General features: G+C 72.6%; 214 protein-coding genes, 1 pseudogene and 1 riboswitch (1 of these 216 cut by a window edge). Of the genes and pseudogenes, 67 read left to right on the top strand and 148 right to left on the bottom strand.

Features of this window, described 5'->3' with window-relative positions; genetic code table 11:
- The 9 genes from ACFXGN_RS21390 to ACFXGN_RS21350 form a co-directional block, all read right to left on the bottom strand.
- Positions 1–325, bottom strand: the beginning of a protein-coding gene (locus tag ACFXGN_RS21390) for a hypothetical protein (RefSeq protein WP_384861400.1). Its footprint begins 647 nt before the window's first position; 325 of the gene's 972 nt are visible here — the first part of the coding sequence; it begins with the start codon at positions 323–325; its stop codon lies off the left edge, out of view.
- Positions 326–459: 134 nt separating this feature from the next.
- Entirely contained in the window at positions 460–3,075 is a 2,616-nt protein-coding gene (locus ACFXGN_RS21385) for a hypothetical protein (protein WP_384861397.1), read from the bottom strand.
- Complete coding sequence (pstS, locus tag ACFXGN_RS21380; RefSeq protein WP_384861394.1) at positions 3,072–4,862, bottom strand: phosphate ABC transporter substrate-binding protein PstS; 1,791 nt, start codon at positions 4,860–4,862, stop codon at positions 3,072–3,074. The genes ACFXGN_RS21385 and pstS overlap by 4 nt, the downstream gene beginning before the upstream one ends.
- A 25-nt stretch (positions 4,863–4,887) precedes the next feature.
- Positions 4,888–6,135: a phosphate ABC transporter permease PstA gene (gene pstA, locus ACFXGN_RS21375; RefSeq protein WP_384861392.1), complete on the bottom strand. Its 1,248-nt coding sequence runs from the start codon at positions 6,133–6,135 to the stop codon at positions 4,888–4,890.
- Between the two features lie 24 nt (positions 6,136–6,159).
- Positions 6,160–7,203, bottom strand: a complete 1,044-nt coding sequence (gene pstC, locus ACFXGN_RS21370; RefSeq protein WP_384861389.1) for a phosphate ABC transporter permease subunit PstC — start codon at positions 7,201–7,203, stop codon at positions 6,160–6,162.
- A gap of 78 nt (positions 7,204–7,281) precedes the next feature.
- Positions 7,282–7,653 (bottom strand): DUF1508 domain-containing protein, encoded by a 372-nt coding sequence (locus ACFXGN_RS21365; protein ID WP_384861387.1) that lies wholly within the window; start codon positions 7,651–7,653, stop codon positions 7,282–7,284.
- Positions 7,654–7,795: 142 nt separating this feature from the next.
- A complete protein-coding gene (locus ACFXGN_RS21360; RefSeq protein ID WP_384861384.1) occupies positions 7,796–8,476 on the bottom strand; it encodes a PH domain-containing protein in 681 nt (226 codons plus the stop codon).
- Positions 8,477–8,510: 34 nt separating this feature from the next.
- Entirely contained in the window at positions 8,511–9,155 is a 645-nt protein-coding gene (locus ACFXGN_RS21355; RefSeq protein ID WP_384861381.1) for a class F sortase, read from the bottom strand.
- A 322-nt stretch (positions 9,156–9,477) separates the two neighbouring features.
- On the bottom strand, positions 9,478–10,773 hold the full coding sequence (locus tag ACFXGN_RS21350; RefSeq protein WP_384861378.1) for a hypothetical protein: 1,296 nt from the start codon (positions 10,771–10,773) through the stop codon (positions 9,478–9,480).
- Between the two features lie 252 nt (positions 10,774–11,025).
- On the opposite strand from ACFXGN_RS21350, the gene deoC reads away from it, so the two are divergent.
- Genes deoC through ACFXGN_RS21335 form a run of 3 tightly spaced genes read left to right on the top strand, consistent with a single transcriptional unit; the run spans position 11,026 to position 14,346 of the window.
- A complete protein-coding gene (deoC, locus tag ACFXGN_RS21345) occupies positions 11,026–12,015 on the top strand; it encodes a deoxyribose-phosphate aldolase (RefSeq protein WP_384861376.1) in 990 nt (329 codons plus the stop codon).
- Between the two features lie 5 nt (positions 12,016–12,020).
- Entirely contained in the window at positions 12,021–13,457 is a 1,437-nt protein-coding gene (locus ACFXGN_RS21340; RefSeq protein WP_384861373.1) for an aldehyde dehydrogenase family protein, read from the top strand.
- Complete coding sequence (locus ACFXGN_RS21335; protein WP_384861370.1) at positions 13,450–14,346, top strand: aldehyde dehydrogenase family protein; 897 nt, start codon at positions 13,450–13,452, stop codon at positions 14,344–14,346. The genes ACFXGN_RS21340 and ACFXGN_RS21335 overlap by 8 nt, the downstream gene beginning before the upstream one ends.
- 65 nt (positions 14,347–14,411) lie before the next feature.
- Here ACFXGN_RS21335 and ACFXGN_RS21330 read toward each other — a convergent pair whose 3' ends face one another.
- The gene (locus ACFXGN_RS21330; protein ID WP_384861367.1) at positions 14,412–14,810 is read right to left on the bottom strand and encodes a hypothetical protein; all 399 of its coding nucleotides are present in this window, start codon (positions 14,808–14,810) and stop codon (positions 14,412–14,414) included.
- 52 nt (positions 14,811–14,862) lie between these two features.
- On the opposite strand from ACFXGN_RS21330, the gene ACFXGN_RS21325 reads away from it, so the two are divergent.
- Complete coding sequence (locus ACFXGN_RS21325; protein WP_384861365.1) at positions 14,863–15,558, top strand: uridine kinase; 696 nt, start codon at positions 14,863–14,865, stop codon at positions 15,556–15,558.
- Positions 15,559–15,859: 301 nt separating this feature from the next.
- Here ACFXGN_RS21325 and ACFXGN_RS21320 read toward each other — a convergent pair whose 3' ends face one another.
- A complete protein-coding gene (locus tag ACFXGN_RS21320; protein WP_384861362.1) occupies positions 15,860–16,582 on the bottom strand; it encodes a SigE family RNA polymerase sigma factor in 723 nt (240 codons plus the stop codon).
- Between the two features lie 170 nt (positions 16,583–16,752).
- Between ACFXGN_RS21320 and afsQ1 the strand changes: the two genes are divergently transcribed.
- The 5 genes from afsQ1 to ACFXGN_RS21295 all read left to right on the top strand — a co-directional run bounded on the left by afsQ1 (position 16,753) and on the right by ACFXGN_RS21295 (position 20,705).
- Entirely contained in the window at positions 16,753–17,430 is a 678-nt protein-coding gene (gene afsQ1 / locus ACFXGN_RS21315) for a two-component system response regulator AfsQ1 (RefSeq protein WP_017239746.1), read from the top strand.
- On the top strand, positions 17,427–18,956 hold the full coding sequence (locus tag ACFXGN_RS21310; RefSeq protein WP_384861360.1) for an ATP-binding protein: 1,530 nt from the start codon (positions 17,427–17,429) through the stop codon (positions 18,954–18,956). The genes afsQ1 and ACFXGN_RS21310 overlap by 4 nt, the downstream gene beginning before the upstream one ends.
- The gene (locus tag ACFXGN_RS21305; protein WP_384861357.1) at positions 18,953–19,609 is read left to right on the top strand and encodes a hypothetical protein; all 657 of its coding nucleotides are present in this window, start codon (positions 18,953–18,955) and stop codon (positions 19,607–19,609) included. Before ACFXGN_RS21310 ends, ACFXGN_RS21305 begins: the two co-directional genes overlap by 4 nt.
- A 221-nt stretch (positions 19,610–19,830) precedes the next feature.
- The gene (locus tag ACFXGN_RS21300) at positions 19,831–20,412 is read left to right on the top strand and encodes a VanZ family protein (protein WP_384861354.1); all 582 of its coding nucleotides are present in this window, start codon (positions 19,831–19,833) and stop codon (positions 20,410–20,412) included.
- A gap of 92 nt (positions 20,413–20,504) precedes the next feature.
- Positions 20,505–20,705 carry a PspC domain-containing protein gene (locus ACFXGN_RS21295; RefSeq protein ID WP_351787972.1) on the top strand — a complete coding sequence of 67 codons (201 nt, stop codon included), beginning with the start codon at positions 20,505–20,507 and terminating at the stop codon, positions 20,703–20,705.
- An 80-nt stretch (positions 20,706–20,785) separates the two neighbouring features.
- On the opposite strand, the gene ACFXGN_RS21290 is transcribed toward ACFXGN_RS21295, so the two are convergent.
- Positions 20,786–21,151 (bottom strand): hypothetical protein, encoded by a 366-nt coding sequence (locus tag ACFXGN_RS21290; RefSeq protein ID WP_384861351.1) that lies wholly within the window; start codon positions 21,149–21,151, stop codon positions 20,786–20,788.
- 170 nt (positions 21,152–21,321) lie between these two features.
- Positions 21,322–22,476, bottom strand: coding sequence for an adenosine deaminase (locus tag ACFXGN_RS21285; RefSeq protein ID WP_384861349.1), 1,155 nt, complete (start codon positions 22,474–22,476; stop codon positions 21,322–21,324).
- Positions 22,477–22,696: 220 nt separating this feature from the next.
- Between ACFXGN_RS21285 and ACFXGN_RS21280 the strand changes: the two genes are divergently transcribed.
- Complete coding sequence (locus tag ACFXGN_RS21280; RefSeq protein WP_384861346.1) at positions 22,697–23,470, top strand: alpha/beta hydrolase; 774 nt, start codon at positions 22,697–22,699, stop codon at positions 23,468–23,470.
- A gap of 14 nt (positions 23,471–23,484) precedes the next feature.
- Here the strand turns inward: ACFXGN_RS21280 and ACFXGN_RS21275 are convergent, their stop codons facing one another.
- Positions 23,485–24,486 carry a LysR family transcriptional regulator gene (locus tag ACFXGN_RS21275; protein WP_384861343.1) on the bottom strand — a complete coding sequence of 334 codons (1,002 nt, stop codon included), beginning with the start codon at positions 24,484–24,486 and terminating at the stop codon, positions 23,485–23,487.
- Between the two features lie 62 nt (positions 24,487–24,548).
- On the opposite strand from ACFXGN_RS21275, the gene ACFXGN_RS21270 reads away from it, so the two are divergent.
- The 3 genes from ACFXGN_RS21270 (at position 24,549) to ACFXGN_RS21260 (ending at position 27,709) form a co-directional block, all read left to right on the top strand.
- On the top strand, positions 24,549–25,823 hold the full coding sequence (locus tag ACFXGN_RS21270; RefSeq protein ID WP_384861341.1) for an MFS transporter: 1,275 nt from the start codon (positions 24,549–24,551) through the stop codon (positions 25,821–25,823).
- A 182-nt stretch (positions 25,824–26,005) separates the two neighbouring features.
- Positions 26,006–26,653, top strand: coding sequence for a L,D-transpeptidase (locus ACFXGN_RS21265; protein ID WP_384861440.1), 648 nt, complete (start codon positions 26,006–26,008; stop codon positions 26,651–26,653).
- 84 nt (positions 26,654–26,737) lie between these two features.
- A complete protein-coding gene (locus ACFXGN_RS21260; RefSeq protein WP_384861338.1) occupies positions 26,738–27,709 on the top strand; it encodes a sigma-70 family RNA polymerase sigma factor in 972 nt (323 codons plus the stop codon).
- A gap of 52 nt (positions 27,710–27,761) precedes the next feature.
- On the opposite strand, the gene ACFXGN_RS21255 is transcribed toward ACFXGN_RS21260, so the two are convergent.
- The 12 genes from ACFXGN_RS21255 to ACFXGN_RS21200 all read right to left on the bottom strand — a co-directional run bounded on the left by ACFXGN_RS21255 (position 27,762) and on the right by ACFXGN_RS21200 (position 41,928).
- On the bottom strand, positions 27,762–28,052 hold the full coding sequence (locus ACFXGN_RS21255; RefSeq protein ID WP_384861336.1) for an STAS domain-containing protein: 291 nt from the start codon (positions 28,050–28,052) through the stop codon (positions 27,762–27,764).
- A 70-nt stretch (positions 28,053–28,122) separates the two neighbouring features.
- The gene (locus ACFXGN_RS21250) at positions 28,123–29,400 is read right to left on the bottom strand and encodes a thymidine phosphorylase (protein ID WP_384861334.1); all 1,278 of its coding nucleotides are present in this window, start codon (positions 29,398–29,400) and stop codon (positions 28,123–28,125) included.
- Between the two features lie 82 nt (positions 29,401–29,482).
- Complete coding sequence (locus ACFXGN_RS21245; RefSeq protein WP_384861332.1) at positions 29,483–29,887, bottom strand: cytidine deaminase; 405 nt, start codon at positions 29,885–29,887, stop codon at positions 29,483–29,485.
- The gene (locus ACFXGN_RS21240) at positions 29,884–31,146 is read right to left on the bottom strand and encodes an ABC transporter permease (RefSeq protein WP_384861330.1); all 1,263 of its coding nucleotides are present in this window, start codon (positions 31,144–31,146) and stop codon (positions 29,884–29,886) included. The genes ACFXGN_RS21245 and ACFXGN_RS21240 overlap by 4 nt, the downstream gene beginning before the upstream one ends.
- Entirely contained in the window at positions 31,143–32,261 is a 1,119-nt protein-coding gene (locus tag ACFXGN_RS21235) for an ABC transporter permease (protein ID WP_384861327.1), read from the bottom strand. Before ACFXGN_RS21235 ends, ACFXGN_RS21240 begins: the two co-directional genes overlap by 4 nt.
- Complete coding sequence (locus ACFXGN_RS21230) at positions 32,258–33,979, bottom strand: ABC transporter ATP-binding protein (RefSeq protein ID WP_384861324.1); 1,722 nt, start codon at positions 33,977–33,979, stop codon at positions 32,258–32,260. The genes ACFXGN_RS21235 and ACFXGN_RS21230 overlap by 4 nt, the downstream gene beginning before the upstream one ends.
- A gap of 116 nt (positions 33,980–34,095) precedes the next feature.
- Positions 34,096–35,154, bottom strand: a complete 1,059-nt coding sequence (locus ACFXGN_RS21225) for a BMP family ABC transporter substrate-binding protein (RefSeq protein WP_366445538.1) — start codon at positions 35,152–35,154, stop codon at positions 34,096–34,098.
- A 460-nt stretch (positions 35,155–35,614) separates the two neighbouring features.
- Entirely contained in the window at positions 35,615–36,835 is a 1,221-nt protein-coding gene (locus tag ACFXGN_RS21220) for an amidohydrolase (protein WP_384861321.1), read from the bottom strand.
- Positions 36,836–36,951: 116 nt separating this feature from the next.
- Complete coding sequence (locus ACFXGN_RS21215; RefSeq protein WP_384861319.1) at positions 36,952–38,133, bottom strand: hypothetical protein; 1,182 nt, start codon at positions 38,131–38,133, stop codon at positions 36,952–36,954.
- A complete protein-coding gene (locus tag ACFXGN_RS21210; RefSeq protein ID WP_384861317.1) occupies positions 38,130–39,023 on the bottom strand; it encodes an N-acetylneuraminate synthase family protein in 894 nt (297 codons plus the stop codon). Before ACFXGN_RS21210 ends, ACFXGN_RS21215 begins: the two co-directional genes overlap by 4 nt.
- A gap of 11 nt (positions 39,024–39,034) precedes the next feature.
- Complete coding sequence (locus ACFXGN_RS21205; RefSeq protein WP_384861437.1) at positions 39,035–40,240, bottom strand: cytidylyltransferase domain-containing protein; 1,206 nt, start codon at positions 40,238–40,240, stop codon at positions 39,035–39,037.
- Between the two features lie 398 nt (positions 40,241–40,638).
- Positions 40,639–41,928 (bottom strand): DUF6716 putative glycosyltransferase, encoded by a 1,290-nt coding sequence (locus tag ACFXGN_RS21200; RefSeq protein WP_384861314.1) that lies wholly within the window; start codon positions 41,926–41,928, stop codon positions 40,639–40,641.
- 220 nt (positions 41,929–42,148) lie between these two features.
- On the opposite strand from ACFXGN_RS21200, the gene ACFXGN_RS21195 reads away from it, so the two are divergent.
- A complete protein-coding gene (locus tag ACFXGN_RS21195; protein ID WP_384861311.1) occupies positions 42,149–43,165 on the top strand; it encodes a glycosyltransferase family 2 protein in 1,017 nt (338 codons plus the stop codon).
- Positions 43,162–44,487 carry a polysialyltransferase family glycosyltransferase gene (locus ACFXGN_RS21190; RefSeq protein WP_384861308.1) on the top strand — a complete coding sequence of 442 codons (1,326 nt, stop codon included), beginning with the start codon at positions 43,162–43,164 and terminating at the stop codon, positions 44,485–44,487. Before ACFXGN_RS21195 ends, ACFXGN_RS21190 begins: the two co-directional genes overlap by 4 nt.
- A 34-nt stretch (positions 44,488–44,521) precedes the next feature.
- Here ACFXGN_RS21190 and ACFXGN_RS21185 read toward each other — a convergent pair whose 3' ends face one another.
- The 5 genes from ACFXGN_RS21185 to ACFXGN_RS21165 all read right to left on the bottom strand — a co-directional run bounded on the left by ACFXGN_RS21185 (position 44,522) and on the right by ACFXGN_RS21165 (position 50,201).
- Positions 44,522–45,343, bottom strand: coding sequence for a MerR family transcriptional regulator (locus ACFXGN_RS21185; protein WP_384861305.1), 822 nt, complete (start codon positions 45,341–45,343; stop codon positions 44,522–44,524).
- 37 nt (positions 45,344–45,380) lie between these two features.
- Entirely contained in the window at positions 45,381–46,037 is a 657-nt protein-coding gene (gene leuE / locus ACFXGN_RS21180; protein WP_384861302.1) for a leucine efflux protein LeuE, read from the bottom strand.
- A gap of 79 nt (positions 46,038–46,116) precedes the next feature.
- Positions 46,117–47,697, bottom strand: coding sequence for a methylmalonyl-CoA mutase (locus ACFXGN_RS21175; RefSeq protein WP_384861300.1), 1,581 nt, complete (start codon positions 47,695–47,697; stop codon positions 46,117–46,119).
- A gap of 366 nt (positions 47,698–48,063) precedes the next feature.
- Positions 48,064–49,512, bottom strand: a complete 1,449-nt coding sequence (locus ACFXGN_RS21170) for a hypothetical protein (protein WP_384861297.1) — start codon at positions 49,510–49,512, stop codon at positions 48,064–48,066.
- Positions 49,512–50,201, bottom strand: a complete 690-nt coding sequence (locus ACFXGN_RS21165; protein WP_384861295.1) for an RNA polymerase sigma factor — start codon at positions 50,199–50,201, stop codon at positions 49,512–49,514. Before ACFXGN_RS21165 ends, ACFXGN_RS21170 begins: the two co-directional genes overlap by 1 nt.
- A 480-nt stretch (positions 50,202–50,681) precedes the next feature.
- Between ACFXGN_RS21165 and ACFXGN_RS21160 the strand changes: the two genes are divergently transcribed.
- Complete coding sequence (locus tag ACFXGN_RS21160; protein ID WP_384861293.1) at positions 50,682–51,422, top strand: Clp protease N-terminal domain-containing protein; 741 nt, start codon at positions 50,682–50,684, stop codon at positions 51,420–51,422.
- Positions 51,423–51,584: 162 nt separating this feature from the next.
- On the opposite strand, the gene ACFXGN_RS21155 is transcribed toward ACFXGN_RS21160, so the two are convergent.
- From ACFXGN_RS21155 to ACFXGN_RS21145, 3 genes are all read right to left on the bottom strand, one after another.
- Positions 51,585–52,169, bottom strand: a complete 585-nt coding sequence (locus tag ACFXGN_RS21155) for a hypothetical protein (protein ID WP_384861434.1) — start codon at positions 52,167–52,169, stop codon at positions 51,585–51,587.
- Positions 52,170–52,244: 75 nt separating this feature from the next.
- Complete coding sequence (locus ACFXGN_RS21150) at positions 52,245–52,889, bottom strand: DUF4328 domain-containing protein (protein WP_384861290.1); 645 nt, start codon at positions 52,887–52,889, stop codon at positions 52,245–52,247.
- A 108-nt stretch (positions 52,890–52,997) separates the two neighbouring features.
- A complete protein-coding gene (locus ACFXGN_RS21145) occupies positions 52,998–54,614 on the bottom strand; it encodes a glycoside hydrolase family 20 protein (protein WP_384861288.1) in 1,617 nt (538 codons plus the stop codon).
- 140 nt (positions 54,615–54,754) lie between these two features.
- Between ACFXGN_RS21145 and ACFXGN_RS21140 the strand changes: the two genes are divergently transcribed.
- The 6 genes from ACFXGN_RS21140 to ACFXGN_RS21115 all read left to right on the top strand — a co-directional run bounded on the left by ACFXGN_RS21140 (position 54,755) and on the right by ACFXGN_RS21115 (position 59,598).
- Positions 54,755–55,378 (top strand): 2-oxo-4-hydroxy-4-carboxy-5-ureidoimidazoline decarboxylase, encoded by a 624-nt coding sequence (locus ACFXGN_RS21140; protein WP_384861285.1) that lies wholly within the window; start codon positions 54,755–54,757, stop codon positions 55,376–55,378.
- A 191-nt stretch (positions 55,379–55,569) separates the two neighbouring features.
- The gene (sdhC, locus tag ACFXGN_RS21135; RefSeq protein WP_351787875.1) at positions 55,570–55,950 is read left to right on the top strand and encodes a succinate dehydrogenase, cytochrome b556 subunit; all 381 of its coding nucleotides are present in this window, start codon (positions 55,570–55,572) and stop codon (positions 55,948–55,950) included.
- An 8-nt stretch (positions 55,951–55,958) separates the two neighbouring features.
- Positions 55,959–56,438, top strand: coding sequence for a succinate dehydrogenase hydrophobic membrane anchor subunit (locus ACFXGN_RS21130; RefSeq protein WP_384861282.1), 480 nt, complete (start codon positions 55,959–55,961; stop codon positions 56,436–56,438).
- A gap of 24 nt (positions 56,439–56,462) precedes the next feature.
- On the top strand, positions 56,463–58,217 hold the full coding sequence (sdhA, locus tag ACFXGN_RS21125; RefSeq protein WP_384861280.1) for a succinate dehydrogenase flavoprotein subunit: 1,755 nt from the start codon (positions 56,463–56,465) through the stop codon (positions 58,215–58,217).
- Positions 58,217–58,975 (top strand): succinate dehydrogenase iron-sulfur subunit, encoded by a 759-nt coding sequence (locus ACFXGN_RS21120; RefSeq protein ID WP_384861277.1) that lies wholly within the window; start codon positions 58,217–58,219, stop codon positions 58,973–58,975. Before sdhA ends, ACFXGN_RS21120 begins: the two co-directional genes overlap by 1 nt.
- A gap of 125 nt (positions 58,976–59,100) precedes the next feature.
- The gene (locus ACFXGN_RS21115; protein ID WP_384861275.1) at positions 59,101–59,598 is read left to right on the top strand and encodes a hypothetical protein; all 498 of its coding nucleotides are present in this window, start codon (positions 59,101–59,103) and stop codon (positions 59,596–59,598) included.
- Between the two features lie 90 nt (positions 59,599–59,688).
- On the opposite strand, the gene ACFXGN_RS21110 is transcribed toward ACFXGN_RS21115, so the two are convergent.
- Positions 59,689–60,222 (bottom strand): MarR family winged helix-turn-helix transcriptional regulator, encoded by a 534-nt coding sequence (locus ACFXGN_RS21110; RefSeq protein ID WP_384861272.1) that lies wholly within the window; start codon positions 60,220–60,222, stop codon positions 59,689–59,691.
- Positions 60,223–60,516: 294 nt separating this feature from the next.
- Complete coding sequence (locus tag ACFXGN_RS21105; RefSeq protein ID WP_384861270.1) at positions 60,517–61,287, bottom strand: alpha/beta fold hydrolase; 771 nt, start codon at positions 61,285–61,287, stop codon at positions 60,517–60,519.
- Positions 61,288–61,413: 126 nt separating this feature from the next.
- Here ACFXGN_RS21105 and ACFXGN_RS21100 point away from each other — a divergent pair, with 126 nt between their 5' ends.
- From ACFXGN_RS21100 to ACFXGN_RS21085, 4 genes are all read left to right on the top strand, one after another.
- Positions 61,414–61,848 carry a hypothetical protein gene (locus ACFXGN_RS21100; RefSeq protein ID WP_384861267.1) on the top strand — a complete coding sequence of 145 codons (435 nt, stop codon included), beginning with the start codon at positions 61,414–61,416 and terminating at the stop codon, positions 61,846–61,848.
- A gap of 5 nt (positions 61,849–61,853) precedes the next feature.
- A complete protein-coding gene (locus ACFXGN_RS21095; RefSeq protein WP_384861264.1) occupies positions 61,854–62,285 on the top strand; it encodes a thiol-disulfide oxidoreductase DCC family protein in 432 nt (143 codons plus the stop codon).
- Positions 62,286–62,295: 10 nt separating this feature from the next.
- The gene (locus ACFXGN_RS21090; RefSeq protein WP_384861262.1) at positions 62,296–63,042 is read left to right on the top strand and encodes a TetR family transcriptional regulator; all 747 of its coding nucleotides are present in this window, start codon (positions 62,296–62,298) and stop codon (positions 63,040–63,042) included.
- A 332-nt stretch (positions 63,043–63,374) separates the two neighbouring features.
- Complete coding sequence (locus ACFXGN_RS21085; RefSeq protein ID WP_384861259.1) at positions 63,375–64,520, top strand: hypothetical protein; 1,146 nt, start codon at positions 63,375–63,377, stop codon at positions 64,518–64,520.
- Positions 64,521–64,677: 157 nt separating this feature from the next.
- Here ACFXGN_RS21085 and ACFXGN_RS21080 read toward each other — a convergent pair whose 3' ends face one another.
- From ACFXGN_RS21080 to ACFXGN_RS21070, 3 genes are all read right to left on the bottom strand, one after another.
- The gene (locus ACFXGN_RS21080) at positions 64,678–66,231 is read right to left on the bottom strand and encodes an ABC transporter substrate-binding protein (protein ID WP_384861257.1); all 1,554 of its coding nucleotides are present in this window, start codon (positions 66,229–66,231) and stop codon (positions 64,678–64,680) included.
- Between the two features lie 191 nt (positions 66,232–66,422).
- Positions 66,423–67,730: a metallophosphoesterase gene (locus tag ACFXGN_RS21075; protein ID WP_384861254.1), complete on the bottom strand. Its 1,308-nt coding sequence runs from the start codon at positions 67,728–67,730 to the stop codon at positions 66,423–66,425.
- A gap of 38 nt (positions 67,731–67,768) precedes the next feature.
- A complete protein-coding gene (locus ACFXGN_RS21070) occupies positions 67,769–68,014 on the bottom strand; it encodes an SCO4848 family membrane protein (RefSeq protein WP_384861251.1) in 246 nt (81 codons plus the stop codon).
- Positions 68,015–68,123: 109 nt separating this feature from the next.
- Here ACFXGN_RS21070 and ACFXGN_RS21065 point away from each other — a divergent pair, with 109 nt between their 5' ends.
- The gene (locus tag ACFXGN_RS21065) at positions 68,124–69,389 is read left to right on the top strand and encodes a D-alanyl-D-alanine carboxypeptidase family protein (RefSeq protein WP_384861248.1); all 1,266 of its coding nucleotides are present in this window, start codon (positions 68,124–68,126) and stop codon (positions 69,387–69,389) included.
- Here ACFXGN_RS21065 and ACFXGN_RS21060 read toward each other — a convergent pair.
- Positions 69,313–70,221 carry a YihY/virulence factor BrkB family protein gene (locus tag ACFXGN_RS21060; RefSeq protein ID WP_384861246.1) on the bottom strand — a complete coding sequence of 303 codons (909 nt, stop codon included), beginning with the start codon at positions 70,219–70,221 and terminating at the stop codon, positions 69,313–69,315. The two genes, ACFXGN_RS21065 and ACFXGN_RS21060, sit on opposite strands and share 77 nt — an antisense overlap.
- A gap of 454 nt (positions 70,222–70,675) precedes the next feature.
- Here ACFXGN_RS21060 and ACFXGN_RS21055 point away from each other — a divergent pair, with 454 nt between their 5' ends.
- Positions 70,676–71,431 (top strand): decaprenylphospho-beta-D-erythro-pentofuranosid-2-ulose 2-reductase, encoded by a 756-nt coding sequence (locus ACFXGN_RS21055; protein ID WP_384861243.1) that lies wholly within the window; start codon positions 70,676–70,678, stop codon positions 71,429–71,431.
- Between the two features lie 154 nt (positions 71,432–71,585).
- On the opposite strand, the gene ACFXGN_RS21050 is transcribed toward ACFXGN_RS21055, so the two are convergent.
- From ACFXGN_RS21050 to glyA, 3 genes are all read right to left on the bottom strand, one after another.
- On the bottom strand, positions 71,586–72,182 hold the full coding sequence (locus tag ACFXGN_RS21050; RefSeq protein ID WP_384861240.1) for a 2'-5' RNA ligase family protein: 597 nt from the start codon (positions 72,180–72,182) through the stop codon (positions 71,586–71,588).
- 111 nt (positions 72,183–72,293) lie between these two features.
- A complete protein-coding gene (trpS, locus tag ACFXGN_RS21045; RefSeq protein WP_384861237.1) occupies positions 72,294–73,307 on the bottom strand; it encodes a tryptophan--tRNA ligase in 1,014 nt (337 codons plus the stop codon).
- A gap of 244 nt (positions 73,308–73,551) precedes the next feature.
- On the bottom strand, positions 73,552–74,817 hold the full coding sequence (glyA, locus tag ACFXGN_RS21040) for a serine hydroxymethyltransferase (protein WP_384861235.1): 1,266 nt from the start codon (positions 74,815–74,817) through the stop codon (positions 73,552–73,554).
- 69 nt (positions 74,818–74,886) lie between these two features.
- A riboswitch (ZMP/ZTP riboswitch) is annotated at positions 74,887–74,976 on the bottom strand.
- Between the two features lie 123 nt (positions 74,977–75,099).
- On the opposite strand from glyA, the gene rocD reads away from it, so the two are divergent.
- Complete coding sequence (gene rocD / locus ACFXGN_RS21035) at positions 75,100–76,308, top strand: ornithine--oxo-acid transaminase (protein ID WP_384861233.1); 1,209 nt, start codon at positions 75,100–75,102, stop codon at positions 76,306–76,308.
- 319 nt (positions 76,309–76,627) lie between these two features.
- Positions 76,628–77,320, top strand: a complete 693-nt coding sequence (locus ACFXGN_RS21030) for a polysaccharide deacetylase family protein (RefSeq protein ID WP_384861231.1) — start codon at positions 76,628–76,630, stop codon at positions 77,318–77,320.
- Between the two features lie 153 nt (positions 77,321–77,473).
- Here ACFXGN_RS21030 and ACFXGN_RS21025 read toward each other — a convergent pair whose 3' ends face one another.
- Both ACFXGN_RS21025 and ACFXGN_RS21020 read right to left on the bottom strand, forming a co-directional pair.
- The gene (locus tag ACFXGN_RS21025) at positions 77,474–78,658 is read right to left on the bottom strand and encodes a glutathionylspermidine synthase family protein (RefSeq protein WP_384861228.1); all 1,185 of its coding nucleotides are present in this window, start codon (positions 78,656–78,658) and stop codon (positions 77,474–77,476) included.
- A gap of 13 nt (positions 78,659–78,671) precedes the next feature.
- Entirely contained in the window at positions 78,672–78,968 is a 297-nt protein-coding gene (locus tag ACFXGN_RS21020) for a hypothetical protein (protein WP_384861225.1), read from the bottom strand.
- Between the two features lie 585 nt (positions 78,969–79,553).
- Between ACFXGN_RS21020 and ACFXGN_RS21015 the strand changes: the two genes are divergently transcribed.
- Entirely contained in the window at positions 79,554–80,438 is an 885-nt protein-coding gene (locus ACFXGN_RS21015) for a hypothetical protein (RefSeq protein WP_384861222.1), read from the top strand.
- A 315-nt stretch (positions 80,439–80,753) separates the two neighbouring features.
- On the opposite strand, the gene ACFXGN_RS21010 is transcribed toward ACFXGN_RS21015, so the two are convergent.
- A complete protein-coding gene (locus ACFXGN_RS21010; RefSeq protein WP_384861220.1) occupies positions 80,754–81,263 on the bottom strand; it encodes a GNAT family N-acetyltransferase in 510 nt (169 codons plus the stop codon).
- Positions 81,264–81,486: 223 nt separating this feature from the next.
- Here ACFXGN_RS21010 and ACFXGN_RS21005 point away from each other — a divergent pair, with 223 nt between their 5' ends.
- The 3 genes from ACFXGN_RS21005 to ACFXGN_RS20995 all read left to right on the top strand — a co-directional run bounded on the left by ACFXGN_RS21005 (position 81,487) and on the right by ACFXGN_RS20995 (position 83,363).
- Positions 81,487–81,990, top strand: coding sequence for a GNAT family N-acetyltransferase (locus tag ACFXGN_RS21005; RefSeq protein ID WP_384861217.1), 504 nt, complete (start codon positions 81,487–81,489; stop codon positions 81,988–81,990).
- A 216-nt stretch (positions 81,991–82,206) separates the two neighbouring features.
- Entirely contained in the window at positions 82,207–83,010 is an 804-nt protein-coding gene (locus tag ACFXGN_RS21000) for a hypothetical protein (protein WP_384861215.1), read from the top strand.
- 92 nt (positions 83,011–83,102) lie between these two features.
- On the top strand, positions 83,103–83,363 hold the full coding sequence (locus ACFXGN_RS20995) for a hypothetical protein (protein WP_384861213.1): 261 nt from the start codon (positions 83,103–83,105) through the stop codon (positions 83,361–83,363).
- A gap of 3 nt (positions 83,364–83,366) precedes the next feature.
- Here the strand turns inward: ACFXGN_RS20995 and ACFXGN_RS20990 are convergent, their stop codons facing one another.
- Together ACFXGN_RS20990 and ACFXGN_RS20985 are read right to left on the bottom strand one after the other, a co-directional pair.
- Entirely contained in the window at positions 83,367–83,915 is a 549-nt protein-coding gene (locus ACFXGN_RS20990) for a hypothetical protein (RefSeq protein ID WP_384861211.1), read from the bottom strand.
- Positions 83,916–84,062: 147 nt separating this feature from the next.
- Positions 84,063–85,169, bottom strand: coding sequence for a helix-turn-helix domain-containing protein (locus tag ACFXGN_RS20985; protein WP_384861209.1), 1,107 nt, complete (start codon positions 85,167–85,169; stop codon positions 84,063–84,065).
- Between the two features lie 184 nt (positions 85,170–85,353).
- Between ACFXGN_RS20985 and ACFXGN_RS20980 the strand changes: the two genes are divergently transcribed.
- A complete protein-coding gene (locus ACFXGN_RS20980) occupies positions 85,354–85,542 on the top strand; it encodes a hypothetical protein (protein WP_384861207.1) in 189 nt (62 codons plus the stop codon).
- A gap of 43 nt (positions 85,543–85,585) precedes the next feature.
- Positions 85,586–86,062, top strand: coding sequence for a hypothetical protein (locus tag ACFXGN_RS20975; RefSeq protein ID WP_384861205.1), 477 nt, complete (start codon positions 85,586–85,588; stop codon positions 86,060–86,062).
- A gap of 131 nt (positions 86,063–86,193) precedes the next feature.
- Here ACFXGN_RS20975 and ACFXGN_RS20970 read toward each other — a convergent pair whose 3' ends face one another.
- The gene (locus ACFXGN_RS20970; protein WP_384861202.1) at positions 86,194–87,855 is read right to left on the bottom strand and encodes a PLP-dependent aminotransferase family protein; all 1,662 of its coding nucleotides are present in this window, start codon (positions 87,853–87,855) and stop codon (positions 86,194–86,196) included.
- Positions 87,856–87,901: 46 nt separating this feature from the next.
- Here ACFXGN_RS20970 and ACFXGN_RS20965 point away from each other — a divergent pair, with 46 nt between their 5' ends.
- Both ACFXGN_RS20965 and ACFXGN_RS20960 read left to right on the top strand, forming a co-directional pair.
- The gene (locus ACFXGN_RS20965) at positions 87,902–88,432 is read left to right on the top strand and encodes a carboxymuconolactone decarboxylase family protein (protein ID WP_384861199.1); all 531 of its coding nucleotides are present in this window, start codon (positions 87,902–87,904) and stop codon (positions 88,430–88,432) included.
- Positions 88,429–89,172 (top strand): isocitrate lyase/phosphoenolpyruvate mutase family protein, encoded by a 744-nt coding sequence (locus ACFXGN_RS20960; protein WP_384861196.1) that lies wholly within the window; start codon positions 88,429–88,431, stop codon positions 89,170–89,172. The genes ACFXGN_RS20965 and ACFXGN_RS20960 overlap by 4 nt, the downstream gene beginning before the upstream one ends.
- 193 nt (positions 89,173–89,365) lie before the next feature.
- Here the strand turns inward: ACFXGN_RS20960 and ACFXGN_RS20955 are convergent, their stop codons facing one another.
- The 7 genes from ACFXGN_RS20955 to ACFXGN_RS20925 all read right to left on the bottom strand — a co-directional run bounded on the left by ACFXGN_RS20955 (position 89,366) and on the right by ACFXGN_RS20925 (position 97,254).
- Positions 89,366–90,340, bottom strand: a complete 975-nt coding sequence (locus tag ACFXGN_RS20955; RefSeq protein WP_384861193.1) for a hypothetical protein — start codon at positions 90,338–90,340, stop codon at positions 89,366–89,368.
- Position 90,341: 1 nt separating this feature from the next.
- The gene (locus ACFXGN_RS20950) at positions 90,342–90,734 is read right to left on the bottom strand and encodes a hypothetical protein (RefSeq protein ID WP_384861191.1); all 393 of its coding nucleotides are present in this window, start codon (positions 90,732–90,734) and stop codon (positions 90,342–90,344) included.
- Positions 90,727–92,580: a hypothetical protein gene (locus tag ACFXGN_RS20945; protein WP_384861189.1), complete on the bottom strand. Its 1,854-nt coding sequence runs from the start codon at positions 92,578–92,580 to the stop codon at positions 90,727–90,729. Before ACFXGN_RS20945 ends, ACFXGN_RS20950 begins: the two co-directional genes overlap by 8 nt.
- A 347-nt stretch (positions 92,581–92,927) precedes the next feature.
- Positions 92,928–93,917 (bottom strand): malate dehydrogenase, encoded by a 990-nt coding sequence (locus tag ACFXGN_RS20940; RefSeq protein WP_384861186.1) that lies wholly within the window; start codon positions 93,915–93,917, stop codon positions 92,928–92,930.
- Positions 93,918–94,100: 183 nt separating this feature from the next.
- On the bottom strand, positions 94,101–95,504 hold the full coding sequence (locus tag ACFXGN_RS20935; protein ID WP_384861184.1) for a DUF2690 domain-containing protein: 1,404 nt from the start codon (positions 95,502–95,504) through the stop codon (positions 94,101–94,103).
- 231 nt (positions 95,505–95,735) lie between these two features.
- Positions 95,736–96,392: a DUF3017 domain-containing protein gene (locus ACFXGN_RS20930; protein WP_384861181.1), complete on the bottom strand. Its 657-nt coding sequence runs from the start codon at positions 96,390–96,392 to the stop codon at positions 95,736–95,738.
- Between the two features lies 1 nt (position 96,393).
- Positions 96,394–97,254 carry a bifunctional methylenetetrahydrofolate dehydrogenase/methenyltetrahydrofolate cyclohydrolase gene (locus tag ACFXGN_RS20925; RefSeq protein WP_384861178.1) on the bottom strand — a complete coding sequence of 287 codons (861 nt, stop codon included), beginning with the start codon at positions 97,252–97,254 and terminating at the stop codon, positions 96,394–96,396.
- Between the two features lie 248 nt (positions 97,255–97,502).
- On the opposite strand from ACFXGN_RS20925, the gene ACFXGN_RS20920 reads away from it, so the two are divergent.
- On the top strand, positions 97,503–98,105 hold the full coding sequence (locus ACFXGN_RS20920; protein ID WP_384861175.1) for a hypothetical protein: 603 nt from the start codon (positions 97,503–97,505) through the stop codon (positions 98,103–98,105).
- Positions 98,106–98,194: 89 nt separating this feature from the next.
- On the opposite strand, the gene ACFXGN_RS20915 is transcribed toward ACFXGN_RS20920, so the two are convergent.
- The 3 genes from ACFXGN_RS20915 to purN form a co-directional block, all read right to left on the bottom strand.
- Complete coding sequence (locus ACFXGN_RS20915) at positions 98,195–99,652, bottom strand: DUF2079 domain-containing protein (protein ID WP_384861431.1); 1,458 nt, start codon at positions 99,650–99,652, stop codon at positions 98,195–98,197.
- Positions 99,653–99,919: 267 nt separating this feature from the next.
- Positions 99,920–101,491 carry a bifunctional phosphoribosylaminoimidazolecarboxamide formyltransferase/IMP cyclohydrolase gene (gene purH / locus ACFXGN_RS20910; protein WP_384861173.1) on the bottom strand — a complete coding sequence of 524 codons (1,572 nt, stop codon included), beginning with the start codon at positions 101,489–101,491 and terminating at the stop codon, positions 99,920–99,922.
- The gene (purN, locus tag ACFXGN_RS20905; protein ID WP_384861171.1) at positions 101,466–102,095 is read right to left on the bottom strand and encodes a phosphoribosylglycinamide formyltransferase; all 630 of its coding nucleotides are present in this window, start codon (positions 102,093–102,095) and stop codon (positions 101,466–101,468) included. The genes purH and purN overlap by 26 nt, the downstream gene beginning before the upstream one ends.
- 252 nt (positions 102,096–102,347) lie before the next feature.
- Between purN and ACFXGN_RS20900 the strand changes: the two genes are divergently transcribed.
- Positions 102,348–103,076 carry a hypothetical protein gene (locus ACFXGN_RS20900; RefSeq protein ID WP_384861168.1) on the top strand — a complete coding sequence of 243 codons (729 nt, stop codon included), beginning with the start codon at positions 102,348–102,350 and terminating at the stop codon, positions 103,074–103,076.
- Positions 103,077–103,118: 42 nt separating this feature from the next.
- Here ACFXGN_RS20900 and ACFXGN_RS20895 read toward each other — a convergent pair whose 3' ends face one another.
- Positions 103,119–105,005, bottom strand: coding sequence for a DUF6350 family protein (locus ACFXGN_RS20895; RefSeq protein ID WP_384861167.1), 1,887 nt, complete (start codon positions 105,003–105,005; stop codon positions 103,119–103,121).
- A 119-nt stretch (positions 105,006–105,124) separates the two neighbouring features.
- Between ACFXGN_RS20895 and ACFXGN_RS20890 the strand changes: the two are divergent.
- Positions 105,125–105,274 (top strand): annotated as a pseudogene (locus ACFXGN_RS20890) (helix-turn-helix domain-containing protein); the annotation flags it as partial.
- Positions 105,275–105,517: 243 nt separating this feature from the next.
- Positions 105,518–106,699, top strand: a complete 1,182-nt coding sequence (locus ACFXGN_RS20885) for a sigma factor-like helix-turn-helix DNA-binding protein (protein WP_384861428.1) — start codon at positions 105,518–105,520, stop codon at positions 106,697–106,699.
- A gap of 155 nt (positions 106,700–106,854) precedes the next feature.
- Here the strand turns inward: ACFXGN_RS20885 and sucD are convergent, their stop codons facing one another.
- From sucD to ACFXGN_RS20855, 6 genes are all read right to left on the bottom strand, one after another.
- Positions 106,855–107,739, bottom strand: a complete 885-nt coding sequence (gene sucD, locus ACFXGN_RS20880; RefSeq protein ID WP_351787740.1) for a succinate--CoA ligase subunit alpha — start codon at positions 107,737–107,739, stop codon at positions 106,855–106,857.
- Positions 107,740–107,759: 20 nt separating this feature from the next.
- Positions 107,760–108,938 (bottom strand): ADP-forming succinate--CoA ligase subunit beta, encoded by a 1,179-nt coding sequence (sucC, locus tag ACFXGN_RS20875; RefSeq protein WP_384861164.1) that lies wholly within the window; start codon positions 108,936–108,938, stop codon positions 107,760–107,762.
- A gap of 764 nt (positions 108,939–109,702) precedes the next feature.
- On the bottom strand, positions 109,703–110,953 hold the full coding sequence (locus ACFXGN_RS20870) for a vWA domain-containing protein (RefSeq protein ID WP_384861161.1): 1,251 nt from the start codon (positions 110,951–110,953) through the stop codon (positions 109,703–109,705).
- Positions 110,950–113,265, bottom strand: a complete 2,316-nt coding sequence (locus ACFXGN_RS20865) for a DUF5682 family protein (RefSeq protein WP_384861160.1) — start codon at positions 113,263–113,265, stop codon at positions 110,950–110,952. The genes ACFXGN_RS20870 and ACFXGN_RS20865 overlap by 4 nt, the downstream gene beginning before the upstream one ends.
- A complete protein-coding gene (locus ACFXGN_RS20860; protein WP_384861158.1) occupies positions 113,262–114,419 on the bottom strand; it encodes an AAA family ATPase in 1,158 nt (385 codons plus the stop codon). Before ACFXGN_RS20860 ends, ACFXGN_RS20865 begins: the two co-directional genes overlap by 4 nt.
- A 133-nt stretch (positions 114,420–114,552) precedes the next feature.
- Positions 114,553–114,966 carry a hypothetical protein gene (locus tag ACFXGN_RS20855; protein WP_384861155.1) on the bottom strand — a complete coding sequence of 138 codons (414 nt, stop codon included), beginning with the start codon at positions 114,964–114,966 and terminating at the stop codon, positions 114,553–114,555.
- Between the two features lie 147 nt (positions 114,967–115,113).
- Between ACFXGN_RS20855 and ACFXGN_RS20850 the strand changes: the two genes are divergently transcribed.
- A complete protein-coding gene (locus tag ACFXGN_RS20850) occupies positions 115,114–116,466 on the top strand; it encodes an SWIM zinc finger family protein (RefSeq protein ID WP_384861152.1) in 1,353 nt (450 codons plus the stop codon).
- Between the two features lie 598 nt (positions 116,467–117,064).
- Complete coding sequence (locus ACFXGN_RS20845; RefSeq protein WP_384861426.1) at positions 117,065–118,795, top strand: DUF5691 domain-containing protein; 1,731 nt, start codon at positions 117,065–117,067, stop codon at positions 118,793–118,795.
- A 163-nt stretch (positions 118,796–118,958) separates the two neighbouring features.
- Here the strand turns inward: ACFXGN_RS20845 and ACFXGN_RS20840 are convergent, their stop codons facing one another.
- Positions 118,959–119,366: a cobalamin B12-binding domain-containing protein gene (locus tag ACFXGN_RS20840; RefSeq protein WP_366439595.1), complete on the bottom strand. Its 408-nt coding sequence runs from the start codon at positions 119,364–119,366 to the stop codon at positions 118,959–118,961.
- A 301-nt stretch (positions 119,367–119,667) separates the two neighbouring features.
- Between ACFXGN_RS20840 and ACFXGN_RS20835 the strand changes: the two genes are divergently transcribed.
- Both ACFXGN_RS20835 and ACFXGN_RS20830 read left to right on the top strand, forming a co-directional pair.
- Positions 119,668–120,522 (top strand): esterase/lipase family protein, encoded by an 855-nt coding sequence (locus ACFXGN_RS20835; protein WP_384861149.1) that lies wholly within the window; start codon positions 119,668–119,670, stop codon positions 120,520–120,522.
- 274 nt (positions 120,523–120,796) lie between these two features.
- Positions 120,797–122,479 carry a M23 family metallopeptidase gene (locus ACFXGN_RS20830; RefSeq protein WP_384861146.1) on the top strand — a complete coding sequence of 561 codons (1,683 nt, stop codon included), beginning with the start codon at positions 120,797–120,799 and terminating at the stop codon, positions 122,477–122,479.
- 81 nt (positions 122,480–122,560) lie between these two features.
- Here ACFXGN_RS20830 and pcrA read toward each other — a convergent pair whose 3' ends face one another.
- Together pcrA and ACFXGN_RS20820 are read right to left on the bottom strand one after the other, a co-directional pair.
- The gene (gene pcrA, locus ACFXGN_RS20825; protein WP_384861143.1) at positions 122,561–125,008 is read right to left on the bottom strand and encodes a DNA helicase PcrA; all 2,448 of its coding nucleotides are present in this window, start codon (positions 125,006–125,008) and stop codon (positions 122,561–122,563) included.
- 113 nt (positions 125,009–125,121) lie between these two features.
- Positions 125,122–125,475 (bottom strand): hypothetical protein, encoded by a 354-nt coding sequence (locus ACFXGN_RS20820; RefSeq protein ID WP_384861140.1) that lies wholly within the window; start codon positions 125,473–125,475, stop codon positions 125,122–125,124.
- A gap of 365 nt (positions 125,476–125,840) precedes the next feature.
- Here ACFXGN_RS20820 and ACFXGN_RS20815 point away from each other — a divergent pair, with 365 nt between their 5' ends.
- Positions 125,841–126,920 (top strand): NlpC/P60 family protein, encoded by a 1,080-nt coding sequence (locus ACFXGN_RS20815; RefSeq protein ID WP_384861137.1) that lies wholly within the window; start codon positions 125,841–125,843, stop codon positions 126,918–126,920.
- A gap of 166 nt (positions 126,921–127,086) precedes the next feature.
- On the opposite strand, the gene ACFXGN_RS20810 is transcribed toward ACFXGN_RS20815, so the two are convergent.
- Entirely contained in the window at positions 127,087–127,815 is a 729-nt protein-coding gene (locus ACFXGN_RS20810) for a LuxR C-terminal-related transcriptional regulator (RefSeq protein WP_384861134.1), read from the bottom strand.
- Positions 127,812–129,074, bottom strand: coding sequence for a PspC domain-containing protein (locus ACFXGN_RS20805; RefSeq protein ID WP_384861131.1), 1,263 nt, complete (start codon positions 129,072–129,074; stop codon positions 127,812–127,814). The genes ACFXGN_RS20810 and ACFXGN_RS20805 overlap by 4 nt, the downstream gene beginning before the upstream one ends.
- Before the next feature lie 156 nt (positions 129,075–129,230).
- On the opposite strand from ACFXGN_RS20805, the gene ACFXGN_RS20800 reads away from it, so the two are divergent.
- On the top strand, positions 129,231–130,577 hold the full coding sequence (locus tag ACFXGN_RS20800; protein ID WP_384861128.1) for a PspC domain-containing protein: 1,347 nt from the start codon (positions 129,231–129,233) through the stop codon (positions 130,575–130,577).
- A 156-nt stretch (positions 130,578–130,733) separates the two neighbouring features.
- Here the strand turns inward: ACFXGN_RS20800 and ACFXGN_RS20795 are convergent, their stop codons facing one another.
- The 4 genes from ACFXGN_RS20795 to guaA all read right to left on the bottom strand — a co-directional run bounded on the left by ACFXGN_RS20795 (position 130,734) and on the right by guaA (position 135,794).
- On the bottom strand, positions 130,734–131,255 hold the full coding sequence (locus ACFXGN_RS20795; protein ID WP_384861423.1) for a DoxX family protein: 522 nt from the start codon (positions 131,253–131,255) through the stop codon (positions 130,734–130,736).
- Positions 131,256–131,847: 592 nt separating this feature from the next.
- Positions 131,848–133,080 (bottom strand): hypothetical protein, encoded by a 1,233-nt coding sequence (locus ACFXGN_RS20790; RefSeq protein WP_384861125.1) that lies wholly within the window; start codon positions 133,078–133,080, stop codon positions 131,848–131,850.
- A 207-nt stretch (positions 133,081–133,287) separates the two neighbouring features.
- Positions 133,288–134,076 (bottom strand): class II aldolase/adducin family protein, encoded by a 789-nt coding sequence (locus ACFXGN_RS20785; protein WP_384861122.1) that lies wholly within the window; start codon positions 134,074–134,076, stop codon positions 133,288–133,290.
- 116 nt (positions 134,077–134,192) lie between these two features.
- Entirely contained in the window at positions 134,193–135,794 is a 1,602-nt protein-coding gene (gene guaA, locus ACFXGN_RS20780; RefSeq protein WP_384861119.1) for a glutamine-hydrolyzing GMP synthase, read from the bottom strand.
- A 347-nt stretch (positions 135,795–136,141) separates the two neighbouring features.
- Here guaA and ACFXGN_RS20775 point away from each other — a divergent pair, with 347 nt between their 5' ends.
- A complete protein-coding gene (locus tag ACFXGN_RS20775; RefSeq protein ID WP_384861117.1) occupies positions 136,142–136,432 on the top strand; it encodes a chorismate mutase in 291 nt (96 codons plus the stop codon).
- 905 nt (positions 136,433–137,337) lie between these two features.
- On the opposite strand, the gene ACFXGN_RS20770 is transcribed toward ACFXGN_RS20775, so the two are convergent.
- From ACFXGN_RS20770 to ACFXGN_RS20745, 6 genes are all read right to left on the bottom strand, one after another.
- Positions 137,338–139,179, bottom strand: a complete 1,842-nt coding sequence (locus ACFXGN_RS20770) for a GMC oxidoreductase (protein ID WP_384861114.1) — start codon at positions 139,177–139,179, stop codon at positions 137,338–137,340.
- Between the two features lie 206 nt (positions 139,180–139,385).
- Positions 139,386–141,050: a succinic semialdehyde dehydrogenase gene (locus tag ACFXGN_RS20765; protein WP_384861111.1), complete on the bottom strand. Its 1,665-nt coding sequence runs from the start codon at positions 141,048–141,050 to the stop codon at positions 139,386–139,388.
- A 198-nt stretch (positions 141,051–141,248) separates the two neighbouring features.
- Positions 141,249–143,240, bottom strand: coding sequence for a serine/threonine-protein kinase (locus ACFXGN_RS20760; protein WP_384861109.1), 1,992 nt, complete (start codon positions 143,238–143,240; stop codon positions 141,249–141,251).
- A 146-nt stretch (positions 143,241–143,386) separates the two neighbouring features.
- Positions 143,387–146,881, bottom strand: coding sequence for a protein kinase (locus ACFXGN_RS20755; RefSeq protein ID WP_384861106.1), 3,495 nt, complete (start codon positions 146,879–146,881; stop codon positions 143,387–143,389).
- Between the two features lie 158 nt (positions 146,882–147,039).
- A complete protein-coding gene (locus tag ACFXGN_RS20750) occupies positions 147,040–149,100 on the bottom strand; it encodes a protein kinase (protein WP_384861103.1) in 2,061 nt (686 codons plus the stop codon).
- Between the two features lie 744 nt (positions 149,101–149,844).
- Entirely contained in the window at positions 149,845–151,551 is a 1,707-nt protein-coding gene (locus ACFXGN_RS20745) for a glycerol-3-phosphate dehydrogenase/oxidase (RefSeq protein WP_384861100.1), read from the bottom strand.
- Positions 151,552–151,823: 272 nt separating this feature from the next.
- On the opposite strand from ACFXGN_RS20745, the gene ACFXGN_RS20740 reads away from it, so the two are divergent.
- Complete coding sequence (locus ACFXGN_RS20740; protein WP_384861097.1) at positions 151,824–153,065, top strand: nucleotide sugar dehydrogenase; 1,242 nt, start codon at positions 151,824–151,826, stop codon at positions 153,063–153,065.
- 56 nt (positions 153,066–153,121) lie between these two features.
- Here the strand turns inward: ACFXGN_RS20740 and ACFXGN_RS20735 are convergent, their stop codons facing one another.
- The 4 genes from ACFXGN_RS20735 to ACFXGN_RS20720 all read right to left on the bottom strand — a co-directional run bounded on the left by ACFXGN_RS20735 (position 153,122) and on the right by ACFXGN_RS20720 (position 157,463).
- Positions 153,122–154,246 (bottom strand): GuaB3 family IMP dehydrogenase-related protein, encoded by a 1,125-nt coding sequence (locus ACFXGN_RS20735; RefSeq protein ID WP_384861094.1) that lies wholly within the window; start codon positions 154,244–154,246, stop codon positions 153,122–153,124.
- Between the two features lie 105 nt (positions 154,247–154,351).
- A complete protein-coding gene (guaB, locus tag ACFXGN_RS20730; RefSeq protein WP_384861092.1) occupies positions 154,352–155,854 on the bottom strand; it encodes an IMP dehydrogenase in 1,503 nt (500 codons plus the stop codon).
- A 151-nt stretch (positions 155,855–156,005) separates the two neighbouring features.
- Positions 156,006–156,608, bottom strand: coding sequence for a sigma-70 family RNA polymerase sigma factor (locus ACFXGN_RS20725; RefSeq protein WP_351795842.1), 603 nt, complete (start codon positions 156,606–156,608; stop codon positions 156,006–156,008).
- A 243-nt stretch (positions 156,609–156,851) separates the two neighbouring features.
- Positions 156,852–157,463, bottom strand: coding sequence for a response regulator transcription factor (locus ACFXGN_RS20720; protein ID WP_003948568.1), 612 nt, complete (start codon positions 157,461–157,463; stop codon positions 156,852–156,854).
- A gap of 432 nt (positions 157,464–157,895) precedes the next feature.
- Between ACFXGN_RS20720 and ACFXGN_RS20715 the strand changes: the two genes are divergently transcribed.
- Positions 157,896–158,315 (top strand): WhiB family transcriptional regulator, encoded by a 420-nt coding sequence (locus ACFXGN_RS20715; RefSeq protein WP_384861088.1) that lies wholly within the window; start codon positions 157,896–157,898, stop codon positions 158,313–158,315.
- Positions 158,316–158,859: 544 nt separating this feature from the next.
- On the opposite strand, the gene ACFXGN_RS20710 is transcribed toward ACFXGN_RS20715, so the two are convergent.
- Positions 158,860–159,753: a LysR family transcriptional regulator gene (locus ACFXGN_RS20710; protein ID WP_351795839.1), complete on the bottom strand. Its 894-nt coding sequence runs from the start codon at positions 159,751–159,753 to the stop codon at positions 158,860–158,862.
- A gap of 81 nt (positions 159,754–159,834) precedes the next feature.
- On the opposite strand from ACFXGN_RS20710, the gene ACFXGN_RS20705 reads away from it, so the two are divergent.
- The 3 genes from ACFXGN_RS20705 to ACFXGN_RS20695 all read left to right on the top strand — a co-directional run bounded on the left by ACFXGN_RS20705 (position 159,835) and on the right by ACFXGN_RS20695 (position 162,156).
- A complete protein-coding gene (locus tag ACFXGN_RS20705; RefSeq protein WP_384861084.1) occupies positions 159,835–160,509 on the top strand; it encodes an MOSC domain-containing protein in 675 nt (224 codons plus the stop codon).
- 61 nt (positions 160,510–160,570) lie between these two features.
- Positions 160,571–161,344 carry an SDR family NAD(P)-dependent oxidoreductase gene (locus tag ACFXGN_RS20700; protein WP_384861082.1) on the top strand — a complete coding sequence of 258 codons (774 nt, stop codon included), beginning with the start codon at positions 160,571–160,573 and terminating at the stop codon, positions 161,342–161,344.
- A gap of 113 nt (positions 161,345–161,457) precedes the next feature.
- Positions 161,458–162,156, top strand: coding sequence for an ester cyclase (locus ACFXGN_RS20695; RefSeq protein ID WP_384861079.1), 699 nt, complete (start codon positions 161,458–161,460; stop codon positions 162,154–162,156).
- Between the two features lie 104 nt (positions 162,157–162,260).
- On the opposite strand, the gene groL is transcribed toward ACFXGN_RS20695, so the two are convergent.
- From groL to ACFXGN_RS20675, 4 genes are all read right to left on the bottom strand, one after another.
- Complete coding sequence (gene groL, locus ACFXGN_RS20690) at positions 162,261–163,886, bottom strand: chaperonin GroEL (RefSeq protein WP_366439622.1); 1,626 nt, start codon at positions 163,884–163,886, stop codon at positions 162,261–162,263.
- Between the two features lie 99 nt (positions 163,887–163,985).
- Positions 163,986–164,294 carry a co-chaperone GroES gene (groES, locus tag ACFXGN_RS20685; RefSeq protein ID WP_003998759.1) on the bottom strand — a complete coding sequence of 103 codons (309 nt, stop codon included), beginning with the start codon at positions 164,292–164,294 and terminating at the stop codon, positions 163,986–163,988.
- 203 nt (positions 164,295–164,497) lie between these two features.
- A complete protein-coding gene (locus ACFXGN_RS20680; RefSeq protein ID WP_384861075.1) occupies positions 164,498–164,704 on the bottom strand; it encodes a hypothetical protein in 207 nt (68 codons plus the stop codon).
- A gap of 770 nt (positions 164,705–165,474) precedes the next feature.
- Positions 165,475–166,395: a polysaccharide deacetylase family protein gene (locus ACFXGN_RS20675; protein WP_384861072.1), complete on the bottom strand. Its 921-nt coding sequence runs from the start codon at positions 166,393–166,395 to the stop codon at positions 165,475–165,477.
- 209 nt (positions 166,396–166,604) lie between these two features.
- Here ACFXGN_RS20675 and ACFXGN_RS20670 point away from each other — a divergent pair, with 209 nt between their 5' ends.
- Complete coding sequence (locus ACFXGN_RS20670) at positions 166,605–167,789, top strand: SAM-dependent methyltransferase (RefSeq protein ID WP_384861069.1); 1,185 nt, start codon at positions 166,605–166,607, stop codon at positions 167,787–167,789.
- A 114-nt stretch (positions 167,790–167,903) separates the two neighbouring features.
- Here ACFXGN_RS20670 and ACFXGN_RS20665 read toward each other — a convergent pair whose 3' ends face one another.
- From ACFXGN_RS20665 to tsaB, 8 genes are all read right to left on the bottom strand, one after another.
- A complete protein-coding gene (locus tag ACFXGN_RS20665; RefSeq protein ID WP_384861067.1) occupies positions 167,904–168,527 on the bottom strand; it encodes a hypothetical protein in 624 nt (207 codons plus the stop codon).
- 259 nt (positions 168,528–168,786) lie between these two features.
- Positions 168,787–170,061 (bottom strand): RNA polymerase sigma factor, encoded by a 1,275-nt coding sequence (locus ACFXGN_RS20660; RefSeq protein WP_384861064.1) that lies wholly within the window; start codon positions 170,059–170,061, stop codon positions 168,787–168,789.
- Between the two features lie 31 nt (positions 170,062–170,092).
- A complete protein-coding gene (locus ACFXGN_RS20655) occupies positions 170,093–170,458 on the bottom strand; it encodes a YciI family protein (protein WP_384861061.1) in 366 nt (121 codons plus the stop codon).
- Positions 170,459–170,564: 106 nt separating this feature from the next.
- Entirely contained in the window at positions 170,565–171,404 is an 840-nt protein-coding gene (locus tag ACFXGN_RS20650) for a polysaccharide deacetylase family protein (protein WP_384861058.1), read from the bottom strand.
- A gap of 253 nt (positions 171,405–171,657) precedes the next feature.
- Positions 171,658–171,912 (bottom strand): hypothetical protein, encoded by a 255-nt coding sequence (locus tag ACFXGN_RS20645; RefSeq protein ID WP_384861055.1) that lies wholly within the window; start codon positions 171,910–171,912, stop codon positions 171,658–171,660.
- A complete protein-coding gene (tsaD, locus tag ACFXGN_RS20640; RefSeq protein WP_384861052.1) occupies positions 171,909–173,024 on the bottom strand; it encodes a tRNA (adenosine(37)-N6)-threonylcarbamoyltransferase complex transferase subunit TsaD in 1,116 nt (371 codons plus the stop codon). Before tsaD ends, ACFXGN_RS20645 begins: the two co-directional genes overlap by 4 nt.
- Positions 173,014–173,487: a ribosomal protein S18-alanine N-acetyltransferase gene (gene rimI / locus ACFXGN_RS20635; protein ID WP_366439909.1), complete on the bottom strand. Its 474-nt coding sequence runs from the start codon at positions 173,485–173,487 to the stop codon at positions 173,014–173,016. The genes tsaD and rimI overlap by 11 nt, the downstream gene beginning before the upstream one ends.
- A 23-nt stretch (positions 173,488–173,510) precedes the next feature.
- Positions 173,511–174,167 carry a tRNA (adenosine(37)-N6)-threonylcarbamoyltransferase complex dimerization subunit type 1 TsaB gene (gene tsaB, locus ACFXGN_RS20630; RefSeq protein WP_384861048.1) on the bottom strand — a complete coding sequence of 219 codons (657 nt, stop codon included), beginning with the start codon at positions 174,165–174,167 and terminating at the stop codon, positions 173,511–173,513.
- Positions 174,168–174,262: 95 nt separating this feature from the next.
- Between tsaB and ACFXGN_RS20625 the strand changes: the two genes are divergently transcribed.
- Entirely contained in the window at positions 174,263–174,829 is a 567-nt protein-coding gene (locus ACFXGN_RS20625; RefSeq protein WP_384861046.1) for a hypothetical protein, read from the top strand.
- 66 nt (positions 174,830–174,895) lie between these two features.
- Here the strand turns inward: ACFXGN_RS20625 and ACFXGN_RS20620 are convergent, their stop codons facing one another.
- From ACFXGN_RS20620 to ACFXGN_RS20595, 6 genes are all read right to left on the bottom strand, one after another.
- Positions 174,896–175,099 (bottom strand): hypothetical protein, encoded by a 204-nt coding sequence (locus ACFXGN_RS20620; protein WP_384861043.1) that lies wholly within the window; start codon positions 175,097–175,099, stop codon positions 174,896–174,898.
- Between the two features lie 156 nt (positions 175,100–175,255).
- Complete coding sequence (gene tsaE, locus ACFXGN_RS20615) at positions 175,256–175,756, bottom strand: tRNA (adenosine(37)-N6)-threonylcarbamoyltransferase complex ATPase subunit type 1 TsaE (protein WP_384861040.1); 501 nt, start codon at positions 175,754–175,756, stop codon at positions 175,256–175,258.
- 10 nt (positions 175,757–175,766) lie between these two features.
- Positions 175,767–176,945, bottom strand: coding sequence for an alpha/beta fold hydrolase (locus tag ACFXGN_RS20610; protein WP_384861037.1), 1,179 nt, complete (start codon positions 176,943–176,945; stop codon positions 175,767–175,769).
- Positions 176,946–176,955: 10 nt separating this feature from the next.
- On the bottom strand, positions 176,956–178,104 hold the full coding sequence (gene alr / locus ACFXGN_RS20605) for an alanine racemase (RefSeq protein WP_384861035.1): 1,149 nt from the start codon (positions 178,102–178,104) through the stop codon (positions 176,956–176,958).
- Positions 178,105–178,124: 20 nt separating this feature from the next.
- A complete protein-coding gene (locus ACFXGN_RS20600) occupies positions 178,125–179,066 on the bottom strand; it encodes a L,D-transpeptidase family protein (protein ID WP_384861033.1) in 942 nt (313 codons plus the stop codon).
- Positions 179,067–179,309: 243 nt separating this feature from the next.
- Positions 179,310–180,749, bottom strand: a complete 1,440-nt coding sequence (locus ACFXGN_RS20595) for an NAD(P)H-hydrate dehydratase (RefSeq protein ID WP_384861031.1) — start codon at positions 180,747–180,749, stop codon at positions 179,310–179,312.
- 118 nt (positions 180,750–180,867) lie between these two features.
- Between ACFXGN_RS20595 and ACFXGN_RS20590 the strand changes: the two genes are divergently transcribed.
- Together ACFXGN_RS20590 and ACFXGN_RS20585 are read left to right on the top strand one after the other, a co-directional pair.
- Entirely contained in the window at positions 180,868–181,425 is a 558-nt protein-coding gene (locus ACFXGN_RS20590; RefSeq protein ID WP_384861028.1) for a hypothetical protein, read from the top strand.
- Positions 181,422–182,984 (top strand): YncE family protein, encoded by a 1,563-nt coding sequence (locus tag ACFXGN_RS20585; RefSeq protein ID WP_384861025.1) that lies wholly within the window; start codon positions 181,422–181,424, stop codon positions 182,982–182,984. The genes ACFXGN_RS20590 and ACFXGN_RS20585 overlap by 4 nt, the downstream gene beginning before the upstream one ends.
- 41 nt (positions 182,985–183,025) lie before the next feature.
- Here the strand turns inward: ACFXGN_RS20585 and ACFXGN_RS20580 are convergent, their stop codons facing one another.
- The 3 genes from ACFXGN_RS20580 to ACFXGN_RS20570 are packed head-to-tail and all read right to left on the bottom strand — an operon-like array spanning position 183,026 to position 186,044.
- Positions 183,026–183,394: a holo-ACP synthase gene (locus tag ACFXGN_RS20580; RefSeq protein ID WP_366439640.1), complete on the bottom strand. Its 369-nt coding sequence runs from the start codon at positions 183,392–183,394 to the stop codon at positions 183,026–183,028.
- Positions 183,395–183,401: 7 nt separating this feature from the next.
- A complete protein-coding gene (gene glmS / locus ACFXGN_RS20575; protein WP_384861022.1) occupies positions 183,402–185,249 on the bottom strand; it encodes a glutamine--fructose-6-phosphate transaminase (isomerizing) in 1,848 nt (615 codons plus the stop codon).
- A 39-nt stretch (positions 185,250–185,288) separates the two neighbouring features.
- Positions 185,289–186,044, bottom strand: a complete 756-nt coding sequence (locus ACFXGN_RS20570; RefSeq protein ID WP_384861019.1) for a hypothetical protein — start codon at positions 186,042–186,044, stop codon at positions 185,289–185,291.
- A gap of 227 nt (positions 186,045–186,271) precedes the next feature.
- Here ACFXGN_RS20570 and coaA point away from each other — a divergent pair, with 227 nt between their 5' ends.
- On the top strand, positions 186,272–187,240 hold the full coding sequence (gene coaA / locus ACFXGN_RS20565; protein ID WP_384861016.1) for a type I pantothenate kinase: 969 nt from the start codon (positions 186,272–186,274) through the stop codon (positions 187,238–187,240).
- Positions 187,241–187,296: 56 nt separating this feature from the next.
- Complete coding sequence (locus ACFXGN_RS20560) at positions 187,297–188,247, top strand: DUF389 domain-containing protein (protein ID WP_384861013.1); 951 nt, start codon at positions 187,297–187,299, stop codon at positions 188,245–188,247.
- A 162-nt stretch (positions 188,248–188,409) separates the two neighbouring features.
- Here ACFXGN_RS20560 and glmM read toward each other — a convergent pair whose 3' ends face one another.
- The 4 genes from glmM to ACFXGN_RS20540 form a co-directional block, all read right to left on the bottom strand.
- Entirely contained in the window at positions 188,410–189,768 is a 1,359-nt protein-coding gene (gene glmM, locus ACFXGN_RS20555) for a phosphoglucosamine mutase (protein WP_384861011.1), read from the bottom strand.
- A gap of 116 nt (positions 189,769–189,884) precedes the next feature.
- Positions 189,885–190,397: a 30S ribosomal protein S9 gene (gene rpsI, locus ACFXGN_RS20550; RefSeq protein WP_015035601.1), complete on the bottom strand. Its 513-nt coding sequence runs from the start codon at positions 190,395–190,397 to the stop codon at positions 189,885–189,887.
- Between the two features lie 42 nt (positions 190,398–190,439).
- Positions 190,440–190,883, bottom strand: coding sequence for a 50S ribosomal protein L13 (rplM, locus tag ACFXGN_RS20545; RefSeq protein ID WP_384861009.1), 444 nt, complete (start codon positions 190,881–190,883; stop codon positions 190,440–190,442).
- A gap of 301 nt (positions 190,884–191,184) precedes the next feature.
- Entirely contained in the window at positions 191,185–192,807 is a 1,623-nt protein-coding gene (locus ACFXGN_RS20540; protein WP_384861007.1) for an ABC-F family ATP-binding cassette domain-containing protein, read from the bottom strand.
- A gap of 56 nt (positions 192,808–192,863) precedes the next feature.
- On the opposite strand from ACFXGN_RS20540, the gene ACFXGN_RS20535 reads away from it, so the two are divergent.
- Positions 192,864–193,880 carry a hypothetical protein gene (locus tag ACFXGN_RS20535; protein WP_384861004.1) on the top strand — a complete coding sequence of 339 codons (1,017 nt, stop codon included), beginning with the start codon at positions 192,864–192,866 and terminating at the stop codon, positions 193,878–193,880.
- 43 nt (positions 193,881–193,923) lie between these two features.
- On the opposite strand, the gene truA is transcribed toward ACFXGN_RS20535, so the two are convergent.
- The 31 genes from truA to rpsJ form a co-directional block, all read right to left on the bottom strand.
- Positions 193,924–194,778 (bottom strand): tRNA pseudouridine(38-40) synthase TruA, encoded by an 855-nt coding sequence (truA, locus tag ACFXGN_RS20530; protein ID WP_384861002.1) that lies wholly within the window; start codon positions 194,776–194,778, stop codon positions 193,924–193,926.
- Positions 194,779–194,857: 79 nt separating this feature from the next.
- A complete protein-coding gene (rplQ, locus tag ACFXGN_RS20525; protein WP_351793040.1) occupies positions 194,858–195,325 on the bottom strand; it encodes a 50S ribosomal protein L17 in 468 nt (155 codons plus the stop codon).
- A 181-nt stretch (positions 195,326–195,506) separates the two neighbouring features.
- On the bottom strand, positions 195,507–196,529 hold the full coding sequence (locus ACFXGN_RS20520; protein WP_384860999.1) for a DNA-directed RNA polymerase subunit alpha: 1,023 nt from the start codon (positions 196,527–196,529) through the stop codon (positions 195,507–195,509).
- Positions 196,530–196,712: 183 nt separating this feature from the next.
- Complete coding sequence (gene rpsK / locus ACFXGN_RS20515; RefSeq protein ID WP_003956432.1) at positions 196,713–197,117, bottom strand: 30S ribosomal protein S11; 405 nt, start codon at positions 197,115–197,117, stop codon at positions 196,713–196,715.
- Between the two features lie 66 nt (positions 197,118–197,183).
- On the bottom strand, positions 197,184–197,564 hold the full coding sequence (gene rpsM, locus ACFXGN_RS20510; protein ID WP_266895455.1) for a 30S ribosomal protein S13: 381 nt from the start codon (positions 197,562–197,564) through the stop codon (positions 197,184–197,186).
- Between the two features lie 205 nt (positions 197,565–197,769).
- Positions 197,770–197,883, bottom strand: a complete 114-nt coding sequence (gene rpmJ, locus ACFXGN_RS20505; protein ID WP_003956441.1) for a 50S ribosomal protein L36 — start codon at positions 197,881–197,883, stop codon at positions 197,770–197,772.
- Between the two features lie 61 nt (positions 197,884–197,944).
- Positions 197,945–198,166, bottom strand: coding sequence for a translation initiation factor IF-1 (gene infA / locus ACFXGN_RS20500; protein ID WP_003956442.1), 222 nt, complete (start codon positions 198,164–198,166; stop codon positions 197,945–197,947).
- A 238-nt stretch (positions 198,167–198,404) separates the two neighbouring features.
- Positions 198,405–199,256 (bottom strand): type I methionyl aminopeptidase, encoded by an 852-nt coding sequence (map, locus tag ACFXGN_RS20495; protein ID WP_384860993.1) that lies wholly within the window; start codon positions 199,254–199,256, stop codon positions 198,405–198,407.
- A gap of 94 nt (positions 199,257–199,350) precedes the next feature.
- A complete protein-coding gene (locus tag ACFXGN_RS20490; protein WP_384860992.1) occupies positions 199,351–199,998 on the bottom strand; it encodes an adenylate kinase in 648 nt (215 codons plus the stop codon).
- Positions 199,998–201,317 carry a preprotein translocase subunit SecY gene (gene secY / locus ACFXGN_RS20485; RefSeq protein WP_384860990.1) on the bottom strand — a complete coding sequence of 440 codons (1,320 nt, stop codon included), beginning with the start codon at positions 201,315–201,317 and terminating at the stop codon, positions 199,998–200,000. The genes ACFXGN_RS20490 and secY overlap by 1 nt, the downstream gene beginning before the upstream one ends.
- Positions 201,318–202,195: 878 nt before the next feature.
- Complete coding sequence (gene rplO, locus ACFXGN_RS20480; protein ID WP_366439656.1) at positions 202,196–202,651, bottom strand: 50S ribosomal protein L15; 456 nt, start codon at positions 202,649–202,651, stop codon at positions 202,196–202,198.
- A 1-nt stretch (position 202,652) separates the two neighbouring features.
- Entirely contained in the window at positions 202,653–202,835 is a 183-nt protein-coding gene (gene rpmD, locus ACFXGN_RS20475; protein WP_351793022.1) for a 50S ribosomal protein L30, read from the bottom strand.
- Positions 202,835–203,437: a 30S ribosomal protein S5 gene (rpsE, locus tag ACFXGN_RS20470; protein ID WP_254372698.1), complete on the bottom strand. Its 603-nt coding sequence runs from the start codon at positions 203,435–203,437 to the stop codon at positions 202,835–202,837. The genes rpmD and rpsE overlap by 1 nt, the downstream gene beginning before the upstream one ends.
- Before the next feature lie 46 nt (positions 203,438–203,483).
- On the bottom strand, positions 203,484–203,867 hold the full coding sequence (rplR, locus tag ACFXGN_RS20465; protein ID WP_351793016.1) for a 50S ribosomal protein L18: 384 nt from the start codon (positions 203,865–203,867) through the stop codon (positions 203,484–203,486).
- A 2-nt stretch (positions 203,868–203,869) separates the two neighbouring features.
- Positions 203,870–204,409 (bottom strand): 50S ribosomal protein L6, encoded by a 540-nt coding sequence (gene rplF, locus ACFXGN_RS20460; protein ID WP_351793013.1) that lies wholly within the window; start codon positions 204,407–204,409, stop codon positions 203,870–203,872.
- A gap of 21 nt (positions 204,410–204,430) precedes the next feature.
- On the bottom strand, positions 204,431–204,829 hold the full coding sequence (rpsH, locus tag ACFXGN_RS20455; RefSeq protein ID WP_158989430.1) for a 30S ribosomal protein S8: 399 nt from the start codon (positions 204,827–204,829) through the stop codon (positions 204,431–204,433).
- 221 nt (positions 204,830–205,050) lie between these two features.
- On the bottom strand, positions 205,051–205,236 hold the full coding sequence (locus tag ACFXGN_RS20450; protein ID WP_003948630.1) for a type Z 30S ribosomal protein S14: 186 nt from the start codon (positions 205,234–205,236) through the stop codon (positions 205,051–205,053).
- A 5-nt stretch (positions 205,237–205,241) separates the two neighbouring features.
- Positions 205,242–205,799: a 50S ribosomal protein L5 gene (rplE, locus tag ACFXGN_RS20445; RefSeq protein WP_351793114.1), complete on the bottom strand. Its 558-nt coding sequence runs from the start codon at positions 205,797–205,799 to the stop codon at positions 205,242–205,244.
- On the bottom strand, positions 205,796–206,107 hold the full coding sequence (gene rplX / locus ACFXGN_RS20440; protein ID WP_015035583.1) for a 50S ribosomal protein L24: 312 nt from the start codon (positions 206,105–206,107) through the stop codon (positions 205,796–205,798). Before rplX ends, rplE begins: the two co-directional genes overlap by 4 nt.
- 2 nt (positions 206,108–206,109) lie before the next feature.
- Positions 206,110–206,478 (bottom strand): 50S ribosomal protein L14, encoded by a 369-nt coding sequence (gene rplN / locus ACFXGN_RS20435; RefSeq protein ID WP_003956455.1) that lies wholly within the window; start codon positions 206,476–206,478, stop codon positions 206,110–206,112.
- Between the two features lie 99 nt (positions 206,479–206,577).
- Positions 206,578–206,859 (bottom strand): 30S ribosomal protein S17, encoded by a 282-nt coding sequence (gene rpsQ / locus ACFXGN_RS20430; protein ID WP_030208995.1) that lies wholly within the window; start codon positions 206,857–206,859, stop codon positions 206,578–206,580.
- Positions 206,859–207,083, bottom strand: a complete 225-nt coding sequence (gene rpmC / locus ACFXGN_RS20425) for a 50S ribosomal protein L29 (protein WP_017239580.1) — start codon at positions 207,081–207,083, stop codon at positions 206,859–206,861. The genes rpsQ and rpmC overlap by 1 nt, the downstream gene beginning before the upstream one ends.
- Entirely contained in the window at positions 207,083–207,502 is a 420-nt protein-coding gene (gene rplP, locus ACFXGN_RS20420; protein ID WP_017239579.1) for a 50S ribosomal protein L16, read from the bottom strand. The genes rpmC and rplP overlap by 1 nt, the downstream gene beginning before the upstream one ends.
- Positions 207,503–207,507: 5 nt before the next feature.
- Positions 207,508–208,356, bottom strand: a complete 849-nt coding sequence (gene rpsC, locus ACFXGN_RS20415) for a 30S ribosomal protein S3 (protein ID WP_033201982.1) — start codon at positions 208,354–208,356, stop codon at positions 207,508–207,510.
- Positions 208,356–208,703, bottom strand: a complete 348-nt coding sequence (gene rplV / locus ACFXGN_RS20410; protein WP_004571827.1) for a 50S ribosomal protein L22 — start codon at positions 208,701–208,703, stop codon at positions 208,356–208,358. The genes rpsC and rplV overlap by 1 nt, the downstream gene beginning before the upstream one ends.
- Positions 208,704–208,745: 42 nt before the next feature.
- Positions 208,746–209,027 carry a 30S ribosomal protein S19 gene (rpsS, locus tag ACFXGN_RS20405; RefSeq protein ID WP_024755409.1) on the bottom strand — a complete coding sequence of 94 codons (282 nt, stop codon included), beginning with the start codon at positions 209,025–209,027 and terminating at the stop codon, positions 208,746–208,748.
- Between the two features lie 12 nt (positions 209,028–209,039).
- Positions 209,040–209,876 (bottom strand): 50S ribosomal protein L2, encoded by an 837-nt coding sequence (rplB, locus tag ACFXGN_RS20400; RefSeq protein ID WP_030318653.1) that lies wholly within the window; start codon positions 209,874–209,876, stop codon positions 209,040–209,042.
- A 40-nt stretch (positions 209,877–209,916) separates the two neighbouring features.
- Positions 209,917–210,240, bottom strand: a complete 324-nt coding sequence (gene rplW, locus ACFXGN_RS20395) for a 50S ribosomal protein L23 (RefSeq protein ID WP_015035575.1) — start codon at positions 210,238–210,240, stop codon at positions 209,917–209,919.
- Positions 210,240–210,890 (bottom strand): 50S ribosomal protein L4, encoded by a 651-nt coding sequence (gene rplD / locus ACFXGN_RS20390; protein ID WP_351793007.1) that lies wholly within the window; start codon positions 210,888–210,890, stop codon positions 210,240–210,242. The genes rplW and rplD overlap by 1 nt, the downstream gene beginning before the upstream one ends.
- A 7-nt stretch (positions 210,891–210,897) precedes the next feature.
- Positions 210,898–211,542, bottom strand: coding sequence for a 50S ribosomal protein L3 (rplC, locus tag ACFXGN_RS20385; protein WP_148005762.1), 645 nt, complete (start codon positions 211,540–211,542; stop codon positions 210,898–210,900).
- 11 nt (positions 211,543–211,553) lie between these two features.
- Entirely contained in the window at positions 211,554–211,862 is a 309-nt protein-coding gene (gene rpsJ, locus ACFXGN_RS20380) for a 30S ribosomal protein S10 (protein WP_003948644.1), read from the bottom strand.
- A gap of 711 nt (positions 211,863–212,573) precedes the next feature.
- On the opposite strand from rpsJ, the gene ACFXGN_RS20375 reads away from it, so the two are divergent.
- Positions 212,574–214,550 (top strand): PIG-L family deacetylase, encoded by a 1,977-nt coding sequence (locus tag ACFXGN_RS20375; protein ID WP_384860984.1) that lies wholly within the window; start codon positions 212,574–212,576, stop codon positions 214,548–214,550.
- A gap of 205 nt (positions 214,551–214,755) precedes the next feature.
- On the opposite strand, the gene tuf is transcribed toward ACFXGN_RS20375, so the two are convergent.
- The 5 genes from tuf to ACFXGN_RS20350 all read right to left on the bottom strand — a co-directional run bounded on the left by tuf (position 214,756) and on the right by ACFXGN_RS20350 (position 219,864).
- Positions 214,756–215,949, bottom strand: coding sequence for an elongation factor Tu (tuf, locus tag ACFXGN_RS20370; RefSeq protein WP_366439661.1), 1,194 nt, complete (start codon positions 215,947–215,949; stop codon positions 214,756–214,758).
- 151 nt (positions 215,950–216,100) lie between these two features.
- Positions 216,101–218,227, bottom strand: a complete 2,127-nt coding sequence (gene fusA, locus ACFXGN_RS20365) for an elongation factor G (protein WP_366439662.1) — start codon at positions 218,225–218,227, stop codon at positions 216,101–216,103.
- 39 nt (positions 218,228–218,266) lie between these two features.
- Complete coding sequence (rpsG, locus tag ACFXGN_RS20360) at positions 218,267–218,737, bottom strand: 30S ribosomal protein S7 (RefSeq protein ID WP_015035567.1); 471 nt, start codon at positions 218,735–218,737, stop codon at positions 218,267–218,269.
- Between the two features lie 2 nt (positions 218,738–218,739).
- Positions 218,740–219,111, bottom strand: a complete 372-nt coding sequence (rpsL, locus tag ACFXGN_RS20355) for a 30S ribosomal protein S12 (RefSeq protein WP_003948652.1) — start codon at positions 219,109–219,111, stop codon at positions 218,740–218,742.
- A 303-nt stretch (positions 219,112–219,414) separates the two neighbouring features.
- On the bottom strand, positions 219,415–219,864 hold the full coding sequence (locus tag ACFXGN_RS20350; protein WP_384860979.1) for a helix-turn-helix domain-containing protein: 450 nt from the start codon (positions 219,862–219,864) through the stop codon (positions 219,415–219,417).
- 231 nt (positions 219,865–220,095) lie between these two features.
- On the opposite strand from ACFXGN_RS20350, the gene ACFXGN_RS20345 reads away from it, so the two are divergent.
- The 3 genes from ACFXGN_RS20345 to ACFXGN_RS20335 are packed head-to-tail and all read left to right on the top strand — an operon-like array spanning position 220,096 to position 221,478.
- Positions 220,096–220,395: a WhiB family transcriptional regulator gene (locus ACFXGN_RS20345; protein WP_384860976.1), complete on the top strand. Its 300-nt coding sequence runs from the start codon at positions 220,096–220,098 to the stop codon at positions 220,393–220,395.
- Entirely contained in the window at positions 220,388–221,281 is an 894-nt protein-coding gene (locus ACFXGN_RS20340; RefSeq protein WP_384860973.1) for a hypothetical protein, read from the top strand. The genes ACFXGN_RS20345 and ACFXGN_RS20340 overlap by 8 nt, the downstream gene beginning before the upstream one ends.
- On the top strand, positions 221,275–221,478 hold the full coding sequence (locus ACFXGN_RS20335) for a hypothetical protein (protein WP_384860971.1): 204 nt from the start codon (positions 221,275–221,277) through the stop codon (positions 221,476–221,478). The genes ACFXGN_RS20340 and ACFXGN_RS20335 overlap by 7 nt, the downstream gene beginning before the upstream one ends.
- Before the next feature lie 135 nt (positions 221,479–221,613).
- On the opposite strand, the gene ACFXGN_RS20330 is transcribed toward ACFXGN_RS20335, so the two are convergent.
- The gene (locus ACFXGN_RS20330) at positions 221,614–222,444 is read right to left on the bottom strand and encodes a hypothetical protein (protein WP_384860968.1); all 831 of its coding nucleotides are present in this window, start codon (positions 222,442–222,444) and stop codon (positions 221,614–221,616) included.
- A gap of 381 nt (positions 222,445–222,825) precedes the next feature.
- Here ACFXGN_RS20330 and ACFXGN_RS20325 point away from each other — a divergent pair, with 381 nt between their 5' ends.
- Both ACFXGN_RS20325 and ACFXGN_RS20320 read left to right on the top strand, forming a co-directional pair.
- Positions 222,826–223,236: a hypothetical protein gene (locus tag ACFXGN_RS20325; RefSeq protein WP_384860965.1), complete on the top strand. Its 411-nt coding sequence runs from the start codon at positions 222,826–222,828 to the stop codon at positions 223,234–223,236.
- 165 nt (positions 223,237–223,401) lie between these two features.
- Positions 223,402–224,007 carry a phage tail protein gene (locus ACFXGN_RS20320; RefSeq protein ID WP_384860963.1) on the top strand — a complete coding sequence of 202 codons (606 nt, stop codon included), beginning with the start codon at positions 223,402–223,404 and terminating at the stop codon, positions 224,005–224,007.
- Positions 224,008–224,131 lie beyond the last annotated feature (124 nt).

Below are 224,131 nucleotides of genomic sequence, written 5' to 3'. Positions count from 1 at the left end.
AGTTGGTGTCCACGGCGTTGCGCAGGGCGTCGATGCCCGCGGAGGAACCGTTGGGACGGGCCAGGTCACAGCCGGTCGCCTTGGTCTTGATGCTCGCGGAGCCGGTGGCGTCCCAGGAGGCGACGGTCTTCTGGCCGATGGCGTTGGTGATGACGTTGCCGAGGCCGTTCACGACGTCCTGGGTGGTGTCGGAGCCGACACCCGCGAGGGTGCGGTACTGGGTGACCGGGTTGGGATCGGCCTGGGCGGGGGCCGCCAGGAAACCGAGGCCGAGGGCGGCCGTGCCGAGGGCGGCGACGACACGGGCGCGGGACTTGACGTTCACTTCTGATCTCCTCCGTGGAAACGGATGCCATGGAATGGACGCACAAGCAGAATCCGGATTCTTCTTTATCCGGCCGGTCCGTCGACCTGCCGGGGACAACAATTCCGTACGGGCGTCTCCCGCGACCACCACGTTCAGCCGCTCTTCAGGTTACGAATTCCTGTCCTAGGTGAATCCGAGGGAATTCGGCGGCGTCCCGCGAGGCCGAGGACCACGGGTCCCGCGACGCCCGCGAGGCCGCCCGCGACGAGGACGGCGAGGAGGACCCAGCGGATGGCTCCGAGGACCTCGGAGGGGGTGCTGCCGGTGCCCGCGAGGTGCTCCCCCGGGGTGCCGGAGGTGCTGCCGCCGCCGGTGGTGGCGGCCGGGGGCGGGGCGGCGGAGGACGGGGTCACGGGGCCGCCGGCGGCGCCGGAGGTGCCCGTGGTGGAGCCGCCGGAGGTGCCGGTGGAGCCGGTCGTGCCGCCCGTGCCGATGGCGCCGGAGTCCGAGCCGCCCGTGCCGGTGGAGCCGCCGGACGTGGAGCCGCCGGAGGTGCCGGGGGCGGTGGGGGCACCGCGTTCGAGGCGGTCGGCCGCCGACGCGGCCAGGGTCCGCAGCTTCTGAGGCAGCGGGGCGTAGCCGTAGGGCAGTTCGCCGGGCGCGGTGCCCTGTTTCTGGCCCGGTCCCGCCGCGTACCGGAGCACACGCGCGTAGTCCCGGCGGGCGTCGGCGGGCAGCTTGGTGGAGGCGGCGGCGTAGGTCACCACGGTGAGCGGGTAGGCGTCGCCCCGGGTGCGGGCGGGGTCGGCGGCGAGGACGCCGGGGACGGCGGAGTCCTTGTACTGGCCGACCGCCGCGAGCAGGGAGGTGGTGGTGGGCCGGACGTAGGTGCCGTCGGCGTTGGGCAGGGCGGCGACCTGGAGCTGGTAGCGGACGGCGGAGGCGGCGTCGGTGAGTCCGTAGGCGCGCCGCTCGCCGGGGAGGTACTCGGGGCCCGAGAGTTTCAGTCCGCCCGCCGCGGTGGGGTCGTCGAGGGCCTCGTACTTGGCGTTGTTGGTGCCGCGCCGGACCCAGCGGGCCGCGTCGTGGAGGTCGACGGCGTACGGGGAACGGTCGATCGCCCCGTAGGTGATGCTTTTCTCGCCGACCTTTATCTCGGTCTCGGTGGGGTCGGCCTTCGGGAATTCATAGGAACCGTCGGTGACGAGTCCGAGGTCCTTGAAGTGGGGATTGACCTTCATTCCCCAGGGGTCCGGCCGCCCTTCCAGGAAGGCGCGGGATTCGGCGTTCGCGCGCAGATAGTCCCAGACGACCTTGGTGGCGTCGGAGCGCTCGGCGGAGAGCAGGATCCCGCCGGGGTAGACCTGGGGTGCCTGCGGGGAGCGGGCGAACGCGGGGTTGAGTTCCAGGAACTCGGGGTCGCGGACGAGGGAGTCCGGGTTGCCCTTGAGGTGCTCGGGCGCGGGCCGGTCGTAGGTGAGGTAGCGGACGTCGAGCGGGTACGAGGAGGTGAGCAGTTTCGCCAGGAGGCGCGGGCTCAGCCTCAGGTCGCGGACGAGTCCGATGCCGCTCGCCTCCCAGAAGACGCCGACGGTGAGTCCGCTGACGGCGACCGGGGCGTGGACGAAGCCCGCCTTCTCGCCGCCCTCGACGGGTTCGACGGTGAAGGCGAGTCCCGGGGTGGTGGCGGTCGGCCGGGTGAGGTTGCCCCGGGCCAGTTCCTCGCCGCGCTGGGAGAAGGTGAAGCGGGTGGTGCCGGTGGCGCAGAGCGCCGACTGCCAGGAGGTGACGGCGTCGGTGACGAGTTCGGAGCCGGTCATGCGCCGTTCGGTGCGGTCCGTGGGGCAGGGTTCGCGGACCGGCAGGAAGTCGAGCGGGAAGACGATCCGGCGGTCCCAGTTGGTGGTGGTGAACGGGGAGGTGTTGGGCCGGTGGTCGACGCCGGTGGAGCCGTCGGGGTCGTGGGAGCCCCGGGGGACGACCACGAGCCAGCAGCGGCGCCCCCTGACGTCGGTGCCGGTGCCGAGGGGGTCGCCGCAGCCGAGGTGGGGGGCCTCCCGGGTGGTCTGGAGGTTGAAGGCCACCTCGCCGGTGCCGTCGGGCTGGGTGGCGGCGAAGAACTCCTCGTTGGTGTCGCCGGGGCCGAAGTAGGTCCAGTCGGTGGTCTTCTTCGTGGGCGGCCCGGACACCGGCCGGAACGGCACGAAGGGGCTGGTCTTCTGGCCCGGGTACTCCGGGCTGGGGATCAGCTCGTCGTACTCCTTCTCCAGCGGGTCGGTGCCGACGAGGAGTTCGCGCCGGGCGATGTGGGTGCCGAAGTTGCCGCCGCTGGTGGCGGCGCCGCCGAACTGGCACTGCTCGCGCTTCGGTCCGGCGGGGTCGTCGCCCCAGCACTGCATGATCTGGAGGTAGTCGCTCTTGCGCCCCTGGGTGGGGGTCCCGCCCCGCCAGGTGACCTTGAGGCCCTGGGCCCGGAGGTCCCGCGTCTGGTGGACGGTCACTTCGAGGCCGGAGAAGTCGTCGTACGGGCCCTTCGTGCCGCGCTTGGTCGCCGCCGAGTTCCCGGCGGGGCCGGTGGCGGCGGCGGCGGTGCCGCCCGGGGGCAGCGGGAGCAGGGCGAGGACGACGGCGGCGAGCAGCGCGCCGAGCCCCGCCGCCCGGGTGCGGGCGGCCTTCCCGCGCGGGCTCTTCCCTCTCGGACTCTCCGTGCGGGGGTTCTCCGTGCGCGGGCTCTTCCCGCACTGGCTCTTCGTGCGCGGGCTCTTCATCGGGTGCCTCCGGTGCGTTCGGCGCGGGCGGCGAGGACGCGGCCGACGAGCGGGGGCGCGACGACCGTGGCGAGGAGCAGGAGGGCGGAGAGGGCCATGAGCAGGCCGCGCAGACCGCCTCCGGTGTCGGCGGCGAGGGTGACCGGGGTGGCGACGATGCCGCCGCCGTCCTGGCCGGTGCCGGTGCCGCCGCCGTCGGCGCCGCCACCGTTGCCGAGCGCCTGCCCGGTGTCGGGGTCCACCCCGCCGCCGGTGGCGCCGGTGGCGCCGCCCGAGCCGGTCGTCCCGCCGGAGGCCGCCGTACCGCCGCCGGTCGTCCCGCCGGAGGACGTACCGCCGTCGGCGCCGCCGGTCGCACCGCCCGAGGAGGAGCCGGAGCCGCCGCCGGTCGGACCGCCGCCGGTGGTCCCGCCGGTCGAACCGCCGGTCGCACCGCCCGAGGACGTACCGCCGTGGGAGCCGCCGTTGTTCACCGGGGTGTCGTTGCCGCGCGCGCCGCCGGTTCCGTCGGCGCACTGGGTCGCGCCGCGCTTGTCGCAGTCCTTGGGCATCGGCGCGTTCTTGGCGAGGGTGTTGGTGCCGTCCGCCGAGAAGGTGGGGTTGCGGCAGTCGGACAGGTCCACGGCGCCGGTGGGCGCGCCGGGTATCCGGCGGATCTGCTCGAAGCCCGCCTGGACGAGGTTCCTGGGCAGCGGCGAGTAGCCGAGTTCCTCGGCCTGCTGCTGGCCCTCGCAGAGGAAGTAGCGGGCGAAGGTGCCGAGCGAGCGGCCCTTGTCCCGGGTGTGCGGGGCCGCCTCGCTGGTGGGGACGACCATGTAGCTGTAGCTGGAGAGCGGGTAGCCGCGCCGGTCGGTGGTGCGGTAGACGCCGTCGAGGATCTGGGTGAGGTAGTCGGTGGAGTTCTTGTCGTCGTCGATCCGGGCCCGGAGCAGGGCGACGGCGACGCTGGAGGCGGTCGGCTCGACGTAGTACCCGGCGGAGTTGAGGATCTTGGCGACGGGGAAGTGCGCGTTCATCGCGTACGAGTACTCGACGTAGGTGATGGCGCCCTCGCCCTGCGGCTGGCGGACGTGCGCGGAGACGCCGAGCGAGCCGGACTTGGCGACGGTGGTCGTGCCGGGCACCACGGGGAAGTACGAGGTCATGCCGCAGGGCGTCTGGCGTCCGGCGCGGCGGCAGTAGTCGTTCCAGACCCCGCTCTGCTCCTTGGCGAGCCAGGTGGTGAACTGGGCGGTGGTGCCCGAGCCGTCGGAGCGCACGACGGGCACGATGCGGCGGGCCGGGAGGAGCAGACCGGGGTTGTCGGCCTTGATCTCGGGCGCGTTCCACATGGTCAGCTCGCCGGTGAAGATCTTCGCCAGGACGGGTCCCGAGAGCCGCAGGTTGGTGACCTGACGGCCGCTGATCCGCAGGTTGTACATGAAGGCGGTGCCGCCCGCGACGATCGGCATGTACGCGTAGCCGCGGCCCGGCGGCACATCGGTGGCGTTGCCGTCCTTGAGGCCGTACGGGATCTCGGAGACGGCGAAGTCGACGGTGCCGTTCTTGAACTGCTCGCGGCCCTGGGAGGAGCCGTTGGCGTTGAAGTTGACGGTCAGGCCGATGTTGGCGCCGATGTTGCGGCGCCACTGCTCGACGGCGTTGGAGCTCCAGGTGGAGCCGGAGCCGGTGATCTTGGTGTATCCGGCGGCCTGCGCGGCGGGCGGCCCGACGAGCAGGGCGAGCACCGCGCTGAGCGCGGTGGCGAGGCCCAGCAGGATGCGGACGGGCTGGACGGCGGTTCTCACGGCGTGCTCCTCGGTTCTGCGGTTCTCACGGCGTGCTCCTCGGTTCTGCGGATCGGTCCGGGCGGGCGGACGGCCCGGCGGCGAAGGCCCCCGCGCCGGTGCGGGCGGCGTCCTGGCGGGCGGCGTCCCGCCGGGACGCGAGGGCCCGGCGCCGCTCCTGGCGCTTCGTCAGCTGTCCCGGGCCGCGTCCGCCCGCGATCCGGGCGAGGACGAAGAGCAGCAGCACGAGCAGCATGAGGACGGCGGCGGTGCCGAAGCCGCGGGCGATCATGTTCGGTTCGGGTGACTTGACGAGCTCGAAGGTGGCGAGCGGCAGGGAGACCTGGGCGCCGGAGGTCGGCAGGGCGTTCAGTTCGGCGGTGAACCCGGCGGTCAGCAGCACCGGGGAGGTCTCCCCGACCCCGCGCGCGGTGCCGAGGATGACGGCCGTGGTGAGTCCGGAGCGAGCGGTCGGCAGGACGACGTGCCAGACGGTCCGCCAGCGCGAGGACCCCATGGCGTACGAGGCCTCCCGCAGGGTGCCGGGGACCAGCCGGATGACGACGTCGGAGGCGCGGATGATGATCGGCAGCATCATCACGGAGAGGGCGAGCGAGGCGGCGAAGCCGGAGCGCTCCATGCCGAGGCCCAGGATGACGGTGGCGTAGACGAAGAGGCCCGCGACGATCGAGGGCAGGGCCGTCATGGCCTCGACGATCGTACGGACGAGGCGGGCGAAGGCGCCGGGCACCTCGTTGAGGAAGACCGCGCAGACGATGCCGGCGGGCACGGTGAGCGCGAGCGCGATGCCGACCTGTTCGAGGGTGCCGACGACGGCGTGCAGGACGCCGCCGACGTCGAGGGGTTCGAGCGGTCCCGCGAGGCTCATGTCCTGGGTGAAGAAGTTGAGGTGGACGAGGGCCGCGCGGCCCTCCCAGAGGGTGAAGGCGACGACGAAGACGAGGACGGCGAGGAGGAGCAGCCCGAAGCTGCGCACGACGGCGCCCGCGATCCGGTCCCGTACGGCGGGGCCGTCCTCGTCGAAGGAGACGAGCAGCGCGTAGAGCCCGAGGAAGAGGACGTACGCGACGAGGACGGCGCCGACGGTGCCGCTGAAGGGCAGCAGGCGGGCGAAGAGCAGCCAGGTCAGGGCGAGCGAGGCGGCGGCGGCGCCGAGCACGGCGTACACGTCGGAGGCGCGGGCGCCGCCGGTGGTCCGCCGGTGTTCGGGGCCGGGTGGCGGGGCCTGCTCGGCGGGCGGGCTCGGTGCCGGCCGCTCCGGGGCGATGGTCATGTCGGTGGGGTCCCCCTTGGGGAGCTACGCGTCGCTGGTGGCGCCGGAGCGGCTGCGGGCGACGATGGACGAGGCGGCGAAGTTGACGATCAGGGTCATGACGAAGAGGGCGAAGCCCGCCGCCATCAGGGCGGACATGCCGAAGGGCGTGGCTTCGCCGTAGCGCAGGGCGATGAGGGAGGACACCGAGCTGGTGCCGGTCTGCAGGACGTGCCACTGGATGGTGAAGACCTGCGAGATGACCATGTAGACGGCGATGGTCTCGCCGAGGGCGCGGCCGAGGCCGAGCATGGTGCCGCCGATCATGCCGCCCTTGCCGAAGGGCAGGACGACGCTGCGGATCATGCCCCAGCGGGTGGCGCCGAGCGCGTAGGCGCCCTCGCGTTCTCCGGCCGGTGCCTGGGAGAAGACCTCGCGCATGATCGAGCAGATGATCGGCGCGACCATCATGGCGACGACGAGTCCGGCGACGAAGGTCGACGAGGTGTAGACGGTGGGCGGGGCGAGCGGGTCGTCGGGGTCGGCGCCGTCGACCCGGAGGAAGGGGATCCAGCCGAGGTGGGCGGCGATCCAGCGGGCGGTCGGCAGGATCGATTCCTCCAGCCAGAAGACGCCCCACAGCCCGTAGACGACGGAGGGCACGGCGGCCATCAGGTCGACGGTGGAGATCAGGGTGCGGCGCAGCCGGGGCGGGGCGTACTCGGAGATGTAGAGCGCGGCTCCGGTGGCGAGCGGCACGGCCACGGTGATCGCGACGAGGGCGATGAGGACGGTGCCGAGGAGGACGGCGGCGATGCCGAAGCGCCCGCCGTCGGGTTCCCAGTTCTCGGTGGTGAGGAAGGAGGGTCCGGCGCGGTCGAGCGCCTGCCAGGCCCGGTGGAGCAGGAAGCCGCCGACGAGGAGCATGACCGCGAGGACGAGGCCGCCGCCGGTGCGGGCGACGGTGCGGAAGACCCGGTCGGGAAGGCCGGGGTCGGCGTGCAGCCGTCTCGGCGTGTCGGGCGGTGGTTCCGCCGGGCTGCCGGACGGCCGTCTGCCGTGCGGTGGGTCAAGGGTCTCGGTCGTCACGGTGAGGACGTAAGTCCCGCCGGGTGGACTGGTCCGCCACACCATGTGAACGAGGGGCGTGCGCGGGGCAACTTTCGTTCACCGAAGGGCTGTTGAGGCCCATCTGGGGCCTTCTTCGGCGATCAGCGCGCGGAACCGCGCATAGGCGCTGCGGCAGGTGGAATGGCGCTCGTAGGAGCGTCCGGAGAGGGCGGCGGTACGGCCTTCGGCGTCGCGCAGCAGCCAGACCCAGCCGTTGCCGCCCGGGGTGTGCTGCACTCCGCCGGCCAGGGCGGTGTGTCCGGCGCACAGGGCGGCGAAGGCCGCCCGGCATCCGGCGTGGTCGTCGTAGCAGCCCCCCGACCGCGCGACGACCCTTCCGTTCTGGGCGACGAGCCGCCACCCGTAGCGTCCGTCGGCCCCCAGGTCGACCAGACAGCGCGTTCCGGACACACCGGTGTCCTTGGTCATCGCCCCCACCCCCACAGTCTCGGCAGGGGCAATCTATTGAGACGCGCGTGACGGTTGGGAGATAAACCATTTCCGGGTGGCACGCTTCACCGTGCCGTTGCCCCTAGGACACCGGCGGCCCCGGATCGGGGGCGGGAACCGGTCAGCCCGTCGAAAACAGGACGATCAGGAGCAGCAGTCCGGCCACGGCGGGGCCGATGATCTCGTACGCCCAGCGCACCGTGACCTCGCCCCGCGCCCCGGGGGCACCGGCGTGCCGGGAGGCCATCTCGCGCAGATCGGCGACGGTCTGGTCGGTGGGCGCGGTCCGCGCGCTCCGGTCCCGCACGTCGGCGGAGGTGGAGGTCCGCCCGTGCGGGTCGTCCTGGGAGGCGCGCATGGCCCGGCGGGCGGCCTTCTTGCGCTGGCGCAGCGAGACGGGCACCGCCCACAGCTGGTACTTGGTGCCGTCCTGGGCGAAGACCTCGCTGGAGTATCCGGCCCGGATGTCGGCGACCCGCGCCCAGGGCAGGGTGATCGACCGGAAGGGGTTGCGGATGCGGAGCCGGTCGTCGTTCGCGCGGACGAGGGGCCGGATCGTGAACGCCACGATCAGCGGAACGACGAGGACGAGCCCGGCGAGCGCGAACCAGGGCGACCGGCCCTCGCCGCGGATCATGGAGTCACCGGCGAAGAAGGTGGTGAGGAGCAGCAGGAAGACCCCGCTCGCGATGCCGAGGGGTGAGCGGAACACCTGGTCGGCGGAGGCGGACGGCTTCTCCTGGTTCGGCTCCCGGCGCGGCTCGGGGCGGCGGGGCTCGGGGGTCGGCTCGGGGGTCGTCATGCCGCCGATTCTGCCTCAGCGCGGCGACGGGGGCTCAGGCGGCCCGCGCGGCCACCAGGTCCGCGTAGAGAATGATGTTGTCCGGGCGGTGTCCGCCGGTCAGCTCCCCGCCGCAGGTGACGAGCCTCAGCTCGGGACCCCGGGTGTCGCCGTACACCTCGGCGGTCGGGAAGGCGTCCTTGCCGACCTGCGCCAGCTTCCTGATCCGGAAGACCGCGGTGGTGCCGTCGGCACGGTCAACGGCGATCTCGTCGCCGACCCGGACCCGTGAGACGTTCCGCAGCACGGCGGGGCCCCGGACGGTGTCGAAGTGCCCGATGAGGACGGCAGGGCCGGTCTGGCCGGGGGTGACCCCCTTGTCGTACCAGCCGATCCGGTCAGCGTCCTCGACCGGGGGCACCTCGACGGTCCCGTCGGCGGCGAGCCCCAGCGGGAGGACCGGTCCGGTGTCCACCCCGGCGGCGGGCACGCGCACCCGTACGGGCAGGGAGCGGGCCAGCGGGCGCACGGGCGCGGCGGTGGCCCCCGGCGCGGGGACCCCGGCCGCCGGGACGATCCGCGCGGGCGGGGTGTCGGCGGCGGGCTCGGGCCCGGCGGAGCATCCGGTGAGCGCGGCGAGGACGCCGACGAGGACGACAAGAGCGGTGCGCGTACGGGGACGGGCGGGGCTGCTGTTCACGGGAGGGCTCCGGACGGGATGCGACCGGCCCCGCGCGGTGCGCGGGGCCGGTCCGGGGCGGTGCTCCTGCTCGGGTCGGGGTCGAGGAGCGGATGGCGGTGCGGATGGTGCGGTGCGGTGTGGATGAGCGGCGCCGGTGGTGCGCATGGGGTGGGTGGCGCTGCGGTTGGTGCGGTGGCGGCGGGTGACGCCGGTGGTACGGGTGACACCGGTGGTACGGGTACGGCGAGTGACGCGCCTGTCGCGAGTACGGCGGCTCCGGCGCGCGACCCCGCGAGCGGTCCGGCACGGTCTCAGGGTTCCCGGCCGGACCGTGTCGGTGTCAGACGCGGGCGGCGGCCCGGCGGCGCAGGACGACGAAGCCGAGGCCCGCCGCGGCGAGCGAGGCGGCACCGGCGCCGGTGGCGAGCAGCGCGCCGGAGTCGTCGGCGGTGCCGAACTCGGCACCGGCCGCGACGCCGCCCTTCGGGACGACGGTGGTCTGCCCCGCGGTGTTGACGGTGGTGCCGGTGTTCCCGGCGGGGGTGGTGGTGGGCGTGGTGGTGGGCGTGCCGGAGTCCTTCGCGCAGCCCTCGGGCAGCTTCGGGAAGGCGGTCCAGCGGTAGGGCGTGTCCCCGCCCTGGGTGCGCTGGCCGAGCCGCGGGGTGGCCGTGTCCGCGCCCTTGATCGTGAGGCCCTGGCCCAGGTCGGCGGAGTGGGCGCGGTCGACGGTGACGACGGCCTTGCCCGCCTCGTCCTTGAGGACGGCCTTCGGGCCCTTCTCCAGGTCGTTGGTGAGGGTGACGGTCAGCAGCGCGAAGACGGACGGGATGTCCTGCCGGACCGTGCACTCGCCGATGGTGACGACCGGGCCGGGGCCGGGCGCCGGGCTCTCGACGAGGCGCGGGGCGGCCTGCCGGGCGCCGCCCCGGATGTACGCGGCGAACCCGCCGTCCCGCTCCAGGACCACGATCGCCTTGCCGTACGTCCAGACCTGGCGGAGGCCGTTGAGGTAGGTGTAGCCGCGGCCCTTGCCGTTCTCGACCAGTTGGAGGCCGAGGCGGCCGTCCTTCTCGGCGAGCTGGAGGCGGGTGCCGTCGGCGAGCTCGTACAGGCCGGGCGCGGCGCCGGGGAGGTAGGCACGGTTCCAGTTGTAGGTGGTGCCGTTCTCGAAGAGGACGAAGAACTCGCCGTTGTCGTTGCCCGCGGCGGGACGGGTGTTGGCGTCCACGACGCCCACCGGGTTGCCCCGGTGGAAGAGCTCGGCGCGGTGGTGCAGCGCGTTGACCCGGTAGATCTTGGCGACGGTGCCGCCGAGGAGGGTCTCGGTCCGGACGAGGACACCCTTCGCCGGGTCCGCCGGGGCGCCGGTCGGCGTGACGGCCGACGCCTCGCCCCCGGCGGTCGTACCGGCCGAGGGCTTCGCGTCCCCCGGCTTCGCGTCCGACTGCTGGGCGCCCGAAGCGCCCGAAGCACCCGGAGCCGGGGCGGAAGCGGCCGGGGCCGGGGCCGACGGGACCGAGGCGGCCCCGGCCGGGCCGTCGGCGGCGAAGGCGGCTCCGGCGCCGAGCGCCGGGGCGGTGATCGCGACGCCCGCGACGAGGGTGGCGGCGAGGGCGGTACGAAGGGCGGTGCGCACAACGACTCCTGGAGGATCAGGCAGGTGAATGGGAGAGTCGCATACCGCTTTTTCTCGGTCGGTCCGTATGTCCGGTGAGGTCTGGCTGGCTGCTGAGGAAAATCTATTGATCATGTATTCAGGAGTTGTCCGCTCCATGTCACGGACCTGTGACAGCGCTCACAGCGGAGCCGCCCGACTGTGACCTCCGGCTCTGCCGTCCCGGTCCCCTGTACAGGTCGCTACGCGCGTAGATATGCTCGACTGGTGACCATGCCCACCACTGCATCCGCAGCACCCTCCCCCGCGGCCCCCGGCGCGGGAGGTGCCCCCTTCGCCGACGTGACCGCGTCCGACGGTGCGCTGCGCCGCTTCCTCCACGGGCTGCCCGGCGTCGACGCCGTCGGCCTGGAGGCGCGCGCCGCCGCCCTCGGCACCCGCTCGATCAAGACCACGGCCAAGGCGTACGCCATCGACCTGGCCATTTCCATGATCGACCTGACGACGCTCGAAGGCGCGGACACCCCGGGCAAGGTCCGGGCGCTCGCCGCCAAGGCCGTCCACCCCGATCCGACCGACCGCGCGACCCCGACGACCGCCGCCGTCTGCGTCTACCCCGACATGGTGGCCACCGCCAAGGCCACCCTCGCGGGCTCCGACGTCAAGGTCGCCTCGGTCGCCACCGCCTTCCCGGCGGGCCGCGCCGCGCTCCCCGTGAAGCTGGCCGACACGGCCGACGCCATCGCCGCGGGCGCCGACGAGATCGACATGGTCATCGACCGGGGCGCGTTCCTCGCCGGGCGCTACCTGGAGGTCTTCGAGCAGATCGTCGCGGTCAAGGCGGAGTGCGGCGACCGCGCCCGCCTCAAGGTGATCTTCGAGACCGGCGAGCTGTCCACGTACGACAACATCCGCCGCGCCTCCTGGCTCGGCATGATGGCGGGCGCGGACTTCATCAAGACGTCGACCGGCAAGGTCGCGGTGAACGCCACCCCGGCGAACACGCTGCTGATGCTGGAGGCGGTGCGCGACTTCCGGGCGCAGACCGGTGTGCAGATCGGTGTGAAGCCCGCGGGCGGCATCCGCACCACCAAGGACGCGATCAAGTTCCTGGTCATCGTGAACGAGACCGCGGGCGAGGACTGGCTGGACAACCACTGGTTCCGCTTCGGCGCCTCCAGCCTGCTCAACGACCTGCTGATGCAGCGTCAGAAGCTGGCGACCGGCCGCTACTCCGGCCCCGACTACGTGACGGTGGACTGATCAACATGGCATCTGCATTCGAGTACGCACCGGCACCGGAGTCCCGGTCCGTCGTCGACATCGCGCCCAGCTACGGCCTGTTCATCGACGGCGAGTTCGTCGAGGCGGCCGACGGCAAGGTCTTCAAGACCGTCTCCCCCGCCACCGAGGAGGTCCTCTCCGAGGTCGCCCAGGCGGGCGCCGAGGACGTCGACCGCGCGGTGAAGGCGGCCCGCAGGGCCTTCGAGAAGTGGTCGGCGCTGCCCGGCGCCGAGCGCGCCAAGTACCTCTTCCGCATCGCCCGGATCATCCAGGAGCGCAGCCGCGAGCTGGCCGTCCTGGAGACCCTGGACAACGGCAAGCCGATCAAGGAGACCCGCGACGCGGACCTCCCGCTGGTCGCCGCGCACTTCTTCTACTACGCGGGCTGGGCCGACAAGCTCGACCACGCGGGCTACGGGGCGGACCCGAGGCCGCTGGGCGTGGCCGGTCAGGTCATCCCGTGGAACTTCCCGCTGCTCATGCTGGCGTGGAAGATCGCCCCGGCGCTGGCCACGGGCAACACGGTGGTCCTCAAGCCCGCCGAGACGACCCCGCTGAGCGCCCTGTTCTTCGCGGACGTCTGCCGTCAGGCGGGACTGCCGAAGGGCGTCGTCAACATCCTTCCCGGATACGGGGAGACGGGCGCCGCGCTGGTCGGGCACCCGGACGTGAACAAGGTCGCCTTCACCGGTTCGACCGCCGTCGGCAAGGCCATCGCCCGGTCCGTCGCCGGTACGGACAAGAAGGTCACCCTGGAGCTGGGCGGCAAGGGCGCCAACATCGTCTTCGACGACGCCCCCCTCGACCAGGCGGTCGAGGGCATCGTCAACGGCATCTTCTTCAACCAGGGCCAGGTCTGCTGCGCGGGCTCGCGCCTTTTGGTCCAGGAGTCGGTCCAGGACGAGCTGCTCGACGCGCTCAAGCGCCGTCTGAGCACCCTGCGCCTGGGCGACCCGCTGGACAAGAACACCGACATCGGCGCCATCAACTCCGCCGAGCAGCTGGCCCGTATCACCGCGCTGGTGGAGCGGGGCGAGGCGGAGGGCGCCGAGCGCTGGTCCGCCCCCTGCGAACTCCCCTCCTCCGGCTACTGGTTCGCCCCGACGCTCTTCACGAACGTCACCCAGGCGCACACCGTGGCCCGCGACGAGATCTTCGGCCCGGTCCTGTCGGTGCTGTCCTTCCGCACGCCCGCCGAGGCCGTCGCGAAGGCCAACAACAGCCAGTACGGCCTGTCCGCGGGCATCTGGTCGGAGAAGGGCTCCCGCATCCTCGCGGTCGCCGACAAGCTCCGCGCCGGTGTCGTCTGGGCCAACACGTTCAACAAGTTCGACCCGACCTCGCCCTTCGGCGGCTACAAGGAGTCGGGCTTCGGCCGTGAAGGCGGCCGTCACGGTCTGGAGGCCTACCTCGATGTCTGAGTCGACCAACCGTCTGAGCGTCTTCAAGACCTACAAGCTGTACGTCGGGGGCAAGTTCCCCCGCTCCGAGAGCGGCCGGGTGTACGAGGTGACGGACTCGAAGGGCGCGTGGCTGGCGAACGCCCCGCTCTCCTCCCGCAAGGACGCCCGTGACGCGGTCGTCGCCGCCCGCAAGGCCTTCGGCGGCTGGTCGGGCGCGACCGCGTACAACAGGGGCCAGATCCTCTACCGCGTCGCCGAGATGCTGGAGGGCCGCCGCGAGCAGTTCGTCCGCGAGGTCGGCGAGGCCGAGGGCCTGTCGAAGTCGAAGTCGGCGGCGGTCGTCGACGCGGCGATCGACCGCTGGATCTGGTACGCGGGCTGGACCGACAAGATCGCCCAGGTCGTGGGCGGCGCCAACCCGGTCGCGGGCCCGTACTTCAACCTGTCCTCGCCCGAGCCGACCGGTGTCGTCACGGTCGTGGCCCCGCAGGACTCGTCGTTCCTCGGCCTGGTCTCGGTGATCGCCCCGGTGATCGCCACGGGCAACACGGCCGTGGTCATCGCCTCGGAGAAGGCGCCGCTCCCGGCGCTCTCCCTGGGCGAGGTGCTCGCCACCTCCGACCTGCCCGGCGGTGTCGTGAACATCCTGTCCGGCAAGGCGTCCGAGATGGGCCCGCACCTCGCGGCCCACCAGGACGTCAACGCGATCGACCTCACGGGCGCGACCGGCGGCGACCTCGCCCGCGACCTGGAGATCGCGGCGGCGGACAACCTGAAGCGGGTGCTGCGCCCCCGTGCGGAGGACTTCACCGCGTCCCCCGGCACGGACCGGCTGACCGCCTTCCTGGAGACGAAGACCGTCTGGCACCCCACGGGTTCGCTGGGCGCGGGCGGTTCCTCGTACTAGAGGCGCCACCCCTCGTCAGGAGCGCGCCCGTCGCGGCCCCGGGACCTCCCGGGGCCGCGACCCGTTCAGGGCAGCATCCCCTGGGTCAGCGGGCCCGCGACCGGCAGGTCCGCGACCGAGCCGCCCTTGGTGACGTGGTCGGTCACCAGGTTCGTGCCGACCGGCTTGAAGTCGGAGACCTGGGTGCCGAGGCCGTTGGCCAGCGGGTCCACGCCGGTGTTGGCCAGCGGGTCGAGCTGGAGCCGGGTCAGCGGCGCCACGCCGTGGGCGACACCGGAGAGCGCGCCCTCACCGGCCGCCACGGGGTCCGTCCGGGTCAGCGAGTCGACGGGCAGCGGCAGCGGGGCCGCCGCCTGAGCCGCCGCTCCCCCGCCGAACACCGCCGCACCGACCGCGGTGACACCGAGCCCTGCCCTGAGCAGGGCGCTGCGGCGGGAGGTCCGGGATGCTGCGTGACGCGCCATGATGTTCCTTCCGAAGGGTGATCGGGCGGACACCGACAGTAGTTGAGGTGTGATGCTCGATACCAACGGCCTTCCTCGGGGGTCCCCTGCACGGGGGAATGGTTCACACTGGTGTCCCGTGAGTTCCCTACCGATCCCGACCCGTGTCGTCCTGCTCGCGGGCCCCTCCGGCTCCGGCAAGTCGTCCCTCGCCGCCGTCACCGGCCTCCCGGTCCTGCGCCTCGACGACTTCTACAAGGAGGCGGGCGATCCGTCGCTCCCCCTCGTCGGGGGAAGCGAGGACACCGACTGGGACTCCCCGCTGTCCTGGGACGCGGACGCCGCCGTCGCCGCCATCGTCGAACTGTGCCGTACGGGACGGACCGACGTCCCCGTGTACGACATCTCCACCAGCTCCCGGACGGGGCGGGAGACCTTCGGCATCGAGCGGACCCCGCTGTTCGTCGCGGAGGGCATCTTCGCCGCCGAGATCGTGGCCCGCTGCCGTGAGCTCGACGTCCTCGCCGACGCGCTCTGCCTGCGCGGACACCCCTCGACGACCTTCCGCCGCAGGCTCGTCCGCGACCTCGGCGAGGGCCGCAAGTCGGTGCCGTTCCTGCTGCGCCGGGGCTGGCGCCTGATGCGCGCCGAGCGGGCCATCGTCGCCCGGCAGACGGCCCTGGGCGCCCACCCCTGCGCCAAGCCGGAGGCCCTGGGCCGGCTGGCCGCCGCGGCGGCGGGCCGCCACCGCGCCCCGGCCGGCCGATAGCCGGACCCCGGCCGGACACCCCCGGCCGGACACCCCCGCACGGACACCCGCCGCACGGACACCGAAGCGCACGGACACCGACGCGCAGGGACACCGACGCGCAGGGACACCGACGCGCAGGGGCCCGGCCGGACATCCGCCCGGCCGGGCCCCTCGGACACAGCACGACGCGGGCCGTACAAGCCCCCCCCGGCTTGTGCGACCCGCGCCGTTCCCCCGTACCCCCGTACGGTTCCCCCGTGCTCCCGGCGGCCCCGATCCCCCGTGGCCGCCGGGGTCGTTCCCCCGTTCCCCCCTGCCTTCAGGCCACCAGCTCGCCGAAGGACTCCTCCTCGTCACGGCCGAAGCTGAGCACCTCGTCCTCGCGCAGCCGCCGCAGCGACCGCCAGATGCTCGACTTCACCGTGCCGACACTGATGTCCAGGATCTCCGCGATCTCCGGATCGGTCCGGCCCTCGTAGTAGCGCAGCACCAGCATGGTCCGCTGGAGCTCGGGCAGCCGGGCGAGGGCCTGCCACAGCACCGCGCGCAGCTCCGTGCCGCGCATCGCGTCCGACTCGCCGACCGTCTCCGGCAGCTCCTCGGTCGGGTACTCGTTCAGCTTGCGGCGGCGCCAGGCGCTGATGTGCAGATTGGTCATGGTCCGGCGGAGGTATCCGCCGACCGCGGCCTTGTCGCTGATCCGCTCCCAGGCGCGGTACGTGGAGAACAGCGCGCTCTGGAGCAGGTCCTCCGCGTCGAAGCGGTCGCCGGTCAGGTGGTAGGCGGTGGCGTACAGGGAGGCACGACGCTCCTGGACGTAGGCCGTGAACTCGGCCTCCGAACAGCTGGCGCGTTCCCCCGTGACCTCCCCGTACGCCGCTCCCCCGTCAGCGACGGCGACCATGTGCGGCGCCTTGCGCTGACGCCCGACGCTGCGAACGCACCCCCGTCCGTTCACCGCGCCGGACTTCTCGGTGCTCCGCACGACGTCGTGGAGCCTCGTGATCACTGCGCCTGAGGTGGTGCCCTGCAGTGCGGTCATCTCGACCCCCCCGTCGGTTGGAGTGCTGTTCGGTCCGTGTGCCAGAAGCTTGCCGAGCGGACTTCATGGCGTTGTCCGCCGACTGTCACAGGCGTGTCACAGGCCCCCGGGACGGAGGCGTGGCTCCCCGCGGTCGAACTCGGACGGCCGCATACGACAGAATGCTGCCCGTGCCTTTTCTGTTGCTGATCGAGGACGACGACGCCATCCGCACGGCCCTCGAACTCTCCCTGTCACGGCAGGGCCACCGGGTGGCCACCGCCGCGACCGGAGAGGACGGCCTCCAGTTGCTGCGCGAGCAGCGGCCTGACCTCGTGGTGCTCGACGTCATGCTGCCCGGCATCGACGGCTTCGAGGTCTGCCGGCGGATCCGCCGCACCGACCAGTTGCCGATCATCCTGCTGACCGCCCGCAGCGACGACATCGACGTCGTCGTGGGCCTGGAGTCCGGCGCCGACGACTACGTGGTGAAGCCGGTCCAGGGCCGGGTCCTGGACGCCCGCATCCGGGCCGTCCTGCGGCGCGGCGAACGGGAGTCGACCGACTCGGCGACGTACGGCTCGCTGGTCATCGACCGGTCCGCGATGACGGTCACCAAGAACGGCGAGGACCTCCAGCTCACCCCCACCGAGCTGAGACTGCTCCTCGAACTGAGCAGGCGGCCCGGACAGGCGCTCTCCCGGCAGCAGTTGCTGCGGCTGGTGTGGGAGCACGACTACCTGGGCGACTCGCGGCTCGTCGACGCCTGTGTGCAGCGGCTGCGCGCCAAGGTGGAGGACGTGCCGTCCTCCCCGACCCTCATCCGCACCGTGCGGGGAGTCGGCTACCGGCTGGACGTCCCTGCGTGAGCAAAGGCATCCTCACCCGGCTGCGGCTCTCCAGTCTGCGGCTGCGGCTCGTCGTCGTCTTCGCGCTGGTCGCCCTCGGCGCCGCCGTCGCCGCCTCCGGCATCGCGTACTGGCTCAACCGCGAGGCGGTGCTGACCCGCACCCAGGACGGGGCGCTCAACGACTTCCGCCAGGAGATGCAGAACCGGGCGGCCACGCTGCCGCTCCGGCCCACCCAGGACGACCTGCGGCGGACCGCCGAGCAGATGGCCATGGGCAGCGCCGACTACCAGGTGCTGCTGCTCGGCGAGCGGGACGCGGGCAAGCCGATCGTCGGCGCCTCCGACCCGGACGACTTCACCCTGGCCGACGTGCCGCGGGCGCTCCAGGACGCGGTGGGCACCGAGCGTGCCGTGACGGAGGCCAACCCGTACCCGTACCACCTGTTCTGGCAGCGCGTCGAGCGGGGCGGCACGCCGTACCTGGTCGGCGGCGCGCGGGTCGACGGCGGCGGGCCCACCGGTTACATGTTCAAGTCGCTCGCGGCGGAGAAGGCGGACCTGAACTCGCTCGCCTGGTCCCTGGGCATCGCCACCGCGCTCGCCGTGGTCGGCTCCGTGCTGCTCGCGCAGGTCTCGGCGACCACCGTGCTCCGGCCCGTGCACCGGCTCGGCGAGGCCGCCCGGCAGCTCGGCGAGGGCAAGCTCGACACCCGGCTGCGGGTCACCGGCGCGGACGAACTCTCCGATCTCACCCGTACGTTCAACAGCGCGGCCGAGTCCCTGCAGAAGAAGGTCGCGGACATGAGCGCGCGGGAGGAGTCCTCCCGGCGGTTCGTCGCCGACATGTCGCACGAGCTGCGCACCCCGCTGACCGCGCTGACCGCCGTCACCGAGGTCCTGGAGGACGAGCAGGACTCCCTCGACCCGATGATCGCACCCGCGGTGGCGCTCGTGGTCAGCGAGACCCGGCGCCTCAACGACCTGGTGGAGAACCTGATGGAGGTGACCCGCTTCGACGCGGGGACCGCCCGTCTGGTCCTCGACCCCGTCGACATCGCCGACCAGATCACCGCCTGCGTCGACGCCCGCGCCTGGCTCGACGCGGTGGACCTGGACGCCGAGCGCGGGATCGTCGTGCCGCTCGACCCGCGCCGCCTCGACGTGATCCTGGCCAACCTGATCGGCAACGCGCTGAAGCACGGCGGTTCGCCGGTCCGCGTCTCGGTGCGCACCGAGGAGGACGAGCTGGTCATCGCGGTCCGCGACCACGGGCCCGGCATCCCCGAGGAGGTGCTGCCGCACGTCTTCGACCGCTTCTACAAGGCGAGCGCGTCCCGGCCCCGGTCCGAGGGCAGCGGGCTCGGTCTCTCCATCGCCATGGAGAACGCGCTGATCCACGGCGGTTCGATCACCGCGTCCAACTCGGTCGGCGAGGACGGGGCGGTGGACGGGGCGGTCTTCGTGCTGCGGCTCCCGCTGGACGCCTCGGACATCACGCGCGAGGTGCGGACCCGCAGCGGCCAGGGCGAGGTGGAGGAAGCGTGAGGCGCCGTACTTCCGGACGTACGGGCACGGCGGGCGCCCTGGTGGCGGTCGCGGTCGCCGCGCTCGTCACCGGCTGCGGGATCAGGACCACCTCGGTCCCGGTCGACGCGGGCGCGGCGCCCTCCCGGGTGCCGTGCAGCGTTCCGGGGGACGCGGCGACGGGCGGCACCGTCCAGGGCGTGCCGGTCCGGGTGTTCCTGGTCTGCGGCTCCCAGCTGGAGACGGTGGACCGGCGGTCGCCGCTGCCGGAGGAGAAGGCGGGCGGGGACCCGGTCCGGATGGCCCGGGGGCTGCTGGCGCAGCTGCTCGCCGAGCCCTCGGAGAGCGAGCGGGCGGCCGGGTTCACGACGGCGGTGCGGGGCCCGCTGTCCGTGGACGGCGGGCGCGGGGGCGACCCGGCGGGCACGCTGCGGCTGAGCCGCCAGCCGGAGGACCTGACGCCGACGGCCCTGGCGCAGCTCGTGTGCACCTTCGCGGAGAGCTCGGCGGGCGCGGGCGACCACACGGCCCTGCTGGGCGGCCCCGGGCCGTACCCGCCGAAGCGCTACCGCTGCACCACGGAGCTGCGCGAGCGCCCGGAGTCGTCCCCGCCGACGGCTCCGCCGGTGACGCCCGCCCCGACGAGGGCGACCCCCGTCCCGACGGCGGGCTGAAGGACCGCGCCCGCCCCCGCGCACCCGGGCGGGACACCCCGGCGGGCGAGTCGGCCGAGGTCGGGTGGGGCCGAGTGGGTCGGCCCCAGGCCGAGTGGGTCGGGTGGGGCGTCGGCGGCCCCCGGGGCCGTGCGGGCGCGGGGCGGGAGTGGGGCGTTCCTCACGTTCCCGTCCGGGAGGGCGGCGGAACCGATTCCGGCGTCGGGGGCGTCTTGGGGGGCGTGCAGCGTCAAGGTTCGGGCGGCAGTGCCGCCGTGGTCGTCCGCGTGGCGGGGTTCGTCCTCCTCGCCGCGCATCTGCTGCTCGTCGCGTGGATCGGTCTCCGGCCACGTGACGTGGCCTGGGTGACCGCGCCGAACACGGTCCCCCTGGCGGGTCTGCGGGCCGATCTGGCGCTCGGGACCGCCGCCGCGGTCCGGCTGATCGCCGAGGGGCTGCTGTTCCTCGCCCCGCTCGGGGTGCTGCTCCCGATGGCCGACGGACGTCTCGACGTCTCCCCGTGGGCCTCGCTGGCCCGGACGACCGCCGCGGGCGCCCTGGTGTCGCTCGCGCTGGAGCTGCTCCAGACCGCCGTGCCCGGTCAGGTGGTGGACGTGGACTCCGTCCTGCTGAACACGGCGGGCGTGGCGCTGGCGCACCTGCTGTTCGTCCCGGCCGGGCGGCACCGGCTGCGCCGCGGGCCGCGGGCGCGGCGGGCGGCCTCATCCCGGAGGACCACACCGGGCCGGGGGACGACCCTGCTGCGGAACGAGGGGTCTCAGGGTGCGACCCCGACGATTACCAGGGTTCCGATCGCCCGGTAGGCCGAGGCCCCCGGACCCCCTCGGGCGGCACCATGGAGACATCGGGAGCCCGGCAGAAGCGGTTCCCGCACCGACTCCGAAGGAGCACCACCATGGCCGCACTGACCCGCCCCCGTGACGGACGCGTGATCGGCGGAGTGTGCGCGGCGCTGGCCCGGCGCTTCGGCCTCTCCGCGTGGACGATGCGTCTGATCTTCATCGTCTCGTGCCTGCTGCCCGGCCCGCAGTTCCTGATCTACCTGGGCCTGTGGATCTTCCTCCCGGCGGAGAAGTCCTCTTCCACGTCCTGGTAGTGGCCGGACGGCCGTACGCCGAAGGGGCGCGCACCCGGGAGGACCGGGTGCGCGCCCCTTCGGCGTGGTGCGGGCCGGGGTCAGCCGATCGGCAGGCCGCCGAGGGGCAGACCGCCGAGGAGGCCGCCGAGGGGGGTGGCGCCGAGGCCGCTGGCGGCGGCACCGAGCGGGAGGTTCTGGGTGGCCTGTCCGGCGGCGGCCGGGACGGTCTTCACTCCCTGGTCGAGGCCCTGGCCGAGGGCGCCCTGCCCGGCGACGAGGGATTCGGCGGCGCCGTCGGGGAGCGTGGTGAGGCCGTCACCCAGCGGGACGGCCTGGGTCACCGTGCCCAGCGCGTCGGCGTCGAGCGGCAGGGACGGCGCGGCGGAGGCCGTGCCGGCGGCGGCGACGGCGAAAGCGGCACCGAGAGCGGCGACACCGAGCTTCTTGGCGGGAGACTGCTTCATCTGAAAATCTTCCTTGGGGAATCCGGGGGCTCGGGGAGAAAGCCCGGAGGGGAAATCCTGGGAATGCAGAGTTCCGCAACCTAGCCAGTGGACGGCCCGTCCGCAAACACCGGAAAGCGGCCGGGTGTCGCGCTCACCCGGCCGCTCCCGTCCCCTCACCGGGGCGGTGTTCAGCCCTTCGTACGGGAGGATTCGCTGGTCGCGGCGGTCTGCTGGAACAGCCATTCGGACTTCAGCTCGGCGTATCCGGGCTTGATGACCTCGTTGATCATGGCCAGGCGTTCATCGAAAGGAATGAACGCTGATTTCATCGCATTGACGGTGAACCACTGCATGTCGTCGAGCGTGTAAGCGAACGCCTCGGTCAGCAGCTCGAATTCGCGGCTCATGCTGGTGCCGCTCATCAGCCGGTTGTCGGTGTTGACCGTGGCCCGGAAGTGCAGCTTGCGGAGCAGACCGATGGGGTGCTCGGCGAACGAGGCGGCGGCCCCGGTCTGGAGGTTGGAGGAGGGGCACATCTCCAGCGGGATCCGCTTGTCGCGGACGTACGCCGCGAGCCGCCCCAGGGTCACCGAGCCGTCCTCGGCGACCTCGATGTCGTCGATGATCCGGACGCCGTGGCCGAGCCGGTCGGCGCCGCACCACTGGAGCGCCTGCCAGATGGACGGCAGTCCGAACGCCTCGCCCGCGTGGATCGTGAAGTGGTTGTTCTCGCGCTTCAGGTACTCGAAGGCGTCGAGGTGCCGGGTGGGCGGGTAGCCGGCCTCGGCGCCCGCGATGTCGAAGCCGACGACACCGGAGTCGCGGTAGCGGTTGGCGAGTTCCGCGATCTCCAGGGCGCGGGCCGCGTGCCGCATGGCGGTCAGCAGGGCGCCGACCCGGATGCGGTGCCCTGCGGCCCTCGCCAGCCGCTCGCCCTCGCGGAAGCCCTCGTTGACCGCCTCCACGACCTCTTCGAGGGTGAGACCGGCCTCCAGGTGCTGCTCGGGGGCGTAGCGCACCTCCGCGTAGACCACGCCGTCCTCGGCGAGGTCCACCACGCACTCGGCGGCCACCCGGACGAGGGCGTCCCGGGTCTGCATGACGGCGCAGGTGTGCGCGAAGGTCTCCAGGTACCGCTCCAGGGAACCGGAGTCGGCCGCTTCGCGGAACCAGACGCCGAGCTTGTCGGGCTCGGTCTCGGGGAGCTGCCCGTAGCCCTGCTCCCGGGCGAGTTCGATGATCGTGCCGGGGCGCAGTCCGCCGTCGAGGTGGTCGTGGAGGAGCACCTTCGGCGCGCGCCGGATCTGGTCCCCGGTGGGGACGCTGGGGGGCTGGCTCGTCATTTCCGCACTCTAGCGCCTACGCGCGTAGAGCGCGCCCCGTGGCGCGGGGTCCGTTCCGCCGTCCTCCCCTCCGGGGCCCGCTCCGGCTGTCCGCGCGCGACCGGGGACGTGTCCCGATTCGAACGTCCTTGAGCGGTAAGGGCGTTCGCTGAACGGACGATACGTAACAGAGACCGCGCGTACGACTGGCGTACACCTCGGCTTCTGAGACTGTTCTGTCATGGCGCACTTCGCACTCGTGGGGCCGCCCGACGCACGGAGACCCCGGCTCGGTCGGCCCGTTGGCGGTTCCCGGACCACGTCGGCGGGGGGCGTGGCGCTGCTCCTGCCGGACGGCGAGCCGGTGTCGGGCCGGGGCGCCTCCGCGCGGGCCCACGCGGCGGTGCTGCCGCTGGGACGCGCGCTGGTCCGCGCGGGCCGGGACGACGGCCTGGTGGCGCACGTGGTGCGCTACCGGGGGCGCGGCTGGAACGGGACGGACGCCGCTCTCGCGCGGGACGCCTCCTGGGCGGTCGCGGAGGCGGTGCGCCGGTACGGGGACGTCCCGGTCTGTCTCGTCGGACACGGTCTGGGGGCGCGGGCGGCGCTGCGGGCCGCCGGGCACGACGCGGTCGGCGCGGTGCTGGGGCTGGCCCCGTGGCTGCCGGAGGACGACATGGCGGCCGAGCCGGAGCCCGTACGGCAGCTCGTGGGACGGCGGGTGCTCCTCGTGCACGGCACCAACGACGCCAGGACCGACCCGGAGCTGTCGTTCCGGTTCGCCGAGCGGGCGAAGAAGGCCAACCGGGACACCTGCCGGTTCGAGGTGCACTCGGACGGGCACGCGCTGCGCCAGTACGCGGCCGAGGTCCGGGCGCTCGCCGCCGACTTCGTCCTCGGCGCCCTCTTCGCCCGGCCGGTCGCCCGGCCGCTGACCGACGCGATGGCCGCTCCCCCGCCGCTGGGCCTGCGGATGCCGCTCGCGGCGGGCTTCGGCGGCTCACGCCGGAGGTGAGGGCCCCGCGCGGCTCACGCCGGAGGTGAGGGCTCCTCGGCGGCCCGCCCCGGGGGCGAGGGCTCCTTCGGCAGCAGCCGCCCGCGCCTGCCCAGCAGGAACTTCTTGAAGGCGGCGACGGGGGCGGTGTCCGGGTGGCCGTCGAGCCAGGCGACGCCGATCTCGCGGACCGCGCGCGGGGCCGTGACGGTCAGCTCGACCACCCCGGGGCGGGGCACGGCGGGCGGCGGCAGCAGGGCGACGCCGAGTCCGGCGGCGACCAGACCGCGCAGGGTCTCGGCCTCCTCGCCCTCGAAGGCGATCCGGGGCCGGAAGCCCGCCTCCGCGCACAGGTCGTCGGTGATGCGGCGGAGCCCGTACCCCGGTTCCAGGGTCACGAAGGTCTCGTCGGCCGCCTCGGCGAGGCGGACCCTCCGGCGGCCCGCGAGCCGGTGGTCGTCGGGGACCACGAGCCGCAGCCGCTGCTCGTCGAGGCGGCGGCCGACCAGATCGGGGGCGTCGGGCACCGGGGAGGTCAGGCAGAGGTCGAGGTCACCGGCCCTGAGCCGCTCGATCATGGCCTCGCCGTAGTTCTGGACGAGGGTGAAGCGGATGCGCGGGTGGTCGACGCGGAAGGCCCGGATGAGCCCGGGGACGGTCTCGGAGCCCATGGTGTGGAGGAAGCCGAAGGCCACCCGCCCGGCCGTCGGGTCGGCGTCGGCCCGTACGGTGTCGGCGGCCCGTTCCACCTCGGCGAGCGCCCGGTCGGCGGCGGTGAGGAAGCGGCGGCCCGCCGGGGTGAGGGAGACCGTGCGACCGCGCCGGGCGAAGAGGGTGACCCCGAGGTCCTCCTCGAGCCGGGCCACGGCCCGGGAGAGCGTCGACTGGGGGACGCCCATCTCGGCGGCGGCCCGGGTCACGTGCTCGTGCCGGGCGACGGCGGCGAAGTACGCGAGCCGGGGCGCGAGCAGCAGTCCCATGTCTTCTTCGTTACTACTCGGTGACAGGCGAGGCCCTGACCTGTACTCATGCGCCATGGGATCGATTACAGCAGATCCGTGCATTGGACGCATGAAACCGGGCGTCCTACGTTCGTGCCATGCCTTCCGTCAGTACCGAGGCGGTCGCCTCCACCGCGCCCGCCGACCCCGCCGCCGACACCCGCCTCGCCCCGGGCACGCCCGCCTTCCGCCGTACGAGCCTCGCGCTCTTCGCCGCGGGCCTCGCCACCTTCGCGCTCCTCTACTCCACGCAGGCCCTCCTCCCGGCGATCTCCGCCGAGTTCGGCGCCACCGCCTCCGCCGCCTCCTGGACGGTCTCCGCCGCCACCGGCGCCCTCGCCCTCCTCGTCCTGCCGCTCAGCGCCCTCTCGGAGCGCTTCGGACGCCGCACGATGATGACCGCCTCCCTGACCGCCTCGGTGGTCCTGGCGCTCCTCGTGCCGCTCGCCCCGAACCTGGAGTCGCTGATCGCGCTGCGCGCCCTCCAGGGCGCGGCGCTCGCCGGGCTCCCGGCCTCCGCGATGGCGTACCTCGCCGAGGAGGTGCGGCCCCGGGCGCTGATCGGCGCGATCGGCCTCTTCGTCGCGGGCAACTCGATCGGCGGCATGAGCGGCCGACTGGTCACCAGCTGGGTCGCCCAGCTGTGGGGCTGGCGGGCCGGTCTGGCAGCCGTCGGCGTGACCTCCCTGCTGTGCGCGCTGGCGTTCCGCGCGCTGCTGCCGAAGGCCCGGCACTTCACCCCCGGCACCCTGAACCCGAAGGCGCTCGCGCGGACCGTGCGGACCCATCTCGCGGACCCGCTGCTGATGCGGCTGTACGTGATCGGCGCGCTGTTCATGACGGTCTTCGGCGCGGTCTACACCGTGATCGGCTACCGCCTGGTGGAGGCCCCGTTCTCGCTGCCGCAGGGCGTCATCGGCTCGATCTTCCTGGTCTACCTGGTCGGTACGGCCTCCTCGGCGGCGGCCGGACGGCTCGTCGGGCGGCTCGGCCGCCGCGGGGCGCTGTACCTGGCGGTCTCCACCACCGCCGCCGGTCTGCTCCTCTCGCTCGCCGACTCGCTGCCCGCGGTCCTCGCGGGCCTGGTGCTGATCACGGCCGGATTCTTCGCGGGCCACGCCGTCGCCTCCTCCTCGGTGAGCCGTACGGCCAGGACGGGCCGCGCGCAGGCCTCGGCGCTCTACCAGTCGGCGTACTACCTGGGCAGCAGCGCCGGAGGCACCCTCGGCGCGGTCGCCTTCCACACCGGCGGCTGGGCGGGCACCGTCGTCATCGGTCTCGTCGCGGTCCTCGGCGTCGTGTCCGTCACGCTGTACGGCAGCCTCAGCGCCCGCACCGCGGCACGTCGGCTCCAGCTCGCCGCGCCCTGCTGAATCCGGACGGATTCCGACCGGTTCCGCGTCCGGAATCCTCCTGGAACCCATCCGGTTTCCCTGCAACTGAGACGCTCCCCCTCACGTCCTGACGGACAGAGACCAACGGGGAGTTGACAGAGATGAAGCGAATACTGGGCAGGGCGGGGAAAAGGGCCGGACTGGCGGCCGGGGTCGCCTCGATGCTGGTGCCGATGACGGTCGCGCTCGGCGCGGCACCGGCGCAGGCGGCGTCCTGCAACGTGACGACGGGCCCGTACCAGAAGCAGGTCGAGAAGTTCCTCGGGCGGACGGCCGACGGGCGCCAGTCGCTCGCCGACTGCAAGGCCGTCCAGGCGTTCCAGGTGAAGCACGGCATCACGCCGAGCGCCGGATACGCCGGGACGGTCACCTGGCGCACCATGGACACCATGCTCAAGCAGCGGGCGGCGGGGACCAACCCCAACAAGGACCGCGCGTGTCCGACCAACCGGGGCCGGATCGCCTGTGTGGACCTGACCCGCCAGCTGAGCTGGATCCAGGACGGCACCCGTCTCACGTTCGGCCCCGTGCCGGTCCGTACCGGCAAGGACGGCACCGAGACCCGGACCGGCTCGACGAAGATCTACATGCGGAACATCAACCACTGGTCGACGCTCTACAACGTCTCCATGCCGTACGCGCAGTTCTTCGACGGCGGGCAGGCCTTCCACTCGACCACCAAGTCCATGTGGAACCCGCCCGGTTCGGCCGGCTGCGTCAACATGCGCCCGGCCGACGCGAAGACGTACTGGAACCTCCTGCGCAACGGCGACGACGTCTTCGTCTACGGCCGCAAGCCGGGAACCTGACCCCCGCTGTCAGTCCGCTGGGGTAGCTTCCCTCTCACCGGTACCGAACGGGTGCCGGTGAGGGGTGAGTGGGGTGTGGACCCGATGAGTGACGCAGCGACCGCGACGACCGACCAACTCGACAAGTACCGCAGGGAACTGACCGGTTACTGCTACCGGATGCTCGGATCGTCCTTCGAGGCGGAGGACGCGGTGCAGGACACCATGGTCCGCGCCTGGAAGGCGATCGAATCCTTCGAGGGCCGCTCCTCGCTGCGGTCCTGGCTGTACCGGATCGCCACCAACGTCTGCCTGGACGCGCTGAACGCGGGCAACCGGAGGGCACGGCCGATGGATCTGACCGGACCGACCCCGGTGGCCCAGGCCCAGCTCGTCAAGCAGCCGGAGATCACCTGGCTGGAGCCGATCCCCGACGGACGGGTGCTGCCCTCCGTCGCGGACCCGGCGGAGACGGCCGTCTCCCGCGAGACCGTGCGGCTGGCCTTCGTCGCCGCCCTCCAGCACCTGCCGCCCAAGCAGCGGGCGGTGCTCATCCTGCGCGAGGTGCTCGCCTGGAAGGCCAGCGAGGTCGCCGAGCTCCTCGACACCAGCGTCGCCTCGGTGAACAGCGCCCTCCAGCGGGCCCGCGCCACCCTCGCCGAGCAGGCACCGGCCACCTCCGACACGGCGAACCCGCTGGACGAGGAGCAGAAGGCCCTCCTGGAGCGGTACGTGGCCGCCTTCGAGGGCTACGACATGAAGGCCCTGACCGCGCTCCTCCACGAGGACGCGACCATGACCATGCCGCCCTACGACCTCTGGCTCCAGGGTCACGACGACATCGTCGGCTGGATGCTGGGCGTCGGCGACGTGTGCCGCGGCTCGAAGCTGGTGCCCACCGTGGCCAACGGCTCCCCCGCCTTCGCCCACTACCACCCGGACCCGGAGGGCGGCTTCAGCCCCTGGGCGCTCATCGTCCTGGAGCTGCGCGACGGCAAGGTCGCGGGGATGGACTTCTTCCTGGACACCCCGCGCTGGTTCCCGCTCTTCGACCTCCCGGCCCGACTGGAGGCGTGAGGACGGCACCGGGTCGTCCCTTCCGGTCCGGAAGGATGCCGGAGGGGACGGCCTACGGGGACGGCGGCCCGTCCTCCGCGACCAGGGTCCCGTCGAGACCCGTCAGCAGGAGCAGGGCCCGCAGCTCCGGGCCCGCTCCGTGGAAGCGGATGCGGTGCCCCCGCCGCCCGGCGGCCAGCCCCAGCCGGGCCAGGGCGTCCACGGCGGCGAGGTCGGCGCGGGCGAGCGCGCCCACCTCGCACACCACCTCACCGGGCGGGGCCGCTCCCAGCTCGGCGCAGAGCAGCGCCACCTCGGCCCGGGTGGGGCACGCGGTCAGGGTCACGACGAACGGTTGTCTCATGTCCACATGCCTGTGACCGGACGGCGCCCCGGAACTCATCGGTGGTTCCGGGACACCGGGGGTACGGAACTCAGGCGATGCGGTCCAGGACGATCGGGTTCGGGGTGAAACCGGTGCCCTCGGCCGCGATGTCCCAGGCCGCGTCCAGGGACTTCAGGGCGTAGTCGAACTTCTCCGGGGTGTCCGTGTGCAGGGTGAGCAGCGGCTGCCCCGCCGTCACCGTGTCGCCCGGCTTCGCGTGCAGCTCGACACCCGCGCCCGCCTGCACCGGGTCCTCCTTGCGGGCCCGGCCCGCGCCCAGGCGCCAGGCGGCGATGCCGATGTCGTACGCGTCGAGACGGGTCAGGACGCCCGAGGACGGGGCGGTCAGCACGTGCTGCTCACGGGCGACCGGGAGGGCCGCGTCCGGGTCGCCGCCCTGGGCCGCGATCATCCGGCGCCAGACGTCCATCGCGGAGCCGTCGGCGAGTGCCTTCGCCGGGTCGGCGCCCTTGATCCCGGCCGCGTCGAGCATCTCGCGGGCGAGCGCGATCGTCAGCTCCACGACGTCCGCCGGGCCGCCGCCCGCCAGGACCTCGACCGACTCGCGGACCTCCAGGGCGTTGCCCGCGGTGAGGCCGAGCGGGGTGGACATGTCGGTGAGCAGCGCCACCGTCCGCACCCCGCTGTCGGTGCCGAGGCCGACCATCGTCGAGGCCAGCTCGCGGGCGTCCTCGATGTTCTTCATGAAGGCGCCGGTGCCGACCTTGACGTCGAGGACCAGGGAGCCGGTGCCCTCGGCGATCTTCTTCGACATGATCGAGGAGGCGATCAGCGGGATGGCCTCCACGGTGCCGGTGACGTCGCGGAGCGCGTACAGCTTCTTGTCGGCGGGGGCCAGGCCGTCGCCCGCCGCGCAGATGACCGCGCCGGTGGTGTCCAGGACGTGCAGCATCTCCTCGTTGGAGAGCAGGGCCCGCCAGCCGGGGATGGACTCCAGCTTGTCCAGGGTGCCGCCGGTGTGGCCGAGACCGCGGCCGGAGAGCTGCGGGACGGCCGCGCCGCAGGCGGCGACGAGCGGGGCGAGCGGGAGGGTGATCTTGTCGCCGACGCCGCCGGTGGAGTGCTTGTCGGCGGTGGGGCGGGAGAGCGCGTCGAAGTTCATGCGCTCGCCGCTGGCGATCATCGCGGCGGTCCAGCGGGCGATCTCCGCGCGGTTCATGCCGTTCAGCAGGATGGCCATGGCCAGGGCGGACATCTGCTCGTCGGCGACCGTGCCACGGGTGTACGCGTCGATGACCCAGTCGATCTGCTCGGGGCTCAGCTCGCCCTTGTCCCGCTTGGTGCGGATGACGGAGATGACGTCCATGGTGGTGCCTCTTTCTACGCGCATAGAAGGGGGAAAGGAGGAGCGGCCCTTCCCATCGTGCCGGAAGGGCCGCTCCGAGGTACTACTTCGACAGGTGCTCCGGGCCGAACGCCTGCGGGAGCATCTCGGCCAGCGTGACGAACCCCGCCGGGGTCTCCAGGACGAGACCGGGGCCGCCGAACTCGTGCAGGAGCTGCCTGCACCGGCCGCACGGCACCAGGGGCTCGCCCCGGCCGTCCACGCAGACGAAGTGGGTCAGCCGTCCGCCGCCGGACGCCTGGAGCGCGGACACCAGCCCGCACTCGGCGCACAGACCGAGGCCGAACGAGGCGTTCTCCACGTTGCAGCCGGAGACCGTCCGTCCGTCGTCGACCCGGGCCGCCGCGCCCACCGGGAACCCCGAGTACGGGGCGTAGGCGCGGGCCATGGCCGCGCGGGCCGTGGCCCGCAGGGCCTCCCAGTCGGCCTCGGCCAGGGTGTCCGTCACTTGCCCTGGCCCTTCCGGTAGGGCAGACCGTCCGCCTTGGGCATCCGCAGGCGCTGGGCCGACAGGGCCAGCACGAGCAGGGTGGTGATGTACGGGGCGGCGTCGACGAACTGGCTCGGGACCTGGTCGGTGAACGCGTACCAGAGGAAGAAGGCGGCGGAGAAGACGGCGGAGATCACGCCGGCCACGTACTTCTTCCGGTACAGCTGCCACACCGCGGCGAGGACGAGCAGGACCGCGACCAGCAGCAGCAGCGCGTGCACGTTCTCGGCGCCGCCGCGCAGCTTGAGGCTGTCGGTGAAGCCGAAGAGTCCGGCGCCGAGCGCCATGCCGCCGGGCATCCAGTTGCCGAAGATCATCGCGGCGAGGCCGATGTAGCCACGGCCGCCGGTCTGGCCCTCCTGGTAGATGCCGGTGGCGACGATCGCGAGGAACGCTCCGCCGAGACCGGCGAGGGCGCCGGAGGCGGTGACGGCGATGTACTTGTACTTGTAGACGTTCACGCCGAGGGACTCGGCCGCGACCGGGTTCTCACCGCAGGAGCGCAGCCGCAGGCCGAAGGCGGTGCGCCACAGGACCCACCAGGTGCCCGGGATCAGCAGCAGCGCGACGACGGTCAGCAGCGACAGGTTGGTGACCAGACCGCCGAGGATCCCGGCGATGTCGGAGATCAGGAACCAGTGCTTGCCCTGGAGGTCCACCAGCCAGTCGGACAGTCCTGGGACCGTGATCTGGGTGATCTCGTCGATGCGCGGGGACTGCTTGGAGGAGCCGCCCTCGGCCTCGCCGAACGTGAAGTTCGACAGGTACTGGGTGAAGCCGACCGCGAGGATGTTGATCGCGACACCGGAGACGATGTGGTTCACGTTGAACGTGACGGTGATGATCGCGTGCAGCAGACCGCCGAGCGCTCCGCCGAGGAGACCGAAGAGGACGCCCACCCAGGGGCCCCACTGGTATCCGGCCCAGGCACCGAACCAGGTGCCCAGGATCATCATGCCTTCGAGACCGATGTTGACGACACCCGCGCGCTCGGCCCACAGACCGCCGAGTCCGGCGAGACCGATCGGGACGGCGAGCTGGAGCGCTCCGGAGACCTGGCCGACGGAGGTCAGGTCGTCGGCGCCGGAGATGACCCGGACCAGGGAGAAGAGGACGAGGCCGGCCGCGGCGATCAGCATGATCCACGGCAGGGTGAGCTTGCGGCGCCCGGCGCCCTTGGGCGCGGTGCTCGGCTTGGTGGCTGTGCCGGTGCTCATGCCGAGACCTCCTTGTCGGTCTTGATGGCGCCGCCTGCGGCGAGCTCCTCGCCGACCTTCTGCTGCTGGAGACGGAGGCCGTAACGGCGGACGAGTTCGTAGGAGACGACCACGGCGATCACGATGATGCCCTGCATGATCTGCGTGATCTCCTTCGGGTAGCCCTCGACGTCCAGCGACGAGGACGCCTTGTCGAGGAACGCGAAGAGCAGAGCCGCGAAGAAGATGCCGACCGGGTGGTTGCGGCCGAGGAGGGCGATCGTGATGGCGGTGAAGCCGACGCCGACCGGGAACGACAGGCTGTACGTGTGGGTGTCGCCGAGCAGGGTCGGCATCCCGGAGAGACCGGCGAGACCGCCCGAGAGCAGCATCGAGGTGAGGATCATCTTCTTGGCGTCGACGCCGCTGGCCTGCGCGGCGGACTCGCTGGCGCCGGTGGCACGCAGGTCGAAGCCGAAGCGGGTGCGGTTGAGGACGAACCAGTAGACGACGCCGAGCGCGAGGGCGACGAAGGTGAAGCCGTAGATCTCGCCGTTGCCCTGGCCCATGTCGATGCCGGGGAACCAGCCGGACTCGGCGATCTTGCCGGTCGTGAGGTCGTTGGAGCCGGCGGGCTGGACGCCCAGGTTCTTCGGCAGGATCAGCCAGGCGATCAGGGAGGTCGCGATGGCGTTCAGCATGATCGTCGAGACGACCTCGGAGACGCCGCGGGTGGTCTTGAGGAGACCGGCGATACCGGCCCAGAAGGCTCCGGTGAGCGCCGCGACGAGCACGATGAGCAGGATGTGCAGCGGGCCGGGCAGCGAGACCGAGGCGCCGACGACGGCCGAGACCATCGCGGCGAGACGGTACTGGCCGTCGACGCCGATGTTGAAGAGGTTCATCCGGAAGCCGATGGCGACGGCCAGGGCTGCCAGGTAGTAGATCCCGGTCTGGTTGACGATCAGGACCTGGATGTCCGAGTACCCGGCGTTGTCGATCATCAGCTGGATCGGCTCGATCGGGTCGAGGCCCGTCGCGAGCAGCACCAGCATGGTGAGGACGAACGAGGAGACCAGCGCGAGCACCGGGCCGGCGGCCCCGATGATCAGCTTGTCCTTGTCGATTTTCATCATCGGGCGTCACCGTCTTCGGACTGCTCGGACTGCTCTTCGGTGCCTTCGAGGTGGCCGGAGGCCGCACCGGTCATGGCGGAGCCCAGCTCCTCGGGCGTGATGGTGGCGGGGTCCGCGTCCGCGACGAGCCTGCCGCGGTACATGACCCGGAGCGTGTCGGAGAGACCGATCAGCTCGTCGAGGTCCGCGGAGATCAGCAGCACCGCGAGGCCCTCGCGGCGGGCGTCCCGGATCGCGTCCCAGATCTGCGCCTGCGCGCCGACGTCCACACCACGGGTGGGGTGGGCGGCGATCAGGAACTTGGGGCCGTGGCTCATCTCGCGGCCGACGATCAGCTTCTGCTGGTTGCCGCCGGACAGCGAGGCGGCGGTGACGTCGATGCCGGGGGTGCGCACGTCGTACTCGCGCACGATCCGCTCGGTGTCCTGGCGGGCGGCCTTGAGGTCGAGGATGCCGCGCCGGGAGTTGGGCGCCTCGGTGACGTGGCCGAGGATGCGGTTCTCCCAGAGCGGGGACTCCAGGAGCAGGCCGTGGCGGTGCCGGTCCTCGGGGATGTAGCCGATGCCGCCCTCGCGGCGCTTGCGCACGGAGACCTTGGAGATGTCGGTGCCGTCGAGGCTGATGGAACCCGCGTCGGGGGTCGCCATGCCCATGAGGGCTTCGATCAGCTCGGTCTGGCCGTTGCCCTCGACACCCGCGATGCCCAGGATCTCGCCCTTGTGGATGGTGAGGGAGATGTCGTCGAGGAGCTTGCGGCCCGCGGCGACCTCCTCGTGCACCTCGAGGGTCCGCGCCGGGTCGGCGGGGGCGGCGGTGGTCAGCGGGGCGCCGGTGCCGCCGTTCTCGATCAGCGTCAGGTTCTTGACCTGAAGCATCGGCACGTCGGTGACGGTCGACTCGCGGGTCTCCGGGGAGGGCAGTTCGCTGCCGACCATCAGCTCGGCGAGCTGCTTGGTGGTGGCGGTCTTCGGGTCGGCGGTGCCGACGGTGGTGCCGCGCCGGATGACGGTGATGTCGTCGGCGACCTTCAGGACCTCGCCCAGCTTGTGCGAGATGAAGATGACCGTGAGGCCCTCCGCCTTGAGCTCGCGCAGGTTGTCGAAGAGCGCGTCGACCTCCTGCGGGACGAGGACGGCGGTGGGCTCGTCGAGGATGAGGATCTTCGCGCCCCGGAAGAGGACCTTGAGGATCTCCACGCGCTGCCGGTCGGCGACGCCGAGGTCCTCGACGAGGGCGTCGGGGCGGACCCCGAGGCCGTACGCGTCGGAGATCTCCCTGATCCGCTTCCGCGCCTTGGCTCCGATGCCGTACAGCTTCTCGCCGCCGAGGACCACGTTCTCCAGGACGGTGAGGTTGTCGGCGAGCATGAAGTGCTGGTGCACCATGCCGATGCCGCGCGCGATGGCGTCACCGGGGCTGGAGAAGGCGACCTGCTCGCCGTCGACGGCGATGGTGCCCTCGTCCGGCTTCTGCATACCGTAGAGGATCTTCATGAGGGTCGACTTGCCGGCGCCGTTCTCGCCGATGAGGGCGTGCACGGTGCCCTTGCGGACCGTGATGGCGATGTCCTTGTTGGCGATGACGCCGGGGAATCGCTTGGTGATGCCGTGAAGTTCCACGGCGGGGGGGCTGGACGCGTTGATGACGCACTCTCCTTGGCCGGAAGGAGTGGGAGCGGGAGGGCAGGGCGGGGCGAAGTTATCGTGCCAGGGAGACATCTACACGCGTAGCGCTGCCGAAAAGTGAAAATCCGTACGGGAATGGGACCGGGGCCCGGATCCAGTGGCGTGCCACTGGGGCCGGGCCCTCGGGCTCAAGGTCGTGACCTGCGTCCTTACGGAGCGGTCTTGACCGTGATCTTGCCGTCGACGATGTCCTTCTTCGCCTTCTCCACGGCGGCGGTGACATCGGTCATCTTGGTGTACGCCGGGTTGGAGTCGGCCAGGCCGACGCCGTCCGTGGCGAGGCCGTAGCGGACCTCACCGGACTCCGGCTTGCCGTCCTTGACGGACTTGACCAGGTTGAAGACCGAGTCCGAGACGTCCTTGGTGACCGAGGTCAGGATGTGGTCCTTGTACTTGGCCAGACCCGCCTGGTTGTACTGGTCGGAGTCGACGCCGATGGCCCACTTGCCCGCGTTCGCGGCGGCCTCGATGGAGCCGGAACCGGCCAGACCGGCGGCGGCGTAGATCACGTCGGCGCCCTTGTCGAGCTGGCCCTGCGCGGCGGCCTTGCCCAGGTCGGGCTTGGCGAAGCCGTCGAAGTTCGGCGGCTGGGTCAGGTACTGGGTGAGCACCTTCGCCTTGGGGTTGGTGTCCTTGACGCCCTGGGCGAAGCCCGCCTCGAACTTCTTGATCAGCGGAACCTCGACGCCGCCGATGAAGCCGACCGTGCCGGTCTTGGACGCCTTGGCGGCGGCGACGCCGGCCAGGTAGGAGCCCTGCTCCTCGTTGAAGACGAGGTTGGCGATGTTCGCGCCGGTGACCGAGGTGTCGTCGATGATGCCGAAGGTGGTCTTCGGGAACTGCTTGGCGACCTTCTCGATGGCCGGGGCGTAGGCGAAGCCGACACCGATGACCGGGTTGTTCCCGGCGCGGGCCAGCGAGGTGAGGCGCTGCACCTTGTCGGCGTCGCCCTCGCCGGCCGACGGCTCGGCCTCGGCGCCCTTGACGCCCAGCTCGTCCTCGGCCTTCTTCAGACCCGCGTAGGCGGCGTCGTTGAAGGACTGGTCGCCACGGCCGCCGATGTCGTACGCGATGGCGGCCTTGCCGGCCTTCGAGGAGGAGCTCGGGGACGAACCGGCGTCCGACGAAGACTTGCCGCAGGCGGTGGCGGTGAGGGCGAGCGCGGCAGAGGCGATGCCCACGGTCGTGATCCTGGTGATCCGGCGCAAGAGGATGGTCCCTTCGAGACTGACCGAAAGCGCCTCTTCCGGCGCTGGTTTCGCGGCGATCGTAACGCGCGTAGATGTCAGTTAAAGACCCGTTCATGAGTCGTTATCGGATCGTCGCGAACCGGCCAGGGAAAGGCCACCGGGGGCGTTCGGCCCGGCACAGCCGGTTATATCGCCCGGTGGGACGACCCGGTCGGGCCGCCGGGGGAAACACGCCACGGGTTGGTCCGGACGGCCTAGGGGGCGCGGGGCGGGGGCGTACGCGCCGGTGGGAGGGGGTGTACGGGTCGGGGCCGGGGGTGTACGGGCCAGACCCGGGCTGTACGGGCCGGGGGCCGGGGCCGTACGGGCCCGATGGCGGTGAAGCCCGGCCCCGCGACCGCGCCCCCGGCGAGAGCCGCCGGGGGCGCGGGAGCGGTGGAAGCGGTGGGGCGGCGGGGGGCGGCGCGGGGCGGTGGGGTCAGGATCCCGGGGTCGCGTCGAGCAGCGCCGCCGCCGTGAAGAGTTCCACGGCCGTCCCGATGCAGCTCTCGTCCACGTCGAAGTCCCCCGCGTGCAGGTCGCGGACCCGGGTGTCGCCGGGGGTGCGGACGCCGAGGCGGGCCATGGCGCCGGGGACGTGCTCCAGGTACCAGGAGAAGTCCTCGCCGCCGAGGCTCTGCTCGGTGTCCTCGATCGCGTACGGACCGCACCGGGCGGTCATCGCGTCGCGGAGCAGTTCGGTGACGGCCGGGTCGTTGACGACCGGGGGGACGCCCCGGACGTAGGTGACGGTGGACTTCGCCCGGTGCAGGGCCGCGACCTCGTCGATGGCCGCGTGGATCTGGTCGGGCGCGTCCCGCCAGGTGGGCAGGTCGAGGCAGCGGACGGTGCCGGACAGCTCGGCGTGCTGCGGGATGACGTTGCAGGCGTGGCCCGCCTCGATCCGGCCCCAGGTGACCGAGAGGCCGGAGCGGGCGTCCACCCGGCGGGCCAGGACGGCGGGGACGTCGGTGGCGACCCGGGCGGCGGCGGTGACGAGGTCGGTGGTGAGGTGCGGGCGGGCGGTGTGGCCGCCGGGACCGTCCAGGGTCACTTCGAGCCGGTCGCAGGCGGAGGTGATGGGACCGGGCCGCAGCCCGATCCGCCCCGCGTCGACCCGGGGGTCGCAGTGGACCGCGATGATCCGGCCGACCCCGTCCAGGACCCCCGCCTCGACCGCGTCGGCGGCGCCGCCCGGGAGGATCTCCTCGGCGGGCTGGAAGAGGAGCCGTACGGCCGCCGGGAGGAGGCCCTGCCGGTCGAGCCCGGCGAGGACCAGTCCGGCGCCGAGGACGGTGGTGGTGTGCACGTCGTGTCCGCAGGCGTGCGCGCGGTCGGGCACGGTCGAGCGGTAGGCGACCGTCTTGACGTCCGGGATGGGCAGGGCGTCGAGGTCGGCGCGGATCGCGAGCATGGGCCGGTCGCGGTCCGGGGTGCCGATGTCACAGATGAGCCCGGTACCGCCCGGCAGCACCTTCGGCGCCAGACCGGCCGCTTCGAGGCGCGCCTTGAGGGCGGCGGTCGTACGGAACTCCTGGTTCCCCAGCTCGGGGTGCATGTGCAAGTCCCTGCGGAACGCGATCAGTTCGACGCGCAGGTCCTCGGACAGCGTTCCGGGCAGGGTGACGGAGCCTGGCTCACGGGACTTCAACTGGTTCACCCTTTGAAGGGTAGGCCTCCGGACGGGTCAACTGCCCGTTGATCACGAAAAGTTCAGCCCCTTAGGGGAAAGATTCTCGGTTCGGCAGGTATGAAGGTCACTCCTTGTGGGTATGCTCAGCCGAATTCGAGCCGGTCGGCCGGGCCCGTCGCCCGTGAGGTGAGCCGGTCGACCTCCTGGGCCGCCGTCCCCGCCACCCCGGACAGGAAGCCCCGCGCGCGCGGCGAGGCGGTCTCCCGCAGCCATTCGGGCGCTATCTCGCAGACGGCGACCTTCACCCCGGTCCCCGCGAGGGCCAGCGGCAGGGTGTGCACGACCGTGGACGGGAAGCTGACGACCGTACGGCCGATGGGTCCCCGGCGGGCGATCAGCTCCAGCGGCAGATCGGGCCGGACCACCTGGAGGCCCGTACCGACCGCGATCCGGTGCAGTTTCTCCGCGCTCTCCCTGCGGTGCGCGAAGTAGCGGGTGGCGCCGTGCGCGCGGGCGAGTTCGCCCACCACCCGGTCGTAGTGGACCGCGTCCACCACCCCCGTCTCGACCAGCGAGGTGCCCACCAGGTCCGCGCCGCCGGTCAGCAGCGGCGGCCCGAACCGGGACCGGGTCCAGGCGAAGGAGTTCCCGGTGACCGTGACGCCCTCCGGGGCCTCCACGGGCAGCGAGGTGAAGATCTCGACCGTACGGCTCCCGGCGGGGGCGAGGCGCCGCCGGGCCAGCGAGGTCACCGGAGCCAGGAGCAGCTCGCGCGGGCCCAGGCTGCCCTTGCGGTGCCAGCGCACCAGGCGTTCGCCCCGGCCGAGCTGGGCGGCGAACTCCATGGTGGCGGTGCCGTCGTCGACGACCGTCAGGTGCCGGGGGGCGAAGAGCGTCAGGAGCAGCTGGACGTACCGGGAGAACGGGTCGCCGATGATCACCCGCTCCGCCGCGCGCAGCGGACCGGCCAGCTCCCGCAGGGTGCGGGCCAGCGCGCCCCTGCCTCCCCTGGCCTCCTGCCAGTGGACGGTGAGGCCCTCGTCGCGGGCCAGCTGGGCCATCCGGCGCAGCTGGCCCCGCGACATGGGGTCGGTCGGCGAGAGCACGACGACCGTGGGTCCGGGCGCGGCGGCGGGCGCCGTCCCGGGGGTGGTGGCGTCCGTCGGGCGCGGGGCCCGTACGGCGGGCGCGGGGCCGGGCTCCCCGGGGGGAGGACCGGCCTGCGCGGCGGTGGACGCGCCCGTGGCCACGGCCCGGGTGTGCGCCCATTCCAGGACGTTGAGGAGCTGGACCGGGCTCTCGACGAACGCCAGCTGCCCGGTCATGCGGCGACGAGGCCCTGGACCCGGCGGAGCTTCTTCATCGGGCCGAGCTCCGACTCGTAGACCTTCTTGACGCCGTCGCCGAGGGCCGCCTCGATGGCGCGGATGTCGCGGACCAGGCGCTGGAGGCCCCCCGGCTCGACGGAGGCGGCCTGGTCGGAGCCCCACATGGCGCGGTCGAGGGTGATGTGGCGCTCGACGAAGGCGGCGCCGAGGGCGACGGCCGCGAGGGTGGTCTGGAGGCCGGTCTCGTGGCCGGAGTAGCCGATCGGGACGTTGGGGTACTCCTCCTGGAGCGTCTGGATGACGCGCAGGTTCAGCTCCTCGGCCTTGGCCGGGTAGGTGGAGGTGGCGTGGCAGAGCAGGATGTTGGCGCTGCCGAGGACCTCGACCGCGTGGCGGATCTGGGCCGGGGTGGACATGCCGGTGGAGAGGATGACGGTGCGGCCGGTGGCGCGCAGTTCGCGCAGCAGCTCGTCGTCGGTGAGGGAGGCGGAGGCGACCTTGTGGGCGGGGACGTCGAACTTCTCCAGGAAGGCGACGGCCTCGGTGTCCCACGGGGAGGCGAACCAGTCGATGCCGCGCTCGCGGCAGTGCTCGTCGATGGCGCGGTACTGGGCCTCGTCGAACTCGACGCGGTGGCGGTAGTCGATGTACGTCATCCGGCCCCAGGGGGTGTCGCGCTCGATGTCCCACTGGTCGCGCGGGGTGCAGATCTCCGGGGTGCGCTTCTGGAACTTGACGGCGTCGCAGCCCGCCTCGGCGGCGATGTCGATGAGGGCGAGGGCGTTGTCGAGGTCGCCGTTGTGGTTGATGCCGATCTCGCCGGTGACGTAGACGGGACGGCCCGGACCGGCGGTCTTCTCGCCGAGGGTGCGCAGACGGGTGCTCATGGTGCTCTTCCTTAGGGTTCGGGGGTGTCGAGTTCGGGGGTGTCGAGTTCGGGGGTGTCGAGTTCGGGGGTGTCGAGTTCGGGTCCGAGGAGCCAGGCGGCGATCTCGCGGATCGCTCCGGAGCCGCCCGGGGTGACGGTGACCGCGCGGGCCGCGGCCCGTACGGAGTCATGGGCGCTGCTCACCGCGACGGGCCAGCCGACGAGGCGGAAGCAGGGCAGGTCGTTGACGTCGTTCCCGGCGTAGAGGACGCGTCGCGGGTCGATGCCCTCGGCGTCGCACCACTCCTTGAGGGCCCGGTCCTTGCGGTCGATGCCGTGCAGGACGGGGATCTTGAGCTTGCGGGCGCGGGCGGCGACGACGGCGTTCTGCTCGGTGGAGAGGATGAGGACGGGCAGTCCGGCGCGGCGCAGGGCGGCGATGCCGAGGCCGTCGCCCCGGTGCGCGGAGACGAACTCGCGTCCCTCGGCGTCCAGATGGACCCGGTCGTCGGTCTGGGTGCCGTCGAAGTCGAGCACGACGGCGTCGACGTCGGCGAAGCCGGGGGTGGCCGGGACGTCGAGCAGCGGCGCGAGGGCGCGGGCGCGGGCCAGGTCGTGCGGGTCGTCGATCTCCAGGACCCGGGCGGGGTCGGTGACGACGAGGGCGGTGCGGCCGAAGAAGCGGTGCCGGTGGGTGCGGAAGCCGGGCGCGGCCATGGCGTAGACGGCGCCGGTCTCCAGGTACTCGGCCTGCCGGTCCTGGCGGCGGGGGCGGTGGGCCTTGTCGTGGTTGACGCCGGTGGCGCCGTCCTCGACGGTGTCGCGCCACAGGAAGCCGTGGGCCGGGGCGGCGGTGAAGGCGGTGTCGGCGGCGCCGGAGGTGACGCGGTCGGCGGTCTCGGCGACTTCGGCGGGGGTGAGGAAGGGGCTGGTGCACTGGACGAGGAGGACCACGTCGGCCGGGCGTCCGTGGGTGGCCTCGAAGGCGTCCATGGCGTGCAGGACGGCGGCTTCGCTGGTGGCGGTGTCGCCCGCGATCCCGGCGGGGCGGCGCACCGCCTCGGCCCCGGCGTCGCGGGCGGCGGCGGCGATGCCGGGGTCGTCGGTGGAGACGACGACATGGGTGACGGGCCGGGCGCCGAGGCAGGCGCGGACGGCGCGGGCCACCAGGGGCACTCCGGCGACGGGGGCGAGGTTCTTGGCGGGGACGCCCTTGGAACCGCCCCGCGCGGGGATGACGGCGAGGACGGTGGGGGGCGCGGTGGCGGACCGCTGTCCGACGGTGGTGGTGGCGGGCCGCTGTCCGCCGGTGGTGGCGGACCGGTGCTCGTCGGCCGCCGGGGTGGGCAGGTGGCCTTCGGCCGCCGGGGTGGGCAGGTGGGACGCGGTCCGGGCCGGGGACGGCGGGCCTGCCGGGGCGGCGGGCCGGTGGGCTGCGGTGGGGGCCGGGGACGGCTGCTCGGCCGGGGCGGCGGGCCGGTGGGACGCGGCGGAGGCCGGGGCGGCGGCGTGCCGGGACGCGATCCGGGCCGGGGACGGCTGCTCGGCCGACGCGGCGGAGACCCGGGCGGCGGGTCGCTGGGACGCGGTGGCGGCCCGGGGCGGCTGCTCGGCCGGGGGCGTGGTGGCGCTCATCAGAGTTCTCCCAGGCGGCGGATGACGGGGGCGACGCGTTGCACGCCCTGCCGGTAGGCGCCCCGCGCCGCCTCCCGGACGACCCGGCGCAGCCCGCTCTCGCGGGGCTCGGGCGCGGTGACGTCCAGGCGGTGGCGGGCGAGGACACCGGGCAGGTAGCCGGGGGCGGTCTCCGCCGTGTAGTAGGGGGTGACCGGGGGCAGCGCGGGCAGCGCCAGGAGGGCGGCGACCCGCTCGCGGGCGGCGTCGAAGGCGGCTTCGTACGGGGTGTCGGCGGCCACGCCCTGCCGGGCCAGCCAGGTCTCGTCGGGGGCCGGGACCAGGCCCCGGTCGAGCAGGTCGAAGGAGGTCAGCAGGCCGGAGCCGACGAAGTGGTGGTTGCCGAGCGCCTCGCGGACCCCGAGGTCGGTGAGGACCGCGGTGGGGACGCGCCGGTGGAGCGCTTCGAGGGCGGCCGTGGAGGAGACCGTGACCAGCAGGTCGGTGCGGTCGAGGACCTCGCCCATGTGCCCGTACACCAGGCGGAAGTTGGCGGGCGCGTCGAGTTCGCGGACCAGCTTCTGGAACGGGAACTCCTCCAGGTGCGTGGTGTGTTCGCCCGGCTTGGAGCGGAGCTTGAGGAGGACCTCGCGGTCCGGGTGGAGGCGGGCGTGCCCGACGAGGCGGCGCAGTACGTAGGCGCGTTCGGCGCGGGTGGCGGGCACGGACGGCTGGGCGGCGAAGACCAGGGTGTCGCGGCCCGCCTCGGGGGTGTGGGGGGCGCCGCCGAGGAAGGGCAGCGCGGCCTCCACGACCGGTTCGGCGGAGGCGCCCACGCCCTCGTAGACGGCACGGAAACGCTCCGCGTCGTGACGGGAGTTGGCGAGGACCACATCGGCGCCGTGCCGGAGCAGCAGCCCGTCGGTGAGCTTCTCGTAGACGACGCCGACATAGCCGGTGACGATCACCGGACGCCGGGCGAGGCCGAGGTCCGCGAGGCCCTGGAGGAGGGCCCGTACGGCGCCGCCGACGAGGGCGAGGACCACCACGTCGTACCCCTCGCCGCGCGCCTCCGCGTCCCGCACCTCGCGGAGGAACTCCGCGCCCGTCACCTCGCGCGGGGCGGTGTCGGACACCCCGGTCTCGGTGAGCTGGCGGGCGGTGGGGGTGGCGCGTCCGCGCAGGACGAATCCGGTGGGCTCGACGCTCTCCGGGGTGATCCGGCGCGCCGTGAGGGCGCCCCATTTCCACCGGGTGTCGGAATCCGCGAGTACGGCGGTCCGCACCGCTTCTCTGGTACTTGCTGGCACGTCGAGGACGCTAGAAGGGCATTTCGCTTTCCGGCCCAACTGGGCGGCAACAAACGGTGAACAGCGCCTCTCCGCCCGTTGAAACGGGCCGCCTTCCGGGCTTTACGGGACCGCTTCCCCCTTTCCTGGAAAGGCGGTTAAGCGGTCCGTCTCCTGGTGTTCACCGGGTGGTTTCCCGGCGGTCGGTGGGAATGCCGGGGCGGCGCCTAGCGTCGGCCGGGTGGTCAAGCTCTCCGTCGTCGTGCCGTTCTTCAACGTGCAGACATACGCCCCCGACACCCTCACGAGCCTGCGGGCCAACGCCCGGGAGGACTTCGAGTTCCTGCTGGTCGACGACCGCTCCTCGGACGGGACCCTCCGGCTCCTCGAACGGGCCGCGCGCGAGATCCCGGGTGCCGTCCTGATCGGACACGAGCGGAACGAGGGCCTGGCCACCGCCAGGAACACCGGTCTGGACGCCGCCCGGGGCCAGTACGTCACCTTCCTGGACGGCGACGACTGGCTGGCGCCCGGCTACTACGGGCGGCTGGTCGCCGCCGCCGAGGAGCTGGGCTGCGACTTCCTGCGGACCGACCACGTCACGGTCACCGGCCGCAACCGCGCGGTCCGCCGGGCGCCGGTCCCCCGCCGGGCCGAGGTCCTGGACCCCCGGGACGCGATCCTGCCCGCGCACCGGACGACCTCCGTGGACTATCCGTACGCCTGGGCCGGGATCTACCACCGGCGGCTCCTCGACCGGGGGCTGCTGCACTTCCCGCACGGGCTGCGGACGGCGGAGGACCGGCCGTGGATCTGGCGGCTGCACCGCGAGGCGGAATCGTTCGCGGCGATCGGGGAACTCGGCGTGTTCTACCGGCGCGGGGTGGCGACCTCGCTCACCCAGATCGGGGACGTACGGCAATTGGATTTCATCCGCGCCTTCGACCAGGTGATCGCGGAGACGGCGGAGGACAAGGACGCGGAACTGCTTCTCCCGAAGGCCGTGCGCACGTATTGCGCGGTGATCTCCCATCACCTCGGCTCCCTCGGCCGGTTCGAGCCCGAGGTGGCCCGGACGCTGAAGTCGATGAGCGCGGGCGCGCTGCGGCGGATGCCGCAGGACGTGCTCGACGAGGCGCTGGCCTCGATGGGCGGCGACCGGGCCGCGCTGCTCCGCAGGCTGCGCCGACGGCGACCGGCCCCACCCCCCGCACCCGGCACGGGAACGGGCGCGGGCGCTCCGGAGGTGGCGGCATGAGGGCGCGCCGGACCACCCAGATCTTCTGTGCCTCCACCCTGTACGGGGCCGTGACGCTCGCCGCCGCCCTCGACAGCGACCGCTTCGGTCCGGCCCACCGGCGCGTCCTGCTCGTCGCCAACAACGCGGCCGTCCCCGAGACCACCCCGCCGCTCGACGAGGCCGAGGGCTTCGAGCGGCTGCGCGGCCGGTTCGACTCCGTCCTCTCCTGGAACGAGACGATCTCCCCGCTCCATCCGGCCGGCTGGACCCCCAGACCCGGGGACCTGCCGATGCTCCAGCGGTATCTGCGCGCGCTCTGGCGGCTCGGCGACGACCGGGTCGAGCTGGTGCTCGAATCGATCCAGGTGACGCCCGCGCTCGCGCTCGCGCAACTCCTGCCGGACGCGCCCCTCACCGTCTACGCGGACGGTCTGATGAGCTACGGGCCGACCCGCAACAAGATCGACCCGCTGATCGGCGGACGCATCGGACGCCTGCTCCATCTGGACCTCGTCCCCGGGCTCGACCCGCTGCTGCTCGCCGAGTTCGGGGCGGTGCCGGAACCCGTACCGACGGAGGCGTTCCTCCGGTGCGTCGCCGAGCTGTCGGGGCCCCCCGCCCCGACGGGCCGGGCCGACGGGCCCGCGCTGCTCCTCGGCCAGTACCTCGCGGCCCTGGGGCTGCTGAGCGCCGCCGAGGAGGAGGAGCTGCACCTGCGGATGGTGCGGGGCGCGGTGGCCCGGGGCCATCGGAAGCTCGTCTTCAAACCGCACCCGACGGCCCCCGACTCCTGGTCGGAGGCGCTGGTGCGGGCGGCGGCGGAGCTGGGCGCCGAGCTGACGGTGGAGCACCGGCCCGTTCTCGCGGAGGTCCTCTACCGCGAGCTGCGGCCCGCGCTGGTCGTCGGCTGCTTCTCGACCGCGCTGCTCACCGCCATGACCTTCTACGGGCTGCCGGTCGCCCGGGTCGGGACGCGGACGCTCCTGGAGCGGCTGGTCCCGTTCCAGAACAGCAACCGGGTGCCGCTGACGGTCGTGGACGCGGTCGTCCCGCCGCTGGAGACGGACGGCGGGGACGACGGCGCCCCCCTCGGTACGGAGCGGCTGAACGACCTGGTCGCGGCCGTCGGCTTCGCGATGCAGCCGAGGATCAGACCGGAGCTGCGCGCGTCCGCCGTACGGCATCTGTCGGGCCCGCTCGCCGAGCGCACCCGGCACCACTTCACCCGCCGCCGCCTGACCGTCCTCGGCCTCCCCGGCGGCCTCCCGATCCCCCGCCACCCCCAGGTCCGCCGCCTGGCCCGGCAGGCACTGCGCCTGCGGAAGGCCCTGCGGGGGTGAGGGGGCGGGGCTTCCAGGGGCTCGGGCCCGGCCGTCAGGCGCGGGCGATCGGTTCCTGGAGTTCCGTCACCCAGCGGGACCGGTCCTCGGGGCACTCCAGGTACAGCTCGCGGGCGTAGCCCAGGGACGTGTGGCCGTTGGTCCCGATCCAGCGGGCCAGGGTCTGCGCGGTCGGCAGGACGTCGTCCATCGGGCCCCGGTGGACGACGGTCGCCGCCGCCTCGACGCCCGGCAGGACGCGCACCTCGACGCCCGGCACGGACGTGCCCTCGGGCACCGTCACGGCCGCGCGCACCAGGACCGAGCCGTCGCCCTCGCCGGTGTCCTCGTAGACCGCGATGCCCGGCCCCGAGCCGGTGATCCCGGCCGCTTCGAGACGGCCGCACAGCTCCTCGTACAGGGGGCCGATCACCGGCCCGATGTCCTGCGGGCCGAAGCTCGCGGCGACGGCGCTCAGTTCGGCGACGCGCACGGCGGGGATCTTCTTGACGACGACGTCCTGGACGGACATGCGTCCCTCGCTCTCGATGGCCAGGAGCCTCGCGCCGACCTGGGCGAGCCGTGCCCGTGCCTCGGCGAGGGCCGCTTCCAGCTCGGCCCTGCGCAGACGCAACATGCCCCGCAGCTCGTCCGCGGCGATCCGCTCGTCGAGGATGGCCCCCACCTGTTCGAGGGTGAAGCCGAGGTCCTTGAGCGCGATGACGCGGTTGAGCAGGGCGAGCTGGTCCGCCGTGTAGAAGCGGTAGCCCGTGTGCGGGTCGACCCGGGCCGGGCGCAGCAGTCCGATGGCGTCGTAGTGGCGCAGCATCCGGACCGACACCCGCCCGTGCCGGGCGAAGTCTCCGATGGTGAACATGACGACCCCTACGGAACGCCCTCACACGGTGTGAGGGTCAAGCGGCGCTGCTGAGCGAGAGCTTCACGGCGAACCCGAGGAAGAGCGCGCCGGCCGCCGAGGTCGCCCCGGCGGAGAGCCGCCTGCGGCGCCGGAAGGCGGCGGCGAGCCGGGTGCCGCCGAATATCAGGGTCGTCAGATAGAGGAAGCTGCCGATCTGGAGCAGGGAGCCGAGGATCAGGAAGGACAGCGCCGGATAGGCGTACGACGGGTCGACGAACTGGACGAAGAAGGAGATCAGGAAGAGGATCGCCTTGGGGTTGAAGAGGCTGATGACGAGGGCCCGCCGGTAGGGGTGCTCCTCGCGGCCCGTCTCCCGCGCGTCCGCCCCGTCGGCGGCGTCCTCGCCCCGGGACCGCCACAGGGCGAGGGCGGAGCGCAGCATCCCGTACGCCATCCAGGCCAGATAGCCCGCGCCCGCGTACTTCACGACGGTGAAGAGGAGCGGGGTGGTCTGGAGCAGGGAGGCCGCGCCGAGGGCGGCGAGGGTCATGAGGACGGTGTCGCCGGTGAACACCCCGGCGGCGGCCTTGTACCCGGTCCGGGTGCCCTTGCGGGCGGCGACGGACAGCACGTACAGGGAGTTCGGGCCGGGCAGCAGAATGATGAGGACGAGCCCGGCGAGATAGGTCGGCAGATCGGTGACACCCAACATGGCGGGAGTGTCGCACACACGCACGACACTCCGCTGTGACCTGCGTCTTGATCATTTCCGGAAGGGGCCGGAGGCGGAGTCAGAAGACCTCGTGGGGGACGTACGTGCCCCAGACCTCCCGGAGCGCGCCGCAGACCTCGCCGACGGTGGCGCGGGCCCTGAGCGCGTCCTTCATCGGGTACAGGACGTTCTCCGTGCCCGCCGCCGCCCGCTTCAGCTCCCCGAGCGCCGTGTCCACCGCCTCCTGGTCCCGCCCGGCCCGCAGCGCCGCGAGCCGCTCGGCCTGCCGCGCCTCGATCGCCGGGTCGACCCGCAGCGGCTCGTAGGGCTCCTCCACGTCGACGGTGAAGCGGTTGACGCCGACGACGACCCGCTCGCCGCTGTCGGTCTCCCGCGCGATCCGGTACGCCGAACGCTCGATCTCGCCCTTCTGGAAGCCGCGTTCGATGGCGCTGACCGCGCCGCCCATGGCCTCGACCCGGTCCATCAGCGCCACGGCAGCCGTCTCGACGTCGTCGGTCATGCTCTCGACGACGTAGGAGCCCGCGAAGGGGTCGACCGTGGCGGTCACATCGGTCTCGTACGCGAGGACCTGCTGGGTGCGCAGGGCGAGACGGGCCGACTTGTCCGTCGGCAGCGCGATGGCCTCGTCGAAGGAGTTGGTGTGGAGGGACTGGGTGCCCCCGAGGACGGCGGCGAGCCCCTGCACCGCGACGCGCACCAGATTGACCTCGGGCTGCTGGGCGGTGAGCTGCACCCCGGCGGTCTGGGTGTGGAAGCGGAGCGTCAGCGACTTGGGGTCCCGGGCGCCGAACTCCTCCCGCATCACCCGCGCCCAGATCCTGCGGGCGGCGCGGAACTTGGCGACCTCCTCCAGGAGCGTCGTCCGGGCCACGAAGAAGAAGGAGAGCCGGGGCGCGAAGTCGTCCACGTCCATCCCGGCGGCCACCGCCGTCCGGACGTACTCGATGCCGTCGGCGAGGGTGAAGGCGATCTCCTGCGCGGGCGAGGCGCCCGCCTCCGCCATGTGGTAGCCGGAGATCGAGATGGTGTTCCAGCGGGGGATCTCGGCCCGGCAGTACCGGAAGATGTCGGCGGTCAGCCGCAGGGAGGGCTTCGGCGGGAAGATGTACGTGCCCCGGGCGATGTACTCCTTGAGCACGTCGTTCTGGATGGTGCCGGTCAGCTTCTCGGCCGGGACGCCCTGCTCCTCGCCGACGAGCTGGTAGAGCAGCAGCAGGAGGGCGCCGGGGGCGTTGATCGTCATCGACGTGGACACCTCGTCCAGCGGGATGCCGTCGAACAGCACCCGCATGTCCTCGATCGAGTCGACGGCGACGCCGACCTTGCCGACCTCGCCCGAGGCGATCGGGGCGTCCGAGTCGTGTCCCATCTGGGTCGGCAGGTCGAAGGCCACGGAGAGGCCCGTCGTGCCGTTGGCGATCAGCTGCTTGTACCGCGCGTTGGACTCCGCGGCGGTGCCGAACCCGGCGTACTGCCGCATCGTCCAGGGGCGGCCGGTGTACATCGACGGGTACACCCCCCGGGTGAAGGGGTACGCGCCGGGCTCGCCCAGCCTCTCCGCCGGGTCCCACCCGGCCAGCGCCTCCGGCCCGTACACCGGCTCGATGGGCAGTCCCGACTCCGACTCGCGCGCCATTGGTGTGCCTCCCGGCAGCTCGTCCCTCGCCCGACAGCTTGTTACCCAGCGGTACGGGCTCTCGCGTCGGACTGTAGCGGCGGGAGTTCCGGCGCGGGGGAACACCACGCGGTGACCTTCGACGAGGGCGGCGGCGGGGCTCCGGCGAGGGCTCCCGGGCGGTGCGCGCGGGGCTTCACGAAGGTCTTCGGGGGGAGGGCTGCGGCGGGCCGCTCGCCCCGGGAGGGGGAAGGGGCGCGGGTGGGACCGGGGGAACGTGACCCACCCGCGCCGTTGCGCGGAGCCGAAGGTACGGGGGGAACCCCGGCTCGCCGCGCGGCCGATGACCAGTCGGCATTACGTACTGCGTCGGCGGGTCCGAAAGTGTTACACCGGCGTCCGGAGAAGCGCGACGACCCCGGTGCCGGGGCCCGGCGCCCCGGGGCACGGGACCGTGCCGGACGGGGCCCCCGGGCGGGAGGGCACGGCCCACGGCCCGTACGGGAAGGGGGCGCGGGCACGCTGCCCGGCGGCGCTCCCGGCGGCACCGGCGGCCTCCGCGATGTCACCGGCGGCCTTCACCAGGTCAGCTGCGGCCTTCACCACGTCACCGGCGGCTCTCCCGGCGTCCCGCGCGATGCCCCGCGCGGGGGCCTGCGCGATGTCGTCCGGCTCGCCCCGCGCCAGGGTCTTCGCGTCGCCCGGCCCGGTGCCGTCCGTACGGCCCCTCACGCTGTCGTCTCCGGAGCGGGGGGCGGAGCCGTATCCGTATCCGTGTTCGTATCCGTGTCCGTGCCCGGTGTCGGTGCGGTCCTGGCCGCCGCCGTTCCCTCGGTCGCCGTTCCCTCGGTCGCCCTTGCTCCGGACGGTCCCGTCGCTCTTCCCCGGGCCCTTGCCCTTGCCCTTCCCCTGGCCTTTGCCCTTGCCCGGGTTCCCGTCGTCCCGCCCGTCGTCGTTCCCGCCGTCGCCCTTTCCGGGGGCGCCGGTCCGGGGCCGGTCGCCCTCGTCCTCGTCGCCGTCCTCCCCGTGCTCGTCGGGGGCGGCACCGAGGACGCGGTCGCAGTAACGGCCGAGGGTCTCGCCGCCGTTCAGCGCGCCGAGGAGCCGTTTCCGGCCCGGGGCGTCGAGCTTCCCCGCGCGGTACGCCCGGCAGGCCCTGGCCGCCTTCTCGCGGGCGGCCTTCCCTTCCCGGACCTTCCCCGGGCCCGTACCGCCGGGGTCCTCGCCGCCGCCCGGTTCCGTGGCGCCGCCCCGGACCCGGCCGTCAGGGGTGCCGGTGCCGGGACCCGCCGAGGGGGACCCGCCGGGCGAGCGGTCGGCGCCGCCCGGTCGCGCCGAAGGCGTCCCGGGGTCCGCGCGCGGGGAGGGATGCTCGGAGAGGAGGGGGTCGACGCTCTCGCCCGCCGTGACCGAACTGGCGGGCGCCGGGCCCCGCAGCGGCAGCATCCCCGATCCGGCGGCGACGGCGACCCCGCCGACCGCGACGGCGGCGGCAGCGGCGGCGAGCCCGTACCGCACGGACCGGCCCCAGCGGCGCGCCGGGGCGACGGCGGGCGCGAGGCGCACCCGGCCGAGGTCGGCGGTGGCCCCGGGGTCCGCGCCCGGCGCTCGGGCCGCCGTGGCGGCGCGTCCGGCAGAGGCTTCCCGGAAGGCGGCCAACGCGGCTGCCTCGCCGGGGAGTTCGGCGTCCGCGGCCGGGGTGCGGACGGTGTCGAGAGCGTCGGCGAGGCGGGCGGCCCGGACCCGGGCGGGGCCGTCGGGGGCGCCGACCGGCGCACCGCCGAGCAGTCGCTCCGCGGCCTCCTGGTCGAGCCACTGATACCGCTCGTCGGCCATCACATGTCCTTCTGCGTACGCGGACGCGATCGCGTCACACCGCCGGGGGACACGGCCCCCGGCACACGGCCGCGTTGCGGAGGGACACCGTCCAGCGGGACGACGGGCCCGGCGGCGGCGCCGGGGCCGGTCGTCTCCGGGTCGGCACCGAGGAGTTCGGCGAGCCTCTTGAGGCCCCGGTGGGCGGCGGTGCGCACGGCGCCGGGGCGTTTGCCCAGGGTGTCGGCGGCGGTCTTGGCGTCGAGGCCGACCACGACGCGCAGCACGACGGCCTCGGCCTGGTCCTGCGGAAGCTGGGCGATCAGGTGCATGGTGTGGCCGGTGGCCAGCGCCTCCAGGGCTTCGCCCGCGGTGTCGGACGCGGCGGGCTTCTCGGTGAGTTCGGCCTCGTCGGCGCCTGTGGCGGGGCGCCTGCCGCGCATCCGTATGTGGTCGAGGGCCCGGTTGCGGGCGATGCGGGCCGCCCAGCCCCGGAAGCGGTCGGCGTCGCCGTCGAAGCGGTCGAGGTCGCGGGCGATCTGGAGCCAGGACTCCGAGGCGACGTCCTCGGCGTCGGCGTCACCGACGAGCGTACGTATGTAGCCGAGCAACCGTGGATGCACGGCGCGGTACACGGTACGGAAGGCGTTCTCGTCCCCGTCCCGCGCAGCGAGCACCGCGGCCGTCAGCTCCGCGTCGTCCCCCAGCACTCCCCAAACCCTGTTCCGTCGGTCGCGTCGTGGCGGCCGGTCACCGCCGCCACTGCGCCTCGCGCACCTGCACGCTACGTCGTGGCGCGGCGCCGCGTCCACGCACTCCGGGCTCTTTGTTCAACTTGCAACCTTTGCCCCGGGAAGTGCGGTGTGACAGAAACCGCGACCCCGGCGCTGAAAGGAATACGGAGCCGCACCGCGACTCCGTGGCTGACGACCGGGGCCTCTCCTGTGGGGGGTGGCGGCCCCGGTCGTCTCCTTTTGCCCGGGCCCGGATTCCCCCGCCACCGGCCCGCCCTCGACCTCGTCGACCTGGTGAAACACGAGGGCCGGGAGGCCGCCGCCCAGCCGCTCCCGAGGCGGCGCCCGAAGAAGCGGCCAGGTCCACGCCCTTCCACAGCCGGGCTCAGCACGCACGCCTTTTCGATGTCAACCGAAGGTTGACACTCTCCTGGGTGTCAACCTAGGGTTGCGCTCATGACGAATCCAGTCGGCCCGAACGTCCCCGTCCGTCTCGACGAACTCATCGACGCCATCAAGAAGGTCCATCCCGACGCGCTGGACCAGCTCTCCGGTGCCGTCATCGCGGCGGACCACCTCGGCGATGTCGCCGACCACCTCATCGGCCACTTCGTGGACCAGGCCAGGCGCTCCGGTGCCTCCTGGACCGACATCGGCCGCAGCATGGGGGTCACCCGGCAGGCCGCCCAGAAGCGGTTCGTGCCCAAGGAACCCGACGCCGAGAAGCTGGACCCCAACGCGGGCTTCGGCCGCTTCACGCCCCGGGCCCGGAACGTGGTGATGGCCTCCCAGAACGAGGCCACCGCCGCCGGGAACGACGAGATCCTCCCCGCCCATCTGGCCCTCGGACTGCTGGCCGAGCCCGAGGGGCTCGCGGCGCTCTGGATCGGCTCCCGGGGCGTGACCCCGGAGCAGATCCGTACGGCCGTCACGGCGACCCTGCCCCCGGCCGTCGCCGACGCGCCCGCGCTCGTCCCGTACGACGCGGCGGCGAAGAAGGTCCTCGAACTGACCTTCCGCGAAGCCCTGCGCCTCGGCCACCACTACGTCGGCACCGAGCACATCCTGCTCGCGCTCCTGGAACACGAGGACGGCGCGGGCGTCCTGACCGGGCTCGGCCTCGACAAGGAGACGGCGGAACGGGAGATCTCCGCGACGATCGCCTCCGCGACGGCCGACGCACCGGACGAGTCCTAGACAAGTCCTAGACGGAGTCCCGGACCAAGTCCTGGACAAGTCCCAGCGGACGGCGGGGCCTCACTCCTTACGCGGGCCTCCGCCCGTGCGGGGCGCCACGCCGTCCGCCGCCTCAGCCCGTACGGGGCCCACGCCGTCCGCCTCCTCAGACCGTGCGGGGGCTCACGCCGTGCGGGCCCGGCGGGAGACCACCGCGCGCAGCACCCGGCCGCCCTCGACCGAGAGTTCCCTGGCCCGGCGCAGTCCGGTCGGGCCGTGGGCGCTGGCTTCGAGGACGGCCTGCTGACGGCGGAGTTCGCCCGCGAGCAGCGGGCCCGCACCGGCCGCGTCCCCGGCCCGGCAGCGCTCGACGAGCCCGTCGGGCGCGGCGCCCGCGTCGTACCGCCCGTGCAGGGTCAGGGCCGTGGCGGAACATCCGTCGGCCCAGGCGCGCAGCGCGTCGGCCGTCCAGCTCTCGGGGGCGGCGGCGAGCATCCCGCGCACGGCCTCGGCGTCCGCCGTACCGGAAGCCGGACCTGTGCCGGACCCGGCGGCGGGGGCAAGCGCCGTCCTGGCGCCGGCGACGGCCTCGGCCCAGGCCCGGCCGTCGCCCCGGGCGACGGCCGCCCACACCGGGCGCAGGGCGTCGCCCCCGTCGGCGAACAGGGGCAGACAGCGGTCGAGGCAGGCGAGACCGGCCGCGGCGAGGGCCCGCTCGTCAGCCCGGTCGATCAGTTCCCGCAGGCTCCGGCCTGCCACGGACACCACCGACGTCATGGACGCCTCCTCGCCAACCGTTACGGACGCAGAACTTCCGCACCCGCGCCGGGCGGCGCTTTTGCGTCAGTCTGCGGCCGGAATCATGCCAGTGGCCTTGGCGTGCTGCATAGAGGTCAGACGGCGCACGAAGAAGATCGCGAGGACGGCGGCGACGATGCTCAGGGCGTCGGAGAGGTAGAGCCAGTACACGGCGGACGCGTGCTCCTCCAGCCCGTCCGCCCTCTCGTAGGTCCTGCTCGCCACCCGGCCGACGACCGCGTCGATCACGAAGGCCGCCCACCAGCCGTTGAGCAGCAGCAGTTCGCGCGGGCGGTCGGCGCCGGTGGGCTCGGCGCGGCTCGCCCGCCAGATGTCCTCGGCGATCCCGCGCGGGATCCACAGGTTGGCGAAGGGGATGAACCAGGCGCCGATCGCCCAGCCGGGGGTCCGGCGCTGGATGTCCCCCGCCCACACGCCCGCGTTCTGGCGCAGCCGGTGGAACCAGATGACGAAGAGGGTCGCGGTCGCGACGAGCGCCAGGATCTGCAACAGCGCCGCGACGCCGACGAGTCCCGTCGCGAACACCAGCGGCGACAGGTCGTCCGCCGAACGGCCGGTGACCGCCGACTGCAGTTCGGAGGTGGTGAACAGGCTGAAGAGGTCGATGACGACCGTGGCGCCGAGCAGCGCCGTCACGGCGTGCGCGAGACCGGTGGGATTGCGGAGCACGAGAGCGGTTTCCCCCTGGGACGAAGCGGCGCCCTCCCCCGGGTGCCGGGGCGGCCGACCGGCCGCCGCCGGAGGAAACTACCACCGTGTAGATGAAGAAGCCGCAGGTCAGCCGCGCACCTTCGCCGCAAGTGACCGGAACTGGTCCCAGGTCATGTCCGGCCGCGCCGGGTCCCAGACCTTCTGCGCGAGCGCCGTCAGGGGCAGCCGGATGCCGTCCGCGACCTGCGCCGGGGTCTGGGCGCCGGACAGGTCGCACCAGACGGCGAAGCGGGCGCCGAGGATCTGGGGGTCGTAGGAGACGGGGACGGGCGAGGTGCCGCGGAGCACGAGCGGGGTCCACTGCTCGTAGATGCGGCGGCCGGTGGGATAGGTGAAGTCGTTGGGCTGGCCCAGGACGTAGTAGAGGTACTCGTCGTTGAGGTTGACGACCTTCCGGCCCGCGCTCAGATAGGCGGCGGGGTTCCGGGCCCCGTACTCCTTGCCCGTCCAGTACTCGGCCTCGATGTCCGGGGCGGCGGTGGTGACCCCGCCCGCGAAGAAGCCGTCGTTCCACGCCTTGAGGGTCTTGCCGGTGGGGCGGACCACGGCGGCCCGGTCGTTGAGCCAGCCGGTGGCCAGGTCCTGCACGCGGGCGTCCGGCCCGTACCGGGCGCGGGCCGCGCGGGCCAGCTGCGGATAGCTGGCCTCGGGGTCCTTCGCCATCAGGGCGACGTACTCGTCGGCGCCGAGGTGCCAGTACGCCCCGGGGAACAGCCGGGTGTACTCGCGCAGCAGGTCGTCGACGATCCGCGCCGCTTCCGGGTCCGAGATGTCCACGGCCCCGCGCGGGGCGCGGCCGGTCGCGGAGCGGAGCTGGAGTCCGGGGTGGGCGTCGATGACGGCGCCGAGGTGTCCCGGGGAGTCGATCTCGGGGACGACGGTGACGTGCCGCTCGGCGGCGAGGGCCAGGATGCGGCGGACCTCGGCCTTGGTGAGGTGCTGGGCGGAGACGATCTCGGGGTGGCTGTCCGACTCGATGCGGAAGCCCTGGTCGTCGGAGAAGTGCAGCCCGAGCTGGTTGAGCTTGAGGTCGCCCATCTCCCGGATGCGGTCCTCGATCCAGCCGGCCGTGAAGTGCTTGCGGGCGGTGTCGAGGTTGAGTCCGCGCTGTGGTTTGGCGGGCCGGTCGGTGACGGTGCCCTCGGGCACGGCGCCGGTGGCGCGGACGGACTGCTTGAGGGTGCGGGTGCCGTAGAAGACGCCCGCCTCGTCGGGCCCGCTGATCCGGACCCGTCCGTCGCGGACGGTGAGGGTGTACGACTCGGGGGCGCCGCCCGCTCCGAGGGCCAGCTCCACGTCCCCGGGGCCGGGGGCGACGGCGCCCCGGTAGGGGATGCCGAGTTCCCCGGCGATCAGCTTCCCCTCGTCGGCGAGGCCCCCGGCGTTCGCGGCGAGGACGACCCCGGTGGTGGGGGCGGGCCGCCAGCCGGGTCCCCTGGCGGGCTCGTGCGCGCGGACGGCGGGCACGGTGCGGGGGGCGACGGAGAGCGGATGGGTCCGGGTGGGGGTCGGCGTCGGGCTGGTGGGCGCGGTGGCGCCGGGGCCGGAGGAGGCGGCGGCGACGGGGGTGGACGGGGTCCCGGACGGGGAGCCGTTCGAGCAGGCCGTCACGGTGACCAGCGTCACCGTGGCCGCCAGGAACGCGGGGCCCCGGTGGGGCCCTCGTATGGAGTACCGCATCATCGGAATCCTCCCGTACGGGGGGCGGTCGGGCCAATCGGGGGACGGACCGGAATCCGAACGTCCATCGCCTGTCCCGAAACTCTCCCTTCCGAGTGAAATTCGCGCATTCGTCGGACACTTCCCCCGTCCCGTCGATAACGTTGAGTCACGTCCACCCCACCCGTCCCGGATTACCGGAGCCCACGCTGACCAGCGACACCCATGCCCCCTGCCGGAACGCGGGCTCCACGGACACCCCTGACCGCCCCGCCCTGCCCGTCCAGCACGGCGGCCCCTCCCCGTACGGCCTGGCCCGTTTCAACTCCGCCCCGGCCGTCGAGGCGGTCGCCCTGCTCCTCTCCTGCTGCCACAGCCGCCGCTGGGCCGAACGGGTGAGCGCGCACCGCCCGTACCCCACCCGGGACGCCCTGCTCGCCGCCGCGGAGGAGGCCGGGTACGACCTGTCCCGGGCGGATCTGGACGAGGCCCTGGCCGCCGAGTCCCCGGTCCCGCCGCGCCCGGACGCCCCGCTCGCGGCCCGGACCGCGCTGCGGGCCGCCCACGCCGCGTACGAGAGCAGGTTCGGACACGCGTTCGTGATCAGTCTCGCCGGGGTGGGGCCAGGGGAGCGCCTCGACCAGGTCCTCGCGGGCATCCGGTCACGTCTCGGCAACGAACCGGAGGAGGAGCGGGTCGTCGCGGCCGACGAACTGCGCGGGCTCGCCCGCGCCCGGCTGGCCTTCCGTCTCGCCGGGGAGTCCGGCTACCGGCACTCCGTGCGCTGAATCCCCCGCAAAGCGGTGATTCGGGCCCTCCCGGTAGCCCGTCCGTGCCTGTTTGATCACACATACGGACCCCGCGCGAGCGAACCGACAAGTCGTCGCTACGATGACCGGGGCCGGTGGACCGTACCCGGCCGGGCCAGACCGACAGAGAAGCCGGCCGGCCCTGATCCCCGCTCCCGGAGGGTTTTTCCGTGCCGGCTGGAACGCTGTACCGCGGCCGGGAAGGAATGTGGTCCTGGGTGGCTCATCGAGTCACCGGCGTCCTCATCTTCTTCTTCCTGTTCGTACACGTGCTGGACACCGCTCTCGTCCGCGTCTCCCCCGAGGCGTACGACGAGGTCGTCGCGACCTACAAGACGCCGATCGTCGCTCTCCTCGAGTACGGTCTCGTCGCAGCCATCCTCTTCCACGCGCTGAACGGTCTCCGTGTCATCGCCGTGGACTTCTGGTCCAAGGGCCCGCGCTACCAGAAGCAGATGCTCTGGACCGTCGTGGGCATCTGGGTCGTGCTGATGGCGGGCTCCCTGTACCCCGTCCTCGGCCACGCCGTACGTGAACTGTTCGGGAGCTGACGCCAGACATGTCCGCTGACACCACCTCAGCCGCGATCGGGCCCGTCGAGGGCGGTCCCCACTACGACGTGGACAACCCCGCGCCGTACATCGAGGCCCCCCGCAAGCGCACCGGCAAGACCCCGCGCGCGACCCGTGGCAACTTCGAGATGGCCGCGTGGCTCTTCATGCGCCTCTCGGGCGTCGTCCTCGTCGTCCTGGTCCTCGGCCACCTGCTGATCCAGCTCTTCCTGGACGGCGGCGTCTCCAAGATCGGCTTCGCCTTCGTGGCGGGCCGCTGGGCGTCCCCGTTCTGGCAGGTCTGGGACCTGCTGATGCTCTGGCTCGCCATGCTGCACGGCGCCAACGGCCTCCGTACCGTCATCAACGACTACGCGGAGCGGGCCAACACGCGCCTGTGGCTCAAGGGCCTGCTGTACACCGCCACGGTGTTCACCATTCTTCTGGGCACGCTGGTGATCTTCACCTTCGACCCGAACATCCGCTAGGCACGGGGCTGAGGTAACCACGCCATGAAGATCCACAAGTACGACACCGTCATCGTCGGCGCCGGTGGCGCGGGTATGCGCGCCGCCATCGAGTCGACGAAGCGCAGCCGCACCGCCGTCCTGACGAAGCTCTACCCCACCCGCTCCCACACGGGCGCCGCGCAGGGCGGCATGGCCGCCGCGCTGGCGAACGTGGAGGAGGACAACTGGGAGTGGCACACCTTCGACACGGTCAAGGGCGGTGACTACCTGGTCGACCAGGACGCCGCCGAGATCCTGGCGAAGGAGGCCATCGACGCCGTCCTCGACCTGGAGAAGATGGGCCTGCCGTTCAACCGCACCCCGAACGGCACCATCGACCAGCGCCGCTTCGGCGGCCACTCCCGCAACCACGGCGAGGCCCCGGTCCGCCGGTCCTGCTACGCCGCGGACCGCACCGGCCACATGATCCTCCAGACGCTGTACCAGAACTGCGTCAAGGAGGGCGTGGAGTTCTTCAACGAGTTCTACGTCCTGGACCAGCTGATCACCGAGGTCGACGGGGTCAAGCACTCCGCGGGCGTCGTGGCCTACGAGCTGGCCACCGGCGAGCTGCACATCTTCCAGGCCAAGGCGGTCATCTACGCCTCCGGCGGCACCGGCAAGTTCTTCAAGGTGACCTCCAACGCCCACACCCTGACCGGTGACGGCCAGGCCGCCTGCTACCGCCGCGGGCTGCCCCTGGAGGACATGGAGTTCTTCCAGTTCCACCCGACGGGCATCTGGCGCATGGGCATCCTGCTGACGGAGGGCGCCCGCGGTGAGGGCGGCATCCTCCGCAACAAGGACGGCGAGCGCTTCATGGAGAAGTACGCGCCGGTCATGAAGGACCTCGCGTCCCGTGACGTCGTCTCCCGCTCCATCTACACGGAGATCCGCGAGGGCCGCGGCTGCGGTCCCGAGGGCGACCACGTCTACCTGGACCTGACGCACCTCCCGCCGGAGCAGCTCGACGCCAAGCTCCCGGACATCACCGAGTTCGCCCGTACGTACCTCGGCATCGAGCCGTACACGGACCCGATCCCGATCCAGCCCACCGCGCACTACGCCATGGGCGGCATCCCGACCAACGTCCAGGGCGAGGTCCTCTCGGACAACACCACGGTCGTCCCTGGCCTGTACGCGGCCGGCGAGGTCGCCTGCGTCTCCGTGCACGGCGCCAACCGCCTCGGCACGAACTCGCTGCTCGACATCAACGTCTTCGGCAAGCGCTCCGGCATCGCCGCCGCCGAGTACTCCACCCGGCACGACTTCGTCGAGCTGCCGGAGGACCCGGAGTCCCTCGTCGTCGCGCAGATCGCGAAGCTGCGCGACTCCACGGGCAGCGAGCGGGTCGCCGACCTGCGCCGCGAGCTCCAGGAGACGATGGACGCCAACGTGATGGTGTTCCGCACGGAGCAGACCATCAAGACGGCCGTCGACAAGATCGCCGAGCTGCGCGAGCGCTACGAGAACGTCTCGATCCAGGACAAGGGCAAGCGCTTCAACACGGACCTCCTGGAGGCCATCGAGCTGGGCAACCTGCTCGAACTGGCCGAGGTCATGGCGGTGTCCGCGCTGGCCCGCAAGGAGTCCCGCGGCGGTCACTACCGCGAGGACTACCCGAACCGCGACGACGTCAACTTCATGCGCCACACGATGGCGTACCGCGAGGTCGGCGAGGACGGCTCCGAGACCGTGCGTCTCGACTACAAGCCGGTCGTCCAGACCCGCTACCAGCCGATGGAGCGTAAGTACTGATGGCTACCCCCGTACTGGACAAGGTCGAGGCGGAGTCCGCCGCCTCCCCCTACATCACGGTCACCATGCGGATCCGCCGCTTCAACCCCGAGGTGTCGGACGCGTCGGTCTGGGAGGACTTCCAGATCGACATCGACCCCAAGGAGCGGGTCCTCGACGCCCTCCACAAGATCAAGTGGGACCTCGACGGCACGCTGACCTTCCGCCGCTCGTGCGCGCACGGCATCTGCGGCTCGGACGCGATGCGGATCAACGGCAAGAACAGGCTCGCCTGCAAGACGCTGATCAAGGACATCAACCCGGAGAAGCCCATCACGGTCGAGGCCATCAAGGGCCTCACCGTGATGAAGGACCTCATCGTCGACATGGAGCCCTTCTTCCAGGCGTACCGGGACGTCATGCCGTTCCTGGTCACCAAGGGCAACGAGCCGACGCGCGAGCGCCTGCAGTCCGCCGAGGACCGCGAGCGCTTCGACGACACCACCAAGTGCATCCTGTGCGCCGCGTGCACGTCCTCGTGCCCGGTGTTCTGGAACGACGGCCAGTACTTCGGCCCGGCGGCGATCGTGAACGCGCACCGCTTCATCTTCGACTCGCGCGACGAGGCCGGTGAGCAGCGCCTGGAGATCCTGAACGACAAGGACGGCGTGTGGCGCTGCCGCACCACGTTCAACTGCACGGACGCCTGCCCCCGTGGCATCGAGGTCACCAAGGCCATCCAGGAAGTGAAGCGCGCGCTGATCACGCGTCGCTTCTGACCGGGACTTCGGCCGGACGGCCCGCTTCTGTACGCTGCGGCGTACGGGAGCGGGCTTTTTCCGTACGGGTTCCCCTACGGGCCCGGAGGGGAACCCGTACGGGACTGCGCGGAGGACGGGGACTGATGAGCGAGCCGAACCCTTACAAGCCGGAGGACTACGAGTGGGGTCCGGGCCGGCAGGCGGGAACGCCGGGCCAGGGATACCCGCAGACGCCCGCGTACCAGCCGCCCGCGCACGGCGGGATGATGCCGGTGCCCCCGCCGTACCCGATGGGCGGGGCGCCGCTGCTGAGCCTGGGCGACATCACCGTCGTCGGCGACCAGATCATCACGCCCGCCGGGCCGATGCCCCTCAAGGGCGCGGTGTGGAACGCGATGGACATGTCGCGGACCGAGGAGAAGATGCCGACGGTCGCGATCGTCCTCGCCGTCGTCTTCTTCATCTTCTGCCTGCTCGGCCTGCTGTTCCTGCTGATGAAGGAGAAGTCCACGACCGGCTTCATCCAGGTCACGGTGACCAGCGGCGGGCGCCACCACTCGACGATGATCCCGGCGCGCGGCCCGGACACCTTCCCCTGGGTGATGGGGCAGCTCAACTACGCCCGGTCCCTGAGCGTCTGATCCCGTACGCGGGTCGGCGTCGGGGTCCGCGTCAGGGGCGGCATCGGGGTCCGCGTCAGGGGCGGGGCCGGGTCCGTGTCAGGGGCGTGGTCAGCGGGGGGCTTCCGGGGACTCCGCCCCGATCATGACGCGCCGGAGCAGGTCGTTGAGGACGGCGCGGTCGCCGGGGGCGAGGACCCCGAGCAGCCGGACCTCCTCCTGACCCAGGACACCGGTCGCGCCGCGCCAGGTCTCCCGCCCGGCCTCCGTCAGCTCGACGACGACCCGGCGCCGCTCGGTGGCGGCGCCGACCCGGCGGACGAGACCGCGCTCCTCCAGGGCGTCGAGGCGGGCGGCGACGGAGGCGGGGGCCAGATCGAGGTCCTCGGCCAGCTCGGAGGGGGCGGCGCTGCCGCCGTGCCCCGCGATCCGGTGCAGGGTGTCGAACTCGTACCGCTCCAGACCGAAGTCGACCAGGGCCTGTTCCCTGACCCGGCGCAGATGGACGGAGAGCTTCTTCATCCGGGTGACGGCCCCCTCGACGACGGGGTCCAGATCCGGCAGGACCCCGCGCCAGCGGTCCACGTACCCGTCGGTCCAGTCGCGCCGCCCGCCCGGGGGCTCGGTCGCTTCCGTCGACTCCATGCCCCGATCGTACGTCGTGCACCGTTGTGTCCGCTTTTCCTACGGTGGGGTGGCGCGGACCCCGGGGCCCTGTCGGCGGCGTCCTCCACGGTCGGGCCCATGGCGGGGATCACGGGCCCGGGAAGCCTGCCCGGGGAGTCGTGGGGCCCGTGGGGCCCGGCTGAGCGCCCCCGGGGAGCCCGTGGCGCCTGACGGGCCCTCCCGGGGCTTGAGGTCCCGGAGGTGATCCGTCAGCGGCCCTCCCCGGCCCTCCCTGCCACGCCCCGGCCCCCCACGTCACGCCCGGCCCCCGCGTCACACCCCGGTCGTCTCCTCCACGAAGGCGACGAGGAGGCGGGCGGTCTCGTCGGGGCGTTCCAGGGCGGGGAGGTGGCCCGCCCAGTCGAGGTCGAGACGGCGGGCGGCGGGGAGCAGTCCGGCGAGGTCGGCGGTGACGGCCCTGAAGTCGGGGAGGTCGTGGGCGCCGACGGCGAGCAGCACGGGGACCTCGATCGCGGCGAGTTCGGCGCGGGTGACCCCGGGGTCGGCGGGCCAGAACTCCTCGGGGGCGGCGAGCTGGACCTCGAAGGCGTGGCGCTGCGCCGCGCGGACGAGGGCGCGGGCCCCGGGTCCGGCGTCCGGGCCGAGCCAGGTGGTGACGTTGAGTTCGACGGCGGCGTCGAGGTCGCCCGCCTCCAGGAGCGCGTCCTCGTGGTCGCCCCAGGCCGCCAGGTCCTTCCCGGGTTCGAAGCCGGGCACTCCGGTGGCGAGGAGGGCGAGGGCGGAGACCCGGCCGGGGTGGCGGGCGGCGAACTCCAGGGCGACCTGGCCGCCGAAGGAGGCGCCGACGACGACGGCGCGGTCGGCGCCGAGGTGGTCGAGGAGCTCGCGGACGTCCTCGGCGTGGGTGTGCGGGGCGTCGACGGGGGTGTCACCGAAGCCCCGCAGATCGCAGCGGACGGCCCGGTGTCCGGCCGTGGCGAGCGCGGTGAACTGCGCGTCCCACATGCGGCGGTCGGTGACCCCGGCGTGCAGCAGGAGGACGGTGGTGGGGCCTTGTCCGGCCACGTCATGAGAGAGCGTCACCTGCCCGACCCTAGGGGGCGGCCGGGCAGGGGTCCACCCCGCTTTCCGATCCGACTTGAACATGTTCAAAGAGAGGTCTACCGTCAGGACCGCCAGCTTTTGAACGCGTTCAAAGGAGGGTGGGGCATGGACCTCACTGTCGTCGCGTACATCGTCTATCTGCTGATCGCCGTGGCCCTGACCATCTGGGTCGCCCGCACTCTCAGCCGTAACGGAAGGCTCTTCCTTGAGGACGTCCTGCACGGGAACGAGAAGCTCGCCGAAGCGGTCAACCACCTCCTCGTGGTGGGCTTCTACCTCGTGAACTTCGGCTTCGTCGCCCTCTACCTGAGCCAGGACGACACCGTCTCCGACGCCCGCGCGCTCTTCGAGGCGCTCTCCGTGAAGCTCGGGGTCGTCCTGCTCGTCCTCGGCGTCATGCACCTCGGGAACGTGTACGTGCTCAACAAGATCCGCCGCCGGGGCGTCATGGAGCGCGAGCAGGTGCCGCCGGTCGGCCCGCAGGGCTGGACCGCCACCCCGAAGACCGGGCCGTGGACGCCGCCCGCACCCCAGGGCTGAGCCCCGTGTCCACCCCCGTGGGGCGGCTGACCGTGCTGTACGACGCCGACTGCCCGCTCTGCGTCCACCTCAGGCACTGGCTGCTGGGACAGCGGCAGCTCGTCCCGCTCGATCTCGTCCCGGCGGGCTCCCGGGAGGCCCGGCGCCGCTTCCCCGACCTCGACCACACCGCCACCCTGCGGGAGATCACCGTGGTCGCGGACCGGGGCCAGGTCTACCGGGAGACCGCCGCCTGGATCGTCTGCCTCTGGGCGCTCGCCGACCACCGGCCCCGGGCCCACTGGCTCGCCACCCCCGCCGGACAACCCTTCGCCCGGCTGACCGTGCTCGCGGCGGCGAAGTGGCGGGAGGCCCTGAAGGGCCCCGGGGGCGGGCCCGCCGGGACCGACGGCCCCTGCGGCGACGGGCACTGCGGAGCGACCGGGCCACCCGGCTAGGCTCGGTCATGTGAAGGACGAGAAGGAAGACAAGAAGGCCCCCAAGAGCGAGCAGACCCGAACGCTCATCCTGGAGACCGCGCTCCGGCTGTTCAAGGAACGCGGGTACGACAAGACGACGATGCGGGCCATCGCCCAGGAGGCCGGGGTCTCCGTGGGGAACGCCTACTACTACTTCTCCTCCAAGGAACACCTGGTCCAGGGGTTCTACGACCTGATCGCCGAGGAGCACCAGGCGGCCGTCGAACCGCTCCTGTCGGGCGGTGAGAAGGACCTCACCGCCCGCATCCGGGGCGTCTACCTCGGCTGGCTCGACATCGCCGGGCCGTACCACGAGTTCGCTTCCCAGTTCTTCAAGAACGCCGCCGACCCGGACAGCCCGCTCAGCCCCTTCTCGCCGGAGTCCGAGGGGCCCCGCGAGGCGGCGATCGAAGTGCACCGGCGGGTCATCTCCGGCGCCTCCGTGAAGGTGGACCCGGAACTCGCCGAGGCCCTCCCCCGGTTGCTCTGGCTCCAGCAGATGGGCCTGGTGCTCTTCTGGGTGTACGACCGGTCCGAGAACGCCGCCAACAGCCGCCGTCTGGTGGAGCGGCTCGCTCCGGTCACCGCCCGCGCGATCTCGCTCTCCCGCTTCCGGGTGCTGCGCCCGCTGGTCAAGGAGACCCACGAGCTGCTCTCCGACTTCATGCCCACGGCGGCCGGAATGGCGGCCTCGGGCAAGCCCGCCGCGAAGCGGGACCGCCCGAAGGCCCCGTAGACGTCCCGGAGCCGTCCACGACGTCCCGGAGCCGTCCGAGGAGGCCGGGGCGGGCGGCTCCCCCGCACCCGGGGCGGGCCGGGCCGGAAGCCGGGCCCGGCAAGATCCGGGGCGATTCGTTGCCGATTATTCGCAGTGCCCCGGCGCTCCCCTTCGTGAAAGAGTTCGGGCAGGGGCGGCCTCGCCGCCCCGACCGGAGCTCACTTCGCCAGGGCTTCCGGCGACCCGCCCCCGGGACCGGGCCCCTCGGCCCGTCCGCGTCGGGGGCGCGGGCACGGCGCGTCCGTCCGGGCCGCCGGGAAGCCCCACCGGACAACACCGTCCGGCTCGTTGTGACCGACTGTCAGCACCGGCCGCGCACAGACCGTGGCCGTGTCCACGAGGAGTTCATCATCACCGCCATACGCAAGACCCTCACCGCCACCGCAGTCGTCGGCGCGGTCCTGGCGGGCACCGCCGCCTGCGGCACGGTGGAGCAGATGTCCGCCGGACAGAAGCTCGACCAGGCGTTCGAGAAGCTGGGCAAGGAGAAGTCCCTCTCCTTCGAGCTGGACCTGGACGCCGACGTCGCGACGCTCAAGCAGCTCGACGCGGCGTCGAAGCCGCAGCCCGGCGAGGAGATCCCCGACGAGGTCGCGAAGCTGCTGAGCGGCGCGAAGATCAGCGTCACCGTCGAGTCCAGGAAGCCGATCACCGAGTCCGGCCAGAAGGACCTGACCGGCGCCGCCATGAAGGTCAGCACCCCCTCCGGCGACCTCTTCGAGTACCGCGCCGTCGGCGACTTCACCTATCTCCGCTCCGACATCAAGGCCCTCTCCCAGGCCATGGCGGGTCCCGTGCCGTCCGCCGACGAACTGCCCCCGGAGGCGGCGGGCCTGAAGAAGGTCCTCGAAGGCCAGTGGGTGAAGTTCCGTACCGACGAACTGGAGAAGGCGGGGCGGGAGCTCGCCCAGGAGCCCGGCGCGGCGCCGTCGGCCGCACCGTCCGCCGCGCCGTCCCTGGACGCCGGCACGCAGAAGAAGCTCCTGGACTCGGTGCGCGAGGTCATCGCCCGTGAGGTCCAGTTCACCACCGCGGGGGGCGAGGACGGCGCCGAGCGCATCACCGCCACCGCCCCCGCCCGCACCCTGCTGAAGGAACTCCTCGCCGGGATCCGCCCGTTGGTCAAGGACCTGCCCGCAGGCGTGGAACTGCCCACCGAGAAGGACCTCAAGGACGTCCCCGACGCCAAGGCGTCGGCCGACTTCACCCTCAAGAACGGCGCCCTGACCGAGGTGTACGTCGACCTCGCCGCGCTCACGGAGAACGCGAAGGTCAAGAAGTTCGGGCTCAGCCTCAGGACGAGCACCGGCGTCACGCCCGTCGCCCCGACCGGAGCCACCACGCTCGACGTCGAAGAGCTGATCGGCGGCCTCTTCGGCGCCATGGTCCCCGGCGGCCCCTTCGAGGAGACCGGCACCACCGAGGGCACCGCCTGAGCGGCACCACGAGCGCCCCGGAGCGTCACGCGCCCCGGGGCGTCACGCACGGACGGGCGGCCCGGTCCACGAGGTGACCGGGCCGCCCGTCCGTGCGGCGGGGCCGTCCCGCGGATCCGCCCGTGCGGCGGGATCCGGAGGGGACGGCCCGGAACCGCTAGATCCAGCTGAGTTCCCAGAGGCGCCAGATGCCGGTGCCGTCGGTCAGGTACTGCGAACCGGCGACCGAGTCCGTGGAGAGGACGTAGTCCTTCTTCTGCCACAGCGGCACCAGCGGCACATCGCTCGCGACCTCGCTCTGGATCGCCTTGAAGTCGGCGGTCGCCCGCGCACGGTCGCTGTACTGCTGCGTCGAGGAGATCAGGCGGTCGATCCGCTTGCTGGAGAACCCGTTGTGCAGGGTGTTCTCGGTGCCGACGAGCGGCGCGGTGAAGCTGTCGGAGTCCGGGAAGTCGGGGAGCCAGCCGACGGTGTAGACGTCGTAGGCGCCGTTCGCGTACGCCTTCTGGAAGTCGGTCCACTTCGCCTCGACGGTCTTCACCTCGAAGAGACCGCTCTCCTCCAACTGCCGCTTGATCTCGGCGGTCTCGGCGGCGTAGGTGGCGTCCTTGCGGAAGCCGAAGGTGAACTTCACCGGGGTCTGGACCCCGGCGTTCTTCAGGATCTTCTTCGCCGTCGCGGCGCTCGGCTCCGGGTAGACGTCGTAGAACGCGGTGCTGTGCCCGACGAAGCCCTGCGGGATGAGCGAGTACAGCGGCTCCACCGTGCCCTTGTACGCGCCCGTGGTGATCGCCGGGCGGTCCAGGACGGCGGCGACGGCCCGCCGTACGGCCTTGTCGGCCATCGGGCGGCCGGGCGCGACGTTGAAGTTGATGTTGCGGATCTCCGCGCTCTCCGCCTCGGTGACGCGGGTGCCGTCCTGGGTGTCGAGCGAGGACAGGAAGTCCGGCGGGAGCTGCCGGTGCGTCACCTGGACCTCCTTCGCCTTCCAGGCGTCGGCGAGGCCCTCGGACTGGACGTAGTACTTCACCAGGACCGGGCCGCCGGTCTTGGTGATGGCGCCCTTGTACTTCGGGTTGGGCTCCAGGAGCGCGGACTCGCCCTCCTTGTACTCCTTGAGGACGTACGGGCCCGAGCCGTCGACCTCGGTGCCCGTGCGCAGCTTCGCCGCCGGGTACCGGTCCTTGTCGACGATCGAACCGGCGCCCGTCGCCACCTTCAGCGGGAACGTGGCGTCCCGGCCGCTCAGGTGGAAGGTGACGGTACGGCCCTCGGCCGTGACGGTCTTCAGCGTCGGGAAGAGCGGCTGCGGACCGACGTCCGTCTTGATCCGCAGCATCCGCTCGAAGGAGTACTTGACGTCCTCGGCGGTGATCTTGCGTCCGCTGGCGAACGAGAGGTCGTCGCGGAGCGTGCACTGGTACGTCGTGAGCTTGGTGCCCACGAACTTGCAGCTCTCCGCCGCGTCCGGGACCGGCGTGGTGAAACCCGGCTTGAACGTCATCAGAGACTGGAAAACGTTGCTGTACATGGCCCAGGAACCGGCGTCGTACGCGCCGGCCGGGTCCAGTGAAGTGACCTCGTCGGTCGTGCCGACGCTGATCGGTTCGGTGCTGCCGCCGTCGGAGGGCAGGAGTTGCCAGCCCCCCACTCCGGCGGCCACCAGTACTCCACAAGTGATGAGGATCCGCAGACGGACCGTCGACCGCATTGCCGTGCTTCCTTTATTCGTCCACCCCAGCTGCGACGGCCCCCAGAACGTCGCGATGCAGTCATCCCATCACACCGTTTTCACATCTCAAAGTGAGAACATTCACACCACAGGTATATGTCCGGGAAATGCGAATTTAAGTCGATGAGCAGCACGTATCGGTCTCTGCGCAGGGAGTGACCCTGCCCCGATTAGGCCTGTTTCGAGGCGAGTTGGACGATCGTGATGTCCGAGGGCGCGCCGACCCGGACCGGCGGCCCCCAGGCACCGGCGCCCCGGGACACGTACAGCTGCGTGTCGCCGTAGCGTTCGAGTCCCGCCACCGTCGGATTGGCCAGTTCGGCGATGAAATTGCCGGGCCAGAGCTGGCCGCCGTGGGTGTGGCCGGAGAGCTGGAGGTCCACCCCGTGGCGCACGGCGTCATGGACGACGACCGGCTGGTGCGCCAGGAGCACGGCGGCGCGGGCCCGGTCGCGGTCGCCGAGCGCCTTCGCGAAGTCCGGGCCCTGCCCCTGGCTCTCCCCGGCGATGTCGTCGACGCCCGCCAGGTCGAAACCGGCCGCGATCTCCAGCCGCTCGTTGCGCAGCGGGCGCAGGCCCAGCTCGCGGACGTGGTCGACCCAGGCGTCGGCGCCGGAGAAGTACTCGTGGTTGCCGGTGACGAAGAAGGAGCCGTGGCGGGCGCGGAGCCGGGCGAGCGGCTCGGCGGCGGACCCCAGGTCCGCGACCGTGCCGTCGACGAGGTCGCCGACGACGGCGATCAGATCGGGCTGGGCGGAGTTGACGGCGTCCACGATGCGCTGGGTGTGGGCCCGGCCCAGGATCGGCCCGAGGTGGACGTCGGAGACGACCGCGATCCGGTAGCCGTGGGCGGCGCGCGGCACCTTGGCGAGCGGGACGGTGACCCGCTTGATCCGGGGGCCGCGCAGCACGCCGTACGTGCCGTACCCCACGGTCCCGACCGCGACGGCGGCGGCGGTCCCGCCGACGACCCGGGAGACGAAGAGCCGCCGGGACACCTCGGCGGGCGCCTCCTCCCCGGCGGGGGCGGGCTCGCCCGGCCCGGCGGGAGCGGCGGACGGCGGCTCCGGCGCGGACCCGCCCCCCGGTACGGACACGGGGACCGGCTCGGGCAGGGGCTCCGGTACGGGTGCCGGGGACGGTCCCGCCGTCCGGGCGGCCCGGCGGGCCAGCCAGCCGCGCAGGACGGGGCGGACGGCCTCGCCGACGAGCAGGGCGAGCGTCACGTACAGGAGCAGCGCGGGCCACAGGTAGCCCGGCCAGGCGACGGCCTGCTGGAGCGGGAACGGCGCTCCGAGCCGGGAGCTCGCCATGGCCGCGACGAAGAGCAGCGGGAGCACCACGGCGGCGGCGGTGCCCAGGCGGCGCGGCAGCCCGCCGGGCTCCGTGACGTCGCGCACCAGGCGCTGCCACACGTACCGGTGGACCGCCACGAGCAGCGCGACCACCACGATCAGGACCAGCAGGAAGACGACCACGCCCCGTAACCCCCTCTTCTCACCGCTCGCGCGGTGTGTCAGCCGTTCTCGCGGCGCACGGCACGCACCCCACGCAACCCGAGCACCCCGATCACCGTCCCCAGGACAAAGGACGTGACGGCGAGCAGCAGATGAACCCAGAAGTAGGCGGTCGGATCGCCCGCGTCGTCGAAGGCGAGACCGCTCCCGTCACTCCAGAGGTTCTTGACGAAAGTGATCCAGATGAACCAGCTCCACACGCCGAACGCGAGCAGGAACCAGGAGACGCGACGGCTGAGCTTCATGGTGCCAGTATCGCCGGGGGCCTCCGGTGGGTCGCGTCCGGGTGGACGGGGGTGGGCGAACCGCCAGCCGGGGTTCGGATCGTTCTCGCGTACCTGTACGTTCTCGACCGTGTCCGCATCGAAGAAGACCGCTCTGGCGGTCGCCGCCGCTCTGCTCCTGCCCCTCGTCACCGCCGTGCCCGCGCACGCGGAGCCGAAGGACGCCAAGGACAAGCAGCCCAGGCCCCCCGCCGCGATGTCCTCGCTCGGCGGCGCCCTGCTCGGCGTCCCCGGGACGCAGGTGAGGCTGGGCCCCGGCGCGCCCGTGCTGCCCAAGGAGCTGTCCGGGCGCTCGTGGGTCGTCGCCGACGCGGAGAACGGCGACATCCTCGCCTCGCACAACGCGCACTGGCCGCTGGCCCCCGCGTCCACCCTGAAGATGCTCTTCGCGGACACCGTCCTGCCCAAGTTCCCCAAGACGCAGAAGCACCTGGTCACCACCGAGGACCTGGCCGGCATGGGCGTGGGCTCCAGCCTGGTCGGCATCAAGGAGAAGCAGACCTACAGCGTCCACGACCTGTGGCTCGGCGTCTTCCTGCGCTCCGGCAACGACGCCGTCCACGTCCTCACCGGCATGAACGGCGGTGTGCGGCAGACCGTGAAGGAGATGAACGACCACGCCGCCGAGCTGCAGGCGCTCGACACGCACGTGGTCTCCCCGGACGGCTACGACGCCCCCGGCCAGGTCTCCTCCGCGTACGACCTGACGCTCATCGCCCGCAACGGGATGCAGAAGGCGGACTTCCGCGAGTACGCCGCCACTCCCCGCGCCGCCTTCCCCGGCGAGCAGAAGCCGGGCAAGAAGCGCGAGACCTTCGAGATCCAGAACACCAACCGGCTGCTCACCGGCGATCTGAGCGTCGCCCCCTACCAGGGCATCGCCGGGGTCAAGAACGGCAACACCACCCACGCGGGCGCCACCTTCACCGGTGTCGCCGAGCGCAACGGCCGGGTCCTGCTCGTCACCGTCATGAACCCCTCCTCCAAGGAGCAGCACGCGGTCTACCGGGAGGCCGCCCGGCTCCTCGACTGGGGCTTCGCCGCCTCCGGCAAGGTGACCCCGGTCGGCGAACTGGTGCCGCCGAGGTCCGCCCGTACCGCGACCACCGCCCCCGACGAACCCGCCGCGCCCGCCCCCGGCAAGAACGCGCCCGAGGGGACCGTCCGCGCGGCGGCGGCGGAGCACTCGGGCGGCATGGGGATCGCGCTCGGGATCGCGGGCGGGGTCCTCGTCCTCCTCGCCGGTGGTGTCTTCCTCGTCAACCGCCGCTGGCCGCTGGCCGGGGCGGCGGGGCGGCGGCGCCGTGCGCAGCCGGACCCCGACGTGAATCCGTAGCCGTCCACGCCGCGCAGAACAGCAGGAGCTTCGCGGTGAGGTTGATCCACAGCAGCAGGGCGACCGGCACGCCGAACGCCCCGTACATCGACTTCGCCGCGACGCCCTTCATATAGCCGCCGAGCAGCAGTTTCAGCAGTTCGAACCCGACCGCCCCCATCAGCGCCGCCTGCACCAGGACGCGGCGGGGCGGCTGCACCCCGGGCAGCAGCGTCAGCACGTACAGCAGGATCAGGAAGTCGGCGACGACCCCGACCAGCACCGCCGCCGCCTGGAGGGCGACCCCGCCCGCGCCGCCGCCGGAGATCCCGATCCGGTCGGCGGTCCAGCCGACGGCGGTGGAGCCCAGCCAGGACGCGGCGAGCGAGGCGAGGGCGACCCCGCCGAGTCCGATGAGGATCAGCCCGTCCTTGGCCTTCAGCAGGAAGGGGTTGCCCTCGACGGCGTCGAGGCCCCACACCGCGCGCAGGCACTCCCGCATGGAGCCGATCCAGCTGATGCCGGTGACCAGCAGGACCGCGCCCGCGACGAGTCCGACGGTGCCCGCGTTGTCGACCAGACCCCCGATGTCGAGCTGGTCGGAGATGCCGGGGACCTGGTCGGTGAGCTTCTGTTCGATCCGGTCGAGCTGGTCCTTCGACAGCAGCGCGGCGCCGATCGCGGCGGCGACCGTGATCAGCGGGAAGAGGGCCAGGAACGAGAGGAAGGTGATCGCCGCGGCGAGCCTGCTCCAGTGCGCCCCGTCGAGCGTCTCGTACGAGCGCCAGGCGTGGGTGCGCAGGAAGCGGGCGACCCACGGTCCGACGACGGGGAGTTTGGTCAGCCAGTCCATGTCCTCATCCCTCTCCCCCCGGTCCGCGCCCACTCCTGGCGGGGCCGCTCCAGGATCTCCCGCCGGGGCGCACCGGCCCACGAGCGACATTCCGAACGGCGGTCATTCCGGACGGCAGTCATTCCGTACGGCGGTCATTCCGTACGGCGGTCATTCCGTACGGCGGTGTCCCGCGCCATCGCGGTCCGTCCGGGGCCGGAGGCGGGACCGGGGCCAAGGCCGGGGCCGGGGCCGGGGCCGGGTGGCGGCCGGGTGGCGGCCGGGTGGCGGCCGGGTGGCGGCCGGTGTTCTCAGCCGACTCTCCTCTCATCACCCATTTCGACGAACCGCCCATCAATACCGGCATAACCGACATGCCCGGCTATACGGTCACTCCCATGGCTGTCGCCTCGCTCTCCGAGGCCGTCGCCCCGTCCTCCGGGGCGGCGCGACCACCAGCCCCCCAGGAGTTCCCGTGAAGGACGCCTTCGGTGCCCCGCAGTCCCTGCTCGTCCTCGGCGGCACGTCCGAGATCGGTCTCGCGACCGCCCGCAGGCTGATCGCCCGCCGCACCCGTACCGTCTGGCTGGCCGGACGGCCCTCCCCCGCGCTGGCCGCCGCCGCGGAGTCGCTGCGGGCGCTCGGCGCGGACGTGCGGACGGTGCCCTTCGACGCGCTCGACCCCGAGTCGCACGAGGAGCGGCTCGGCAAGATCTTCACGGAGGGCGACATCGACATGGTGCTGCTCGCCTTCGGGGTCCTCGGCGACCAGGCGCGGGACGAGTCCGATCCGGTCGCGGCGGTCCGGGTCGCCCTGACCAACTACACGGGCGCCGTCTCGGCGGGCCTGGTGTGCGCGGGCGCGCTCCAGGCGCAGGGGCACGGTTCGCTGGTGGTGCTGTCCTCGGTGGCGGGCGAGCGGGCCCGGCGCGCCGACTTCATCTACGGCTCGTCGAAGGCGGGTCTGGACGCCTTCGCGCAGGGCCTCGGGGACGCGCTGCACGGCACGGGGGTGCGCGTGATGGTCGTACGGCCCGGGTTCGTGCGGTCGAGGATGACGGCGGGGCGGGCCGAGGAGCCGTTCGCCACCACTCCGGAGGCGGTCGCGACCGCGATCGAGCTGGGGCTGCGGCGGCGCTCGGAGACGGTGTGGGTGCCGGGGGTGCTGCGGATGGTGATGGCGGCGGTCCGGCACGTGCCCCGGCCGCTCTTCCGGCGCCTGCCGGTCTGAGACCGCCCGCCGGTCCGGGACCGTGCGCCGGTCCGGACCGTGCCGCGGCGGTCGGAGTACGTCCGCCGGTCCCGGGCCGTGCGGCGGTTCTGCGGACGGGCCGGTTCCGGAGGCGGGCGGGCCGGTTCCGGGGCGTCCGGGGCCGTCCGCCGGGTCAGGGCCTCGGGGTCGCGGACGGGGTGTCGACGGGGCTGCCGCCCTGCGCCGGGACGGCGGAGATCGGGCGACCGCTGCCGAACTCGTAGTCGTACAGCTTCCGCCACACCCCGTCCGGCCCCTGCTCGTACAGCGCGAAGGAACGGCAGGTCCAGGCCGCCTCGAAGCCGGCGAGCTCCGCGAACGCCCGGTCCATCCCCTCCTCGGAGATGCCGTGCGCCACGGTGACGTGCGGGTGGTACGGGAACTGGAGCTCGCGCACCAGCGGCCCCGCCTCGTCCCGGATGCGGTGCTGGAGCCGGTCGCAGAGGGGCACGCCCTCCCGGAGCTTCACGAAGACGACCGGCGACAGCGGCCGGAACGTGCCGGTGCCCTCCAGCCGGACCGGGAAGGGCCGGCAGTCCGCCGCGACCCCGGCGAGGTGCGCCTCGATCTCCGGCAGCCGCTCCTCCGCGACCTCGGTCGGCGGGACCAGCGTGACGTGCGTGGGGATGGCGTGCGCGGCCGGGTCCCCGAAGCCGGCGCGCCGCTCCTGGAGCAGGCTGCCGTAGGGCTCCGGGACCGCGATCGAAACGCCGAGCGTTACGGTCCCCACGTCGTTCTCCTCCGGTGTCGGTCGTTGTCGGTCGGCTCGTGCCGGGTGGTGCAGCGCCAGTGTGCGGCCTGCACCACCCTTTCGGCCAGGGGCCCCGGTCTCCGGTGCCGCTCAGTGCTTGGCGGGCAGGAAACCGATCCGGTCGTACGTCTGGGCCAGCGTCTCGGCGGCGACCGCGCGGGCCTTCTCGGCGCCCTTGGCCAGGATCGAGTCCAGCGTCTCGGGGTCGTCCAGGTATTCCTGGGTGCGGGTCCGGAACGGCGTGACGAAGTCCACCATGACCTCGGCCAGATCCGTCTTCAGCGCGCCGTACATCTTGCCCTCGTAGCTCTTCTCCAGGTCGGCGACGGCCGTCCCGGTGAGGGTGGACAGGATGCCGAGGAGGTTGGAGACGCCGGCCTTGTGCTCGGGGTCGAACCGGATCACCGTCTCGGTGTCGGTGACCGCGCTCTTGACCTTCTTCGCGGTGGTCTTCGGGTCGTCCAGGAGGTTGATGAGGCCCTTCGGCGTGGACGCCGACTTGCTCATCTTGATCGTCGGGTCCTGGAGGTCGTAGATCTTCGCCGTCTCCTTGAGGATGTACGGCGAGGGGATCGTGAACGTCTCTCCGAAGCGTCCGTTGAAGCGCTCCGCGAGGTCCCGGGTCAGCTCGATGTGCTGGCGCTGGTCCTCGCCGACCGGGACCTGGTGGGCCTGGTAGAGCAGGATGTCCGCGACCTGGAGGACCGGGTAGGTGAAGAGGCCGACGGTGGCGCGGTCGGCGCCCTGCTTGGCGGACTTGTCCTTGAACTGGGTCATGCGGGAGGCCTCGCCGAAGCCGGTGAGGCAGTTCATGACCCAGCCGAGCTGGGCGTGCTCGGGGACGTGGCTCTGGACGAAGAGGGTGCAGCGCTCGGGGTCCAGACCGGCGGCGAGCAGCTGGGCGGCGGCGAGCCGGGTGTTGGCGCGCAGCGCGGCCGGATCCTGCGGGACGGTGATCGCGTGCAGGTCGACGACCATGTAGAACGCGTCGTGGGTCTCCTGGAGGTCGACCCACTGGCGGACGGCGCCGAGGTAGTTGCCGAGGTGGAACGAGCCGGCGGTGGGCTGGATTCCGGAGAGCACACGAGGACTGTCAGAGGCCATGCGGGCCATTCTCTCAGGTGCGGGAAGTGATCCCCGACTGGCTCCGCGCCGCGCCCGCCGCGCCCACCGGTCTCGCGGGACCGGACGGGGGCGGGGAGCGTGCCGGGCCGGGGCGGGGACAGTGCCGGGCCGGGCCCGGACGGGCCCGCGCGGCCCGGTGGCGGGCCTGGCCGCGCGGGTCGGTGGCGGGCCTGGCCGCGCGGGTCGGTGGCGGGCCTGGCCGCGCGGGTCGGTGGTGGGCCGGTCAGACCGGGAGGCCGGGCGCCGGGTGGTGGGACATCAGGTCGGCGACCTCGGCGCGGACGGCGGTGAGGGTCTCCTCGTCGCCGGTCCCGGCGGCCTCGACCGCGCGGTCGATCCAGTCGGCGACGGCGGTCATGTGCTCCGTGCCGAGGCCCCGGGAGGTGAGCGCCGGGGTGCCGACGCGGATGCCGGAGGGGTCGAAGGGCTTCCGGGTGTCGTACGGGACCGTGTTGTGGTTCACGACGATCCCGGCCCGGTCGAGGGCCCGCGCGGCGGTCCTGCCGGGGACGTCCCGGCCGGTGAGGTCGATCAGGATCAGATGGTTGTCGGTGCCGCCGGAGACCAGGTCGAAGCCCCGGGCGAGGAGCGCTCCGGCGAGGGCGCGGGCGTTGGCGACGACCGCGTGGGCGTAGTCGCGGAAGCCGGGCCCGGACGCCTCGCGCAGGGCGACGGCGATGGCGGCGGTGGTCTGGTTGTGCGGGCCGCCCTGGAGGCCGGGGAAGACCGCCTTGTCGAGGGCCCTGGCGTGCTCCTCGCCGGACATGAGGAGGGCGCCGCGCGGGCCGCGCAGGGTCTTGTGGGTGGTCGTGGAGATCACGTCGGCGTGTCCGACGGGGGAGGGGTGGGCGCCGCCCGCGACGAGCCCGGCGATGTGCGCGATGTCGGCGACGAGGACGGCGCCCGCCTCGCGGGCGATCTCCCCGAAGGCGGCGAAGTCGACGGTGCGGGGCAGCGCGGTGCCGCCGCAGAAGATCACCTTGGGGCGTTCGCGCAGGGCGAGGTCGCGGACCTCGTCGAGGTCGACGCGCCCGGTGTCGCGGCGGACGCCGTACTGGACGCCGCGGAACCAGCGGCCGGTGACGGAGACGCCCCAGCCGTGGGTGAGGTGGCCGCCCATGGGCAGGGCCATGCCCATGACGGTGTCGCCGGGCTCGGCGAAGGCCAGGTGGACGGCGAGGTTGGCCGGGGACCCGGAGTAGGGCTGGACGTTGGCGTGGGCGACGCCGAAGAGGGCCTTGGCCCGTTCGACGGCGAGGGTCTCGATCAGGTCGATGTTCTGCTGGCCCTCGTAGTAGCGGCGTCCGGGGTAGCCCTCGCTGTACTTGTTCTGGAGGACGGTGCCGGAGGCTTCGAGGACGGCGGCGGAGGCGTAGTTCTCGCTGGGGATGAGACGGAGGGTCTCTGCCTGGAGCCGTTCCTCGGCGCCGACGAGGGCGGCGAGCTCGGGGTCGGCGGCGGTGAGTGCGGGGTGCTGCGGAGCGGTCACGGTGGTGTCCTCCGGGCTGCGGGGGTCCCGGGGACGCGTGCGGGGCGCGGCGCCACCGGGACATCGGTCCCGTGACGCCCAGGCGGGCGGCGTCCGTGTGGTCTGCCGCGCACGGCTCCCCCGGGGTCGCTTCCCCGTACGCCAGTCGCCGTGCGTGTTTTCAGCGTAGCGGGCGCGCCGCGCGCGAGGTTTCCCCGTCCGGCATCCGAGCGACGATAGAAACAGGGGCCACACCCCCTCGTCGGGGGTCGTCCCCCGGGCCGCAGGACGAACGGAGATCCCGTGTCGGGCACACAAGACGCGATCGCTTCCGCGGAGGCGCACAGCGCTCACAACTACCATCCCCTGCCGGTCGTCGTCGCGACGGCGGACGGCGCCTGGCTGACCGATGTCGAGGGGCGCCGCTACCTCGACATGCTGGCCGGTTACTCGGCGCTGAACTTCGGGCACGGCAACCGGCGTCTGATCGACGCGGCGAAGGCCCAGCTCGACCGGGTGACGCTGACCTCGCGCGCCTTCCACCACGACCGCTTCGCCGACTTCTGCGCCGGGCTCGCCGAGCTCTGCGGCAAGGAGGCGGTGCTGCCGATGAACACGGGCGCGGAGGCCGTGGAGACGGCCGTGAAGACCGCCCGGAAGTGGGGGTACGAGGTGAAGGGCGTGCCGGACGGGCACGCGAAGATCGTGGTCGCGGCGAACAACTTCCACGGCCGGACGACGACGGTGATCAGCTTCTCCTCGGACCACGAGGCGCGGGACCACTTCGGGCCGTACACGCCGGGGTTCGAGATCGTGCCGTACGGGGACCTGACGGCGATGGAGGCGGCGGTCACCGAGAACACGGTGGCGGTGCTGCTCGAACCGATCCAGGGCGAGGCGGGGGTGCTGGTGCCGCCCGCGGGCTATCTGGCGGGGGTGCGGGAGCTGACGCTCCGGCGGAACGTGCTGTTCATGGCGGACGAGATCCAGACGGGTCTGGGCCGGACGGGCCGGACGTTCGCGTGCGAGCACGAGGGCGTGGTGCCGGACGTGTACATCCTGGGGAAGGCGCTGGGCGGCGGTGTGGTGCCGGTGTCCGCGGTGGTCGCGGACCGGTCGGTGCTCGGGGTGTTCCGGCCGGGCGAGCACGGGTCGACGTTCGGCGGGAACCCGCTGGCCTGCGCGGTGGCCCTGGAGGTGATCGCGATGCTGCGGACCGGCGAGTACCAGGAGCGGGCGGCGGAGCTGGGCGAGCACCTGCACGCGGAGCTGGGGCTGCTCCTGGGCGACGGGGCGGTGGAGGCGGTGCGCGGGCGCGGACTGTGGGCCGGGGTGGACATCGCGCCGTCGCGGGGCACCGGCCGGGAGATCTCGGAGCGGCTGATGGAGCGGGGCGTCCTGGTGAAGGACACCCATGGCTCGACGATCCGGATCGCGCCACCGCTGGTCATCTCGAAGGAGGACCTGGATTGGGGTCTGGAGCAGTTGCGGGAGGTGCTGTCGGAGGGCTGAGGAGGACCGGGGGCGGGGGCGACTCACGGCCGGGGCGGCGCACGGTGGGTGCGGCGGGCCCGGCCGGGGGCGGGGGCCGGGGTGCGCCCGGTGCGGGGCGTGCCTGGTGGGCGGGGCGTGCCCGGCCCGGAGGCCGGGGCGGGGCGTCGGCGGGGTCGTACGGAGGGGGGAGCGGACCGTACGGCCGACCGGGACGGAGGGTTCGGCGTACGGCCGGGGGCCGGGGCCGGGCCACCGGCGCGGGGCGTGGCGCACGGCGTGACTTTCTGGCCAACTCGGGCCATTGACACGACAGTTGGTCTAGGCCAATGATGCGGCCATGCCGAGACTCCGTCTGCGTCACGCCGTGCGTGCCGCGCTCGCCGCCCTCGTCCCGCTCGCGCTCGTCGGCGCGGTCGCGGGACCCGTGCACGCCGCTCCGGCGGCCTGGCCCGCGCCCGTCCCGGTGGTGTCGCACGTCGACACCACCGACCCGGTCGTCTTCATCACCATCGACGACGGCTGGTTCCACGACCCCGCCGCGGCGAAGCTGCTGCTCGACCGCCGGGTGCCCGCCTCGCTGTTCCTGCTGCCCGGGGCCTACTCGTACGACTCCGGCTACTTCCACACCCTGCTCAACCACGGGCCCTCCCGGGTCGAGAACCACACGGTCAGCCACCCGGACCTGACGACGCTGGACGCCGCCGGGCAGAAGGCGGAGTTCTGCGGGGCGCGCGACCAGCACCTCGCCCAGTTCGGCGACGGGCCCCGGCTGGTGCGCCCGCCGTACGGGGTGTACGACGCGACCACCCGGACCGCCGCCCGCGCCTGCGGGGCGAAGGCACTGGTGACCTGGACGTACGACCTCACGACCTGGGGCCAGTGGACCCCGCCCACGCCCACCCTGAAGGCGGGCGACATCATCCTGCTGCACTTCAACGAGACCCTGGAGCAGGACCTGCGGCGCGCCCTGGCCGCGGCCGAGGCGGCGGGCCTGAGGCCCGCGCCGCTGCGCGAGTACGTCCCGGAGTAGCGGGGGCGGGGCGGGCGGCGGCCCGGAGCGAGTGGCACCCGGAGCGGCGGGCCGGGCCGTACGGCGTCCCCCGTACGGCGTCCCTCGTACGGCGTCCCCGGGGCGACGGGCGACGGGCGACCATACGGCCCCCGGGCGCGCGGTCGGGGGCCGCTACAGGATCACGTGCGGGACGAAGCGGGCGTACTCGTCGGTGACGGGGCCCGCCGACTCCCGTATCCCGAGCCCCGCCGCCTCGTCGCCGACGATCCACGCGCCGAGCACCACCCGGTTGCCGTCGAAGTCGGGCAGCGGGGCCAGCCCCTGGTAGCAGCAGGGTTCCCCGTGCCGTACGAAGGGCTCCGTACCGGCCTCGTGCAGGGTGACGCCCGCGCCCTCGCGGCCGAGCAGCGGTTTCGCGGCCCAGCCGGTGGTCCGCGCGAGGTCGCGCGGGCCGTCGAGATGGGCGGGGAGCAGGTTGGGGTGGCCCGGGTACAGCTCCCACAGGATCGCCAGGAGCGCCTTGTTGGAGAGCAGCATCTTCCAGGCGGGCTCGATCCAGCAGGTGGTGCCGGTGCCGCCGCCGTTGTCGAGGGTGTCCAGGACGTGCCCGCCGAAGCGGTCGGTGGTCAGCCACTCCCACGGGTAGAGCTTGAAGCAGCTGCGGATGAAGCGGAGCCGGTCGTCCACGAACCGGCGGGAGAGCCGGTCCCAGCCGATGCGCTCCACGGAGAGCGCCTCGGTGGCGAGTCCGGCCTGCTGGGCGGTCTCGCGCAGATAGGCGACCGTCATCAGGTCCTCGCCCAGTTCGTCGCCGTCCGAGTGCGCGAAGTGGACCGGTCCCGGCGGCAGCAGGGACGCCTGACGCTTCCAGGCGTCGACGAGCCGCTCGTGGAGGGAGTTCCACTGGTCGGCGTCGGGGAACCGTTCCTCCATCCAGAACCACTGCGGGCTCGCGGCCTCCACCAGGGAGGTCGGGGTGTCGGCGTTGTACTCCAGCATCTTCGCCGGGCCGGAGCCGTCGTAACGGAGGTCGAACCGGCCGTAGAGGGTGGGGAGTTCGTCCCGTCGCCGCCAGGACTCGGCGACCAGGGAGATCAGCCGGGGGTCGGTCATCCCCAGATCGGCGAAACGGTTCCGCTCGACGATGTGGGCGGCGGCCGTCAGACACATCTCGTGCAGTTCCTCGACGACCTCCTCCAGCGCCTCGACCTCGGACAGGGTGAAGGAGTAGTAGGCGCTCTCGTCCCAGTACGGGCGGAGCGAACCGTCCGGATGGCGGGTCAGCGGATAGACGAGACCCTGCTCCTCCACGATCCGCTGCCAGTCGGGGCGGGGTTCGATGGTGTGCCGTTCCACGGGCCGGGTCCCCTCAGCCGCCGCTGGAACCGGAGCAGCCGAAGCCGCCGGTGTCCACGGCGGTCCGGTCGAAGCTGCCGCCGCTCACCCGGCTGTCGCGGACGGAGCCGCCGTAGTAGTACGAGCCCCGGGAGGTGGAGCCGTTGTCGTCGTCGCTGCCGCCGCCGCTCTCGCACTCGTAGCGCGGCAGTTCCTCCCGGGACAGCGGGTCCACGCACCGCTTGTCCGGTTCCGAACCGCAGGCGGTGATCGTCAACGCGAGCACGCCCATCCCGCCGAGCACCACGGTGCTCGACCTCAGCCTCCGCATGTCCGAACGCCTCCCCTTCACGCGCACGGCCCCCCGGTCGCGCCTGTCGCACCGAGCGGGCCGCCCGTCGCGTCCACGCCTGCCGCGACCGCGCGGTTCCGCGTCCGCCGCGCCCGCGCCTGCCGCGACCGCACAGTGTAGGCCGGTGCTTTCCGGCCGCGTCGCCCAAGGGCCGTCCCGTGATGCCCGGCGGATCGGCGCGGCGGCGGAGGCGGTGCGGTGGCGGAGGCGGTGCGGTGCGGTGGCGGCGGACGCGGTGCGCGGCGAGGCGGAGGGGCGTCCCGGCAGTGGGCCGCACCGGGACGCCCCTCCGCCGACGCGGCGAGGGCCGGTCACTGGTGCCGTACGCCCGCCGGGGATGGCGAGGGTCCGTCGCCGACGCCGTACACACGCCGGGAGTGGCGAGGACCCATCGCCGACGTCGTACACCCGCCAGGAATGGCGAGGACCCGTCACCGACGACGTACACCCGCCAGGAATGGCGAGAGCCCGTCACCGACGCCGTACACCCGCCGGGATGCCAAGGTCCCGTCACCGACGCCGTACGCCCGCCGGGGATCACGGGGCAGCCCTTAGAGTCGTTCCGTGCTCCTCGGGATGATCTGCGCGCTCGCCTCGTCCGTCTGCTTCGGCGCGGCCTCGGTCCTCCAGGCGGTGGCGGCCCGCGCCGCACCGCCGGGAACCGGGAGCGGGGTGGACGTCGCCCTGCTGTGGCGGGCGGTGCGGCAGTGGCGGTACCTCGCCGGGCTCGGCCTGGACGGACTGGGTTTCGTCCTCCAGATCGTGGCGCTGCGGACGCTCCCCATCTACGTGGTCGGGGCGGCGCTCGCGGCGAGCCTGGCGGTCACGGCGGTCCTCTCCTCCCGGGTGCTGCGGGTGCGGCTGAGCCGGGTGGAGTGGACGGCGGTGGCCGTGGTCTGCGCGGGCCTCGCGCTCCTCGCCCTGGCCTCGGGCCCGGAGGGGCACCGGGCCGGTCCGGACGCGCTGGGCTGGGGACTCCTGGCGACGGCCTTCGGGGTGCTGCTGGTCGGCGCGGCGGGCGGGCGGCTGCCGCAGCGGCCCCGGGCCCTGGTCCTCGGTCTGGGAGCGGGCGTCGGCTTCGGGGTGGTGGAGGTAGCGGTCCGGCTGATCGACGGCCCCGACCCGACCGACCCCGCCCTGTACGCGCTGCTGCTCGGCGGCGGTTCCGCGTTCGTGCTGCTGACCTCGGCGCTCCAGCGCGGCGCGGTGACGACGGCCACGGCGGGCATGGTCATCGGCGAGACGATCGGGCCCGCGCTCGTCGGCGTGGCCTGGCTCGGCGACCGCACCCGCGACGGCTGGACCTGGGCGGCGCTCCTCGGCTTCGCGGTGGCCCTCGCGGGCTCCCTGACGCTGGCCCGGTTCGGCGAGGCGCCGGAACCGGCCCCGGAGGGGGGCGGGGCGGAGGCCCCGGAGGGGGAGCGAGGCGGAGGCTCCGGCCGCACGTGACGCGCCGCGCTCCGGTGATCTGCCTCCGCACCTCGGCGGGTTGCTCGTGGGCTGACCGCGCCGCGTCCGTACGGCGTCCGTACCGCGAGAACTACCCATGGCCGGACGCCGGATGTCCGGACGCGCGGAAACTCCCGCCCCTCCGCGAGCGCGTCCGTCCGACCACTGCCCGCCCCTCGGCCAGGAGCGGTCCACAGGCGGGGACAGCACTCGCTGACCGTCCTCATGGACACGCGGCCGGGTCGCCACCCGAAATGTCTCCCTACCGCACGGTCATGAGATGCCCCGGCCTCACGGTCATGGCGTGCCGCGGCCTCACTTCAGATCGGTGCGGGGATCGATGGCCCAGTGGTTGGTCCGCAGGACCCGGTCGGCGAAGGTCACGTCTTCCTCGCCTCGGTGGCTGAAGCCGAGGGACCGGCATATGCCGTTCGACGGAGCGTTCGCCACCGCCGGGAACGCGTGCACGACTCCCCATCGGTCTTCCGCGCGGGCCAGTTCGAGCAACGCGCGGACGGCCAGCTTGCCGAGACCGCGCCCCTGGAACTCCGGCAGCACCATCCAGCCGATCTCGGTCATCCGCCGGCCGTCGGCGTCGTGGGACCACAGGGTCACGGTTCCCGCCACGACCGCCGGTTCGGTCTCGTCGGGAATGATCATCTTGATCCACTGGGTGCCCGCTGCCGCGTTCAGGACATCGCGCTCGACCTTCGCCGCCATCCCTTCGGGAGGGAGCGGGCCGCCGAGGTCAGCCATCATGGCCGGGTCGCACCGCATCCGGACATAGGCTTCGACGTCGCCGGACCCGACATCGCGCAAACGCACTCGCTCACCCTCCTCCGGCATACCTGGCACTCGCCCCCACGATCACACGGCGGTCCCGGACGACGCCAGGCAACCGGGGTCGAACTCGTCGATCGTCCGCACGGAACGGGCGCCGGAGCCCCGTCCCCCTGGACGAAGCCGGGCATGACGAAGGCAGTCCCCGCCGAATGCTCCCGCTGTGGCCGGTGAGGACCGGTGAAGACCGGTGGGGCAGAGTGAGGGCATGACCGCTTACGGGACGATGCCGTTCCATCTGGAGACCGAACGGCTGACGCTGCGGCCGTGGGCCGTATCGGACGCGGAGGAGTTCTGCGCCCTGCTCGCCGAACGCGGCAAGGGGACCCCTGAGGTCGAGCGCATCCGGACGTCCATCGCGGAACTGCTGGGCACGACGGCGACCACGGGGATCGCCCTGCTGCCCGTCCAGCGCCGCGCCGAAGGCGACTTCATCGGCTACTGCGGGCTGATCATCGGCCGCGCCACCCTGGACGAGCCCGAGATCGCGTACGAGCTGTTTCAACGCGTACACGGGAACGGCTACGCCACCGAGGCCGCCTCGGCGGTGCTCGACGCCGCCGCCGCGACCGGACGGAAGCGGCTCTGGTCGACCGTCGGCACATGGAACACGCCCTCGCTGCGCGTCCTGGAGAAGCTCGGCTTCGAACGGGACCGCCTGTCCATGGAGGAGAACGGCGAGGTGGCCTGGCTCACCCGCACCCTGCCGTGAGCCCGCCCCACCACGCTGGGTTCGCCACGGGTACGCGACACCGACACCCGACCGACGCCGCCACCGGGGCTCAAGGGCATGGAACGACCTCGCCCCACTACCCGACTCGGGCGCGGGGCCGGGCCTTTGGTTCGTAGCTTGTGTGCGGCACCTCGGTCGCCGCACCTGACACCATGCACATGCCAGCCCAGAGAGGAGGCGCTATAGCCTCCGCCCGTGACCAAGAACCGCAGGCAGACGGGAGAGCCTGACCTCGACGGGCTCCCTCGTCATCGACAGATCCTGGACGGTACGGACTGGGCATCCCTCGCCACCGCGCGCGGGACGGGCGAGTCCCTGCCGGCGGCATTGGTGGGTCTCCTCGATCCCGACCCGGCCGTCAGGGCGGACGCCGCAGACAAGGCGCTCGGAGAAGTGACCCACCAGAACACCGTCTACGAGGCCACCGTGCCCGTAGCCCTCTACGTCGCGGCCATCCTCGACCAACCCGACATCACAGCAGGTGACTTCGGCCTCGGCACTGCCGTGCCGTCGCGCCGCCCGACCCTCGTGAGACTGCTGGACTGGCTCGGGGACACCGCCTACGACGCGGACGACGAGTGCGTTGCCATCGGCGAGCGCCATCGCGGCGAGCGTTTCCTCCACGAGTACGTGGAGATGCGCGCGTTCCGGGACCTGCGACCGACGGTCTTCTCCGCTGTCCACCCCCTCCTCCGCCACGAGAGCGCGGACACACGTGACGCGGCTCTCGTCGCCGCCATCCCCCTCGCGGAGCACCCCCTTCTCACCGAGCGTCGGGGCGAGCTGATCGATCACGCCCGCCGTCTGCTGGCCACCAGCACTGATCGCCACAACCGAGACCGCGTCTTGGAGGCGCTGACGGCATGGGGCCACGACACCAGCGCCCTGGAGAACGCAGCCGACGTCGCGGCCCGCGAACGTCATGCCCGCCTGAGGGCCGAACACGCCTCCCGGGAAGGCGACTGGACAGGTGGATACAGCGAGGACCCGCCGTTCTGACGCAGGGACCCGCAGCGCCCTGTTCCTCACCGCGTGATTCGGCGCATGAAGGGTCCGGCGGGGAAGCCGACTTCCCCGAGGGAGTCTCGAACATGCCCCACATCCGTGAGGAACCGTGGACCACGTTCCGGGACTGCGGGGTCGAGCCCGCCCCGTCGTACCCCTCGGACGACCCCGGGGAGCACGATCGGGTGACACGGCTCCGGGGCTCCCGCAGGAGGACCCGCACCGACATCGAGAAGGCGTTGGCGCTCGGCATCCCCCTGCGGGGCGGGGTCGTCGCCGTCCGCGAGGGGCAGCGCGTATGGGAAGCCACCCGCGATCTGGTCCCGGCCGACCGGCAGCGCACCTGACGCTCAATCCTTGCGGCGCTTGCGCGGACGGTCCCAGCTGCCCTGCGGCCGGTCCCCGCGACCGGTCGGGACCGCCGCGTCGAACCGGGCCTTGCTGACCACCTCTCGCGCTTCCGGTATGAGCAGGGTCTCGGTCGATCGCCACGGAACGGCCGAGGGCCATCCGACCAGGGGCATGGTCTCGTCGTAGTGCGGCGCGAACCGCGCGGCGAGGACGGTGGGCATCCGGTAGTCCAGGCGTCGGACGCGTTCGAGGAACTCCTCGGGCAGCGGGACGTGGTACGTCTCCAGGTAGTGGGGGAAGTCCTGGCGCCACAGCCACGCGCCGTCGGTCATGAGGGAGGAGCACCCCACGGAGTGCCGGTGGGCCCTGCCGGTAAGGACGTCCCTCGCGGTCTCCAGGACGTCCATCAGATCGTGCCCGGCGTCCAGATAGGCCACCAGGTCCACCTCGTCGGGCTCCCCCACGGGCCGGACGGCGTCGTGTATCGACCCGTTCGGCTGCCCCTCCAGGCTGTCCAACTCGTCGTAGAAACCGAGCAGTCCCAGCACCGCGCCCCCTCCTCGTCCCTCGCGAGGCCACAGCGTAGATGCCTCCGGGGCGGCGTCCGAGGGCCCCGGGCGGCGCCCCCGCCGGTCAATCGCACGGAACGACCTCGCCCCGCTACCCGACTCGGGCGCGGGGCCGGGCCCCGCCTGTCATGCCGACTCGATCTCGGACATCAGCATCCGCAGCGTGAGCGAGTGCTTTTCGGACGGAAGGGCTCCCAGTGCCGAGCGGGCGTGTCCGGTCCCTCCCGCCTTGTCCCCGGATCGGGCAAGCATCAGCCCATGATGCATGTCGAGGTGTGTCGCGAACCGGGGTGCTGTCGCGGGGAGTTCCCGGCGAGCCTCATCCTGCGCTCTGACGGCCGTCGCCTCGTCTCCGAGACGAGCGGCGAGCAAGGAGATGAACACGTTCATTCGCCACCACGGCACCGCGTAGTCGGAGATCTGCGGGTACGGCCGTACCGCGTCGAACACGCGTCGTCCCTGCTGCAACAGGTCTCGGGCAGTCTGATGATCCCCCCGGATGGCTGCGGCATGTGCCTTCCCCATCATCGCGTTCAAGAGCCCGAGCGACGGTTCGTCACTGATCGCCATCGCCTGGTCCGCCAGAAGATCGGCGACCCCGAGCGCCGCGCCCTCGTACCCGAGGGCGATGGCCGCACGCCCCCTCACCCATACGCGCGTCTGATCGTCGCCGGAACGGTCGGCTGCTTCGGCCGCCAACCGGTACCAGTTGACCGCGCGTTCGCCGTCGGCCCCGGGGAAGGTCTTCGCGTAGAGGGTCATGAGTCGGGCACTCACCGACCAGAGCCGCGGCCCTTCGGGCTGCTGCTGGATCACCACCAGTTCACCCGAGATGCGGCGTTGGATGTCCGCCGCGCCGAGACTCATGTACTCCGTGCCGTAGACCTCCAGCTTGCCTTCCCAGTCTTCGACCGTGGGACCGCCGCGAAGCCGTGCGCCGAAGCCCGCGGCCAGGAGATCCGATGCCACGACCGGGGCTATCGCGGTCGCGGCGACGTCAGACAGGAACGTACGACGTTTCATTTCGCTCTCAAGGACAGCTAAGGGGACGTCCAGGACGGCGGACAGGCAGCGGAGGTAGAACCTGCCCGGTTCCACCTTGGAACGCTCCCACCGGCTGATGTACTCCCGATCGATGTTCGTTCGGAACGCCGCGTTGATCTCCCCCGCGAGGCGCCCTTGCGACCATCCTCGGGCCCTACGTAGGTCTGCGATCAAGGCCCCGACACTCATGCCTTCATCTTGCCCCTACCTTTGCCCCCGCTCCGTGGACAACGCGTCTCCGAAAGCGACTTGCCCCTGAGGATGCCCCTAATCAAGCTGTGGCGGCCCGACGACAATCGTCTTGTCACGACGACGTGAGGGACGGTGAGGGATGACCGGCACCGGATGGACGCCAGTTCGCCATGGGTACGCGGTGGACACCAGTAACGGCAGGGTCCGGTACGGCGAGATCGTCCGGACCGACCACGGACTGTTCATACTTCGCCCGCCCGGCGGGGGCGCCGAGTGGCCCGCGTCCCGTCAGTCTCTCCGCGAGCCGGACAACGCCGAGTGGACGGACATCCGCACGCTCATCACGCCCGTTCCGATGGAGCGGGCGTGACAGCGCCCTTACTCGACCCCACCCGCCGAGCGGCGGGGAAGCCGTGACGGGCACGTCGGCGGTGGTACAGCCCGCCTACGTCGCCGAGGTGTACGCGGTGGGGCCCGTCGCCGGGACCTGGCTGCCCACGACGTACAGCCTCGGGCGGTTCGAGACGATCTCCCCCAAGCTCGTGCTGCGCTGGCTCCGGGGCGAGGCCCTGCGGCTCGCGGACCGGCTCGATCCCGACCCCGCGCGGGTGAAGTGGCTTCCGCCTCGCACGTACCGCATGGCTTCACCCGGCCCCAACTGCGCCGAAGAATTACGGAGTTGGTCCGGCAGTAATGACGCGGAGGGACACGCCCGCGAGACTCTGCGGGCCCGTCAGCCGTTCCGCGCGGAGTTCGCGGACCAGGACTGCACCTACGTCCTGAGTGTCTGGCTCAGCACCGCGCACGCCGAGGACGTCCGGGCCCCTCCGCCCCCGGCGGTGCGGCGCGGCGGCACCCTCGCGGCCCCGCCGTATGCGGACGCCACCTGATCTCCCGCCCCCACCACACGGTCCCGGCGTGGCCCTCCCAGGGTGCCCGGGCGAGATCGCGACCGTCGCCCCCGGGCCCGTGCCCGGGGAAGGGCGGCAGGCGGTGCGGGGCCCGCCCCTGGTGGGGGCCGTCAGGGCAGCACCCTCATCAGGGCATCAAGCGCGCCCTGCCACGCGCTGTCCGGTGAGGTCGCGTAGCCGACGACCAGGCCGTCCAGGGTCGGGGGGACCGTGGGGCGGCGGAACTGGCCCACGCCCTGGACCGCCAGACCGTGCCAGGCGGCGGCCCGCAGGGTCGTCTGTTCGGTGCCCTGCGGGAGGGCCAGGACCGCGTGGAGACCGGCCGCGATCCCGCTGACCCGGGTCTCCGGCGAGTGCGCGGCCACCGCCGCCACCAGCCGGTCGCGGCGCCGCCGGTAGTTCAGCCGCGTCCTGCGGACGTGCCGGTCGTACGCCCCGGAGCGGATGAACTCGGCCAGGGCGAGCTGCTCCGGGGCGCTGCCCCCGTCCGTCCCCTTCGCCGCCGTCACCTCGCCCACCAGGCCCTCCGGCAGCACCATCCACGCCAGCCTCAGTCCCGGCGCCAGCGACTTGCTCGCGGTGCCGAGATAGACGACCCGCTCGGGGTCCAGGCCCTGGAGCGCCCCCACCTGCTGCCGGTCGTACCGGAACTCCCCGTCGTAGTCGTCCTCCAGGACGAGACCGCCCGAGGACCGCGCCCAGTCGACCAGCGCCGTGCGCCGGTCCGGTGGCAGCGCGCCGCCCAGCGGGAACTGGTGGGCCGCCGTCATGAGCACCGCCCCGACCGTCCCCGCCTTCCCGTCCGCCAGTTCCTCGACCCGGGTGCCGCGCTCGTCGAACGGCAGGACCGGCGTCCCCAGGCCCGCGCCGGTGAGCAGTCCGGCGTGGAGCCCGAGGCCGTACGACTCGACCGCCACGTCCCGTACGCCCCGGCGCCGCAGCACCTGCCCCAGCAGCGCCAGCCCGTGCACGAACCCCGCGCAGACCACGATCCGTTCGGGCCGGGCGTACACGCCCCGGGCGCGGGCCAGGTACTCGGCGAGGACCGTGCGGAGTTCGGCCCGGCCGCGCGGGTCGCCGTACCCGAAGGCCTCGTTCGGGGCGTCCGTGAGGGCCCGCCGGTACGCCTTCAGCCACTCGGCGCGCGGGAAGGACGCGAGGTCCGGCGTCCCCGCCCGCAGGTCGTACGAGGGGGCCGGCGTCCGGGGCGCGACCGGCGGGGCGGGACGGGCGGCGGCCCCCCGCGCCGGGGCCGGGCGCGGGGCGAGACGGGAGCCTGGGCGGGGCGGGGCCGCCCCCGGACCTCCGCCCGCCCGGCCTCCGACCGCTCCGCCTCCGAGCGCCCCGCCTCCGACTTCCGGCCGGGCCTCTCCCGGACCTCCGCCCGCCCCGCCTCCGACCGCCGTACGTCCGCCCGCCGGACGTCCACCAGCCATACGTGCGGAAGCCGCCCTCCCGGAAGCCGTACGTCCGGGAGCCGTACGTCCGGGCTCCGCGCGGCGGGGTTCCGCGCGGCTCGCGACCCGGGTGCCCGAGCCCTGGCGGGCCGTCAGCCAGCCCTCGGCGACGAGTTCCGCGTACGCGTCGGCCACCGTGTTGCGGGCGATCCCCAGATCGGCGGCGAGCGACCGGGACGACGGCAGCCGCGTCCCCGCCGTCAGGCGCCCGCTCCGGACGGCCTCCCGCAGGGCGTCCACGAGACCGGCGCGCAGCCGTGGGCCGCGTAGCTCCAGATGGAGGTCGGCCCCGAAAGTGGCCCACTCGTTCGCCATGGAAATGGACCATACTCCTGCGCCACCCGGCCCGTACCGTGAAGGCATGACCTCGCACACGGACACCACCGAGACCGCCGGTACCCCCACGCCCGGGAAGGCCGAGTACGCCCACGAGCACGCTCCCCGGCTGCCCTTCGCCGAGCGCGTCCCCGAGTTCTACCGTGCCATGCTCCGCCTGGAGGGGGCCGCGTCGAAGGACATCGACCCGACGCTGTACCACCTGATCAAGATCCGCGCCTCGCAGATCAACCACTGCGCCTTCTGCATCGACATGCACACCAAGGACGCCCTCGCCGACGGCGAGACCGTCCAGCGGATCGTGCAGCTCTCCGCCCTGGAGGAGTCCCGGCACTTCTACACCGAGCGGGAGCTGGCCGCCCTCGAACTCACCGAGGCCGTCACCACCCTGCCCGACGGGCCCGTCCCCGACGACGTCTACGCCCGCGCCGCCGCCCACTTCGACGAGACCGGACTCGCCCGTGTCATCGGCGCGATCGTCGTCATCAACGCCTGGAACCGGATCGCCGTCACCACCCGGCTGGTGCCCGGCCACTACGTGCCGCGCTCGGCGTGACCGGCGCCCCGGACGAGGGGAACCTGCGGGCCCTCCACCGGGACCGGGCCGCCGCCGGGCCGCTGGTGGTGCCGGGCCCCTGGGACGCGGTCAGCGCCCGCGCCTTCGAGACCGCCGGGTTCCCGACGCTCGCCACGCCCAGCGCCGGGATCGCCTCGGCCCTCGGGTACGAGGACGGGCGGACCCCGGCGGCGGAGATGTTCGCGGCCGTGGCCCGGATCGTCCGCGCGGTCTCCGTGCCCGTCACGGCCGATCTGGAAGGCGGTTACGGGCTCTCCCCCGCCGAACTCGTCGAGCGGGTACGGGAGTCGGGCGCCATCGGGATGAACCTGGAGGACACCGGGCCCGACGGTTCCCTCCGGGACCCCGGGGCGCACGCCGACTGGCTCGCGGCGGTACGGGAGGCGGGGCCGGGCCTCTTCCTCAACGCCCGCGTCGACGCCTACGTCCGCCGGGCGCCCGAGCCGCTGGAGGGCGCGATCGACCGCGCCCTGCGCTACGCGGCGGCGGGCGCGGACTGCGTCTATCCGATCCTGGCCCCGGCGGCCGACCTCCCGGCGCTCCGGGCCGCCCTCGGCGACCTGCCCCTCAACGCCCTGGCCCGCCCCGGCGGCCCGTCCTTCGCGGAACTCGGCCGTCTGGGCGCGACCCGGATCACCTTCGGCGACGGTCTGCTCCGGCGCGCGGAGGAGGACCTGTCGGCACGGGCGGCGCGGGTGCGGGACGACGGGGAGATCTGATCCCCCGGGACCGCCGTCCGAAGTCGACGGCCGGGACCGCCGTCCGGAGTCGCCGCCCGGGCCGCCGTCCGGAGTCGACGCCCGGGGCCACCGCCCGGGGCCGCCGTCCGGAGTCGGCGGCCCCTCGGGTCCCCGCCCGCGTCACCCGGGCCGGACGGACCGGGCGAACCGGACGGTCAGGGCGGTCAGGACGTCAGGACGGGCCCGGCGCGAAGAACTCCAGTGCCACCCGCAGGACTTCGCGCTGGTTCGGCCACTCGTCCTCCGGGCCCGCCACCAGGATCGCGTACTGGGTGCCGTCCCCGGCCGTGAAGGCCCGGTCGACCACCTTGCGCCGACTGCCGTCGTCCCGGGTGTACACGTACACCAGCTCGGCCGCGTCGGCCGGGGCGTCCGGGTCCCCGGTGATCCGCTCCAGCCGGATCTCCTGGTAGCCGGGCTTGCTGGTGCGGCTGTCCTCGGAGGTCGCGCGCAGCGCCTCGTACGGGGTCGACCCGCCCTCGGTGACCGCGTAGACCTGGATCAGCCGGGTGCCGTCCGGCGCGGTGTAGAAGACGCTCTGGCCCGACTCGGTGCGGGTCCAGCCCCCGGGGACGGCGAGCGTGAAGCCCTTCGGGTCCTCGACGGCCCCGTAGCCCGGCGGTGGCGTCGCCGTCCCGTCCGTTCCCTCCGGCGTCCCCGGCGTCCCCGTCGGCTCCGTCGGGAAGGGGTCCGTGGACGGGGAGGACTGCTCCGACGACGGGTCCGGCACCGTGGCGGTGCCGGTGACCTGGGAGCCGTCCGCCACCGGGGCGCCCTCGTCACCGCCCCAGATCAGCCGTCCGCCGACGGAGCCCACGACCAGGACGGCCACGACCGCTCCCGCCACGAGGCCGGTCCGCGCGGACGGGCGCCCCGCCGGGGCGTCGGCGGGCCCGGCGGACCGCCACCCGCCCTCCTCCGGCACGTACGCGGGGACGCGACCCGGCCCGTACTCCGGGGCGTACCCGGGAACGGGCGGGGGGACGGCGTGCTCCGGCGCCCGCACCACGAGCGCCTCCGCGCTCCCGGCATCGGGCCCCTCTTCTCCCACGGGACCCGGCGGGCCGCCGTACCGCTCCCAGGACTGGGTCCCGGCGTTCCAGCGGGCGCCCCCGCCGTCCCGCCCGCCTCCCCCGTATCCGCTCATCTCAGCCACCGAGCAGCACGCCGACCGCCTGGCCGACGGCCACCCCCGAAGCGAGGATGCCGGTCACCGCGCCCGCGTCCGTGAGGGCGCGGCGCAGCCGGGTCAGCCGTCCGGTGCCCGCGCGGCCGGTGCCCTCGATCTCGTCCTCGGTGTCGGCGAGTTCGGTGCCGAGGGCGGCCGTCCCCTCGGTGGGCACGACGCCTTCGAGGTCGGCGCGGAGCCTGCGGACGGCCCGGAGGAGTTCCTCCTGCGCCGGGTCGCGGTGGGGCGCGGCACCCTGGACGGTGCTGGTGACGGTGTTGTGGTCGCCGATGGTGACGTTGCCGCCGGTGTTGGTGACGTGGACGCCCCCGTGGGCGCGTCCGGCGCCGGTTCCGGTCTCCTGCTCAGCCACGGTTTCCTCCGGTGCTCGTGGTGGTGAAGGTCCTGTTGGTGACGGTGTTGTGGTCGCCGACGGTGACGTTTCCCCGGGTGTTCTCGATGAACGTGGCGCCCTCGGCGACGTGCACGATCCGCTGCTCGAACTCGCCGGTCTCGTAGCCCGCCTCGCGGAGCGCGCACAGGACGCCGTTCGCGATCCGGTCCTGCACGCTCTTCAGATAGCGGCTGTGGTCCATCTCCTGGAAGAGCGAGGCCCGGTCGTCGGAGCCCAGCTCGCGGACCGAGATCCGGGGCCCCTCGGGCAGCGCGCGGGCGTGGCCGCCGGTGAGCAGCCGCCAGAGGTGCCCGAGCGAACGCCCCGCGGTGACGAACGCCTGTCCGCCGGAGCGGGGGGTGCGGCCCAGCGCCCAGACGGCCCGGCCGAAGCGGTGGTTGTGCCGGTAGCGGTGGGCGATCCGGTCGGCGTACCGGTAGAGCGGCTTCACCGGCCGCAGCACGTGCGGCGCGACCTCCAGCATCAGCATCCCGCCCTGGGTGTGGACGCGGACGAAGACGGTGGTGACGACCTCCTCGCCCCAGCCGCCGACCCGGATCCGCAGGAAGTGGCGGCGGGCCTCGCCGCCCTCCTCGACGGAGCCCGAGCGGTGCCGCTCGAAGCCCTCGGGGCCGTACGGGGCGGCCGTGCGGGCCGGAAGCCCGTCGACCGGCAGGAAGACGACCTCGTCGATCTCCAGCTCGCGCAGCCGGTCCCGGACGGCCGCCCTGAGGTGCGGCGCGCCGTGCGGAGAGGGCTCGCGCAGGGCCTCCACCAGCGGGACGACGTGCCGCATGACGGCGCTGTTGTCGAGCGGGGAGGCCGGGCCCCCGAGGTCCTCGCGGGGCCGGAGTTCGACGGAGAGCGACCACGGTTCGTACGGTTCGCCCGCGCCGCAGAACGGGTCCTCGGCGCCGTACATGACGAGCGGTTCGCCCTGCTCGACCCGGACGCGGTCGCGCAGCCGCCGGAACCGGACGCCCTCGGCCCGTTCGGCGGGGTCGGAGGCCAGGTCGGGGAAGCGGTCGCGGGACAGCTCCTCGGTGAGCGCGCGGGCGAACTGGCCCTGCTGCGTGGCCACCGCCCAGGCGACGAGGCACGGCACCGCCAGGGTGAGCCACGCCTCCACCGGTCCGACGCCCCCCAGTCCGGCGACGGCACCGACCCCGAAGCCGACGAACGCGAGGGTGTCGGCGGCGCCGTCGAGTCCCTCCCAGACGGCCTCCTGGTCGCTGAGGGCGAGGAAGAGGAGCAGCAGCACGGACTGGAGCAGCATCAGCCGCCCGTACCAGCGGAGCAGGAAGGCGGGGACCACCCGGAAGAGGGGCGCGGCGGCGGACCGGCCGCGGATCCAGCGGGCCAGACCGGCCACCACGAACGGCACGATCAGGAACAGGATCAGGCCCCTGGTGAGCGGCAGCGCGATGATCCAGAGGGCTATGACGCCGAGGGACCAGCCGAGTTCGACGCGGCGGGCGCGCAGCGCGTGGGCGAGGACGCGGGCGGCGTCGAAGCCCAGGGAGGGGGCGGCGAAGCGCTCCTCGTGGACGTACAGCTCGTCGATGACCGCGTCCCGGTACGCGTCGTCGAGGTAGGCGCCCGCGCAGAGCAGCCGGGTGGCCTCACTGGTGGACGGGTGGCGGCGCGGGCCGACGGGCGCCGGGCCACCGCCGGGCGGGAAGCCGGGTGGGATGCCGGGCGAGAAGCCGGACGGGAAGCCGGGTGGTGTGGCCTGCGGTGGGGCCTGTGGCGGGATCTGCGGTGGGACGCCCGGTGGCGCGTTCGGTGGTTCGTCGGGCTCCCCGGGCAGGAAGGACTGCGGCAAAACTCCCCCGATGGTGTGCAACTGCCGTGAGGTACGGCCGCCTTGGCGGCGGACCGGGGCGTCAGCATAGGGGAGGAGGCCGAGCGGTGTCGGCGGGAATACGAGAGCCGGGCGAGGGGGGCGCCGACCAGGGACCGGGAGCGCGGTCGGCCGTGCCGGTGGGAGCGCGGGACCCGGGCGGGCGGGACCGGCGGAGGGGCCGGGAGCCCGGCGGGCACGAGAACGGCGCCCCCGGGCCGTACGGTCGGTCGTACGGCCCGGGGGCGCCGGGTAGGTGGGTCCGGGTGGGACCGGCCCCGGATCGGGCCGGTCGGTACCGGACTCGGATCAGGCCGGTCGGACCGGACTCAGATCAGGCCGAGCTCGCGCACCGCGTCGCGCTCCTCGGCGAGCTCCTGGACGGAGGCGTCGATGCGGGCACGGGAGAAGTCGTTGATCTCCAGGCCCTGGACGATCTCGTACTTGCCGTCGACGCAGGTGACGGGGAAGGAGGAGATCAGGCCCTCCGGGACGCCGTACGAGCCGTCCGACGGGATGCCCATGGAGGCCCAGTCGCCCGGGGCGGTGCCGTTGACCCAGGTGTGGACGTGGTCGATGGCGGCGTTCGCGGCGGAGGCGGCGGAGGACGCGCCACGGGCCTCGATGATCGCGGCGCCGCGCTTGGCGACGGTCGGGATGAAGGTGTCGGACAGCCACGCCTCGTCACCGACGACCTCGGCGGCGTTCTTGCCCGCGATCTCCGCGTGGAAGATGTCCGGGTACTGGGTCGCCGAGTGGTTGCCCCAGATGGTGAGGCGCTTGATGTCCTCGACGGACGAGCCGGTCTTCTGGGCCAGCTGCGTCAGCGCGCGGTTGTGGTCCAGACGGGTCATCGCGGTGAAGCGCTCGGCCGGGACGTCCGGGGCGGCGGACTGGGCGATCAGGGCGTTGGTGTTGGCCGGGTTGCCGACGACGAGGACCTTGATGTCGTCCGCGGCGTGGTCGTTGATGGCCTTGCCCTGCGGCTTGAAGATGCCGCCGTTGGCGGCGAGCAGGTCGCCGCGCTCCATGCCCTTGGTGCGGGGGCGGGCGCCGACGAGCAGCGCGACGTTGGCGCCAGCGAAGCCCTGGTTCGGGTCGTCGAAGATGTCGATGCCCTTGAGCAGCGGGAACGCGCAGTCGTCGAGCTCCATGGCGGTGCCCTCGGCGGCCTTCACGCCCTGCGGGATCTCGAGGAGGCGCAGCTTGACCGGCACGTCCGCGCCGAGCAGGTGGCCGGAGGCGATGCGGAAGAGCAGCGCGTAGCCGATCTGGCCGGCCGCGCCGGTCACGGTGACATTCACGGGAGTGCGGGTCATGGCGATCTCCGTAAGACAGCTGGCGGTGGGGGTCCCTGCCCCTGGTGCGGGATAGCTCTCTTGATCGATCGGTGTCTCGACATGAAGAGATATCCAGCGGTCAGGCTATCCGACCCGGGCCCCGCTGAATCCCCACCCCCTTGTGGTCCGCCTCACTGCGGTCGGCCCGCCCCGGGCCCGGTGTCACGGGTCCGGGGTCGTGGTGCAGCCCTTCCCGCCGTCCGCGAGGGTGCCGCAGGCGCGCGCGGCCGTGCCGGAGCCCACGGCGACCATCGGGGTGTACGCGCCGGTCGCCGCCGCCCCGGTGCCGCTCACGACGGTGGCGCTCCGCTCGGCGCCGGAGGCCGCGACGGTCACGGTGTCGCCGGGGGCGGCCCCGGCGATCCGCGCCCACGCGGCCCCGCAGACGCGGCTGTAGCGGACCTCGACCCGGGCGTCGCCGACCCGGGCCCCCGCGACGGTGACGGCGAGGTCGCCGCCGCACCCCATGTCCTCCGGGTCCCGGCCCGCGCAGTCGGCGCCCACGCACTTCACGCCGGGCGGGAGGCTCGGGGGCCGGGTCGTGGGCGGCGCCGTGGTCGGGGGCGGGGCGGTCGCCCGGTCGTCCGTACCGCCGGAGCCGCCGAGGTCGACGAGGAGCAGCGCGGCGGTGACGACGAGCGCCAGGCCGGTGATCCCGGCGGCGTAGAGCAGCACGGTACGGCGCCGGGAAGCGGGGGCGGCCGGTCCGGACACGGGACCGGAGCCGGGGACGGGAGCACGGGGGCCGGGCGCGGGATCTCCGGGACCCGAGCCGGAGCCGAAGGCACGGGAACCGAGGTCGGGGCCGAAGCCGGAGGCCGAGACCGAGACCGAGGCAGGGACAGGGACAGGGACAGGGACAGGGGTACGCGGGCCGGGCGCGGGGCCGGGGGCCGGTGCGGAGCCGCCGTGGACGGCTCCGGCGGCGGCCCGGGTGGTCCCGGGTGCGGCTCCGGCGGCGCCCCGGCCGGTCCCGGGTGCGGGGCCGGGGCCGGGACCGGCCGGGGTCCGGGGCGGGCGGTCGTGCCCGGCGCCCGGCGCCGTACCGGGCCGCTCCACGCGCCGGAGGCTCAGGGTGCGGTCGCCGTCGTCGCGGTGGGCCGTCTCCGCGCCTCCCCCGGCACGGGCCGCCCCGCCGAAGCCGTACCGCTCGACGTCCTCGGCGGACGCCACGGCGTCGAGCGGTACGGCCCGGTCGGCACGGTCGGCACGGTCGGCACGGTCGAGATCGTCTCCGGGACCGGCACCGGCACCGGGATTGATGCCGTCCCGTCCCGCGCGCTCCGCCGCCGCCGCGAGCGCGGCCCAGGCGCGGTCCGCCTGTCGCCACTGGGCCGTGAGGGCCGCCGGGTCGTCGCCCGTCGCCTCGGCGAGGGCCATGACGGCGCCCCGGGGTACGGGAAGGAGCGCGTCCAAGTACGTGTCCCACGCGGACCGTTCGTGTCCGGTGCGGTCGGCGAGGGCGGTGACCGCGAGGCCGCTGCGGTCCACCAGCCTGCGGAGCCGTTCCGTGAACGCTCGTATGTCCGGGTCGAGTTCGCCTGGCAGCGCCTTCCAGCCGGACATGCGCGGTCTCCCTTGTCCCGTACCCCTCGTGCCTGCCGTTCCCCGAAGGATGGCAGGTCCACGGCCGGGCCCGCTGCCCCGGTGCGGCGCCGAGGTAGCGGAATGGTCACCTCCGTGCCACAGCGCGCCGCCGGAGCTTGAACGTCCATTGGCACGTACATGACCCTTGATCACAGCGGCGCCCGCCCTCCCACGGGGGAGAGGGCGGGCGCCGTCCTCACGCGCTCCGGACTACGTGACGGTGAGGTGGAGGATCTCCTCCAGGAAGGGGATACGCAGCCAGGGCTCCGGCTGGACCATGAGCGCCAGCATCACGATCAGACCGCCCATCACCCCGTACGTGATCAGGTCCGTGAAGCGGGACCGGACGGCCAGCATCCCGACGGACGGCAGCGCCCAGCGCATCACCGCGCCCACCAGGAGGGCGATCCCGATCAGGATCGTGCCGACCCGGAAGGCCTGCGGGAACAGGTCCGTGCCCACCACCAGCAGCCCGAGCCCGGCGAGCGTGAGCACGGTGAGCAGCGGCCACTGGCGGGCGGGCGCCGGGGCGTTGCCGGGGGCGGCCCGTCCACCGCCCTCGGGCCGCGCGGTGCTGGTGGTGAAGAGGGAGCGGCGCCTCTTCGGGGAGCCCGCGGCGGTGACCGTCCCGCCACCGGAGACCTCGCCCCTGCCGGGACCCGACGCCCCGCCGGGAGCCGTACCCGCGCCGGAGGCCGTACCCCCGCCGGAGGCCGTCCCCGCGCCGGAGGCCGTACCCCCGCCGGAGCCCGACGTGCTCCGTGTCTCCGTGGCGTCCACCCCTTCGGTGCCGTCCGTGTCGCCCGTGTCGTCCGTGCCGCCCGTCCTGTCCGGGTTCCCCGACGTCCCCGGGGTCCCGGAGCTCACGTCAGAGCGCCGTGGCCGCGCGCTCGGCGGCCTCGACGACGTTGACGAGAAGCTGGGCGCGGGTCATCGGGCCTACACCGCCCGGGTTCGGGGAGATCCAGCCGGCCACCTCGGCGACGCCCGGGTGCACATCGCCGAGGATCTTGCCCTCGGCGTTGCGCGAGACGCCCACGTCGAGGACGGCGGCGCCCGGCTTCACGTCCTCCGGCTTGATCAGGTGCGGCACACCGGCGGCGGCGACGATGATGTCGGCGTTGCGCAGATGGGCGGAGAGGTCCCGGGTGCCGGTGTGGCACTGGGTCACGGTGGCGTTCTCGGAACGGCGGGTGAGCAGCAGCGGCATCGAGCGGCCGATGGTGACGCCCCGGCCGACGACCACGACCTCGGCGCCGTCGATCTCGACGCCGTGGCGGCGGAGCAGCGTGATGACGCCGTTGGGCGTGCAGGGCAGCGGGGCGGGCTCGTTGAGCACCAGACGGCCGAGGTTGGTGGGGTGCAGGCCGTCCGCGTCCTTGGCCGGGTCCATCAGCTCCAGGACGCGGTTCTCGTCGATGCCCTTGGGCAGCGGGAGCTGGACGATGTAGCCGGTGCAGTCGGGGTCCTCGTTGAGCTCCCGGACGACCGCCTCGACCTCCTCCTGGGTGGCGTCGGCGGGCAGGGTGCGCTGGATCGAGGAGAGGCCGACCTCCGCGCAGTCCCGGTGCTTTCCGGCCACGTACTTCTGGCTGGCGGCGTCGTCGCCGACGAGGACGGTGCCGAGTCCGGGCGTGATGCCCCGTTCCTTGAGGGCCGCCACACGGACGGTCAGATCGGACTTGATCGCGGCTGCGGTGGCCTTGCCATCGAGAATCTGGGCGCTCATGGAGACATCCTCCCGGATGACCCCCGCCTTGTTCCAATTCGCTCCTGGGGGAAGGCCGCTCGGACGGAACGGAAGGTTGCACTCGCACAACTCCGCCGCCTATCGACTGGACAAAAAGTCGACGCAGACACGACGATGATCGGCGAAGTACCGCGGAAAGTGCCGGGGGGAATCCACTGAAATGCCGTGAAAGTCCTCCGCGCGGGCCGCGTCGTCCCCGCACAGAGAAATTCACGGAGGAAACCGCGATGAGCTTCGGCGACCCGAACAACCCTTACGGCCAGCCGCAGGACCAGGGCCAGGGCCAGCAGCCCGGTTACGGCTACCCGCAGCAGGCACCGCAGGGCGTGCCGCCGCAGCAGGGCTACGGCTACCCGGCCGCCCCGCCGCTCTCGCCGTACGGCAACGGCGGTCTCCCGGGCGCGGCCATGCAGATGCCGGGCGGGGTGAAGGCCGCGCGCGTGATGCTCTGGATCATGGGCGGACTGAACGTGATCGGCGCGATCGGGATGATCGCCCTCTCCTCCGCCTTCAGCAGCGAGCTGGAGAAGTCGGCCGGCTCCTCCGCCGACGCCGAGACGTTCGCCAGCCTGGGCCAGGGCCTGATGATCGCCGCGGCCGTCTTCTCGCTGATCATCGGCGTGATCGCCATCCTGCTGGCCGTGAAGTTCAAGTCCGGCGGCAACGGTGTCCGCATCGGCGCCATCGTCTACGGCTCGGTCGGCGCGCTGTTCGGCGTGTTCTCGCTGCCGCTCGGCCTCGTGACCCTGGCGCTCTCGGTCCTGGTCATCGTCTTCGTCGCGAAGTCCGACGGCTCGGCCTGGTTCAACCGCAACAAGCAGCAGTACTGACCGCACCGGTCCGTCTCCGCGCGGACCGTACGGAAAGGGCCGGGGCCCGGTTCCACAAGGAACCGGGCCCCGGCCCTTTCCGTGTCCCGTCACACCTTCTTGAGGACCGCGAAGCCCTCCGAGCGGTGCACGATCTCGTAGCGGGCGCCCGGATGCAGTTGCGAAGCGAGCTGCACCGGGTCGGATATCTGCTGGGACCAGCCGCGCAGGTCGTAGGCGAGGTAATCGGGATCGACCTCGCCCGAGGAGCCCGCCCAGTAGACGCGGTGCTCCGCCGTCAGATGGGCGAGGAGCGACACGTCGGCCTCCACGCTCACCCCGTCCGGCACCGCGCCGACCGCGGCCCGCGCCTGCTCGGCGCGGGCGTCCGTCCGGTACGTCTCCGGCTTGGTCAGCTCCCGCAGCGGCAGGTTCGCGGCGAGGACCAGCGCGACCGCCGTGGCGACCGGGACGGCCACCTTCCCGTACGAGGCGAGCCAGGCGCGCGGCGAGGTGCGCGCCGAGCGGACGCCTTCCACCAGGGCCAGGAAGACGACCGGCATCAGGATCGCGCTGTAGTGCCAGTGCATCCCCCAGTGGTTGGAGTCCTGGGAGAGGAAGCGCCAGCCGAGCGTGGGCAGGACGAGCAGGACCAGCGGGGAGCGCAGGGCGAGGAAGCCGGTGACGGCCAGCAGGTAGAAGAGCATCTCCCAGCGCTCGCCGGAGGCGAGGGCGTCCCCGACGACCTGTCCGAAGGAGGTGTCGGCGCCCTGTCCGGTCTTCTCTATCTTGGCCCAGTAGTCGTACTGTCCGGCCCGGCTCGCCGCCGGGATGAGGACGAGGACCGTCAGGGCGAAGGCGGCGGTGCCGAACCCGGTGAGGGCCGCGCCGAGCCCCTTCTGCCCCTTCAGGAAGAGGACCGCGCCGACCATGGCGACGGTCAGGCCCATGTCCTCCTTGACCAGGACGAGCGGGACGGACCACGCCACGGCGGCGGTCCAGCGCCCGAGGAGCAGGGCCCGGCAGGTCAGGGCGAGCAGCGGGACGGCGAAGGCGATCTCGTGGAAGTCGGACTTGACCGCCTCCTGGAGCCCCCAGGACAGCCCGTACGCGACGGTGATCCCGATGCCCGTGGCCCGGCTGCCCAGGATCTGCTGGGTGGTCCGGCCGACGACGACGGCCGAGGCGGCGAACAGGGCGGCCTGTGCGAAGAGGAGGGCGACCGGCGAGGGCCAGATCCAGTACAGCGGGGCGAGGAGCGCGGTGACCGGGCTGAAGTGATCGCCCAGTATCTGGAAGCCGGGCCCCTTGATGTCCACGACCGGCGACCGGAACTCGGCGTACGCCCTGACCGACTGCCCGAAGATCCCGAGGTCCCAGGAGGGGGTGCGGAAGTGCGCGTACTGGACCCACGAGTAGAGGAAGTACAGGGCGCACAGGACGCCCGCGAGGATCAGGTACGGGCGGAGCGGGGCGGGTGCGAGGCCGTCAGGCGGCTCGGCGGCGGCGGCCGGGCCGGGAGAACCGGTGACGGTCTCCTCTGCGGACCTGTTCCGTACGTCCAACACCACGCCCCCACTACCAGTGGCCGACAAAAGAGCAACCCATTAGACCAGAGTCCACCCGATCGGCGGACCCGGTACGTGGAGGCCGGGGGGCCGGGGGCGGGACCTCGGGGCGGCAAAGGGCCGGTCCCTCCGGCGCGGGCGCGGGGCCCGCACCGGAGGGACCGGTGGAAGACGTACGGATCGGCGGAACGCGTCCGGACCGGCGGAAAAGCCGCGGATCCTTGGCGGCCCGGCGGAGAAGCCGCGGATCAGTGACGGATCAACGGATCAGTGGAAGAAGTGGCGCGTGCCCGTGAAGTACATCGTCACGCCCGCCTTCCGCGCCGCCTCGACGACCTGCTCGTCACGGACCGAGCCGCCGGGCTGCACGACCGCCTTCACGCCCGCCTGGGTGAGGATCTCCAGGCCGTCCGGGAAGGGGAAGAAGGCGTCGGAGGCGGCGTACGAGCCGCGCGCCCGCTCCTCGCCCGCCCGCTCGACCGCGAGCTTCGCGGAGTCGACCCGGTTGACCTGGCCCATGCCGACGCCGACCGAGGCGCCGTCCTTGGCGAGCAGGATCGCGTTGGACTTGACCGCGCGGCACGCCTTCCAGGCGAAGTCCAGCTCGGCCAGCTCCTCGGCGGACAGCGCCTCGCCCGTGGCGAGCGTCCAGTGGGCCGGGTCGTCGCCCTCGGCCTGGAACACGTCGGTGTGCTGCACCACCGCGCCGCCCGACAGGAACTTGACGTCACCCGGCTGCGCCGGGGTGCCCTCGACCCGCAGGACGCGGATGTTCTTCTTGCGCGCGAGGACCTCCACGGCGCCGTCCTCGTACGCCGGGGCCGCGATGACCTCGGTGAAGATCTCGGCGACCTGCTCGGCCATCGCCACCGACACCTCGCGGTTGACGGCGATCACCCCGCCGAACGCGGACAGCGGGTCGCAGGCGTGGGCCTTGCGGTGCGCCTCGGCGACGTCCGCGCCGACCGCGATGCCGCACGGGTTGGCGTGCTTGATGATCGCCACGCACGGCTCGTCGTGGTCGAAGGCGGCGCGGCGCGCGGCCTCGGTGTCCACGTAGTTGTTGAAGGACATCTCCTTGCCGTGCAGCTGCTCGGCGTTGGCGAGCCCGCCCGGCTGCCCGTCGACGTACAGCGCGGCGGCCTGGTGCGGGTTCTCGCCGTAGCGCAGCGTGGACTTGCGCTCCAGGGTCTCGCCGATGAACTCGGGGAGCCCGTTCGCGTCGGCCTCGGGGGCGTAGACATTGGTGAACCAGGAGGCGACGGCCGTGTCGTACGCGGCGGTGTGCTGGAACGCCTCGGCGGCCAGGCGCTTGCGGGCCACCAGGTCGAAGCCGCCCGCCCCGACGGCGGCGAGCACGTCCGCGTACCGCTCCGGGCTGGTGACGATCGCCACGGACGGGTGGTTCTTCGCGGCGGCGCGGACCATGGACGGGCCGCCGATGTCGATCTGCTCGACGCACTCGTCCTCGGTGGCGCCCGACCGGACGGTCTCGGTGAACGGGTACAGGTTCACGACGACCAGGTCGAAGGGCTCCACGCCCAGCTCGGCGAGCTGCGCGCGGTGCGACTCCAGACGCAGGTCGGCGAGGATGCCCGCGTGCACCTTCGGGTGGAGGGTCTTGACCCGGCCGTCCAGGCACTCGGGGAAGCCGGTCAGCTCCTCGACCTTGGTGACCGGCACCCCGGCGGCGGCGATCCTCCCGGCCGTGGAGCCGGTGGAGACGAGCTCGACACCGGCCTCGTGCAGGCCGCGGGCCAGCTCTTCGAGCCCCGTCTTGTCGTAGACGCTGACCAGCGCGCGGCGGATGGGCTTAACGGTGTCCGTGTTCACCGACATGAACCTTTCGTCCCTCAATGCGGTAGCCGTGCCGGGCGAGACGCCCCACGACGTCGACGAGCAGCGAACGCTCGACTTCCTTGATGCGCTCGTGCAGAGCGGCTTCATCGTCCGTCTCCCGCACCTCGACCACGCCCTGGGCGATGATCGGGCCGGTGTCGACGCCGTCGTCGACGAAGTGGACGGTGCACCCGGTGACCTTCGCGCCGTACGCGAGGGCGTCGCGCACCCCGTGGGCACCGGGAAAACTGGGCAGCAGGGCCGGGTGGGTGTTGACGACCCGGCCGTCGAAACGGGCGAGGAACTCCTTGCCCACGATCTTCATGAAACCGGCCGAGACCACGAGGTCCGGCTCGTGCGCGGCGGTCGCCTCGGCCAGCGCCCGGTCCCACTCCTCGCGGCTCGCGTGGTCCTTGACCCGGCAGACGAAGGTGGGGAGCCCGGCCCGCTCGGCCCGCTCCAGACCGGCGATGCCGTCGCGGTCGGCGCCGACCGCGACGATCTCCGCGCCGTACCCCTCGGGGTCCGCGGCGATGCCGTCGAGGAGGGCCTGCAGATTGGTACCGGAACCGGAGACCAGGACGACGAGGCGGGCGGCAGCCACTGGGTCACTCTTTCCGTGGTGTTTGTGCGGTCGTACGAACGAATCGTGTCGCTCGATACGGGGAACCCTACGAATGGCTCGACCGACCGCAACGATACCGGCACACCGGACGGCCCCCGCGGGACGGGGGCGGGGCAGGGCGGTAGCGTCAGGGCCGACGCCCCCACACGCGGCAGACAGCCAGTAGACGAGACAGCAGCGGAGACCACGGTGCGGACGTGGTCGAGACGACAGAGGGAAGACGTTCAGCACATGCCGGAACGCCAGTCCACGGACGACAACAACCCGTTCGCGCCGCCGCCCGAGGGCAGGCCGGACCAGCCGTGGCAGCCACGGCGACCGGAGGACTCGGACGACGGGTCCGGTTCCCAGGGCTCGCCCGACGGCCGCTGGAGCCCCCGCCAGCCCGGCCGCTCGGACGACGGCTTCGGCCGGGGGCCCGAGCGCCAGGACGGCGGTCAGGGCGGCCCGGGGCAGGGGGGTCCCGGCCAGGGCGGCGGCCAGGCCGGCGGCGGACGTCAGGGAATGCGCTGGGACCCCACGGACCCGGCGCAGCGGCGGGCCCGGTACGCGATCCTCTCGGGCATGTGGGCCTTCTTCTTCGCGATCTTCGAGATCCCGGAGCTGGCGCTGCTCCTCGGCGCGCTCGGCCTGTACTGGGCGATCAGCGCCCTGCGCGCCCGGCCGAAGGCCACCGCCCCCGAACCGACGTCGGCGCCGGGGCCCGCCGAACCCGCTCCCCCGGCCCCGGGACAGGCGCCTTCCCGGGCGACCCAGCTCCGGTCGATGCGGACCGCCGCGATCAGCGGTCTGGTGGCGGCGAGCGTGGCCCTGATGATCGTCGCGGTGGGCTTCACCATGAAGCTCGTCTACCGCGACTTCTACGAGTGCCGTGACGACGCCCTGACCCACGCGGGCCAGCTGGCCTGCAACGACCTGCTCCCGAAGCCGCTGCGCGCGGGCTTCGGCGTCAGGGAGTAGCCGGAGGGCGAACGCCTTCGGGGGCCGGGGCTCCCCCGCGCGTCAGGACGTGGGCCCGCCGGTCCCCCCGGCCGGGTCGTCGGGATCCGCCGGGTCCGTCGGGACTGCCGGGACCACCGGGGGTGGTGCGGCTGGTGTGGTCGGCGTGGTCGGCTCCCAGGCGGCGGGCAGATAGTCGTACGGCTCGAAGCCGGAGTCCTTGTAGATGCCGGAGTCCCTGTAGGGGTCGTACGAGTCGTACGGAGCCCCGCCGGGACCGCCGTCCTCCTCCGTCCCGCCGCGCCCTGTCTCGGGCCGCGCCGAAGGGGGCGGGGTGCCGGGCTCGGATACGGGGCCGGAGCCCGTCCCGGACCCGGATACGGGCGCGAGCGCGGCCGTCGTCCCCGGCACTGCCCCCGGCGCCGTCCCCGGTCCGGACGCCGTCCCGGACCCCTGGGCCGCCGTCCCGGACCCCACGAGCAGCCCGGACAGGGCGCCGAGGCCGAACGGCCACTTCCGCCGGGCCCGGGGCCCCGGGCCGGCCGCCGGGGCCGTACCCGCACCGGACGCCGTACCCGCACCGACGTCCGGGCCCGCCCCGGGGTCCACGACGGCCCCCGGAGCCGTACCGGACCCCGGCCCGGACACCGGGGCCGTACCGGCCGTCGTGGCCCGTCCCCGCGCCGGGGCCGTACCGGCCGTTCCCCCTGACCCGAAGGCCGCCGTCCAGGCCCGGCCGGGCTTCGGGGGGCGTTCCGCACGGGGGACGCGACGGCCCCAGGCCCGTACGCACAGCGCCGTCGGGACACCCGCGCAGGCGCCCCACAGGACCGCCGCCGCCCCCGCCTGCCACCACACCGGGCCGAACGCCGAGAGCCTGCCGCTCCCCAGCGGGCCGCCCGCCGCGCAGGCGAGGACCGCCACGGCCGCCCCGCACCCCCAGGCCGCGCCCAGCGCGGTGAGGGCCGTGTCCCGGGCCTGCCAGGTCCGGGCCGCCCGGCCCACCCGGCGGCCCTGGAACACGGCCGCGAGCAGCGGCACCGCCACGGCCGCCCAGTGCGGCCAGGAACCGCGCGGCTCGGTGGGCAGCGCCGCGAGCAGCGGGAAGGGCGGCAGCGCCGGGTCCCCTGCGAGGCCCAGCGGGGTGGCGAGCGCGCCCGTACCGAGGGTGAATCCGGGGCCGAGCCCGTACGCGGCCCCCCAGACGGCCATGTTCGGGAGCAGCGCCAGGACGAGCAGCAGCACCGCCGCGCGCCCCGACCACTCCCCCGTGAGCCCGGCGTACGCCGTCTGCGCCCGGCCCGCGTGCCAGGCCAGCGAGACCGCGGCGGTGACCGCGCCGCCGCCCAGCAGGGTCACGAGACCCAGTCCGGTGGCCCGCAGGGCGACCGCCGCCTGCCGCCGTCCGGGCAGCGGACGGCCGAGCGCGGTCCACACCCCGGCGCCCGCCGCCGCCGTCACCACGGCGGGCAGCCAGAACCCGGCGGTGAGCAGGTCGGCGGGCAGCCTCCCGCCTTCGGCGTAGACCACCACCACGGCCGCGACCAGCAGATATCCCCCGGTGACGGCGGCCACCGCGCCACCGGCGGTGAGGCGCGGACCGGCGCCCTCGGCACCCCGGTCGAGGGTGTCGCGGGCCGCCCGGTGGACGAGCCAGACGGGCAGCGCGGACAGCAGCAGCGGGACGACGCCGAGCGGGGCGGGCAGCCCGCTCAGGGTGTCCGTGCGGACGAGGTCGACGCCGTGGGACAGCAGCCAGAGCCCGGCGGCCAGGCGCAGGGCCCCGTCGGCGCCGCCGTCCGGGTACGGGGAGCTGATCCAGGCCGCGACCACCAGGACCGCGAGGGCGCCGAGACCGAGTCCGGCGGCGACCCCGCCCCGGACGCAGGCGGTGGCGAGCACGGTGGAACGACCGCCCTGGACCAGGGGGTGTTCGGTCACATGGGTCACGGGGTCATGCTGCCAACGACACGCGCTTTTGCCGCGTAACAGGCAAACCTCGGCTGTGTCGCTCAATATACGTTTATGTACTTTTCCGCCCCCAGCCGCTCTGTGGGAGGTCGACACCGATGAGCCGGAGCCCCGCGGATTCCGCATCCGCCGTCACCCTGCCGACCCCGAAGGAGCGGCGCAGGTTGCGTGAGGCCCTCGCGCTGAGCGAGGAGCAGGTCGCCGAGGCCGTGGGCGTCACGAAGGCCACGGTCAGATCGTGGGAGACGGGACGCTCGTCCCCCCGGGGCCGCAAGCGCGAGGCGTACGCGAGACTGCTCGGCGCACCGAGCGGCGGGGCACGGGCCGACCGCCCGTCGACGGCGGGGGCACGGCCGTCGGGCCCTGAGCGGCCGGAAGGGTCCGCGCCGCCGGAGCGGTCCGGGCGGTCCGGGGCCGGGGGGCCGTCGGGCGGGGAGCCACGGGGGGAACCGAACGGGGACCCGAACGAGAAGCCGAACGGGGTTCAGGCCGTGACCGGGTCCGGGCCGGTGCCCGACGCCGGAGCCGTGCCCGACGCCGGGGCCGTATCCGACGCCGGAGCCGTGTCCGGGGCTCGGGGCTCGAACGGGGCCGGGGCCCCGGCGGAGGCGGGGGCCGCGAACCGGTCCCCCCTGAAGCGGCACCCGCAGCCGCAGGCCAAGTCACCCGTACGGACGCAGGCCGTCGATTCCGCCGGAGTACGGCCGAGGGCCGCCGCCCAGCGGACCGCCCGGCCGCCGAAGGCCCCCGCGCCCGCGCCCGCCATCACCTCGGGCCCCGCCCGCAAGGGCGCCCCCAAGCCGAAGGAGCGCCTGAGACAGACGGCCCCCGAGGAGGCGCGGGAGGAACGGACACCGGAACCCGCCGCGCCGGGCCCCACGCCCGAGGAGGCCTTCGACGCGCTCTACGCGCACGCCGCCCCCGGGCTCGTCCACCAGACCCATCTGCTGACCGGGCGCCGCGGTCTCTCCCGCGAGGCCGTCGAGTACGCCTTCCACCACGCCTGGCAGCACTGGCCCGAGGTCGCGGTCGACCCCGACCCGGTGGGCTGGGTGCGGGCGACGGCGTACGAGTACGCCCTCTCCCCCTGGCACCGGATGCGCCGCGCCCACAAGCACCCCGACGCCCCGCCCACGGAGGCGGACCGGCGGGCCCTGCTCGGCGCGCTCCTCGAACTGCCGCCGCCGTACCGCCGTACCGTTCTGCTGTACGACGGGCTCGGCCTCGACCTGCCGGAGACCGCCGCCGAGACCGAGGCCAGCACCCCGGCCGCCGCCAACCGGCTGCTGCACGCCAGGACCGTCCTCGGACAGCGCGTCCCCGAGCTGGCCGAGCCCGAGGCGCTGCACCGGCGCCTCGGCGCGCTGGTCGCCGAGGCGCCGACGGCGACCCTCCCGCCCGCCCGTACGGTCCGCACCGGCAGCGACCGCAGGACCAGCGTCTGGACCAGGGCGGTCCTCGGGGTGACGGCGGTCCTCATCGGCGTCACGGGCTTCGCCGCGGCGACCGCCCCGACCCACTACCTCCCGGTCAACGTCCCCGGCGAGACCGTCAACGGCGTCCCCGTGCGCGGCGGCCCCGAACAGCTCCGCCCGGAGGACGTGGAACTGCGCGACAGCCTGCGCTCCGAACCGAACCCGGGCCCGGAACGCCTGATCCCGGCGGCCGAGTAGCCCCGGACGGACGCGGCGCCGGACGCCGGACGGGCCCGGAGGACGGGCCGGGTGACGTGAGAGGGCCCCGCCCCCCGCCCGGGTGACCGGGCAGGGGGCGGGGCCCTCTCGTACGGCTGTCGGCTGCTGCCTCCGGCCGTCGGCGGTGAGCCGGTTCAGCCCGCGAGGATCGCGCGCGCCAGCTTGGCCGTCTCGGTCGGCGTCTTGCCGACCTGGACGCCCGCGGCCTCCAGGGCCTCCTTCTTCGCCTGGGCGGTGCCGGAGGAGCCGGAGACGATGGCACCGGCGTGGCCCATGGTCTTGCCCTCGGGCGCGGTGAAGCCCGCGACGTAGCCGACGACCGGCTTGGTGACGTTGGCCTTGATGAAGTCGGCCGCACGCTCCTCGGCGTCGCCGCCGATCTCACCGATCATGACGATCAGGTCGGTCTCCGGGTCGGCCTCGAAGGCCGCCAGGGCGTCGATGTGCGTGGTGCCGATGACCGGGTCGCCACCGATGCCGACGGCGGACGAGAAGCCGATGTCACGGAGCTCGTACATCATCTGGTACGTCAGCGTGCCGGACTTCGAGACCAGGCCGATGCGGCCCGGCTTCGTGATGTCGCCCGGGATGATGCCGGCGTTGGACTGGCCCGGGGTGATGAGACCGGGGCAGTTCGGGCCGATGAGGCGGGTCTTGCCGCCCTTCTCCACGGCGTACGCGTAGAACGCGGCCGAGTCGTGGACGGCGATGCCCTCGGTGATGACCACGGCGAGGGGGATCTCCGCGTCGATCGCCTCGACGACGGCGGCCTTCGCGAAGGCCGGCGGCACGAAGAGGACCGAGACGTCGGCGCCGGTCTCCTTCATGGCCTCGGCGACCGTGCCGAAGACGGGGATCTCGGTGCCGTCGAAGTCGACGGACGTACCGGCCTTGCGCGGGTTCACGCCACCGACGATGTTGGTGCCGTCACCCAGCATGAGCTTGGTGTGCTTCATGCCCGTGGCACCGGTCATGCCCTGGACGATGACCTTGCTGTCCTTGTTGAGGAAGATAGCCATGGCTCTGGTTCCCTCGTCCCTTACTTCGCAGCCGCGAGCTCGGCGGCCTTGTCGGCCGCTCCGTCCATGGTGTCCACGCGCTGCACCAGCGGGTGGTTGGCGTCCGACAGGATCTTGCGACCCAGCTCCGCGTTGTTGCCGTCGAGGCGCACGACCAGCGGCTTGGAGACCTCTTCGCCCTTGGAGGCGAGCAGCTCCAGGGCCTGGACGATGCCGTTGGCGACCTCGTCGCAGGCGGTGATGCCACCGAAGACGTTGACGAACACGGACTTGACGTCCGGGTCGCCCAGGATGATCTCCAGGCCGTTCGCCATGACCTCGGCGGAGGCGCCGCCGCCGATGTCGAGGAAGTTGGCCGGCTTCACGCCGCCGTGGTTCTCACCGGCGTACGCGACGACGTCCAGGGTCGACATGACCAGACCGGCGCCGTTGCCGATGATGCCGACCTCGCCGTCGAGCTTGACGTAGTTGAGGCCCTTGGCCTTGGCGGCGGCCTCCAGCGGGTTGGCCGCGGCCTTGTCCTCCAGGGCCTCGTGCTCCGGCTGGCGGAAGTCGGCGTTCTCGTCGAGAGACACCTTTCCGTCCAGGGCCAGGACGCGCCCGTCCTTGGTCTTCACCAGCGGGTTGACCTCGACGAGGAGGGCGTCCTCGGCGACGAAGGTGTCCCACAGGGTCACCATGACCTCGGCGACCTTCTCGGCCACCTCGGCCGGGAACTGCGCCTGGGCCACGATCTCGCGGGCCTTGACGATGTCGACGCCCTTGTTGGAGTCGACGGGCACCTTCGCGAGCTTCTCGGGGGTCGTCGCGGCGACCTCCTCGATGTCCATGCCACCGGCGACGGACGCCATGGCGAGGAAGGTGCGGTTGGTGCGGTCGAGGAGGTACGAGACGTAGTACTCCGCCTCGATCTCCGGGGACAGCTCGGCGATCATCACCTTGTGGACCGTGTGGCCCTTGATGTCCATCCCGAGGATGTCCGTCGCGCGGGCGACGGCCTCGTCGGGGGTGGCGGCCAGCTTGACGCCGCCGGCCTTGCCACGGCCGCCGACCTTCACCTGCGCCTTGACGACCGACTTGCCGCCAAGACGCTCGGTGGCCTCGCGCGCCGCCTCAGGCGTGTCGATGACTTCACCGGCCAGCACCGGTACACCGTGCTTGGCGAAGAGGTCCCTCGCCTGATACTCGAACAGGTCCACGCGCGTCCGTCCCTTTTCTGATGATCGCGGTTCGTTGTCTGCGTGGGCGTGCCGCGAAGGGCAACGTGACTGCGCTGTCACAAGGAAGGCGTACACGGTGGCCGTGGACGCGGCATGTCCGTCTCGCAGGTTATCGCCGTGGGACGTAGGTCCCTAAATCGCAGATCACAACCGAGCGGTGATACGGGTCACAGATCGTAGGGACCGGGGGACCCTCCGCAGGGGGCGGCGGACCGGACCGGACACCCCGCACGGCAGGTGGCGCTTGGGCTCCCGCTTCCGCGCGACACGCCGGAGCCCCTGGTGGGACGCCCCTGACAGGGGGTGTGACATGGGACTCAGTCCTCCCGAGGACACCCGTGCGAGTGGCCCGGACACAACGGAATCCGCACCGGCGGACGGGCACGGACGAACCCGGACGGGGGAGGCGGGAGATCCGGACGGGGCCAGACGGGCCGGACGGTACGGGTCCGGGCCGGGCGGTCACCGCCGGGACCGCGCGGGGGCCCACGGGAGTCGGGGGGGGCTCCGGGGATGGGGGCCGGGGCAGCGGGCCGGAGGTCGGGGATCGGCGATCGGGCGCGGCTGCGGCCTGCGGGCCTGGGCAGGGGGCCGCGCGGGTCGGCTGTGGCCGGTCACCGGTCGGCCGCGAGTGGTCGGCTGTCGGCTGTGAGTCGTCGGACACCGGTGGCCGGTGGCTGGTGGCTGGTGGCCGGTGGCTGGTGGCTGGTGGCTGGTGGCTGGTGGCTGGTGGCTGATGGCCGTCAGTCGACGGGGATCGGCAGCGGGCGGTTCTCCAGGGCGGCGGCCATCACCTCCGGGAACAGGTCGGGAGTGCACGCGAAGGCCGGGACACCGAGCGCGGCCAGCGCCGCCGCGTGCTCGCGGTCGTACGCCGGGGTGCCCTCGTCGGAGAGGGCGAGCAGCGCGACGAACCGCACGCCCGAGGCCTTCATCGCCGCGACCCGCTTCAGCATCTCGTCACGGATGCCTCCCTCGTACAGGTCGCTGATGAGGACGACGACCGTGTCGGCGGGGCGGGTGATCCTCGACTGGCAGTGGGCGAGCGCGCGGTTGATGTCGGTGCCGCCGCCGAGCCGGGTGCCGAACAGGACGTCCACCGGATCGTCGATCAGATCGGTCAGCTCGACGACGGAGGTGTCGAAGACCACCAGCCGGGTGGCCAGGGACCGCGTCGACGCCAGCACCGCGCCGAAGACGGCGGCGTACACGACGGAGGCGGCCATCGAGCCCGACTGGTCGACGCAGAGGACGACCTCCTTCCTGACCGCCCGGGAGGCGCGCCCGTGGCCGACGAGCCGCTCCGGGACGACCGTGCGGTGCTCGGGCAGGTAGTTCTTGAGGTTGGCGCGGATCGTACGGTCCCAGTCGATGTCCCGGTGGCGCGGGCGGCTGATCCGGGCGGAACGGTCGAGGGCCCCGGTGAGCGTCGCGCGGGTGCGGGCGGCGAGGCGCTCCTCCAGGTCGTCGACGACCCGGCGCACGACGGCGCGCGCGGTCTCCCTGGTGGTCTCCGGCATGGCCTTGTGGAGGGAGAGCAGGGTGCCGACGAGGTGGACGTCCGGCTCGACGGCCGCCAGCGTCTCCGGCTCCAGGAGGAGGGTGGAGAGGCCGAGCCGGTCGATGGCGTCGCGCTGCATGACCTGGACGACGGAGCCGGGGAAGTACGTACGGATGTCGCCGAGCCAGCGGGCGACGGAGGGCGCGGAGGCCCCGAGCCCCGCCGAACGCTCCCGTCCGGCGCGCTCGGCGCCGGGGGTCCCGCGCCCGTAGAGCGCGGCGAGCGCCCCGTCCACGGCGGCGTCGGTCCCGGTGAGCCCCCGCCCGGTCCCTTCGGCCTCCCCGCCCCCGAGCACGAGCCGCCACCGCCGCAGCCGCTCGTCGTCCCCGCAGCCGGGCGGCCGGACGCCCGGCCCGCCGGTCGGCCCGGTGCCGGAGGGGATCGCGGCGACGGCCGGGACGGCTGCTCGGGCGGGGTCCGTGGGTGTGGTCATGGTGTGGTCTCCCGGCCGAGGACGAGGTGGAGGAGGGGCAGGACGGCGTCCGCCCGTTCCCGGTCGGGCGCCGGGGCGAAGCCGGGGGTGCCCGGCACGGGGCGCCGGGAGCCGCCCGGCCCGCGCGCGACCAGTTCGCCGAGGGTGCGGCGGACCCCGGGCTCGTACTCCGAGAACGTCCGGCGGAGCAGCGGCAGGACGCCGGTGAACGCCTCGGCGGGCACCCTGGTGAGCCAGTCGTCGACCAGCCCGAGGAGCCGCTCGTCGTGGACGAGGAGCAGCCCCCCTCCGGACGCCCCGCCGACGAAGCCGTCGATCCAGGCGGCGGCGTCGGCGGGCGGGGTGCCGGGCGAGAGGGCCCGGCTCATGAGCGGGGCCGTCTCCTCGTCGGTGATCCGGCCCTCGTCGAGGAGCAGCCGGGCGGCCCGGCCCCGGAGGACGCCCGGTACGCGGTCGCGGTCCGCGAGGCGGCGCAGGACGCCCGCCCAGCGGTCGGCCGTCCGCCCGGCGGCGGGCAGCAGCCCGAGGGCCTGGTGGACCCCGTCGATCCGCTCGCGCATGGCGGTGGCCGCGTCCGCGTCGAGTCCGGCGCAGGCGGGCGGCAGACCGACGCAGATCCGCTCCACGAGCCCGGTGGCGACCTCGGCGAGGGCCGCCGTGTCCGTGCCGCGCACGTCCCCGTAGCGCAGGGCACGGGCGAGGGCCGGGAAGGCCTGGGCGAGCCGGGCGACGTCGGTGTCGAGCGCGGCCCGGTCGGCGAGCGCCCGCATCACGGCGGGCAGCGCGTCGGCGAGCCCGGCGAGCAGGCACTGCTCGGCGAGGGCGGTGATGTCGGCGAGCCCGGTCGCCGCCCGCGCCCGGGAGCGGGCACGGGCGGTGGCGGCGCCCTCGACGGTGGTGCCCCAGACGCCCGCCTCGGCGACCTGGACGTGCAGTTCGGGTTCCCAGCGCAGCCGCCAGGCCTCCCGGAAGGTGCCGGTTCCGGCGCGTCCGGCGGCCGGGGTGCCCCAGGTGACGCCGAGGAGCCGCAGCCGGTGCAGGAGTCGGCTGCGCTCGCCGTCGGTGTCCTCGCGGAGGTCGAGGTCAAGGTCCCGCTCGGCGGCCTCGGGCCGCAGGCGCAGGGTGCGCTGGCGGCGGGTCAGGTCGCGCTGGAGGGGGACGGCGGGGGCGCCTTCGGGGACCCGGCCGAGCACGTCCCCGACGACGAGCCGGTCCCGTACGAGGGCGAGGGGCACGTCGGAGCCCTCGCAGAGGACGGAGCGGACGGCGTCGGTGGTCTCGTCGAGGCCCGGGCGCGGTCGTCCGCGCAGGGCGGCGAGGGCCTCGGCGAGGCGGACGGCCTCGATGACGTGGGCGGAGGAGACGGGGTGGTCCTCGGCCCTGAGGAGCCGGGCGGCCTCGGTCATCCATCGTTCGACGGGCCGGTCGGGCGCGCCGAAGAGGTGGGCGTACCAGCCGGGGGCGTCGATGCCCGCGCCGTATCCCGAGCGCCGGGCGAGCCTGCGGTGGGTCCAGGGGACCCAGGTCAGCTCGGTCCGCACCTTGGGCAGGCCCTTGAGCAGGGCCCGGTCGGCGGCGACGGTCGTCCGCCGGGCGAGGGCGGGGACGTGCCAGGCGCCGCAGACGACGGCGACGGCGTCCCCGAACTCCTTGCGGGCGGCCCGGAGGCGGAGCCGCATGTACGCCTCGCGGACGAGGTCGCGGGGCTGGCCGCCGTGTCCGTAGGTCTCGCGGAGCGCGCCCATGGCCTCGGCGAGCGCTTCGAAGGGGGCGGTCGGGTCGCCGTCGCCGCGCAGTTCGACGACGTCCTCCCACCAGCGCTCGGGGTCCTCGTACCCTGCGGCCCCGGCGAGTTCGGCGATCGGGTCGACGCGCGGGCCGTCGTCGGCCGCCCCGTCCCCGTGGCCGTCCCCGGCGGGGCCGGTGGCGGCGAGGGTATGGGTGGCGGGCAGGTCGATGAAGCGGACGGCGGCGCCCCGGTCGAGGGCCCAGCGGATGGCGACCCACTCGGGCGAGAAGGCGGCCAGGGGCCAGAACGCGGCCCGTCCGGGGTCGTCCACGGCGTGGGCGAGGAGGGCGACCGGGGGGCGCATGGCGGGGTCCGCCGCGAGGGTCACGAGGGCGTCGGCCTCGGCGGGGCCTTCGACGAGGACGGCGGCCGGATTCCCCGCGTCCAGGGCGGCGCGCACACCGCGCGCCGAACCGGGGCCGTGGTGCCGCACCCCGAGCAGGAGCGGTCCGGCGGCCGGGGCGGCCGGGCGCGGGGTCCGGCCGGGGGCGCGGGCGGCGGGCGGCGGGGCCGTGGGGGTCATGTGCCCACCTCGCGGCAGGCGCGGTAGAAGTCCTTCCAGTCGTCCCTCTCCCTGACGACCGTCTCCAGGTACTCCTGCCAGACGACCCGGTCGGCCGCCGGGTCGCGGACGACCGCGCCGAGGATGCCCGCGGCGACGTCGGCGGGGCGCAGGATCCCGTCCCCGAAGTGGGCGGCGAGGGCGAGTCCGCCGGTGACGACGGAGATGGCCTCGGCGGTGGAGAGCGTGCCCGAGGGGGACTTGACCCTTGTGCGGCCGTCGGTGGTGACGCCGTCCCGCAGCTCGCGGAAGACGGTGACGACCCGTCGGATCTCGTCGGCCCCGGCCGGGACGGCGGGCAGGGCGAGGGCGCGCCCGAGCTGTTCGACGCGGCGGGCGACGATGTCGACCTCGGCCTCGGGGGTCGCGGGCAGGGGCAGGACGACGGTGTTGAAGCGGCGGCGGAGCGCGCTGGAGAGCTCGTTGACGCCCCGGTCGCGGTCGTTGGCGGTGGCGATCAGGTTGAACCCGGGGACGGCCTGGACCTCCTGGCCCAGTTCGGGGACGGGCAGGGTCTTCTCGGACAGGACGGTGATGAGGGTGTCCTGCACGTCGGCGGGCATACGGGTGAGCTCTTCGATACGGGCGGTCATGCCGAGGGACATCGCGCGCATGACGGGGCTGGGCACGAGGGCTTCCCGGTCGGGGCCGTGGGCGAGGAGCCGGGCGTAGTTCCAGCCGTACCGGACGGCTTCCTCCGGGGTGCCCGCGGTGCCCTGGACGAGGAGGGTGGAGTCGCCGCTGACGGCGGCGGCGAGGTGCTCGGAGACCCAGGTCTTGGCGGTGCCGGGCACGCCGAGCAGCAGCAGGGCCCGGTCGGTGGCGAGCGTGCTGACGGCGACCTCGACGATGCGGCGGGGTCCCACGTACTTGGGCGTGATCACCGTCCCGTCGGGGAGGGTGCCGCCGAGAAGGTAGGTGGCGACGGCCCACGGCGAGAGGCGCCAGCGGGCGGGGCGGGGCCGGTCGTCGGCGGTGGCGAGCGCGGCGAGTTCACCGGCGAAGGCGTGCTCGGCGTGCGGCCTCAGGACCTCGGCGGCGGCCTGTGGCCGCGCCGGTCCGGCGTCCGTCTCGACGCCGGAACCGGGCTGCGCGACGGTTTCGGGCACGGTCATGGATCCCCCTCCAGATCGTTCGACCTGCTGTGGGATCCACCGTGCACCATGCCACTGACAATCGGATGTCTCCGCTGGTCAGGGGCAGTTGGAGGGGTTCATCGGCGCGGGAGGGCCAGCGGGTGCGGGAGGGTCAGCCCACGATGGGCGAGACGGCGACGCAGCCGCCCGCCATGGCCTGCTCGGCCTTGGCCTCCTTGAGGACCTTGCCCTGGTAGGTGATCTTGCAGGTGAGGTCGGCGGGGTTCAGCGAGACCGGCATGACGGCCGGCGGCATGATGCCCGTCAGCTTCACGGTCTTCTTCCACGGCGTCGTGGGCTTCTTCTCGGACTCGATCTTCGGCTCCATCGCGGTGCCGTCACCGGCGTGGTACTCGATGGTCTCGATCCCCTTGCCGGTGACCTCGTACGTGACTTCGTAGGTCTGCTTCACGGACTTGTCGACCTGCTCGACGGCCTTGTCCGTGACCGCGGAGCAGGCGCCGAGGCCGAGGGCGAGACCGGTGACGGCGAAGGCCGTGGCGGCGGTGCGGGCAGTGCGCTTCATGGGGGTCCCCCTGGACGCGAGAGGTGGATCGGTCGGTCCGCGCAGGCAATCTTAAAGGGAGGGTAAAGTCAAATCGCCCCGGGCCCTTTCCCCGCCCCAACTAGCAGGCCAGAGCCGTTGTCAGTGGCGGCCTCTACCGTCGGGGACATGAATGCCATGGGGGTGCGGCGGACCACGGAGCAGGTGCTGGCACTGGCTCCTGACCAGGCGACGCGCAGAGCGGGGAGCGAGCTGGGCGCGGCCGGATCATGGCCGGAATCGGGCCATGGAGGGGGCGCCGTCTGGGGCCTGTGCCGGGACAGCGGCGGCACGACCCACCGGACGGCCGTCGACACCGCGGGGCCCGCCTTCCACTGCGGGTGCCCGAGCCGGAAGTCCCCCTGCGAGCACGCGCTCGGACTGCTGCTGCTGCACGCCTCGGACGGTACGGCGCCCGGGGAGTCCACCGCGCCCGACTGGGCCGCGCGATGGCTCGGAACCCGTCGCGGGCGGACCGTGGCCCCGGCCCCGGCCCGCCCGGTCGAGGACAGGTCCGCCGGGCGCCCGGCGGACCCGGAGGCGGCGCGCCGCAGAGCCGCGCGCCGGGCGGCCCGGATCACCTCGGGCACCCGTGAACTGGAGCAGCGGCTCGCCGATCTGCTGCGCGGCGGCCTCGCGGCGGCCGGGCAGCCGGGGTACGGACTGTGGGAGGAGACGGCCGCCCGCATGGTCGACGCCCAGGCACCGGGCCTCGCGGGCCGGGTCCGGGAGCTGGGCGCGATACCGGGCTCGGGCCCCGGCTGGCCGGTGCGGCTCCTGGAGGAGTGCGCGCTGACGCACCTCCTGGACCGTGCCTGGCTCGGCGCCGACCGGCTGCCCGCGCCGTTCGCCACCACGGTACGGACCCGGGTGGGCCTCCCCTCTCCGGTCGAGGGGGCCCCGGTGCGCGATCATTGGCTGGTTCTCGCCCAGTACGACGCGGGGGACGCGCGGCTGACCACCCGGCGCGTCTGGCTGTACGGCACGACCGGCGGGCGCACCGTGTTCCTGCTCTCGTACGGGGCGGCGGGCCGGGCTCCCGCGCTGTCCCTCCCGGTGGGCGCGGTGCTCGACGGCGAACTGACCCCGCACACGGGCTCCGGGCAGCTGAGGGCCGAGCCGGGCGAGCACTTCGTCCCCGTCACCGCGTCTGCGGGCCCGCCACCGGGCGGCCCGGTCGGGGCGGCGCTCGCCGCGTACGGCGGGGCGCTGCGGGACGACCCGTGGCTGGACTCCTGGCCGGTGACCCTGAGCGGGGTCGTACCGACGCGCGCGGAGTACGGCTGGCAGCTCGCCGACGCGGACGGCCGGGAGGCACTGCCCCTGACGTCCGCCGCCCAGTCGCGGCCCGGACTCTGGCGCCTGGTCGCCCTGTCGGGCGGTGTACCGCTGACCGTCTTCGGGGAGTGCGGGCACCGGGGCTTCACCCCGCTCACCGCCTGGTCCCCGGAGGCCCCGGACGAGGCGGTCCCCCTCGTATGACCCCCGCCGACCGGACACCCCGCACGGGCCGCACCGCCCTCACCGACCGGAGGCACCGATGAAGACGGACACGACACCCCCGGCCGCCGCCCGTGCGGCGGGTACGACGACACCCGAGCGGCCGACGACCGGCACGGCGAACGCGCTGACGCCCGGGGCCCGGCGGAGCCCCCCGCCCGGGCGGAACACCGGAACGACCTCGCCCGCCGAGGAGAGGAGCGGGCCGGGAGCGGAGGAAAGGGGCGCCGCACCCGATGACGGAACGGACCGCGCGGACCGGGACGCCCGGACCGAGGACGGGGCGGAGGCCACGGGCGTGGGGGAAGGGGGTGCCACGGCCGTGGAAGGGGCGCGGGCGGTGATCGCCGAGGACCCGATGACCGCGCCCACCGGCGGACCGGGCGGCGCGGACCTCGCGGACCGGGACGTCCCCTCCCTGGACCTCACGAACCCGAGCGTCACGGACCTGAGCGCCCCCTCCCCAGGCATCGCGGGCCCGGACACCATGGCCTTCCGGGCCGGGGGTGCTTCGGGCGGCGGCGGGGCGGGGGGTGCGGATGCCGAGGGCCGGGCCTGGGAGGAGTTGGTGACCGCCGCGATGCTCGGTACGGACCGGCGTGCCCCCGGCGGGTTCGCCGGGACCGGCGGCGGGGAGCTGCCGGGCGCGCTCCTCGGCGCCGCCGCGGTGCACACCGTACGGCGCAGGGCGGGGCTGCGGCCCGGTCCCGCCGCGCCGCTGCCGGAGCCCGCGCCCGCCGACCCGCGCGGCCGACTGCCCGAGGCGGCCCGACGGCGGCTGGAACAGTTGCTCGCGGGCCGGGCCGCGCCCTCGCCCTCCGGGCGGCGCGGGGCCGTTCCCGACCTCGCCGAGCTGCTCCCCCAGTGGCTGACACTCGCCAACCGGCATGGTTTCAAGGCGCCTTCCGCCGTCCTGCCCGCCCTGCTCGACGCGGCGCGCGCCCGCACGGACCTGAGGCCGCAGGCGCTCCGGCTGGCCGGGGCACGCGGTCTGTGGCTGGCCCGGCAGAACCCCGAGTGGCGGTTCGCGCTGCGGGGTTCGGGCGCGGGCGGCTTCCTTCCGGACCCCGGGGACGAGAAGGGCGTACGGGCCCTGTGGGAGGAGGGCCTGTTCGCGGAGCGGGTCGCCCTGCTGGCCGCCGTACGCGCCGAGGACCCGGCCGCCGGGCTCGCCCTGCTCGCGGGCACCTGGTCCGTCGAGCGGGCGGAGGACCGGCTGATGTTCCTGGACTCGCTGCGGGGCGGACTCTCCGACGCGGACGAGGAGTTCCTGGAGGCGGCCCTCGGCGACCGGAGCCGCAACGTCCGGGCCACCGCCGCCGAACTGCTGTCCGCGCTTCCTCGCTCGGCGCTGGCGGGCCGGATGGCGGGCCGGGCCGTCTCGTGCGTGGGGCTCGACCGGACGGCGCGGACACCCTCGGTCGTCGTCGAGGCCCCGCACGAGTGCGACGCGGCGATGCGACGGGACGGTGTGGTGGCGACGCCCCCGGCCGGACGGGGCGAGCGGTCCTGGTGGCTGGGCCAGTTGGTGGAGGCGGCCCCGCTGTCCTGCTGGCCGCCCCGGTTCGGCGGGCGCGGCCCCGAGGCGATCGTGGCGCTGCCGGTCGGCGACGACTGGCAGGCGGAGCTGCACGCGGCCTGGTGCAGGGCCGCCGTGCGGCAGCGGGACGCGGCCTGGTCGCGGGCGCTGCTCGGCGCACCGTCGGCGCCTCCCGCGACGGGACCGGGCACGTCGTCGCTCGCGGAACGGGCCCAGTTGCTGTCGACGCTGCCCCCGGCGGAGCGGGCGGACTGGGTGGCGTCGTTCATCGCCGCCCACGGACTGTCGGAGGCGTTCCAGCTGCTCGGCGTGTGCGACGTGCCGTGGGCGGCGCCACTGGGCGAAGCGGTGGTCGACGCCCTCGACATCGCGCGGGAGGCGGGCAGTTACCCGTGGAGCTTCAGTGGCGTGATGGGGCTCGCGGAGCGTTGTCTCGCCCCGGAGTCGGCCCGGCACCTGGACGCCCTGACGGCCCGGCCGGACGAGACGGACGAGGTCGCCCCCGGCGCGGGCGGCTACTGGTCCGAGGCGTTCCAGCGACTGGTCTCCACCCTCCGGCTGCGCGCGGCGATGCACGCCGAACTCGCGGAGGCGCCGCCCGCGCCGGACCTTCCACCGAAGCCGGACACGGAACCGGTGCCGGAGCCGGGCCCGGTACCGGAGCCGGGCCTTTCGCGGACACCGGACGCGCCTCCGGTGCCGGGCACACCCCCAGGACCGTCACCGTCACCGGGCCCGGCGGTCACCCCGTACACCTCATCAGGCTCGTAGACCTCATGGATCCTGCGGCTCTCGTGAGCCCCGCAGACCTCGTGGACCTCGAAAGGCGCGAAGGGCCGGGGCCCGCGAGGACGCCGGACGCGCCGAAGGGCCCTCCCCCGGGGAAGGGCCCTTCTGAAAGGAGGACGGGCAGGTCACCCGGCACGGAAGGGGCTCACGCGGCCACGCGGACGTTCGCGTTGACCCAGTCGACGATGGAGGCGGTCGTGGCGCCCGGCGTGAAGATCTCCGCCACGCCCTTCTCCTTCAGCGGCGGGATGTCCGCCTCCGGGATGATGCCGCCGCCGAAGACCTTGATGTCCTCCGCGTCACGGTCCTTGAGCAGTTCCAGGACCTTCGCGAACAGGGTGTTGTGCGCGCCCGAGAGGATCGAGAGGCCGATCGCGTCGGCGTCCTCCTGGATCGCGGTGTCGACGATCTGCTCCGGAGTCTGGTGGAGCCCGGTGTAGATGACCTCCATACCGGCGTCCCGCAGTGCCCGCGCGATCACCTTGGCCCCGCGATCGTGGCCGTCGAGACCCGGCTTGGCCACCACCACGCGGATCGGACCGGTCACACCCATCACTGCCTCCACATGCGACCCCCGCGCCTGATTGCCGGGGAGGTGAACGAACGTTATCCCCAGCATCCCGCACGCAGCAGTTTCGCGGCGGCGAGCGAGGGGGAAATCACACGTGGGACATGTTCGCTCCGCGTCACACCCCGCTTTCGGGCCCTCCTCCTGGGCCCACCAGCCGCAAGCGGGGCGGGGCGCGAAGGGAGCCGCGACGAGGTCGCCGCGTCTCCGTGCCGTCGTCCGTGCGGCGCGGAGACGCGGTGCGCCGACGTGCCGTCCGGCCCCCGCGCCGTTCGGGAGGCCGGCCATGGAGTTCGCCGAGGTCACCACCCTGATGAAGGCCACCGCCCTCGAACTCGCGATCCTCACCGGCCATCTGGTCCTCTATCCCACGGGGATCGCCGCCGAGCGCCGCTCGTCCCCGGAGCCTCCGGCGCCGCTCTCCCCCGCCCGGCGCCCGGTGGTGCTGCTGCACGGTTTCGTGGACAACCGCTCGGTGTTCCTCCTGCTGCGCCGCTCGTTGACGCGGCACGGCCGTGACCGCGTCGAGTCGCTCAACCACTCGCCGCTGACCCGCGACCTACGGGCCGCCGCCGCGCTCCTCGGCCGCCGGGTGGAGGAGATCGTCACCCGTACGGGAGCCACCGAGGTCGACATCGTCGGGCACAGCCTGGGCGGTCTCATCGCCCGTTACTACGTGCAACGCCTCGGTGGTGACGCCCGGGTGCGGACCCTGGTCACCCTGGGCACCCCGCACTCCGGCACCACCGTGGCACCGCTGGCCGACGCGCATCCGCTGGTCCGGCAGATGCGGCCGGGTTCCGGGGTGCTGCGGGAGCTGGCGGGTCCGGCGCCGGGCTGCCGGACCCGGTTCGTGAGCTTCTGGAGCGATCTGGACCAGCTGATGTCGCCGGTGGAGACGGCCCGGCTCGACCACCCCGACCTGCTCGTGCGCAACGTACGGGTCAGCGGGATCGGGCACTTGGCGCTGCCCGTGCATCCGACGGTCGCCGCCGGGGTCCTGGAAGCCCTCGACGCGAACGACCCGGAGGCGCCGGGCGCGCGGACGGACGGGCCGGAGGCGCGGAGGGCCGGATCGGAAGCGCGGAGGGAGAGGCCGGAGGCGCGGAAGGAGGGGCCCGGCGCCGCGTCCGTCGCGTGACGCACGGGGACGACCGGCCGGGCGCCCCTCGGCGCACGCGAAGATCACGGACACGCGGGAACCGCTTTTCGAACGCTTCTCGAACACAAGGCCAAAGCTCGCCCCGTGAGCTGGCGAAACACGGCCGATTGCCCGTTTCCTACGGCAGCGAACCCATCTGAAGATTGTCGGTTGCACAGGCCGCCGGGTACAGTCGCGCCACTGCTTACCCCCGGGACACCCCTCGACGGGCCCGCCCCGGACCGGTCCTGTTGCCGAGGCGAGAGAGACGTTGGTGAACGACCAGCACCCCCACGCCGGGTACGTCGGAGACGACGCCCACACCACCAACGGCTTCGGCGTCGATCCGCTCTTCGGCTCGTACGCCACCGGCCAGGCCGACCACAGCGGACAGTGGGACCTCACCACGTACGACACCACCGGGACGTACCCGACGACGGGTCAGTACGACACCGCACAGCAGCAGACCGCCCACACCCACGACACCACCGGGCAGTGGGACACGACCGGCCAGTGGGACACCACGGGCCAGTGGGACACCACCGGCACCTACGACACCACGGGCACGTACGCGACGACGACCACCCCGTACGACGCCGCGCAGCAGACCACCGGCACGTACGACACGGCCTCGGCCTCGGCCTCGGCCTCGTACGACACCACCGGTCAGTGGGACGCCTCCGCCTGGACCGAGGCCCAGCAGACCGGCCAGTACGAGAACCTCCACTCCGGCGCCTACGCCGCCCAGGGCACGTACGGCCACGAGGCCTACGACACCACCGGCCAGTGGGCCGCCCCAGCCTTCACGACCGACACCGGCGCCTACGACGCGACCGCGTGGAACACCGCCCCCGAGGCCGAACCGGTCGTCCCGCAGCAGTACGCGCCGGGGCCCGAGCACACCGCCGAGTTCGCGTTCGACTACGCCACCGCGGCGGCCGGGCACACCGAGGACCCCGCCCCCCTCGACCCCTCCGAGGACACCGGTTTCGAGGCCGGGAGCCACGACGCCGAGTACGCCGACGACCACGGGTTCGCCGAGGACACCGCCGCCCACCAGGCCGGTTTCGACGACGACGGCGATCACGAGCCGGACACCGGGTCCGACGTCGACGGCACGCACGGCGACACGCACGCCGCCGAGCTCCGCACCGGCTCCCCCGTCGCGGGCCGCCCCGTGCGCCGCCCCTCCGGCGGCAGCCGGGGCCGTCGCCGTACCCCCGCCAAGCGTTCCGCGCTCCTCACCGTCGCCGTCCCCTCCGCCTGTGTCATGGGCGTCGCGGGCATCGCCGCCGCCTCCGTCGGCGGTCTCACCGGCTCCGGCGCCGACGGCGGCAAGACGGAGAACACCACCGCGCTCGCCGCCTCCGACCCCGCCTCCGTCAAGCAGGTCGCCGCCAACAACGCGCTCGACACCCAGCTCGCCGCGCTCAGCGCCGACGCCCGCGACTTCGGCGACCGCGCCAGCCGCACCCAGGAGCGCATCGACCTCCGGCAGCGCCAGGAGGCCGACCGGAAGAAGCGCGAGGCCGAGGCCGCCCGCAAGGAGGCGCTGCGCCCCAAGTTCGTGCTGCCGGTGAAGCTCCACCAGCTCAGCGCCCGCTTCGGACAGTCGGGCGTCAACTGGATGTCCGTGCACACCGGCATCGACTTCCCCGTCCGCGAGGGCACGCCCGTGATGGCCGCCACCGACGGCACCGTCCGCACCCAGCTGAACAGCGCCTACGGCAACATGGTCATCGTCACCGCCCCCGACGGCACCGAGACCTGGTACTGCCACCTCAGCAGCCCCAAGTTCCGCTCCGGCCAGGTCAAGGCCGGGGACGTCATCGCGTACTCCGGTGACACCGGCAACTCCACCGGCCCGCACCTCCACTTCGAGGTCCGGCCCGGCGGCGGCTACGCGATCGACCCGCTGGCCTGGCTGCGCAGCCACGGGCTCGACCCGACCCGCTGACCGCACCCCCTCGGCCACACGACGACGGGAGCGTGCCCCGCCTTCCGGCCGGGCCCGCTCCCGTCGTCGCGGGAGACCCCGCTACAGCTTCTCGACCGGCGCGTACCTCAGCAGCAGCCGCTTCGGCTTCTCGTCGCCGAAGTCGATCGTCGCCTGGGCGTCCGCGCCCACACCGGTCACCGCCACCACCGTGCCCAGACCGAACTGGTCGTGCGTGACCCGGTCACCGGCCTGGAGCGAGATCACCGGCTTCTCCCCGGCCCGCCGGGTCGCGAACCCCGAAGGACCGGAACGCGTCCGCGAGGAGGACAGCGACGAGGTGATCCCCGAGGTCGGCCCGGCGGGCTTCACCATCGGCCCCGTCCGCTTCCACTCCAGGTGCGTCGCCGGGATCTCCTCCAGGAAGCGCGAGGCCGGGTTGTACGAGGGCTGTCCCCAGGCGCTGCGCATCGACGAGCGGGTCAGGTAGAGCCGCTCACGGGCGCGCGTGATGCCCACGTACGCCAATCGCCGCTCCTCCTCCAGCTCCTTCGCCTGGCCGAGGGCGCGCATGTGCGGGAACACCCCGTCCTCCATGCCCGTCAGGAACACCACCGGGAATTCGAGGCCCTTGGCGGTGTGCAGCGTCATCAGCGTGATGACGCCCCGGCCCTCCTCGTCGTCGTCCGGGATCTGGTCGGAGTCGGCGACGAGCGCGACCTTCTCCAGGAACTCGGCGAGCGTCGCGGGCTCCTCGCCGCGCTCCTGCTCGAACTCCAGCGCCACGGCGGCCAGTTCCTGGAGGTTCTCGATACGGGTCTCGTCCTGCGGGTCCGTCGACGCCTGGAGCTCGGCCAGATAGCCGGTGCGCTCCAGGACCGCCTCCAGGACGACCGCCGGGCCAGCGCCGGACTCGACGACGGTGCGCAGCTCGTCCATGAGCGCGTTGAACCGCTTGACCGCGTTCGCCGAGCGCGCGGCCATGCCGTACGCCTCGTCGACCCGCTTGAGCGCCTGCGGGAAGGTGATCTTCTCGCGCAGGGACAGCGCGTCGATCATCGCCTCGGCGCGCTCGCCGATGCCCCGCTTGGGGACGTTGAGGATGCGGCGCATCGGCACGTTGTCCTCGGGATTGGCGAGGACGCGCAGGTACGCGAGGACGTCCCGGACCTCCTTGCGCTCATAGAAGCGCACACCGCCGACGACCTTGTAGGGCAGTCCGACCCGGATGAAGATCTCTTCGAAGACGCGGGACTGGGCGTTGGTCCGGTAGAAGACGGCGACGTCTCCCGCCTTCGCCTCGCCCGCGTCCGTGAGCCGGTCGATCTCGTCGGCGACGAACTGGGCCTCGTCGTGCTCGGTGTCGGCGACGTAGCCGGTGATCTGCGCTCCCGCGCCCGCGTTCGTCCACAGGTTCTTGGGACGGCGGGACTCGTTGCGCTCGATGACGGCGTTGGCCGCCGAGAGGATCGTCTGGGTGGAGCGGTAGTTCTGCTCCAGGAGGATCGTCGTCGCGTTCGGGTAGTCCTCCTCGAACTGGAGGATGTTGCGGATGGTGGCGCCGCGGAAGGCGTAGATGGACTGGTCGGCGTCGCCGACGACACACAGCTCGGCCGGGCCGAGGTCCTCGTCACCGGTGCCGACGAGCTCCCGCACCAGGGTGTACTGGGCGTGGTTGGTGTCCTGGTACTCGTCGACGAGTACGTGGCGGAAGCGGCGGCGGTAGTGCTCGGCGACGTCCGGGAACGCCTGGAGCAGATGGACCGTCGTCATGATGATGTCGTCGAAGTCCAGGGCGTTGGCCTCGCGCAGCCGTGCCTGGTACATCCGGTACGCCTCGGCGAGCGTCTTCTCGAAGCCGTCGACGGCCTGGTCGGCGAAGCTCTCCTCGTCGATCAGCTCGTTCTTGAGGTTCGAGATCTTGGCGCTGAACGACTTCGGCGGGAACTTCTTCGGGTCGAGGTCCAGGTCACGGCAGACCAGGGACATCAGCCGCTTGGAGTCGGCGGCGTCGTAGATCGAGAAGGAGGAGGTGAAGCCGAGCCTCTTCGACTCGCGGCGCAGGATGCGGACGCAGGCGCTGTGGAAGGTCATCACCCACATCGCGTTCGCCCGCGGCCCGACGAGCTGCTCGACGCGCTCCTTCATCTCGCCCGCGGCCTTGTTGGTGAAGGTGATCGCCAGTATCTGGCCGGGGTGGACGTGCCGGCTGCCCAGGAGGTGGGCGATGCGGTGGGTGAGGACCCGGGTCTTCCCGGAGCCCGCGCCCGCCACGATGAGCAGCGGGGTGCCGGTGTGGACGACGGCGGCGCGCTGCTGCTCGTTCAGCCCGTCCAGGAGGGCGGCGGGGTCCACCACGGGCCGGGGGTGCCCGTCCCGGTAGTACGCGTCCCGGGGCGGGGGCGCGTCGAAGTGCCCCCCGAAGAGGTCGTGCGGGACCTCCTCCGTGGCCGGAGCGCGGTGCTCGTCGTCCTCGGGGTGGGGCGGCGGCTCCTCCGAGGAGTGGTTCTGGAGGCCGGCCAGGAAGCTGTCGTCAAAGAGGCTGCTCATCGCCTCACGAGTCTAGGACGCCGCACTGACATCCGGGGCCCGCCTCCGGAACCCGGCCCCGGACCGCTCGCGCGCGGGCGGCCGGGACCCGGGGCCCACGGGGGCTGCCGGGATCAGACCCAGAGGGTCGCGATGAGGATGTTCGCCGTGGTCAGCCCGCCGACGGTGGCGAAGAGGCCCTTGTCGACCTTCTCCTCGTCCCGCTTGACGTAGACCAGGCCGAGGATGACGACGAGGACCGCGAGCTTGATGCCGACCTTGAGGTTGTTCACGGTCTGGTCGTCCGCCTGGTTCAGGCCGACGAGGGCGACGCCCGTGATCAGCATGGTCAGCGCGCCGTGCAGCATCGCGGGGCTGAAGCGGGCCGTACCGGCCCCCATCGCCTTCATCTGGGTGAGGAAGCCGCCCAGCAGGGAGGCGATACCGATGATGTGCAGGGCGACGAAGACATTGATGAGTACGTCCATGGGCGGAGCCTAACCGGGGCCTTAGCACCGCCCTCCGGCCGGGTCCACCCACTCCGGCGCTTCGGTCGGGCAGCCACCGGAATGTCCCCGTACCGCCCTCACCGGCGAAAGCATTCAGCCCCCGATCCGACAACTGGTGCCAATAGTGATCAATCCTCCATGCCGGAACGGTCCCCGGATTAGCGTCCTCCAGCAGGTGGTCGGCTCCCCACCGCCGCCGGTTCGCCCGGCGGTTGCCGACCGCCCCGCCGAGGAAACCGGCGGCGGACCGTCTCCCCCTGTGGCGGCCCGCCGTCGGCCCGGTGGACCCGTACCCGCAGAGACCGGCGGGCCCGTATCCGCAGACAGAGGATGTGACCGCCCTCGTGGCAGCGCACCGAAAGCCCCGGCGTTCCTTCCTCGGCGGCCACGCCGCCCGCACCGCCGCCACCCTCGCTCTGGCCTCCGCCGCGACCACCACCCTCTTCGAGGGCTCCGGGCACGCGGAGCCCCGGCCCACCACCGCCCAGGTCAAGGAGAGGGTCGACCGGCTCTACGAGGACGCCGGAGCCGCGACCGAGCGGTACAACGGCGCGAAGGAACGGGCCGACGCCGCCCGCGCCGCCTTCGACCGGCTGCGCGACGAGGCCGCCCGCAGGACCCAGCGCCTCAACGACGCGCGCGACAGCCTCGGTGCCATGGCCGCCGCCCAGTACCGCACCGGCGGCCTCGACCCCGCCGTGCGGCTGGCCCTCACCTCCGACCCCGACCAGTACCTGGAGCGGGCCGCCCTCGCCGAGAAGGCGGGCGACCGGCAGACCGCCGCCATCAGCGCCGTGCGCCGCGAACTGGGCGCGATCCGGCAGCTCCGCGGCGAGTCCGCCCAGCACCTCACCGAGCTGCGCCGGAACGAGACGGAACTCCGGCGCCAGAAGGCCGCCGTCCTCGGCAGACTGGCCGAGGCCCGTACCCTCCTGGGCCGTCTGACCGCCGAGGAACGCGCCCGTTACGAAGCCGCCGAGGCGGGCTCCGGCAGCACCACGGCCGTCGCCCACACCGGAACCGGCCGCGCCGACCGCTCCTCGACCGGCGACCGCGACCCGGCCACCGCCCCCGACGCACGGACCGCCCAGGCCGTCTCCTTCGCCCGCGCCCAGCTCGGCAAGCCGTACGTCTGGGGCGCGACGGGCCCCTCGGCCTACGACTGCTCCGGCCTCACCCAGGCCGCCTGGCGCGCCGCCGGCGTCTCCCTGCCCCGCACCACGTACACCCAGATCAACGCCGGCCGCCGCGTCTCCCGCTCCGAACTCGCCCCCGGCGACCTGATCTTCTTCTACTCCGGCATCAGCCACGTCGGCCTCTACATCGGCGGGGGCCAGATGATCCACGCCCCTCGCCCCGGCGCCCCGGTCCGCGTGGCCCCCATCGACGAGATGCCCTTCGCCGGAGCGACCCGCGTGGCCTGACGATCGGGTCGGACCCGGCCCAGGCCCTGGTCCGACCCGATCGGGTCCGGCACAGCTCGGAGCGCGTCCGGCCCGGGTCCGCTCAGCCCTCAGGTCTGGCCTGGGCCGGGTCCGGTCGGACCAGGCCCACGCGGGCGGTCCGGAGCCAGGGTCGCTCTCCGGCGCGTCAGACCAGGCGGCGGGCGGTCGCCCAGCGGGTCAGCTCGTGCCGGTTGGAGAGCTGGAGCTTGCGCAGTACCGCCGAGACATGCGACTCGACCGTCTTCACCGAGATGAAGAGCTGCTTGCCGATCTCCTTGTACGCGTACCCGCGGGCGATCAGCCGCAGCACCTCCCGCTCCCGCTGGGTGAGCCGGTCGAGGTCCTCGTCCACCGGCGGCGCGTCCGTCGACGCGAAGGCGTCCAGGACGAAGCCCGCGAGCCGGGGCGAGAACACGGCGTCGCCCTCCTGCACCCGGAAGATCGAGTCGACCAGGTCCTTGCCGGTGATCGTCTTCGTGACATAGCCACGGGCACCGCCCCGGATCACCCCGATCACGTCCTCCGCCGCGTCCGACACCGAAAGGGCCAGGAAGCGGACCGGGTCCTCAGCCACCCCCATCAGGCTCGCGCAGCGCCGCAGCACCTCCACACCGCCACCACCGGGCAGGTGCACATCGAGCAGCACGACCTCGGGACGGGTCGCCGTGATCACGGTGACCGCCTGGTCGACGTCGGCGGCCTCGCCCACCACCTCGACACCGGTGATGTCGGTGCGGCCGATCTCCGCCTGTACTCCGGTACGGAACATGCGGTGGTCGTCGACGAGCACCACCCGCACCCGGCGGTCCGTGCCCTCCGCTCCCGCGTCGGCTCCGGCCTCTGCTCCGCCTTCTGCCCCGGTCTCGTCGCTCATCCGTCCGCCCTCTCCATCTCAAGCTCCACTTCGGTGCCCCCGCCCGGCACCGATCTCAACCGTGCCGAGCCGCCGTTGCGCTGCATCCGGCCGATGATCGATTCTCGTACGCCCATCCTGTCCTCGGGCACCGCGTCCAGATCGAACCCGGGTCCCCGGTCCCGTACCGAGACGAAGACCGTGCGGCCCTCCACCTCGGCGTACACCTGGACGGCCCCACCCTCGCCACCGTACTTGGCGGCGTTCACCATCGCCTCGCGCGCGGCCTGTACCTGCGCCACCAGTCCGTCGTCGAGCGGGCAGTCACCCACGACGACGACCTCCAGCGGCACCCCGTGCTTGTCCTCGACCTCGGCCGCGGCTCTCTTCACCGCCTCCGCGAGGGTCTCGGGCTCCTCCTCCTGGCCGGTGCCCTCCGGCTTGTAGAGCCAGTTCCGCAGCTCCCGCTCCTGGGCGCGGGCCAGGCGCCGCACCTCTCCCGGGTCCTCCGCGTTGCGCTGGATCAGGGTCAGGGTGTGCAGCACCGAGTCGTGGACGTGCGCCGCGACCTCGGCACGCTCCTGGGCCCGGATGCGCATGGTCCGCTCCTCCGACAGGTCCTGGGACATCCGGACCAGCCAGGGACCGGCGAGCAGGGCTATGCCGGTGAGGACCGCGACAGCGGCGGTGAGCGCCGTCCCGAGCTGGGCGACCGAACCCCGCACCACCACGAAGACCGCGAGGCCGGTGCCGACCAGGCCGACGCCGACGAGCCCCCGGGCGAGCTGGAAGGCACGGCTGCTGCGCCCGCCCTCCGTCCAGCTGGCCCGGCGGGCGTTGTCCGCCTGGCGCCAGACCACGGCGAGCCCGACACCGACGAGGATCACCGGCCAGACGTACCGCCCGGACTCGTTGTCGACCTTGATGTTCCCGATGAGGGCCGCGCCGCCTATCGCGAGCGCTATCAGGGCGAAGATCTGTCCCCGCTCCGGCTTGCGGAGTCTGCGGCGCCCGTCCGGGGTGGTCTCGAAGACGGGGCGGGGAGCGGCCCGTCCGCCCACGCCCAGCGGGACCACGATCCAGAAGGCCGCGTAGACCAGGAAGCCGAGGCCGTCCATGAAGGAGAGGAGCAGGAAGGCGATCCGCACCCAGACGACCGGGAGACCGAGGTGCCCGGCGAGACCGCGCGCCACACCGCCGAGCCACCGCCCGTCGGCGCTGCGGTACAGCTTGCGCACGGGAGGTTCGTCGGTGTCGGTGACACGAGCGGTTGCGGACATGCACCGATCGTCACACGTTCGGCGCGCTCCGGACATCAGGGTCCGCCCTGAGATCGTCCCCGGTAAGACCTCAGGGACAACACCCCTCCGAATATCAGGGTCGGGCCAGGGTCGTCCCCGGTGCCGCTGGACGTCACGGCCGGTCACCATGGAGTCATGACGAGTTCGACGCCTTCGCAGCACGAGGCCCCGCCACCGGCGGAGGCCGATTCCGCCCGCCCGCTGCGGCGCTCGCGCGGCGGCAAGGTCCTGGGCGGTGTCTGTGGCGGTCTCGGCCGGTACTTCGACCTCGACCCGGTGATCTTCCGCGTCGCGCTCGGCGTGCTGGCCGTGCCGGGGGGCATCGGCCTGATCTTCTACGGCTTCGCCTGGCTGCTGATACCGCTCACGGGCGAGGAGGAGAACGAGGGCCGCAGACTGCTGACGGGCCGGGTCTCCGGGACTTCGCTGACCGCGGTGCTGATGGCACTGGTGGGCTGCGGAATCTTCCTGTCGATGCTGCACAGCGGCTCGATGCTGGGTTCCGCGCTCCTGCTGGCGTTCGTGGTGTGCGCGGCGGCGGTGTGGTCCCGGCACCGGCAGAGCGGAGTGATCGAGCCCGAGGGCCGGGTGGAGTCGGCCGCGGCGGCCCTCGCGGTCTCGGAGGCTCCCCCCGAGACCAAGGCGCCGCCGCTGACCGATTTCCCGTCCTGGTGGAAGGAGCCCATCGTCAAGGACGGCTCGACGGGCAAGCTGGACATCGGGTACCTCTGGGGCCCGCACGGCGTCCTGGACGACGAGGGCCGGGTGGACGGCAAGGTGCCGAAGCCCGGTGGTCAGTGGGGACCCGACCGGTCGGGTCCCCGGCGTCCACGGCCTTCGCTGCGCAGAAGCCCGCGGTCCATCGGCGGGATCGTGTATCTGCTGGCCTTGATCGCCGCGGTCGTCGGGACGGCGGCCACCTGGGACACCGAGCCGCTCCGCACCAGCCTGCAGACCGGTCTGATCGCCGCCCTCACCGTGTTCGGCGTCGGTCTGGTCGTCAGCAGCTTCCTCGGCCGGACCGGGTTCGGCACGGTCTTCCACACCGTGGTCACGGCGTGTCTGCTGGCCCTGGCCACGGCACTGCCCTCGGACATCAGCACCGAGTGGGTCCGCGACACCTGGAGGCCGACATCGGTGACGGCCGTGCAGCCGCACTACGAGGTCGGGACCGGGGTGGGCACGCTGGATCTTTCGGGGCTCCCCGTCCCGGCGGGCACGACCGTCTCGACCTCGGTCGGGGTGGGCGCGGGGCAGGTCAAGGTGATCGTCCCGAAGGACACGGTGGTGAAGCTGCACGCCGAAGTGGCGCTCGGGGACCTGCGGCTGCCCGGCGAGCCCGCCGACGACATCGACATCGCGCCGGACCGCGAGGTGACCCGCACACTCGAACCGCCTGCCGGGACGACTCCGGCCGGCACCCTGGACCTCTCGCTGGAGGTCGGCATCGGACAGGTGGAGGTGACCCGTGCTGCTTCATGAGTTCCGCCCCGGGCGGCTGCTGGCGGGCCTGAGCGCCCTGGCCCTGGCCGCCGTGTACGCGGGGGACGCGACGGGGGCCTGGAAGCCCCCCTGGTACGTGGCGTTCCCGGTGCTCGGGCTCGGCCTCGGAGTCGCCGGCCTCGTGACCTGGGTGGCCTATCGAATACGACGGCGTACGGCGAGGAGCCGGTCCAGCGACAGCACGGACGCCCCGGCGAGCAGCAGCGGGAGCCAGGCCATCAGATAGGCGAGGTCGTTGCCGAGGTAGTAGGGCTGCACCTGCCAGCTCACGGTCAGCCAGAGGCTCAGCGAGATCAGCGCGCCCCCGAGAGCCGCCACTCGGGCGAAGAGGCCCACCAGGGTCCCGATCCCGACGGCGAGTTCTCCGAAGGCGATGGCGTAGCCGAATCCGGTGGGGTTCTTGAGAGCGAGGTCGACGAGGGCGGGAAGGGCCGAGGAGTCCCGGACACCTCGCATCATCTCGCCGATGGAGCCGGTACCGGAGTCCCCGAAGAACGCGGGATCGGTGAGCTTGTCGAATCCGGCGTAGAGAAAGGTGATCCCGAGGAAGAGCCGCAGCGGAAGGAGCGCGTAGCGGGAGGCGAGCGTCTTCCACCCGTCGAGCCCACCGGACTCATCGGATGCTCCCGGTTCACCGGGCCCTCCTGATGAGCCCAGACCACCGGACCCCCGGGACAGGCCCCGACGACCGGACCCCTGGGGCGCTCCTGGATCACCGTACCCATCGAACGCCCCGAGGCCGTCGGACCCTCCTGATGAGCCCGGCCCACCGGCCCCTCGGGACGAGCCTCGACCGTCGGACCCCCCGGGCGCTCCCGGAGCGTCGGCTGCGCCGAGTGCCCCCAGGCCGCCAGGGCCTGCGGAGGCACCCGGACCGCCCTCGCCGGGCCGTTCGTCGCCCGTCGCACCACCGTCAAGCGGGGAGCCCGCCGGACCGCCGTCGTCGAGCCGTCGTTCGCCCGGACCTCCGGTGTCAGGCCCCGGAGTGCCCCGGTCGGCTCCATCGGGCCCGGTGACGGCACCGGATGTCTGTCCCGGGGGGCCGTCGAGGCCCGGCGGGTTCGTGTGTCCGGCCGGGCTCTCGTCGGGCCCCCGGCCCGGCGGCGGCTCGTGGTCGCCCCGGTCCGCCGGGTCCGCCGGGTTCGTCTGTCCCGTCATCGTCGGTCACCTCTCCACACCCCGTACGAATGTTCGCGGATCGATTCTCCTCGCACGGTCGGGGTGGGGGCGCGGGGACGGGCCGGAGGGGTCAGTCGACGACGTCGATCACGACCCGGTTGGTCTCGACGCCCGCCGCCGTGACGACCGAGACCTCCACGCGGCCCGGTTCCACGTCGGCGGGGAGGGGGACGGTGAGGGAGGCGTCGGTGGGGTTGGCGAAACCGCCGGGGACGGGGACGAGCGGCACATGGGTGTGGACCGGGCCGATGCGGACCACCAGGCGGGTCAGCGGGTCGGGGGCTCCCGCGCCGGGCGGGACGAAGCCGCAGCCGCGGATCTCGATGTCGTCGCCCGTACGGATCGGGGCGTCCAGGTCACCGGCCTCCCGGGACCGGACCACTGAGTGGACCGTGGGGCGGACGCCCTCGGTGCACTTGGCGGCGAGGTGCCAGGCGGCCGAGACGCCGAGGAGCACGACGAGGGACCAGGGCACCTCGGGGAGCCGGGAGGGGTCGCGGGCCAGACCGACGGCGGTGAGGGCGAGGACGGAGACGGAGACGAGGAGGTACTGGACATCGGCGAGGGCGGCCCGGCCACCGTCGTCGCAGAGCAGGTCGGCGGCGCGGGGGCGGTCGGCGCGGACCTTCTGGAGGCGGCCGGAGGCGGTCCCGGCCGAGACGACGAGACGGGCGGTCACGGTGACGGCCGCCACCAGGGCGAGGACGGACAGGAGGCCCGCGCCACGGGCCAGGGCGAAGGGACTCGCACCGGGTGACAGGAAGGTGAGGAAGAGAAGGGTGTAGCCGAGGAGGAGGAGCCAGACGGCGGCGACGGCCTGGGGGGTGGAGAGCCGGTTGTCCTCACCGAGCAGGGGGGCGAGCAGACCGCCTCGGGAGCGGTGGGCGTGGGCGGCGGCGCTGAGGAGGAGGGCGAGGACCAGGGCGGTGCAGAGACCGGCCGTGCGGGCCCCGGTCCAGCCCGCCTGGATCGCGGTGAGTGCCTGGCCGAGGAGAAGCGCGAGGACGGCTCCCCAGACGGCACCGAGGCCGCCGCGGTGCACCCGGTCGAGCCAGGCGAGTCCGGCCTCGCGGCCGTGGGCGCCGACCGCGCGGGCGGACTGGGCCAGTTCGTCGGAGACCCATTGGCGGGCGGCGACCGGGGAGTGGGCGACCGCGGCGGGGACGCCGTGGCCGGTGGCGAGTTCGTCGCGGCGGGCGAGGAAGGCCGCGACGGCGCGCCGGTGTCCGGCCTGCCCGCAGTGGGCGCAGCCCGTGCAGGCCGTCGCGTGTCCGCCGTACTGTCTCGCCTCTTGAACCGCCACGGTGCTCACTCCCGAGCTCACTTCACGACACGTGCGGGTGCGCCCCGAGCGGTCAACCAGCTTTTGATTTAACGGAATTGTGTCGTACCGGCGGCTCTCGCGGATGCTTCTTCGCGCCCCGCCGGGGAGTGATTGCCGCGACATCTCATTGACGTACAGATCATTGGCATACAGATCATCGACGTACAAAAAGGTGAGGCGATCGTGTCACGAAAGGAGTTCGGGCTCTGTTCGGCTGATCTTGCGCCAGAGCGGCTGGTAGTTGATCCAGGCGACGAGGTCGTTGCCGAGCTGTTCGCGGGTGGCGACGGCCTCGCGGTGGTCGATGAGGACCGGTTTCCCGGCCGCGCGGGCGGTCAGCTGGATCTGGGCAGCGCGTTCGAGGGAGAGGAACCACCAGGCGGCGGCGTCGACGGAGGTCCCGACGGTGAGGAGTCCGTGGTTGCGGAGGACGATCGCCTTGAAGGCGCCGAGGGCGACGGCGACGCGGCGGCCCTCTTCCGCGTCGACGGTGACTCCGGTGTAGGCGTCGTAGAGGGCGTGGTCCTGGTAGAAGGCGCAGGCCTCCTGGGTGATCGGGTCGAGGAGTTCCCCGAGCGCGGCCAGGGCCCGTCCGTGGAGGGAGTGGGTGTGGGCGACGGCGACGACGTCGGGCCGGGCCCGGTGGACCTGGGCGTGGACGGTGAACGCGGCCTGGTTCACGTGCCGCCCGCCCCGGAGGACCTGTCCGTCGCCGTTGACGAGGACGAGGTCGCTCGCGGTCACCTCGTCGAAGGGCGCCCCGAAGGGGTTCACCCAGTAGCAGTCGGGGTGCTCGGGGTCGCGGGCGCTGATGTGGCCGGAGACGCCTTCCTCGTACCCGAGGCGGGCGAAGAGCCGCAGCGCGCCCGCGATCCGCTGTCTGCGGTGGATGCGTTCCTCCTCGGCCGTCGCGTGGACGGGCGGCATGGCGAAGTGGAGCCGTTCGAGGGGTACGGGGTCGGGTATCGCGCTCATGCGCGGGAAGGTAACGCCCGGTCCGCCAAGTCACCAGAGCCCGGACACGACGAAGCCGCCGACCCGCGCGGCGGGCGCGGGTCGGCGGCTTCGTCGGTCTCAGGGAGCGGGGACGGCTACTCCCACTCGATGGTGCCCGGCGGCTTGCTGGTGATGTCGAGGACGACCCGGTTGACGTCGGCGACCTCGTTGGTGATGCGGGTGGAGATCTTGGCCAGCACGTCGTACGGCAGGCGCGACCAGTCGGCCGTCATGGCGTCCTCGGAGGAGACCGGACGGAGGACGATGGGGTGTCCGTAGGTGCGTCCGTCACCCTGGACGCCCACGGAGCGGACATCGGCGAGCAGGACGACCGGGCACTGCCAGATCTCGCGGTCGAGACCGGCCGCGGTGAGCTCCTCGCGGGCGATGGCGTCGGCCTCGCGCAGCAGGTCCAGGCGCTCCTTGGTGACCTCGCCGACGATGCGGATGCCGAGGCCGGGGCCGGGGAAGGGCTGGCGCTGGACGATCTCCTCGGGCAGGCCGAGTTCCTGGCCGACCATGCGGACCTCGTCCTTGAAGAGCTGGCGCAGCGGCTCGACGAGCTCGAACTCCAGGTCCTCGGGGAGGCCGCCCACGTTGTGGTGGGACTTGATGTTGGCGGTGCCGGTGCCGCCGCCGGACTCGACGATGTCCGGGTAGAGCGTGCCCTGGACGAGGAAGGCGACGTCCTCGCCGGTGCCCGCCGACTCGGCGACGATCTCGGCCTGCGCCTGCTCGAAGACGCGGATGAACTCGCGGCCGATGATCTTCCGCTTGGTCTCGGGGTCGGAGACCCCGGCGAGGGCGGCGAGGAAGCGCTCCTGCGCGTCGACGACCTTGAGCTGGACGCCGGTGGCGGCGACGAAGTCCTTCTCGACCTGCTCGGTCTCGTTCTTCCGCATCAGGCCGTGGTCGACGTAGACGCAGGTGAGCTGGGAGCCGATGGCCTTCTGGACGAGCGCGGCGGCCACGGCGGAGTCGACGCCGCCGGAGAGACCGCAGATGGCGCGCTTGGTGCCGACCTGCGCGCGGATGGCCGCGACCTGCTCGTCGATCACGCTGCCCGTGGTCCAGCTGGGCTCGATGCCCGCGCCCCGGTACAGGAAGTGCTCCAGGATCTGCTGGCCGTGCGTGGAGTGCAGCACCTCGGGGTGGTACTGGACGCCGTAGAGCTTCTTCTCGTCGTTCTCGAAGGCGGCGACGGGCACGACGTCCGTGGACGCGGTGACGGTGAAGCCCTCGGGGGCGGCGGAGCAGGCGTCGCCGTGCGACATCCACACCGACTGCTCGGCCGGGGTGCCCTCGAAGAGGGTGGAACCGGCCTTGGAGACGTGCAGCGGGGTGCGGCCGTACTCGCGGGCGCCGGTGTTGTCGACGGTGCCGCCGAGGGTGGTCGCCATCAGCTGGAAGCCGTAGCACATGCCGAAGACGGGGACGCCCGCCTCGAAGAGGGCGCGGTCGAGGCGGGGGGCGTTCTCCGCGTACACGGAGGACGGGCCGCCGGAGAGGATGATCGCCTTCGGGTTCTTGGCCAGCATCTCGGCCACCGGCGTGGTGGACGGGACGATCTCGCTGTAGACCCGGGCCTCACGGACGCGGCGGGCGATGAGCTGGGCGTACTGGGCGCCGAAGTCGACAACGAGGACTACGTCCGGGTTGGTGACGTCGGGCGCGGCAGCGGGGGTCGCTGATGACACTACGGCGGCCTTCCGGCGATGGGAGGGGGTCCCCCGAAGGGGGGTGCTATCTGTCGATTCTACCGGCGCGCCGGTGACGCTTTTCGTCTCACCATCCGAACCCGGTGGGCTCCGGGGGCGCGGCAGGGGCCATACTGTGGACATGCGCGAGCTCACGACCTTCGTCTTTACCTATGGCATCCGGCCCACCGGCTGCCATGGTCGTGCTGCTTGAGCAACTGACAAGCGACTTCCCAGGCGCCCCGGGCCGACAGGCCCGGGGCGCTCTGTCGTTTCCGGGCCTGGTCGCTCCGGGGCGGCCCGGGTCCGGCACCGCCGGGCCCGCCCGACACCCCAGGAGCCCCACCATGACGCAGACCACCACGCCCGAGAAGACCGGCGCCCGTACGGACGAGGCGGCGGCGCTGATCGGCGACGCGCGCGAGCGGATCGACGCGCTGGACGACCGGATCATCGGTCTGATCCAGGAACGGACGGCGGTCTCGGCCGTCATCCAGGAGGCCCGGATCTCCTCGGGCGGCCGTCGGGTGAACCTGGCGCGCGAGATGGAGGTCCTCGGCCACTACCGGGACGCGCTGGGCAAGCCGGGCACGGCGCTGGCGATGACGATGCTGGAGCTGTGCCGGGGCCGCATCTGAGGGTGCGGCGCGCCGGGGGCGTCCCGGAGGCGCGGTCCGCGTGTGAGCGAGGGACCGCATCTGAGTTCGGGCCCGCTCTCACCCGTACGGCGCGTGACCGGCCCGGAGCCGACTTCGTTGGTCCGGGTGTCCGTGCCAGCCAGGGGCGGGCCCGCAGGAAACCACGCGTGGCTTCGCTGGGGCGTGTGGCGTACCTCTGGTACGCCGTGGGACCTCGCACCAGCGCTCGTGACCGGGCAGCAGGGGACAGCGGCCCGGTCGCCCAAAAGGGCGGTCGGCCCCGAGGACGCTCGGGGTCGGCCGCAACCGGCCCGGCCGGCGGCGGCCCCCACGACCGTCGGCACCACACCACAGTGCACTGCACCCCCACCGCACCACACCGCACAAGCGCTGTACGAATCTCCGGACCCGGGACGCCCGGACCCCCGAATCCGTCCCCTCCCTCCTCCCCTTCCCCCTTTCCTCCCTCCCTCCCCCACGGCGCTCCCCCCGGCGCCGTGCAGCTCGGCACCGGCGCCGCCCTGACACCGGTGCCGACGCCAAGGGCCCCGTGCCGCGACCGGAATCGCGCCACGGGGCCCTTGCTCGTACCCTCACGCCCCCTCACCCACAAGATGTGACGCGCGTCACATGAAGATGATGGGCAACCGCTACAACCAATCCCGGTGGCCACGGGTCATCTATGCGGCACCACCAAGAACTGGAAGGGCGCTGCACTCGGAGGGGGGTGCAGCGCCCTTTCTGTCTTCCGGGGCCCGTCCCGCCTCGCCCGGCCTCCCCGGGCCTTCCGCAAGACCCTCCCGGCCCTCCCTGCCCTCCTTGGTCCTCTCGCCTCTTCGGCCCCTCAGACGCTCTCGGCCCTCCCGTCCCTCCCGGACCCGAGGGGCCTCACGCCTTCTTCGTCCTCACGTCTTCTTCGTCCTCGCGCCCTTCTTCGGCGGTACGGCCGGGATGCCGAGGAACGGCAGGCGCAGGGCACCGAAGGCCCCGGGCGGGACCACGGGGGACCTGGGTTCGACCGCCGCGAGCCGGACGTACGCCTCGCCCTGGCGCGGGCGGACGTCCTCCTCCCCCTTGTTCGGCCAGAGGGACATCGCGCGTTCGGCCTGCGCGGTGATGGTCAGGGACGGATTGACGCCGAGGTTGGCGGAGACGGCCGCCCCGTCGACGACGGAGATCCCGGGATGTCCGTAGAGCCGGTGGTACGGGTCGATGACACCGGAGTCGGGGTCGGCGCCGATCGGGCAGCCGCCGAGGAAGTGGGCGGTGAGCGGGGTGCCCATCAACTCGCCGATGTTGGAGCCCGCGAAGCCGTTGATCTCCTCGGCCAGGAGGGTGGCGGCCCGGGTGGCCTCGGGGATCTGCACCGGGTTCGGCGCGCCGTGCCCCTGGCGGGCCGTGAGCAGGCCCTTCCCGAGGCCGCCGGGCTTGCGGTAGGTCGTCAGGGAGTTGTCGAGGGACTGCATGACCAGGCCGATGATGGTCCGCTCGGACCAGTGCCGGTTGGAGAGCGAGCGGGCGGCGAGGGTGGGGTGCCTGAGCATGTTGAGGAACCAGGCGCGGACCCGGTGGGCCCCGTAGGGGACCTGGAGGACGGTCAGGCCGCCCATCGAGTTGGAGCCCCGGCCGTACCGCACCGGCTCGATGTGGGTGTGGGCGTCGGGGTGGACCGAGGAGGTGATGGCGACGCCCCGGGTGAAGTCGGCCTTCCTGCCTCCGTGCCGCTCGCGGTAGCGCCGCTCGGTGGTCTGGGCGCCGACCAGGCCCTCGGAGTTGGTACGGGTCAGCTCACCGAGCCGCCGGGAGATCCGGGGCAGCAGTCCGGTGTCCCTCATCCGGTGCAGCAGGGTCTGGGTGCCGTACGTCCCCGCCGCGATCACCACCCGGCGGGCGGTGAAGGTCCGGCCCCTGCCCTTGCGCCGCCGGTCGGTGGGGAGGGTCCGCACGGCGAAGCCGCCCCGGGAGTCCTCGGTGACGGTGACGACCGTGGTCATGGGGTGGACGGTCACGCCCGCCTTCTCGGCGAGGTGGAGGTAGTTCTCGTTGAGGGTGTTCTTGGCCCCGTGGCGGCAGCCGGTCATGCATTCGCCGCACTCGACGCAGGCGCGCCGGGCGGGGCCCGCGCCGCCGAAGTACGGGTCGGGGACCTCGCCGCCGGGCTCCGCCCTCGCCGTGCCGTCGGCGTCGGAGCCGTCGCCGAAGAAGACGCCGACCGGGGCCATGTGGAAGGTGTCGCCGATGCCCATGGCCTGGGCGGCGGCCTTCAGGTGCACGTCGGACGGGGTCGTCGTCGGGTTGAGCCGGACGCCGAGCATCCGCTGGGCCTGGTCGTAGTAGGGCCGCAGCTCGTCCTGCCAGTCCGTGATGTCCCGCCACTGCGGGTCGTCGAAGAACGGTTTCGGCGGTACGTAGAGGGTGTTGGCGTAGTTGAGGGAGCCGCCGCCGACGCCCGCGCCCGCCAGCACCATGACGTTGCCGAGCAGATGGATGCGCTGGATGCCGTAGAGACCGAGGGCGGGGGCCCACAGGAAGTTCTTCACGTCCCAGGAGTTCTTCGGCAGGGTCGCGCGGGTGAAGCGGCGGCCCGCCTCCAGGACGCCGACCCGGTAGCCCTTCTCGGTGAGCCGCAGGGCGGTGACCGAACCGCCGAAGCCGGAGCCGACGACGAGGACGTCGTAGTCGTACCCGTCGTCGGCGTCGTCCGGGCGGCTCTCTTCCTGATTCCGGGCAGGGGGTACCGCGGTCATGGCTCTCCTCGGACGAAAAAGGGCGGAACTCGTACGGAAAAGTGCGGAACTCGTGCGGGAAGGGACGAGGCTCGTACGGGCAGGGGCGGAGCCCGTACGAGACAGGGCGGGGTTCGCACGGGAGGGGCCGAGCCCGTACGAGCTCCGGGGCAGGGTCCGTACGGGCTCCGGGGCGGGCCCGTGCGCCGGAGGGGGCGGGGCGGTGGTCAGCGCAGGCGCAGGGCCTTCATCACCTTCAGGGACGTGCTCATGAACGCGGCGTACTTCTCGTCGTCCATGCCGAAGGAGGGCGCGAGCGGCATCAGCCGCTGCTGGGCGACGGTCTGGGCCTCGGTGTACTTGAGGATGCCCTCGGAACCGTGGCGGCGGCCGAGCCCGGAGTCCTTCATGCCGCCCATCGGGGACTGCACGCTGCCGTAGGCGGGGGCGTACCCCTCGTTGATGTTGACGGTGCCGGTGCGCAGCCGGGCCGCGACGGCGTGGCCCCGGCGGGAGTCCTTCGTCCAGACCGAGGAGTTCAGGCCGTACGGGGTGGCGTTCGCCAGGCGGACGGCCTCGTCCTCGTCGGTGAAGCGGTAGACCGAGACGACCGGGCCGAAGGTCTCCTCGGCGCAGACGGCCATCGGGGCTTCGACGCCGTCGAGGATGGTCGGCTCGTAGAAGAGGGGGCCGATGTCGGGGCGCGCGACGCCGCCCGCGACGAGCCGGGCGCCCTTGGCGACGGCCTCCTCGACGTGCTGAGTGACGGTCTCCAGCTGCCGGGCGCCGACGAGGGAGCCCATGTCGGCCCCGTACGCGAGGGAGTTGCCGAGCCGCATGGCCTTGGTGCGGGCGGCGAAGCGGTCGAGGAAGGCGTCCGCGACGGACTCGTGGACGTACAGGCGCTCGATGGAGATGCAGAGCTGGCCCGCGGAGGAGAAGCAGGCGCGGACGGCACCGGCGGCGGCCTTCTCGATGTCGGCGTCCTTCAGGACGAGCATCGCGTTCTTGCCACCGAGCTCCAGGGTGACGCCGACGAGGCGGGCGGCGGCGCCCTGGGCGACCTCGCGGCCGGTACGGGTCGAGCCGGTGAAGGAGACGTAGTCGGCGTGCTTGACGACCTCGGGGCCGACGACCGGGCCCTCGCCGAGGACGACCTGGAAGACCCCGGCGGGCAGCCCGGCCTCGATGAGCAGGTCACGGGCCCACAGCGCGGTGAGCGCGGTCTCCGTGTCGGGCTTCATGACGACGGCGTTGCCCGCGACGAAGGCGGGGAGCGCGTCGCCGACGGACAGCTCCAGGGGGTAGTTCCAGGGCGCGATCTGGCCGACGACACCGCGCGGCTGGCGCAGCTCGGTGACCTTGGTCAGGGTCGGGACGACGCCGGTGTGGTGCTTGGGGCCGAGGTACCTGGGGGCCTTGCGGCCGTAGTGGCGGGCGGCGACGGCCACCGCCTGCACCTCCTCGTGGGCGTGCAGGCGGGCCTTGCCCGTCTCCAGCTGGATGAGGTCGAGGACTTCGGACTGGCGCTGGAGGACGAGGTCGTGGAAGCGCAGGAGGACGGCGGCGCGGGCCCTGACCGGGACGGCGGCCCAGCCGGGCTGGGCCGCACGCGCGCGCGTGAAGGCCTCGGCGACGTCCTCGGGGGTGGACTCGGGCAGCTCCGCGAGCCGGTCCCCGGTGAAGGGGCTGTGGTTGGCGGTCCGTCCGGAGCCGACGACGCCACGGGTGAGCCGGGCGACCACCTCGGGCGTCACGACGTCGGCGGCGGTCCGCGCGCCGGAGGGCGCGGGCGCGACCGGGTTGGTCGCCCCGGCGGGCGCGGCGGCTCCGGTCCGCCGGGCGGAGGCGTCGGGAACCGGGGGGGCGGAGGGGGCCTGCGAGTCCGTCATGAGGGCGAGCGTAGGCCGCGTTCCGCTCTTTGGGTACCCGTCGGTAACGCGTTTTCGCCGGGTACGCCCATCGCGCCAGCGATCACTGGCACATAAGCCCTGATCAGGGGGTTGTGGCTGGCGGAGGGGCGCACCGGAGATTCTTCACCCGTTGGCGGGTACGCGTCGGGCGGGCCCGGCGCGTACCCGCGCGGCCGTTCAGTCGCCCGGGGCCCGCCAGTGCTGGAGGACCACGTCGAACTGCTCCCGGGTGGTCTCCCAGCTGGACTCGGGCGAGGACATGTAGATCGCGTACTCGGTGCCGTCGTCCGCGTAGTAGATCTGGTCGATGGCGTGCCGGGGGCCGGGGAAGTTCTTCTTCTCCGTCCAGGTGAACTCCCACAGGCAGGAACGCACCTGGTCGCGGTAGGCCGTCTGGACGAGCTTGACCCGGGTGTAGTCCATCCGCTGCCGCAGGGCGCGCTCCAGGTCGAGCGCGTGCATGTACGGGTTCTCGTAGTCGGGGTTGCGGTCGATGCTGATCCGGATGCGGTGCCGCCCGTTGTCCGGGGTGTAGTCGATCTGGTCGCCCTCCAGCTGCCGCTTCCAGCCGTCCGGCACGACGAGGCTGAAGCCCGCCGGGTCCTCGACGCGGTGCCAGCCGTCCGGGACCGCGTTCGCCTTCTCGCGGACGGCGGGGGCGCTGGACTTCGGCGGGGGCGCGGGGGCGGACGCGCTGGTCGTGGTCCGGCCGCCTCCGCCGCCGAGGTCACCGCCCAGGTGGTTCATCGTGGCGAAGACGGCGCCGCCCGCGACGAGCCCGGCGATCACGGCGGCCAGGGCGACGGTCCGCCAGCGGCCCCCGCCGCCCCCGGCCGGGGGCGGCGGTACGGCGGTGGGGTGGGAGGGGGGCCAGGAGTCCGGCCCGGAAGGGGACGGAGAAGGGGCCTGGGGCGGCTGCGGCCACTGGCTCGTGGGGGCCGGGGCGGTCGCGCCGGGGGTGCCCTTCGCGGCGGGGGACCCGGCCGTACCGCTGGATCCGGCTGTGCCGCTGGATCCGGCCGTACCGCTGGATCCGTCGGCCGCCTGGGTCACGCCGGACCCACTCGCCGTACGAGTCCCGTCAGCTCCACCGGGCCCACTGAGCCCACTGTGCCTACGGGTCCCACCAGACCCATCAGTCTCATGGGCCCCATGGGACCCACCAGCCCCGTGAGTCCCGCCGTCCCCGCCGTCCCCGCCGTCCTCACCCAGTTCCACCAGATCGGACGGGTCCAGGGAGCCCGCCGGACCGGAGCCCCGGCCGTCGACGGTCGGCTCCAGTTCCTCCCGGTTCACCCGCTGCGTCGGGACGAACGCCTGTGCCGCCTCCGGCGTCCGGCCCTCCATCGCTTCGAGCAGCATCCGCTCGGCCTCGTCCGCGCGCGGACGCTGGTCGGGGTCCTTGCGCAGCAGGGCCACGATGACGGGGGCCAGCGGGCCCGCCTTCACCGGGCGCGACGGCTCCTCGCCGACCACGGCCTGCATGGTGCTGATCGGAGACGTACGACGGAACGGGGAGGTGCCCTCCACGGCCGCGTACAGGGTGGCGCCCAGGGACCACAGGTCCGAGGCGGGCCCCGGATCGCCGCCGCGTACCCGCTCGGGCGCCAGATAGTCGATCGAGCCGACGAGTTCACCCGTACGGGTGATCGTCGAGTCGCCTTCGATGGCCGCGATCCCGAAGTCGGTGATCAGGACGCGTCCGTCGCGCGCGAGGAGGACGTTGCCCGGCTTGACGTCCCGGTGCAGCACCCCCGCCTCGTGCGCGGCGCGCAGCGCGCCGACGACGTGCAGCCCGATCCTGGCCGCCTCGCGCGGCTCGATCGTGCCCGCCTCCTTGGCGGCGTCGGCGAGCGACGGCCCGTCGACGTACTGCATCACGATCCACGGCCGGTCGTCGTGTTCCAGCACGTCATGGACCGTGACGACGCCCGGGTGCGTGATCCGCGCGGCGGCTCTCGCCTCCTTCTGCGTCCGGGCGTGCAGCACCAGCCGGTCGGCCTCCGCCACGAAGCGACCCGCCGTCAGTTCCTTCACCGCCACCACGCGGTGCAGCACCTCGTCGTGCGCGCGCCAGACCTTGCCCATGCCGCCGCGCCCGATGGCCTCGCCCAGTCGGTAGCGCCCGGCGAGCAGCAGTCCCTCGCCTGTGCTCTGAGAATGTTCCACTTGCCCCCGCCCGTTCCTTCGGATGCCAGGTTACGGAGGGGGGTACGGACGGCGGAACCTCGGGGCGGTCATAGGAACAGCACTGTGACCGGGGGCCGATGGGCGTTCCGGGGCGGCCACGGAATCCGTGGCCGTCCCGGTGCCGCTCAGCGGCCCGGCCGGAACGCCTTCGTGGCCTCGTCGAAGATCTCGGACACCTTGTCGCTGTCGGCGTAGGGGCCGATGACCTGCACGACGTGATACCGCCCGCCGTCGATCAGGGCCAGGTTGCGGACGAAGACCTGACGGCCCGTGCTGTCCAGCCACCAGTAACTGCCGGTGGCCGTCGCCGTCCTGCCGATGTCGACCCGGCGGGTCCTCTCCATCCCCGACCAGCTCGACGCCCGCCACGGATCCAGCTCCCGCTCCCTGGTGTTCTGGTACTCCAGCGGGTCGGAGCCGTTCTCCCGGACGGCGTCCCGGCCGGGCACCACGATCATCGTGAAGTCCCGTCCGGTGTAGCGGACTTGCCCGGCGTCGTTGATCGGGCTGCGCCGCCAGCCGTTCGGCACCCCGATCCGGAAGCCCTCCGGGTCCTGCCGCAAGGAGTATCCGGCGGCGAGCGCGGGCGCCGAGGGGTCCGCCGGGGGCGGGGTGGTGCGCGGGGCGGTCGGCCGGGCGGTCGTCGCCGAAGGACCGCCGGTGGGCGGGGTGGTGCCGGGGTCCGGGGCCGTGCCGGACGGGGCGGGGCCGGTGGCGGCGGGCCCGTTCGGCGTCTCCCCGTCACCGGGCATGACCAGGACGGCGTACGCGACCGCCCCGCCGAGCAGGAGGAAGACGAGGACCACGAGGGTGCGGCCGAGGGACTTCGGCGTGCCGGAACGGGGGCGCCGGGCGGCCGAGGACCGCGCGGTACGGGGCGCCCGCTGCGGGATCTCCTCGTCGAAGTCCTGGGGGTGCTGGTCCCCGTCGAAGCCACCGAACCCGCCGAACCGCCCGCGCCCGCCCTGACGCGGCCCCTCGTCGAAGTCGTCGTGGACGTCCTGCCGGGCCGGGGCGTGGCGGGGGCCGTCGTCGAAGTCGTCGTGCGGGTCCCGGAAGGGGCCGTCGTGGAAGTCCTGGCGCGTGTCCCCGGCGGCACCGGGACCGAACTCCTCGCGGTCACCGCCGGGCCCGCGCTCGGCGTACCCGGGTTCCCGCTGCTCGTACCCGGGTTCCGGCTGCTCGTACCCGGGTCCTGACCGCTCGTACCCGGCCGGTACGCGGTCGGTCTCGTACTCGGGCGGCTGCCCGGCCCCGCGCGGGGCCGGAGGGCGCGGCTCCTTGCCCCGCTTGTGACGGTGGCGGCCCGCGCCCAATCCGCGCCGACGGCGCACCAGCTCGCCGCGTCTGCGCACGATCGGCAGCCGCGCCTCGTCGAAGGGCGGCGGCGGTACGGTTCCGGCGCCCGCCTCCGGTTCGGGGGCGGAGCGCACCAGGGACCGCAGCCAGCCCCGCAGCTCCTCGAAGTCGGGCCGCTCGGTCGGGTCCTGACGCAGCAGGGACTCCACGACCGGGCGCAGCGGACCGCACTCCTCCGCGAAGGCGGGCGGTTCGGCGCAGACCAGCTGGACCAGTTCCGCCGCGTTGTCCTCCGGGTAGGGCGCGTGGCCCTGGACGGCCCGGTAGAGGAGCGCGCCGAGGGCCCACAGGTCGGTGGAGGGGCCGATCGGCGGGGCGAGGCGCCAGTTCTCGTGGACGGGACCTGCCTGCTCGGGCGCCCAGCGCTCGGTGACCGCCCCGACGACCGCGATCCGGGTCTGCCGGGCCCGCTCGGCGGCCAGCCGGGTGCCGGGGCCCCGGTACGTCTCCGCCGGAATCCCGGCGGACGCGCTCTGCCGGGCGCCGACGGGGACCGGGAAGCGGTCGGGGTCGGGCAGCCGGTCGGGGTCGGGGGTCGCGGCCGTGTATCCGGCGGGCAGCGCGGGGCGGCCCGATCCGGGCAGCACGGGGCCGGAACCGCCGGCGGGGATCGGTCCCGAGCCGTCCCGGGAGGTGTGCGGGCCGTCGCTCCAGTTGCCCGCCAGCATCACGCGCGGCGGCGGACCGGCCGGGGGACCGGCCGGCCGGGTGCCGTCGTCGTACGGGTCGTCGCCGTCGTCCTCGTCGTCCGCCTCGTCCGCCACCCGTGCCCACCACTGCGGCTCGGGCGAGCCGACCGCCTGGGCCGTGGGCGGCGGGGGCGGGGCGGGCGGGTCCTGCGGCGCGGGGCGCTGGACGGGGAGCGCGCCGGTCTCGCCGATCGCGGCGGCGGCCCGCGCTCCGGCGCGGTAGGCCGCGATGGCTCCGGCCCTCGCCGCCCGGACGTCCGCGGTGGGCGGCACGGACGGGGACCCCCGCTCGGCGGGAGCCCCGGCCGACCGCCCGTAGGGGTCGGAGCCGTAGGACCCGGGGGCGGTGCCGTAGGGGGACGCGGAGGCGTCCGTGTCGTCGGGGTCGTGGAGGGTTCCGGCGCCGTGGGGGGTTTCGTGGACGTCGCCGTGGGCGTGGGCGTCGGCGTGGGCGTCGGCGTGGGCCCGGGGCCCGGTCCCGGTGGCCGCCTCGACACGCGCATCGGCGTCGGCGTACGGGTCGCCGTAGGGATCGTCGTACGCGTCCGACAGCTCCGGGTCCAGGTCCGGGTCCAGGTCCGGGGTCCCGTAGGGGACGGGGACGTGGGCGCCGGGGACCACGGGTGCCGGAACGGGCACGAGGCCCCCCGTCCCGTCCGCCCCGTACGGGACCGGTCCGCCGCCCTCCTCGTAGACCTCGGCCTCGTACGGCTCGGAGCCGTACAGCCCGGAGTCGTACTCCCCGGGCCCGTCGAAGCTCCCGGGCGGCTGGAAGTCTCCGGACTTCTCGAAGCGCCCGGAACCCCCGGATCCTCCGAGGTCCCCGGAGTCCTGGAAGTCCCGGGGATCGTCATGGCCCTCGGAATCCTCGGGGTCGTACCCCTGCGGGTGGCGGGGGGCGGTCGGCCGCCGGTCGTCGGGGGCGCTCTCCGGGGCGTGCCAACCGGACGGCTCCGGTTCCGCCTCGGGGACCGGCGCGTACCCGCAGAGGGCCTCCTCGGCGGCGCCCACCGCCAGACCCGAGAGGACCACCCGGCCGTCCTCGCAGACCAGCACGGTCCGGGCGGTGATGTTCCGGTGCACCCAGCCGTGCGCGTGCAGGGCGCGCAGGGCGGTGAGGACGTCGGCGCCGATCTCGGCGGCGCGGTACGGGTTGAGGGGCTGTTCGGCGAGGAGCGCGGCCAGCGGGCGGGCGGCGACGCGCTCGCTCACTATCCACAGCGAACCGGCCTCCGCGAAGACGTCGAAGACCTGGTCGAGCAGGGGGTGGTCGGGGATCTGCGCGGCGGCCTGGGCCGCCTCGATCGCCCGGCGCACGACGGGCTCGGCCGGACGGCGGGTCGCCCGCCCCGCGCCGCCCCGCGCCCCGGCGGACCCGTCCTCGCCGTCGAGCACTTCGGCGTCCACGAACTCCGGCAGCGGCACCTGACGGACCAGGACCTCCTGCCCGCTGTAGGTGTCGAAGGCGCGCGTCTCGGTCAGGTCGTACGCGTCGGCGGGCGCGTCGGCGCCCCCCGGCGGCAGCGGCAGGCGGTAGCGGTCCGCCAGCACCCTTCCCGCGTAGTCGTCCACGACGCCTCCCCCGCGCGCACGCTGTGTCCCCCGTGGCCCGCCGGAGCCCCGAGGTCGTGCGGGATCGGGCGGGTCCGTCGATTCCGGTCACGGACCGTGCGGTCGACGGCTCTGTTCGACTGCGTACGGTCCTCGGCCCTCACGATACGTGGGAGCGGTCAGTCCTTGGGGCTGAACGTCCCGAACGCGGTCTCCCGCAGCGTCCGGCACTGCTCGGCGTCCCATTCCTCCGCCTTGCAGCTGACCATGATGGAGTAGCCGCGGTCGGCGTCCACCTTGAAGCCCCGGTTGAGCACATGGACCCGCATGTCCTGCTGGGTCCGCTCGAACTCCCAGTCGGCGACGGTCGGATATCCCTTGTAGGACACCGTCCTGATGCCGACGTGCTTGTACCCCTTGCTGGTGGCGGCCACTCCGAGCTTGGCCAACTCCCAGGCAGCCGCCGCGTCGTCCTTCGGGCTGCCGTTGAAGTCGACCTGGACGCGCGGGAAACCGCCGCTCTCGCTGAATATCGCGCCGCCGCTGTATCCCGGTATGGCACGCATCCGGAAGTTCGCGGGCATGACCATGCCGAAGTGGAAACGGGCGTTGGTGACCAGGGCGTATCCGGCGGGCAGGCGCGTGCCCGTGCCCCCGTCGGTGCTCCCCGACGGGGTGCCGCCGGTGCCGTTCGACCCTCCGGTGGTGCTGGTGGAGCCGGTGCCGTCCGGCTGCGTGCCGCCCTGCTGGCCGGGGCCGCCGGGCTGCTGGCCCTTGCCGCCTTCGGAGCCGCCGGAGCCGTCCGAGCCGTCGCCGCCCGCCGAGGCACCGGCCGACGCGGTGGTGCCGCCCTTGCCCTGGTCGCCCTCCTCGCCACCGCCGAGGGAGACGGCGAGGATCGTGCCGAGCAGGGCGAGCACCACGACGGCCACGATGATGATCAGCGTGCGGCGCGGGACGACGTCGGTGAGCGGGGCGCGCGCCGGGGCGGGACGGCCGGTGCCGTGCGCCTGCGCGGAGTTCACCGCCGCCCTGGGGGGCGGGACCGTCGCGGGCGCGCCCGTCGACGGCCGGTCGGCCTTCGACGGGACCGCCGCGTTCCGCACGGACTTCAGGGCGCCCCGCATCCGGTCGGCCGTCGCGTCGGGCGCCTTGTCCCGGTCGGCCGCCTGACCCTGCGCGCCCGGCCCCCGCTCGGGGCGGGGCGGCAGCGGTACGACCCTGGTGACCTCGGGCGACACCTCGGGGGTCGTGTCGGGCGCGTCGAGGACCGCCCGCAGCAGGACGCGCGCACCGGCGTCGTCGAGGCGCTGGGCCGGGTCCTTGGCGAGCAGCCCGTAGATGACCTTCTCCAGGTCGGGGCCCGCGTTCTTCGGGGGGTCGACCGGTTCGGTCATCACCGCCGTCAGGGTGGCGATGGCGGAGCCCTTGTCGTACGGCGGGCTGCCCTCGACCGCCGCGTAGATCAGACCGCCGAGCGACCACATGTCGGCGGCGGGGCCCGGCTTGTGGCCCCGGGCGCGCTCCGGCGAGATGTACGAGGGCGCGCCGACGAGCATCCCGGTGGAGGTGATCGAGGGGTCGCCCTCCACCTGGGCGATGCCGAAGTCGGTGAGGACGGCCCGGCCGTCCTCGGCGATCAGCACGTTGGACGGCTTCACGTCACGGTGCAGGATGCCCTCGCGGTGAGCCGAACGCAGCACGTCGAGGATGGCGAGGCCGACCTCGGCGGCGCGCCGGGGCGTGAGCGTGCCGTCCTCGCGCACGGCGTCCGCGAGGGACTTGCCCTCGATGAGCTCCATGACGATCCACGGGCGGTCGTCCTCGTCGACGACGTCGTACACGGTGACGGCGCCGTTGTTGCGGATACGGGCGATGGCCTTCGCCTCGCGCAGGGTCCGCGTGATGAGGCGGCGCTTCTCGTCCTCGTCGATGCTGGTGGGGAAACGGAGTTCCTTGACGGCGACGGTACGGCCGAGGGTCTCGTCGACCGCGCGCCACACCGTGCCCATGCCGCCGCGTCCGAGGACCGCGCCGAGGCGGTAGCGGCCCGCGAGGAGGCGGCCCTCAGCGACCGGGTCCTTGCGCGGCCGGGCGCCGCCGGTGGCACGCGCGGTGCCCGCCGGGCGCCCCCGGTCGCTCTCGCCGTCGCCGTCGCCCGCGCCGAACCCGGCACGGCCGGTGGAGGGCTCGGTACCGCGCAGCCGCCCGGAGGCGGCGGCCTCCTGACCGTCCTTCACATCCGAACCGGCGGAGACACCCGAGCGTTCCGAACCGCCCGTACCGCCCGTACCGCTCAGATCACTCGGATCACCCAGATCGGTCGGATCATCAGACGTACCAAGGGCGTCCGCGTCACGGGAGTCACGCGAAGCACGCGGATCACCAGCGCCACCGGAGCCACGGGAGGCGCCTGGACCACGCGAGACACCAGAACCACCGGAGCCACGGGAAACACCAGAGCCACCCGACGCCCGGGGATCACCGACGGCACCGGCCTTCCCGGAAGCCCCAGAGGCTCCGGAAGCCCCGGCGGCGTCCTCGCCGCCCGAACCGCCCGCGCTCTCCCGCCCGGTCACACTCTCCGAGCCGGTGGCGTCCCCCGGCCCCGTCCCGTCCTCAGGACCGGCCCCGGCGGCCCGCTCGGGGGAGTCGTCCTCCCCGTGCGGCTTCCGCTCGTCCCGCTCCGGTTCACGCGCGGCCGGAACCGCTCCTCGGTCGCCGTCGGTCGCGGCCCCTGCGGCGTCCCGCCCGGGGTCCTTCGCCGTGTCCCGCGACTGCTCCGCCTCCGACATGCGTCCCCTCTGCGATCCCTGATCTTCGCCGCGTCTGCCGCTTCCCGCGCGATGCGGTAACCCGCCCTGGAAGAGAGCTCATTGTCTCTCACCTCAGCACGGGCGGCGCCCCCGGGTCCGAACTCCGGTAGGACGACGCCCCTGGACACCCCCGGGGTCCCACCCGAACCGGACGACCCGGACGTCCCGTCAGATCGGCACGATGTCCGGTGCTCCGAGCCGTGCGGCGTCCGCCGTCTGGTCGTCGGGCTGCCGCTGCGACTCCCGCTCCGCCTCCACCCGCTTCTCGTAGTGCTCGACCTCCTTCTCGATCTGGCGCTCGTCCCAGCCGAGGACGGGCGCCATCAGCCCGGCGCACTCGCGGGCGCTGCGCGTGCCCCGGTCGAAGGTCTCGATGGAGATCCTGGTCCGCCGGGTGAGGACGTCGTCGAGGTGGCGCGCGCCCTCGTGCGAGGCGGCGTAGACGATCTCGGCACGCAGGTAGTCGTCGGCCGCCGACAGCGGTTCGCCGAGCGAGGGGTCCCCGGCGATCAGATCGAGGATCTGCTCCGTCAGGGAGCCGTAGCGGTTGAGGAGGTGCTCGACCCGGACGACATGGAGGCCGGTGCGCGCGGCGATCCTGGCCCGTGCGTTCCACAGGGCCCGGTAGCCCTCGGCACCGAGCAGCGGGGTGTCCTCGGTGACACAGGGCGCGACGCGCTGGTCGAGTCCGTGCACCGCCTCGTCCACGGCGTCCTCGGCCATGACCCGGTACGTCGTGTACTTGCCGCCCGCCACGACGACGAGGCCCGGCACCGGGTGGGCGACGGTGTGCTCGCGCGAGAGCTTGCTCGTGGCGTCGGACTCGCCCGCGAGCAGGGGCCGCAGTCCCGCGTAGACGCCCTGGACGTCGTCCCGGGTGAGCGGGGTGGAGAGCACCCCGTTCACATGCTCCAGGAGATAGTCGATGTCGGCACTGGACGCGGCGGGATGGGCCTTGTCGAGGTCCCACTCGGTGTCCGTCGTGCCGACGATCCAGTGTCTGCCCCAGGGGATCACGAACAGCACGGACTTCTCGGTGCGCAGGATGAGTCCGGTGGTCGAGTGGATGCGGTCCTTGGGCACGACGAGGTGGATGCCCTTGGAGGCGCGGACGTGGAACTGGCCGCGCTCGCCGATGAGGGCCTGGGTGTCGTCGGTCCACACCCCGGTCGCGTTGACGATCTGCTTGGCCCTGATCTCGTACGCGACCCCTGCCTCGACGTCCTGGACGCGGGCGCCGACGACCCGCTCGCCCTCGCGCAGGAAGCCGGTGACCCGGGCCCGGCTGGCGACCCTGGCGCCGTAGGACGCGGCGGTGCGCACGAGGGTGGTGACGAAGCGGGCGTCGTCCATCTGGGCGTCGTAGTACTGGAGGGCGCCGACGAGGGCGTCCTTGCGGAGGCAGGGCGCGACCCGCAGGGCGCCGCGCCGGGAGAGGTGCCGGTGGACGGGGAGGCCCCGGCCGTGGCCCGAGGAGAGCGACATCGCGTCGTACAGGGCGACGCCGGAGCCCGCGTAGAACCGCTCCCAGCCCTTGTGCTGGAGGGGGTAGAGGAAGGGCACCGGCTTCACCAGGTGCGGGGCGAGGCGCTCCAGGAGGAGCCCGCGCTCCTTCAGCGCCTCCCGTACGAGGGTGAAGTCCAGCATCTCCAGATAGCGCAGTCCGCCGTGGATGAGCTTGCTGGAGCGGCTGGACGTGCCGGAGGCCCAGTCCCGGGCCTCGACCAGGCCGGTGGAGAGCCCTCTCGTCACCGCGTCGAGGGCGGTCCCGGCGCCGACCACTCCCGCGCCGACGACCAGCACGTCCAGTTCGCGCTCGGCCATGGCCGCGAGCGCCTCGGTGCGCTCGGCGGGTCCCAGTGTCGCTGTCCTCACGGCTGCCGCCTTCCCGTTCTCCGGTTTCCCCCGTCGTTCCGGCACGAGAGCCGGGACCGTGCGGTCCGGCTCACAGCTCGATTCTGTCCCGACCCGGCGACTTCAGCCACCGTCCCACCGGCGGCCTGTGGATAACACTCGGCGCCCTTCGACCTCTCAATACAACATATCGGTCATATTTACTCCTAGTCTGACATTGCGCTCGACCCCGTTCTGTCCACCGGGCTTGCGCCCCGCGTCTCCTCCGGCTACTGGGAAGGACGGCCCACCCCATGCCCGCAGACCTCGCCGTCATCGGCCTCGGCCACCACGGTCTCCCCCTCGCCCGAGCCGCCGCCGCCGCGGGCATCGACACCGTCGGCTACGACACCGACCCCCGGCCCGTCGCCGAACTCGCCGCCGGGCGCTCCCCCGCCGACGGCCCCCTGACCGTCCCCGAGGTCCGCCGGATGCTCGCCGGAGGATTCCGACCGACCGCCGACCCCGCCGAACTCGGCCGGGTCCGCACCGCCGTCATCTGCGTCCCCACCCCGCTCGGCCCCGACCGCGCCCTCGACCTCGCCGCCGTCGTCGGCGCCGCCCGCGCGCTCGCCGCCCGGCTGCGCCCCCACACCACCGTCCTCCTGGAGTCCCCCGTCCCGCCGGGCACCACCGAGGGCCTGCTCCGCGACCTCCTCGAAGAGGGCTCCGGCCTCCGCGCCGGACGCGACTTCCACCTCGCGTACTCCCCCGGCCGCCTCGACCCCGGCAGCCGCACCCACGGCTTCGCCGGCACCCCCAAGGTCATCGGCGGCCTCACCCCCGCCTGCACCGAATCGGCCGCCGCCTTCTACGGACGGCTCACCGACAAGGTGGTACGCGCGCGCGGCCCCCGCGAGGCCGAGACCGTCAAGCTCCTGGAGACCAACTTCCGGCACGTCAACATCGCCCTCGTCAACGAGATGGCGGTGCTCTGCCACGAACTCGGCGTGGACCTGTGGGACGTCATCCGCTGCGCCGAGACCAAGCCCTTCGGCTTCCAGGCCTTCCGGCCCGGCCCCGGCGTCGGCGGCCACGGCGCCCCCGTCGACACCGTCGGCGCCCACCGCCCGCTCCGGCTCGTGGAACTCGCGGGCCAGGTCAACGAACGGATGCCGCGGTACGTCGTCCAGCGCGCCGCCACCCTCCTCAACGAGCACGGCAAGTCGGCCAGGGGCGCCCGCGTCCTCCTCCTCGGCATCACCTACAAGCCCGACCTCCCCGACCGCCAGGGCTCCCCCGCCGACGAGATCGCCCGCCGTCTGATGGACCTCGGCGCGGCCGTCAGCTACCACGACCCGCACGTCCCCGACTGGCGCGTCCGCGAGCTGCCCGTCCCCCGCGCGGACTCCCTCTACGAGGCCGCCGCCCACGCCGACCTGACGGTCCTGCTCCAGCACCACCGCACGTACGACCTCCAGGGACTCTCCGTGAAGGCCCAGCTGCTCCTCGACACCCGGGGCGCCACCCCCACCGGCGCGGCCCACCGGCTGTGAACGCCCGAGGGCCCCGCACCGGTCGGTGCGGGGCCCTCGGGGAGGTACGGAAGCCGTCAGCGCTTGTGCTGGGCGTCCGCGACCGTGACCTCGACGCGCTGGAACTCCTTGAGCTCGCTGTAGCCCGTGGTGGCCATCGCGCGGCGCAGGGCGCCGAAGAAGTTCATCGAGCCGTCCGGGGTGTGCGACGGGCCCGCGAGGATCTCCTCGGTGGTGCCGACGATGCCCAGGTCGACCAGCTTGCCGCGCGGCACGTCCTCGTGGACGGCCTCCATGCCCCAGTGGTGGCCCTTGCCGGGCGCGTCCGTGGCACGGGCCAGCGGGGAACCGATCATGACCGCGTCGGCACCGCAGGCGATGGCCTTCGGCAGGTCGCCGGACCAGCCCACGCCGCCGTCGGCGATGACGTGCACGTACCGGCCGCCGGACTCGTCCATGTAGTCGCGGCGGGCCGCGGCCACGTCGGCGACCGCGGTCGCCATCGGGACCTGGATGCCCAGCACGTTGCGGGTGGTGTGCGCCGCCCCGCCGCCGAAGCCCACGAGGACGCCCGCCGCGCCGGTCCGCATCAGGTGCAGGGCCGCCGTGTACGTGGCACAGCCGCCGACGATCACCGGGACGTCCAGCTCGTAGATGAACTGCTTCAGGTTCAGCGGCTCGGACGCGCCGGACACGTGCTCGGCGGAGACCGTCGTACCCCGGATGACGAAGAGGTCCACGCCCGCGTCGACGACCGCCTTGGAGAACTGGGCGGTGCGCTGCGGGGAGAGCGCGGCGGCGGTGACGACACCGGAGTCGCGCACCTCCTTGATGCGCTGCCCGATCAGCTCCTCCTTGATCGGAGCCGCGTAGATCTCCTGCAGACGGCGGGTCGCGCTCGCCTCGTCCAGCCCGGCGATCTCGTCGAGCAGCGGCTGCGGGTCGTCGTACCGGGTCCAGAGACCCTCCAGGTTCAGCACGCCGACGCCGCCCAGCTCACCGATGCGGATGGCGGTCTGCGGCGAGACGACCGAGTCCATCGGGGCGGCCAGGAACGGCAGCTCGAACCGGTAGGCATCGATCTGCCAGGCGATCGAGACCTCCTTCGGGTCCCGGGTGCGGCGGCTCGGGACGACGGCGATGTCGTCGAACGCGTACGCCCTACGGCCGCGCTTGCCGCGCCCGATCTCGATCTCAGTCACGATGTGTGGCCTTTCCCTCTACGTCTGCGCCTACCAGTATCCCCGACACACGCGCGAGGGGCGGTTCCGGGCACCTCCCGGAACCGCCCCCACGCTCGCGCTCTGTTACTTCCTGCTGTAGTTCGGTGCCTCGACCGTCATCTGGATGTCGTGCGGGTGGCTCTCCTTGAGGCCCGCGGACGTGATGCGGACGAACCGGCCGTTCGTCTGGAGCTCCGGCACCGTGCGACCGCCGACGTAGAACATCGACTGACGCAGTCCGCCGACCAGCTGGTGGACGACCGCGGAGAGCGGACCCCGGTACGGCACCTGGCCCTCGATGCCCTCGGGCACCAGCTTCTCGTCGGAGGCCACGCCCTCCTGGAAGTAGCGGTCCTTCGAGAAGGAACGCTGCTCGCCACGGGACTGCATGGCACCGAGCGAACCCATGCCCCGGTACGACTTGAACTGCTTGCCGTTGATGAAGAGCAGCTCGCCCGGGGACTCCTCGCAGCCCGCGAGCAGCGAGCCCAGCATCACGGTGTCCGCGCCCGCCACGAGGGCCTTGGCGATGTCTCCGGAGTACTGCAGACCGCCGTCGCCGATGACCGGCACACCGGCCGCCTTCGCGGCGAGGGAAGCCTCGTAGATCGCGGTGACCTGCGGCACGCCGATGCCCGCGACGACCCGGGTGGTGCAGATGGAGCCGGGGCCGACACCGACCTTGATGCCGTCGACACCGGCGTCGATCAGCGCCTGGGCGCCGTCACGGGTGGCGATGTTGCCGCCGATGACATCGACGGACGAGTTCGACTTGATCTTGGCGACCATGTCGCCGACGAGCCGGGAGTGACCGTGGGCGGTGTCCACGACGATGAAGTCGACGCCCGCCTCGATCAGCGCCTGGGCCCGCTCGTACGCGTCACCGGCGACACCGACGGCCGCCCCGACGAGCAGGCGGCCCTCCTTGTCCTTGGCCGCGTTCGGGTACTTCTCGGCCTTGACGAAGTCCTTGACCGTGATGAGGCCCTTGAGGAGGCCCGTCTCGTCGACCAGCGGCAGCTTCTCGATCTTGTGGCGGCGGAGCAGCTCCATCGCGTCCACGCCGGAGATGCCGACCTTGCCGGTGACCAGCGGCATCGGGGTCATGACCTCGCGCACCTGGCGGGCACGGTCCGACTCGAAGGCCATGTCACGGTTGGTGACGATGCCGAGGAGCCGGCCGGCCGGGTCGGTGACCGGGACGCCGCTGATGCGGAACTTGGCGCAGATCGCGTCCGCCTCGGCGAGCGTGGCGTCCGGATGCACCGTGATCGGGTCCGTGACCATGCCCGACTCGGAGCGCTTCACCAGATCGACCTGGTTGGCCTGGTCGGCGATGGAGAGGTTGCGGTGCAGCACACCGACACCACCCTGCCGGGCCATGGCGATCGCCATGCGGGACTCGGTGACCTTGTCCATCGCAGCGGAGAGCAGCGGGATGTTCACCCGCACGTTCTTCGAGATGTACGAGGCGGTGTCGATCTGGTCGGGCGCCATGTCGGACGAGCCCGGCAGCAGCAGGACGTCGTCGTAGGTCAGCCCGAGCGTCGCGAATTTCTCGGGCACTCCGTCGACGTGTGCAGTCATGACACCTTCCCCAAATGGCCTTGATCGGTGCGGATGTCCATGCTAACGGCCCGAAGCGGCGTCTCATTCCACGATCAAGATCAGCAACGAGCTTTGGACGTTCCCACGTGGACGAAAGGGCCGGGTTCCTCTGCCGGTCCTTACGCCCCGGCTACTGCTCCGCGAGCGCCCGCAGCCTGCTGAGGGCACGGTGCTGGGCGACCCGGACGGCCCCCGGGGACATGCCGAGCATCTGCCCGGTCTCCTCGGCGGTCAGCCCGACGGCGACCCGGAGCACCAGCAGTTCGCGCTGGTTCTCCGGAAGGTTGGCGAGCAGCTTCTTGGCCCACTCGGCGTCGTCGCTGAGGAGCGCGCGCTCCTCGGGGCCGAGGGAGTCGTCGGGGCGCTCGGGCATCTCGTCGGAGGGCACGGCGGTGGACCCCGGGTGCCGCATGGCGGCCCGCTGGAGGTCGGCGACCTTGTGTCCGGCGATGGCGAAGACGAACGCCTCGAAGGGCCTGCCGGTGTCCTTGTAGCGCGGCAGCGCCATCAGGACGGCGACGCAGACCTCCTGGGCCAGGTCCTCCACGAAGTGCCGGGCGTCACCCGGCAGCCGGTTGAGGCGGGTGCGGCAGTACCGCAGGGCGAGCGGATGCACGCGCGCGAGCAGGTCGTGCGTGGCCTGCGCGTCGCCTTCGACCGCGCGGCGGACGAGCGCGCCGATGTCCCCCTGCCCGGCAGGCACGGGGGAACCCACGGTGTCGTCGTCGCGCATCGCTCCATGGTGCCCCGACGCCTCCGCGTTCGCGGCACCGCGTCCGTAGTTGTGCACCGAAGCGTTATGAGCGGGTGCGCCGGAACTCATCTCCCGCGCCCTCCCCTCCCGCTCGATCGACTCGTCCCCGAGGAACTCCACGTCTCAAGGATGCGGCATTCGGCGCGGAAGTGACACAAGCCCGCCCCGTCCACCCCGCGAAGGAACCGGGTGAGGACGGGGACATGGCGGGTGACCTGCGATTCAGCGGACCAGGCCCCAGCGGAATCCGAGGGCTACGGCGTGCGCGCGGTCCGAGGCGCCCAGCTTCTTGAAGAGACGCCGGGCGTGGGTCTTGACGGTGTCCTCGGAGAGGAAGAGCTCGCGTCCGATCTCCGCGTTGGACCGGCCGTGGCTCATGCCTTCGAGGACCTGGATCTCGCGCGCGGTGAGGGTGGGCGCGGCACCCATCTCGGCCGAGCGGAGGCGGCGGGGGGCGAGCCGCCAGGTCGGGTCGGCCAGCGCCTGGGTGACGGTGGCCCGCAGCTCGGCGCGCGAGGCGTCCTTGTGTAGGTATCCGCGGGCGCCCGCGGCGACCGCGAGGGCGACGCCGTCGAGGTCCTCGGCGACCGTGAGCATGATGATGCGGGCGCCGGGGTCCGCGGAGAGCAGCCGTCGGACGGTTTCCACACCGCCCAGTCCGGGCATACGGACGTCCATCAGAATCAGGTCCGAGCGGTCCGCGCCCCAGCGGCGGAGGACTTCCTCGCCGTTGGCCGCGGTGGTCACGCGCTCGACGCCGGGCACGGTCGCGACCGCGCGGCGGAGCGCCTCTCGGGCAAGCGGGGAGTCGTCGCAGACGAGGACGGATGTCATGCCTGACCTCCGCGGCTCTCGCAGCTGTTGCGCGTCACCTTGAGCCTCCAGGGCTGTACGTAATCGTCACCTGTGCGATTGACGCCCTCGGACACCTGCCCGAGCGCTTGTTCCTTCAACCGCCTCCGCACTCTCAACGACGGTCACCCGAAAGAGTTACGGGTTGGACGGCACGCTTCGGCACTCTACGTGAGTGAGCGCGCACAGAGGAGAGCGGCGCGGCCCTTTCGTCCATTGACGCAAGCTATGCACCATTTAGCCGATTTTCTTCCCTTTTCGTAGTGTCTGTGGCTAGATTCGCAATGAGTCATATTTACATCTACTTCGACAGTAGGTGTACAGACTCGGACCTGTCGGGACACGAGGAGCCCGGCCATCGGCCATCCACCCGCCCACCTATCCGTTCGACACGGTTTCAAGGGGACAAGCGCAATGGCAGATTTCTCCCGCCTTCCCGGACCCAACGCCGATCTGTGGGACTGGCAACTCCTCGCGGCCTGCCGCGGGGTCGACAGCTCCCTGTTCTTCCACCCCGAGGGAGAGCGCGGCGCGGCACGGAGTGCGCGTGAGAACTCGGCGAAAGAGGTCTGTATGCGGTGCCCGGTCCGCGCGGAGTGCGCGGCCCACGCACTCGCCGTGCGGGAGCCCTACGGCGTATGGGGCGGCCTCACCGAGGACGAACGCGAAGAACTCATGGGACGCGCGCGCAATCGCCTGGTCACGACGACGGCGTCGTCGGCCGCTCCGGTCGCGCCCGGCGCGTCCGTGACCTCCCTGGCCTCCATGACGACAACGACATCGACGTCGGCACCGGCGTCCGCATCGGGCCGGCCGATCGTGGAGCGTATGTGAAGGAACGTTTCTTCGAACTGGCCGGGCGGCCCTGACCGGGAACGGTCGAGCCACCGGACGCGGAACGGGGAAGCCGAGACAGAGGGAGTACGCGACACGGAGGCCCCGGTACGCGCGCGTACCCGGGCCGAGCGGCGGACGACGGGCGAGGCCCGGCGAGGAGCACAGCCGTACGCGCGCACCCGCGCACCCGAGGCCCAGAGGGCGCGCCGGAGGGCGTCGCCCCGCGGCACGGCCGCACGCGCACCCGAGGACAGGACCGATGCCGATCCTCCGGGCCGAGAGCACGACGCACGCGCGCGTACGCCGGGATCACCGAGGGCGGGGCGGCCCCTTTTACGGACCAGCACGGCCGTACGCGCGCGTGGCCGGGCCCGTACCGCCTGGGCACCACCCCCACGCACGGCACGAAGCGGCCGTACGCGCGCGTGGCAGGGCCCCGGCGCCGAGCGCGTGTGGCCGGGGCGGCGGGTGAGACAGGTGTGGCGGGTCCGCGGGGCCCGGCGTCGTGCGTACGGCGCCGGGGGCCGGGCGGCAGGTCCCGCTAGCCGCGCGTGGCCGCGCGGGTCAGTTCTTCGAGGGTGGCCGCGACGGCCGGGACCTGCGCCAGGTCCGGCAGGGTGAGGGCCACGATCTCCCGCTCCACGGCCGGTTCCACGGTCACGGTCCGCGCCCCCTTGGGGCGTACGGACTCGATGGCCAGCTCCGGCAGGACGGCGACGCCCAGACCGGCGCCGACCAGGCCCACCACCGCCGGGTAGTCGTCGGTGGCGAAGTCGATGCGGGGGGTGAACCCCGCCTCCTCGCAGACGTCGACGAGCTGGCGGCGGCAGCGCGGGCAGCCCGCGATCCACGACTCGTCCGCGAGTTCCGCGATGCCCACGGAACCGGCCCCGGCCAGCCGGTGCCCCTCGGGGACCAGGCCCACGAGCCGGTCCGCGAGGATCGGCCGTACCACCAGGTCGTCCCACTCGGCCTGGCCCGTGCCGTACCGGAAGGCGAGGGCCACGTCGCAGTCGCCCTCCCTGAGCATCTCGACCGAGCGCGGGGGCTCGGCCTCGACCAGCGAGACGCGGGTGCCGGGGTGCGCGGCCCGCAGGGCGGCGAGCGCGGTGGGGACGAGCGTGGAGCTGCCGCTGGGGAAGGAGACCAGCCGGACCCGGCCCGCGCGGAGCCCGGCGATCGCGGCGACCTCCTCCTCGGCGGCGGTGAGCCCGGCGAGGATGCCGGAGGCGTGCCGGACGAGGACCTCGCCCGCCTGGGTGAGGCGCATCTCGCGGGCGGCGCGGATCAGCAGCGGGGTGCCCGCGGAGGCTTCGAGGGCCTTCATCTGCTGGCTCACGGCGGGCTGGGTGCAGCCCAGCTCGCGTGCGGCGGCCGAGAAGGAACCGGTGGCGGCGACAGCGCGCAGGACGCGGAGATGACGGGCCTCGATCATGCATCCAGCATAAGCGACTCTTGGGTGAAGTCGCGAATATTCGCTCACTCCTTTGACATCTGTGCCCGTAGGGTTCCCCGCATGACCTTGCTGAGTGTGAACGTGGGCGGCGCGAAGGCCGTGGACTACACCGACGCCGCCTCCGGCCTGACCGGCATCGACAAGCGGCCCGTCGACGGGCCGGTCCGCGTCGAGGCCCCCGGCGCACCCGGTGTCGGGACCAGCGGGCTCGCCGGGGACACCGTCTGCGACCTGCGGTTCCACGGCGGCAACGACCGGGCCGCCTACGCCTTCGCCCGCGAGGACCTGGACCGCTGGGAGCACGACCTGGGCCGCGAGTTCGCCAACGGCTCCTTCGGCGAGAACCTCACCACCCAGGGTTTGGACGTCAACGGGGCCCTGATCGGGGAGCGGTGGCGGATCGGCGAGGAGGTCGTCCTCGAAGTCACCGGTGGCCGCATCCCCTGCCGTACGTTCGCGGGCTTCCTCCAGGAGAAGGGCTGGGTGCGGCGGTTCACGCTGTCCGGCGCCGGGCCCGGCGCCCTGCTGCGGGTGATCGTGCCGGGCGAGATCCGCGCGGGCGACCCGATCACGGTGGTCCACCGGCCGGACCACGACATCACGGTCGCCCGGCTGCACCGGGCCGCGACCGTCGAACGGACCCTGCTGCCCGGCACGTTGGCCGCCGCCGAGTGGATGGAGTCGGGACTCCTGGCGCTGGCCCGCCAGTACACCGAGAAGTACGCACGCGCGTAGAACGGTCCGGGCGAGCGTCGCGGCCGGGCACGGCCCCCGGAAGGGGCACTACCGTGCCGGTATGACGACTGCACTGATCACAGGCGCCACCGCGGGCATCGGGGCCGCCTTCGCACGGAGACTCGCGGCGGACGGCCATGACGTCGTGCTCGTGGCCCGGGACGTGAAGCGCCTCCGGGAGCAGGCGACCGAACTGCACGACCGGCACGGCGTCGAGGCCGAGGTGCTGGCGGCGGACCTCTCCGAGGAGAAGGGCATCGCCGCCGTCGAGGCGCGCCTCTCCGACCCGAAGCAGCCGGTGGACCTGCTCGTGAACAACGCCGGTTTCGGCAACAGGGGCCGCTTCCTGGAAGTGTCCATGGCCGACGAGCTGAAGATGCTCACGGTGCACTGCGAGGCGGTGCTGCGGCTGACCTCGGCCGCGGCGGCGTCGATGAAGGACCGTCGCAGGGGCGCCGTCGTGAACGTCGCCTCGGTGGCCGCCTTCCTGCCCCGGGGCACGTACGGCGCCTCGAAGGCGTGGGTCGTGCAGTTCACCCAGGGCGCGGCGCGGGACCTGGCGGGCAGCGGGGTCCGGCTGATGGCGCTCTGCCCCGGTTTCGTACGGACGGAGTTCCACGAGCGGGCCGGGATGGGGACGGACAACATCCCGGGCTGGATGTGGCTCGACGCGGACAAGCTGGTGACGGCGGCCCTCGCCGATCTGCAGCGGGGCCGGACGCTGTCGATCCCCGACCCCCGCTACAAGGCCCTGATGGGGGTGGTGAAGCTGGCTCCGCGCGGTCTGCTGGGCGGGGTCTCCTCGAAGGCGGGCCGCAAGTACGGCCCCGAGTGACGCACCCGCCCCGCCCGTTCGCCCCAGGACGCCGAGGTCCGGGCGCTCGCCCCCTGCCGTCTTCCCGGGCCCGGCCTAGACTGGAGAGGGCCGCACCGGGGGCGGGAGGCGTCATGACGTTCACGCAGATCATCGACTTCAGGACCAGCCGGATCGACGATCTGAACCGGCTCGTGGACCGGTGGATCGAGCAGACCGCGGGCAGAAGGACCGCCACCCACAGCGTGCTCGGCGAGGACCGGGCGGACTCCTCGCACCTCGTGGAGATCGTCGAGTTCCCGTCGTACGACGTGGCCATGCGCAATTCGCAACTGCCCGAGACCGAGCGGATCTTCCGGGAGATGGTGGCGCTCTGCGACGGGATGCCCACCTTCACCGACCTCGACGTCGTCCGGGACGAGTCGCTGTACAAGGCGGCTTCCCGGCGGTTCCTGGCGATGGCGGCGGAGGAGCCGGAGCCGGCACGGCTCGACGAGGTGCTGGCCGAGGGCTACCACGGCCACGATCCGGCGAACGGGCAGGACGTCATCGGCATGGACGCCGTCCGGCGCGAGATCGGGCGGTGGCGGGACGGCTTCGACTTCGCGTTCACCGTCGAGGACCAGATCGCGGAGGGCGACCGGGTCTGCACCCGCTGGACCTGGCGGGGCTCGCACGTCGGGGACTTCCTGGGACTCCAGCCCACCGGCATGGACGTGTCGACGACCGGGACGCTCGTCCACCGCTTCCGGGAGGACGGGAAGATCGTGGAGGGCTGGTGGCAGTACGACGCGCTGGGTCTGATGGCACAGCTCGGCGCGGTCGAGGGCTGATCCCCCGGCCGTGATCCGGGGAAGGCCCCCAGGTTCCCGAAACGCCGAGGCCCGGTACTCCCGCGACGGGAGTACCGGGCCTCAGTGGTCAGTCAGGAAGGGCCTCAGTGCGAGTGGCCGTGCCCGCCGTGACCGTGGTCCGCGGGCTCCTCTTCCTTCTTCTCCACCACGAGGGTCTCGGTGGTGAGGAGGAGGGAGGCGATCGAGGCGGCGTTCTCCAGGGCGGAGCGCGTCACCTTCACCGGGTCGATGACACCGGCCTTGACCAGGTCGCCGTACTCGCCGGTGGCGGCGTTGAAGCCCTGGCCCTTGTCGAGCTCGGCGACCTTCGAGGTGATGACGTAACCCTCGAGACCGGCGTTCTCGGCGATCCAGCGCAGCGGCTCGACGGCGGCGCGGCGGACGACCGCGACACCCGTGGCCTCGTCGCCGGTCTTGTCGAGGTTGCCCTCCAGGACCTTCACGGCGTGGACGAGCGCGGAGCCACCACCGGAGACGATGCCCTCCTCGACCGCGGCGCGGGTCGCGGAGATGGCGTCCTCCAGACGGTGCTTCTTCTCCTTCAGCTCCACCTCGGTGGCGGCGCCGACCTTGATCACGCACACGCCGCCGGCCAGCTTCGCGAGGCGCTCCTGGAGCTTCTCGCGGTCCCAGTCGGAGTCCGTGGACTCGATCTCGGCCTTGATCTGGTTGACCCGGCCGCGCACGTCCTCGGAGTTGCCGCCACCCTCGACGATGGTGGTGTCGTCCTTGGTGATGGTGACGCGGCGGGCGGTGCCGAGCACGTCCAGACCGGCCTGGTCGAGCTTGAGGCCGACCTCCTCGGCGATGACGGTGGCACCGGTGAGGGTGGCCATGTCGCCGAGCATCGCCTTGCGGCGGTCGCCGAAGCCGGGGGCCTTGACGGCCACGGCGTTGAAGGTGCCACGGATCTTGTTCACGACCAGGGTCGACAGGGCCTCGCCCTCGACGTCCTCGGCGATGATCAGGAGCGGCTTGCTGGCGCCGGCCTGGATGACCTTCTCCAGGATGGGCAGCAGGTCCTGGATCGAGGAGATCTTGCCCTGGTTGATCAGGATGTACGGGTCGTCGAGGACGGCCTCCATACGCTCCTGGTCGGTCACCATGTACGGGGAGAGGTAGCCCTTGTCGAAGGCCATGCCCTCGGTGAACTCCAGCTCCAGGCCGAAGGTGTTGGACTCCTCGACGGTGATGACACCGTCCTTGCCGACCTTGTCCATGGCCTCGGCGATGAGCTCGCCGACCTGCTGGTCCTGCGCGGAGAGCGCGGCGACGGCGGCGATGTCGGACTTGTCCTCGATCGGGCGCGCGGTCGCGAGCAGCTCGTCGGAGACGGCCTTGACGGCGGCGTCGATGCCCTTCTTCAGGGCGGCCGGGGAGGCACCGGCGGCGACGTTGCGCAGACCCTCGCGGACCAGGGCCTGGGCGAGCACGGTGGCGGTGGTGGTGCCGTCACCCGCGATGTCGTTGGTCTTGGTCGCCACCTCCTTCACCAGCTGGGCGCCGAGGTTCTCGAACGGGTCCTCGATCTCGACCTCACGGGCGATCGTGACACCGTCGTTGGTGATGGTGGGAGCGCCGAACTTCTTGTCGATGACGACGTTGCGGCCACGGGGGCCGATCGTCACCTTCACCGTGTCGGCAAGCTTGTTGACGCCGCGCTCAAGGGCGCGACGGGCGTCCTCGTCGAACTTCAGGATCTTCGCCATGGAGCGGTTCAGCCCTCTCGAAAACTGGTGTGGAACGAACAGCGCCCCGGTGCCCGGTGAGGGCCCGGGGCGCAGCTCAAAGCATCTGCTTCGGGTGAATTACTTCTCGATGATCGCGAGCACGTCGCGAGCCGAGAGGACGAGGTACTCCTCGCCGTTGTACTTCACCTCGGTGCCGCCGTACTTGCTGTACAGCACGATGTCGCCGGTCTTGACGTCGAGCGGCAGGCGCTCGCCGTTCTCGAAACGGCCCGGGCCCACGGCGAGGACGACGCCCTCCTGGGGCTTCTCCTTCGCGGTGTCCGGAATGACCAGGCCAGAGGCGGTGGTCTGTTCGGCGTCGAGCGGCTGGACCACAATGCGGTCCTCGAGCGGCTTGATGGCAACCTTGGAGCTGGTGGTCGTCACGATCCGACCTCCCCCTTCGGAGATCTCGGGGTTAACTGTCTGAGGTGGCGACCAGGTGGATCCGTCGTCGCGGGTGCCGGACCTGCCCGTCGCTGTGTTGGCACTCTCCGGTGGGGAGTGCCAGAGCCGAGACTATGACCGCGATTAGCACTCGGTCAAGCGGAGTGCCAATTACTCACCCCGTGGCGGGTCCGGTCCGGGCTTCAGCGGACCTCGGCGACCCCCGTGGACCGGACGGCTCCGGCGGACGGGACGGCGGGGGAGACCGGTGTAGGGACGGCCGATACGGGGGCGGCGGGGGCGGGAACGGTTGGTGCGGGGGCCTTGGACGGGCGGGCCCCGGCGGCGGGCGCGTGCCGGGGGCCCATGCGTTCGGCGGCCTTGCGGCCGAGGCGTTCGATCGAGTCCACGGTGGAGGCGCAGCCGGTCAGCGCGAGGAGCGCGGCGGCGAGCAGCAGCCCGGCGAGCGGCCGTGCGGCCCCGCCCCGGCCCGACGGGCGACCGGGGCCGGTTTCCCGGACGGGGCCGGTTCCCCGAGCCGCGACGGTTCCCCGGGCGGCGACGGCGGTCCCGGGCGAAGGCGTACGGGAACGGCGTCCGGGGAGGGTCCCGAGAAGGGACCTTGGCGCGGAACCGGGGGCGGGCCCCGGTGTGGTGCCGGGGAGAGCCCCGGGGGCGGACCCCGACCCGGTCCCAGGGAGAGCCCCGAGCACGGACTCCGGCCCGGTCTCGGGGAGGGACCCGGGTGCGGACTCCGACCCGGCCCCGGAGACGGACCCCAGCCTGGACCCCGACCCGACCCCGGAGAAAGCCCTGAGGACGGACCCCGACCCGGTCCCGGAGACGGACCCCGGCGTGGCCCCGGGGGCGGGCTCCGACCCGACCCCGGAGAAAGCCCCGGGGGCAGACCCCGGCCCGGCCCCGGGGACGGACCCGTAGGGGAACCCCGGCCCGGTCCGGGGGACGGACCGCCCGGTCCGGGGGACGGACCCGGAGACGGGCCCCGGTGCGGACGCACGGGCAGATCCCGGCGCGGACCCCAGCGCGGACGCACGGGCAGACCCCGCCTCGGACCCCGGCTCGGACCCCGATACGGACCCCGAGACGGACCCCGGTGCGAGCCCGGAGGGCGTCCCGTTCCCGCGTTCGGGGTCGCGCGCGGAAGGGCGGCGGCGGTGCGTCACACGTAGTCCTCGAGCTTGGCGACGGCGAAGCCCTTCGCCGTGATCACGTTCATCACCTGGCGGATCATGTCCGGCATGGTGCCCTTCCAGTCCTCCTTGCCCCGGAAGTGGGTGAGCACGATGTCGCCGGAGTGCAGGTCCCGGTCCCACTCGCGCCACTCCATGTGGTCGGGGAACGCCTCGGCGGCCCAGAGCGGCACCGCCTTGACGCCGCAGGTGGCGGCCGCGCGCAGGGTGTCCTCGTTGTAGTTGCCGTACGGCGGGCGGAAGAGCGGCGGGCGCTTGCCGAAGCGCTTCTCGATGACGTCCTGCATCCCGCAGATCTCGCGCTTCTGCTCGCTGTACGAGAGTCCGGGCAGATAGCGGTGGTTGAGGGTGTGGTTGTGCAGGGAGACCCCGCCCTCCTGCGACTTCTGCATCCGGCTGAAGTAGCCGTAGTCCTCGCTGACGACGTAGTCGCTGAGGAAGGCGCTGTAGGGGATGCGCAGCTCGCTCATCATCCGCAGCAGCTCGGGGTCCTTCTCCGAGCCGTCGTCGATCGTCAGGAAGACGACCTTCTGTTTGGTGGGCACGGTGGTGAAGACCGGGGGAAGGCCCTCGCCGTCGGTCTCGAAGCCCTTGCGGGTGGTGATCCTCGGCTTGACGGCGGGCGGGGCGGGCGCGTCCAGCGGGGTACGGGCGAGGCCCCATTTCCTGGCGGCGGCGACCCGGGCCGCCCGCTGGTCGCGGACCTTCTCGACGTACGAGTCGAGCGCACCGGCCGCGCCCCGCCCCTGGGCCTGCTGTCCGGCGGCGGGGGCGGGGGCGCCACCGGCCGGCCCGGTGCCGCCGGAACAGGCCGTGGCGGCGGAGGCGAGGGCGGCGACGACGAGCGCGGCCCCGAACGCCCGAGCGGAACGGTGCACACCTTTTGCCATCATCTGGTCCTTTTGTCGTATGAGTACTGTGGCGCCGCATCCTGTCAGCGCGGACACCCGTACGAAGCCCACGACACCGCCGTACCACCGCCGCCGTCCCCCGGGCGGCCGTCACTCCGTCCCCCGGGCGGCCCACCTCCCCACGGGCCGCCGGACCCCCGCGCGCGCGGGGCCGCCCCGGGCCACCGGCCGACCGGCCAGGGCCCACAATGGGACGGGTGACCGATCTCGCCTCCTTCGCCCCGCTGCTCGGCCCCGAGGGCCAGACCCTGCTCGCCGCCCTGCGCGACCACGACCCGGCCCAGGAGCTGGCGGTGGTCTCCCGGCTGCGCCGCGACCATCCCGCCGAGCTGGTCACCGCGGCCGTCGCCCAGGCGCGGCTGCGGCAGCGGGCGGTGGCGAAGTTCGGCGCGGAGGACGCGTACCGGATGTACTTCACCCCCCACGGCGTCGAGCAGTCGACGCGCGCGTCGGTCGGCGCCCACCGGGCGGCCCGGCTGAAGGCGCTGGGCGTCCGCAGCGTCGCGGACCTCTGCTCGGGGATCGGCGGCGACGCCGTCGCCCTCGCCCGCACCGGGATCTCCGTGCTGGCCGTCGACCGCGACCCGCTGACCGCCGCGGCGGCCCGTGCCAACGCCGACGCGCTCGGCCTCGCGGAGCTGATCGAGGTGCGCTGCGCGGACGTCGCCGACATCGACACCGGCCCGTACGACGCCGTCTTCGTGGACCCCGCGCGCCGGGGCGGACGCGGCCGGATCTTCGACCCGGAGTCCTACTCCCCGCCGCTCTCCTGGGCCGTCGAGGCGGCCCGCAGGGCCCCGCACGCGGCCCTGAAGGTGGCTCCCGGCATTCCGCACGAGGCGGTTCCCGAGGACGCCGAGGCCGAGTGGATCTCCGACGGCGGGGACGTCAAGGAGGCCGTGATCTGGTTCGGCACCTCGCCCGGCGCCCGGCGCGCCACCCTGCTGCCCTCCGGAGCCGCGCTGACCGGCCGGGGCCTGCCCGACCCGGCGGTCCGTCCGGTCGGCCGCTATCTGTACGAGCCGGACGGCGCCGTCATCCGCGCGCACCTGGTCGCGGAGTTCGCCGAGGAGGTGGGCGGCGGTCTGGTCGACGCGACGATCGCCTATGTGACGGCCGACGCGCTCGTGCCGACGCCGTACGCCGCCGCGTACGAGATCACCGACGAACTCCCCTTCAACCTGAAGAAGCTGAAGGCCCTGCTGCGGGAGCGGGAGGTCGGCGTCCTGACGGTGAAGAAGCGCGGTTCGGCCGTGGAACCCGAGGAGATCCGCCGCAAGGTGAAGCCGAAGGGCCCGAACGCGGCGACGGTCCTGCTCACCCGGGTCGCGGGCGCCCCGACGATGCTGATCGGGCAGCCGGTCAAGGGCTGAGGGACGGCCCACCGCCGCCGGACCGGCGACACCCTGCCCAGGGGCCCCGGGAGGGCGCCGAACCCCGTCGGGGAGCGTGCGGTACGCCGGACCCGGCGGGCCCGCACCGCCCGGTCAGGTCCTGCGGGGCGTCAAGCGGACCGCGAGGCGGTAGTGGCCGACGGCCTTCACCAGGCCGGTCAGACCGGTGACCCAGAGGATCAGGGCGGCCCCCATGCCGTAGACGACCAGGCCGTAACCGTCGTCGCGGCTCGCGCCCGCCGGGACCGCGAAGCCCGCCCAGAGGCCGAGGCCGCACAGCGCGAAGGACAGCAGGAACCAGCAGGCGCCGAGGACGGGGGCGCGCAGCCGGGCGTCCGTCGGACCGTGCCGGTCGAGGGCCGCCCACCGCGCGAGGCGCTCCCGGACGATCCGGTCCCGGCGCAGGGCGCGGACCGTCAGCCACACCGCGGGGACGAGCACCCCGATGCCGAGCAGCGCGCTGAAGAGCGCGAGGAGCATCGTGATCGGGTCGGGCGCCGGACGGCCCAGGGCGATGACCAGGAATCCGACCAGTGACCAGCCCAGTTCGAGCAGGAGCAGGCGGAGCAGGAACAGCGCGAGCGGTCCGCCGCCGAGCAGCCGCCCGCCCAGTTCGTCCAGCGCCAGCGCCCGGTCGGCGAGCCGCGCGTCCCGGTCGGGCCAGCTCTGGAGCTCGGCGGGCGGGGGCGGCGGCGGAAGCGGGGGGCGCGGGGACATGCCGAGCACCCTAAGGGTCCCCCGACCCGCCCCCGCAGGGCCCCCGTCCGCCGCTCCGGGGCATCCCCGTCCCGACAGGTCCCGGCCCCGGACCGGGACCCGTTCCCGCTCCTGGCGGTCCCGGAGACCCAGACCAGGCACACGCGGTCCCGAAGACCCACACCAGGCACGCGGCCCCGAAGACCCTGACCCGACACACGCGGTCCCGAAGACCCACACCAGGCACGCGGTCCCGGAGGCCCGCACCCGCCCCCCGTCCTCACCCCCCGGCGGTCCCCTGATTCCCGGCCCTCTCCCGCAGCAGGGTCCGCTCGCTCTCGTTGCGGGTGAGGTCGGCCGCCCGGGCGAACTCGGCGCGGGCCTCCGCCGTCCGGCCGAGCCTGGCGAGCAGGTCGCCCCGGACGCTCGGGAGCAGGTGGTAGCGGGCCAGGGCCGGTTCGGCGGCGAGGGCGTCGACGAGCGGGAGGGCCTCCGCCGGGCCCCGGGCCATCGACACGGCGACCGCCCGGTTCAGCTCGACGACCGGGGAGGGCGCGAGGACGCCCAGCCTCCCGTAGAGCGCGGCGATGGTCTCCCAGTCGGTCTCCCCGTACGACGCGGCCCGCGCGTGACAGGCGGCGATCGCGGCCTGGAGGGCGTACGGCCCGTAGGAGCGCCCGTCCCCGGCCCGCTCCAGGGCCGTGTACCCCCGCAGGACCATCAGCCGGTTCCAGCGCCGCCGGTCCTGCGCGGCGAGCAGCACCGGCCGGCCGTCGGGCCCGGTCCTGGCGGCCGTCCGGGAGGCCTGGAACTCCAGGAGGGCGGCCAGCCCCTGCGCCTCGGGCTCGTGGGGCGCGAGGGCCCCGAGGACCCGGGCGAGCCGCAGCGCGTCCTCGCAGAGTCCGGGCCGCAGCAGGTCGTCGCCCGCGGTCGCCGCGTACCCCTCGTTGAAGATCAGGTAGATCACTTCGAGGACGGAGCCGAGGCGGGCCGCCCGGTCCTCCCCGTACGGCACCGCGAACTCCACGCCCGCCTTCGCCAGGGCCCGCTTCGCCCGGGTGATCCGCGCGGCGACGGTCGGCTCGGGGACGAGGAAGGCGCGGGCGATCTCGTCCGTGCGGAGCCCGCCGACGAGCCGCAGGGTCAGCGCGGCGCGCGCCTCGGCCGAGAGCACCGGATGGCAGGTGGTGAAGATCAGCCGCAGCACGTCGTCGTCGATGTCGCCGGGGCCCGCGGGCTCGGGGTCGTACGACTCCTCCGTGAGGGTCCGGCCCACCTCGGCGAGCTTGCGGGCGTACGTCTCGCGGCGCCGGACGAGGTCCACGGCGCGGTGCTTCGCGGTGGCCGTCAGCCAGGCACCGGGCCGGTCGGGAACCCCGGTCTCCGGCCACTGTTCGAGGGCGGCGACAAGGGCGTCCTGCGCGATCTCCTCGGCGATGCCGACGTCCCGGACGATCCGCGCCGCCGTGGCGACGATCCTCGGGGACTCCATCCGGAAGACCGTGTCGAGCGTGCTCTCCACCGAGGCGGTGCCGTGTGCCGTCACGTCTCCCATGACAGCACACGGCACCGACAGCGGCCCGGGGTCAGGCCACCGGTGCCTCCTCGACCTCGCGGACCTCCAGGCCCACGGTCCAGTGCGGCGGGTGGACCGCCAGGAAGCGGCGGGCCCACTCCATGGCCTCGGCCCTGTCCTTGCACTGGAGCAGCGCGTAGCCCCCGACGACCTCCTTGGTCTCCGTGAAGGGCCCGTCCGTGACGGAGACCTTCCCGTCCGACCAGGTCAGCCGGGAAGCCTCGGCGGTCGGCTTGAGGCCCGCGGTGTCGAGCATGACGCCCGCCTTGGTGATCTCCTCGAAGAGCGCGCCCATGCGTGCCTCGAAGCCGGGGTCGGCGTCCGCCATGTCGATGGTGTTCTCCTGGATGCGGACCAGGGACAGGTAGCGGGGCATGGTGACTCCTCGTGGTGCGGTGGCGGGGCCGTTCCCCGCCTCTCACTCATACGTCGAACGGGCCGCGCCCGCATCGACAGCCGCCCGCGAGGAGTTCCAGGAATTCTCAGACGTAGTCCTCCAGGCGCGCCACGGTGAATCCCTGCTCCTGGACGCGGCGCAGCATCGTCGCCGTCATCTCGGTCATCGTGCGGCCCTTGAGCTCGGACGGGCCCCGGAAGTGGGCGAGGACGATGTCGCCGGGGTGCAGCTTCCGGTCGCCGCGCTGGTACTGCATGTTCGTGATCTGCATGGACTCGCGCCAGAGCACGATCGCGTCGATGCCGCACTGCCCGGCGGCGGTGCGGGTGGCCTCGTTCCAGTTGCCGTACGGCGGGCGGAAGAGGCGCGGGGCCGTGCCGTAGCGCCGGGTCAGTTTCGTCTGCTGGCCGCAGATCTCCCGGCGCTGCGCCTCCGGGGAGAGGGTGCGCAGGTTGGGGTGGGTGAGGGTGTGGTTGGCGAGACCGTGGCCCTGGGCGACGAGCGGCTGGAAGTACGCGTAGTCGTTCCGGATCGCCGCGTCGGTGAGGAACATCGTGAACGGGACCTCGAGCTCCTTCATCATCGTCACGAAGGCGGGGTCCTTCTCCGCGCCGTCGTCGACGGTGATGAAGACGATCTTGTCCTTGGTGGGGATGTCGCTGATCACGGGCACCGGGCCGCCGGGGGCGCGTCGTACCGGCTTGACGGCGGGCGGGGCGGGCGCGGGCGCGAGGGGTTCGAGCCCCCACTTGCGGTACGCGGCGGCGGTGGCGGCGGCCGGGTCCTCGGGGGCGCCGGTGGTGGGCGTGGCGGTGGGCGCGGAGGACCGCGTCGGGGCGGGACCGGCGGGACGTTCCGCCGTGCAGCCGGTCACCAGGAGGGTGGCGGCGGTCAGGGCCGCCCAGAGCGCGATCGTCTTCTTCACGCGGTGTGGGATGCCCACCACGGTCGAAAGGTTGCTCGACCATCGGCCGTGTGGCCGATTCGACGTTCGCCGCGCGGACGGTCACCACCGGGCCGCGACGTTCACCGTGCGGACGGTCACCACCGGGCCGCGATGTCCGTCCTGACGGTCACCGCCGGGCCTCACCCGTCCGCCGGGACGGGTCACCACGGGGCTCCCCGGGCCGGAGGGTCGCCGTCCGGCTCCACCCGGCCGCTCGACGGCTCCCGGTCGACTAGTCGACCGCCTCGAACCGCCAGCGGTGCACCGGCCGGGTGATGAGGGAGGCGTCCGGCTCGGGGAGTTCCGGGAGCTCCGCGTCCAGCGAGTCCGCGTCCCACCAGGTGAGCACGAGGACCCGGTCCTGCGGGGCGCGGAACATCTCGCGGCGGCGCGGCTCGTGCGCCAGGACCTGGGCCCTGGCCCATTCGAGCAGCTCCGGGCCGTGCCCCCGCGCGGCCCGCGCCTCCCACATGAGGGTGAGCCTCATGAGTACAGGTTCTCCTTGCTGACCTCGTGCACGTGATCGTGGTCGTGGGAGTGGCCGTGCGCGTGGGCGCCCGGCACGTGCGGGTCGGTCACCGGCAGCGAGGAGTCCGCCGACAGCTCCAGGTCGGAGGGCGTCCGGTTGCGGGCGACCATCTCGGAGCCGAGGGCGGCGACCATCGCGCCGTTGTCCGTGCACAGACCGGGCCGGGGCACCCGCAGCCGGATGCCGGCGCGCTCGCAGCGCTCCTGGGCGAGGGCCCGGAGCCGCGAGTTCGCGGCGACCCCGCCGCCGATCATCAGATGGTCCACGCCCTCGTCCTTGCAGGCGCGGACGGCCTTGCGGGTGAGGACGTCGACCACCGCCTCCTGGAAGGACGCGGCCACGTCCCGTACCGGCACCTCCTCGCCCGCCGCGCGCTTGGCCTCGATCCAGCGGGCGACGGCCGTCTTGAGGCCGGAGAAGGAGAAGTCGTACGCCGGGTCCTTGGCGGTGCTCAGACCTCGCGGGAAGGCGATGGCGGCGGGGTCGCCCTCCCTGGCGAGCCGGTCGATGACCGGTCCGCCGGGGAAGCCGAGGTCCAGGACCCGGGCGATCTTGTCGAAGGCCTCGCCCGCCGCGTCGTCGATGGTGGCGCCCAGCGGTCGCACGTCGGAGGTGATGTCGCTGGAGAGCAGCAGCGAGGAGTGCCCGCCGGAGACCAGCAGGGCCATCGTCGGCTCGGGCAGCCTGCCGTGCTCCAGCTGGTCGACGCAGATGTGCGAGGCGAGGTGGTTGACGCCGTAGAGCGGCTTGCCGAGGGCGTACGCGTACGCCTTGGCCGCCGAGACGCCGACGAGCAGCGCGCCCGCGAGGCCGGGGCCCGCGGTGACGGCGATGCCGTCGAGGTCCTTCGGGGAGACGCCCGCCGTCCGCAGGGCGCGCTCGATCGTCGGGACCATCGCCTCCAGATGGGCGCGGGAGGCGATCTCGGGCACGACGCCGCCGAAGCGGGCGTGGGTGTCGACGCTGGACGCGACGGCGTCCGCGAGGAGCGTGGTCCCGTGGACGATGCCGACGCCGGTCTCGTCGCAGGAGGTCTCGATGCCGAGTACGAGCGGTTCGTCAGCAGCCATCAGAATCAGTCTCAGTTCCTTGAACGGTCAGTCGCATCACGAGCGCGTCCACGTTTCCGGGCTGGTAGTAGCCGCGCCGGAATCCGATGGGCTCGAAGCCGAAGCGCTGGTAGAGCTTCTGGGCCCGGACGTTGTCCACCCGCACTTCGAGGAGGACCTCGTCGCACTCGAAGGCGGTGGCGTGCTGGAGCAGATCGGTGAGGAGCCGGGCGCCGAGCCCGCTCCCCCACTGGTCGCGGGCGACGGCGATGGTCTGCACATCGCCGAGGCCACCGGCGGCGGCGAGCCCCGCGTAGCCGACGAGACGGCCGTCGGCCGGGTCCTCCGCGACGACGTAGCGGCGGGTGGCGCCCGGTCCTCTGGCGTGCGCCAGCTCCGACCAGAACATGCCCTCCGACCAGGCGTCCTCGGGGAACAGCTCGTCCTCCAGGACGAGCACCGGGGCGATGTCCCACCAGCGCATCTCGCGCAGGTCAGCGACGCCGGTCACGTGGGGGTGACCACCTTGTAGTTCTTGGGCACCTGCGCGTCGGGGCGGCGCAGGTACATCGGCAGCGGGTCGAGGAAACCGTCCCCGCCCGCCGCGAGCCGCTCCGCCGCGAGGGAGACGAGCGCGGCGGCCGACTGGTGCTCCGGGTCGCGGGCGTCGGGGAAGGCCTCGGGGTAGAGGCGGGCGCCCGCGCCGACGACGGGGAGCCCGGCGAGGCGCTCGGCGATCTCGGCGGGCCGGTCGACGGCCGCGTCGGTGACCCGGGTGCGGTGGTCCTCGTACCGCGCCCAGTAGACCTCCTTGCGGCGCGCGTCCGTGGCGACCGCGAAGGGGCCTTCGAGCCCGGAGGCGTACGCGAGGCCGTCGAGGGTGCACAGGCCGTGGACGGGCACGCCGAGCGCGGAGGCGAACGCGGCGGCCGTGACGAGGCCGACCCGGAGCCCGGTGTACGGCCCCGGTCCGACGCCGACGACGAGGCCGGTGACCGCGTCGAGCTTCAGCCCGGCGTCCTTGAGGACCCGGTCGACGGTGGGCAGCAGCAGTTCCCCGTGGCGACGGGCGTCGACCTGCTCCGAAGAGGCGACGACGCCCTCCCCGTCGTGGAGGGCGACGGTGACGGCGGGGGTGGCGGTATCCATGGCGAGCAACAGCACGCGAACAGCCTACGGCTCCCGGGCACGGTGCCCCGCCCCGCGCTCCCCCGGCTGCTACCGTCACCCTCGATACGTTCGTACGAGAGGTGGGCACGGTGGCACGGAGCAGCTCGGGATTCGTGGCCGGGCTCACGGCCGCGGCCGTCGTCGCGGTCTGCTTCCTCGCCTACCAGGCGTCGGCGACCGCCCCCGCCGATGTGTCGGCGGCGCCCCGGGCGACCGGCCCGGCCAAGCCGTCGGCCACGTCGAGCGGCGGCCCGAAGCGCCCTTCGGGGAACTCGCTGGCCGTCCCCGCGGAGTCCGGCACCGGGGAGCGCGTGGTGTACGCGCTCGGCGACCGCCGGGTGTGGCTGGTCGACGAGAAGGGCAAGGCGTCCCGGACGTTCACGGTGATGCCGAGCACCGTGGACCCGCTGCCCGGCACCTACAGCGTGACGTCCCGCTCGAACTCGGTGCCCGGTTCGGACGGGGTACGGATCGAGCACGTGGTGCGGTTCGCGACGGTGCAGAACGTGACGGTCGGCTTCAGCGCGGCGGTCGACGGCTCGACCCCGTCCCCCGACCCGTCGAAGAAGACCGGCGGCATCCGGATGCAGCGGGTCGACGGGGACGCGCTGTGGGCGTTCGCGGCGGTCGGCTCGAAGATCGTCGTCGTCGCGTAGACCGGCCGTCGGCTTCCCACTCCCAGGGGTTCCGCCCCCGGGGTGGCGGGAAGGTGACGACAGGTCCTAGGCGGCTCTCCCCCGCACGACCGGTTCCGGGTCCTCGCCGTGTCCTTCCCGCTCCGCCGTCGCGGGGCGGGAGGGCCGGTGGTCGGCCTCCGGCGGGGTCGAGAGCACGCGGGCAGCCGCGCAGGACGCCAGCAGCACGCTCATCGGGACGTGGTTCGGGACGTGCTCGAGGGCGGATTCCGCGCGCTTCGGCGTCGCCATACATGCCTCCCGTAGGTTAGGTACACCTAACCATCTCGTGCATCCATGTGACCACGGCACACACGGCCCACGCAACACCTTCCCGACACGTTGTCGGAATCTACGGACGCGGACGCCCCGGGCGGCGGCCCCGGCCGCCGTTCCCGGACCCCTCGGTCAGAGCGCGTCCAGCTCCCCGCCGGACCAGCGCGCGCCGATCCCGCGCAGTTCGACCGTGCGCCGGTCGTCGTCCGTGTCGCCGGTGACCCGGTGGATCAGCAGGTGCAGCCGGTCGTCGGTCAGCTCCTCGACCTTGCCGTCGCCCCACTCGACCACCACCACCGACTCGGGCAGCGAGACGTCGAGGTCGAGGTCCTCCATCTCGTCCAGACCGCCGCCGAGCCGGTACGCGTCGACGTGCACCAGGGCCGGTCCGCCGACCAGCGACGGATGGACCCGGGCGATGACGAAGGTCGGCGAGGTCACGGCACCGCGCACCCCGAGGCCCTCGCCGAGGCCCCGGGTCAGGGTGGTCTTCCCAGCGCCCAGCTCACCGGTGAGCATGACGAGGTCGCCGGGGCGGAGGATCTTCGCGAGGCGGCGGCCGAGGTCCAGCATCCGCTCGGGGGAGTCGACGGAGAGGGTGGCGCCGGAGACGGGCGGGTGCGCTGCTTCCATACCCGCCAACCTAACGCGTGCCGGGGTCCGTCCCGACCGCCGCCGCCCCGGGAGCGGCCCCGGCCCGTACCAGCAGGTCCGCGAGCCGGTCGGTGACCGCCTCCGGGTGCTCCAGCATCACCAGGTGCCCCCCGTCCGGGACGATCACCAGCTCGGCGCCGGGCAGCACGGCGGCGATGGCCTCGGTGTGGGAGCTGGGCGTCACCAGGTCGTGGTCGCCCGCGAGCGCCAGCACCGGGACCTCCGCCAGCACGGAGAGCGCGGCGGCCCGGTCGTGCTCGGCGAAGGCCGGGTAGAAGGAGGCGACCACGTCGATCGGGGTCGACTCGATCATCCGCTCGGCGAACCGGACCACCGCCGGGTCCACGTCCTTCGACGCGAACGAGTACTTCTTGATCAGCCCCGCGAACAGGTCCGCGGTCGCCCGGCGGCCCCGCTCGACCAGCTCCGTCTGGGAGCCGAGGGCCCGCAGCACCCCGGGCAGGACCCGGCGCACCGCGTTGACCCCGGCGATCGGCAGCCCGTACGACACCTCGCCGAGCTTCCCGGCCGAGGTCCCGACGAAGGCGACCCCGGCGACCCGGTCGCGGATCAGCTCCGGGTACCGCTCGGCGAGCGCCATCACCGTCATCCCGCCCATCGAGTGCCCCACCAGCACCAGCGGCCCCTCGGGCGCGGCGGCGTCCAGGACGGCCCTGAGGTCGCGGCCCAGTTGGTCGATGGTGACGGGCACCCCGTCGGGCCCGCCCTGGGAGACGCCGTGCCCGGAACGGCCGTGACCGCGCTGGTCCCAGTGGACGGTGCGGACGAGCCCGCGCAGCGCGGCCCGCTGGAAGTGCCAGGAGTCCTGGTTGAGGCAGTAGCCGTGGCTGAAGACCACGGTGACGGGCGCGGGCTCCCGGCGCCCGAAGAGCCGTCTGCGGCGGGCCGGCTCGGCGCCGTCCGCGACCTCGTCGACCTCGTAGTACAGAACGGTCGAGTCGTCGGCGAGCGCCCGGCCGGGAGTCCCCCGCAGCCCCCCGTACGGCCCGGCGGCGTCCAGGGCGAGCCGGGCCTTCTGCCGTACGGAACGCCCCACGGTGAGCCGCTCGACGGCCACCCCCGCGGCGGCGCCCGCCGCGAGCACGCCTATCGCGGCCCCGGCGAATCCGGCGCGCCGCCAGTGACCGGTGCTCCTCGACTCGCCCACGGGGCCCCCTCTATCCGCCCAGGTAGACGCGCGGGACGCGCGCCCCGATCCGGGTGACGATCTCGTACGCGATGGTGTCGGCGGCCACCGCCCAGTCCTCGGCGGTCGGCTCGCCGCCGTCGCCGGGCCCGAAGAGGACGGCCTCGGCGCCCGGTGCGGGCGTGTCCCCGTCGAGGTCCACGACGAACTGGTCCATGGCGATCCGCCCGGCGACCGTGCGGCGGCGGCCGTCGACGAGGACCGGGCCCCGGCCGGAGGCGTTCCGGGGGACGCCGTCGGCGTAGCCCACCGGGACCAGGCCGAGGGTCGTCCCGGTGCCGGTGACGTAGTGGTGGCCGTAGCTGACGCCGTGTCCGGCCGGGACCCGCTTCACCAGGGCGACGCTCGCCTTGAGCGACATCACGGGCCGCAGGCCGAAGTCGGCGGAGGTGCCCAGCTCGGGGCTGGGCGAGATGCCGTACACGGCGATGCCGGTCCGGACCAGGTCGAAGTGGGCCTCGGGGAGCGTGAGGGTGGCGGGCGAGTTGGCGATGTGCCGGACCTCGGGCCGCACCCCCGCCTTCTCGGCGTGGTCGAGCATCTCGCGGAAGACGTCGAGCTGTCCGGCGATCGAGGGGTGGTGGGGCTCGTCCGCGCAGGCGAGGTGCGACCAGAGGCCGGTGATCCTCACCAGGCCCTCGGCCTCCGCCTCACGTGCCGCGCCGACCAGTTCGGGCCAGTCGGCGGGCTGGCAGCCGTTGCGCCCGAGACCGGTGTCGGCCTTGAGCTGGATCCTGGCCGTCCCGCCGGTCCTGCGGGCCGCCGCGACGACCTCCTCCAGGGCCCACAGGCCGCTCACCGCCATGTCGAGACCGGCCTCGATGCCCTGGTCCCAGGGGTCGCCGGGGGTCCAGAGCCAGCACATGACCGGGACGTCCGTGATCCCCGCCGCCCGCAGCGCGAGCGCCTCCTGCGGAGTGGCCGTGCCGAGCCAGTCGGCGCCCGCCTCCAGGGCGGCGCGGGCACAGCGCACCGCGCCGTGTCCGTACGCGTCGGCCTTGACCACGGCCATGATCCGGACGTGGGGGGCGACGCGGGCGCGCAGCGTGCGGACGTTCGCACGCAGCGCGCCGAGGTCGATCTCGGCGCGGGCTCTGCGGGGCGGTGGTGTCTCAGTCATCGCGCCCAGTCTCTCAGGTGTCAGCCACCGGGCCGCTTTCCCCAGATGTAGACCCGGTCACCCTTGCGCAGCACGTCCCAGAGTTTCCCGGCGTCGCGGTAGGAGAGATTGACGCAGCCACGGCTTCCGGCGGGCGTGGCGAGCTGCCCGTAGACGGCGTGGAAGGCCTGGCCGCCGCTGAAGAACTGGGAGTACGGCATGGGGGTGTCGTAGATGGAGGACCAGTGGTCCTTGTGGCGCCAGTAGACGGAGTGCCAGCCGGTGCGGGTGGCGTATCCGGGGCGCCCGGTCCGCACGTTGACGACGGGGAAGGTGACCTTCTTGTCCTTCCGGACCCACATGAGCTGCCGGTCGAGGTCCACGCAGGCCACGGCGTACTTCTTCACCGGGCAGCGGCGGCCGGGGTCCAGGCTCCCGCGGGCGGCGAGGAGTTCGGCGCGGGCCCAGGTGACGGGGCCCGCGTACCCGTTGGCGGGCTTGATCCGCTCCTTGGTCTGGAAGGCGCGGACCGCCCGGCAGTCGGCGGCGGACTGCTTCCCGTCGACCCGCAGTCCGAGCAGCCGTTCGACCTGACGCTGGTACGGGCCCGTCGAGGCGGTGCAGGAGGCGACGAGGGCGCTCCTCGGCAGGTACTCGACCGATTCGTCCACCTCGCGCTCCGGCGCGGGCACCGGCACCTCGGCCCCCGGCTGGAGCGGCGGCAGGACCTGGTCCGGGGTGTCCATGGGGTACTCGGGCCGCCCCGCCCCTGGAACCCCCGGCACGAGCGGCTCGGGCTCCCCGGCGGGGGCGGGCGCCGGGTCGGCGATGGAGGGGGCCGCCGGGGCGGGAGGGGCAGCGGGGGCCGCCGGGGCGGGCACGGGCTCCGGCTCCGTGGCGTCGGCGAAGGCCCCGGTCCCGGGCAGGAGCAGGGCGACGAGCAGCAACGGCAACGGCGAGAGACGCCTTCTCCAACTGGTCACCCGGCCCACCCAATCCCGAGCGACATCGAGGAGGGCGCCGGAACGGGCCCGTGGGGCGCGGAATCCCCCGTGTGGCGGAGCCCCCGGGGAGAACCGCGGGCGGGGGCGGGAGGACGCGGGTCCCGGGGAGGAACGCGAGGCCCCCCCTCCGGCAGGAGCCCCGGGCGGAGCCCCTGGGAGGGGGTTCCCCTCCCAGGGATCCCCTACGGAGGAGTACGGAGGGGTCCCCGGGGAGGCTCCCCCTCACTCCCCCGCCGTCACGTCCCGCCACGCGTCCGGCAGGGTGGCCGCGACCTCGCCCGCCGTCACCGGGGCGCGGTCGCGGGAGGCCCGGCGGGCCGCGAGGCCGTGGAGGTAGGCGGCGGCCGAGGCCGCGTCCAGGGGGCGCAGACCGGCCGCGAGGAGGGAGCCCGCGAGGCCGGAGAGGACGTCGCCGCTGCCCGCCGTGGCCAGCCAGCCGGTCCCGGTGGGGTTGACCCGTACGGGACCGCCCTCCGGTCCGCGCACCAGCGTCGTGGAGCCCTTGAGGAGCACCGTCGCGCCGAACCGCGCGGCGAGTTCCCGTACCGCCGCCAGCCGTCCCGCCTCGACCTCCTCCCGGGCGACGCCCAGCAGCGCCGCCGCCTCGCCCTCGTGCGGGGTGAGGAGCGTGGGGGCGCTGCGGGCCCGTACCAGGGCGGGGTCCAGGTCCCGCAGCCCGTCGGCGTCGACGAGCACCGGCACATCGGAGGCGAGGACCTCCGCGGCTCCGGGCCCGTCGCCGAGTCCGGGCCCGACGACCCAGGCCTGGACCCGTCCGGCCCGGTCCGGCGGCCCGGCGTGGACCAGGGTCTCGGGGTGCGCCGCGATCACCGCGTCGGCGGCCGGGCCGACGTACCGCACGGCGCCCGCGCCGCCGCGCAGCGCCGCCGTGACGGTCAGGACGGCCGCGCCCGGGTAGCGGGCGGACCCGGCGACGATCCCGAGGACCCCGCGCCGGTACTTGTCGGTCCCGGCGCCCGGTACGGGCAGCAGCCGGGCCACGTCCCGGTGCTGGAGCGCCTCCAGGTCGGGCACGCCGGGGAGTTCGTCGCCGAGCCCGATGTCGACGAGCCGCAGCGCGCCCGCGTAGCCGCGCGCGGGGTCCACGAGGAGGCCGGGCTTGTAGGTGCCGAAGGTGACGGTGACGTCGGCCCGCAGCGCCTCCCCCGCGACCTCCCCGGTGTCCGCGTCGACGCCGCTGGGCAGGTCGACGGCGACGACGACGGCGTCGGAGCCGCGCGCGGCGCGGGCCACGGGCACGGCGTCGGGGCGGAGTCCGCCGCGCCCGCCGATGCCGGTGATGCCGTCCAGGACGAGGTCGGCGGTGGCGAGCGGCGCGAAGGGGTCGTCGGCGACGCGGCCCCCGGCCGCGCGGAGGGCGGCGAGTCCGCCCTCGTGGGCGCGGGCGCCGAGGAGGACGGCGGTGACCCCGGCGCCGCGCCGGGCGAGCCGGGCTCCGGCGTACAGGGCGTCGCCGCCGTTGTCGCCGCCGCCGACGAGGAGGACGACCCGTGCCCCGTACACCCGTCCCCGGCCGAGGAGCGAGCAGCAGGCGGCGGCGAGTCCGGCGGCGGCCCGTGCCATGAGGGCGCCCTCCGGGAGTCGGGCCATGAGGGCGGCCTCGGCGGCCCGGACGGTCTCCACGCGGTGTGCGGTTCGCATACCGGCAGTCTGCCGCAGTCCTCAAGAGCCCGCCCGGGGGCACGGGTTGACGGACTTTCCTCGATCAACTTAGGTTTGCCTTACCTAAGTAAGCCTCTATCGGAAGGCCGGCCTCGCCATGCGCACCCTCACCCGTTCCGCCCTCACCCTCGCCTCCGCCGCGGCCCTCACCCTCGGCCTCGCCTCCACCGCGTCCGCCGCCACCGCCCAGCGCACCGTCACGGACGGCACCCGCGCCTACACCCTCGCCCTCACCGCCCCGAACACCGCGGCGGCCACCGGCACCAACGTCACCGTCAGCGGCACCGGCTACAACCCCGACCAGGGCGTCTACGTGGGCCTCTGCGCGATACCCGCGGGGGTGAACACCGCCGATCCCGGCACCTGGAACAGCAAGCCCACCCCCTGCCTCGGCGGGCAGGACGAGACCGGCACCACCGGTGCCTCCCACTGGGTGAACAGCGACTGGTACTGGATGTCCCCGTCGAACTCCTCCCCGTTCACCGAGTCCGCCGGGCTGGGCTCCTTCTCCGTCCAGATCCACGTCAAGGCGAAGATCTCCGACACCGTCACCTGCGGAAAGGCGGGCGTGACCTGCGCGATCGTCACCCGCGCCGACCACTTCGACAGCTCCGACCGCAAGTACGACGTGTACGTGCCGGTGACCTTCCAGTGAGAACCGCCCTTCTGACGGCCGCCGCCGCGCTCGCCCTCACGGGCGCGGCGGCGGCCGGGGGCCCGGTCTCCGGCCCGGCTCCCGTCCCCGGTCCCGTGCACGAGACGGTCCGTACGATCGCCCCGCCGCTCGGCGCCGCCCTCGACGCCGAGGTCGATCCGGCCGCCGGGCGCCTCCACGTGAGCAGCAGCGACGGCAGCTCGCACCTCCTCACCACGTACGACACGGCCACCGGCGCCCGGGTCGGGGACCCGGTGGAACTCCCGTCCCCGGCCACCGTGATGGCCCTCGGCGCCGACGGCGTCCTGTACCTCGGGCTGTCCACCCGTATCGCCGTCTACGACACCGCGCGCCGCACCCTCACCGACGACCGCGTCCCGGTCGAGGGCAGCGTCACCCTCCTCGCCGCCGATCCGGAGCAGGGACGGCTGTACGTCGGGAACCAGGCGGCCAAGTCGGTCACGGTCCACGACACCGCGACCGGCGCGCCGGTCGGGCCCCCGGCCGTGCTCCCCTTCCACCCGGCGGGACTCGCCGTCGACACCGTCCGCCACACGGGGTACGCGACCTACGTCGGCGGCGCCGTCGAGAACGGCGCGGTCGTCTACCGGAACGTCCTGAACGCCGTGGACGGCGCCACCGGCCGCCTCACCGGCACCGTCAGCCTCGGCGGCACCGCCCTCGGCAGCATGGGCGTCACGGTCGACCCGGTCGGCCGTACGGGATACGTGGCCAACCTCGCCGCCGGTACGGTCTCGGTCGTCGACCTGACGGACCTGCGGGTCACCGGGGGCATCACGGTCGGCGGCAACCCGAAGGCCCTGGCGTACGACCCGGGGACCTCGACCCTGTACGCGGCCAGGACCGGCGCCTCGGCCGTGGCGGTCGTGGACCCGGCCACCGGCACGGTCACGGAGACCGTCCCCACCGGCGAGCGCCCCTCGGCCCTGGCCCTGGACCCGCGCGAGCACACGCTCTACACGGTGGCGGGCGGCGCGGTGACCCAGACCGTACGGAAGACCCCGACGCCGACGGAGGAACCCACCCCGACCCCTACGGGACCGACCCCGACCCCGACCGAGGGCCCGACGGACCCGACACCGACCGGAGGCCCGACCGAGCCGACCCCGACCGGGGGCCCCACGGACCCGACCCCGACACCCACCGGTCAGCCCACACCCACCGATCAGCCGACGACCCCGACCCCGACCGCCCCCACTCCGACCCCGACCGGGCAGCCCACCGGCACTCCCGACCCGACCGCCACCACCGGTGCGCCGCCCGGCACGACCGGCCCCGACGACCCGCCAGGCTCCGACGGTTCGGGCGGCTCCACCGGCTCCGGTGACTCGGGCGGCTCCACCGGTTCGGACAGCTCAGGTGGTTCCACCGGCTCAGGCGGCTCAGATGGTTCCACCGGCTCGGACGGCTCCACCGGCGGCCTCGCCGCCACCGGCGGTCCCGCCCTGCCCGTCGCCCTCACCGCGGCGGCCCTCGCCGCGCTCGGTGGCGGCGCCCTCGTCCTGGCCCGTCGCGCCCGGACGGCACGGGACTCCTGAGACATGTACCGCACCCGGGCCCTCGTCCGTACGCGCCCCGCTCAGCCCTCCGCGATCACCACCGCCGAGGCGACGCCCGCGTCATGGCTGAGGGAGACGTGCCAGTGCCTCACCCCCAGCTCGGCCGCGCGCGCCGCCACCGTGCCCTTGACCCGCAGCCGGGGCTGCCCGGTGCCCTCGACGTACACCTCGGCGTCGGTCCAGTGCAGCCCCCCGGGCGCGCCGAGCGCCTTCGCCAGGGCCTCCTTCGCGGCGAACCGCACCGCGAGCGAGGCCGGTCCACGCCGTTCGCCGCTGGGCAGCAGCAGCTCCCGTTCGACGAAGAGGCGCTGGAGCAGCCCCGGCGTCCGTTCGATCGACGCGGCGAAGCGGTCGATCTCCGCCACGTCGATCCCCACCCCAATGATCATTTCCCACTCACTCCACGGTCACCGATTTGGCCAGGTTGCGCGGCTGGTCGACCTCGTTGCCCCGCGCGGTGGCGAGCTCGCAGGCGAAGACCTGGAGCGGCACGGTGGAGACCAGCGGCTGGAGCAGCGTAGGCGTGACCGGGACCCGGATGAGGTGGTCGGCGTACGGGACGACGGTCTCGTCGCCCTCCTCGGCGATGACGATCGTACGGGCGCCCCGGGCCCGGATCTCCTGGATGTTGGAGACGATCTTGTCGTGGAGGACCGAACGGCCCTTGGGCGAGGGGACCACGACGACGACCGGCAGGTCCTCCTCGATGAGGGCGATCGGCCCGTGCTTCAGCTCCCCGGCGGCGAAGCCCTCCGCGTGCATGTAGGCGAGTTCCTTGAGCTTCAGGGCGCCTTCGAGGGCGACCGGGTAGCCGACGTGACGGCCGAGGAAGAGCACGGTGTCCTTGTCGGCGAGGGAGCGGGCGAGGGCCCGGACCGGCTCCATGGTCTCCAGGACGCGCTCGACGTCGTCGCCGATGCGGGCCAGGTCGCGGACGACGGCGTGGATCTCGTCGCCCCACTGGGTGCCCCGGACCTGCCCGAGGTAGAGGGCGAGGAGGTAGCAGGCGACGAGCTGGGTGAGGAAGGCCTTGGTGGAGGCGACGGCGACCTCGGGCCCGGCGTGGGTGTAGAGGACGGCGTCGGACTCCCGGGGGATCGTCGAGCCGTTGGTGTTGCAGACGGCGAGGACCTTCGCGCCCTGCTCGCGGGCGTGCCGGAGGGCCATGAGGGTGTCCATGGTCTCGCCGGACTGGGAGATCGCGACGACCAGGGTGCGCTGGCCGAGGATGGGGTCGCGGTAGCGGAACTCGCTGGCCAGCTCGACCTCGCAGGGGATGCGGGTCCAGTGCTCGATGGCGTACTTGGCGATGAGCCCGGCGTGGAAGGCGGTGCCGCAGGCGATGATGACGATCTTGTCGGCCTCGCGCAGGACGCTGTCGGGGATGCGCACCTCGTCGAGGACGAGACGCCCGTCGGAGCCGATCCGGCCGAGGAGGGTGTCGGCGACGGCCTTCGGCTGCTCGGCGATCTCCTTGAGCATGAAGTGGTCGTAGCCGCCCTTCTCGGCGGCGGAGGCGTCCCAGTCGACGTGGAAGGCGCGGACCTCGGCGGGCGCCCCGTCGAAGTCGGTGACGGTGACGCCGTCCCGGGTCAGCTCGACGACCTGGTCCTGGCCGAGTTCGACGGCCGAGCGGGTGTGGGCGATGAAGGCGGACACGTCGGAGGCGAGGAAGTTCTCGCCCTCTCCGACGCCGACGACGAGCGGCGAGTTCCGGCGGGCGCCGACGACCACGTCGGGCTGGTCGGCGTGCACGGCGACCAGGGTGAACGCCCCTTCGAGGCGACGGCACACCAGCCGCATGGCCTCGGCCAAATCACCCGTCGGGGAGAACTCCTCGGCGAGGAGGTGGGCCACGACCTCGGTGTCCGTCTCGGACGTCAGGTCGTGGCCGCGCTCGGTGAGTTCCTCGCGCAGGACGGCGAAGTTCTCGATGATGCCGTTGTGGACGACGGCGACGCGTCCCGCGTTGTCCAGATGGGGGTGCGCGTTGGCGTCGGTGGGGCCGCCGTGGGTGGCCCAGCGGGTGTGCCCGACACCCACGGAGCCGCCCGCCAGCGGCCGTTCGACGAGTTCCTTCTCCAGGTTGACGAGCTTGCCCGCCTTCTTGGCCGAGGCGAGCCCACCGTCGGAGAGCACCGCGACACCGGCCGAGTCGTAGCCCCGGTATTCGAGCCTTTTGAGGCCCGCGACCACCACATCAAGCGCCGACTGCCCGCCGACGTATCCCACGATTCCGCACATGTCGGAAGCGTACGGCGCGAGGTGCCCGGAGAGCCGGACTCAGCCCAGCTTGGCCGCCTGCGCGTCGACCACGGCCTTCGGGGCCTCCTTGATGCCGCCGGGGGCGAGGCTGATCGAGGAGAAGGACGCCAGGGTGTTGCCCTTGCGGAAGACGACGAGCTTGCTGACGAACGGCTGGCCCTCGAGGTCGCTGGTGACGGTGAGGGCGACCGACTCGTCCCCGGCGGTGACGCTGTCCGGGGCGACCTTGGAGACCTTCGTCTTCTCCTTGAGGTGGACGACCGAGAAGCCACCCGCGCACGCGGTCGCGGCGTTCTTCACCGAGGCGAAGGCCTCCTGGGCGCCCTGGCCCTCGTACGAACCGAGGGTGACGGCGGTGACCTGGACGCCGAGACCGCCGAGGATCGCCTCCTCGGGAGAGGCCGACGCGTTCTTCTTGGGCTCGGCGAGCACCTTGCGCTGCGCCGACGCGGCGGGCGCGCCGGGCGAGACGAAGGACATCGCGTGGGCGATCGGCGTGCAGTCGGCCTTGTCCGCGCTGACCTGGGCGGCCGGTACGACGTCATCGGCGCCGGCCTTCTGCACCTTGTGGCCCTTGAGGTCGGCCTGGGTCACGATCAGCTTGTCCAGCTCGGCGGCGGAGAGGGCCTTGGCCGCCGGGGCGCTCGTCGCGGCGGCGCCCGGGGTCTCCTTGACGGTGGTCCCGCCCTTGCCGGATTCGGCCTTCTCCCCGCCGCACGCGCTGACGAGCAGCGCGAGGGAGACGGCGGTGGCGGCGACGGCGGCGTTTCTCATGGGCGTGCGCATCTGCGGCGGCTCTTCTCTTCGTGATCTCGTCACGCCGCCGGACGGCGGCTCCCCCCCGCGTGAAGAGATCGGCACCCACGCGGAACCGTCAAAGGATCACCCGGGTGGCGGGGCGCGGGCAAATCGATTTGGCGCGTGACCCGCCTCACTCCGGCGTGACCCACCCCACCCTCGCGTGACCTCCCGCTCCCCCGCCGAGCCGGGACAATGGCGGGGTGATCACTTCGCCGCCACGAAGCTCCCACGGGGCGAGCCCCTACGTCGACCTCACCCGGGCCGAGTGGAGCGCCCTGCGGGACAAGACCCCGCTGCCGCTGACCGCCGACGAGGTCGAGCGGCTGCGCGGGCTCGGGGACGTCATCGACCTCGACGAGGTGCGGGACGTCTACCTTCCGCTGTCGCGGCTGCTCAATCTGTACGTGCAGGCCACCAGCGGGCTGCGGGGCGCCCTGAACACCTTCCTCGGCGAGACCGCCGAGCAGCGCGGCACGCCGTTCGTCATAGGGGTCGCCGGTTCGGTCGCGGTCGGCAAGTCGACGGTCTCCCGGCTCCTCCAGGCCCTCCTCGCCCGCTGGCCGGAGCACCCCCGGGTGGAGCTGGTCACCACGGACGCCTTCCTGTACCCGATGGCCGAGCTGAAGGCGCGCGGGCTGATGTCCCGGAAGGGCTTCCCCGAGTCGTACGACCGCCGGGCGCTGACCCGGTTCGTCGCGGACATCAAGGCGGGCAAGCCGGAGGTCTCCGCCCCGGTCTACTCCCACCTGATCTACGACCGGGTGCCCGGCGAACGCCTGGTGGTCCGCCGCCCCGACATCCTGATCGTGGAGGGGCTGAACGTCCTCCAGCCCGCCCTGCCCGGCCAGGACGGCAGGACCAGGGTCGGGCTCGCCGACTACTTCGACTTCTCGGTGTACGTGGACGCCCGCCCCGAGGACATCGAACGCTGGTACCTCAACCGCTTCCGGAAGCTGCGCGACACCGCGTTCCAGAACCCGTCCTCGTACTTCCAGCGCTACACCCGGGTCTCCGAGGAGGAGGCCCTCGACTACGCCCGCACCATGTGGCGGACCATCAACAAGGTGAACCTGCTGGAGAACGTGGCGCCGACGCGCGGCCGGGCGACGCTCGTGGTCCGCAAGGGCCCCGACCACAAGGTGCAGCGGCTGAGCCTGCGCAAGCTCTGACCGGCCCGTGCGCGGTCGGGGCCGGTCGCGCGCCCCGGGCTCCGTAAGCTCGGGACATGCTGCATCTGCGGATGATCGTCCCGCCCGACCGGACCGCGTCGGCGGTCGACCTGATCCAGTCCACGGTCGGCACCACCCATCTGGTGGTGCTGCCCGGGGCCGCCAGGGACCCCGTCGGCGACCTCGTCCTGTGCGACGCGGCCCGCGAGTCCGCCGACGAACTGCTGCACGGGCTGCGCGGGATGAGGATCGATCAGGACGGGTCGATCGCGGTGGAGAACATCGACCTGTCGATGTCCAGCCGCGCGGACACCGCCGAGGAGGAGGCTCCGGGCGAGGGCGCGGACGCCGTGATCTGGGAGCAGCTCGCGGAGTCGACCCACGAGGAGTCGACGCTCTCCTTCACGTATCTCTCGTTCATGGCCCTGGCGACGATGATCGCGGCCTGCGGTGTCGTCCTGGACAACGCGATCCTGATCGTGGGCGCCATGGCGGTCGGCCCGGAGTTCGGCCCGCTCGCCGGGGTGTGCACGGCGATCGTGCAGCGGGCGCCGAGGCTGGCGGTCCGCTCGCTGACCGCGCTGCTCGTCGGCTTCGCCTCGGCGATCCTGGTGACGACCGCGTTCAGTCTGCTGATGGACCAACTGGACCTGTTCGGGAAGGAGATGCTGGACGGGCCGCGCCCGCAGACCGGCTTCATCTGGCAGCCGGACGCGTTCTCGTTCGTGGTGGCGCTCCTCGCGGGCGCGGCGGGCACCCTCTCGCTGACCTCGTCGAAGTCGGGCGCGCTGGTGGGCGTGGCGATCTCGGTGACCACGATCCCGGCGGCGGCGAACGCGGCGGTCGCCCTCGGCTACGGCGAGTTCGCCCAGATGGCCGGGTCGATCGGACAGCTGCTGCTCAATCTGCTGGGCATCCTGCTCGCGGGCACGGCCACCCTGCTCGTCCAGAAGACGCTGTGGCGGAAGCTGCGCGGCCGGTTCTCCCGGCGCCCGCGCAGGGGCTGAGCGCCTGGCCCGCCCCCGGGAGACCCGCACGCCCCGGAGACCCGCGCCCCCACGCGAGGAGGCCGCACGCGAAGGAGGCCCCGCCGCACCGGAAGTCCGGTGCGGCGGGGCCTCCCGCCGTACGACGGCGCCCCGGAGGGGGCGGGCGCCGGAAGGGACCGTCTAGCCCAGCGCCGACTTCACGGCGTCCGCGAGGCGCTCCGCGACCGCGCGGGCCTGCTCGATGTCGGCGGCCTCGACCATGACGCGGACCAGCGGCTCGGTGCCGGAGGGGCGCAGCAGGACGCGGCCGGTGGAGCCCAGCTCCTGCTCGGCGGCGGTGACGGCGGCGGCCAGGTCGCCGGAGGTCTTCACCCGGGACTTGTCGACGTCGGGGACGTTGATGAGGATCTGCGGCAGCCGCTCCATCACGCCCGCCAGCTCGGCGAGGGACTTCCCGGTGGCGGCGACGCGCGCGGCCAGCATCAGACCGGTGAGGGTGCCGTCGCCGGTGGTGGCGTGGTCGAGGACGATGACGTGCCCGGACTGCTCGCCGCCGAGCGCGTAGCCGTGCTCCTTCATGGACTCCAGGACGTACCGGTCGCCGACCGCCGTCTGGACGAGGTTCAGGCCCTCGGCCTCCATGGCCAGCTTGAAGCCCAGGTTGGACATGACGGTCGCGACGACGGTGTCGCCCCGGAGCGTCCCGGCCTCGCGCATGGCGAGGGCGAGCACGGCGAGGATCTGGTCGCCGTCGATCTCCTCGCCCCCGGCGTCCACGGCCAGGCAGCGGTCGGCGTCGCCGTCGTGGGCGATGCCCAGGTCGGCGCCGTGCTCGACGACGGCGGCGCGGAGCAGTTCCAGGTGGGTGGAGCCGCAGCCGTCGTTGATGTTGAGGCCGTCGGGGCTGGCGCCGATGGTGACGACCTCGGCACCGGCCCGGGAGAAGACCTCGGGCGAGACGCGGGCGGCGGCGCCGTGGGCCTCGTCGAGCACGACCTTGAGGCCGTCGAGACGGTTGGGGAGGACGGCGAGGAGGTGGGCGACGTAGGTCTCGAAGCCCTCGTCGTAGTCGCGGACGCGGCCGACCCCGGCACCGGTCGGGCGCTCCCACGGGGCGCCGGTGCGGTGCTCCTCGTAGACGGCCTCGATCCCGTCCTCCAGCTCGTCGGCGAGCTTGTGGCCGCCGCGCGCGAAGAACTTGATGCCGTTGTCGGGCATGGCGTTGTGGCTGGCGGAGAGCATCACGCCGAGGTCGGCGCCGAGGACGCCGGTGAGGTGGGCGACGGCGGGGGTGGGCAGCACGCCGACGCGGAGGACGTCGACGCCCGCGCTGGCCAGTCCGGCCACCACGGCGGCTTCGAGGAACTCTCCCGACGCGCGGGGATCACGCCCGACCACCGCGGTCGGCCGATGGCCCGCGAAGGTGCCCGCCTCGGCGAGCACGTGCGCCGCCGCGACGGACAGGCCGAGCGCGAGCTCCGCCGTCAGGTCCGCGTTGGCCAGACCGCGCACGCCGTCCGTGCCGAAGAGTCGTCCCACAGCTGTCCTCCGAAAGTACGTGCCCGAGCTGGATGCGAGAGATGGTGAAAAAAACGTACGCCCCGACGGCACGGACAGTGCCGCCGGGGCGTACGAGATGCAGACCGAGCAGGCGATTAGCGCTTGCTGTACTGCGGGGCCTTACGGGCCTTCTTGAGACCGGCCTTCTTGCGCTCGACCGCACGGTCGTCGCGGGAGAGGAAGCCGGCCTTCTTCAGCGCCGGGCGGTTGTTCTCGACGTCCGCCTCGTTCAGCGCACGGGCCACGCCGAGACGCAGGGCGCCGGCCTGACCGGAGACACCGCCACCCGCGATGCGGGCGATGACGTCGTAGCGGTTGTCGAGCTCGAGCACCTTGAAGGGCTCGTTGACTTCCTGCTGGTGCACCTTGTTGGGGAAGTAGTCCTCAAGGGTGCGACCGTTGATCTTCCACTTGCCGGTGCCCGGAACGATCCGGACGCGGGCGATGGCGTTCTTGCGACGGCCCAGGCCGGCGGCCGGCTGCGGGTCGCCGAAGCGGGACGCGAGCGACTCGGAGGTGTACTCACCCTCGACGAGCTCGGTCTCGGTGGTGTACTCCTCAACGCCCTCGAACTCGTCGACGGGGGTCTCGGGGGTGGTCTCGGCCACGATGCTCCTCAGATTTCTTTCGTTCTTAGGGGGTGGCCGGAACTACTGCGCGACCTGGGTGATCTCGAACGGGACCGGCTGCTGCGCAGCGTGCGGGTGGTTCTCACCCGCGTAGACCTTCAGCTTCGAGATCATCTGACGGCCCAGGGTGTTCTTGGGGATCATGCCCTTGATGGCCTTCTCGACGGCCTTCTCGGGGTTCTTGGACAGCAGCTCGTCGTAACGGACGGAGCGCAGACCACCCGGGAAGCCGGAGTGGCGGTACGCCAGCTTCTGGGTCTTCTTGTTGCCCGAGAGGTGGACCTTGTCAGCATTGATGATGATGACGAAGTCGCCCATGTCCATGTGGGGGGCGTAGATCGGCTTGTGCTTGCCTCGGAGGAGGTTCGCGGCCGTGGTCGCCAGACGGCCCAGGACAACGTCCTGCGCGTCGATGATGTGCCACTGGCGAGTGACATCGCCGGGCTTGGGGCTGTACGTACGCACTTCGTAGCCTTCGCTTCTTCAGTGGATGGAGTCCAGACACACCTGAAGCGATCATGCAGCTGGGGCCCGCGCTGCCGGGGCACTGCCCGTATGCGAGCCACTGGTAACTGCTCCAGGGAACCTGCGCAAGGGCCTTCGCCCGAAAACGGCGAAGCCACCACGCATAACAAACCGCAACAGTACCCGCGCCACCCCTGACCGGTCAAAACGCGCCGCCCCCAGGGCCTGCCGTCACCTCCCCGCCGTCGCCCGGAGGGCGGCCCCGCGGCGTCCGGTGCGGGCGGGAACGTGACGACGGGCCCTACCGCGCCCGCTCGACCCGCCGCTCGTCCCACACCGGCTCCGTGGTCTCCCGCACCACACCGTCCGAACCGAAGACCAGGTACCGGTCGAACGACTTGGCGAACCAGCGGTCGTGGGTGACCGCGAGGACCGTGCCCTCGTACGCCTCCAGACCGTCCTGGAGGGCTTCCGCCGACTCCAGGTCCAGGTTGTCCGTCGGCTCGTCGAGCAGCAGCGCCGTCGTCCCCGCCAGCTCCAGGAGCAGGATCTGGAACCGGGCCTGCTGCCCGCCCGACAGCTTGTCGAACGACTGGTCGCCCTGCCGCTCCAGCTCGTAGCGGCGCAGCATCGACATCGCCCCGCCCCGGTCCTTGGCGTGCTCCGTCCACAGGATGTCCACCAGCGGGCGCCCGGTCAGCTCCGGATGCGCGTGGGTCTGCGCGAAGTGCCCGGGGACGACCCGCGCACCCAGCTTCCAGGCGCCCGTGTGCGCGACCGACGCGTCCCCGGCCAGCAGCCGCAGGAAGTGGGACTTGCCCGAGCCGTTCGAGCCCAGGACGGCGACCCGCTCCCCGTAGAAGACCTCCAGCGAGAAGGGCTTCATCAGCCCCGTCAGCTCAAGGTTCTCGCAGGTCACCGCACGTACGCCGGTACGGCCGCCGCGCAGTCGCATCCGGATGTCCTGCTCGCGCGGCGGCTCGGGCGGCGGTCCCGCCTCCTCGAACTTCCGCAGCCGCGTCTGCGCCGCCGCGTACCGCGAGGCCAGCTCATGGCTGATCGCCGCCGCCTGCCGGAGCGTGACGACGAGCTTCTTCAGCTGGGCGTGCTTCTCCTCCCAGCGCCGCTTCAGCTCCTCGAAGCGCGCGAACCGCTCCCGCCGCGCCTCGTGGAAGGTGTCGAAGCCACCGCCGTGCACCCACACGTCCGAGCCCGCGGGCCCCGGCTCCACCGCGATGATCTTCTGCGCGCCCCGGGAGAGCAGCTCCCGGTCGTGCGAGATGAACAGGACGGTCTTACGGGTCTCCCGCAGCCGCTCCTCCAGCCAGCGCTTGCCGGGCACGTCCAGATAGTTGTCCGGCTCGTCCAGGAGCAGCACCTCGTCGGAGCCGCGCAGCAGCGACTCCAGGACCAGCCGCTTCTGCTCACCGCCGGACAAGGTCCTGACCTGCCGGAACTGCGCCTTCTCGTACGGCATCCCGAGCGCGGCCACGGTGCAGATGTCCCAGAGGGTCTCGGCCTCGTACCCCTGCACCTCGGCCCAGTCGCTGAGGGCCTGCGCGTACTTCATCTGCGCGGCCTCGTCGTCGACCGTCATGATCAGGTGCTCGGCCTCGTCCACGGCCTTCGCGGCCTCCCGGATGCGCGGGTGCGCCACCGAGACCAGCAGGTCGCGGACGGTGGACTCGTCCCGTACGGAGCCCACGAACTGCGGCATCACACCGAGCCCGCCACTGACCTTGACGGAACCGCCGTGCGGCTGGAGGTCCCCGGAGATCAGCCTCAGCAGGGTGGTCTTCCCGGCGCCGTTGGCGCCGACCAGGGCGACGACGGCCCCTTCGCCCACCCGGAAGGAAGCGTCCCCGAGCAGGACCCTCCCGTCGGGAAGGTAGTACTCCAGATGCGCGGCCTCGACATGTCCCATGAGGTGCATTGTCGCCGCCCGCCCGGCCCCGGCCCAACCGGTTTAGGATGCGCGGCATGAGCTTTGGGGGACCGCAGTGGCCGCAGGAGCCGCCGCAGGGGCAGCAGGGGCAGGGGTACGGACAGCAGCCGCAGGGGCAGCCGGGATACGGGCAGCAGCCGGGATACGGCGGACCGCCCGGCCCCGGACAGCCCCCGCCGGGGCCGTACGGGCAGCAGGGCCACGGACAGCCGGGCCACGGCCCCGAGCCCTTCCCCGGCGCCCTGGGCGGCGGGCCCGGGACCCCCGACTGGGGCGCCCTCGCCGACGCCTCCGCCTCCCGTGACCGGCGCAGGCGCTGGCTGGTGATCGGCGGCGGCGCGGTCGCCGCGCTGGCCGTCGGCGCGATCGTCGCGACCGCCGTGGTCGCCACCGGCAAGAAGAACGACGAGGCAGGGAAGGGCGCGGGCCCCACCGGGACGGCCGCCCCCACCGGCTCCCCCACTCCCGAGCCGACCTTCTCCTCGGTGGCGCCGCCGCCCCCGCCGAACCCGAAGGACTACATCTCCGACCCGAAGAAGGACAAGGCCCCGCTGACCACCGGGGGCCTCTTCCCGGGCAAGAAGCTGACCATGGACAAGCGCCCCTACGAGAAGGGCGCGACCGCCGCCACGACCGACTGCGCGGCCGTCACCCAGGGCACCCTCGGCGCCCTCCTCAAGGCCAACGGCTGCCAGCGGGTGCTGCGCGCCACCTACGTCAAGGACGGCGTGGCGGTCACCGTCGGCGTGGCCGTCCTGCCCTCCGAGGCCGCGGCCCTCAAGGTGAAGAACCAGGCCAAGGGCGGCATCGCCCCCCTGGCGGGCGCGGGCGTCGGCGACTTCTGCCACGGCACGGTCTGCCTCCGCCGGGCGAACGCGATCGGCCGCTACGCCTACTTCACCCAGGCGGGATTCACCGACGGCAAGAAGGTCACCACCGCTGACAAACCGGTCTTCCTGGCCAGCGACGACCTCGGCACCTTCGCCTTCAACCAGATCTACGCCCACGGCCGCGCCCAGGCCCGCGCGGCGGCCGGGACCCCGGCCCCGTAGCCCGCGCGGGGCCGCGGTCACGGTCCGGAGGCCGTCCCCGTCCTCAGCAGCAGCCCGCCCCCGGCAGGGTCCGCTTGTTGCGGGCCTCGCGGCTGCGGGCGGCCAGCAGGTCGTCCGCCGGGTAGCCGACCTCTTCGAGGGTGAGCCCGTGGGGGCGTACGACGTGCACGGCCGAGTCCCGGACACCGGCCGCGAGGACCTTGCCGGGCCAGTCGGCCGGCCGGTGCCCGTCGCCGACGAACAGCAGGGCGCCGACCAGCGAGCGGACCATGTTGTGGCAGAAGGCGTCGGCCTTCACCGTGGCTTCGAGGATCCCGTCGGCCCGCCGCTCCCAGCGCAGCTCCTGGAGGGTGCGGATGGTGGTGGCGCCCTCCCGGCGCTTGCAGTAGGCGGCGAAGTCGTGCTCGCCGACGAGCGCGGCGGCGGCCTCGTTCATGGCGTCCATGTCGAGGGCCCAGTCGTGCCACAGGACGTGTCCGCGGAGCAGCGGGTCCACCCCGCCCGGGTCGTCGGTGACGCGGTAGGCGTAGCGGCGCCAGATCGCGGAGAACCGCGCGTTGAACCCGCCGGGCGCCTCGGTGAGGGACCAGATCCTGACGTCGTGGGAGAGCCGCCCGGCGAGCCGCCTGAGCAGCTTGTCCCGGTGCTCGTCCCACACCTCGACGGGAAGGTCGACATGGGCGACCTGCCCGCGCGCGTGCACCCCGGAGTCGGTCCGGCCGGCCACGGTCAGCTCGTACGTCTCCTTGGCGCGGGTCACGGTCCGCAGGGCGTCCTCGATGTCGCCCTGCACCGTCCGCCGCCCCTGCGCCTGCTTGGCCCAGCCGGAGAAGTCCCTGCCGTCGTACGACAGGTCAAGCCGCACCCGTACGAACCCGTCCTGCACCTCATCGCTCACGCGAAGATCCTCTCAGAAACACGGGTGCGGGCCCGCACCCCAGGGGGTACGGGCCCGCACGCGAGAACAGTCGGAACGCTTACGCGTCCTTCGACTCCTCGGCGGCCTCGGTCGTGGCGGCCTCGTCGGCCTCCTTGACGGCGCGCTTGGTGGCGGCCTCGGCCTCGTCGACGGTCGCCTTCTTGGCGATCTCGCCCTCGACCAGCTCGATCACGGCCATCGGGGCGTTGTCGCCACGACGGTTGCCGACCTTGGTGATGCGGGTGTAGCCACCCGGGCGCTCGGAGTAGCGCGGCGCGATCTCGGTGAAGAGCGTGTGGACGATGCCCTTGTCGGTGATCGTCTGCAGCACCAGGCGACGGTTGTGGATGTCGCCCTTCTTCGCCTTGGTGATCAGGCGCTCGGCGACCGGACGCAGGCGGCGGGCCTTGGCCTCGGTCGTGGTGATGCGACCGTGCTCGAACAGCGACTTCGCCAGGTTGGCGAGCAGCAGCTTCTCGTGAGCGGCGGAACCGCCGAGGCGGGCACCCTTCGCGGGACGCGGCATGTTGATTCTCCTAGGTGTCTGCCCCGGCCGTATGAGGTACCGGGGTCAGTATCCGAGCAGGCGGTCGCCTGTCGGAGATCCGGACGCGCCCCGGAGGGGGCGAGCCCGGAGGGGGCGCGGGGAGCTGCGCGGTCGAGCACAGCGCACCCGCACCCGGGTACGGACCGTGAGGCCCGAGCTCTCAGTACTGCTCGGTCTCGACGAAGCCCGCGTCCGCGTCGTCGTCGGCGCCGAAGGCGTCGGCGGCGGCGGTCGGGTCGAATCCGGGCGGGCTGTCCTTGAGGGCCAGGCCCATGCCGGCCAGCTTCGCCTTGACCTCGTCGATCGACTTCGCACCGAAGTTGCGGATGTCGAGCAGGTCGGCCTCGGAACGCGCCACGAGCTCACCCACGGAGTGGATGCCCTCGCGCTTGAGGCAGTTGTACGAACGAACGGTGAGCTCGAGCTCCTCGATCGGCAGCGCGAGGTCGGCGGCCAGGGCGGCGTCCGTCGGGGACGGGCCCATGTCGATGCCCTCGGCGTCGATGTTGAGCTCGCGCGCCAGACCGAACAGCTCGACCAGGGTCTTGCCGGCGGACGCCATGGCGTCGCGCGGGCGCATGGCCTGCTTGGTCTCGACGTCGACGATCAGCTTGTCGAAGTCGGTGCGCTGCTCGACACGGGTCGCCTCGACCTTGTACGTGACCTTGAGCACCGGCGAGTAGATCGAGTCGACCGGGATACGGCCGATCTCCTGGCCCACCTGCTTGTTCTGCACGGCGGAGACGTAGCCGCGACCGCGCTCGACGGTCAGCTCCATCTCCAGCTTGCCCTTGCCGTTGAGCGTGGCGAGGACGAGGTCGGGGTTGTGCACCTCGACACCGGCCGGGGGCGCGATGTCGGCGGCGGTGACCAGACCCGGACCCTGCTTGCGCAGGTACATCACGACCGGCTCGTCGTGCTCCGAGGAGACGACCAGCTGCTTGATGTTGAGGATGATGTCGGTCACATCCTCCTTGACGCCCGGCACGGTGGTGAACTCGTGCAGGACACCGTCGACGCGGATGCTGGTGACAGCGGCACCGGGGATCGACGACAGGAGGGTACGGCGGAGGGAGTTGCCGAGGGTGTAGCCGAAGCCCGGCTCCAGCGGCTCGATCACGAACCGGGAGCGGAACTCGTCGACGACCTCTTCGGTCAGCGAGGGACGCTGAGCGATCAGCATGTCTGTGATTCCTTCAGTCGTGGGCGCCCACTATTTGACGCCCTACGGAGAACTGCGTACTGCAAGGGTACGGGCGGCACGGCCAGAAGAGCCGTACCGCCCGAGGTCCTGCTCAAACAGCCCGTGTGTCCGACACGGCGGCGCGGTGCGTCCCCGCTCGCGCGGGGAGCGGCGCCGACCGGGTCAGACGCGGCGGCGCTTGGGCGGACGGCAGCCGTTGTGCGGCGTGGGGGTGACGTCCTGGATCGAACCGACCTCAAGGCCGGTGGCCTGGAGGGAGCGGATCGCGGTCTCGCGGCCGGAGCCCGGACCCTTGACGAAGACATCGACCTTGCGCATACCGTGCTCCTGCGCGCGGCGGGCGGCCGACTCGGCGGCCATCTGCGCGGCGAACGGAGTCGACTTGCGCGAGCCCTTGAAACCGACGTGACCGGCGGAGGCCCACGAGATCACGTTGCCCGAGGGGTCCGTGATCGAGACGATCGTGTTGTTGAACGTGCTCTTGATGTGCGCGTGGCCGTGAGCGACGTTCTTCTTTTCCTTGCGGCGCACCTTCTTGGCAGCGCCCTGACGACCCTTGGGGGGCATCTCTTACTCCTACGGGAGGTGGTCGGTCCTACAGCGAAGACCGCTTGGTCAAGCGTCCGCTGAGGACTACTTCTTGCCCGGCTTCTTCTTGCCGGCGATGGCGCGACGCGGGCCCTTGCGGGTACGAGCGTTCGTGCTGGTGCGCTGGCCGCGGACGGGCAGGCCACGACGGTGGCGCAGACCCTGGTAGCAGCCGATCTCGACCTTGCGGCGGATGTCGGCGGCGATCTCGCGGCGGAGGTCACCCTCGGTCTGGAGGTTGGCGTCCACGTACTCGCGGATCTTGACGAGGTCTTCCTCGGCAAGGTCGCGGACACGGGTGGACGGGTTCACGCCGGTAGCGACGAGAATCTCCTCGGACCGGGTGCGCCCGATGCCGAAGACGTAGGTGAGTGCGACCACCACACGCTTTTCGCGCGGGATGTCAACACCGGAAACGCGTGCCATTCAATGGCTCCTGTGTTCTCGGGGGTCTGTCGCAGAACCACTCCCGACCGCCGACGCCCCGAGATTTCAGGGCGTGGTACGTCCGGGTCCCCGGCCCCCACCGGAGGTGTCGTCAACCGTGGAAAACGGCCCGACGGGCTCTGCGTATGTACGTATTGCTATGCGTCGCGCGAAGAACTGCGAAATGCAGGTCGGTCGGCGTGCGTCAGCCCTGGCGCTGCTTGTGGCGCAGGTTGTCGCAGATGACCATGACCCGACCGTGACGGCGGATCACCTTGCACTTGTCGCAGATCTTCTTGACGCTCGGCTTGACCTTCATGGGATGTGAGGTTCTCCGGGTCAGTGCCACCACCCGCGCCGAAGCGGGGTGCGGGCAAGATCTACTTGTATCGGTAGACGATCCGGCCACGCGTCAGGTCGTACGGAGAGAGCTCCACAACGACCCGGTCGTCCGGGAGGATACGGATGTAGTGCATCCGCATCTTGCCGGAGATGTGCGCGAGGACCTTGTGACCGTTCTGGAGCTCCACCTTGAACATGGCGTTCGGGAGAGACTCGATCACGGTGCCCTCGATTTCGATGGCACCTTGCTTCTTGGCCACGCTTCGCCTTTCGAATCGGCTACCTTGATCGACTCTCGCCGCCGTATGCGGACACACGGGTACACGAGAGCCGACGCATCAGTCTACGTCAGGCCCCTGGAAAAGACGAATCGGGAAGTCTGCCCACGCGAGGAGATCCTTACGCAAGGGACCACGCCGAGAACCCGGAACCTTCTCCACGCCCCGCGCGAGCGGTCCGGCACCTCGCACCGGAACCCGGGCCCGCGCCGGAGGCCCCCTACGCGAGCGGGTCGGGCGCCGCCGTGACGCCCAGCTCCGCCAGCTTGGCCCTGCCGCCGTCGACCGCGGTGAGGACCAGCGGGCCCTCCTCCGTGAGCGCCACCGAGTGCTCCCAGTGCGAGGACCAGGTGCCGTCGGTCGTGACGACCGTCCAGTCGTCCTTCAGGACCTCGGTCGCCGGGGTGCCGAGCGAGACCATCGGCTCGATCGCCAGGCACAGGCCGGGCACCAGCTTCGGGCCCTTGCCGCGCTTGCGGGAGACGTAGTTCAGGAGGTGCGGGTCCATGTGCATCTCGGTGCCGATGCCGTGGCCGCCGTAGTCCTCGATGATCCCGTACCGGCCGAGGCTGTGGTCGCCGACCGGCGGGCGGGGCTGCCGCTTGATGTACGTCTCGATCGCCTTCGAGATGTCCACCAGCCGGTTGCCGAGCCGCATCGCCGCGATCCCGGCCCACATCGACTCCTCGGTGACCCGGGAGAGCTCGACCAGCTCCGGCGCGTGCCCGGTGCCCACGAACGCGGTGTAGGCCGCGTCACCGTGCCAGCCGTCCACGATCGCGCCCGCGTCGATGGAGATGACGTCGCCGTCCTTCAGGACGGTCTTCTCGTCGGGGATGCCGTGGACGACGACCTCGTTCACCGAGGTGCAGATCGTCGCGGGGAACCCGCCGTACCCGAGGAAGTTCGACTTCGCCCCGTGCTCGGCGATCACCTTCCGCGCGACCTCGTCCAGGTCCCGCGTGGTCGCGCCGGGCACGGCCGCGTCACGGGTCGCCGCGTGGACGGCGGCGACGACAAGGCCCGCCTCACGCATCTTCGCGATCTGCTCGGGGGTCTTGATCTGCACCATCGTGGCCGCGGCCTTTCGTCGAGAACGGGTATCGGAACAACGATACGGCCGCGGCGCCCCCAGGGGCACCGCGGCCGTATCGGACGAACCGTGGTTACTTCTTGATCGCGGCCATCGCCTTGGCGGTGACCTCGTCCACCTTGCCGAGCGCCGAGATCGTCACGACCAGGCTCTGCGCCCGGTAGTAGTCGATGATCGGCTCGGTCTCCGTGTGGTAGACCTCCAGGCGGCGGCGCACGGTCTCCTCCGTGTCGTCGTCGCGCTGGTACAGCTCCCCGCCGCAGACGTCGCAGACGCCCTCGGCGGCCGGAGCCTGGTACGTCACGTGGAACACGTGCGAGGAGTCGTTGCGGCAGATGCGGCGACCCGCGATCCGCTTCACGACCTCGTCCTCGGGGACCTCCAGGTCCAGGACCGCGTCCAGCTGTACGTGACCCTCCTTGAGGATCTCGTCCAGGGCCTCGGCCTGGGCCACGTTGCGCGGGAACCCGTCGAGCAGGAAGCCACCCACGGCGTCCGGCTGCTCCATACGGTCCTTGGCCATCCCGATCGTCACGGAGTCCGGCACCAGCTGGCCGGCCTTCATGTACGACTGCGCCTCCACACCCAGCTCCGTGCCCTGCGAGATGTTGGCACGGAACAGGTCACCGGTGGAGATGTGCGGGATGTCCAGGTTCTTGGCAAGGTACGCGGCCTGCGTTCCCTTACCGGCCCCGGGCGGTCCGACGAGGACGATTCGCATCAGCGGAGGAACCCTTCGTAATTGCGCTGCTGAAGCTGGCTCTCGATCTGCTTCACGGTCTCCAGCCCCACACCCACGATGATCAGGATGCTCGTCCCGCCGAAGGGGAAGTTGGCATTGGCGCCGCCGAAGCCTGCCAACGCCATCGTCGGCACAAGAGCGATCAGACCCAAGTACAGCGAGCCCGGCCACGTGATCCGGTTGAGCACGTAGCTCAGATACTCGGCAGTGGGTCGACCGGCCCGGATACCCGGGATGAAGCCACCATACTTCTTCATGTTGTCCGCGACTTCCTCGGGGTTGAACGAGATCGCCACGTAGAAGAAGGCGAAGAACACGATCAGGAGGAAGTAGGTGGCGATGTAGTAGGGGTGGTCACCCTTGACGAAGTGGGCTTCGATCCAGGTCTTCCATCCGGCGGTGGAGCTCGAGAACTGAGCGACCAGGGCCGGGATGTAGAGCAGCGACGAGGCGAAGATGACGGGAATCACACCCGCCTGGTTCACCTTCAGCGGGATGTACGTGGACGTACCACCGTACGAACGACGGCCGATCATGCGCTTCGCGTACTGGACCGGGATGCGCCGCTGGGCCTGCTCGACGAAGACCACGAGGGCCACCATCACGAAGCCGACGAGGATCACGGTGCCGAACTCGATCCAGCCCTGCGCGAGCTTGCCGCTCTCCTTGATGGCCCACAGGGCACCGGGGAAGCCGGCGGCGATCGAGATGAACATCAGGATCGACATGCCGTTGCCGATGCCGCGGTCGGTGATCAGCTCACCGAGCCACATGACGACACAGGTACCCGCGGTCATGGTGAGGACCATGACGGTGATGGTGAAGATCGACGGGTTGGGCACGACCTGGTCGGCCACGTTGCAGCCGCTGAAGAGGGCACCGCTCTTGGCGGTGGCGACGAGACCGGTGCCCTGCAGGACCGCGAGGGCCACCGTCAGGTAGCGGGTGTACTGCGTGATCTTGGCCGTGCCGGACTGCCCCTCCTTCTTGAGGGCTTCCAGGCGCGGGATCACGACGGTCAGCAGCTGCAGGATGATGCTCGCCGTGATGTACGGCATGATGCCGAGCGCGAAGATGGTGATCTGCAGCAGCGCGCCGCCACTGAACATGTTGACCAGGCCGAACAGGCTGTTGTTGCCTTCACTGGCCTGCTTGACACACTGCTGGACGGCCTCGTAGCTGACACCGGGGACGGGGATGTGGGCCCCGAAGCGGTACAGCACGATGATGGCGAGCGTGAAGAGCAGCTTCTTGCGCAGGTCGGGCGTCTTGAACGCCTGGGCGAACGCGGTGAGCACGGTGCCTCCTGCGACCCCCGCGTTACGCGCGTGAGGGTGACGGTTTGTATGGGAGCAATTACAGAACACGGCAGTCGTGCACCAGAGCGCAGACTGCCGGGGAAGCTATCAGGCGCTACCATACCCGCCCCCACAGCCAGCGGGAAACGTCTCCGGGCGACGTCGGGCCCCCATTGCCGGGCGACAACCCCCCGGGTGTCCGGCGGACGACCTCGACCGTGCCCCCGCCCGGACGGGGAGCCGTCCCGAAGCGGCTCCCCTCCTCCCCGGAGGACCGTCTCGGCAGTTCGGGACCGACCGGATGGAACGGTCGGATCTCGACACTTTCAGAGGCAAACGCAGGTAAAGAAGTCAGGTTCCGGCGGGGCGGCCCCCGGTGGACCAGCGCCGGGGAACATCGCACTCCCCCGTCCGGAGCGTCGGCCCCCGCCACCGGACGCGGGCCCGGTGACCACGCCGACGCCCCGCCCCCCACGAGCGGCCCGGACCGGCCCCACGGCATACGGCCCGGACCGACCCCTCACGGGCAACGAAAGCGGGCCCGAAAGCAAGTACGAAAGCGGGTACGAAAGAGGTCCGCCCGCCCGAGGGTCCGGCCGCGCCCTCCGGCTCCGGACACCGCAGTCACCGCCATGTCCGGCCGCGCCCTCCGGCCCCGGACACCGCGGCCACCCCGGGTCACCGCCGTTCACCGCTCGCGCCGGTCGAGAGCCGCCCCCGGGCCCGCCCCCCGGGCGCGCGGGCTCCGTCTCCCCTCCGGCCCGATCCGGTACCCGGGCGGGGAGGGAAGGCCCGGCGGTCCGGCCCCGGACGCCGAGAAGCCCGGCCGGCTCCCCGAGGGGAACCGGCCGGGCTTCTCAGTGCTGTCGGGCCGAGACTCAGACGAGCTCGGTGACGCTGCCGCCGGCGGCGGCGATCTTCTCCTTGGCGGAGCCGGAGACGGCGTCGACCGTCACCTGCAGCGCCACGGAGACCTCGCCGGTGCCGAGCACCTTGACGAGCTGGTTCTTGCGAACCGCACCCTTGGCGACCAGATCGGCCACCGTGACCTCTCCACCCTGCGGGTAGAGCGCGGCGAGCTTGTCCAGGTTCACGACCTGGTACTCGGTGCGGAAGGGGTTCTTGAAGCCCTTCAGCTTCGGCAGACGCATGTGGAGGGGCATCTGCCCGCCCTCGAAGCGCTGCGGAACCTGGTAGCGGGCCTTCGTACCCTTCGTACCACGACCGGCCGTCTTACCCTTCGACGCCTCACCACGACCGACACGGGTCTTCGCGGTCTTGGCGCCGGGGGCGGGACGGAGGTTGTGGGCCTTCAGCGGGCTGTTCTCCGCCATGTCAGTCAACCTCCTCGACCGTCACGAGGTGGCGGACGGTGTGCACCATTCCGCGGAACTCGGGGCGGTCCTCCTTGACAACCACGTCGTTGACCTTCTTGAGGCCGAGCGAGCGCAGGGTGTCGCGGTGGTTCTGCTTGCTGCCGATGTACGACTTCTTCTGCGTGACCTTGAGGCGAGCCATTACGCACCCGCCCCGGCACGCGCACGGAGAAGAGCCGCGGGGGCGACGTCCTCGAGGGGCAGACCACGGCGAGCCGCGATCTCCTCGGGACGCTGCAGGCCCTTGAGGGCCGCCACGGTCGCGTGCACGATGTTGATCGCGTTGTCGGAGCCGAGCGACTTCGACAGGATGTCGTGAACGCCGGCGCACTCGAGCACGGCACGCACCGGGCCACCGGCGATGACGCCGGTACCGGGGGAAGCCGGCTTGAGCAGGACGACGCCCGCGGCCTTCTCGCCCTGGATCGGGTGAGGGATGGTGCCCTGGATGCGGGGAACCTTGAAGAAGTTCTTCTTCGCTTCCTCGACACCCTTGGCGATGGCCGCGGGAACTTCCTTGGCCTTGCCGTAACCGACACCTACGGTGCCGTCACCGTCGCCCACCACGACCAGCGCGGTGAAGCTGAAGCGGCGACCACCCTTGACAACCTTGGCGACGCGGTTGATCGCGACGACGCGCTCAACGTACGCGGTCTTCTCGGCGGCAGGGCCACCGTCGCGGCCCTTCCGGTCCCGCCGCTCGCCGCCACCGGCACCGCTTCCGCGGCGCTGGGGTCCAGCCATTGGATTTACCTCTCTCTGTTACGTCCGTTAGTCCCGGAACCGGGGCTTAGAACTTCAGCCCGGCTTCGCGGGCGGCGTCAGCCAGAGCGGCAATGCGCCCGGCGTACCTGTTGCCACCACGGTCGAACACGACGGTCTCGACACCGGCGGCCTTGGCGCGCTCGGCGACCAGGGCGCCGACCTGCTTGGCCTGCGCGGACTTGTCGCCCTCGCCACCACGGATCGACGCGTCCAGGTTCGACGCCGACGCCAGGGTGTGACCCTTGAGGTCGTCGATGACCTGAGCGGTGATACCGCGGTTCGAACGCGTCACGACGAGGCGCGGACGCTCCGCCGTACCCGACACGTTCTTGCGGATGCGGATGTGGCGGCGAGCCTTGGCGGCACGCTTGTAAGCGTCGCCCTTGGCGATCTTCACACCGTATGCCATGGCTACTTACCAGCCTTTCCGACCTTGCGGCGGATGACCTCGCCGGCGTACTTGACGCCCTTGGCCTTGTACGGGTCGGGCTTGCGCAGCTTGCGGATGTTCGCCGCGACCTCGCCGACCTTCTGCTTGTCGATGCCCTCGACCGAGAACTTGGTCGGCGACTCGACCTTGAACGAGATGCCCTCGGGCGCCTCGACCAGGATCGGGTGGCTGTAACCGAGCTGGAACTCCAGGTTGGAGCCCTTCGCGGCGACGCGGTAACCGACACCGCTGATCTCGAGCGCCTTCACGTAACCCTGGGTCACACCGGTGATCATGTTGGCCACCAGCGTGCGGGACAGGCCGTGAAGGGCCTTGTTCTGACGCTCGTCGTTCGGACGGGAGACGTTGAGCACGCCGTCCTCGCCCTTAACGATCTCGATCGGCGCGGCGACGGTGTGGCTCAGGGTGCCCTTGGAACCCTTGACCGTGACCGTGCGGCCATCGATGGTGACGTCCACGCCGGCGGGAACCTGGATAGGCAGCTTGCCAATACGCGACATTAGCTATTCCTCCGTTCCCGACTACCAGACGTAGGCGAGGACTTCCCCACCTACGCCCTTCTTGCCTGCCTGCTGGCCGGTCAGGAGGCCGTGGGACGTGGAGATGATCGCCACGCCCAGACCGCCGAGGACCTTCGGCAGGTTGGTGGACTTCGCGTAAACCCGGAGACCGGGCTTCGAGATCCGCTTGATGCCCGCGATGGAGCGCTCACGGTTCGGACCGAACTTGAGCTCGAGGACGAGGTTCTTGCCGACCTCGGCGTCCTCGACCTTCCAGCCCGTGATGAAGCCCTCCTGCTGGAGGATTTCCGCGATGTGAGACTTGATCTTGCTGTGCGGCATCGACACGGAGTCGTGGTATGCCGAGTTCGCGTTACGCAGACGAGTCAGCATGTCCGCGATCGGATCAGTCATGGTCATGAATTGGCCTTCGGCCTCTCTCGCCGGGGTTTCCTGTATGCGCCATCCCTCTCCCCACACAGGGGCGGGACGGGTGCGGCGCGGGGACCTACGGCGTAGTAAGTCGTACGGGCGGCGGACGCCCAACCCCACTAGCCTAAGCCATGAGGGGATGGGCATCCGCCAACCCAGTGCTTACCGAGAGATCCAGGAAGCCCTACGCCCCGAAGGGCGGTAGGTGCTTACCAGGAGCTCTTGGTCACGCCCGGCAGCTCGCCACGGTGAGCCATCTCACGAAGGCACACGCGGCACAGGCCGAACTTGCGGTACACGGAGTGGGGTCGACCACAGCGCTGGCAGCGCGTGTAGCCGCGCACGCCGAACTTGGGCTTGCGGGCAGCCTTCGCGATGAGAGCCTTCTTCGCCATCTCGCTTACGCCTCCTTGAACGGGAAGCCGAGGTGACGCAGAAGGGCACGGCCCTCGTCGTCGTTGGTCGCCGTGGTCACCACGGTGATGTCCATACCCCGGACACGGTCGATCTTGTCCTGGTCGATCTCGTGGAACATGACCTGCTCCGTGAGACCGAAGGTGTAGTTGCCACGCCCGTCGAACTGCTTGGGGGACAGACCACGGAAGTCGCGGATGCGCGGAAGCGCGAGCGACAGGGTGCGGTCCAGGAACTCCCACATGCGGTCGCCACGGAGGGTGACGTGCGCACCGATCGGCTGACCTTCGCGCAGCTTGAACTGCGCGATGGACTTGCGGGCCTTGGTGACGGCCGGCTTCTGACCGGTGATGGTGGTCAGGTCACGGACGGCACCGTCCATGAGCTTCGAGTCACGGGCGGCGTCGCCGACACCCATGTTCACCACGATCTTCACGAGGCCGGGGATCTGCATGACGTTCTCGTAGGAGAACTCTTCACGCAGCTTGCCCGCGATCTCCTCGCGGTACTTCGTCTTGAGACGCGGAGTGGTGGTAGCCATCAGATGTCCTCACCCGTCCGCTTGGCAACGCGGATCTTGTTGCCCTCGTCGTCGAAGCGGTAACCGACACGCGTGACGACCTTCTTGCCGTCCTTCTCCACGACCAGCTGGACGTTGGAGACGTGGACCGGAGCCTCGGTCGTGACGATGCCACCGGCCTGCGACGGGCCGGCCTTGGTGTGCTTCTTGACCCGGTTGACACCCTCGACCAGGACGCGGTTCTCGCGGGGGAAGGCCGTGATGACCTTGCCCTGCTTGCCCTTGTCCTTACCGGTGATGACCTGGACCAGGTCGCCCTTCTTGATCTTCATGCTTACAGCACCTCCGGCGCGAGCGAGATGATCTTCATGAACTTCTTCTCGCGCAGCTCACGGCCCACCGGGCCGAAGATACGGGTGCCACGAGGGTCGCCGTCGTTCTTGAGAATGACAGCGGCGTTCTCGTCGAAGCGGATGTACGAGCCGTCCTGGCGGCGGCGCTCCTTGACGGTGCGAACGATGACCGCCTTGACGACGTCACCCTTCTTCACGTTGCCACCGGGGATCGCGTCCTTGACGGTGGCGACGATGACGTCACCGATGCCCGCGTAGCGGCGACCCGAGCCACCGAGAACACGGATGCAAAGGATCTCCTTGGCACCAGTGTTGTCGGCGACACGCAGTCGCGACTCCTGCTGGATCACGTCTATCTCCTGATTTGTCTGCCGGTTCCCGGCAGGGGCTTCCGTGGAAGCCCCTGCCGAGCCTGGCGGAACGAACTCGAAGGGTTACCCCTTCAAGAATTACTTGGCCTTCTCGAGGATCTCGACGACGCGCCAGTGCTTCGTGGCGGACAGCTTGCGCGTCTCCATCAGGAGGACGCGGTCACCGATGCCGGCGGCGTTCTGCTCGTCGTGAGCCTTGAGCTTGTTCGTACGGCGGATGACCTTGCCGTACAGCGCGTGCTTGACGCGGTCCTCGACAGCGACGACGACGGTCTTGTCCATCTTGTCGCTGACGACCAGGCCCTCGCGGACCTTGCGAGCGTTGCGCTCGGTCTTCTCAGTCACGTTGCTCTCGCTCATCAGGCGTTCTCCACCGTCTCGATGCCCAGCTCGCGCTCACGCATCAGGGTGTAGATCCGGGCGATGTCCTTACGGACGGACTTGAGCCGGCCGTGGTTCTCGAGCTGACCCGTCGCCGCCTGGAAGCGGAGGTTGAACAGCTCTTCCTTGGCCTCGCGGAGCTTGTTGAGAAGCTCCTCGTTGCCCAGCTCGCGCAGCTCGGACGCCTTGGTACCGGCCGACATCACAGCTCACCTGCTTCGCGCTTTACGATCTTGCACTTCATCGGCAGCTTGTGGGCCGCACGGGTCAGGGCCTCGCGCGCGATCTTCTCGTTCGGGTAGGACAGTTCGAACATCACCCGACCCGGCTTGACGTTCGCGATCCACCACTCCGGAGAACCCTTACCGGAACCCATGCGGGTCTCGGCAGGCTTCTTCGTCAGCGGGCGGTCCGGGTAGATGTTGATCCAGACCTTGCCGCCACGCTTGATGTGGCGGGTCATCGCGATACGAGCCGCCTCGATCTGGCGGTTGGTCACGTAAGCCGGCGTGAGGGCCTGAATGCCGTACTCGCCGAACGCAACCTGCGTACCACCCTTGCTGGCGCCGGAGCGCTTCGGGTGGTGCTGCTTGCGGTGCTTGACCCTACGGGGGATCAGCATGTCGGTCAGGCCTCCGTTCCGGTGCTCTCAGCCGGAGCGGCAGCGGCGGCGGGAGCCTCGGCCTTGGGGGCCTCGGCAGCCGGCGCGGACTGCTGCTGCGGCTTGCGGCCGCGGCCGCCACGCTCGCCACCGCGGCCACCACGGCCGGCGGGACGGTCGCCAGCGCCGGCGCCACGGGCCGGGCGGTTACCCGCACGGGCAGCGGCGTTCTCGGCGCGGACCTCGGCGATGTTCTTGACGTCGCCCTTGTAGATCCAGACCTTCACGCCGATGCGACCGAAGGTGGTCTTGGCCTCGAAGAAGCCGTAGTCGACGTTCGCGCGGAGCGTGTGCAGGGGCACACGGCCCTCGCGGTAGAACTCCGAGCGGGACATCTCGGCGCCGCCGAGACGACCGCCGCACTGGATCTTGATGCCCTTGGCGCCGGCCTTCATCGTGCCCTGCATGCTCTTGCGCATGGCACGACGGAAGGAGACGCGGGAGGAGAGCTGCTCGGCAACGGCCTGGGCGACCAGCTGAGCGTCCATCTCGGGGTTCTTGACCTCGAGGATGTTCAGCTGGACCTGCTTGCCCGTGAGCTTCTCGAGGTCACCGCGGATGCGGTCGGCCTCGGCGCCACGGCGGCCGATGACGATGCCGGGACGCGCGGTGTGGATGTCCACCCGCACGCGGTCACGGGTGCGCTCGATCTCAACCTTCGAGATGCCGGCGCGCTCCATGCCGGACGTCATCATCCGACGGATGGCGACGTCTTCCTTGACGTAGTCCTTGTACAGCTTGTCGGCGTACCAACGGGACTTGAAGTCCGTGGTGATGCCGAGCCGGAACCCATGCGGGTTAACCTTCTGGCCCATTACCGGGTTCCTTCCTTGCTGCTGACGACCACGGTGATGTGGCTGGTCCGCTTACGGATCCGGTAGGCACGGCCCTGAGCACGCGGACGGAACCGCTTCAGGGTCGGGCCCTCATCCACGTACGCCTCGCTGATGACCAGCGAAGAGGCGTCGGTGTGGTCGTAGTTGTGCGCGGCGTTGGCGATGGCGCTGTCAAGCACCTTGCCAACCGGCACGCTCGCGGCCTGCGGGGCGAAACGCAGGACCGCCTGAGCCTCCGTGGCGTCCATGCCACGGATAAGGTCCACCACTCGGCGGGCCTTCATGGGCGTGACGCGGATGTACCGCGCCTGGGCCCTGGCTTCCATGGTTGTCCTTCCAGTGTCTGTCATGGTCATTCCACCCCGCTACTAGCGGCGCTTCGACTTCCGGTCGTCCTTCACGTGACCCCGGAAGGTGCGCGTCGGCGAGAACTCGCCGAGCTTGTGGCCGACCATCGACTCGGTGACAAACACCGGAATGTGGGTCTTGCCGTTGTGCACCGCGATCGTGTGGCCGAGCATGGCCGGGATGATCATCGAGCGACGGGACCAGGTCTTGATGACGTTCTTGGTACCGGCTTCGTTCTGTACGTCCACCTTCTTTACGAGGTGTCCGTCGACGAAGGGTCCCTTCTTGAGACTGCGCGGCATCTAAACCCGCTCCTAGCGCTTCTTGTTCGTCTTGCGGCGGCGGACGATGTACTTGCTCGAAGCCTTCTTCGGCGAGCGAGTACGACCCTCCTTCTGACCCCACGGGGAGACCGGGTGACGACCACCGGAGGTCTTACCCTCACCACCACCGTGCGGGTGGTCCACCGGGTTCATCGCCACACCGCGAACGGTCGGGCGAACGCCCAGCCAACGCTTACGGCCGGCCTTGCCCCAGTTGATGTTCGACTGCTCGGCGTTGCCGACCTCGCCGATGGTGGCGCGGCAGCGGGCGTCGACGAGACGGATCTCACCGGACGGCATACGAAGGTGGGCCATCGTGCCCTCCTTCGCCAGCAGCTGCACGGAGGCACCAGCGGAGCGCGCGAACTTGGCGCCGCCACCGGGACGGAGCTCGATCGCGTGGATCGTGGTACCGACCGGGATGTTGCGGAGCGCCAGGTTGTTGCCGGGCTTGATGTCAGCGCCGGGGCCGTTCTCGACGCGGTCACCCTGCGTCAGACCCTTGGGGGCGATGATGTAGCGCTTCTCGCCGTCCACGTAGTGGAGCAGCGCGATGCGCGCGGTGCGGTTGGGGTCGTACTCGATGTGAGCGACCTTCGCCGGCACGCCGTCCTTGTCGTGACGACGGAAGTCGATCACACGGTAGGCGCGCTTGTGGCCGCCACCCTGGTGTCGAACCGTGATCCGACCGGTGTTGTTACGGCCGCCCTTGCTGTGCAGGGGGCGGACCAGCGACTTCTCCGGCGTGGACCGCGTGATCTCGACGAAGTCGGCTACGGAGGAGCCACGGCGGCCCGGCGTAGTCGGCTTGTACTTGCGGATTCCCATTTCTCAGTCCTCGTCCGATTCCGGACGATCCAGACCGCCGTTAGGCGGTCGGACCGCCGAAGATGTCGATACGGTTGCCCTCGGCAAGGGTCACGATGGCGCGCTTGGTGTCCTTGCGCTTACCGAAACCGGCCTTGGTGCGCTTGCGCTTGCCCTGGCGGTTGATCGTGTTGACCCCGGTGACCTTGACCGAGAAGACCGCCTCGACGGCCTGCTTGATCTGGGTCTTGTTGGAGCCAGGCGCGACGATGAACGTGTACTTGTTCTCGTCCAGCAGGGCGTAGCTCTTCTCCGAGACGACCGGCTTGATCAGGATGTCGCGCGGGTCCGAGAAGGTCTTGCTGGTGACGACGGCCTCAGTCATCAGGCGTCGCTCCCTTCGGTCTCAGCGGTCTGGGGGCCAGACACGAAGGACTCGAGGGCGGCCTTGGTGAAGACCACGTCGTCGGAGACGATCACGTCGTACGTGTTGAGCTGGCCCGGCTCCAGGATGTGCACCTGGGGCAGGTTACGAGCGGACAGCCACGCGGCCTCGTCGGAGCGCTCGACGACCAGGAGCAGGTTCTTGCGCTCCGAGATCTTGCCGAGCAGCGTCTTCACGGCCTTGGTGGAGACCCCGCCCTCGACCACGCCGGTCACGACGTGGATGCGGGAGTGGGTGGCCCGGTCCGAGAGGGCACCGCGGAGGGCGGCGGCCTTCATCTTCTTCGGGGTCCGCTGCGAGTAGTCACGCGGCTGCGGGCCGTGGACGACGCCACCGCCGACGAACTGCGGAGCGCGGGTCGAACCCTGACGGGCGCGGCCGGTGCCCTTCTGGCGGTAAGGCTTCCGGCCACCACCACGGACTTCGCCACGGCGCTTGGTCTTGTGCGTGCCCTGACGGGCCGCGGCCAGCTGCGCGACGACGACCTGGTGGATCAGCGGAACGCTGACCTTGGCGCCGAAGATCTCCTCGGGGAGCTCGACGGTCCCGGTCTTGTCGCCTGCCGGCGAAAGGATGTCAATGGTGCTCATCGGTTCCTCAAACCCCCTTGGCCGCGGTGCGGACCAGGACGAGGCCACCGTTGGGGCCGGGGACGGCGCCCTTGATGAGCAGCAGACCCTTCTCGGCGTCAACGGCGTGGACGGTCAGGTTCTGGGTGGTCACACGCTCGTTGCCCATGCGACCGGCCATCTTCATGCCCTTGAAGACACGGCCCGGAGTGGCGCAGCCACCGATCGAACCGGGCTTGCGGTGCACGCGGTGGGCACCGTGCGACGCCTTGCCACCACGGAAGTTGTGGCGCTTCATGACACCGGCGAAGCCCTTGCCCTTGCTCTTGCCGGTGACGTCGACCTTCACGCCGGCCTCGAAGAGCTCGGCGGTGATCTCCTGGCCGAGCGTGTACTCGGAGGCGTCAGCGGTGCGGAGCTCCACCAGGTGGCGGCGCGGGGTGACGTCGGCCTTGGCGAAGTGACCCTTGAGGGGCTTGTTCACCTTGCGCGGGTCGATCTCGCCGAAGGCGATCTGGACCGACTCGTAGCCGTCGACGTCGTTCGTACGGACCTGGGTCACGACATTGGGGCCGGCCTTGACGACGGTCACCGGAACGATCCGGTTGTTCTCGTCCCAGACCTGCGTCATGCCGAGCTTCTCGCCCAGGATGCCCTTGATGTTCTTAGCCATCTCGCGCGCCCTCAGAGCTTGATCTCGATGTCAACGCCCGCCGGGAGGTCGAGACGCATGAGCGAGTCAACCGTCTTCGGCGTGGGGTCGAGGATGTCGATGAGGCGCTTGTGCGTGCGCATCTCGAAGTGCTCGCGCGAGTCCTTGTACTTGTGCGGCGACTTGATGACGCAGTACACGTTCTTCTCAGTGGGCAGCGGCACCGGGCCCGCGACCGACGCACCAGTGCGGGTCACCGTCTCGACGATCTTCTTCGCCGAGGAATCGATGACCTCGTGGTCGTAGGCCTTGAGCCGGATGCGGATCTTCTGTCCCGCCATGGCTACTAGTAGTCCTTTGTCTCGTAACGCTCTGGAACCCGTAGGGCCGCACTTCCTGGGAAGTGCTGTCCCTCCTCCGACCCACGCGGTCGGGCGTGTCGCGCTCCCTCTACGCAGAAGTCCCTGAGGACTTCCCAACCAAGGGGGCGCGGTCACCGTGACCGCGGGCCGGGGGTGGAACACCCACCGGGTGCCTGGCCTGCACCCCGCTGACGCTTCCCAGAAGATTCCCGTACGTCCGCCCCTGAAAAGGGACGACGAGTACTGTGGGACTCGCTTCCGGTCCTCCCGACGGGAGGCGCGCAGCATCGGCACTCAACCGAGCAACCCCGACAGTCTGCCATACGGGGCCATCCGGCCGCCAATCGGGGTCGAAGACTGTACCCCACGTCACGTACGGACATGCGCCGGGGCGCGTGCGGCGGCCCGTTCCCGGCCCGCGTCGGCCCTGCTCCCACGGGCCCTCCCCCCGGCTCCCCCGCCTCCGCCCCTTCCGTCGCGCTGCCCGCGTCGGACGTCCCCCCGGCTCCCGGCTCGGCCCGGACGCCGTGCGCGTTCCGTCAGGTGGCGCCGCTCGGCCGCGCCGCCGGGCCGCCTCCCGTACTCCTCCACCGGAGCGGTCTTCGCGAGCGGGCGCCGGTCCGTGCACAACCCCGGGGACCGGATATCCGTCTTGCAGAGGACCGCCGAACCGAGGGACGGACCGCCCACGTGACCCCAGCCCCCCGCCGCCGGACGCTTCTCGCCGCTCTCGCGGTCCTCCCGGCCGCCGCCGGGTGTTCCGTGCCCGAGCCGCGCAGGGCAGCGCCGACGGCCGACCCGGCGCCCGGCAGGCCGATCGCCTCCGCGCGGACGCGCCGGGCGCTGCTCATGCAGTTCGCCGCGCACCCGGACGACGACCTGTACTTCATGAACCCCGACGCGCAGCGGCTGCTCGACGCCGGGGTCCCGCTGGTCACGGTGTACGTGACGGCCGGGGAGCACACCGGCCGGAACCGGATCGCGGGGATGCCCGAGGCTCCCCCGGACCGGGCCGCCTACTCCGCCGCGCGCCGGCAGGGCCTGCGGCAGTCGTACGCGGTGGCGCTCGGGCTCCCGGTGTTCACCCCCTGGCGGCGCGAGGTCCTCGTGCTCCCCGGCGGGCGCCGGGCGGAGGCCGACACGCTCGTCCACGGCACCCGCCGGGTCGAGCTGGTCTTCCTCGACCTGCCGATGCACACCACCCGCCGCTACATGGCGCTGCCCGCGCTCTGGGGCGACCGGGCCCTGGAGCTGTCCACCCGTCCGTCGGCGGGTTCACTGCTGACCCGTTCGGACACCTACGACTACGACCGGCTGGTCGAGGTCCTCGCCGGGCTGCTGCGCCGCTACCGGCCGACGGTGGTGCACACCCTGGACCCCGATCCGGACATCCAGCTCAGCGACGAGGCGACCCGGAAGCGGGACTCCGAGCAGCCGGGGTACGCGGACCACGGGGACCACACGGCGGTCGCCTCCTTCACCTGGGCGGCGCTCGCCCGCTGGGTCACGGACGCGGTCCGGGACGGCGGTCCGGTCCCGGCGTTCACGACGAGCGCGTTCCGGGGCTACTACAACCGGCACTGGCCCAAGAACCTGCCGCCGCGCACGCTCCGCGAGAAGGCCGCGCGGCTCGTCCCCTACGGGGGCGACCCGGACTGGCGCTGCGGGAACCCCTCCGGGTGCGGCGACTACGGCGTCGGGGGCGACCGGCCGCTCACCAACCGCAAGGGCTGGGTCCGCTCCACGCACCACCGCTGGCCGGGCGCGGGGCCCGTGCCCGTGACGGAACCGGGCGGGCGGCTCGCCGCGTACGGGGTGCTGGGGCTGCGCGCGGTCCGCTGGCGCGAGTCGGCGCCCGGCGTCTGGGGCGAGCCGGAGGACCTGGGCGGCGGCCCGCTGGCGCCCGCGCTGGGCTCGGCGGTGACGGCGGACGGGCGCCTGCTGCTGTTCGGGGTGCGGTTCTCCGCGCTCGACGGGCACGGCGGGGCGAACCGGCGGGAGCTGGTGCTCCTGGAGCAGCGCTCCCCCGGCGGCCCGTTCCTGGCCTGGCGGGGACTCGGGAACCCGGAGCGGGAGGACGACCGGGGGCGCCGGGTCGGCGCCCCGGTGGCGGTGACGGCCCCCGACGGACGGGTGCGCCTCTTCGTACGGAACGCGGAGCGGGGCGTCTCGGCCCGGGTACGGGCGGCGGACGGCTCCTGGGGGCCGTGGCGGGCGCTGCCGTGGGCGGGTCCGGTCCAGGACCGTCCGGCGGTCTCCGTCGACGGCGCGGGCCGGGTGCACGTGTACGCGGCCGGGCCGGAGTCCGTACGGCACTGGGTGGACGGGGAGGTGCGGCGGGAGCCGCTGCCGGTGTCGGGCTCGACGGTGGCGTCGGCCGGAGGGGAGCTGTACCACCGGCCCCCGGCCGCCGCCGCGCTGCTGGGCCCGGCGGGCGACAGCGGTCTCGACGGCTTCGGGGAGGTGTCCGTCGCCCGCTCGGCGGCCCTGGGCACGGTGCTGCTCGGCACCGGCGAGGACGGCGGGGTGCGGGTACGCGCCGGGGGCGCCCTGCGGACCCGTACGGGAAGCCCCTCGGTGGGGGTCCCCGCACTGCACCTGGACGCCCGGGGACCGGTCGTGGTGGGCCTCGGCCCCGACTGCCGCCCATGGAGCTGGCGCCCCTGACGGACCCCCGTGAGGGGCGGCCCCGGCCCTGGGACCGGCGCCCCGGAGATCCCGTAGGGGCTCGTCCGGGAAGATCCCCCCAGGGCCCCCGAGATCCCGTACGGCCCCACCCGACCCAGGGCACGCGAAAGGGCCCCGCACCTTTCGGTGCGGGGCCCTTCCCTACTGCTCAGCGGCTCCTGCGAGCCACCAGGTCAGTTCAAGATCAGGCGTTGATCTTGACGACCTGGCCGGCGCCGACGGTCCGGCCACCCTCACGGATGGCGAACTTCAGGCCCTCTTCCATGGCGATGGGCTGGATCAGCTCAACGGTCATGGCGGTGTTGTCGCCCGGCATGACCATCTCGGTGCCCTCGGGGAGGGTCACGACGCCGGTCACGTCCGTGGTACGGAAGTAGAACTGCGGGCGGTAGTTGTTGAAGAACGGGGTGTGACGGCCACCCTCGTCCTTCGACAGGATGTACGACTGGGCCTCGAAGCTCGTGTGCGGCGTGACCGAACCCGGCTTGATGATGACCTGGCCGCGCTCGACGTCCTCGCGCTTGATGCCACGGAGGAGCAGACCGACGTTCTCACCGGCCTGGCCCTCGTCGAGCAGCTTGCGGAACATCTCGATACCGGTGACCGTGGTGGTGGTCTTCTCGGTCTTGATGCCGATGATGTCGACGGTCTCGTTGACCTTGAGGATGCCGCGCTCGATGCGACCGGTGACGACGGTGCCACGACCGGTGATCGTGAAGACGTCCTCGATCGGCATCAGGAACGGCTTGTCGACGTCACGCTCGGGCTGCGGGATGGCCTCGTCGACGGCCTTCATCAGACCGAGGAGCTTGTCGGCCCACTCCTTGTCGCCCTCGAGCGCCTTGAGCGCCGAGACGCGGACGACCGGAAGGTCGTCGCCCGGGAACTCGTACTCGGAGAGGAGCTCACGGACCTCGAGCTCGACGAGCTCCAGGATCTCCTCGTCGTCCACCATGTCGGCCTTGTTCAGGGCGACGACGATGTACGGAACGCCGACCTGGCGGGCCAGGAGCACGTGCTCCTTGGTCTGCGGCATCGGGCCGTCGGTGGCGGCGACCACGAGGATGGCGCCGTCCATCTGCGCGGCACCCGTGATCATGTTCTTGATGTAGTCCGCGTGACCGGGGCAGTCGACGTGGGCGTAGTGACGCGACTCGGTCTGGTACTCGACGTGCGCGATCGAGATCGTGATACCGCGCTGGCGCTCCTCGGGAGCCTTGTCGATCTGGTCGAAGGCCGAGGCCTCGTTCAGGTCCGGGTACGCGTCGTGCAGCACCTTGGTAATGGCGGCCGTGAGGGTCGTCTTACCGTGGTCGATGTGACCGATGGTGCCGATGTTGACGTGCGGCTTAGTCCGCTCGAACTTTGCCTTCGCCACTGGGGTCCTCCTGCGGAGTGGTTCTGGTACGCCTTACTCATCGGCGCCAGGTGATCTTTGCTGGGATGCCAGTCGCCGGGGCCCGTTCCTCGGGTTCCGGGGGCCGAGCCCCGACGACTGGTGTCAAGCCTAAAGCGTGTACTCGGAAGAGTTACTCGCCCTTGGCCTTCGCGATGATCTCCTCGGCGACGTTCCGCGGAACCTCGGCGTAGGAGTCGAACTGCATCGAGTAGCTTGCGCGACCCGAGGTCTTGCTGCGGAGGTCTCCGACGTAGCCGAACATCTCCGAAAGGGGCACGAGGCCCTTCACGACGCGAGCGCCGCTGCGCTCCTCCATGGCCTGGATCTGGCCACGGCGGGAGTTGATGTCGCCGATGACATCACCCATGTAGTCCTCGGGCGTGGTGACCTCGACGGACATCATGGGCTCGAGGATGACCGGCGAAGCCTTGCGCGCGGCCTCCTTGAAGGCCTGCGAACCGGCGATCTTGAACGCGAGCTCGGAGGAGTCGACCTCGTGGTAGCCGCCGTCGAGAAGGATGACGCGGACGCCAGTCATCTCGTAGCCGGCCAGGATGCCGAACTGCATGGCCTCCTGCGCACCGGCGTCGACCGAAGGGATGTACTCCTTCGGGATGCGGCCACCGGTGACCTTGTTCACGAACTCGTAGGAGGCGTCGCCACCCTCGATGGGCTCGATCGCGATCTGCACCTTGGCGAACTGACCGGTACCACCGGTCTGCTTCTTGTGGGTGTAGTCCACGCGCTCGACGGTCTTGCGGATCGTCTCGCGGTACGCGACCTGCGGCTTGCCGACGTTCGCCTCGACCTTGAACTCGCGACGCATACGGTCGACGAGGATGTCGAGGTGGAGCTCGCCCATGCCACCGATGATGGTCTGGCCGGTCTCCTCGTCCGAGTGGACCTGGAAGGAGGGGTCCTCCTCCGCGAGACGCTGGATGGCTACACCCAGCTTCTCCTGGTCACCCTTGGACTTGGGCTCGATCGCGACCTGGATGACCGGCGCCGGGAAGTCCATGGACTCCAGGATCACCGGGTTCTTGTCGTCGCACAGCGTCTCACCGGTGGTGGTCTGCTTCAGGCCCATCACGGCGATGATGTCGCCGGCGCCCACCGAGTCGATCTCCTCACGCTTGTTCGCGTGCATACGGTAGATCTTGCCGATGCGCTCCTTCTTGCCCTTGACGGAGTTCAGCACCGCGGTGCCGGCCTCCAGGCGACCGGAGTAGATCCGGACGAAGGTGAGCTTGCCGAGGTGCGGGTCGCTCGCGATCTTGAACGCGAGCGCCGACAGCGGCTCGTCGTCGGACGGCTTGCGCTTGACGACGACCTCGGGGTCCTTGACGTCGTGGCCCTCGATGGCCTCGACGTCCAGGGGCGACGGCAGGTAGCGGACGACGGCGTCGAGCAGGGGCTGGACGCCCTTGTTCTTGAACGCGGTACCACAGAACACCGGGGTGACCGTGGTGTCGCCGCCCTTGCCGGAAGCGATGGTGATACGGCGCACGGCCGCGTAGAGCTGCTCCTCGGTGGGCTCGATGCCCTCCAGGAAGAGCTCCATGAGCTGCTCGTCGTTCTCGGAGACGGTCTCGACGAGCTTGGCGCGGTACTCCTCGGCCAGCTCGGCGAGGTCGGCCGGGATGTCGACGACGTCGTACATCTCGCCCTTGCTCGCGTCGGCGGACCAGACGAGCGCCTTCATGCGGACGAGGTCGACGACACCCTGGAAGTCGGCCTCAGCACCGATCGGGAGCTGCATGACGATCGGGGTGGCGCCGAGGCGGCCCACGATCATGTCGACGCAGCGCAGGAAGTCGGCACCGGTGCGGTCGAGCTTGTTGACGAAGCAGATACGCGGAACGCCGTAGCGGTCCGCCTGACGCCAGACAGTCTCGGACTGGGGCTCGACACCAGCGACACCGTCGAACACGGTGACAGCACCGTCGAGCACGCGCAGCGAACGCTCCACCTCGACGGTGAAGTCGACGTGGCCCGGCGTGTCGATGATGTTGATCGTGTGATCGACGTCCTCGAGCGACCAGTGGCAGGTCGTCGCGGCCGACGTGATCGTGATGCCGCGCTCCTGCTCCTGCTCCATCCAGTCCATCGTGGCAGCGCCGTCGTGGACCTCACCGATCTTGTACGAGACGCCGGTGTAGAACAGGATCCGCTCGGTGGTGGTCGTCTTGCCCGCGTCGATATGGGCCATGATGCCAATGTTGCGCACCTTGCCCAGGTCAAGCGAAGTGGTAGCCATAAGGCTTCAGTCTTCTCTCGGTCTCGATGTGGGTTGCGACTACCAGCGGTAGTGCGCGAAGGCCTTGTTGGACTCGGCCATCTTGTGCGTGTCCTCACGCTTCTTGACCGCGGCTCCGAGCCCGTTCGAGGCGTCGAGGAGCTCGTTCATGAGGCGCTCGGTCATGGTCTTCTCGCGACGGGCGCGGGAGTAACCGACGAGCCAGCGGAGGGCCAGCGTGGACGCGCGGCCCGGCTTGACCTCGATCGGCACCTGGTAGGTGGCGCCACCGACACGGCGGGACTTGACCTCAAGAGCCGGCTTGACGTTCTCCAGCGCGCGCTTCAGCGTGATGACCGGGTCCTGGCCGGTCTTCTCACGAAGACCCTCCATGGCGCCGTACACGATGCGCTCGGCGGTGGAACGCTTGCCGTCCAGCAGGATCTTGTTGATCAGCGAGGTGACAAGAGGAGAGCTGTAGACCGGGTCGATGATGACCGGGCGCTTCGGGGCGGGGCCCTTACGAGGCATTCTTACTTCTCCTTCTTGGCGCCGTAGCGGCTGCGAGCCTGCTTACGGTTCTTGACGCCCTGCGTGTCGAGGGAACCGCGGATGATCTTGTAACGAACACCCGGCAGGTCCTTCACACGGCCACCGCGCACGAGCACGATCGAGTGCTCCTGCAGGTTGTGACCCTCACCCGGGATGTAGGCCGTGACCTCGATGCCGGAGGTCAGACGCACACGCGCGACCTTACGGAGCGCCGAGTTCGGCTTCTTCGGGGTGGTCGTGAACACACGCGTGCAGACGCCGCGACGCTGAGGGGAACCCTCGAGTGCGGGCGTCTTGTTCTTCTCGACCTTGTCCTGCCGGCCCTTCCGGACCAGCTGCTGGATCGTAGGCACTACTTCTCCGGTTTCTGTGTGCCGTCGGTGAAACTAACCTGGAACATTCGCCGACCCACGCGGTCGGGTGTGTCGAATCCCGTCGACCCGTCCACCGAGGTGGAAAGGTGCGGAGATCGCGGTGGCCGATATATGACTCGCCTTGCGGTTGAGGACACGCACGCGAGCCCAGGCACACCCCAGGCACAAGGCTTGAGCGTACCTATCGCACGGACTCCGGTCAAAACAAATGCCCACGCGCACGCGGCCCCGGCCGGGCGAGGCCGGGACCGGGCGCGATCGGGGCGGCGCCGGGGAGGCGCGTCAGTCCTGGGCGGTGCGCCGGGGCTCGACGGCCTCCACGGACTCCTCGGCCTCCGCGTCGGGCTCCAGGAACTGGTTCACGACCTTGACGAAGACGCCCATGCGTTCGTCGGGGACCCCCAGCCAGCGGGCGAAGTCCTCCATCGAGGGCTGCCAGTCGCTCGGCGGCAGCAGATCCGCCGCCATCGGAAGCTCCTCCGGCGTCACCCGGCCGGACCGCACCAGCATGTCCCGGACGGAGACGCCGAGCAGCGGGGCGATCCTGCGCATGGTCTCCAGATCGGGCATGCTCTGCCGCTGCAGCAGACGCGTCACGGCGGCGCGGTGCACCCCGGCCTCGTCCGCGATCCGGGACTTGCCTCCGCCGCGCGGGCTGTCGATGTCGTAGCCGCGCTGTCGCATCAGGCCTTCGACCCAGCCTGCGAACTCATCAAGCCCACGAGTGGTCATGTACAGCTCCTCACTCCTCCAGACGATCAACTCTAGCGTGCTTGCGCGCACAGAATTACTTGGTTTCGTGTACGCAACATGTCGAATCGGCAAAGGCAGCCCCAAGGGCGCCCCATATTTCTCGTTGCGTGCGAGCACGCAACGTGTAATTCTGGCTCGTCGCCGCACTCGTCGGCCCCCTGAGCCCCCACGGCCCCACCGGCCCCACGGAGCCCCGGAGGGCCCCGGCCCGTGGAGAACACCTTGCTCCAGCACGACCCCACCCCCTGGCAGGCCACCGCCGCGTGCGCCGACCTCTCCCCGACCGTCGTCTTCGCCCGCCGCGCCAAGGAGGCGGCCCCGGCCCTGCGCGCCTGCGGCGGCTGTCCCGTCCGCCATGAGTGCGAGACGGCGGTGGCCCCCGCCGAGAGCTACTTCGACGGCGTCTGCGCGGGCCGCCTGTGGCGCAACGGCCGCCCGGCGGACCCCGCACGCGTGGCGAAGGCCGTCGCGGCCGCCCCGACGTCCGCCCGGAGCGCCCGCCGTGACTGACCGCACCACGCGCACCGGAGCCGTCGGGTCGGCCGGGTCCGCCGCACTCGCCGGGTCCGCCGGGACCGTTGAGGCCGCCGCTGCCGTCGCCGTCGTCGCCGGGAGCGGCCGGGCCCCCGCCGCCGTCGAACTCGTCCTGCGGGACATCACCCTCTGGACCGCCTCCCTCGTACGCCAGTTCCCCGAGCTCGCCGAAGAGCTCGCGCCCGGCCGCCGCGGTCCCGCCGGAGGCGCCCCCGCCCCTTCCCCCGCCGGACGCGACGAGCAGATCCGCGCGGAGCGCCGTGAGGCGCTGCTCCTCCAGCAGCGGCACGGACTCGCCGTCCCCGGTCACGGGGCCGCCCCGATCCGGCTGCACGTCTCCGACGCCATCCGCGACATCACCGACGGGGTGGTGGAGCTGGAGGAGGCGGTGTGCGCCCGGCTCGCGCTGCCCCGGCCGCCCCGCGCCGGCGTGATCGACCGGCTCCGGCGGGTGGTGGAACTCCTGGACGCGATCGCCGCCCACCCCGACCTGGCCCGGCACGTACGGGACGAGATCCGGCGGATGGCCCGGCGGTGCGCCAGGACGCTCGGCGACTCGGAGACGGTCGTCCGGGTCTCGGGCCGCTGTCCCTGGTGCGACTCGGTGTCGCTGCGGGCCTTCCCCGACCGGCGCGCGGTGCTCTGTGTGAACCCGGCCTGTGTGTGCGTGGACGAGGTGTGCGGCTGCCAGGACGACCCCGCCTACCGGCACCTGTGGCCAGAGCGCGAGTGGGCGGAGCTCTCGGACGCCTCCGGCACCCCCGCCGAGGAGATCGAGGCGGCGATGGACACGACGGACGCCGCCACGGGCACGCCGAAGAACACCACGCCGCCGAACCCCATGGAGGAGACCTCGTGCTGAGCCCGATCGCCCTGCCGGTCCTGATCCCGGGACCGCTCGCCGCCGAGGAGGCGGGCGTCGCCCCCGCGACCATCCGCAAGTGGGTCCAGCTCGGCCATCTGCGGGCGGCGGGGAAGGCGGGCCGGGCACAGCTCTTCCGCCTGGAGGACGTCTTCGCCGCAGAACGCACGGCGCGCCGCCGCCGCCGTACCGCCTGACTCCCTCCCCCGACTCCCCGTCTCCACTGCCTCCCCGTCTCCCTGGTCTCCACAGAGCGGAGCGCCCCGCGTCCTTCCCAGGACGCGGGGCGCTCTGCTGTTCCGGCCGTTCCTCGTTCCGGCCGCTTCCCCTGTTCACGCCTCCAGGAAGCGGTGGAGGGAGTCCGTGAAGGCCGTCGCGAAGCGCTCGCGGGTCTCCTCGGGGACGCGGTCGAGGGAGAGATAGGGGTTGAGGTCCTCCAGCTCGACGAGGAGCAGTTCGCCACCGGGGGCGCGGCAGGCGTCGACGCGCTGGATGCCGTGGTCGAGGGTGTTCCACGCGATGAAGCGGCGCGCGAAGGCGAGGTCGTCCGCGGTGGGCTCGTACGGCTCCAGGACCCAGCGGCGGTCGGGGTCGGGGGCGTACAGGGCGTACTGGAAGAGGTCGTCGACGAAGTAGAAGGAGACCTCGTACCGGAAGTCGACGCGCGGCTGGACGAGGAGTCCGCCCTCGTCGAGGCCGAGGCCGGTGAGCCGCTCGCGGGGCAGGAAGACCAGGCCTATGGAGTCGGCCCCGGCCTTGGGCTTGACCGCGTACTCGGCGGCCTCGGGCAGCAGGTGGAGGTCCTCGGGCCGGTCGACGGTGGGGATGACGGGGTGCCCGGAGGCCGTGAGGTCGAGGAGGTACCGCTTGCCCGCCATGTCACCGCGCCCGTGGAGCGGGTTGTAGACGCGGGTGCCGCGCGCGAGGGCCCGCTCGCGGAAGGCCTCGTACTCCTTCTGGTGACCGAGGACCGGGCCGCTGTTGCGTACGACGACGGCGTCGAAGGCGTCCATGAGGGCGGCGACGTCGAGCGGATGACAGAGCGCCAGGTCGAAGCTCTCGCGCAGCCGGGCGGTGAGGTGGACGTCCTCGTCGCCGTAGCGCCGTCCACGGGCCGGGTACGCGAGGTCGGTGACATAGAGGAGGCGGGGGCGGGCGGGCACGGGGCGGCTCCTGGGTCGGGTGGCGGCCAACCTATCGGGCAGACGTGCGGGGGCCGGGGGGAAGGGCGGTCGTCCCGTACGGGCAGGGGGCCTCGCCAGTACGGGCAGGGAGGCTTCCCCGTACGGGCGGCGAGGCTTCCCCGTACGGGCGTGGAGAAGGGCCGGAGGGCTTCCCCGTAAGGGAGAGGAGAAGGACCTCACCGAACTAGTTGCGTGCGCGCACGCTCTCTGTCACAGTTGGCGCAACGGCGGAGCTGCGCCCGAACAGCGGGCGGCGGCTTCGCCGTTCGCCGTCCGGGCGCGGCTCCGCGGTCCCTCCCCTCCCGCCGGAGCCCCCGGGCGGCGCCCCGTCCCGTACCCCTCTCCCGAGGAGAACCCGTCATGACCACTCCCCCGAGTGCGTTCCCGGACGTCGAGAAGCTGGTCGTCGACGTTCTCAAGGCCGACCCGGCGCTGGCCGGTGCGACCATCGCGGTCCACGCACCGCCCGGCTTCGACGGCACCCAGAGCGCCGTCCTGGTGAACCGCCGAGGCGGCGCCTGGATCGGCGACCTGCACGTCGACATGCCGCTGATCGAGTTCGAGGTGTACGGGCCGACGAAGAACGCCGCCCACGTCCTCGCCAACGGCGCCCGCCGCGCCCTGCTCGCCACCATGGGCAAGCAGATCGGCGCCAACAACGTCGTCCACGACGTCGAGGAGCAGGACGGCCCGCGCTGGCTGCCCGACTACCTCTACCGGGGCGCCAACCGCTACCTGTGCGTCATCCGCCTCTCGCTGAGCGTCTTCTAGCCGCCCGGCGCGGCGGCGCGGCAGCCGCCCGCAGCCCCCGCGGACAGCCGCCCGCCCCACCCCACAGACCAGGCCCCGCCGTCCGGCGGGGCCTTTGCCGTACCCGGGTCGGACACCCGGGGCGGCGGATCCACCCCCGCAGCACCCCACCCAAGGAGACACACCATGGCAGGAAACAACTCCGCCGAGATCCGCGTCGCCGGAAGCGGCAAGCTCTACGTGGCCAACGCGGGCACCGCCGCGCCGACCGCCTTCGGCGCCGACTCCGCCACCGACTGGGCCGGCTGGACGGACCTGGGCTTCACCTCCGGCGACGGCGTCACCTTCTCCAAGAAGGACAAGCTGGAGGCCATCGACTCGTGGCAGTCGGTCTCCCCGGTCCACTACATCTACTCCAGCCGTGACCTCTCGCTGAAGTTCTCGCTGCTCCAGTTCAACGAGGAGACGCTGCCCTTCTTCATGGGCGGCGGCGAGGTCAAGGCGGACCCGGTCCCGGCCGTCGACACCTACCGCTACGAGATCGCCGAGCGTCCGTTCGCCGACGCGCGCGCCCTCGGCCTGGAGTTCACCGACGTCAAGGCCGGTGGCTCGACCGTGGTCAAGTACCGCTTCATCATCCCGCGCGGTCAGGTCACCGCCTCCGACGACATCAAGCTGAACCGCAAGGCGGCGTCGCAGCTCGGCGTCACCTTCACCGCCATGTCGAACGGCGACGGCAAGCCGCTGGCCACCTTCGTCATGAAGGACACCCAGTACGCCAAGACCGTCTGATCCCTTCTCCGGGGGCGGGACGGATCCCTCCGTTCCCCCCCCCCCCCCCCCCCCCCCCCCGGGGTTTTTCGCCGGAGTTAAACCCCAAAAATGGGGTACGGGTGTGGGTTATAAAAAAAATAAG

It is taken from the genome of Streptomyces sp. NPDC059247 (genome assembly GCF_042754005.1).
GTDB lineage: Bacteria > Actinomycetota > Actinomycetes > Streptomycetales > Streptomycetaceae > Streptomyces.
The sequence above is the reverse complement of the archived record's forward strand: the minus strand, read 5'-3'. Positions and strand labels throughout refer to the sequence as shown.

Excerpts from the sequence above, each read along its gene's own strand:
- ACFXGN_RS20900 (WP_384861168.1), top strand. The coding sequence starts at position 102,348 with ATGCCGGAACGCCAGTCCACGGACGACAACAACCCGTTCGCGCCGCCG.
- ACFXGN_RS20920 (WP_384861175.1), top strand. The coding sequence starts at position 97,503 with ATGAGCTTCGGCGACCCGAACAACCCTTACGGCCAGCCGCAGGACCAG.
- ACFXGN_RS20775 (WP_384861117.1), top strand. The coding sequence starts at position 136,142 with ATGACGCAGACCACCACGCCCGAGAAGACCGGCGCCCGTACGGACGAG.
- ACFXGN_RS20490 (WP_384860992.1), bottom strand. The coding sequence starts at position 199,998 with ATGCGAATCGTCCTCGTCGGACCGCCCGGGGCCGGTAAGGGAACGCAG.
- ACFXGN_RS20870 (WP_384861161.1), bottom strand. The coding sequence starts at position 110,953 with ATGACCACACCCACGGACCCCGCCCGAGCAGCCGTCCCGGCCGTCGCC.
- ACFXGN_RS21330 (WP_384861367.1), bottom strand. The coding sequence starts at position 14,810 with ATGGCGCGTCACGCAGCATCCCGGACCTCCCGCCGCAGCGCCCTGCTC.
- ACFXGN_RS20645 (WP_384861055.1), bottom strand. The coding sequence starts at position 171,912 with ATGAGGCTCACCCTCATGTGGGAGGCGCGGGCCGCGCGGGGGCACGGC.
- ACFXGN_RS20855 (WP_384861155.1), bottom strand. The coding sequence starts at position 114,966 with ATGAAGCGCACTGCCCGCACCGCCGCCACGGCCTTCGCCGTCACCGGT.
- rplP (WP_017239579.1), bottom strand. The coding sequence starts at position 207,502 with ATGCTGATCCCCCGTAGGGTCAAGCACCGCAAGCAGCACCACCCGAAG.
- rplV (WP_004571827.1), bottom strand. The coding sequence starts at position 208,703 with ATGGAAGCCAGGGCCCAGGCGCGGTACATCCGCGTCACGCCCATGAAG.
- rpsG (WP_015035567.1), bottom strand. The coding sequence starts at position 218,737 with ATGCCTCGTAAGGGCCCCGCCCCGAAGCGCCCGGTCATCATCGACCCG.
- ACFXGN_RS21385 (WP_384861397.1), bottom strand. The coding sequence starts at position 3,075 with ATGAAGAGCCCGCGCACGAAGAGCCAGTGCGGGAAGAGCCCGCGCACG.
- ACFXGN_RS21365 (WP_384861387.1), bottom strand. The coding sequence starts at position 7,653 with ATGACCAAGGACACCGGTGTGTCCGGAACGCGCTGTCTGGTCGACCTG.
- map (WP_384860993.1), bottom strand. The coding sequence starts at position 199,256 with ATGGTGCAGATCAAGACCCCCGAGCAGATCGCGAAGATGCGTGAGGCG.
- rpsM (WP_266895455.1), bottom strand. The coding sequence starts at position 197,564 with ATGGCACGCGTTTCCGGTGTTGACATCCCGCGCGAAAAGCGTGTGGTG.
- ACFXGN_RS21360 (WP_384861384.1), bottom strand. The coding sequence starts at position 8,476 with ATGACGACCCCCGAGCCGACCCCCGAGCCCCGCCGCCCCGAGCCGCGC.
- ACFXGN_RS20535 (WP_384861004.1), top strand. The coding sequence starts at position 192,864 with ATGAGCTTTGGGGGACCGCAGTGGCCGCAGGAGCCGCCGCAGGGGCAG.
- ACFXGN_RS21060 (WP_384861246.1), bottom strand. The coding sequence starts at position 70,221 with ATGGACTGGCTGACCAAACTCCCCGTCGTCGGACCGTGGGTCGCCCGC.
- ACFXGN_RS21260 (WP_384861338.1), top strand. The coding sequence starts at position 26,738 with ATGAGTGACGCAGCGACCGCGACGACCGACCAACTCGACAAGTACCGC.
- rplW (WP_015035575.1), bottom strand. The coding sequence starts at position 210,240 with ATGACTGAGGCCGTCGTCACCAGCAAGACCTTCTCGGACCCGCGCGAC.
- pstA (WP_384861392.1), bottom strand. The coding sequence starts at position 6,135 with ATGACCATCGCCCCGGAGCGGCCGGCACCGAGCCCGCCCGCCGAGCAG.
- ACFXGN_RS21270 (WP_384861341.1), top strand. The coding sequence starts at position 24,549 with ATGCCTTCCGTCAGTACCGAGGCGGTCGCCTCCACCGCGCCCGCCGAC.
- ACFXGN_RS20810 (WP_384861134.1), bottom strand. The coding sequence starts at position 127,815 with ATGAGCGACGAGACCGGGGCAGAAGGCGGAGCAGAGGCCGGAGCCGAC.
- ACFXGN_RS20675 (WP_384861072.1), bottom strand. The coding sequence starts at position 166,395 with ATGGCAAAAGGTGTGCACCGTTCCGCTCGGGCGTTCGGGGCCGCGCTC.
- ACFXGN_RS20540 (WP_384861007.1), bottom strand. The coding sequence starts at position 192,807 with ATGGGACATGTCGAGGCCGCGCATCTGGAGTACTACCTTCCCGACGGG.
- ACFXGN_RS20820 (WP_384861140.1), bottom strand. The coding sequence starts at position 125,475 with ATGGACGTACTCATCAATGTCTTCGTCGCCCTGCACATCATCGGTATC.
- rpmC (WP_017239580.1), bottom strand. The coding sequence starts at position 207,083 with ATGTCGGCCGGTACCAAGGCGTCCGAGCTGCGCGAGCTGGGCAACGAG.
- ACFXGN_RS20725 (WP_351795842.1), bottom strand. The coding sequence starts at position 156,608 with ATGCGCGACGACGACACCGTGGGTTCCCCCGTGCCTGCCGGGCAGGGG.
- rplF (WP_351793013.1), bottom strand. The coding sequence starts at position 204,409 with ATGTCGCGTATTGGCAAGCTGCCTATCCAGGTTCCCGCCGGCGTGGAC.
- ACFXGN_RS20350 (WP_384860979.1), bottom strand. The coding sequence starts at position 219,864 with ATGACCACTCGTGGGCTTGATGAGTTCGCAGGCTGGGTCGAAGGCCTG.
- rpsC (WP_033201982.1), bottom strand. The coding sequence starts at position 208,356 with ATGGGCCAGAAGGTTAACCCGCATGGGTTCCGGCTCGGCATCACCACG.
- ACFXGN_RS21215 (WP_384861319.1), bottom strand. The coding sequence starts at position 38,133 with ATGACCGGGCAGCTGGCGTTCGTCGAGAGCCCGGTCCAGCTCCTCAAC.
- guaB (WP_384861092.1), bottom strand. The coding sequence starts at position 155,854 with ATGACTGCACACGTCGACGGAGTGCCCGAGAAATTCGCGACGCTCGGG.
- ACFXGN_RS21160 (WP_384861293.1), top strand. The coding sequence starts at position 50,682 with ATGACGAATCCAGTCGGCCCGAACGTCCCCGTCCGTCTCGACGAACTC.
- fusA (WP_366439662.1), bottom strand. The coding sequence starts at position 218,227 with ATGGCTACCACTTCGCTTGACCTGGGCAAGGTGCGCAACATTGGCATC.
- ACFXGN_RS20450 (WP_003948630.1), bottom strand. The coding sequence starts at position 205,236 with ATGGCGAAGAAGGCTCTCATCGCGAAGGCTGCCCGCAAGCCCAAGTTC.
- ACFXGN_RS20695 (WP_384861079.1), top strand. The coding sequence starts at position 161,458 with ATGACGTTCACGCAGATCATCGACTTCAGGACCAGCCGGATCGACGAT.
- rpsK (WP_003956432.1), bottom strand. The coding sequence starts at position 197,117 with ATGCCCCCCAAGGGTCGTCAGGGCGCTGCCAAGAAGGTGCGCCGCAAG.
- ACFXGN_RS21210 (WP_384861317.1), bottom strand. The coding sequence starts at position 39,023 with ATGAGCACCCGTCTGCGCACCCTCGGCGAGAAGACCGCCGGTCCGGGC.
- ACFXGN_RS20700 (WP_384861082.1), top strand. The coding sequence starts at position 160,571 with ATGACGACTGCACTGATCACAGGCGCCACCGCGGGCATCGGGGCCGCC.
- ACFXGN_RS21340 (WP_384861373.1), top strand. The coding sequence starts at position 12,021 with ATGGCATCTGCATTCGAGTACGCACCGGCACCGGAGTCCCGGTCCGTC.
- purH (WP_384861173.1), bottom strand. The coding sequence starts at position 101,491 with ATGTCGGTGAACACGGACACCGTTAAGCCCATCCGCCGCGCGCTGGTC.
- rpmJ (WP_003956441.1), bottom strand. The coding sequence starts at position 197,883 with ATGAAGGTCAAGCCGAGCGTCAAGAAGATCTGCGACAAGTGCAAGGTG.
- ACFXGN_RS21285 (WP_384861349.1), bottom strand. The coding sequence starts at position 22,476 with ATGACGAGCCAGCCCCCCAGCGTCCCCACCGGGGACCAGATCCGGCGC.
- sdhA (WP_384861280.1), top strand. The coding sequence starts at position 56,463 with ATGAAGATCCACAAGTACGACACCGTCATCGTCGGCGCCGGTGGCGCG.
- ACFXGN_RS20665 (WP_384861067.1), bottom strand. The coding sequence starts at position 168,527 with ATGTCCCCGCGCCCCCCGCTTCCGCCGCCGCCCCCGCCCGCCGAGCTC.
- ACFXGN_RS21295 (WP_351787972.1), top strand. The coding sequence starts at position 20,505 with ATGGCCGCACTGACCCGCCCCCGTGACGGACGCGTGATCGGCGGAGTG.
- ACFXGN_RS21325 (WP_384861365.1), top strand. The coding sequence starts at position 14,863 with ATGCTCGATACCAACGGCCTTCCTCGGGGGTCCCCTGCACGGGGGAAT.
- ACFXGN_RS21080 (WP_384861257.1), bottom strand. The coding sequence starts at position 66,231 with ATGCGGTCGACGGTCCGTCTGCGGATCCTCATCACTTGTGGAGTACTG.
- ACFXGN_RS21265 (WP_384861440.1), top strand. The coding sequence starts at position 26,006 with ATGCTGGTGCCGATGACGGTCGCGCTCGGCGCGGCACCGGCGCAGGCG.
- rplB (WP_030318653.1), bottom strand. The coding sequence starts at position 209,876 with ATGGGAATCCGCAAGTACAAGCCGACTACGCCGGGCCGCCGTGGCTCC.
- ACFXGN_RS20865 (WP_384861160.1), bottom strand. The coding sequence starts at position 113,265 with ATGACCCCCACGGCCCCGCCGCCCGCCGCCCGCGCCCCCGGCCGGACC.
- ACFXGN_RS20850 (WP_384861152.1), top strand. The coding sequence starts at position 115,114 with ATGAATGCCATGGGGGTGCGGCGGACCACGGAGCAGGTGCTGGCACTG.
- ACFXGN_RS21335 (WP_384861370.1), top strand. The coding sequence starts at position 13,450 with ATGTCTGAGTCGACCAACCGTCTGAGCGTCTTCAAGACCTACAAGCTG.
- ACFXGN_RS20860 (WP_384861158.1), bottom strand. The coding sequence starts at position 114,419 with ATGACCGTGCCCGAAACCGTCGCGCAGCCCGGTTCCGGCGTCGAGACG.
- ACFXGN_RS21020 (WP_384861225.1), bottom strand. The coding sequence starts at position 78,968 with ATGCGGAGGCTGAGGTCGAGCACCGTGGTGCTCGGCGGGATGGGCGTG.
- rpsJ (WP_003948644.1), bottom strand. The coding sequence starts at position 211,862 with ATGGCGGGACAGAAGATCCGCATCCGGCTCAAGGCCTACGACCACGAG.
- ACFXGN_RS21190 (WP_384861308.1), top strand. The coding sequence starts at position 43,162 with ATGAGGGCGCGCCGGACCACCCAGATCTTCTGTGCCTCCACCCTGTAC.
- ACFXGN_RS21255 (WP_384861336.1), bottom strand. The coding sequence starts at position 28,052 with ATGAGACAACCGTTCGTCGTGACCCTGACCGCGTGCCCCACCCGGGCC.
- ACFXGN_RS20715 (WP_384861088.1), top strand. The coding sequence starts at position 157,896 with ATGGCAGATTTCTCCCGCCTTCCCGGACCCAACGCCGATCTGTGGGAC.
- ACFXGN_RS21130 (WP_384861282.1), top strand. The coding sequence starts at position 55,959 with ATGTCCGCTGACACCACCTCAGCCGCGATCGGGCCCGTCGAGGGCGGT.
- rpmD (WP_351793022.1), bottom strand. The coding sequence starts at position 202,835 with ATGGCTCGCCTCAAGGTCACGCAGAAGAAGTCGTACATCGGCAGCAAG.
- leuE (WP_384861302.1), bottom strand. The coding sequence starts at position 46,037 with ATGTTGGGTGTCACCGATCTGCCGACCTATCTCGCCGGGCTCGTCCTC.
- ACFXGN_RS20660 (WP_384861064.1), bottom strand. The coding sequence starts at position 170,061 with ATGGGAGACGTGACGGCACACGGCACCGCCTCGGTGGAGAGCACGCTC.
- ACFXGN_RS21280 (WP_384861346.1), top strand. The coding sequence starts at position 22,697 with ATGGCGCACTTCGCACTCGTGGGGCCGCCCGACGCACGGAGACCCCGG.
- pcrA (WP_384861143.1), bottom strand. The coding sequence starts at position 125,008 with ATGAGCAGCCTCTTTGACGACAGCTTCCTGGCCGGCCTCCAGAACCAC.
- ACFXGN_RS21145 (WP_384861288.1), bottom strand. The coding sequence starts at position 54,614 with ATGATGCGGTACTCCATACGAGGGCCCCACCGGGGCCCCGCGTTCCTG.
- rplQ (WP_351793040.1), bottom strand. The coding sequence starts at position 195,325 with ATGCCGCGTCCCGCGAAGGGTGCCCGCCTCGGCGGTTCCGCCGCTCAC.
- ACFXGN_RS21175 (WP_384861300.1), bottom strand. The coding sequence starts at position 47,697 with ATGGCGCGCGAGTCGGAGTCGGGACTGCCCATCGAGCCGGTGTACGGG.
- ACFXGN_RS20520 (WP_384860999.1), bottom strand. The coding sequence starts at position 196,529 with ATGCTGATCGCTCAGCGTCCCTCGCTGACCGAAGAGGTCGTCGACGAG.
- rpsS (WP_024755409.1), bottom strand. The coding sequence starts at position 209,027 with ATGCCGCGCAGTCTCAAGAAGGGACCCTTCGTCGACGGACACCTCGTA.
- rplD (WP_351793007.1), bottom strand. The coding sequence starts at position 210,890 with ATGAGCACCATTGACATCCTTTCGCCGGCAGGCGACAAGACCGGGACC.
- ACFXGN_RS20965 (WP_384861199.1), top strand. The coding sequence starts at position 87,902 with ATGACCTCGCACACGGACACCACCGAGACCGCCGGTACCCCCACGCCC.
- ACFXGN_RS20925 (WP_384861178.1), bottom strand. The coding sequence starts at position 97,254 with ATGAGCGCCCAGATTCTCGATGGCAAGGCCACCGCAGCCGCGATCAAG.
- ACFXGN_RS21005 (WP_384861217.1), top strand. The coding sequence starts at position 81,487 with ATGACCGCTTACGGGACGATGCCGTTCCATCTGGAGACCGAACGGCTG.
- ACFXGN_RS21030 (WP_384861231.1), top strand. The coding sequence starts at position 76,628 with ATGCCGAGACTCCGTCTGCGTCACGCCGTGCGTGCCGCGCTCGCCGCC.
- ACFXGN_RS21230 (WP_384861324.1), bottom strand. The coding sequence starts at position 33,979 with ATGTCTCCCTGGCACGATAACTTCGCCCCGCCCTGCCCTCCCGCTCCC.
- ACFXGN_RS20720 (WP_003948568.1), bottom strand. The coding sequence starts at position 157,463 with ATGACATCCGTCCTCGTCTGCGACGACTCCCCGCTTGCCCGAGAGGCG.
- ACFXGN_RS20670 (WP_384861069.1), top strand. The coding sequence starts at position 166,605 with ATGGGACGGGTGACCGATCTCGCCTCCTTCGCCCCGCTGCTCGGCCCC.
- ACFXGN_RS20970 (WP_384861202.1), bottom strand. The coding sequence starts at position 87,855 with ATGGCGAACGAGTGGGCCACTTTCGGGGCCGACCTCCATCTGGAGCTA.
- rplX (WP_015035583.1), bottom strand. The coding sequence starts at position 206,107 with ATGAAGATCAAGAAGGGCGACCTGGTCCAGGTCATCACCGGTAAGGAC.
- ACFXGN_RS21185 (WP_384861305.1), bottom strand. The coding sequence starts at position 45,343 with ATGTTCACCATCGGAGACTTCGCCCGGCACGGGCGGGTGTCGGTCCGG.
- trpS (WP_384861237.1), bottom strand. The coding sequence starts at position 73,307 with ATGGCCTCTGACAGTCCTCGTGTGCTCTCCGGAATCCAGCCCACCGCC.
- ACFXGN_RS20580 (WP_366439640.1), bottom strand. The coding sequence starts at position 183,394 with ATGATCATTGGGGTGGGGATCGACGTGGCGGAGATCGACCGCTTCGCC.
- ACFXGN_RS20765 (WP_384861111.1), bottom strand. The coding sequence starts at position 141,050 with ATGACGGACTCGCAGGCCCCCTCCGCCCCCCCGGTTCCCGACGCCTCC.
- ACFXGN_RS20845 (WP_384861426.1), top strand. The coding sequence starts at position 117,065 with ATGCTCGGTACGGACCGGCGTGCCCCCGGCGGGTTCGCCGGGACCGGC.
- ACFXGN_RS21070 (WP_384861251.1), bottom strand. The coding sequence starts at position 68,014 with ATGAAGCTCAGCCGTCGCGTCTCCTGGTTCCTGCTCGCGTTCGGCGTG.
- rimI (WP_366439909.1), bottom strand. The coding sequence starts at position 173,487 with ATGCGCTGGTGGGACATCGCCCCGGTGCTCGTCCTGGAGGACGAGCTG.
- rplC (WP_148005762.1), bottom strand. The coding sequence starts at position 211,542 with ATGGCTAAGAACATCAAGGGCATCCTGGGCGAGAAGCTCGGCATGACG.
- ACFXGN_RS20655 (WP_384861061.1), bottom strand. The coding sequence starts at position 170,458 with ATGCCCCGCTACCTGTCCCTGGTCCGCATCCAGGAGAACACCATCGAC.
- rpsH (WP_158989430.1), bottom strand. The coding sequence starts at position 204,829 with ATGACCATGACTGATCCGATCGCGGACATGCTGACTCGTCTGCGTAAC.
- ACFXGN_RS20325 (WP_384860965.1), top strand. The coding sequence starts at position 222,826 with ATGACCACTCCCCCGAGTGCGTTCCCGGACGTCGAGAAGCTGGTCGTC.
- ACFXGN_RS20805 (WP_384861131.1), bottom strand. The coding sequence starts at position 129,074 with ATGTCCGCAACCGCTCGTGTCACCGACACCGACGAACCTCCCGTGCGC.
- ACFXGN_RS20590 (WP_384861028.1), top strand. The coding sequence starts at position 180,868 with ATGCGCACCCTCACCCGTTCCGCCCTCACCCTCGCCTCCGCCGCGGCC.
- ACFXGN_RS20985 (WP_384861209.1), bottom strand. The coding sequence starts at position 85,169 with ATGAGTGTCGGGGCCTTGATCGCAGACCTACGTAGGGCCCGAGGATGG.
- ACFXGN_RS20955 (WP_384861193.1), bottom strand. The coding sequence starts at position 90,340 with ATGAGCGGATACGGGGGAGGCGGGCGGGACGGCGGGGGCGCCCGCTGG.
- ACFXGN_RS20840 (WP_366439595.1), bottom strand. The coding sequence starts at position 119,366 with ATGGGTGTGACCGGTCCGATCCGCGTGGTGGTGGCCAAGCCGGGTCTC.
- tsaE (WP_384861040.1), bottom strand. The coding sequence starts at position 175,756 with ATGGAAGCAGCGCACCCGCCCGTCTCCGGCGCCACCCTCTCCGTCGAC.
- ACFXGN_RS21120 (WP_384861277.1), top strand. The coding sequence starts at position 58,217 with ATGGCTACCCCCGTACTGGACAAGGTCGAGGCGGAGTCCGCCGCCTCC.
- ACFXGN_RS21250 (WP_384861334.1), bottom strand. The coding sequence starts at position 29,400 with ATGGACGTCATCTCCGTCATCCGCACCAAGCGGGACAAGGGCGAGCTG.
- ACFXGN_RS20710 (WP_351795839.1), bottom strand. The coding sequence starts at position 159,753 with ATGATCGAGGCCCGTCATCTCCGCGTCCTGCGCGCTGTCGCCGCCACC.
- rpsQ (WP_030208995.1), bottom strand. The coding sequence starts at position 206,859 with ATGAGCGAGAGCAACGTGACTGAGAAGACCGAGCGCAACGCTCGCAAG.
- deoC (WP_384861376.1), top strand. The coding sequence starts at position 11,026 with ATGCCCACCACTGCATCCGCAGCACCCTCCCCCGCGGCCCCCGGCGCG.
- ACFXGN_RS20740 (WP_384861097.1), top strand. The coding sequence starts at position 151,824 with ATGCCCGCAGACCTCGCCGTCATCGGCCTCGGCCACCACGGTCTCCCC.
- ACFXGN_RS20705 (WP_384861084.1), top strand. The coding sequence starts at position 159,835 with ATGACCTTGCTGAGTGTGAACGTGGGCGGCGCGAAGGCCGTGGACTAC.
- ACFXGN_RS20595 (WP_384861031.1), bottom strand. The coding sequence starts at position 180,749 with ATGCGAACCGCACACCGCGTGGAGACCGTCCGGGCCGCCGAGGCCGCC.
- ACFXGN_RS20785 (WP_384861122.1), bottom strand. The coding sequence starts at position 134,076 with ATGAGCGCGATACCCGACCCCGTACCCCTCGAACGGCTCCACTTCGCC.
- ACFXGN_RS20940 (WP_384861186.1), bottom strand. The coding sequence starts at position 93,917 with ATGACCCGCACTCCCGTGAATGTCACCGTGACCGGCGCGGCCGGCCAG.
- ACFXGN_RS20995 (WP_384861213.1), top strand. The coding sequence starts at position 83,103 with ATGCCCCACATCCGTGAGGAACCGTGGACCACGTTCCGGGACTGCGGG.
- ACFXGN_RS20320 (WP_384860963.1), top strand. The coding sequence starts at position 223,402 with ATGGCAGGAAACAACTCCGCCGAGATCCGCGTCGCCGGAAGCGGCAAG.
- sucD (WP_351787740.1), bottom strand. The coding sequence starts at position 107,739 with ATGGCTATCTTCCTCAACAAGGACAGCAAGGTCATCGTCCAGGGCATG.
- ACFXGN_RS20800 (WP_384861128.1), top strand. The coding sequence starts at position 129,231 with ATGACGAGTTCGACGCCTTCGCAGCACGAGGCCCCGCCACCGGCGGAG.
- ACFXGN_RS21170 (WP_384861297.1), bottom strand. The coding sequence starts at position 49,512 with ATGGCCGACGAGCGGTATCAGTGGCTCGACCAGGAGGCCGCGGAGCGA.
- ACFXGN_RS21240 (WP_384861330.1), bottom strand. The coding sequence starts at position 31,146 with ATGAGCACCGGCACAGCCACCAAGCCGAGCACCGCGCCCAAGGGCGCC.
- alr (WP_384861035.1), bottom strand. The coding sequence starts at position 178,104 with ATGACTGAGACACCACCGCCCCGCAGAGCCCGCGCCGAGATCGACCTC.
- ACFXGN_RS21235 (WP_384861327.1), bottom strand. The coding sequence starts at position 32,261 with ATGATGAAAATCGACAAGGACAAGCTGATCATCGGGGCCGCCGGCCCG.
- ACFXGN_RS21275 (WP_384861343.1), bottom strand. The coding sequence starts at position 24,486 with ATGGCGCATGAGTACAGGTCAGGGCCTCGCCTGTCACCGAGTAGTAAC.
- ACFXGN_RS20570 (WP_384861019.1), bottom strand. The coding sequence starts at position 186,044 with ATGAGAAACGCCGCCGTCGCCGCCACCGCCGTCTCCCTCGCGCTGCTC.
- rplO (WP_366439656.1), bottom strand. The coding sequence starts at position 202,651 with ATGGCGGAGAACAGCCCGCTGAAGGCCCACAACCTCCGTCCCGCCCCC.
- ACFXGN_RS20770 (WP_384861114.1), bottom strand. The coding sequence starts at position 139,179 with ATGACCGCGGTACCCCCTGCCCGGAATCAGGAAGAGAGCCGCCCGGAC.
- ACFXGN_RS20560 (WP_384861013.1), top strand. The coding sequence starts at position 187,297 with ATGCTGCATCTGCGGATGATCGTCCCGCCCGACCGGACCGCGTCGGCG.
- ACFXGN_RS21110 (WP_384861272.1), bottom strand. The coding sequence starts at position 60,222 with ATGGAGTCGACGGAAGCGACCGAGCCCCCGGGCGGGCGGCGCGACTGG.
- glmS (WP_384861022.1), bottom strand. The coding sequence starts at position 185,249 with ATGTGCGGAATCGTGGGATACGTCGGCGGGCAGTCGGCGCTTGATGTG.
- rplR (WP_351793016.1), bottom strand. The coding sequence starts at position 203,867 with ATGGCATACGGTGTGAAGATCGCCAAGGGCGACGCTTACAAGCGTGCC.
- ACFXGN_RS20935 (WP_384861184.1), bottom strand. The coding sequence starts at position 95,504 with ATGTCCGGCTGGAAGGCGCTGCCAGGCGAACTCGACCCGGACATACGA.
- rpsE (WP_254372698.1), bottom strand. The coding sequence starts at position 203,437 with ATGGCTGGACCCCAGCGCCGCGGAAGCGGTGCCGGTGGCGGCGAGCGG.
- ACFXGN_RS21100 (WP_384861267.1), top strand. The coding sequence starts at position 61,414 with ATGGACCTCACTGTCGTCGCGTACATCGTCTATCTGCTGATCGCCGTG.
- ACFXGN_RS20835 (WP_384861149.1), top strand. The coding sequence starts at position 119,668 with ATGGAGTTCGCCGAGGTCACCACCCTGATGAAGGCCACCGCCCTCGAA.
- ACFXGN_RS20620 (WP_384861043.1), bottom strand. The coding sequence starts at position 175,099 with ATGGCGACGCCGAAGCGCGCGGAATCCGCCCTCGAGCACGTCCCGAAC.
- ACFXGN_RS21115 (WP_384861275.1), top strand. The coding sequence starts at position 59,101 with ATGAGCGAGCCGAACCCTTACAAGCCGGAGGACTACGAGTGGGGTCCG.
- ACFXGN_RS21320 (WP_384861362.1), bottom strand. The coding sequence starts at position 16,582 with ATGACCGCACTGCAGGGCACCACCTCAGGCGCAGTGATCACGAGGCTC.
- tsaD (WP_384861052.1), bottom strand. The coding sequence starts at position 173,024 with ATGGCTGCTGACGAACCGCTCGTACTCGGCATCGAGACCTCCTGCGAC.
- groL (WP_366439622.1), bottom strand. The coding sequence starts at position 163,886 with ATGGCGAAGATCCTGAAGTTCGACGAGGACGCCCGTCGCGCCCTTGAG.
- ACFXGN_RS21290 (WP_384861351.1), bottom strand. The coding sequence starts at position 21,151 with ATGAAGCAGTCTCCCGCCAAGAAGCTCGGTGTCGCCGCTCTCGGTGCC.